Below are 230686 nucleotides of genomic sequence, written 5' to 3'. Positions count from 1 at the left end.
CGTACGATACAAGAAGCTTACAATAAAGAGCATGGTATTACACCGAAAACGATTCAAAAAGGTGTGCGTGATGTTATCCGTGCAACGACAGCTGCTGAAGAGACGGAAACATATGAAGCAGCACCAGCTAAGAAGATGACGAAAAAAGAGCGTGAAAAGACAATTGCGAAGATGGAAGCAGAAATGAAAGAAGCAGCAAAAGCGTTAGATTTCGAGCGTGCAGCTGAATTAAGAGATTTACTATTAGAATTAAAAGCGGAAGGGTGAACAGAGTGAGCATGAGCAAGGATTTTATTGTTGTAAAAGGTGCTAGAGCACATAACTTAAAAAATATTGATGTAACCATTCCGAGAAATCAGCTTGTTGTTGTGACGGGATTGTCTGGTTCAGGGAAATCATCATTAGCGTTTGATACGATTTATGCAGAAGGGCAACGCAGATACGTAGAATCGTTATCTGCGTATGCGCGTCAGTTTTTAGGACAAATGGATAAACCTGACGTGGATACGATTGAAGGCCTATCTCCAGCGATTTCAATCGATCAAAAAACGACGAGTCGTAATCCACGTTCAACTGTCGGAACGGTAACGGAGATTTATGATTATTTACGTTTATTATTTGCACGAATTGGTACGCCGATTTGTCCGAATCATGGCATTGAAATTACATCACAAACAGTAGAGCAGATGGTAGACCGTGTACTTGAATATCCTGAACGTACGAAATTACAAGTGTTAGCTCCTATCGTTTCTGGGCGCAAAGGTGCACATGTGAAAGTGCTTGAAGATATTAAGAAGCAAGGGTATGTTCGTGTACGTGTTGACGGTGAAATGCTTGATGTATCTGAAGATATTGCGTTAGATAAAAATAAGAAGCATTCTATTGAAGTTGTAATTGACCGTATTGTTGTGAAAGAAGGGATCGCAAGCCGTCTTGCGGATTCTCTTGAAAGTGCATTAAAGCTTGGCGGGGGCCGAGTGTTAATTGATGTAATGGGAGAAGAGGAACTTCTATTTAGTGAACATCATGCTTGTCCGCATTGTGGTTTTTCAATCGGAGAATTAGAGCCGCGCATGTTCTCATTCAACAGTCCATTCGGAGCATGTCCTTCTTGTGATGGACTTGGTTCAAAGCTAGAGGTAGATTTAGAACTTGTTATACCGAACTGGGATTTATCGTTAAATGAACATGCGATTGCGCCTTGGGAACCGACAAGCTCACAATATTACCCACAGCTTTTACAATCTGTATGTAATCATTACGGCGTTGATATGGATGTGCCTGTGAAAGATATACCGAAAGATTTATTTGATAAAGTGTTGTACGGAAGCGGAGAAGAGAAAGTTTATTTCCGCTATGTAAATGAATTTGGTCAAGTGAAGGAAAATGAGATTTTATTTGAAGGTGTTATTCCGAATATTGAACGTCGTTATCGTGAGACGAGTTCTGATTATGTTCGTGAGCAAATGGAAAAGTATATGGCAGAACAAGCTTGTCCGAATTGTAAAGGTGGACGCTTAAAGCCTGAGAGTTTAGCTGTTTTCGTCGGTGATAAAACGATTGCTGACGTAACGAAGTATTCTGTTCAAGAAGTACAGGAATTCTTTTCGAATGTAGAGCTAACGGAGAAGCAACAAAAAATTGCTCATTTAATTTTAAGAGAAATCCAAGAGCGCGTTGGATTCTTAGTGAACGTCGGCTTAGATTATTTAACGTTAAGTCGTGCCGCAGGAACTTTATCAGGTGGTGAGGCGCAGCGTATTCGTTTAGCGACGCAAATCGGTTCTCGTCTTACTGGCGTACTTTACATTCTTGATGAGCCTTCTATCGGTTTACATCAGCGTGATAATGATCGTCTTATTCGTACGTTGCAAGAAATGCGCGATTTAGGAAATACGTTAATTGTTGTTGAGCATGATGAAGACACGATGATGGCTGCTGATTATTTACTTGATATCGGACCTGGTGCAGGTATTCACGGTGGTCAAGTTGTATCAGCGGGTACGCCAGCTGAAGTGATGCAAGATGAGAATTCGCTAACAGGGAAGTATTTAAGCGGTAAAGAGTTTATTCCGGTTCCACTTGAAAGACGTAAAGGTGACGGACGTAAGGTGGAAATTGTCGGTGCAAAAGAGAATAACTTAAAGAATGCAAAGATGTCATTCCCACTTGGTACGTTTGTAGCGATAACTGGTGTATCTGGTTCAGGTAAAAGTACGATGATTAATGAAGTACTATACAAATCGTTAGCTCAAAAGCTATATAAAGCGAAAGCGAAGCCAGGTACGCATAAAGAAATTAAAGGTCTTGAGCATTTAGATAAAGTAATCGATATCGATCAATCGCCAATCGGTCGTACACCACGTTCTAATCCAGCGACGTATACAGGTGTATTCGATGATATTCGTGATGTGTTTGCACAAACGAATGAAGCGAAAGTGCGTGGATATCAAAAAGGACGTTTCAGTTTTAATGTAAAAGGTGGACGTTGTGAAGCGTGCCGTGGTGATGGAATTATTAAAATCGAAATGCACTTCTTACCAGACGTATACGTTCCGTGTGAAGTTTGTCATGGTAAACGTTACAACCGCGAAACGTTAGAAGTGAAGTATAAAGATAAGAACATTTCTGAAGTGTTAGGGATGACAATTGAAGACGGGGTAGAGTTCTTCGCTAATATCCCAAAAATTAAGCGTAAACTTCAAACGCTTGTAGACGTTGGACTTGGTTATATGAAATTAGGGCAACCAGCTACGACGTTATCTGGTGGTGAAGCGCAGCGCGTGAAGCTAGCTTCTGAATTACATCGTCGTTCTACAGGGCGTACGTTATACATTTTAGACGAGCCAACGACTGGTTTGCATGCACATGATATCGCGCGTCTTCTAGAAGTGCTGCAACGTCTTGTTGAAAGCGGTGAGACGGTACTTGTAATTGAACATAATTTAGATGTAATTAAAACAGCTGATTATATCGTTGACCTTGGACCAGAGGGCGGAGACAAAGGTGGACAAATCGTCGCTTCTGGAACGCCAGAGCAAGTAGTGAAAGAAGAGCGCTCGTATACAGGTAAGTATTTAAAAGAGATTTTAGTTCGTGATAAAGCGAGAATGAAAGAGAAAATAAAAGAAGTAGAATTATCTCAATAAGTGTATTACTAAAAGCCGAGTGGGAATGACACTCGGTTTTTATTGCATAGGGGGAGAAGATGGAGTTTTTAGATGTGTTGCGAAAGAAAAATATGAAGGTAAGAGAGTTTCAAAAGTGGGGTGTATATTTTCGGAAACGCTGGGAGGATCATTTTGCAAATCATTTAAGTGATGAGGAAAAAGAAGATATTTTCCTTTATGGAGACAAGTATGGCTGTGGTTACTTGTGGCACATATTTAGTTATGAGAAAAAGAAGTGTTTAGAGGGTGAAGAAGCGGAGAACGCATTTCATAATGAAGTGAAAAAGAATTGTTACATATTCTATCAACATTGTGATGATGTACTGCTAATAAAAGATGCGAGTTTATTACATATGGATGATATAGTGTGTGAGAGAGACGCTATGTATAAAGGAGATATCTATATTGTAGATAAGGAGTTCACTTGGACTTTTGTAAAAACTCATGAACATAGATGGTGTGGCCCTTATTTTGCGAGGAAATGTTAGTAGGTATACAAGCATGCAGAGTTGAATAAGTTGATATAAGTGTTTGTATGATACTTGCGTTTATAATCTATTAGCGTATGATGAAATATATATGTCAAAAGGATGTGTAAGAAAATGAGATGGATTTTATCACTTCTTGTAAATAGCGTTGTGTTAATCGCTGTATCGGGACTTTTAAAAGGGATTGCACCAGACGCGTTTTACGTAGCAAATATACAAACTGCAATTATTGCGAGTATTATTTTGGCTGTTTTAAATGTGTTCGTAAAACCGTTATTAATTTTAATTACGCTACCCATTACTGTTGTAACTTTCGGGTTCTTCTTAATTGTTATTAATGCGATTACGTTAAAAATGGCAGATTCATTATTAGGAGATGCATTTAATATATCAGGATTTGGTGTAGCGATCGTTGCAGCAATTTGTATTTCAATTTTTAATATGATTATTGAAAAGGCAATTGTGGAGCCACTTTATGAAAAAAAGAGAAAATGACAAAAAGAAAAACATTTCATGATCTATATGAAATGTTTTTTTCTATTTATTAGAAACCGTATTTCTTGTTTCCAGAAAAAAATGGTACAATATCCGGTAGAATGGAATTTTACATCAAATGAGACTGAACCCGCAGCGGAGTGGAGGTTTATACATATGCCGAAAGTAAGGACAAAAGATTTAATTGAACAATTTCAATTGGAGTTAATAAGTGGTGAAGAAGGAATTCATCGTCCGATTGATACAAGTGATTTATCACGACCTGGAATTGAAATGGCAGGATTCTTTACATATTATCCAGCTGATCGCGTACAGCTTCTTGGAAAGACGGAGCTTACGTTCTTTGACACGTTAACGTCAGAGCAAAAGCAAGAGAGAATGAAAGCGCTTTGTACTGAGGAGACGCCATGTATTATTGTAACTCGTAATCAAGATGTACCAGATGAGTTACTACAAGCGTCACGTGAATCAGGTATGCCTTTATTACGTTCTTCTCAAACGACAACAAGATTATCAAGTCGTTTAACTAATTATTTAGAGGGTAAGTTAGCACCGACAACAGCTGTACATGGTGTGTTAGTAGATATTTACGGCGTTGGTGTTTTAATTACAGGTCAAAGTGGTGTCGGTAAGAGTGAGACAGCTCTTGAGCTTGTAAAACGTGGTCACCGTCTTGTTGCGGATGATAGTGTAGAAATTCGCCAAGAAGATGAAGACATGTTAGTCGGAAGCTCGCCAGATTTAATTGAACATTTACTAGAAATTCGTGGTCTAGGCATCATTAACGTTATGACGTTATTCGGTGCAGGGGCAGTGCGAAATTATAAGCGTATTACGCTTGTTATTAATCTTGAAATTTGGGATCAAAAGAAAAATTATGATCGCTTAGGTCTTGATGAAGAGAAGATGAAGATTATTGATACAGAACTTACGAAGATTACACTTCCAGTTCGTCCTGGTCGAAACTTGGCTGTTATTATTGAAGTAGCAGCGATGAACTTCCGTTTAAAACGTATGGGAGTCAATGCAGCACAGCAGTTCTCTGAACGATTAATGAGTGCGATTGAGTTAGGAAATCAGGAGTAGGAGTAAACTTTGGAGAGGGAGGTCATACATATGCTGTTAGGTTCTGTACCACAGCTTGACCGCGTAGCGATCCAACTTGGGCCGTTTCCTGTTTATTGGTACGGGATTATTATCGGTACAGGTGTGCTATTAGGTCTTTGGCTAGCAACTCGCGAGGGAGAAAGGCTAGGTATTCCAAAAGATACATTTGTTGACCTTGTATTAATTGCAGTACCGATCGCTATTCTATTTGCGAGAATGTACTACGTTATTTTTGAATGGGAATATTACGCGCAAAACCCGAGTCAAATTATTAATGTTCGTCAAGGTGGCTTGGCGATTCATGGTGGTTTAATTGGGGCTGTTATTACAGGGGTTCTTTTTGCGAAACGCCGCGGGGTTTCATTCTGGAAGTTGGCTGATATTGCTGCGCCAAGTATTTTACTAGGACAAGCAATTGGCCGATGGGGCAACTTTATGAACCAAGAGGCACATGGTGATGAAGTAACGAGACAGTTTTTAGAAGGCCTTCATTTACCGGATTTCATTATTAATCAAATGTATATTGAGGGTGTGTACTATCATCCGACGTTTTTATATGAATCATTATGGAATTTTGCAGGTGTCATTTTATTACTTGCATTACGAAAAGTGAACTTGCGACGCGGGGAGTTATTCTTCACATATATAATTTGGTATTCAGTAGGGCGCTTCTTCGTAGAAGGCTTACGTACAGATAGTTTAATGCTAGGACCACTTCGTATCGCACAAGTAATGTCAATTGGACTTGTTGTTATTTCTATTATTTTCATTATTGTGAGACGAAAAATGGGGCAAGCTGATAAAAGATATTCGGAAAATTAGAGAAAAGTAGCATCTTATTATAAGGTGCTGCTTCTTTCATATTCAGGAAAGAGAAGGGACTAAGGCAATGAGAATAAATACAGTGTTATTTGATTTAGATGGAACTTTAATTAATACAAACGAACTTATTATTTCTTCTTTTTTACATGTGTTACATACATATTATCCAAATCAATATAAGCGTGAAGATGTATTGCCATTTATCGGCCCTTCTTTACATGATACTTTCAGCAAGATTGATGAAAACAAGGTTGAAGAGATGATCACATGTTATCGTCAATTTAACCATGATCATCATGATGAATTAGTAGAAGAATATGAAACTGTATATGAAACAGTTCAAGAGTTAAAGAAGCAAGGCTATAAAGTTGGGATTGTTACAACGAAAGCGAGACAAACAGTTGAGATGGGATTGAAGTTGTCAAAGCTTGATGAATTTTTTGATGTGGTCGTGACAATTGATGATGTAGAGCATGTGAAACCACATCCAGAACCACTTCAAAAAGCGCTTGAGTTATTAGATGCGAAACCGGAAGAAGCATTGATGGTTGGGGATAACCATCATGATATTGTTGGTGGACAAAATGCAGGTACGAAAACAGCTGCTGTCTCATGGACGTTGAAAGATAGAGCGTATTTAGAGGCTTACAAGCCGGACTTTATGCTAGATAAAATGAGTGATTTGCTACCGATTTTGTCTGATATGAACCGTTCATAAAGGTCCAAGTAAGTTAGTAGGGGTGTATTTCCCTACTAACTTACAGTTTCACTTTTTAGTAGAGGAGCGAGTTAAGTGCGACGGACAACGCGCTATCCCGTTTCGGGAGAAAATTCATTATGGAATGTGTATAAAACAGTGTCTTTTTGGAAGGTAATGAAAAACTTTATTATTATCCAAATTGCGCGTTATACACCATTTTTATCCGTCAAGAATTGGTTGTACCGCACATTTTTACGGATGAAAGTCGGAAAGAAAACATCGTTCGCGCTCATGGTAATGCCGGACATTATGTTCCCAGAAAAGATAACTGTGGGAGAGAATTCGATTATCGGCTATAATACAACGCTTTTAGCACATGAATATTTAATTCGCGAATATCGACTTGGAGAGATCGTCATAGGAAATGAAGTGATGATTGGAGCAAATACGACTATATTACCAGGTGTGAAAATTGGGGATTGCGCGATTGTTTCAGCTGGCACACTTGTTCATAGAGATGTCCCAAGTGGTGCGTTCGTGGGTGGAAATCCAATGCGTGTTATTTATACGAAAGAAGGAATGGATGCTAGAGAAGGTTGATGCTAAAAATGTAACATTTCTCTTCTTTTTTAATGAATAAAAAGGAAATAATTGAGTATAATATACTGTTTTGTTTTTTACGGAATCGTTTATACTTATAGATAGAAGAATGTGTGAACGAAGAAAACAAAAAACTGGAGGATATATGGGGAAAAATCAAGGAATATATAAGGAGAACGGACAAGTTATCTCTTTTAATCAATTAGCGGACTTCTTTTATAAAAAAGGGATGAGGGCTTACAAAGGGCAGAAATTACAAGATGCAATTAAATATTTTCGAAGAGCGGCACAAAGTGAGAAGGAGCCGTTTATTTTATGCCAATTAGCAACAGTATTATCTGAGGCTGGTGAATATCAAGAGTCGAATCAAATCTTCTTTAAGCTTGTTAGATCTAATCCAGAACTTGAACAATGCTATTATTTTATTGCAAATAATTATGCATATATGGGGCTATTTCAGCAGGCGAAAAAGTATGCGGATCGCTATTTAGAAGTTGCAGAAGAGAAGGAATTTGTAGAAGATACATTAGAATTACTTGAAATTATGGAAGAAGAAGCGATGGGTGAGGAAGAGATTGAGGATGAAGATGATCTAATTGTTATGCAGGAAGAAGCGAATCGTTATATTCGTAACGGACAATTGGAAGAAGCAATTGCTACATTAGAAATTGTTACAAAAGATTATCCGGAATTTTGGTCGGGTCATAATAATTTAGCCATTGCACATTTTCAATCTGGTAATGTAGATAAAGCTCTGAAGTTAACGGAAATGATTTTAGAGAAAAATCCTGGTAATATACATGCGCTTTGTAATACGCTTATTTTCCTATATTCAATTGGAGAGCATAAACAAGTAGAAGCGTTAGCGGAGCAGTTAGTTTCAGTATATCCGATTTCGTTCGAGCATCGTTTGAAACTTGGAACGACACTTGCAACAATTGGTCATTTTGAGCCTGCATATAAATGGTTCAAAGTATTAAAGCGTCAAGGATACGAAGGAGACGTTAGTTTTTATTATTGGTTTGCATATTCTGCTTATATGGTGAAAGATCAGCAAGTAGCTGAAAAAATGTGGCAGCATGTTGTCGAATTGCACCCTGATAAAAAGGGAAAAGAACCGTGGAATGCGCTGAATTTAGCAGATGAAGGACAAAACGTATTATTTGAAGAATTACGAAAATCATTTCAGCAAAGTACGACGCTAGAGGAACAAATGCTAGCTTTATATTTAATGAATGAATTGTCAACGCCAGAGAAGGTGGGATTCTTCTTTGATGTAACGCAGGCGAAGAACGGTGTTCCAATCGTATCGCAACTTGCAAAGTATTTCTTTTTACTTAATAGCCATAAGAGCATTCCAGCTGATTTACAGCAATTCGAACAGTGCGTGCAAATTGCGGATGCTTTATATAATTATACGAAAAAAGATGATGAATTAATCGAAGAGTGTTTACAATTTTGGTTTTGTACGTTCATACGTTTATATACATCTGGGGCAGTTTTCACAAATGTATACGGCTGGTCAGCTGCGGTTGAATATATCGTACGCAGCGAACAAGGAAATAAGATGACACAGTCGGAGCTTGGAGATGTATATAATGTATCTGTAGCGACTGTTCGAAAGTATGTGCAGGCTGTTAAGCGTACGCACACATAGGCTAAGCAAATCATTGGGAAAAAAATGATGCTAACAGTATAATGAGGGTAACTTAATTGTGTAGGAATGAATAGGAGTGAATGGTGTGTCAGAAGAAAAAATTTATGATGTCATTATTATTGGTGCAGGACCGGCTGGTATGACAGCTGCAGTATATACATCTCGTGCAAATTTAAGCACATTAATGCTTGAGCGCGGTATCCCAGGTGGCCAAATGGCAAACACGGAAGATGTAGAAAACTATCCAGGTTATGAGTCTATTTTAGGACCAGACTTATCAAATAAAATGTTCGAGCATGCGAAGAAATTTGGTGCTGAATATGCATACGGTGATGTGAAAGCAGTCATCGATGGTAAAGAATATAAAACAATCATTGCTGGTAAAAAAGAATATAAAGCACGTGCAATTATCGTTGCAAGCGGTGCAGAATATAAAAAAATTGGTGTGCCAGGCGAAGCAGAACTTGGCGGCCGCGGTGTATCATATTGTGCAGTATGTGATGGGGCATTCTTTAAAGGAAAAGAACTTGTAGTTATTGGTGGCGGAGATTCTGCTGTTGAAGAGGGTGTGTTCTTAACACGCTTCGCATCAAAGGTAACAATCGTTCACCGTCGTGACACGCTTCGCGCACAGAAAATTTTACAAGACCGTGCTTTCCAAAACGAAAAAGTTGATTTCATTTGGAATCATACTATTAAAGAAATTAACGATGCAAATGGTAAAGTGGGAAGCGTAACACTTGTAGACGTAAACAGTGGAGAAGAGAAAGAAGTCAAAACTGATGGCGTGTTCATATACATTGGTATGTTACCACTATCAAAACCATTTGTTGAACTAGGTATTACAAATGAAAATGGTTACCTTGAAACAAATGAGCGTATGGAAACGAAAGTTCCTGGTATTTTCGCAGCTGGAGATGTTCGTGAAAAAATGCTACGTCAAATTGTAACTGCAACAGGTGATGGTAGTATCGCAGCACAAAGTGCACAACATTACGTAGAAGAATTATTAGAAGAACTAAAAACAGTATCAGAAAAATAAGGGATAACATGCCTTTTGAGAAGAAAGCTACCGATAGGAGCTTTCTTCTTTTCTTGTGAAAATGTCAAAGTTTTGTCAAAAAATATTAGGATTATAAGCTTTCTTATTGATATACTGGAATTTACGGAAAAATCACTATAAGAAATGAGGAATTTATTCAGTATGGAATGGCGTAATATATATCGTGGATTTTGTATGGGCGTTAGTGATTTAATTCCTGGTGTGAGCGGCGGTACAATCGCTGTTGTGTTAGGGATTTATGAACAATTGCTTGCGGCAATTAGTGGGTTCTTTAGTCGTGAATGGAAAAAACATTTAGGATTTTTAATTCCACTTGCAGCTGGTGTGGCAGCAGCGTTTTTAACGTTAAGTCACGTTATTAAATATTTACTTGCAAATCATTATGAACCGACTCAATTTTTCTTCCTCGGTTTAATTATTAGCATATTACCGATGTTAATGAGAGAAGCTGATGCAAAGTCTTCGTTTAAAGGTAAGCACATTGTTTTATTAATAGTTGCAGCAATTCTTGTTGCGATTACAGCTTTCTTTAAACCAGATAAAGCAGCAGATCCAATTACGACGTTAACGATTTTAAATGCAATTGGTTTATTTTTCGCAGGATGGATGGCTAGTATGGCTATGTTACTTCCTGGAATTAGCGGATCATTTATTTTATTAATTATTGGTGTGTATCCGACAGCAATTAATGCTTTAACTACACTGAACTTACCTTTAATCGTAGTTATCGGTGCCGGTGTTATGGTAGGGTTTGTTGTAAGTAGTAAAGGAATTAGTTTCTTATTAGATCGTTATAAAAGCATGACATTTGCGGCAATTATTGGACTTGTTATCGGCTCAATTGTAATTGTGTTCCCTGGTATTCCAACTGGAGGATTTTCAATTATAAGTTCAATTATTACCTTTATTTTAGGATTTGCGATTGTTACTTATTTCGGTAAGAAATAAGTACTTTAATCCCCTTGGCGATAAAAATCGTTAAGGGGATTTTTCATGCTATTCATTGAAAGTGTAGGCATTTACATTGCTTGTTATAGAAAGCTTTCTTAAAATTGTTGAGTAGCACGTGCTTAGCGAAAGGGGACTGGCTCCTTCGTTGTAGCAAACTGTTTTTGATAGTATAATGAAATGAGTATGCAGTGAGAAATTTACTGCAAGTAGCTGAGGTGAAGAAACATGCAAAGAGTGACAAACTGTGTGTTAATTAGAGATAATGAAGTACTCTTACTCCAAAAACCTCGCCGAAATTGGTGGGTTGCACCAGGTGGGAAAATGGAGCGTGGTGAGACTGTAAGAGATTCCGTTGTTCGCGAGTATCGTGAAGAAACAGGTATTTATTTAAAGAACCCAGCGTTAAAGGGGGTCTTCACCTTTGTCATCCAAGAAGGTGATAAAGTTGTTTCTGAATGGATGATGTTCTCCTTTTTAGCGACAGATTTTGCAGGAGAAAACAAACTAGAGAGCGAAGAAGGCATCATTGGTTGGCATACATTTGATAAAATTGATGATTTAGCAATGGCGCCAGGAGATTATCACATTATTGATTATTTAATTAAAGGAAATGGCATAATCTACGGTACATTTGTATATACCCCAGATTTTGAGTTGCTTTCATATCGATTAGATCCGAGTTAAACCGTCAAGGAGAGGATACGATGACAGAGAATAATGATATAAAAATGGTAATTATTACAGGAATGTCTGGAGCTGGAAAGACAGTAGCTTTACAAAGTTTTGAAGATTTAGGATATTTCTGTGTTGATAATTTACCACCGATGTTATTGCCAAAGTTTATTGAGCTTATGGCGGATTCAAAAGGGAAAATGAATAAAGTAGCACTTGGTGTTGATTTACGTGGCCGAGAGTTTTTCGAACATTTATGGGGAGCACTTGATGATTTATCAGAACGTACATGGATTATTCCTCATATTTTATTCTTAGATGCGAAAGATAGCACGCTTGTAACTCGTTATAAAGAAACGAGACGTTCGCATCCACTTGCACCAACTGGTTTACCGTTAAAGGGTATCGAGGTGGAGCGTGGCTTATTAACTGATATGAAGGCACGAGCGAATATTGTGCTTGATACATCAGATTTAAAACCGAAAGAATTACGTGAAAAAATTGTTCATCTGTTTTCAACTGAAACTGAGCAAGCATTTCGTGTAAATGTTATGTCATTTGGATTTAAGTACGGTATTCCAATTGATGCAGATTTAGTATTTGATGTTCGTTTTTTACCAAATCCATATTACATTCCACATATGAAGCCATTAACAGGACTAGATGAAGAAGTTTCATCGTATGTGCTGAAATTTAATGAGACGCATAAGTTTTTAGAGAAATTGACGGATCTTATCACATTCATGCTGCCTCATTATAAAAGAGAAGGAAAGAGTCAACTTGTAATTGCAATTGGATGTACAGGTGGACAGCATCGTTCTGTTACGCTTACAGAATACCTTGGGAAACATTTGAAACCAGAGTATAGCGTTCATGTATCTCATCGTGATGTGGAGAAGAGAAAGGGCCATTAAGGGATGAAAAAAGAGAGAAAACCTAAAATTGTTATTATGGGAGGCGGTACGGGACTCTCTGTTTTATTAAGAGGATTAAAACAATATCCGGTTGATATTACAGCAGTTGTTACAATCGCTGATGATGGTGGCAGTTCAGGTAGATTACGTGATGAGCTCGAAATTCCACCCCCAGGTGACATTCGTAACGTACTTGTTGCGTTATCAGATGTAGAGCCGCTGGTGGAAGCTTTATTTCAGCATCGTTTCACAACGGGAGACGGGCTGAAAGGTCATGCGTTAGGAAATTTATTATTGGCGGGTATGACCTCGATTACAGGAGACTTCTTCCATGCAATTACCGAAACGAGTAAAGTGTTAAATGTCAGAGGACGTGTGTTACCGGCAGCGAACCAAAGTGCGGTACTTCATGCGGAACTAGAAGATGGAAAAATTGTAACAGGTGAATCAAAGATTCCTTATTCCGGGAAGAAGATTAACCGCGTCTTTTTAACTCCAGAAGATGTAGAGCCGTTACATGAAACGTTGGCTGAGATTAAACGAGCTGATTTACTTGTTTTTGGTCCAGGAAGTTTGTATACGAGTATATTACCGAATTTAGTTGTTAACAAAATCGGGGAAGCTGTTCTTGCTGCAAAAGCGAAGAAGGTATATGTGTGTAATGTTATGACGCAAGCTGGTGAAACGATGGGATATACTGCGTTTGACCATGTGCAGGCGTTACATGATCATTTAGGTAAACCATTTATTGATACTGCAATTGTAAATAACCGTGATATTCCTTGTGAATTACGTCAGTTATATGAGGAAGAAATGTCGGCACCAGTTGTAGTAGATGAAGAGCGTTTTACAGAGAGTAATATTGATGTCATTCAAGATCAATTAGCGAAGTATGAAGATCGTGTTGTAAGACACGATACATTAAAACTAGCTTCTATTTTATATTCACTGTTGTAGATGTGCGTTGCCTCGTTTGAGGTAACGCTCATCATTTCATATAGGACAAGATTTTTGTTCCAAAGTAATCGTATAAGGAGGTGTTGACTGTGTCATTTGCATCAGAAACAAAGAAAGAGTTGACGAATCTTGAGATGAAGGAATGCTGTGAGAAAGCAGAATTATCAGCGTTACTTCGAATGAACGGATCACTTTCTTTTTCAAATCGTCGTCTATCTATTGATATTCAAACGGAGAATGCGGCAATTGCAAGAAGGATTTATACGCTTTTGAAAAAAGGATATGACGTGACGGTAGAATTACTTGTTCGTAAAAAAATGCGATTGAAGAAAAATAATGTATATATTGTACGGCTTGTTGAGAAGTCTCGCGAAATATTAGCTGATCTTCATATTGTTCGAGACGACTTTTCATTTATTCGAAATATATCACAAGAATTGATTGAGAAGAAATGTTGTAAACGATCGTATTTACGCGGTGCATTTTTAGCAGGTGGTTCAGTAAATAACCCAGAAACATCATCTTATCATTTAGAGGTCTTTTCGTTATATAAGGAACATAATGATGCTATATGTGAACTGATGAACGGATTTGATTTAAATAGTAAGACGTTGGAAAGAAGAAAAGGGTACATTACGTATTTGAAAGAAGCAGAAAAGATTACGGAGTTTTTAAATATTATAGGCGCTCATAATGCACTTTTAAGATTTGAAGACATTCGAATCGTTCGCGATATGCGTAATTCAGTAAATCGTTTAGTGAACTGCGAAACCGCCAATTTAAATAAAACAATTGGTGCAGCGCTAAGGCAGATTGAAAATATCCGTTATATTGATGAGACGGTTGGTCTTGATATATTACCAGATAAACTGCGAGAAATTGCACAATTACGAAGAGATTATCAAGATGTAACATTGAAAGAGTTAGGCGAGATGGTATCCGGGGGCAAAATTAGTAAATCGGGTATTAATCATCGTTTGCGTAAAATCGATGAGATTGCAGAGAAATTACGCGCGGGGGAAACGGTAGCAAAAAAATAAGAGGTTAAAGGGGAAATGGAGCTGTGGTTCAAAAACGAGTTCAGGTTTCATTAAAAAACGGTTTACAAGCACGTCCGGCTGCGTTGTTTGTGCAAGAGGCAAATCGCTTTCATGCGGATATCTTCATCGAGAAAGATGGAAAGACAGTAAATGCAAAGAGCATAATGGGGATTATGAGCTTAGCAATTGGAACTGGTAGCATGATAACAATTACAACAGAAGGTTCAGATGCAGAAGAGGCTTTAGAAGCATTAGCTGCATATGTACAATAAGAAGCTATCGCGCGTGTGCGATAGCTTTTTTGTTTTGTTGTTTGTCGGAGGGAGGTGAGGGTATGTAGGGGGTGCGTGCTTGTCGAGAATTGTTGGTAAGTCGATAAGTTGTGTCGAATCGTCGATATATTGAAATGATCGCCGATATATTTAGGTGGATACTGGGTGGGGTATGCGCGTGCAGAGGTCTAAACATAACAAAAGCGCCCTGTAAGAGGGCGCTTCCGCTTTTAGTTATATCCAACTCTAGCGGCTAGAATAGTCGGTGGCTTCGCTTCTTCCGACGAGGTAAAAAGCACCTCTTTGTCAGAAGCTCCATCCTCCTCCCATTCTGAACGAGCCGCTTCCACTTTTAATTATTAACGATTTGTAAAGATCTTATCGATTAAACCGTATTCTAAAGCTTTTTCAGCTGTCATGAAGTTGTCGCGGTCTGTGTCGCGTTGTAGTACTTCAAGTGGTTGACCTGTGCGGTCAGCAAGAATTTGGTTTAGTTTTTCACGCAAGAATAGGATACGTTTAGCAGCGATTTCGATTTCAGTCGCTTGACCTTGTGCTCCGCCAAGTGGTTGGTGAATCATTACTTCACTGTTTGGAAGTGCATAACGCTTTCCTTTTTCACCTGCTGCAAGTAAGAATGCACCCATAGATGCAGCCATACCGATACAGATTGTTGATACTTGTGGTTTAATAAACTGCATTGTATCGTAAATTGCCATACCTGCTGTGATAGAACCACCAGGGCTATTGATGTAGATGTGAATATCTTTTTCTGGATCTTGAGATTCCAAGAATAAAAGCTGGGAAACAATTGAGTTAGCTACGTTGTCATCAATTGCACTACCAAGCATAATGATGCGGTCTTTTAATAGTCGAGAGTAAATATCGTAAGCGCGTTCTCCACGATTTGTTTGTTCAATTACTGTAGGAATTAAATTCATCTGTTATTTCCTCCTTCTAAAGCTTTCTTAGTCTTATAATACAATTATGGTCAATAAAGGTCAAACGAAACCACTTTAAATCAAAAAAATATGTAGTTGTACCATGAAATATTCGCTATGTTTTTGAAATTCCCTGCTTATGTATCTTCAACATCATAACCGAATTACATAAATTTAAACGTTATAAAAACTGTAGAAAAAAAGAAAAGAACGCCTTTTTCCTGAAGCGTTCTTTCGATATTTATTCTTTTAAAAGATAGGTGACTTTATTTAAAATCTTTTCGATTTGTTTCGCATTTTTACTATACATTTCGCTTGCTGCTTTCGACTTTGTTTCTAGGGAAAATAGTTCAAGGTCAGCATGACATTTTTTTAAAGATGCTAATAATAAAGGCTTATTTTGAGGAGAAGGCATTTGCAGTTTGTCATTATAAATGTCGATAGTAAGTTGTCCGTATGAATCCACTTGACCGAGAAAGACATTTTCGATAACAACACCGAGCTTTTCTAGTTCGGAATGTAACCAAGCGCGGTTATGCCCGCTTGCTGAAAGTGGTCCATCTAGTACATTTCCATCCATAATAACAGTTTGCGGTTCTTTTTCATTTGGTACTTTTAAACCGATGTCTTTTGCTGTAAGTGGCTGAGCATCTTTCTTTAATAATACATTTAATTCACCGCTCGGTTCTAAGACAGCAAATTCGACTTCGGCTATACTGAATGCACCATTTCCTCTAAGAAGTTCAAGTAACTCATCACTTGTATATTTTTCTTTCTTTAAATTATCTTCAAGTACCTTGCCATCCTTTATTACAACTGTAGACTTGCCTTCGAAAAAATCTCGAGCAGTTTTATTTTTTAAGGAAAGAATGCCGACGAAAAAAGGTACCGAAGCGAAAATAAGTATGGCAAAGACACCATGGAAAAACTTTTGATCAAGCCCTGTAGCTATTTGAGCAGCGATATCACCGATTGTCATTCCCGCTATGTATTCAAAAAAGGAAAGTTGGGAGATTTGTCTTTTCCCTAAACACTTTGTAATAGTGAATAAAATAATTAATATGAATACAGAGCGAAAAATGACAAGTGTCCATTCCGGTAGGTGAGACATAGTCGTTTCCTCCAGTCTACTTAAAACCCTTTATATTGAGGTTCTTCACGTTCTAATAATGAAACTCTATCCTGTAAATCAGCGATGACGCTGTCCATTTCTAACATACATTCATGAAATACGCGTTTTGTTTCGTCGTCTGTAGAATTTAGCGAAAGGGAACTTAAGCTTGCTTGAGCTCCCCTTACACTAGCAAGGCAGGTTTTAACGCTAGCGATAACAGTCATACAAACACCTCTTATCCTTTCGGTTTAAATAGCAATGCTCCAATGAAGCCGAAAATAATAGCAGCAGATACACCAGCGCTCGTTACTTTAAACATGCCGGTAATGACGCCAACGATGCCATGCTTTGCAGCTTCTTCCATTGCGCCGTGAACGAGTGCATTACCGAAGCTTGTAATAGGTACAGTTGCCCCGGCTCCAGCGAAATCAATTAATGGTTCATACAAATTGAATCCATCTAATATAGCTCCGGCAACAACGAGTGTTGCCATTGTATGAGCGGGTGTTAGTTTACCGACATCAAACATAAGTTGACCAATTACACATATGAGTCCGCCGATGACGAAAGCCCAGAAAAAGATCATTGCGTTGCACCTCCAAATTCAATCGAAACGGCGTGAGCGATACACGGAATCGTTTCTTCTTGTTGGAATGTAAGTGGAGATAGTAAAGCGCCTGTCGCAACAACAAGTATTTTTTTGAACTCTCCTCTTTTCATTCGGTTTAATAAATGACCGTACACGACTGTTGCGGAACATCCCGGTCCGCTAGCACCAGCTATGACAGGTTGTCCTTCTCTATAAATGAGTATGCCGCAATCTTGAAACTGTTCGCTCGTTACTTTTGTTCCGTGTTTATGTAGTAAGTCATAAGCAATTTCGCGACCGACATGTCCAAGATCACCTGTTACAATTAAGTCGTAATAAGAGGCGTCAATTTGGCGTTCGCGTAAGTGGGCTTCAATTGTATCGACGGCAGCGGGAGCCATTGCGCCTCCCATATTAAACGGATCCGTTAATCCCATATCAACCACTCGTCCGATTGTTGCAGATGTTACTCTGGGGCCATCTCCAGTATCGCTTAAAATAGCCGCGCCTGCCCCGGTTACTGTCCATTGTGCGGTAGGAGGTTTTTGACCGCCGTATTCAGTTGGGTAGCGGAACTGTTTTTCTACCGCAGTGTTATGGCTTGATGCCCCGGTTAATAAATATTTTGCGCCTTTTGCATTTACAATACTTGCCCCAAGTGCTAAACCTTCCATAGAAGTAGAACAAGCTCCAAATAATCCGAGATATGGTGTGCCGAGTGTGCGGCAGGCAAAGCTTGTAGGAGTAATTTGGTTAATTAAATCTCCTGCGAGTACGAATTGAATATCGTCTTTACGAAGTTCTGCTTTTTCAGTGGCGCGGCTACAAGCTTCTTCGAACAAAATTTTATGTGCTTTTTCATAGGAATCTTGGCCGAGCCATAAATCTTCATGAAGGATATCGAAGTCTTCTGGAATGTTTCCTTTTGCTTCAAACGGCCCGCCAACGACTCCTGTCGAAATAATAACGGGTTTATTTTCAAATACCCACGTGCGGTGTCCTTGTAACATTTATAGCCCTCCAAATTGAACGAGAATTGTTTTAATAAGTGCGATGACGAAAGCTGAAAACACACCAAACAAAATAACGGAGCCGGCTAATTTAAACATATTTCCTCCAACGCCGAGTACGAACCCTTCTGTTCGGTGTTCGATACATGCGGCAATAACAGAGTTACCAAATCCAGTGACAGGTACAGCTGTGCCTGCTCCAGCAAACTGCCCAAAGCGGTCATATATACCGAAACCAGTTAGTAACATGGAAATGAAAATGAGCGTTGCGACTGTTGGATTTCCTGCTGAACGCTCAGTGAAATCAAAATATGTGATATAAAACGTAGAAATGAGTTGTCCGATGAAGCAAATAAAACCACCGACGAAAAATGCTTTAATACAATTTTTCAAGACAGGGCGCTTCGGTTCTCGTTCTTGCTCGAATTTTTTATACTCTTGTTGTACAGGGGTTAAGTTTTTATCTTTACTAGACATTGCAATCCTTCCTTTTCTATTAAAAAGCGTTAAGTGTTAGACTCCATTTTTTTCCCAATGAGTTTTAATTGCTCATTAATCTCATCTTTAGATACTTCTTTTTCCTTAATTTTTCTTTCAAGTTTTTCGAGTAACATAAAGATTTTTTTATCTGTACTTACACGAACATCGAAAGTAGGATTCTCGTCACTTAGCTGCTTTTGGAGCTTCTTACGCAGAGGTTTTAATCCAAATCTTTCATGATGATCAGGTGTAACTGCTATGTAGAGATCTAAATTTGAATTCACTGCTGTGCTTTTTGTAATTTCATTCATAGCGAGAGCCCTTTTCTTGGCTCCTTGTGATATAGATTGATTAAAGGATTCCGTACTCATCTTTGTTAACTTAGGACCTTTTTCTTTCTCCGTTCGTTTTGCTTCTTCTTTCACTTTTTTATCTAAAGGACTATTATCACATCCGGTAAAAGAGCTAAATAGAAGGGCAAATAATGCGGTTATGAGGCCGAGTTTTCGCATAATTATCATTCCGTTTCTATTGCAATATGTAATGTGATAGAAAAAGGATGACTGCATATCATCCTTTTTCTATTTCACAGCATGACGAATACGTTATTGCTGTGAGTATTGTGGTTCTTCTTGTTGGACTTCTTCAACGCGTGGGTTTAAAGAATCGATAATTGTTTGTGTTTGCTGCGCAGCTGTTTGGAAAAGTTGCTTTGCTTGTTGGTTATCCGTATCAAGAGCGAATCCCTCTAAGCTAGCTTGTGCACTTTTTAATCCAGAAACAGTTTGCTTTAGTTTTGTAATTACAGTCATTGAATGAAGCCCCCTTTGGAATATCAATTCAAAGATTATAATTTGTGAATTGGGGTGAATTTATGATTGGAAATTTTAGGGGTGTATCATGTTTAAATTACAATTTTGTAATGAATATGTAAGGATAAGCGATAGTGGAAAAAACTATTTCTCCTAGAATAAAGAAGGTAAAACAAGTTAGAAGGATATTTTAAGGAGAGAAAAATGAAAAAATTATTATTAGGTTTAATTGGAATATTTATATTAGTTATTGGTGTGGCAAGTGTTTCTCATAATGAGATAACAGATAGGTATAATCCGCTTGTAAAAGAGGACTTTGTATATGTAAAAGCGAAAGAATCGGGCCGACTATCCAGAGTAGGTAAGGTAGCTGGAGACTATAAACTTACTGGTTATTACGCTTCAGGTGAAGGAAGAGACGTTAAGTTTTATGCACCCCGCGGGCTTAGAGAGGGAGCATATGTAAAGGTTAAAACGAAAGGGGAATATATTGAAACATATCAAGAAGTACAGCCTAATGAAATTCCAAAAGAGATTAAAGAGAAACTAGATAAATAAAATGGATAAGAATTGCCTCCTAAATGTAGAAATTAGGGGGCGTTTTTATGTAGAAAATAGCGTATATATAATGTGCAATCAAAGAGTTTTTATTGATTTAAATGGATTTTATTGCTATTATTATGAAAAGAAAATAGAGTATAATTTATAATCATGCGCCCATAGCTCAGTCGGATAGAGCGGTGGTTTCCGGTACCACGTCTGGTATGACAAAGGAAGCTAAAGGGGTTTTAAGGCGCGATATAAAGCCGTTTGGTAGTGTTTTTAACGCTTAACTTGAGCGAGAACAAACCGCAATTGTCCTGCGAAGGCATTAGCGAGTTAGTGTCGCATAGTTAAGATGTACTACGGACTGTTAAATGAGGATAACGATAATATATTTACGGAGAGCTTCCGTCTGAAAAATTTCAGATAGGGGGCTCTTTTTTATTATGTTAAAAAATAGACGAGTTGTAAAAAGAAGAAGAGAGATAGTCGATTTTATTGATACCACCGAAGAATTGAACACAGAAACGGTGATAAGAATCGTTACGCAGGCATTTCAAGCGGAAGGGTTTAGAAAGCGCACTATCGATGATTACACAAAGCTATTTCGTTATTTTATGCGAGAGTTGAATATCGATAAAGTCGAGATTATTACAGTGAAGCATGTGCAAATGTATATTAATAAATTGATTAGTCGGGATTTAGCGCCTGCTACTATAAATATTCGTATATCGGCATTAAAATCGATTTTTAAACGACTGCATGAACAGGGATATACCAAAAGTAATCCTGCGGTAGACTTCGTGAAATTACGTACTGATGAAGCGCCAATATTTACGTTGAATAATAACCAAATCAAGCGTCTTTTTCGTGTTGTAGATAAGACTACATACGCAGGATATAGAGATTACTGTGCTATGTTGCTTATGTTACACTGCGGGCTACGTGTTAATGAGGTTAATCAATTAGAGGCTAACGATTTAGATTTTGATAATCTTACGATCATGTTGTCAGGGGCTAAAAATAAGAATCGTAAAACTAGAGCCGTTCCTATGACAAAGAAGGTCGCGGAAGAGCTACGGATGCTAATAGATGAAAGTAGAGAGTATTTTCAAGACACTACAAACGTCTTCCTAACACAAGATGGAAATTCGATAGATAATGACTTATTGCGTAAGCGTATGTATCGCTATGGACAGTTAGCGGGACTTTCAAAAGAATGCCGTCCATCACCGCATAGTTTACGTCATACTTTTGCTACAAACTTTTTACGAAATGGTGGAAGTGTTAATGCGTTAATGCGAATTATGGGACACGCGGACATTACGACAACTATGCGATATGTTCGTCTAAATGACGAAGCGGTAAAAGAACAATACGAAAAAGTAGCCGCTAAGAGCGACTACGGGGTTTAAAGCAAATAAAAGAGCCGTACGTTGCAGCGTACGACCCAAAACTATACACATCTAAACTGAATACAGGACAAGCCGTATCAGTCCGACCATCTACTTTGCATTCTATCGAAAAAATTCGAAGATTGCAAGGCGTCTTTAGTAATGTCTTTTTTAGGTACTGATGCGGTAAGTCAAAAAGCGGAAGCCGTACCGCTATAAAAACGTAAAAGGGTAGCTAGACCGCCGCAACCACTAGCGCTATACAATTAACGTAATTCCGTTCCCTTACGTGTATAGGTCTAGTGGGTAGCGCACATAATCGGCTAGGGTGGTGTTTGTTGCGATTACGATCGCAGGAATCAACGAAAGATATCGCATACAGGGGCAAACTTGTATGTAGAAAGTCGTTGAGTACGGAAGTACACGGGCAGGAACGGCAAGTACTAGAAACCTCGTTATGCGTGACATGACGCTAGTTTGATCCGCTTCTCTATTCGCATTTACTGCGAGTAGGGAACGAACTCGCGCCTATTTCCTGTTATCGCTCCATTCTGCTAGTAAGTGCGTCACCGATTGTCAATAGCATAAATTCGGTATTAAACGCCACTAGCGGAAGTTAGTTGGGTATCGGAGGACAACACAGGGCGCTATAAGAGGTGGAAGACTTACGCATCATGAAAAGACGACTAAATATACGACAGTATGCCGATAGAGGCGAAAATATAAATGAAACGCTAAATAGAATAGCGCTATTAGCTAAAAAAGAAGTGGAAGATTATTACATGGGAATATACAATAATAATAAATATAGAACGATGATAAAAGCGCACTACATACCGCTGATCGAACGACTAGCCAATGACAACTGGCATCGTATAAACAATGAAACACATTTTATTGAGGATTGTTATCGTAGGATAAGATATGCGATAAGAACGTTTGATATAGATCGGAGAGATTTCGATAAGAGGGTTAAGTACTTTATTTATAGAGCGTTACGAGATTATTGCGGAAGAAGAGGGGAAAAGCGAGATAGGTTAGCGCTTATAGGCGATACTCAAGTACTTGAAACATTGGGGAATTGCGCTGAGAGTACGGAAAATAAAGCAATCTATAATGTGATGGTGAAAGAAGAGATTTATACAAAGTTATGTGAGAGAGAAACAGATATTGTTGTGCTAGACGCAATGATACACACGGCAGAGCATTACGATAAGGTTACAGAGGCTGAAATTTCTAGAGTATTGTCGAAAAAGACGGGGCGATCATTTGATGTCGCTAGAGGTAAGCTAAGGAGCTTTAAGGTGAGGCTGCGTAAAAGGGACGTTAGAAAGGGGGCAGTACTATGAGAAACAAACGTAAAGAGAGGTATCTAATCATATTCGCATTCGTATTTATGTGCGCAGCGAAGGCGTTTGGTAATTTATACGTAGCAGCTTTTGGTGTTGTATTCGCGTTATCGGTAGGATTAGCGTGTTTAACCGACATCATATCGAGAAGAAGAGGCAAAGATACTCGAGAGTGATCGCGTAGGGGATACATTCATTTATTTTCAAAAAGGGGATGGAGATTGTATGCGCATTAGCACAGAGAGGAAAGCAGAGTTGTTTGAAGGGCTTTTAAATCGTTTACGAAGTGACCAAAATATCATGGTAGGTAGTTCTTCACGATTTAACTTATCTAATGTAAATACGATAAGGAAGCTACATATTATTAGCGATATGGGCACTAAAACAATCTATTGTCGTAAAGAAGAAGTAGCGAAAGAGTATATTCAACCTTTGAATTCAGATAAAATACGCCTGTTTTCAGGTGGAGTTTGTAGATTATGTGTGAAAAAGTGGATTAAAGAGGAGTTTGAGAAGTTATTGCAGGAGGAAAAAGATAGATAGGAGTTGAGTATCTATGGGCGAAGACAAAATAACTCTAACTATGTTAGCGGTACTAACTGTAGCGCTGGTGTTCATCGGCGTATCGTCTAAGTTTGATAGCCTTGCCGTTGATATTATCGCCGTATTATTCCTGTTGATATCTACTGCGATAGGTGCAGCAATTCTAACAGAACGTCGTAGGAAACGCAGAAAGAATACACGATAAGTGAGACAAAGGGATATGTTTACTTTTGAAAGGGAGTACAAATATAAAAACTCGACCACCACTTAAGGCAGTCGAGTTCGTATTCCGATAACTTATAGTTAGCGAAGGCAGTAATATTTCACAAAAAGTTATCTTGTTTATTGCACCTATCTATATTATATGTATCTTTGAGGAAATTAAATGATTTATCCTTTAGATAAAAGCTCAAATGTGGATATTCTAAATTAAATAATAAATAATTAAATAATCCCCAAAATAAACTTTTCACTTTAGTTTCTGAGGTTTCTTTAATCCTCTGGAATATATATTTTTTAACATTTTGTGGGAGTAAGTCAATAATATCCTCTATCACTCCTTCATCTAACTCCATTTTTAGATCATGTGCTAATTTATTTCTTAAGCGGTTTACTTTTGAAATTGCTTGGTACGTTTCTAATTCAATAAAACCAATACTTCTAATTAGTTCAAGTTTTTGAGAAAAATTAAATATATTCATTTTAGGGGTATTTGGAAAAAAATCTACAAGCATCTTGTTCATTATTGATTCTAAATATAAATGACCTTTAATAAAAATATATAACGGTTCCTGATTTTTCATGTCACTAAAAAATTCATGCATAAAATCAAAGTGTTTATCTATTTTCTCTTTCATTTCCAAGTGATGTTCCCCCTTTAGACATAAGTACAATTAATAATATTTAATTCTATCACACGAAAAGTACACAAAAAAGACCGCTTATAGAACGGTCTACGTCTCTAATTACCTATTTTACTATCAATATATTGCAAAAGAACCCTCGATAAATTAATTACTAATTTCGCCTCATTTTCTTCTATTATTTCTGCATTTGGATGTGAGTAACTTAATCTATTACGTACATCATTAATGTTATGTAACGCTTTTCCTATGGCATCTACACACTGGTTAATTGGTTTATAATGCTCTTTCACATTCACACTGAATTTCGGGTGTTCTTGCTTAATCTTACTCCATAAATCTTGTATTTTGGGATCGGCTGTTGTGCAAGTTAGTCCTTCATTCATACAAATATTTTTTAGGTATCCATGTAATGCAGCATGTACTCTATCAATAGCACTACTAAAAGAATGTTGGTTAATTAATGTTTCTGCGTGGTTAAGTACTTCTTTTACATACTCAAAATCATTTACAAGCTTACCTAGCTCAATTAACCCTTTACCTTGTAACTCATTAGTCCATTTAATAATTTTTTCATGTAGTTCTTTCTTTTTTTCAAAATCAAATTTCTTTAAGTAACCATTCTCAAATGAGTCTTCAAAATTACTTAACGGGCATCTTTCTAAAACCCCTTTTAAAATTTTGGCTTGATCCTCAGGAGAACAGTTGCCTAAAATCTGAATAAATCGCTCTCTTGTTGTCCCTGGATAGTCATTCGGATTTATTGCAAGACCGCAATAACGTGGATAAAAATCTGCGTGACTTGCATAAGAAAAATCACCCAAATAACCGTTATTTACCCCAATATAAGAAACTACACTATATACCTCTTTTTCTCCTAATTTATTCATAAAAAAGCCACCTTTGTATATTAGTCAACTAAACCATTATACCTAAAAGTGGAAATCTATTAAATCTATTCTATCTCTTCTTGCAATAATATCACCTACGCACGGAAATCGTGCATCGTAATCACAACGCAACATCTAACAATGGGAAGTATTGATTCTGTTACGTACATATAGGAGGGAATGACTATGATGTTTATATTATAAAAATTGGTTGTCACTTCGGATTTTCTACTGAAAAGATAACTGCGTAACACAAAGAGCCGCTTAATATAGCGGCTTTAATCGTTATATGCTAGATTCAGAAATCACCTTACTGCTACGAATTCATTTACAAGTCTAGCTCTACCTTCTTTTGGATATGCGTGTCTTTCTAGAAATTCTTGATGCCACGTTCTATCCTGGACGCTTAAATCCTCTATTTTATATCCTAAATAAGCGTTCAATTTATCCCGATTCAACTCAATTTCATGAACTAATCCTTTATAAGGAATACTGATTGAAACGTTATCTAAAAACGAAAATTGGCGTAGTAGGCGAGCGCTTTCTTGAGTTAGTATTTTATTAATCTTGTCGCCTGTTCCGAAATACTCTTCGTATGCATTAGCGTCATTACCCGTTTTTTCATTTAGTGCAACATATTCTTCAAAAGAATTAACGTATTGAATGTTGACGTTTTTAGAATCCTCGCTTATATATACTTCCTTTAGAAATGGGCTTCCTTGTATATTCTTTATGTACAAACGTAATGTGGGATGTCCTTGTGTAGCATCGATTACCCATGTTTTCCCTATCTTTTTTGATAATACATCACCTTTTGCGCATATATTTTTTATGTATCCAGGCGACAAGTTCCATAAAACCGCAGCTTCTTCAACTCCAATTACTTTATTTAAAATCATTTGAACCCTCCTGATTAGTGCGATAACGCACGTTTTTATTGTTAATCATATGTTAACATGCGTTATCGCATTTGTAAAGTGATTAATGTATGTACACTATTAATAGTTGAGGGAAGAGTGCGAGCATAATACGAGATATGAAGGAAGAACAAAAGATCAGCGAAAAGTAAAGCCACTGGCTACGATAGTCACTATCGCTAACTTCAATGTAAACTCGGGTAATCCTATCGGTGAAACGGCGAACCCCTTGCGGCTCCAAGGTTTACGATGGTTTACGTGTAACGGAAATAGTTACATTCGTTTACGTATATACGAAACTCATAGGGATCGCTATACTTCGCTACATTTCGGTAGTAACCGCTAGTGATTTCTCATAGATTGCGTGTAGTTGTCGGTGTATATCGATACATATACGTAGTACTTCGTATAGATCGGTAGTTATCGTAATACATCAGCACGCCGCCGTATTGGAAGAGGACTTTGAAACTCAGGGGGTACACTGATCACGCAGCAAAAAAGACACCGATCAAATATCGATGCCCTCGCTTTTTAATTTACGTGCGTGTCGTTGTAATGTGCTCATTGATATATTCGTAACTTCCGACAATTGACGGAAACTATATTTCATTTCCGTTTTCAATCGCATAGCCTCGTCAAGTTTCTTATTAGCGTGTACTTTTGGGCGACCTTCCGTAAAGTTCGGGTTCTGTTTAGCGATTTCCTTACCTTCTTGTGTTCTCTCTACGATAAGGCTGCGCTCCATTTCTGCTACGGCTAACATTGTTTGTATAAAAAATCGTCCCATAGTCGTATTTTCTAATAGACCGACGTTTAAAATGTGAACTTTAACACCTCTATCGAATAGATCTTCGATTATTGCGATGCCTTCCTTAGTATTACGCGCTAAACGATCCAGTTTCGTTACGATAAGCGAATCCCCTTCGCATAGTATACCGAGTACCTTCGTTAATTCGGGTCGATCGGTAGTCGTGCCCGTGAACTTTTCCGAATAAATAACTTCGCAGCCCTCACCGTTTAAAGTTTGTAATTGTGATTCAAAATCTTGATGTTTCATACTCACACGGGCATATCCATATTTCATTATAATTCCCCATTTCTGCGCCGTACCTTTTGACATAAAGATATGACATAATTTGATACCCCCATATTACTGCACTCTAATTATTGTGTCAATACCTAAGAGTTATGACATTATACGCAGAGCGCATTGTATATCGAATAGGGCACACCATATATCGTATTTTCTAGTGACCACACCGAAGTATGTTTATTTCACAACCCCGCTATACTATTTCACAATAGGCGCATAGGGTATCTTAATCCCCCGATATACCTACTGATATATAACAAGCCCGCCATATGATCGCACACATAGTTGATATAGGTCGGCGCTCATTTTTTCTATATAATCGTTGTCACTTCCATTTCTGCGCTCACGACGAGAGCCTACACACCAATAGATCGATATGTCTACAAGAATACACTGTATACCTATACGTTACCATACCATGACATCATGCGGTCATATCGCTTCACGTAACGACTGCTGCTTATTTGTATTCGAATCAATTTGAAAGCTGCGTAAAAGAATTGTGAGAAGAATTATAAAACATTTGTCTTCCGTTTTCTTTGATCGTTGTCTTCGAAGTGATTCGTTTATCTTTCTTCTATATAAAGGAATAAAAGATTTAATTAAACTTCTTTCTTCGTTCTCTCTTCGATTAACAAGCGAATTCACAACGCAGTTAACAAAGCTATTAACAAAGTCTTCTAACAAGCGAGTGAAAGAGTTGAAGTGTTCGCCGTCAACATTCCGCAGCAAGTCGAAGAGAATTGACAAGCGAGCACACCGCGCCGCCGCCCAAAATGAAAAATTTCCGCTGACCTCCAAGCCACCACCGAGACCCCCCGCATCAGACCGTCAAACAGAGCGCGCACCATTTTTGAACCGAGGGGTTTATACGCAGCGACTATCGATTTCACCAACGCCAATCAAAACCCAGCGTTTACACTTCGGAAAAAATCCGCTCACATATTGTGGAACCTCAAGGTGTCGTATTCGTTCTGTATGCGCCGTCTAACGCATTTATATCTACTGTTCGTTAAAACGCCATACAAGCGAATGTCGTGCGTATGATTAACGATTTAGCGCATTAACCTAATTTTAATAGATATCGCCCTTATTCTCGTAAGCTAGCGTTTATATAAGTGTCAGGGAAAACGAGCGATACAGAAAAATAAATTATCGACGTTAACCCAAAACGAGATAGTGCGAGCGTTTATGTACGAGTAAGCATAAAACGCACAACGAGGCAGCGGGGATATATTATATAAATTCTCTTCGCTATTAAATTACTTAATACCATATATGCGTATCTGTAAGAATTCGTTTTTTGAATTCGAAGCAGAAATATATTTTAAAGATCTATTTTAAAGATTTATTTAAATATATATTACGTATTCGGCTCGATACCTAACAGGGATTCGGAAAGATACCTACTAGTATTTAGTTCGATACCTACTAGTATTCGGAAAGATACCACACTACAAAGGAGAGGTTAAAGAATGGTAGACAACAAGAAAAAGAAACTCGAATCAGCATTAGAAATACTAAATAAATTCGCAACGCAGCCGACATTCAATAAAAACAATTTTGACGACGGCGTTCGTTGGACTCGCATTCCTAGCGATCTTCGTTACTATCTATTCTTATCGGACTACGGCGTCAGAGAAGCGACATTAATGCTTTATATGATTTTAGTCGAATATTTCAACGAAGATGACGGCTGCGCCTATCCTACACAGACTCAACTTGCATTACAAATGAATAAGAAGCCCAACGCGATAAAGGGTTACATAAAAATACTGAAAGACGTCGGACTAATTAAGGTCGTATCGCGAGGAAAAGGGTTTTCAAACCGATATCTTCCGTTACAACCGTTAAAGAAAGACGCTCTTCTCTCTCGATTCTCGCTAGCTAAAGAGAGATATACGAAGTTATGCACAGAATTAAGGGATCACGATATACGCGATATGGAGCGAATGCCAGATCATATGAAGGCGAATAGAGAACGAAGAGAAGGCGAAGGGATATCGCTTTAATAGAAACATACGAAGAAAGGGAGATCGACCATCGTTGAATATGCGAATAGTAGACGACTAAAACAAAAATTCGGAGGTAAGAAAATGAGAAATAGAAAACAATGTTCATATTGCAGAAAAGTTAAAAATCTAGAGGGATTTCATAATCACGCGCGGACGTTCGACGGAAAACAAACAAGATGCAAACCATGTAATGTAGCTTCAAAAACAACGAATAAATGGACGCTAATTATTCAGATCGAAGTCAATGGAGAGATTATAAATCACCGAGAATGCAAAGACTGCGGCGATACGCTACCGTTAGGTAGTTTTTACGGAAACGGACGCGGCGGTTTTAGACCACGCTGCAAAATGTGCTATAACGCGAGATTAGAAAGATCAAAGGCTATGCGTCAGGCGTTAACGGCTGAAAAATAAACAATGCAAACCGTACTATAGAGAAAAGCAGCGAAAAGGCTACGCCATTAAAAAGGCACTCAATGGGAAAAGAGATGACGGAAATGTATCGTAGTACGGAAACTGCGTCGTAAATAAAACAAATAACTTATGTGGAGGCAATACAAATGAGAAACAAAAAACATCGAGATTCTGATATAACGGCACTCTTAGCGGAAGCTCGTCAAAAGTATGGCGACGATTTTGTTCTTGTAAATACTGCCAGCGAAGTAAATCCAAATTGGACGATCAAACATCAGCCACCAAAAGGAAACGGTGGTATTCGTTCTATATAGGACTGCGTAGATTAAGCGGGGAAGATGCGGGATCTGTCCGAAATAAAAACAATAAAATAAAAAAATTTCAACACATATACAATAAACGACCGATTAGTTACACATATATTATGAGGAAACAAGACTACTTTTAGTTTTCGGACTTAACATGCAGACTTTCTAGGTTTTATATGTGAGAGACTTACAGTGGATCAGATCCCTTCTGATTCTTCTTATTTGGTTCGCTACCTTGCAAGCGGACAACCTGTCGAATCTGAGCGCTTTTGCAGCCACATTAGCGCTTCTTTTTTTACAATTAAATACCTAATTAAGCATATATGAAACCTAAATAAGAAATTGAAAGGACTGATTTATAAAATGAATGCAGATCAAATCAAGTTAGCTAGAGCAATGGCAGGGGTGTCTCAGACTGAATTTGCGAAGATGCTCGGCGTAGATCAATCGAATCTCAGCAAATGGGAACGGGGCGTTTTGAAGCCTAATAAGAAGAACGTTAATAGAATCGTTAAGCTAGTTGGTGAGGAAAATATTCGTAAGCTAAGCGCGTTGGTGCACTCATTAACTATGACGGAAGTACAAGAAGCTATCAAACAAAAATTCCAAAATAAGAAAGGGGAGTAAAAATATGAGCAACGTAAGTAAGCAAAGAGGTGCTATTCGCCCTCTACTCGTAACGAATTGCCACGAACTATACGGAAAGAAGTTCTTCTTAACAGTCTTATACATCGATGGTCAACGGGTCAATGAATACCTGCAAGCTGAAGAAGATATCACGAATCTTAACGAAAGGTATCGTGAATACATTACAGAAAGCGGCTATAAATGTAACAAAGTTATCGATGTTATGACAACTACGGAATACATATATGTCTCAACATTAGGCGATACAGGTTTGTTAGGTCATATCGTATCTGCCGAAGAAACAAGCGAAACGTACCGCGTGTTTGAAACAGGAATGGTACGCGATACGTTAATCGATTTATATAACTTAGTAGATCCTACGACACTACCAAAAGAGCTGATTAAAGAACCGAACAGACTAGAAAAGATATTAATCGCAGTTCTACGAAAGATTGCGGACGGATTAAATAACTTATCTATGAAATTACAAACGAAAAGGGGTAAATAATGATGGAAAACAGATTCGAACTAAAGTGGGACTTATTAGACGATTTTCATACGCAAGATGAGAAAGCTAACGAAATTAAAGCAAGGTACGCCGAGAAGGTTGAAGATGCTAGGCAAAAGGTAGTAGATGCGCGAACTAAATATGAAGTTACCCTACAACGTGAATTCGCAGGTGAGTCGGTAGCGATAGAAAAGAAAAAGGCGATTGCAGATGTAGAAAGGGCAGAAGCAGCGTTACGATTAGCGGAGGAAGAGCAAACAAAGGCGATCAACTATGCTCGTACATATGCATCGGGAACTATTACATATTCAGACTTATCGCGAGATTTTAACAAGAACCTAAAGGGTGAAATTTTCGACGAATACGCAAAACCGCTAATCGAAAAGGCACGAGAAGCTTTATTCAATTATTACAATGCGCTAGCACAGTACAGTCAGTTACATGAAGACGTCGATCGAGTAACGGATTATTTAAGAGAAATGACGAGAAATAGCAAGGGGGCACACTGTGTAGCCCTGAATCCCGTAGACTTCCGAAAGCTACCGAAACCAACGGATCAGGTGTTAATCGACGTACAACGATTGAAGTGTGTACCTGAGGGGTTTGATGGGACGGAAGAATTTATCTTAGACACACTCGCAAAAATGCATAGCTAAACTACACAATATTGCTACGTTCGGTTTTAAAGGATAGGGGGTGATTGCAAATGACTAACACAAAAGATCCAATCGTAGGAAGAACAGAAGAAGAGATCCGCCGAGATGTCGAAAAGGTGCTTAAGGAAAGTGAAGCCGCTAAACTATTCGGCGAATACCCTAAAAGGGTTATAACTGCGCGGGATATTGTAGGTTAAATTACACGATAAATATACATAGAAAAAACGCCAGAGGCGCTGCTCATTACGAGCGGTGTCTTTTTGTCGTGCATCAAAACGAAGGGAATGATTAAAAATGGCAAACGCGGGCGAAATAAAGGCGAAACTCGTACTAGATAACGCTCAGTTTAGGCAGGGCGTTAGTCAGGCAAGGCAAGATATGCAAGGACTGGGACAAGGGGCGCAAAGCTCGTCGCAAGGTATGTCGATGTTAAACAAAGCGTCGGCAGCGGCGGGCGTCGCCGTAGTAGCTGCGGTAGGTGCTTCCGTTAAAGCTGCGGCAAACTTCGAACAGTCAATGGCGAAGGTAAAGGCGATCTCAGGAGCGACCGATGCGGAATTTAAACAACTAGAATCAACTGCGAAGCATCTAGGATCGACGACGCAGTTCTCAGCATCGCAGGCAGCCGAAGGGCTTTCTTTCCTATCACTCGCAGGATTCAAGGCGCAAGATAGTATCGACGCAATTCCATCCGTTTTAAACCTAGCGGCAGCAGGTGCGATCGATCTAGGATCTGCGGCAGACATCGCATCAAATATTATGACTGGGTTTGGATTATCCGCGCAAGACACGCAACATGCGACGGACGTACTAGCGAAGACGTTTACGACTGCGAATACCGATATGAATCAACTAGGAATGGCTATGAAGTACGTCGCACCAGTAGCGAATGCATTAGGTTGGGATATCGAAGATGCAGCGACGGCAGTAGCGAAAATGTCTGACGCAGGTATTCAAGGATCGCAAGCAGGTACGTCATTACGTGCTGCATTACTATCATTAGCGAATCCAACGGGACAAACGGCAAAAGCATTCGACGCGCTAGGAATAAGCGTAGTAGATACAAATGGACAATTCAAGCCACTTCCCGAATTGATCGGACATATTAGCGGAAAGATGGAAGGTATGACAGATGCACAGAAAACCGTAACGGCTGCGCAATTAGTAGGTACGGAAGCGTCTGCGGGATTCTTAGCATTACTAGCGCAAGGGCAACCCGCATTACAAAATTATAAAACAACGTTAGAAGAATCGGGCGGAACTGCGGAACGTATAGCGAAGATCCAACAAGATACGTTAGTCGGCGCATGGAATCAAGTTAAGTCAGCTTCCGAAGGTTTAGCGATCAATCTAGGGCAAGCGTTAATACCTGCATTTACTGCAACGGCACAAGGGGCAGCGGTATTGATTGGCGGTTTAGCACAATTAGATCCTGCATTCTTAGCGGGTGGACTAGCAGCGGCAGCATTCGCAGCGGGCGCGATGTTAGTAGCGAATAATATTTCGAAGGTCGTAGCCGCGGTTAAGATCTTAGGAACTGCGCTTATAACGAATCCTGCTACGGCATGGATTGCGGGCGTATCGTTAGCGGTCGGCGCATTAACTACGGTTCTTATGAAGGCGTCAGGATCTGCGAGAGAGTACAAAGAAGTATCGTTAGATACGTATAAATCGTTAGGCGAGCAAGCCGACGGAATGTACCAATTAGCGGACAGACACGACGCATTAAAGAAGAAAATCAACCTAACAACGGATGAAATGTTACGCTATCGCGATCTAACTACCGAGATTCACAAGGCGGAAGAGGGCGATTCTAAGCAAAAACTTATCAATGAGTACGAGCAGTTAGGTAAAAAGTCAGGCGCTACAAAAGAGGAATTAAACGAATATCTAGAAGTTAACGCGGAGATCATAGCAAAAGCACCCGCGACAGAACAAGCCTTCGACAAAAAAGGAAATGCGATCGCTAAAACTTCCGACGAAGCTAGGAAACTAGGTGATTCGTATAAGGAAATGCAACGAATCGAATTAGAATTACAACAAACGCAACTTATGATTAATCAGAAAAAAGATCTAGAAGAAATGATAGAATCTGCGAAGAATTATAACGAAGCGTTAGAAGATCGTGCGGACTTAGAAAAGAATCAAGCCGAGGCGCAGCGTCTTTATAATAAGGCTAAAAAGGAATATAACGAAGCCGTAGAACGTGGAGACGAGCGACAAATAGAGAACGCGAGTCAATACCTAGATCGTAAGCGAGAAACGTTAACGGCAGCAAATACGGAATTAGCCGTAAATAAAGCTGCGGGAACAGAGTTAAAAGGTCAATTAAATGCAGCGCAGCAGCGTTTACAAATGAGTGAAAAAACTACGAATCTAATTATCGAAGAACATGCGGCAACTGTAGGGATTACGGGAGCGGTCGGAGAGTTATCGGGGAAAGTAAACGAGAAGTTATCCGCCGAGGAAAAAGTACTCGCTGAATTAGAAAAGCAGAAGATCGCCAACAACGGATTAAACGACGAGCAAAAGCAACAGTACGACGCAGCTTCTAAAAACGTCGAGAAGTTAAAAGAGGCGAAGACGGCGATCGATCAGGCTAAAGAGAATCACGCGTCTTATAAGCAAGGTGTCGAAGAGACTACGGAATCTATCGAATTAATGAACGACGCACTAGAAAAGCCTACCGATAAAAAGGTAACTACGAACATCGATGAAGAGAAGAAGAAAGCCGACGATCTTCAAGAGAAGGCGGAAAAGGACGCAACAAAGAAGACGAAGGGCGATAACTCTCACGTTAATGCGGAGATCGATAAGACCGACAAGAAGGCGCAGAAGGAAAACACGAAGAAAACGCGCGGTGATAATTCGCACGCTAACGCCGAGATCGATAAGACCGATAAAAAGGCGAAACAAGATAATACGAAAAAGACGAAGGGTGACAATACACACGTCAATAACGAAATCGATAAAACCGATGCGAAGGCGAAACAAGATAATACGAAGAAGTTAAAGGGCGATAATTCGGATGCTAATTCGAAGATCGACGACACAGATCGCAAAGGTAAGCAGGAAGTGACGAAGCCTTTAGATATGGACGACAAGCAGGCGAAAGCACGCCTTGACGAAATCAAGCGAGAGGCAACTAAATCCGAAACGAAAAACATCTTCCTTAACATCAAGGAATCTATTACACGTACGGTAAACAGTATCTTCGGAAATGCAGAGAAGCGACATAACGGCGGAACGGTTCATCAAGTAACGAAGCGACCTAAGTTTCACAATGGTGGATCACCGCGAGGACTAGTCGCAAATCGTCCGAAGTTCGACGAGGTAGATGTTCGGCTACTAAAAAACGAGATGGTACTAACGCAGTCTCAGCAGGCGGGATTATTCAACTTTATTCGTACTGCGAATCGTCCGACTACGGCAGCAACTTATGGACAAGGCAAGGGCGAACAAAGCAGCAGCGGCGATCGTCGAGTAACAAATCATTTCCATATCGCAGAGATGAACGTACGCGAAGATCACGATATCGAAAGGATTGCAGCAGAATTAAAACAAATGGAGCGATCAAAAGATCGGGCAAGGGGGCGATAGGTTAGCGGAAATGGGCGGGGAAATCCTCGCCTTTCTTTTATTTTATCGACTATATGCGGAAAGTGAGATGCCGAGATTAAAGAATCTAGGCGATTAGCTTTTCTATCGTGGATAATGATTCGTTTAAATGCGTTCTATTTCTTTTCATGTAGATTAAGAGACGGCGAACGTAGGAGAAATATGTGATAACGCTAGTGTAGAAGGTACTTTTGTACTTGCGTATTCAGCTAATGGCGAGATATAATATTACATATGTAAAGAAGCGAACGTCTACGTGTTGGTGTTCGTATCCTACGTTTAACTTTCGGTAAGAACAAATCGGAAGAAGACGGAGGCAAACCGTTGATATTATCATAATCTCATGCGCCCATAGCTCAGTCGGATAGAGCGGTGGTTTCCGGTACCACGTCTGCCGGGGGTTCGAATCCCTCTGGGCGCGTCAAAAAGTCCTAACTTACGTTTTGTAGGTTAGGACTTTTTTTATTTCCCTCTTGTTATATCTAGTAATAAGATTTACTATTAGTACTTGATAATAATTTTTACAACTTATTATTTTCTTTCAATATTATTCAAATTTCGGTTGTAAGTTGTAAATCTCATTAATACATATAAATTAATAATATTTTGGAATGGGTGTCTGTGATAGCATTCTCCTTTTACCAAACTTATTGTACAATAGAAACAAGGGGGAGATTAGTTTGAAGGCAAGTCTTTTACAAGAACAAAGCTTACGTTTGGCAATGACACAAGAGTTAAGGCAAGCGATTACAATGCTTCAGTATAATGTACAAGAATTATCGGAGTTTTTGTATGAGCAATCGTTAGAGAATCCCCTTATTGAGTTAGGTGGTTTTGAGAGGGAGAAGAAAAAGAGCTCTAACAACAGTAAAAGTACCAGCAAACAAGTCGAGAATCAGATGGAAATCTACAGTGTGGATTCTACAACGATTCAGCAACATTTATTAAATCAAGTACAGTATTATAAAATAGAAGAAGAAGAGCGAAAAGTAGCTTCTTTCATTATTATGAACATGGATGGAAATGGGTATTTACAAGAAACGAACGAAGAGTTAGCGGATCTCCTTTCTGCACCGCTTCATGTAGTCGACCGCTCTGTAGAGCTTGTCCAATCACTCGAGCCAGCAGGGGTAGGAGCACGTAATATTCAGGAATGTCTAACTTTGCAATTGAAGCGCTTACAAAGACGGAATGGGTTAGCAGAAGAGGTTATAGAGGATCACTTCGCTTATTTCGTGAAGAAAGATTGGCGAAAGCTCGTTCAAGTATTGAAGTGTAGTAATGAGGAATTGCAATCGGCGGTGAACTGTATAACGTCATTACAACCAAAACCAGGTCTTGCGTTTTCTTCTGATAAACCACTTTATATTGTGCCTGATATGGCGGTAAAAAAAGATGGTGATCGTCTCGTTTTACAAATGAACGAGAGAAATATGCCGAGAATTGAAATTCATTCTGAGTATAGTGCGCTTCTGAATGATAGTGAAAGTGAAGTAGCATCTTACGTGTCAGAAAAGTATCAGCATGTGCAGTGGATTATGCGCAGTTTAAAACAGAGAAAACAAACGCTTCTGCAAGTAATGACTATTATTATGGAAAAACAACGGGATTTCTTCTGGGAAGGTCCAGAACATTTAAAGCCACTTGCTTTAAAAGAGGTAGCGGAAGAGTTAAGTGTGCATGAATCTACAATTAGTCGTGCGACGCGAAATAAATATGTGCAAACACCACACGGTTTATTTGAGATGAAATCGTTCTTTAGTAATGCTGTTTCGACTACTGAAGATGAAGCAGTTTCTACAAAGCGTGTGAAACGATTTATTCAAACGCTTGTTGAGGCGGAGAATAAGAAAAAGCCACTTTCAGATCAAAAGATTTCAAAATTATTAGAAGAAGAGCATGAAATCGTTATTTCTCGAAGAACAGTGGCGAAGTATAGAGAACAAATGCACATTCCAGCGTCATCATTACGAAAAACGATCGGATAGGTGAAGAATATGAAAGTTGTACTGTATACAAAAGAAGATTGTGGCCTTTGCGTGCAGGCGAAACAAGTTTTACAGGAAGTAAAATGTGAATATTCTTTTCAAATCGAGGAAATAAATATATATGAAGATAATGACCTTTTAGAAAAATATCACTTAATGATTCCGGTTGTAGAAATAGACGGAAAACAAGTAGAATATGGTAACATTCACAAAGGTGTCATAATAAACTATATAAACAATGCAGTTAAGAGTTGAATAAGTTTCTATCTCCTGTTACAATAATACACGTAGCAGGGATTATTTTTTTAACCTATGTGGGACATAAAATGTCACTACGGGACACAAAATGACCATAAAGGAAAAATGAACCAATGTAGTGAGGAGAAAAGATATGCGCTCATGGATTCAGAACACAAAAAAATTATTACCTGATCTGCTACCTGTTATGCAAACGAGAATGCAAATTCTTCAATACATTAGGCTCATGCAGCCGATTGGAAGAAGAAACTTATCAGCAAGTCTCGGTATGACAGAACGAGTATTGCGAAGTGAAGTTCAAGTTTTGAAAGAACAAAACTTAGTTCACGTCGCTTCTTCTGGAATGACTTTGACAGAAGAAGGAACAGCTTTAGTTCTTGCTTTGGAAGACTTTATGAAAGAAATTTCCGGGTTAAAGGTTTTAGAAAAGCAACTTAAGGAAACATTAGACTTGGATGAAGTTTTCGTTGTCCCTGGTGATAGTGATGAATCGCCTTGGGTCAAACTGGAGATGGGCCGTGCTTGTGTGACTTGTATAAAAGACCGTCTGACAGCGAATAATATCGTTGCTGTGGCTGGAGGAACTACGCTAGCTGCTGCTGCGGACATGATGCAGCTTGATTGCAAAGATTTACATATGCTATTTGTCCCAGCACGTGGTGGAATTGGAGAGGGCGTCGAATTAGAAGCCAATACCATTTGTGCCAAGATGGCGCAAAATACGATGAGTAATTATCGTTTATTGTATGTTCCAGACCATGTTAGTAGCGAAGCATATGCGTCTATTGTGACAGAGCCTTCCGTGAAAGAAGTTCTTGAGTTGATTCGATCTTCCAATATCGTCATTCATGGAATAGGTGATGCGTTAACAATGGCACGTCGCAGAAATACTTCAGAAGCAGATTGGTTAAAGATTCAAGCAAGCGAAGCAGTAGGCGAAGCTTTCGGTTACTACTTTAATGAACAAGGAAATGTTGTTCATAAAGTAAGAACAGTTGGTATGCAACTTGAGGATTTACAACATGTATCTCACGTTGTTGCAGTCGCTGGAGGTTCTTCAAAGGCAAAGGCAATACAGGCTGTAATTAAACAAGGGCACACTTCAATTCTAATTACAGATGAAGGTGCAGCAAAACAGTTAACAAAGGGTATTACCCTTTAATATAATCCCCCAAGGAGGAAATTCAAATGACTAAAATTGGTATTAATGGATTTGGACGTATCGGACGTAACGTATTCCGCGCAGCTCTTAACAACTCTGAGGTAGAAGTAGTAGCAATCAACGACTTAACAGATGCTAAAACATTAGCTCACCTTTTAAAATATGACACAGTTCACGGAACTTTAAATGCAGAAGTATCTGCTAACGAAAACAGCATCGTTGTTAACGGTAAAGAAATTAAAGTTATCGCTGAGCGTGACCCAGCTCAATTACCATGGAGCGACTACGGAGTAGAAGTAGTAGTAGAATCTACTGGCCGTTTCACTAAAAAATCAGACGCTGAGAAACACTTAGGTGGATCAGTTAAGAAAGTTATCATCTCAGCTCCAGCTTCTGACGAAGATATCACTGTAGTTATGGGTGTTAACCACGAACAATACGATGCAGCTAACCACAACGTAGTATCTAACGCTTCTTGTACTACAAACTGTCTAGCTCCATTCGCTAAAGTATTAAACGAAAAATTCGGCGTAAAACGCGGAATGATGACAACAATTCACTCTTACACTAACGACCAACAAATCTTAGACTTACCACATAAAGATTTACGTCGTGCTCGTGCAGCAGCTGAAAACATGATTCCAACATCTACTGGTGCAGCTAAAGCTGTAGCATTAGTATTACCAGAACTTAAAGGTAAATTAAACGGTGGCGCTGTACGTGTTCCAACTGCTAACGTTTCTCTTGTTGACTTAGTTGTTGAACTTGACAAAGAAGTAACAGTTGAAGATGTAAACGCAGCATTCAAAGCAGCAGCTGAAGGCGAATTAAAAGGTATCCTTGGATACAGTGAAGAGCCATTAGTATCTATCGACTATAACGGATGTACAGCTTCTTCTACAATCGATGCATTATCTACAATGGTAATGGAAGGTAACATGGTTAAAGTACTTTCTTGGTACGATAACGAAACTGGTTACTCTAACCGCGTAGTAGACCTAGCAGCATACATGACTTCTAAAGGTCTTTAATTCTTAATTATATAAGTAATCAATGACAAAACGAGGGAGAGGGTTTGTTCCCTCTCTCTCTTCTTTCGTTTTAAAAGCAAATGTGTTAAGCTTTTGAGTGGGTTTTGTCAATCCTAACTAGTAGTCGGAGGGAAATCCAATGAACAAAAAATCAATTCGTGACGTAGATTTAAAAGGTAAGCGTGTATTTTGCCGCGTTGATTTCAACGTACCTATGAAAGAAGGCAAAATTACAGATGAAACTCGTATCCGTGCAGCTCTTCCTACAATTCAATATTTAGTAGAGCAAGGTGCGAAAGTTATTTTAGCAAGTCATTTAGGTCGTCCAAAAGGTCAAGCAGTAGAAGAATTACGTCTTACTCCAGTAGCAGCACGTTTAGGCGAGCTTCTTGGTAAAGATGTTAAAAAAGCAGACGAAGCATTCGGACCAGTTGCACAAGAAATGGTTGCAGCAATGAACGAAGGCGACGTATTAGTTCTTGAAAACGTACGTTTCTATGCGGGCGAAGAAAAGAACGATGCAGAACTTGCGAAAGAATTTGCAGCTCTTGCTGATATCTTCGTAAACGATGCATTCGGTGCAGCTCACCGTGCTCACGCTTCTACAGCAGGTATCGCAGACTACCTACCAGCAGTATCTGGCTTATTAATGGAAAAAGAGTTAGATGTACTTGGAAAAGCACTTTCTAACCCAGAACGTCCATTCACAGCTATCATCGGTGGTGCGAAAGTAAAAGATAAAATCGGTGTAATTCGTCATCTATTAGACAAAGTAGATAACTTAATCATCGGTGGCGGACTTGCTTACACATTCGTTAAAGCTTTAGGTCATGAAATTGGTCTATCTCTATGTGAAGACGACAAGATCGAACTAGCTAAAGAATTTATGCAACTTGCAAAAGAAAAAGGCGTAAACTTCTACATGCCAGTTGATGTTGTAATCACAGAGGAATTCTCTGAAACTGCAACAACTCAAATCGTAGGTATTGACTCTATCCCTTCTACTTGGGAAGGCGTGGACATCGGTCCTAAAACACGTGAAATTTATGCAGATGTAATTAAAAATTCTAAGCTTGTTGTATGGAATGGACCAATGGGTGTATTCGAAATGACTCCATTCGCAGAAGGTACAAAAGCAGTAGGACAAGCATTAGCAGATGCAGAAGATACATACTCTGTTATCGGCGGTGGTGACTCTGCAGCAGCTGTTGAAAAATTCGGTATGGCTGATAAAATGAGCCACATTTCTACTGGCGGCGGTGCGTCATTAGAATTCATGGAAGGCAAAGAGCTTCCAGGTGTAGTTTGTCTTAACGACAAATAAGTAGCAGCCAAAGAAAAAGGACGGTGCAAAGCATGCGTAAACCAATTATCGCAGGTAACTGGAAAATGAATAAAACTCTATCTGAAGCAGTTAGCTTCGTAGAGGAAGTTAAAGGTCAAATCCCAGCAGCTTCAGCTGTTGATGCAGTAGTTTGCTCTCCAGCTCTATTTTTAGAGCGCTTAGTAGCGGCAACTGAAGGAACTGACTTACAAGTAGGTGCACAAAACATGCACTTCGAAAAAAATGGTGCATTCACTGGCGAAATTAGCCCAGTAGCACTTAGCGACTTAAAAGTAGGCTATGTAGTACTTGGCCACTCTGAGCGTCGTGAAATGTTTGCTGAAACAGACGAGTCAGTAAACAAAAAGACTCTTGCAGCATTTGAACATGGTTTAACACCAATCGTATGTTGTGGTGAGACTTTAGAAGAGCGCGAAAGCGGAAAAACATTTGATCTAGTAGCAGGTCAAGTGACAAAAGCACTTGCAGGTTTAACAGAAGAGCAAGTTAAAGCAACTGTTATCGCTTATGAGCCAATCTGGGCTATCGGTACAGGTAAATCTTCTTCTTCTGCAGATGCAAACGAAGTATGTGCGCATATCCGTAAAGTTGTTGCAGAAGCTGTTTCTCCAGAAGCTGCAGAAGCTGTTCGTATTCAATACGGCGGTAGCGTAAAACCAGAAAACATTAAAGAGTATATGGCACAATCTGACATCGACGGCGCTTTAGTTGGCGGTGCTAGCTTAGAGCCTGCTTCGTTCTTAGGTCTTCTGGGGGCGGTAAAATGAGAAAGCCAACAGCTTTAATCATTCTTGATGGTTTCGGACTACGTGAAGAAACTCACGGGAATGCTGTAGCACAAGCTAAGAAACCTAATTTTGATGGTTACTGGAACAAATTCCCTCACACAACGCTTACAGCTTGTGGTGAGGAAGTAGGTCTTCCAGAAGGTCAAATGGGTAACTCTGAGGTTGGTCACTTAAATATCGGTGCTGGCCGCATTGTATATCAAAGCTTAACACGCGTAAACGTTGCAATTCGTGAAGGTGAGTTCGATCAGAACGAAACTTTCCAAAATGCAATTAAAAGCGTAAAAGAAAAAGGTACTGCTCTTCATTTATTCGGTTTACTTTCTGATGGTGGTGTGCACAGTCACATGAACCATATGTTTGCTCTTCTTCGCTTAGCAGCAAAAGAAGGCGTGGAGAAAGTTTATATCCATGCATTCTTAGACGGCCGCGATGTTGGACCACAAACGGCAAAAGGTTATATCGATGCAACGAATGAAGTAATTAAAGAAACAGGAGTAGGACAATTCGCGACTATCTCTGGTCGTTATTACTCCATGGACCGTGACAAGCGTTGGGATCGCGTAGAAAAATGTTACAGTGCTATGGTGAATGGTGAAGGCCCTACTTATAAATCAGCAGAAGAGTGTGTAGAAGACTCTTATGCGAACGGTATCTATGATGAATTCGTATTGCCGTCTGTAATTGTTAACGAAGATAACACGCCAGTTGCAACAATCAATGATGATGATGCAGTTATCTTCTATAACTTCCGTCCAGACCGTGCAATTCAAATTGCTCGTGTATTTACAAACGAAGACTTCCGTGAGTTCGATCGTGGTGAAAAAGTACCTCACATTCCTGAATTCGTTTGTATGACACATTTCAGTGAAACTGTAGATGGTTACGTGGCATTCAAGCCAATGAACCTTGATAACACATTAGGTGAAGTTGTTGCGCAAGCGGGATTAAAGCAACTTCGCATCGCGGAAACTGAAAAGTATCCGCACGTTACATTCTTCTTTAGCGGTGGTCGTGAGGCTGAATTCCCAGGAGAAGAGCGTATTTTAATTAACTCACCGAAGGTTGCAACGTATGACTTGAAACCTGAAATGAGCATTTACGAAGTAACGGACGCTTTAGTAAATGAAATCGAAAATGATAAACATGATGTTATCATTCTTAACTTTGCAAACTGTGATATGGTTGGCCATTCTGGGATGATGGAACCAACAATTAAAGCAGTAGAAGCAACTGACGAATGTTTAGGAAAAGTTGTAGAAGCGATTCTTGCAAAAGATGGTGTAGCACTTATTACTGCTGACCATGGTAATGCTGATCAGGAGTTAACTGCTGATGGTGGACCAATGACAGCTCATACAACTAACCCGGTTCCTTTCATCGTTACAAAAAATGATGTAGAGCTTCGTGAAGGTGGTATTTTAGGAGATATCGCTCCAACAATGCTTACGCTTTTAAATGTGGAACAACCGAAAGAAATGACAGGTAAAACAATTATTAAATAATTTGCTTATATAAAAAGGAGAGAATTTATTATGTCAACAATTATTGATGTTTATGCTCGCGAAGTCCTTGACTCTCGTGGTAACCCAACTGTAGAAGTAGAAGTTTACACAGAAAGCGGCGCTTTCGGACGCGCTATCGTACCAAGTGGTGCATCTACTGGTGAGCACGAAGCAGTAGAATTACGTGACGGTGACAAATCTCGTTACCTTGGTAAAGGTGTTCTAAATGCAGTAAACAACGTTAACGAAGCAATCGCTCCAGAAATCGTTGGTTTCGACGTAACTGACCAAGCTGGTATCGACCGTGCTATGATCGAATTAGATGGCACTCCAAACAAAGGTAAACTAGGCGCTAACGCTATCCTTGGTGTATCTATGGCAGTAGCTCACGCAGCAGCTGACTTCGTAGGTCTTCCATTATACCGTTACCTTGGTGGATTCAATGCAAAACAATTACCAACTCCAATGATGAACATCATCAACGGTGGTTCTCACGCTGATAACAACGTAGACTTCCAAGAGTTCATGATCTTACCAGTTGGTGCTCCAACATTCAAAGAATCAATCCGTATGGGTGCTGAAGTATTCCATGCACTTAAAGCTGTATTACATGACAAAGGTCTTAACACTGCAGTAGGTGACGAAGGTGGATTCGCTCCAAACCTTGGTTCTAACCGTGAAGCATTAGAAGTAATTATCGAAGCTATCGAAAAAGCTGGTTACAAAGCTGGCGAGAACGTATTCTTAGGAATGGACGTTGCTTCTTCTGAGTTCTACAACAAAGAAACTGGTAAATATGACCTTGCAGGCGAAGGCCGTACTGGCTTAACTTCTGCAGAAATGGTTGATTTCTACGAAGAGCTTTGCAAAGACTTCCCAATCATCTCTATTGAAGATGGTTTAGACGAAAACGACTGGGATGGTCACAAATTATTAACTGAGCGTATCGGTGATAAAGTACAATTAGTTGGTGACGACTTATTCGTAACTAACACGCAAAAACTTGCTGAAGGTATCGAAAAAGGTATCTCTAATTCAATCTTAATTAAAGTTAACCAAATCGGTACTTTAACTGAGACTTTCGAAGCTATCGAAATGGCTAAACGTGCTGGTTACACAGCAGTTGTATCTCACCGTTCTGGTGAAACTGAAGATGCTACAATTGCTGACATCGCAGTTGCAACTAACGCTGGCCAAATCAAAACTGGTTCTATGAGCCGTACTGACCGTATTGCTAAGTACAACCAATTATTACGCATCGAAGACGAACTAGGCGAAATCGCTGTTTACGATGGTATCAAATCTTTCTACAACATCAAACGATAATTGTAGAAAATAACGACAGACCGTGAGAAATCACGGTCTGTTTTTTTATATTAAAACTCTTCACCCGTCATAAGTGACATGAAATGTTTAAAGAAACGGTTATAATCAAAATCAATTGCGATTTGGTGACTCGGCCAATCAATAAATGGCTTAGATTCTCCTAAAGAGCGAAAGTCCCCTATGCTTGCTCCTTGTGCATAGGATTCCGTCATGACAACGATAGGTGATTTGTGATACGTAAACATAGAGTTATCAAGTAAAGCGAGTATTGGCATCGTGTCATGAAAGGGGCTTCCTTTTAAATTCGGCAGGGCATCTTTATAATATCCGTAGTAATAATGATTGAATAACGGTTTGACGAGTGGGGCTTTTCCTTTCACTTCAATGTATTCAGCCATTTCTGGTGTAATGACAGAATACTGGGTGACGTTTAACGGGTATATATACATGTTAGCTGTGGATTGAAGGACTATATTAGCGGCAGTAGGGTCGCCATAAAAGTTCGCTTCGGAAATAGGAGTCACATTACCAGGATGTAAAAAGGCGCCGCCCATTACGTAGTAAGATTTAATTTGCTTCATTAGCTGTTTGCATACGATGAATAAAATTGCTAGGGAGGTAAGTCTTCCTAAACTGACAATAATTAATTCTTCTTTATATTGTTCAATAAGAGGAATAACTTCAAAGAAATTCTCCATTTCTCCGTTAGTCACATTTCCCTTTGGAATAATGGGACCAAGCCCTTGTTTCCCGTGTACATCTGTAAAAAAAGCGGGAGGAGCACCAGTAAGTGGACGTTCTGATCCGCCAAATATCTTGATATTTCTATCCTTTGCTTCATTCTTAAGAAAATGAGCATTTTGTACGGCCATTTCTTTTGGAACATTGCCGTAATCAGCAACAATGCCGAGGATCTCTATTTCATCGATAAAGAATGCTAAGAGGAGAGCCATCGTATCATCAATACCAGGATCACAAAAAATGAGAACTTTTTTGGGCATATGTTCACCACCTATCTTGTTTATCCCACTTTAATGGGCAGTAAGACCCCCACCTCAAAATTCAGCGAAAGCAAAGAATTTAGGTGGGGGATCAACTGCCCATAAAAGTCCGATTGGTTCAACTAATAATCAGTGGGGGATGAAGAAACCCCCCACTGATTAAAGTTTCACTTTATATATATGTAAGCTTAAGGATAAAAAGATTATTTTCTTAAAATAACAACCTTATAAATTCAGAAAATAAAAACTTCTTATATTAGGTCAAGGTTTTTGACTTAATTTTCTATTAGGAATGCAGTCATATCAAGGTTGTAAGCGTGTAACATAGGCCGTTTTTGCTGTCAAGTTGATAAATTGCAGCTTTTTACAATTTATACTATGATAAAGATATTAACAGAAGATCGTATAAACATGAGGGATGATGAACATGAAATTTACAAAGATTCTTGTCCAAATTGCTGCTCTTTACGTTTTTTATATGGTTGGAACTTGGGTACAAGAAGTGTTAAATATTCCGATTCCAGGAAGTTTGATTGGAATGTTCCTCTTAATTGTTTTACTTAGCCTAAAAGTTCTTCCAGTGAAATGGTTCGATTTAGGAGCAGAAACACTCGTAGCTATTATGCCGTTTTTATTAATTCCGCCAACGCTTGGCCTAATGAATTACGGTGCTTTTTTTATGAGTAAAGGAATTTCTCTTTTCATTACAATTGTAGCGAGTACATTTTTAATTATTATTGTCGCAGGACATACAGGACAATATCTTGCGAATAGAAAGGAAAGAGAGTCGAGATGAGCCAAATATTAATCGGAATCGGTTGGGTTCTTTTTACGGTGCTATTATACCAATTATCTAAAAAAATCTATAAATTATTTCCAACACCATTCACCATTCCAATGCTTGTAGCAACAGGATTAATGGCTTTCTTATTTATCATGCTTGATATACCATATCAACATTATATGGAAAGCGGTGGTGGCTGGATTGCAAAACTGCTGGGACCCGGTGTTGTAGCATTTGCCATTCCTCTTTATAAACAACGTCACGTTCTGCAAAAATATGTTGTACCGATTGCTGGTGGTGTATTAGTAGGGACAACAGTTGCAATAGCGAGTGATTTTGCTATTGCATCACTTATGGGAACGGATAAAAGCTTAATTTTATCTTCTTTACCAAAATCGGTGACAATGCCAGTTGCGATGAGTGTTTCAGAGCAGGTTGGTGGTGTACCGTCATTAACAGCAGCTTTCGTTGTTATCGCAGGTATTACTGGAACGATTACCGGCCCACTTTTATTAAAATGGAGCCGTGTTACAAACTCAGTTGGTAAAGGTATCGGATTTGGATGTGCTTCTCATATTATGGGTGTAATGAGAGCGATGAAAAATAATGAACATGAAGGTGTTATTGGATCGGTAACAATGACATTAACAGCAATTTTGACATGTTTGCTCGGGCCGTTATTTGCAATGATGTTTATGTAATAGAAGAAAAGCGAGAGCGACTCTATAGCTCTCGCTTTTCTATAGAATTTATGCTACAGTTAAAATAACTGAATCTTTGTAGGAGGTACGCCAAGTGCATACGTTATTATCCGTTTTACTTATTATTGTATCGATTTTAATGATTGTTATGGTACTTATGCAGTCTAGTAATAGCTCAGGCCTTTCAGGTGCAATTTCAGGCGGTGCAGAGCAATTATTTGGTAAGCAAAAAGCACGTGGAATTGAAGCAGTATTAAACCGTATTACAATTGTTTTAGCGGTTCTATTCTTCGTATTAACAATTGCTGTTACGTACTTAAATTTATAGAATTGAAAGAAGAAGCGTTAGTAAGTTGTACTAATGGTTCTTCTTTTTTTATTTTGCCATTTGAAAGATGTTTCTAATTAGATTATAGAAATATAAATATGGTACACTAAGATATAGAAAGAATACGACTAGATTACAGAAGAGAAAGAGGAGAAGTACATGATGAAATTAGCATCTCCGAAACCATTTACATTTGAGGGTGGAGACCGCGCTGTTTTATTACTACATGGTTTCACAGGAAACTCAGCTGATGTACGTATGTTAGGGCGTTTCTTAGAAAAGAAAGGCTATACTTGTCATGCGCCAATTTTTAAAGGGCACGGTGTACCACCAGAAGAGCTTGTTCATACAGGTCCTGAAGATTGGTGGCAAGACGTAATGGAGGCATATCAGCTTTTAAAAGATAAAGGCTTTGAGAAAATTGCTGTTGCTGGATTATCACTTGGCGGCGTATTTTCTTTAAAATTAGGTTATACAGTACCGGTTTTAGGTGTAGTACCAATGTGTGCACCAATGTATATTAAGAGTGAAGAAACGATGTACCAAGGTATATTGGCATATGCCCGCGAATATAAAAAACGTGAGCAAAAATCACCAGAGCAAATCGAACAAGAAATGTTGGAATTCCAACAGACACCGATGAATACATTAAAAGCATTACAACAATTAATTGCTGACGTACGTAACAATGTGGATATGATTTATGCACCGACATTTGTTGTACAAGCACGTCATGATGAAATGATTAATACAGATAGTGCTAACATTATTTATAACGGTGTAGAATCTACGTTAAAAGACATTAAATGGTATGAAGACTCTACGCATGTCATTACACTTGATAAGCAACGTGACGAGCTACATGAGGATGTATATAACTTCTTGGAGCAACTAGATTGGTAATATCTAGTTGCCTCTTTTTTTCATAAGGAATTTTTTGTGAAAACTGTAAAAATCATTAGGGGAGTATTAAAGTTTCGCTTTATACATCCCCAGTCTTTCGGATACACTAAATAATATAAGGGTTTAAAGGAGGTATTTCTGCTTGGAAGAAATCATACAAGAACATATTGATAAGTTGTTATTATTTATGAGAGAAGAAGCGTATAAACCGCTAACGATACAAGAGTTAGAAGAGGCATTTGGGATTGAAGGTTCTGAGGGCTTTAAAGATTTTGTAAAGGCACTTGTAACGATGGAAGAGAAGGGACTTGTTATTCGCACACGTAGTAACCGTTACGGTCTTCCTGAAAAGATGAATTTAGTACGTGGTAAGTTAATTGGACATGCACGTGGCTTTGCATTCGTTGTACCAGACGAGAAGAAAACGGGAGACGATGATCTTTTCATCCCGCCTACAGAGTTAAACGGTGCACTTCATGGTGATACAGTATTAGCGCGTGTTAGCGCACAATCAAGTGGATCACGCCAAGAAGGTTCGATTGTACGTATTTTAGAGCGCGGCACGAAAGAACTAGTTGGTACATATACAGAATCGAAAAACTTTGGATTTGTTATACCTGACAATAAGCGCTGGACGAGTGATATCTTTATCTTGAAAAGTGCATCAATGGGTGCTGTAGAAGGCCATAAAGTAGTTGTGAAAATTACGAGTTATCCAGAGAATCGTTTAAGTGCAGAAGGTGAAGTTATTCAAATTCTAGGTCATAAAAATGATCCAGGAGTAGATATTTTATCTGTCATTCATAAACATCATTTACCTTTAGCATTCCCTGAAGAAGTGATGGAGCATGCAAACAGTGTACCAGAAACGATTTCAGAAGAAGATTTAAAAGATCGCCGTGACTTGCGTGACCAAATGATCGTAACGATTGACGGTGCAGACGCGAAAGATTTAGATGATGCTGTTACAGTAACGAAGCTTGAGAACGGTAACTACAAGCTTGGTGTTCATATCGCGGATGTAAGTCATTACGTTCAAGAAGGTTCTCCAATTGATGTAGAAGCAGCGGAGAGAGCGACGAGTGTATATCTTGTAGACCGTGTAATTCCGATGATTCCGCATCGTCTATCTAACGGTATTTGTTCGTTAAACCCGAAAGTAGACCGTCTGACGTTATCTTGTGAAATGGAAATCAACAACCTAGGTGACGTTGTGAAGCACGAGATTTTCCAAAGTGTGATTAAAACGACAGAGCGTATGACGTATGCTGACGTAAGAAGCATTTTAGAAGATGAGGACGAAGAGTTAATCAAACGCTATGAGCCGATCGTACCGATGTTTAAAGAGATGGGGCAATTGGCACAAATTTTACGTGAAAAACGTATGCGCCGCGGTGCAATCGACTTTGACTTTAAAGAAGCGAAAGTATTAGTAGATGAAGAAGGAAAACCGACAGATGTTGTCATGCGTGATCGTTCTGTATCAGAGAAGTTAATTGAAGAATTTATGCTTGTTGCGAACGAAACAGTAGCAGAGCATTTCCACTGGATGAACGTACCATTCATGTACCGTGTCCATGAAGATCCGAAAGAAGATAAGCTGGAACGATTCTTCGAGTTTGTAACGAACTTCGGATATGCAGTAAAAGGACGTGCGAATGAAATACATCCTCGTGCGCTGCAACAAATTCTTGAAATGGTTCAAGGACAGCCGGAAGAAGTAGTTATTTCAACAGTAATGCTTCGTTCAATGAAGCAAGCGCGTTACGATTCGGAAAGCTTAGGACATTTCGGTTTATCAACTGAGTTCTATACACATTTCACATCGCCAATTCGTCGTTACCCAGATACGATCGTTCATAGATTAATTCGTGAATACATCATTAACGGTAAAGTCGACCATGAAACACAAGCAAAATGGCGTGAAAACTTACCTGAGATAGCAGAGCACTCTTCTAATATGGAACGCCGTGCTGTTGAAGCAGAACGTGAAACAGACGAAATGAAAAAAGCAGAGTATATGGTTGATAAGATTGGCGAAGAGTATGACGGTATGATTAGCTCTGTAACAAACTTCGGTTTATTCGTAGAGCTTCCAAATACAATTGAAGGTCTTGTACATGTTAGCTACTTAACGGATGATTACTACCGTTATGACGAGAAACATTTCGCAATGATCGGAGAACGTACAGGTAACGTATTCCGCATCGGAGACGAAATTACAATTCGCGTTATTAACGTAAACAAAGACGAGCGTGCAATCGACTTTGAAATCGTTGGCATGAAAGGTACACCTCGTCGTAAGTTCAAAGATCGCCCAGTCGTTATCGAACAGCCAAGAACAGGCAGAAAGAAACGCGGTGGACGTAGCGAGCGTAGTAATGAACGCGGCGGAGAACGTGGTACAGGTAGAAAATTTGACCGTGGTGGCAAAGGAAAAGGCACAGGAAAAGGAAGAGGATCCGCTTCCGCGTCAGCATCCGCTAGCCAGCCAGGGAAAAAAGATGGTAACGGCAAGAAGAAAAAAGCATTCTTCGAAAACGTACCAGGATTCAAGAAGAAAAAGAAAAAGCGTAAGTAAGAAAAAGAGGGCTTCGCTTGGATGAAAAGCGAGGCTTTTTCTTTTTTTATTGGTGGCTTGAGAGCGAGCCACTTTCGCTTTTGTGAAATCCAGCTACAGTGGCTAGAATGTTTGGCGGCTTCGCTTCTTCCCGAGAGGCAAAGAGCGCCTCAAGGTCAGAAGCTCCATCCACCTCACATTCTGAGCGAGCCACTTTCGCTTTTTATTAACATTTGTTACAATAGTAAAAATAGAGGAGGGACGTTATATGCCAAAGGGTACAGGTAAGGTTATTGCACAAAATAAAAAAGCATTTCATGATTATTTCATTGAAGAAACATACGAGGCAGGGCTTGTCCTTCAAGGAACGGAAATTAAGTCGATTCGCGCTGGACGCGTGAACTTGAAAGATGCGTTTGCACGTGTACATAATGGTGAAGTATGGGTTCATAATATGCATATTAGCACATATGAGCAAGGGAATCGTTTCAACCATGATCCACTTCGCACGAGAAAGTTACTTCTTCATAAAAAAGAAATTGAGAAGTTAACGGGTGCTTCAAAAGAAACAGGCTACGCATTAGTTCCAGTTAGAATTTATTTAAAAAATGGATTCGCGAAAATGGCACTTGGTTTAGCAAAAGGTAAAAAGCAATATGATAAGCGTAACGATTTAAAAGAGAAAGAAGCAAAACGTGAAATTGCACGCGCGTTCCGTGATCGTCAAAAGATGTAATACAGATATTTACATTTGTAAAACGACGCGCGTATGTTATAATAACTTATGTAAGATTGTTGCACATTGAAAAACAGCTCTTAGTAGCTATCACGATATTTTCTTCGTATGCTCCATTTTTATCATGGGGACGTTACGGATTCGACAGGGATAGTTCGAGCTTAGGTTGCGAGTCGAGGGGATCGGCCTCGTTAAAACGTCAAAGCCTATAATTGGCAAACAAAACAATCTTTCTTTAGCTGCTTAATTGCACTAAAGGTTCCTCCCTCCATCGTCCATGTGGTAGGGTAAGGGACTCAAACTAAGTGGACTACGCCGGAGTTCGCCGTCTGAGGGCGAAGGAAGAGAACAATCAGACTAGCAACTTGGAAGCCTGTCGATAGGCCGAAGAGTTCGCGAAATGCTAATATATCGACTACACTCGTAGAAGCTTAAGTGCCGATATTTTTGGACGTGGGTTCGACTCCCACCGTCTCCACCAATACATATTTGGTGGTTTTTTATTTTGTATGATATGAACCATAACTTTGCCATTTTGGCAAGGTTATGGTTCTTTTTGTTTTGTTATTTATAAAATACTCAAGTTGAGGACTGTACCCTTGAAACAGAAAATGAAAACATCGTTATTGATGATAAGCAGGTAGATACTATAGATACCTTTAATGATTACATGGTCTATATTTAAATCTTCATATCTTTTGTGTTTTCACTTGTATCTATTGTAAGATTATATAGAGTTCTCCTAATAAGCTGTTATAATGGTTTTTTTAGGAATTTAATATGTATAAATCTTAAATTATTTTTTTGAGATAATTTTTTATCTAACCAAGTTATATTGAAGTAGAGGTGAACCATCGGTGAGGCAGGTGTTAGTAATTAAGAATGAAAGGTCTTTAGCGAAGAAAATCGTAAGCGGTCTAACGCAAGAAGGCCATTTCATTTTAAAACTTCACAATGAAAACCAAGGTTTAAATATAGTATACGAACAAGATTGGGATATTATCATATTGGACTGGGATTCATTAAGTATGTCCGGACCAGAAATTTGCAGACAAATACGACTTGTTAAAACAACGCCGATCATTATTGTGACCGACAATATTTCTAGCAAGGATTGCATAGCAGGGTTACAAGCAGGGGCAGATGATTATATAAGAAAACCATTTGTGAAAGAAGAATTAGTAGCAAGGGTTCAAGCTATTTTAAGGAGAAGTGACTATATCCAGCAAAATGGGACAAGCTTTTTTCAGTTTAAAGACCTCTTTGTTGATGCATCTAGCAATATTGTGAAAAAAAGTGGCGAAAACCTCGTGCTTACTAAGCGCGAGTACGATTTACTTGTATTTTTAATCAAGAATAAAAATACAATATTGAGCCGTGAAATGCTTTTGAACCAGGTTTGGGGAGATAACGTAGTAGTAAATCCAAATGTAGTAGACTTATATATTGGGTATGTCAGAAAAAAGTTAAAGTGCGAGAAGAAAGATAGATATATTCAAACGATACATGGCAGAGGCTATTCAATGGTTGATTGATAGTAGAAAAAAATGAGTAAAACTATTTGATTATCAGTTTTACTCGTTTTTTTCTATTAAATCTGATAATCAAATAGTGTCTGAGAAATATTAAATGCCCGATTGGTGAGGGCTGATTAAAGTTTCACTTTATAAGAGGTGCGCATCTATTGGTTAGTGCGGAGGGGATGACTCTAGCACGCCTTAGTTGAGGCCCTATCTAATTTATTTTTAATTTAATTAACTCACACCATTCACAAGATTTTCACAGAATTAACGACTATACTTATTTACAGGATGTTCAAATGAAAATGATTATCAATAGCAATTTAGATGTATAAACGTTACTATCTAATTCAATCTATGGACTTTATCATTTTCGAACTAAATTACATAATAAGGAGTATACGTATGAAAAAAACTATGCTTTTAAAATTAGTAAGTATTCTAGCAATCTTCACTTTAATGTTAGTAGCTTGCTCAAATCCAAGTAATGACACGAAAGAGTCGAAGGCTAATAAAGAGAATGGTAGTGATAAGCCAAAAACGGTTGAAATCACTGATGCACATGGAACTGTTAAAGTACCTGTAAATCCAAAGAATGTAGTTGCTTTGGATAATAGAACGTTTGAAACTTTAGCTGACTGGGGAATTAAATTAGCGGCTGCTCCACAGGATATTATGCCTGCAGATTCAGCGTATAAAAATGATAAAACAGTTAAAAATATTGGAAATCACCGCGAACCAAATCTTGAAATTATAGCAGCGGCAAACCCTGAACTTGTAATCGTTGGTCAAAGATTTGCTGGCCATTACGAAGAAATCAAAAAATTAGTGCCAAATGCAGCTGTTATTGATCTTAATGTTGATGTTTCTGAGAAAGCTACTAAGCCTGGCGAAAACTTAGTAAAAGGACTTAAAGATTCTACAATGACTTTAGGGAAAATCTTTGATAAAGATAAAGAAGCTAAACAATTAGTAGCTGATTTCGATAAATCTATTGAAAAAGCAAAATCTGCTTATAACGGAAAAGATAAAGTTATGAGTGTTATCGTTACTGGTGGAAATATTGGTTTTGCTGCGCCACATTCTGGTCGTGTTTGGGGACCGATGTATGAAATTTTCGGTTGGACTCCAGCATTAGAAGTTACTAATTCTACTGCAGGTCATAAAGGTGATGACGTTTCTGTTGAAGCTATCGCACAAACAAATCCTGATTGGCTTTTCGTACTAGATCGTGATGCTGCAACATCGGATGCTGCAACTTCAGCTCCTGCTCAAGATGTTATTTCTAAATCACCAGCTCTTCAAAACACAACTGCTGTTTCTAAAAAACAAGTTGTTTATGCACCAGCAGATACTTACACAAATGAATCAATTCAGACTTATATAGAGTTATTTGGAAACCTTGCAAAAACTTTAGCTAAGTAGTGTAAAGGAGCATGAAACAGTGTCAAAAAATATGATTTCTAGGGTTGAGAATATTTCTCAACCCCAGTTTTATAATCACAATAAAATATGGACAAAACCTTTTATAATAGCGGTTATAGTTGTTATCATTTTAGGGATTATATCACTGTTTACTGGAGTTTATGATATACGTGGACAAGAGGACGGAATGGAGATGTTTTTCATCACTCGTGTTCCGAGAACAGTTGCATTAATGCTTACTGGAGCTGCAATGGCGATGGCAGGGCTCGTAATGCAATTAATTACCCAGAATCGTTTTGTTGAACCTACTACAACGGGGACTATCGAATGGTCAGGCTTAGGCCTGCTTTTTGTGTATTTACTATTTCCTGCACCGACTTTAGTTCAAAGAATGACTGGTGCAATCATTTTTTCTTTTATAGGAACTATGATTTTCTTTCTATTTTTAAGAAGAGTTAAGCTTCGCTCATCTTTAATTGTTCCGATTATTGGATTGATGCTTGGAGCAGTTATTTCTGCAGTGTCTACTTTTTTGGGACTCCTTTTTCAAATGACGCAAAGTATTGAAACTTGGTTTGTAGGTTCATTTGCTAACATTCAGGTAGGAAGATACGAATATTTATGGCTGATTGTTATCGTTACTTTGCTTATTTTTATGTATGCGAATAGATTGACTCTAGCTGGACTAGGAGAAGATGTCGCAACAAGCCTTGGAGTTAATTATAATAGAATTGTTCTTTTTGGGACTGGCCTTATCTCTGTTGCTGTTGGAATTGTTGCAGCTGTTATCGGAAACTTACCTTTCTTAGGTTTAATTGTTCCAAACATTGTTTCCATGTTTAGAGGAGATGATCTTAGGAGTAATTTACCTTGGGTATGTGTGATCGGAATGGGGACAATAACTACCTGTGACATCATTTCTCGAACAATTATAAAGCCTTTTGAACTACCTGTTTCTTTAATACTTGCATCAGTGGGAGCAGTCGTGTTTATTACTATTTTATTGAGAAAAAGAAAACCAAGGAGGCTACGATGATCACATTAGATTATAGAAATAAAGAAAATGTCGAAGTCGATTCTAGCCTTCATAATAAAAGTAGATCAGCTAGTGCTTTTCGTTCTAAGAAGGAAGCAAAACGTTATTGGATTGTACTGACAACATTGATTGCTTTAGGTCTCCTTTCTTCATATGGACTTTTAGTTTATAACAATCCAGTTCCGATAGATTCCCCTTCTTTTATCCCAGTTGTTAAGAGAAGAATAGTAGCTATTGTCGCGATGATTATTGCTGCAGTTTGCCATAGCTTGTCGACAGTTGCTTTCCAATCTATTACGAACAATAAGATTATTACTCCTTCGCTTTTAGGTTTTGAATCACTTTATTCAGCGATACATACGAGTACAATATTCTTCTTTGGTGCTAGTGCATTAATAAACTTTAATGGAATTGGATCATTTTTATTCCAAGTTGTTGTTATGGTCCTTATGAGTTTGATACTTTATGGATGGTTACTTTCCGGTAAATACGGGAATTTACAACTTATGCTTTTAGTTGGAATTATTATTGGTACTGGACTGAATTCTGTATCAACTTTTATGAGAAAGCTACTTGCACCTTCAGAGTTTGATATTTTACAAGCGAAATTATTTGGTTCTGTTAATCATGCAGATCCTGCATATTTTCCTATTGTAATTCCTATGATCATGATTGTAGCAGTATTAATTTTTGCGCATTCTAAGAATTTGAATGTTTTGTCACTAGGAAAGGATGTTGCTACTTCTTTCGGAGTTAAATATCAACCTAGTGTAATTTATACGCTTGTATTAGTTGCTATTTTGATGTCCATCTCAACAGCTCTAATTGGACCACTTACGTTCTACGGCTTTTTAGTGGCAACCTTAAGTTATCAGGCGGCGGCAACTTATGATCACAGATATATTTTCCCAATGGCTTTTGCTATAGGATTTTTGATAATGACGAGTGCATACTTTTTAATGTATCATGTATTCAATGCTCAAGGTGTAGTTTCAGTTATTATTGAATTATTTGGTGGAATCATATTCTTAACTATAGTTTTAAGGAAGAGGGCTTTATGATAAAAATTGATAATGTTAAAAAGTTCTATACTGATAAGGTAAAAATAGGACCTTTGGATATTGAAATACCAAAAGCGGGCTTTACTTCTTTAATTGGACCAAATGGCGCTGGAAAGTCTACGACACTTTTGATGATTGGAAGACTTTTAGATATGGATGAAGGCCAAATTCAAGTAGCGAATATGGATGTTTCTGAATCCAAATCAAAAGACTTAGCAAAAATTTTGACTATATTGCGACAAGAAAATCATTTTGTAACGAGGCTTACTGTTAGACAACTAGTTGGATTTGGGCGCTTTCCTTATTCAAAGGGAAGATTAACTAAAGAAGATGAGGTTATCATTTCTAAATATATCGATTTCTTAGATTTAACTAGTTTAGAGAATAGATATTTAGATGAGCTTTCTGGTGGGCAAAGACAAAGGGCATATGTAGCGATGGTACTGTGCCAAGAGACTGAATATGTGCTGTTGGACGAGCCTTTGAATAACCTTGATGTTGCTCGTTCCGTTCAAATGATGGAGCATTTGAGACGTGCAGCTAATGAATTCGGAAGAACAATTTTGACTGTTATGCATGACATAAATTTTGCAGCTAAATACTCTGATAAAATTTGTGCTATGAAAGATGGGCAAATTGCTGCTTTTGGAACAGTAGAAGAGGTTATGGACCCAACACTTTTAACAGATATTTTTGAAACAAAAATAGAAATTATCAAAGGTCCTTATGGGCCGATCGCTGTTTATTAATGAATAAAATGTTCCATTAACAAATGAAATAAAAGTTTCAATTGGAGGAACAACATTATACCCAACTGCTAGTATTAGTCATTAGGTATAAAAAAGCGCCCTGTAAGCAGGGCGCTTTTTTACTTAATCACAAATTTTACTCTTTCCAAAACTGTTCTAACAAAATAACAATCATAGTACCTACGAGTAATCCGTTACTTAAAACATATTGTAAGGAAGAAGGGGCTCCGCTAAATGCACTTTCTGGAAGAAACATTATACCAAAACTGATTAATAATGAAATTCCTAATATAGTTAATCGACGTTGGTTTAATTCTTCACGTAAAATGGATTGAAATGAAATACCTATTACTTGAACAAATGTTGCTAAAAGTGCAGCATTAGCAATAGGACCTGGTAGCAAGGATATAAAGTTTACAATTGAAGGAATAAAAGAAATTCCTGCTAATATAAGACTTGCTATAAGGAACGACTTCACTTTTCTTTGTCCTGTTAGTTGAATAAATCCTGCTGATGCAGGTAATGGTACAATTCCAATGGTAGAGAACAATGATGAGATAATATGTGATATACCTCCGATCCATACACCACGGTTCAGTGTTTGCTTTTCATTTTCTTTAGATAGGGGAGCCACTTGTTTTACAGCCGAAATAGCAGCAATTGTATTTGCAACTAAAAGAAAGGTAAATAAAGTCGAAGTTAGAATCATTCCAATATCGAATCTAGGTGTGCCCCAAGCAAATATCTCTGGTAACTTAACTAGCGTTGTATGTGAGGGCATATGAGATGATTTTCCTAATACTGCATACAAAAGCCAACCACATGAAATTCCAAGTAACACAGCGTAACTTTTCATCCATCCTTTCCCTTTAATTGATAAGAAAGTAATAAGGGCAAAAACAAATAGCGCAATAGTAGCTGTTGTATAGTGAGGATGAGTTGCAGATCCTTGTAATCCCATCATTCCTTTTAGTAACACACCACTAAGCTGAAGTGATAATATTAAAAGAAAAGTTCCTGTAACTAAAGGGGTAAATAAACGTAAGATTCGATGAACAAGCCCTGTTATACCAAGAATGAAGAGTAATATACCTGCAATAATTAACCCGCCTTCTAAAAGTTGTAATACATCTTTTGCACTTTGTCCCTGATGCATAGCTACTTGTCCCAATATGACAAATATACTTACCCATGAACCAGCTGGCCCATCCGCTATGGGATAGCGATGCCCAAACCACGCTTGTAGAAACGAACTTACTCCCACGACTAAAAAAGTCCGCTGCATTAATGTTGAGATATCTTCTATTGGTAAATGGAATATGCCACCAATAATGATAGGTAATGCAATTGCATTTGCTAATAGAAACACAAACCATTGTAGAGTACTAAAGCCCGTATCGAAGTATTTTTTATTCATATTATTCTCCTTTGCCGAAAAAGAATTTCATAGTTAAAATCCATCCTTTCTACACAGTTAGAAAGGATGGATTTTGTAAATCTATAAAATCACTTTAATTATATAGCTAAATTTTTTGATTATTTACCATGTACGGAATGGTAAGAATTTCCCATTAAGTGTAATCACGATACGAGGATCGCCACCTTTTGGATCTTCTTGTGTATCCACACCTAGGTTGAAGTTAATCGCACTCATTACACCTTCGCCCGCTTTTTCTAAGATTAACTCTCTAATAGTTGGTGCATATTGTAACATCATTTCATATAAACGATATGCAATCGGGTCAGTAGGAGGCATTTCCATTACTTGGCCACGAAGTGGAACTACTGTTAATGCTTGAACTACTTCTTCATCTAATTCTAATAGTTTACCGATTTTTTCTGCTTCTGGACGTGTCATTGTAGCTTGTCCTAATAACGCTGTTACAACCCAAGTCTCAGAGTTTTCACTTACTTTTGCAATTTCTTCCCAAGTTAACCCTTTTTTAATTTTTGCCGCTAGAATTTTTTGCGTAGCTTCTTGTCTATTCATATCTAATACTTGTTTTTTCATATCTCATAACTTCCCTTCATGTACGTAATAATTATTATTTTGCTTCACTATTTAACGCTTTATATCCATCAACCACTACATCTAATTTACCTGTGTGAGGGTCAATAACTAAACCGTGTACAGGAACATCTTTTGGAATAAGTGGGTGATTTCTTACTAAATCAACATTAGCTTGTGTTGAATCGCAAACATCATCGAATCCGAATAACCATTTTTTAAGGTCAACACCAGCATATTCAATCGCTGATAAAATTTCTGGTGAAGCTACTCCACGATCTAATATTTTTTGGAGTGTTCCTTTTGGATTCGTTTGGCTCGCACCACATCTATGGTGTCCAATAAGGAAGATTTCATCTGCATTTAAATCGTATACTGACGCGACAACACTTTGCATAACACTATCGAAAGCAGAAGCAATTTTACCACCTGCATTTCTGATGACTTTTGCATCACCATCGTGTATATCTAAAGCTTTTGGAAGTAGTTCAATTAAACGAGCATCCATGCAAGAAACAACAACCATACGTTTTTTAGGCATTTTTGTCGCTTCACGAGGAGCGTATTCCTTATTTTCTACAAATTGTTCATTGAACGATAGAATTTCTTGTAATAACATAATTTGTAACCTCCTTTAAATCTAGATGTATTTTTTGTTGCGTCCTCTGTGTTATAAGTAAATATAACTGATAAATACTGTGATGTAAGAGGATAAACTAAGTATAGTGAATTGTATCGATAAGCAGAATAAGTTGGCGAAACACTTTCGGGCTTTCTACTTTCACGGTGAAAGGATTGGTTTATATCATTGATCAAACAGATTTTGAGATACTGAAATTATTAGGAGAAAACTCAAGAATACAATGGAAAGAGCTTGGCCAAAAAATACATATGACGGGGCAGGCCGTAGGAAATCGAATTCGAAGATTAGAGGATTTAGGGATTATTGAACAGTATACAATTGCAATAAACCGAATCAAATTAGGACAAGTAGTGACTGCATTTGTTACTTTGTTCGTAACAACAGCTAATCACCAAGAGTTTATGAATTTCTTTCAAGGAGAAGAAGGGATTTCTGAAGTACACCGTATAAGTGGTGAGGGGTGTTATTTATTAAAAACACATTTTGCTTCCAACGAAGACTTAGATAACTTTCTAGGACGACTATTAAAATACGGGAATTATCGTGTTAACTTATCAATAGGAAAGTTGAAATAAGGTTTCTTTTCTTTGGAGGAGATAGTAACATTATTTGCTAAACCTTATTTGTATAGAGATAATAAAGTCTTTTAATTTTTATCTTAAATAGTCAGAGCCTTACTACAATTTATGTGTAGTAAGGCTTTTTTAAAGCTGTTAAAAAATACATTGTAAGGAAGAAGGAAAGCCGTTAACAATAATGTAATTCTTAATAGAGTTAATCAAGTGCATTGTAAAGGTTTTTAAGATGAATTGTAGGGGAAATGAAGATCTTATAGAAGGGGTTCTTATAGGAAGGGGATGTCTATGTTTGATTCAACAGACTTTAAAATTATAAAGTTACTACAAGAAAACGCTAGAATGAATTGGAAGGAAATTGGAGAGAGAGTACATTTGACTGGCCAGGCTGTTGGGAAACGAATTAATAAATTAGAAGAGGCAGGTGTCATTCGAAAATATACGATAGATATCGAAAGGGCTAAGTTAGAAGGGTCTATTATGACGTTTGTTACACTATTTCTGCATGCACCACATTATCATAATCAAATTCAAACCTTTTTTGAAAAAACGGACGTAATTACTGAAATGTATCGTATAAGTGGCGATGGCTGTTATATCATGATTCTTCACACATCTTCACATCAACAATTAGAAGAGACTCTTGCAGATGTTTTACATTATGGTGATTATCGTATAAATACTGTCATTAAGACAATTGAAAAAAAGAAAGAATAAGAGATTTATTCTTTCTTTTTTTTATATGGAACTGTAATTCTTTATTTGCTCTTGTTTATAAAACAGTTTGCTGACATAATTTTTGCATAAATATCACCAAACTCTAACGAACTCATGAACGATTGATGAGCGTGTACTGCGGGGATCAGATTTCCTTGAAATTCTAAATCTTTTGTTGTACAAGCATCTTCAATTACAACACATTGAAATCCTAAATCACTGGCAGCACGTACTGTTGCATCAATACATACGTGAGTCATCATACCGCAAATGACTAGTTGATCTATTTTTTCCTTCTTTAATGTTTCAAATAAATTAGTTCTTAAAAAACTGTTAGGGTGATGTTTTTGTACGACTCTTTCGTTAGCGATTGGCTGTACATCATCATGAATTTGAACACCTACTGTTTCAGGTAAGAAGAAAGTAGCTCCTTCATTGTTCGCAATATGTTGTACGTGAATAACTGTTTTATGTTTTTCACGAAATACTTTCAAGACTTCTTGCGCTTTTTGTGCGGCTTTTCCAGGTTGATGCAATTCCATATTGCCGCCTTTAAAGTAATCATTTTGTATGTCGACTAATAGTAACGCTTCGTTCATAGTTAATCCCCCCACATATATTTGTACAGTACGTTGTTTGTACTGTACCGTTATTATATAAAGTGTAGGTATGTGCAGGTAATAATGTCATGAAACGATTTTAACGTATATAGTTTCATTGTGAAAAAGCTAAAAGATACAAAGTAAAGATTGGGGAAACGGCTATATTAAACGTAAATATCAGGATGGTGAAGTGATAGTGAAAGAGGACGATCATATTTGATTTAACACTTTTGTAAGTATAATTTTGCTATAATAAATACGTACTTACACGAAGGGGAGTTTAAAGATAAAATGAAGTCGTTTAATATCGATCATCTTATAGCTAGTGTGTTGCAATGGATATTAAATATAGCTTTAATTATATTATCCATTGTGTTATCGATTTTCTTAGTGAATGAGACAATTACATTTGTGCAGTATATCTTTTCGGAAAAGGAGTATACATCGTATAAATTGGTTGAAAGTATTATCGTCTACTTCTTATACTTCGAGTTCATCGCATTGATTATTAAGTATTTTAAGTCGAATTATCATTTTCCGTTACGTTATTTTATTTATATCGGAATTACGGCTTTAATTCGATTAATTATTGTATCTCATGAGGAACCGATGGAGACGTTGTTATATGCGGGATCTATTCTCGTTTTAGTCGTTGCGTTATACATATCAAATATGAGAGATTTGAGAAAAGAGTAGCAAAAAACCCCTAAATCTAGGGGTTTTTACTTTATCCCGCTATTTGCCGGGTAGTAAGATCCCCACCTCAAAATTCAGAGGAAGCAAAGAAGTTAGGTGGAGGATCAACTGCCCGTAAAAGCCCGATTGGTGAGGGCTGATAATCAGTGGAGGATGAACAAAACCCCCCACTGATTAAAGTTTCACTTTATATAATATGAAATCCGATTAATAAAATAACGATGAACGTAATAGCAAATATGCCCCACCATAACGTATGAGTTTGTCCTTTTCTTTTTCTGGCTACGAGAATTTCCATCGACATAATAAGGATAAGAGCGAATACAGCTTTTATCATTGAAATGACAGGGAAGTTTTTAATGACGACCATTCCAATTCCTGAACCTAGCATAAGAACATAAAAGGCACGTTGCCCCCACAGTGTAAATTCTTGTTTGTTAAGCATGTAACTCATGATGAATAAGATGATAAGAATTGCCCATGATCCCGCGTGAATTTGATAAAACATATTAAGCATTACAGTTCACTCCCGTATGTATGTTGTTTTTTTGAAAATATGACTACTAATCCGATAGAAAGCATTGTCATCATGCCGCCTATTATGAAAGATACTGCCCCTTGTGATGTAAATATCATTGTGAAAAATATTGGTCCGATAATTCTTCCTAAACTATCAAATGAATAATTTAATCCTGAAATGGTACCGTGATCGCTTTTTACTTGTTTTGTTAAAAAGGATAGAGTACAAGTTCGTACGAGCGCGTTTCCAGCTGTGAAGATGGATAAACAAATGCCGGCCCATAGTAAGTTCGTAATGAAAGGGATTAAAAATAGGCCTGTTGCAGAAATGATTTGTCCGATTATAATGTAGCGTTTTTCATCTCCGTTACGAATGTAGCGTATGAGTCCACCTTGTATAGATGCATCCACTAGACCGCTCGCTAAAAAGATTATGCCGATTTGGAATGGTGTCATGCCAATTGCTTGTTTACCAAATAGCTGATAAGTACCTTCTAATCCGGCTAATGCCATAGAAATTGTGAAAGTAATGAAAAACAAGCCGATTGATGAAGCTGGTAAATGGATAAACTTTTTAAATGGATTTCCCGTATCTTTTTCATCTGCATTGTTTAAACTCTCTTTAAAAGTAAAACATGTATAGAGAAATAAAATGACAAGAAGATTGCTAGCGATTTGGAAGGGAACCGCATTTCCGAAATGGCTTAGCATCCCGCCAATTGCAGGTCCGACAATAAAGCCCATGCCAATGCAAGCACCCATCATTCCTATATAACGATTACGCTCAGTTTCATTTGTCATATCGACAATTGAAGCTGTTGCAGCAGTGTATAATGCACCTGCAAACAATCCATTTAGGCTTCTTGCGATGTATAAGCCAGTTAAATTATCAATCAGTAAACCTGTTAAGAAAAAACTAATGGAATACCCGAGTATACCAATTAGTAGTACAGGACGCCGACCTGCTCGATCAGAAATCTTTCCCCAAAGCGGAGCTGTTAAGAATGAAGCGAGCGAATAAGAAGATAACAGCATCCCTAAATGATGTGACGGCACATGTAAATTTGTAATGATTTCTGGTAGAACAGGGATAATCATACCGAATCCTAAAAAGATGAAAAATTGAACAATCATTAACGAAACTATATTTCTTTTCATCATATCCTCCTTTCCTCTTATTAATAAAATGACATATGACTAAATAGTCATATGGTTATAATAATGGTTTATTAAAAGGAGTACAATCGATATAATAAAATTGAAACAAATTATTCATAATTTAAAAGTCCGGTTAGGAGAATTAAGAATGTCTATTCGTTATGCATTACTTGGACTACTTTCAAAAAAAGAACAAACTGGTTATGACTTGTATCATACTTTTCAAGAACAACTCATTTATTTTTGGAATTCAAGTCATTCACAAGTGTATAAAGAATTATCAAAAATGGAGCAGGATAACCTGGTTACGTTCGAATATATTTATCAAGAAGGAAGTCCAAATAAAAAAATATATTCTTTAACGAAAGAGGGCGAAAAGGCTCTTGTTGAATGGATTATTCATTCGAAAACGAAGCCCCAACGTATAAAGGATGAGTTTTTATTAAAAGCCTCAAGTTTTAATGTTATTTCAGTAAGTGAAGCTATTTCACTATTACAGAAGATAATTGATAGAGAAACGCATGTTATGCGGGAAACTCAAAAATGGAAAGATTATGGTTTCCCGGATCAATCTGCTATTCGCAAACAAGTGATAGGAGAGTATATTACTGTTGAATATGGGATAAGGTATTCAAAAATGTACATCGACTGGTGTGAATGGGCAATTGAAGTGTTAGAAACATTACGAGAAGAAGAGTAAGGGAAAGTAGTGCAGGCATAAGTTTGCACTACTTTTTTATGTCTTGACCTTCAAGTCGCTTGAAAGTTTACAATACAAATAGGGCGTTTGAAATTGAAAAAAATTGAGACATTAAGTGAAGAGGTTTCTTTTACTTGGAGGTTATAGCAATGAGTCAGGAATTGAAGTTACGTCCTTTAGAACGAGAAGATTTAAAATTTGTACATGAACTTAATAATAATGCACATATTATGTCGTATTGGTTTGAAGAGCCGTATGAGGCATTTGTGGAGCTGCAGGATTTATACGATAAACATATACATGATCAAAGTGAACGCCGATTTATCGTTGAGAAAGATAATGAGATGGTTGGATTGGTCGAGTTAGTGGAAATCGATTATATTCACCGTAGAACAGAATTCCAAATTATTATTGATCCAAATTATCAAGGGTACGGTTATGCAGCTGATGCAACGCGTTTAGCGATGGATTACGCTTTTGCTGTATTAAATATGCATAAAATATATTTAGTTGTCGATAAAGAGAATGAAAAAGCTGTACACGTTTATAAAAAGGTTGGATTTATAGTGGAAGGTGAGCTTCTCGACGAGTTTTTCGTTGATGGTAACTATCATAATGCAATCAGAATGTGTATGTTTCAGAAGGAATATTTTAGAACGAAATAATGGATTGAAAAGGCTATAGACAGTGACTGTCTATAGCCTTTTTATTATGTTTCACAGTATGTATTTATTGTTAAACGATAAATAATTGTTGACTTGTAATATTTTGAGGCTTATTATGATGTTAGCAAAAGAGATATAAGTAAATTAATTATGAAATTAAAGGAGAATATATTATGAAAAATAAATTTTTATTAGCTATCGTACTGCTATCGTTAGGAGTTACTTGTTTATTAATACAAGGTGCGACTAGTAAAGTAGCGGATAATGGATTCCTTGAAGAACCTTTCTTTTTCCTAGTACCAATAAGTTATGTATTGTTCTTGAGTGGTATTGGTGTATTACTATTTGGAGTTATTACTTCAAAGTTAAAAAAACAGTAATAGACAAAATAGAACTGTAATCTGCGGGGAGGTCTCATAGGTTATTAGCTTACGACGAATGTAATATAAAAAGAAAGCGACTGATCAGAGTCGCTTTCTTTTTATATTCCACCCAGTTTCATTCCAAGGAATGCAAAGAGGATACCAATTATATAAGTTACGCTTACATATAAAAATAGTACACCGAAGTTTTTACGATTGAAGAGCTGAATAGATTCGAGCTTAAATGTTGAAAATGTAGTGAATGCCCCCATAAATCCAGTCCCTAATAATAATTGCCAACCTGTAGAGACTCCGTTGCCAATTATATATCCGAGTAAAAACGCCCCTGTTATATTAATGAGAAATGTAGCAATTGGAAATGAAGTTTTATTTCGTTTTTTAAACCAATTGCTAATTGCAAATCGTGTAATAGCACCGAAGAAACCTCCAGTTGCTACTAATAAAGCTTCTATCATGAGTAATCACCTTCTGTAAGATGTTTCTTAATTAAGAAATCACCTAGTATATAGCCAAGTCCAGACATAATGAGGCCACCAAGTATGCTGCATGATACATAGAAGAAAGCCATGCCCCATTCAGAATGATGGATTAATTGTACAGTTTCTACACTGAATGTTGAAAACGTCGTAAAGGAACCGATGAATCCAGTACCAATGCCTGTAATAATCTCTGGAGGCAAGATGTTTCGCTGAGTGATATACGTAGTTAGCCACGCTAATAAGAAGCAGCCGATTAAGTTAATGAGTAATGTAGCAAGTGGAAATGAATGATGCCATGAAGTATGAATAGTAAGACCTAAATAATAACGAGAGAGGGCCCCTAATATACCGGCTATGCCAACAATAATATAAATCAATATCTTCACCTCTTTAAAAATAGCTTGCTCAAAAAAATAGACTCCTACCAGTAGTTATACTGGTAGGAGTCATTAGCTAAGCAGCAGTTATGGCGAACTCCATCGCCTATGATTATTACATATAGTGTACTAAAAAATGCATTGAATTTCCAGTGAAGAAGTGGAGTCGTTTTGTATGTGTGATGGTTTAAGATAAAGAATCTGTACCTATAAACTAAATATAGTGATATAAGGTTTTCAATATGATAAAATATTTCTTATGTCTGTCATTCAGTTTTAGTTAACTGAAAATAAAGAAAATTAAGTTGTATGTTTTAGAAAAGGGGCGTTTATTTGAAGAAGTTATTAAAAATAGTACTTATATGTATTTTGATAGGAGCTTGTATTTTAGGTGGTTTTTTAGCGTATATGACACTTACAAGAGAAAAGCCGGCTGATGTTATAAGTTTAAAGGTGGAAAATAATAAGGAGCGCGTATTAGCGCCTGACAATGAGTTTAAAGTTACGACATTTAATATTGGATATGCTGGATTAGATAAGGATCAAGATTTCTTTATGGATGGTGGAAAGGGATCTGGTTCAAGTAGTAAAGAGCAAACGGAAGTTAACCTAAAGAATATGCTTTCGTTTTTACAAAATGAGAATAGTGATTTTGCGTTATTACAAGAAGTTGATATAAAATCATTGCGATCTTTTGATGTAAATGGGCATGAGTTTTTGAAAAAAGGATTACCTGATTATGCTTCGTCATTTGGAAAGAACTATGATACAAAATGGGTCCCTGTCCCAATTACAAGTCCAATGGGATATGCGGAGGCGGGATTAAGTACGTTTTCTAAATATAAAGTTCAAACAGCGGAGAGGTTCCAGCTTCCTGGAATGGAGCCTTGGCCGAAGCGTTTGTTTGATTTAGATCGAGCGATTGTTGAGCATAAAATTCCTGTTAGTAATGGGAAGTTTGTTAGACTCGTAAATTTACATTTGTCTGCGTATGATGAAGGCGGGAAAATTAGAAAACAGCAAGTAGAGTATTTAAGACAATATATGAACAAGTATTATGAAAAAGGTGATTACGTAATAATGGGCGGAGATTGGAATCAGTTACTTTCTGATGTTCAGTTAAGTGATCCGAAGTTTGTGAAAGAGCGTCCGGAGTGGTTAGTAGAGTTACCGAAGGACTTTACTAATGGTGGCTTTAAGTGGGCTGTAGATCCGTCTGTTATGACTGTGAGAGATGATGTAAAGAAATATGTGGAGGGTGAAAACTTCGTCACGATTATTGATGGCTTTATCGTTTCACCGAATGTGGAGATTGTAAATGTGCAAGGGAAAGATTTAAAGTTTGAAAATAGCGATCATAATCCAGTGAGTGCGGTATTTAAGCTGAAGTAATTAAGTGCAGAAGGTGGGACTTTATATATGGAGTGGTTAAAGAAAACTTGTTTTTCTAACCTTGAGAAAGAATCACAGAAAAATCATTTATTGCTGTTTATTACGATTTGTAGTTTCTTTCTTGGAATAATCGCGATTGGGTATTACGGATATATTTTTACAGAGAGAGCGATAGCATTTTGGGTTTGTGGTATTTCAGTTGTTGTATTTGGAACGCTTCTTACTTTTATAGAAGGCATGGAAGCGATGTATAAATATATCATGACATTTATGTTGCTTATTATGTCTTTCATTATGGTACAAGCTTTTAATGAAAGTCCGGCTGTATTTCAAATGGTCTACTTTACGCTAGCAGTTTCACTTATTTATTTAAGTGAACGTCTCGTTATCATTCTCGGCGGAGTGGCGGTTGTTATCACATTTATTCTTTGTAGTTATTGGCCGGAGCAATTTTTTGCTTATACAGCGGCATCTGAAGCTGCAAACTTTGCAAGCTTGTTAGCAATCGTAACGATTGCTATGTGGGGCGTAACGAAGATTGGCTCTAATCTGCTAGCTCGTTTAAGTGATGAGAAGCGAGAGGTGATGAGGAAAGCTCAGGAGCTAGAAGAGACTCAAAGACTTATTGAGGAAACTGTTGTGAAACTAGATAGTAATTTCAATCATTTAAGACAAAATATGAATACATCGATGGAGTCGATGAGTGAAATTAATTTCGCTTTTGAAGAGGTGGCAGTTGGTACTCAATCACAATCAGAGATGATGCATCGTTCAGTAGAAGTATTGAATGATATGGAAGGAAATATTGAACAAATCATTTCTCAAGTAAGAGGTGCATCGATTCGTGTTGATGAAAGTTTAGAGATTTCAAAGGGTAGTGTACATACTTTACGAAATTTTGAAGCGAATATGAGAAGTTTAAATGATGTTGTTTCACAATCAGGAATTATATTTAGAGATTTAATGATGCAGTCGAAGCAAATTAATGAAATTGTAGATGTAATAACGAATATTTCAAGTCAGACGAGTTTGCTAGCTTTAAATGCAAATATTGAAGCAGCAAGAGCAGGCGAGCATGGAAAAGGATTTGCTATTGTAGCGAATGAAGTATTAAAGCTTGCCGAAGAATCGAATCGCTCTGCGGGGAGAATTCAAGGTATTTTGAAGGAGTTTAGTAATCAAGCAAGTAAAGTGGAAGTACAGGTAGAAAAATCAGAAAAAGTACAAGAAGAATGTAATGAAATGCTAGCAAGTGTTTTAACAAATGTAACGGATTTAGGGAAGTTTATTGATGCAATTAATGATGTAATGAGAGAAATTGTTGGTCATCAAGAAAACTTGCAGGTTAAAACGACGAATATCGTAAAGGATGTTACACATGCTTCTAACGTAATTCAGCAAACTTCTGCAGCTACGGAAGAAGTGTTAGCAAGTGTGGAAGAAGAAAAACATCGAAATGATATATCGGTGAAGACGTTACATACTGTTAGCGAGCAAGTGAAGTTACTAGAAGATATTTTAGAAAAGTAATATCTCTTGAAAAGGGCACACCATGTGTGCTCTTTTTCATTTAAATGAATACTTGATAGGAATTTAATTGCTTTTCTGCGCGTTTTCTGCCAAGCTTAAGGAGATAAAGTGAGACTAATACCTACTCATTATTAGTTGAACCTCGCGAATAGCGGGATAAAATACTTCAAAGAAAGAATTATATAGGTGACGCATATGATCGAAGTTAAGACTTCTGAACTTAGTGATGGAGAATTTAATAGAGGTGTATTTGCAACTCGTGATATTAAAAAGGGTGAGTTGATTCACTCAGCACCAGTTATCTCTTATCCGAATGAACAGCATGAACACATTGAGAAAACGTTACTTGCTGACTACGCATTTGAGTATGGGGTAAATCATACGGCATTCCTGTTAGGATACGGCATGTTATTTAATCATGCATATAATCCGAATGCAACGTATGATATTGTCTTCGAGAATCATACGTTTAACTTCTTTGCTTACAAAGATATAAAAGCGGGAGAAGAGATTCTAATCAATTATAATGGTGAAGTTGATGACGATGAGCTATTATGGTTTGATAAGGAAAAAGAAGAGAACGAAAAGTAAATTATAATAAGTAATAAAAAAGATGCTTTTACATAGGTAAAAGCATCTTTTTTATTGATGAAAATAAAGTAAAGATTACAAAAAAATACCACTTTATTTTCGTATGGTATAGTAAGATACTGAAGGATAGTGTTTTGAAAAAGTAATATATTTTACAAATTGTTGTCTTTCTGATGACATGTCAAGTTTAGTAGCCCATTTGGGTTGCTTTATTATGCAATATATATTTTAATATGAGTGGCACCTCTTATAAATTAAGAGGTTTATAGGTGTCTCGAATTGATTTTGGGTACACTGTATCCACCACTTTAGGTTCATTTCATGTACGTGGGGATATTATGGGCCCGTATAACGGGATAAAAAGAATATAGAAATAGAGGAATCGTAAAATGAATATGCAAGAGGTTTATGAATATTTAAGTACGGTATTGCCTGAAGGTCATGTGAAACAAGATGAAATGTTAAAGAATCATACGCATATTAAAGTTGGCGGAAAAGCAGATGTGTTCGTTGCGCCGACAAATTATGATGAAATTCAAGAAGTTATTAAATATGCTAACGAATATAATATTCCAGTTACGTTTTTAGGAAATGGATCAAATGTCATTATTAAAGACGGTGGAATTCGCGGGATTATAGTAAGTTTAATTCATATTACAGGTGTGACTGTAACAGGAACAACGATTGTAGCACAGTGTGGTGCAGCAATTATTGATGTATCACGTATTGCATTAGATCATAATTTAACGGGTCTTGAGTTTGCTTGCGGTATTCCAGGCTCAGTTGGCGGAGCATTATATATGAATGCTGGTGCTTACGGCGGTGAAGTATCATTTGTATTAACAGAAGCTGTTGTGATGACAGGTGATGGAGAGCTACGTACTTTGACGAAAGAAGCATTTGAATTTGGATATCGTAAGAGTGTATTTGCGAATAACCATTACATTATTCTTGAAGCGAGATTTGAACTTGAAGAAGGTGTGCATGAAGAAATTAAAGCAAAAATGGATGATTTAACGTTTAAACGTGAATCAAAACAACCTTTAGAATATCCTTCATGTGGTAGCGTATTTAAGCGCCCACCAAATAATTTTGCTGGTAAATTAATTCAAGAATCAGGGTTACAAGGTAAGCGAATTGGTGGAGTGGAAGTTTCTGTAAAACATGCTGGATTTATGGTGAATGTTGATAACGGAACAGCACAAGATTACATCGATTTAATTCACTTTGTACAAAAGACTGTTGAAGAGAAATTTGGCGTGAAGTTAGAGCGAGAAGTAAGGATTATTGGAGAAGATAAAGAATAAACATGCGTATGAAACTACGAATTATTTTAAAATAACATTTGGGTATTGTTGACAATTTGTTTTCAATTCAATATAATGGCTAATAATTTAACAAATAATATACGTTGAAAGAGCCCAGTAGCAGTTTGTCACTGTTAACGAGAGAGCTAGGGGTTGCTGGAACCTAGCACAAACAAACTTGCGAATTACACTCTGGAGTATCTTAGGTAATGCTAAGCGGATTGGCAATCGATATTATTGCTAAGAGTGGTATGAGTAGCTATGCTATTTATACAAACTGGGTGGTAACACGGTGAATAATCGTCCCTATGTCATAGACATAGGGACTTTTTGTTTTCAAAAAATAGAGGGGATGACAAAAGATGAATATCATTGATGAATTAGAATGGCGCGGTGCTGTGAATCAACAGACGGATGAAGAAGGTTTACGTAAGTTAGTAGAAGAGAAAAAGATTTCACTATACTGCGGAGTTGATCCGACAGGTGATAGTATGCATATTGGACATTTGATTCCGTTTATGATGATGAAGAGATTCCAGTTAGCTGGCCATCATCCAGTTATTTTAATTGGTGGGGCAACAGGAACAATTGGTGATCCGAGTGGACGTCAATCAGAACGTCAACTTCAAACGTTAGAAGTAGTTCAGCATAATGTGGATGCGTTAACAGCGCAAATGAAAAAGCTATTTGATTTTGGCGGAAATAGCGAAGTGAAGATGGTAAATAACTACGACTGGACACATGAAATAAACATTATTGAGTTTTTACGTGATTACGGGAAGAACTTTAGCATTAATAGCATGTTAGCGAAGGATATTGTAGCAAGTCGTTTAGATACAGGAATTTCTTTCACAGAATTTACGTACCAAATTTTGCAAGCGATGGACTTCCATCATTTATACACGAAAGAAGATGTGCAACTGCAAATTGGTGGTAGTGACCAATGGGGGAATATTACGAGTGGTTTAGATTTAATTCGTAAGTTAGAAGGGCACGAAGCGAAAGTGTTCGGACTAACAATTCCGTTATTATTGAAATCAGATGGTACGAAGTTTGGTAAATCTGCAGGTGGTGCGGTTTGGCTTGATCCTGAAAAAACAACACCATTTGAATTTTACCAGTTCTGGGTGAATACAGATGACCGTGATGTCGTTAAATACTTGAAATACTTTACGTTCTTAACGAAAGAGCATATTGATGAATTGGCAGCGAAGGTAGAAACAGAGCCTCATAAACGTGAAGCGCAAAAAGTATTAGCGGAAGAAATGACGAAATTCGTTCATGGAGAAGAGGCACTCCTGCAAGCGGAGAAAATTACAGCAGCGTTATTTAGCGGAGATATTAAATCGTTAACAGCCGATGAAATTGAACAAGGTTTTAAAGAGATGCCAACATTCCAGTCTTCAAAAGAGACGAAAAACATCGTAGAATGGCTAGTTGATTTAGGAATTGAACCATCTAGACGACAAGCACGTGAAGATATTAATAACGGAGCAATTTCTATGAATGGTGAAAAAGTAACAGATGTGGGTACAGATGTTACTGTAGAGAATTCATTTGATGGACGATTTATTATTATTCGTAAAGGGAAGAAGAACTACAGCCTAGTGAAGTTAGGAGAGTAGTTTGTGTGAAAGGGTGGGAGTAGGAAGAATACTTCCATCTTTTCGTATACACAATTTGGACATAAAATTATCAGTAAATTTAGATAATTAAAAGGGTTGTATGATTCTTCTGCCGAATAAATAAGTTAGAGAAAATTACGGATAAAAATAGCCCGAACCATGCAGGGCATGATTCGGGCTTATATTCAGATTAGTAAGCTAAGCTGAATAGACCTTTAATGTGTGATAAGTAACGAACGTTACTTGCTTCTTTCATTAATGATGCTGGTAAGCCTTTAAGTGGAGTGTTGCTTGCTCCAATTGTAGCAACAGCATCTTTACGTCCTAGACTAGCAAGTGTTCCAGAGTTTACAGGTGCGAACTCTTCGAATGCTTTGCCTTCTAGTGCTGCGTATAAGTTGTATCCAATTAACTCACCCATTTGCCAAGCGATTTGTGCAGTTGGTGGGTATGGACGTCCGTCTGGAGCGAAGACAACAGCGCTGTCTCCAGCAACGAATACGTCTTTGTGAGAAGTAGATTGTAGGTATGCATCAACTGTTGCACGACCACGGTTAACTTCAAGACCTGATTCACCGATTAATGGGTTACCTTGTACGCCGCCTGTCCAAACGAATGTGTTAGCAACAAGTTTTTGACCGTCTTTTAAGTCAATTTCATTGCCAGCAACGTTTGTTACAGGAAGACCTGTTAAGAATGTAACACCGCGTGCTTCTAGGCTAGTAGTTGCACGTTCGATTAAGTGGTCTGGTAATACTGGAAGGATTTTTGGACCTGCTTCAACAAGAAGAAGTTTAACTTCTTTTGGATTTACGCCGTGGCTTTTTGCAAGTTTAGGCATAATGTCAGCAAGCTCACCAACTAGCTCAACGCCAGTTAATCCGCCACCACCGATTACGATTGTAGCATCAGCTTCGTTTTTCGTTTTCGCGTATTCACGAATACGGTCTTCAACGTGTTTGTAGATTTTGTTTGCATCAGCAGCAGATTTTAATACCATGCTGTTTTCTTCTAGTCCTGGAATACCGAAGTAAGCAGTTTTACTTCCTAAAGCAACTACAAGTGCATCGTAAGATAAAGTAGTGCCGCCAGCTAGTTTGATTTCTTTGCTATCAACTGAGAATGACTCAACTGTTGCAATTTTAAGATCGATATCTTTACCTTTGAAAAGCTTTGTAAGTGGCATTGCAATTGCTTGCTCAGCAACGTTACCAGCTGCAAGGCGGTGTAGTTCAGTGATGATTTGGTGTGTTGGGTATTGGTTAATCACTGTAACTTGTGCTTCTGATTTGCTGTAATATTTACGTACGTTTAAAGCGGCAAGAAGACCGCCATAACCAGCGCCTAAGATGACAATTTGTTTTGACATAGTATGATATCCCCCGTCTTTACTAATTGTTGTTATAAGTTAAATTATTTATTGTTACGTTCTGCACTAATTTGAAGGTATGCGTTCACAAAGCGGAACATTTTTTGTGCTTGTGGGTCTTTTAGTAATTTTAATAGACCGAACAGGCCGATAACTTCGTTGCTTTCGTCAGCACGATCTTTCGCTTCGATAGCAGTTGCAGCCATGCCTTTTACTGTATCTTTTACAGGTTCTACAAGCTCTGTGATTGCACTAACAGTGTCGCTTTTTAATACTTCATCAGTAGCAACAGTTTGAGCGAAGTCATAAGATTTAGTTAAAATATTAACAAGCTCAGTTAATTTTGGAAGCTGTTCTACTAGTGTAGTTAATGATTCTTGTACCTCAGGTTTTAACAACTGATCAAGTACATCAAGTTGTCCTTGGCTAGCAGAAATTTGTACAGTTTCTTGTTCTGGCTTTGTTTGAGTCATAGTTTCTGGCATCTCCAATTCTCCTTTACGATAGCAATACTCTTATTTTTTATAGGTAAGATAGTAAACGCTTGCGAAACTTTATACAAAGTTTCACAAAGCACAATAAAATGCCTTTAAATTTATGCCAGCAAGTAAGCTGAAATCATAAATCCAAAACCATAAAGTCCTACCTATTATTTATGAACTGTCCGATACATGGCTTGTCCGCATAATGGAAAGTTCCTTTATCGGAAAGTGTATATAATATATATCCTATATTATATACTATATACACCTATGTTAACATAAAAATGATTCCTAATTATTTGATATTGAGCGTATAACGTAGTACTGACAAGGCATGAAAGCGCATAAATTATTTTGATAAGGTAAGAAATGTACGTATATATAAATAAAAAAAGGAAAAAATGGACAAATTTATGTTCATTTTTTCCTTTTTTTATTGTTCACCTTCTGTAATTAGCATCGATGTATTACCCCTTTTTTCAAGATGGCATTCGCCCCAAGTACAAAGAGAATCAAGGATGGATTCTAAAGACCAGCCGTAGTCTGTAAGGGAATATTCTACTTTCGGTGGGACTTGGTTGTATACCTTTCTTTGAATAACTCCATCTTCTTCTAACTCGCGTAATTGCTGTGTTAACATCTTTTGTGTAATACCAGGCATAAGACGTTTTAATTCACTCGTTCTCTTTGTCCCTTTCGTTAAGTGGCAAAGAATAACGACTTTCCATTTTCCGCCGATAACCTCTAAAGTCGCTTCAACGGGAATATTATATTTCTTCATATAAAAATCTCCTTTGATGAATGTAGATTTCAGTTCTCCAACAAAAGAAGCTAAATAATTTAAATGTTACTAAAAAGTACCTATAGCACTTTAAAGTACGTACTTTTTATCATGTTGAATATGTTCCATAATAGCATACGTAAGAGGGAAATGAGTAGTACGGTACTAAAAAGTGCCTATGTTACTTTTTGGTACCTATCGTACTTTAAAGTGCGTTCTTCAAAAAAAGAGTGAAGCCATTCATAATAGCATATATGAGCAGTAAAGTTATGTTTGTAGAAGATAAAAAGGCCTTTTTATCATACTATTATGATTGGATTTCTTGCATTAAGGAGGAGTTCAATTGAATTCATATACAGTACCTTCTTCGGCAGTACAGACGAATCGAAGAAGTATGTTTGCTTTATTAGCACTAGCAATTAGTGCGTTTGGAATTGGTACAACCGAATTTATTAGTGTCGGTTTATTACCATCTATTTCAGAGGATCTACATGTTTCTGTTACAACAGCGGGTTTAACCGTTTCTTTATATGCGTTAGGAGTAGCATTTGGTGCTCCAGTATTAACGTCATTAACAGCTAGTATGTCGCGAAAGACGTTATTAATGTGGATTATGATTATTTTCATTATTGGTAATGGAATTGCGGCAGTGGCAACAAGTTTCACTGTGTTGCTTATCGCAAGGGTTGTATCTGCGTTTGCGCACGGCGTTTTTATGTCGATCGGATCCACAATTGCGGCTGCGCTTGTACCAGAGAATAAACGTGCGAGTGCAATTGCATTTATGTTTACTGGTTTAACCGTTGCGACCATTACAGGTGTACCAATTGGAACGTTTATCGGTCAACAATTTGGCTGGAGAGCTTCGTTTATGGTAATTGTGGCAATTGGGATTGTTGCTTTAATCGCCAACAGTATGCTAATTCCTTCTAACTTAAAAAAAGGTACGTCTGTATCATTTCGCGATCAATATAAGCTGATTACGAATGGAAGACTATTACTTGTATTTATCATTACTGCATTAGGGTACGGGGGGACATTCGTAACATTTACGTATTTATCTCCGTTATTACAAGAAGTAACAGGATTTAAAGCAAGTACCGTCACGATTATTTTGTTAGTGTACGGAATTGCAATTGCGATTGGGAATATGGTCGGCGGAAAATTATCAAATCATAATCCGATTCGAGCATTATTTTACATGTTCTTTATTCAAGCAATTGTATTATTTGTTTTAACATTTACAGCACCGTTTAAAGTTGCTGGACTCATCACAATTATTTTCATGGGACTATTCGCATTTATGAATGTTCCAGGGCTACAAGTGTATGTCGTTATATTGGCTGAACGATTTGTACCTAGCGCTGTTGATGTAGCATCCGCGATTAACATTGCAGCATTTAACGCAGGAATTGCTCTTGGTGCTTATTTGGGCGGTATTGTAACAAACTCGTTAGGATTAATTCATACAGCTTGGGTAGGCGGAATTATGGTAGCAGGGGCTGTTATGTTAACGGCGTGGAGTATGACATTAGAAAAAAGAGATCAAGTGAAATAAGGGAGAGATAATATAATGAAACATTTACAAAGTACAACAACATTGCATAACGGTGTAGAAATGCCTTGGTTCGGTTTAGGTGTATTTAAAGTAGAAGATGGACCGGAACTGGTAGAGGCTGTGAAATCGGCGATTAAAGCAGGATACCGCAGTATCGATACAGCTGCGATTTATGGAAATGAAAAAGCAGTTGGAGAAGGGATTCGGGCTGGTATCGAAGTAGCTGGAATTTCAAGAGAAGATTTATTCATTACTTCAAAAGTGTGGAATGCAGATCAAGGATATGAAACGACACTTGCTGCATATGAAGAAAGCTTAAAAAAATTAGAGCTAGATTATTTAGATTTATATCTTGTTCATTGGCCTGTGGAAGGGAAATACAAAGATACGTGGAGAGCGTTAGAAACACTTTATAAAGAAGAACGCGTACGTGCAATTGGCGTAAGTAACTTCCAAATCCATCACCTAAAAGACGTACTGGCAGGTGCAGAAATGAAGCCGATGATTAACCAAGTGGAATATCACCCTCGTTTAACACAAAAAGAATTACAATCGTTCTGTAAAGAGCAAGGTATTCAAATGGAAGCATGGTCACCACTTATGCAAGGTCAATTGTTAGATAACGAAACATTGCAAGAAATTGCTGATAAGCATGGGAAAACGACAGCTCAAATCATTTTACGTTGGGATCTTCAAAATGAAGTTGTAACAATTCCGAAGTCAACGAAAGAACATCGAATCATTGCAAATGCAGATATATTTAATTTCGAATTAACGAAAGAAGATATGGAGAAAATCGATGCGTTAAATGAAAATCACCGCGTTGGTCCAGACCCTGATAACTTTGATTTCTAAACTTATAGTGGAGAGGAAGAGTGCAAAACAGTTTGCGCTCTTTTTTGTTTTGCTTATGCATAAAAAAAACTTCTAACTAAATAATAAACAGTAGTAAATTTGTTATTTCATAAGGGGTTGTAAACATGAATATAAAACGATCGTTCAAGCTAATAGCTGTTTTTTTAAGTGTTTTATTTGTGTTATTTCCGCTGCAAAAAGCATTCGCGGAAGTTATGGATCATACAAAGTATCAGATGGACTGGAGTTATAGTAAATCAAAGAAGAAACCAATTCGAACAGAGCTTATTAAAACAGCAGATGGTAAAATTGCCTTTTGCTTAAATGTAGATTTGAAATCTCCGAGTGGTCAAGATTTACCCGAAATGGGAAAAGTGGATATTAATGTGTATCGTGTACTATTAAATGGATACCCACAAAAGAGCCCACAAGAATTAGGTGTTTCTGATTGGAGAGATGCACATTATGCAACGCAGCTTGCAGTATGGGATGCGTTAAAGCAAATTGATATTAACGATTTAGAGTTCCGTAATAAAAATGTAGAAAAAGTAACGAAAGACATCGTTGCAAAAGCAAATGCTAGTGAAGAATTACAAGAAATTACGATGAGTGTCGTACCGTCAGAAGAACAACAAGCAGTATTGAAAAATGATTTCTTTGAAACAGGTTTATATACAGTAGAAACAAATGCGAAAAGCGGAACGTATAAAGTGCAAGCAACAGGTGCACCGGCGGGCGTGAAATTCGTAAATGAAAAGGGCGAAGCGAAAACGGAATTTAATGTAGGAGAAAAGTTCCGTATCTTAATTCCGAAACAAACACCAGCTGGTGGATTTAGCTTTAAAGTAATAGGGAAATTAACGAAGCTACAAGGGATTGCACATAAAGGTACACCGACAATTCAAAATGCAGTCGTATTACTTGAGCGAAGTGAAGAAAAAACAAGTCCGGAATTATCGGTAAGTTGGAAAACAACAAATGGTCATGATAATAATAAACCACATACTCCAAATGAACCGCACAAACCGAATCAAAAGAGATAACGAAAAAGCATTGGCGTGTGCCAGTGCTTTTTTATATGAATGGTAAAATTATATTAGAAAAGTTATATGTAGGATAGAAGCACTGTTTATACAGTCGTAGTTTTATTTAGAAATAATATAAGTATATTAAAATTCAAACGTTACAATTAATGGATTGTATTCACGGAATTGTAACATTATTCTAATTGAAAAGGCTATCAAATAAAGTAGAAAGCGTGTAAAATTCATTTGGAAAAACTACCTATAGATGGTCATATATGAAGAAAATGTAAGATTCTATTTGTTATTTACAACTTTAGATGTATAGATGACAATACTGAAATATATCTTTTACTATTCTCTTTTTATGTAGAGAGAACTCATCACAAGTAGAGGGAAGTGAGGAGGATACAGTGCATAAAAATTTTATAATGTAAGAAAGCGAATACATTGAGAGGGATGCGGTAGTAATTGATACAGGTGCGCGAGGTGTTAGTCTATTCATTAAATGTTTTTATGAAAATAATAGGATGTCTTATTAAATGAATATATAGGATAGTTTCTCTAAATAAAGGAATAGGGGACACAGATTATGTCGAAGAAAAAGACGAGTAGGGTATTAGTAGCTGGTGTTTGTTTAGCTACGTTATTAACGCCATATGGATTTGAATTGCCTAAGGTGTATGCAGAGATGACGATTGAAGATAAGGATAAACAGCAAGAAGAGCGAGTGTATCAATTGCTGCCAAAAGGTGATGTAGAAGGGATGCGTGAGTTGCATCAGCGGCGAATGAGTTTTTCTCCTTATGAACCAACGGGCGTTTATGTAAAGCCAGGTGAAGAAGTAGTTATTCAAGTAGAAGGGACTCAACAGATTAAAGCTTATATTGGTACATATTCTTATGAAAAAGAAGAACCTAAACAATTCAATTTAAATCCTGGTGAGAATAAAATTTCTTCTCCAAATGGAGGACTATTATACTTTTATAATTATCACAACACAGGAGAAGTAGTGGCTAAGGTGAAAAAAGGTGGTACACCAAATCCTTTATTTATTTTAGGTAAACATACGACAGAAGATTGGAAACGTATGTTGAAGGAATCACCGAATCCATATGCAATCGAAATGAAAGGAGAAAATAGTTTACTAACTATGCATCCTGAGACTGTAGCGGAGCATTTAAAACAAGAAGATCCAGCTGCGTTATTAAAGAAACATGATGAAATAATTAACATTGAGCATAAAATATCAGGATTATCAAAAGATGGTGTGGGTGTTGCGAATCAAGGTAAACATTCCATTCATTTTGTTGAAGACTGGTATACGGACAATTATATGTATGCGACGTATTATCGAACAGCTTATAGTAAAGGGAATTTAGAGTCAGTACTAAATCTAGAAGAGTTAACTAATGATGGCTGGGGACCTTGGCATGAAGTGGGACATCAACATCAACAGAACACTTGGTTATGGGATGGACTTGGAGAAGTAACAGTTAATATTTATTCTTTGGCAGTTCAAACTACATTCGGGCACAAAACAAGGTTAGAACAAGAGGGACGCTATGAAGCTGCATTTGCTTATTTAGGTAAACCGGATGCACAAGAGAAGATGAATGTATTTGAGAAATTAGTTATGTTTTGGCAGTTACATTTAGCTTATGGGGATCAATTCTATCCGAATTTACATCAAATGTATCGTTTGTTACATGATACAGAACTGCCTAAATCTGATGAAGAGAAAAAGCAGATGTTTATTTATATGACGTCAAAAGTGGCGGGACAAAATTTAATTCCTTTCTTTGATAAATGGGGATTAATTGCAAATGATGCTACGAGAGAAAAGATTGAAAAATTAAATTTACCAAAATTAGAAAAAGAAATTTGGTTATCTACAGATAGCAATCCAATTCGTGAAAAACAAATTGAGTTATATGAAATTCCATATGGCGAGCCAAATAATGAAAAAATACAAAATGTAGTAATCGGTACTACATATGATGAGAAAAAAGCAAAGGAACTTGTACAGAATTTAGGAGAAGGTGTAAAGACAACAGGTGTGATTATGCAAGATAAGCCTGAAGTTGGAGAAAAAACTGTAAAAGTAGAAATTGTAGATGGAAAAGGAAATAAGAATTTCATTCCAGTTGCAGTGAATGTTGGATATGGTGATAGCCTACTTGTATATGGATTGAACTATACCGGTGAGGGAGACTTGAAGTCAACCGTAACCCTACATCATGGTGCGAAAAAATTTAGTGCAACAGATACAAAGAATTTAATTCACGATTACTTTAAAGATGAAAAGTATTTTGAGTTCACACTGTACGATAAAGAAGGAAAAGAGAAGAAAAATGTAGCGGTAAAAGGCTTGGAGAATACGAAAGCTTTTGCTAAGGAAGTAAATGGACTTTCATTTGAGTACGGAGATGTGGTGAAAGTATACCATGCAGAATCTTCTCGCTTACATTGGTACCAAAAAGACGTATATGCGGGAGAAGGGAAAAATAAAGAAATAAAGGAACTATTCTTCAAAATTACTGAGAACGGATTTGAAAGATTAGAGTCCTTGCAAGAAGTAACAGCAAAACCACAACAAGTAGTAGTCGGAACAGAAGTAGAAAAGCTAGAAGCGAAAAACTTTGTTGAAGTAAAAGATGGAGAAGTAATGGGCTTTGTAGAAAAACCAACTACATCAAAAGTCGGAAAGCAAACAGTAAAAATAGAAACGAAAGACCGTTTTGGAAATAAGCAAGTGACAGAAGTACCATTAGAAGTGATTTATGGAGATAGTATCGCATATGTAGGATACAACGATGAAATCGCTTCGGTTGTAACGTTAGAACATGAAAAGAAACAATTACATGCGACTGATATGGATAGACCAATTCATCAGTATTTTAATAAAGAGCGTTACATGGGAATCACGTTATATGGTGGAGAAGGAAAAGAGAAAAAACATGTAACAGCAGAAGGGCAAGAAACTTCAAAGAACTTTGCGGAACAAGTGAATGGTATGCAGTTTGAGTATGGAGATGTAGTGAAAGTATTCCATGCGGAACCAACTCGTTTGAAATGGTATCAAAATAATAACCTTACTGGTCAAGGGGAGGAAGAGGGAGTAAAAGAACTATTCTTCAAAGTGACAGAAAAAGGTTTTGAGAGAATGGATACTTTACAAGAAGTAAAAGCAGTGCCACAAAAAGTAGTAATCGGAACAGATGCTGCAACATTAGATGTAAAAAACTTTGTTGAAGTAAAAGGTGGAGAAGTAATTGGTTTTGTAGAGAAACCAGATACAAAAAAAATCGGTGAGCAAACAGTAAAGGTAGAAACGAAAGATCGTTTTGGAAATAAGAGAGTGACAGAAGTGCCGTTAGAAGTAATTTATGGAGATAGTTTAGTATTTAAAGGACTTAAGCATGGTACGGATATTAAATCGGTTGTAACGATGCAACATGATCAGAAAAAATTTAGTGCGACAGCTGATCCAAATCAAGCGCATTATTATTTTAAAGAAGAGACATATTTTGAATTTACATTATTAGATCAAGAAGGAAATGAGAAAAAGAAAGCAACTGTAAAAGGTGTTGAAAATGCGGAAGAATTCGCAAAATCGATTAATGGGTTAGCGTTCGAGTACGGTGATGTTGTTAAAGTGTATCACGCAGAATCAGATCGCTTTAATTGGTACCAAAACAATAACTTTGTCGGTCAAGGTAAGGAGAAAGTAGAAAAAGAATTACTTTTCAAGGTAACAGAACAGGGATTTGAAAGAATGGAAGCCCTACAAAAAGTAAAAGCAGTACCACAAAAAGTAGTAATCGGAACAGATGCTGCAACATTAGATGTAAAAAACTTTGTTGAAGTGAAAGACGGAGAAATTGTTGGTTTTGTAGAAAAGCCAAATACATCAAAAATCGGCGAACGAACAGTAAAAGTAGAAACGAAAGATCGTTTTGGAAATAAGCAAGTGACAGAAGTACCATTAGAAGTGATTTATGGAGATAGCATTATGTTCTTTGGTACAGGTTATAACGGAAGTAATATCAAATCGGTTGTCACATTAAATCATGAAGAAAAGAAATTAAATACAATAGGTACAGAAGGCCCGACTCATTCTCATTTTATAAATGAGAAGTATATGGGGTTAACTGTATATGACCAAGAAGGTAAAGAAAAGAAGCAAATGATACTAGAGGGAACGGAAAATACAAAAGCATTTGCAGAGCAATTTAATGGAATGTCATATGAATATGGTGACGTAGTAAAAGTATATCAGGCGGAATTCGATCGCTTTAAAGTATATAAAAAGAATGAACTAATAGACACAAAGTACGGTGTGAATGAAGTGTTCTTTAAGATTACAGAGCAAGGTTTTGAGAGAATAGGAGCTTTGCAAGAAGTGAAAGCAAAACCGCAAAAAGTAGTAATCGGAACAAATAGTGAAACATTAGATGCGAAAAACTTTGTTGAAGTAAAAGATGGAGAAGTAATCGGTTTTGTAGAAAAACTAGATACATCAAAAATCGGAAAACAAACAGTAAAAGTAGAAACGAAAGATCGTTTTGGGAATAAGCAAGTGACAGAAGTGCCGGTAGAAGTAACATATGGAGACAGTCTAGTGTATCAGGGGCTAAGTAATAGTGTTCGTTCAATTGTAACGTTTAATCATGAAGAGAAGAAATTACATGTCACACATACGAATGAACAAATTCATAGCTACTTTAAAAATGAGCTATACATGGGAATTACGTTGTATGATGGAGAAAGAAAAGAGAAAAAACATGTGACAGCAGAAGGGCAAGAGACTTCAAAGAATTTTGCTGAGCAAGTAAATGGAACTTCATTCCAATATGGAGATGTAGTGAAAGTGTATCATGCAGAATCAGATCGTTTAAGCTGGTATAAAAAGAGTGAGTTCGTTGGAAAAGGAGATAAGAAAAAGTTTAAAGAAATTTCCTTCAAGATTACTCCAAATGGTTTAGAACAAGTACAATAATAGAAAAAGCTCGTAAAACATAACGTTTTACGAGCTTTTTCTATTATTCAGCTTCAGAAACTACTGTGAAGCGTTCGTTTACGTGTTTTGGATTTTCAACTTCATCAAGTGCTGCGACTGCGAAGTCTTCATAACTTACGTAGCTATCACCTTTTGCGTTCACAAGAAGATTGTCTTTACCAGCTGTATAAGAACCAGTGCGTTTTCCTAATGCGAATAGTGCAGAAGGGCTGATGAATGTCCAAGTGATGTCATTTGTTTGTTGCAAGATTTCTAGGTTTTTACCTTGGTTTTGAGCTGTTGCAAGGTATTCTTTCGGGAAGCCTGGTGTATCAAATACACGTGTTGTTTTCTCTTCGTCTACAAATAAGCTTCCAGCTCCGCCAACTACAAGTAATTTTGTATTTGGTGCACCTTTCATCGCTTCAATTAGTACATTTCCTGCATCTATGTGAAGGTGTTCTTCGCCTGCTGGAGCGCCGAATGCATTTACAACTACGTCAAATGCTTGCAAGTCGTTAGATGTAAGAGTGAATACATCTTTCTCTAAAACTTTTACGTTTTCTTCTGTAATTTTTGCAGCGTTTCTTACGATTGCAGTTACTTCATGTCCGCGATCTAATGCTTCTTTTAAAATACGACTTCCTGCTTTGCCAGTTGCTCCGATGATTCCGATTTTCATAATAAATCCCTCCAAAATGTTTTGTTAAGTGTATATCTGAAATTAAATGAATGTATTGTAATTAGGTTTGTTACAACCTGATGTAATCATTATAGTTACAGGTTATCATTTTTGTCAATGGGGTTGTTTGTAGATTTATTTTTTTGTTTTAGTATGTACAGTTGGAGAGAAGAGAGTCATAAAAATATTGTTGCTTTATAAACCTCTAACATTTGGAAATCGTAAATTGTCGAAAAATGTTGATTTTTGAATATTTTTTAAATATAATTCATTTTATGAATAAAAGGAGGGGTTAATTGTATGAATATGTTAGAGCAATTCGTTTCATCAACGAATACAATTCTTTGGTCATATATTCTTATTGCAATGTTAATTGGTTTAGGTCTTTATTTTTCTATTAAATTGAAATTCGTACAAATTACTCATTTAGGGGAAATGGTTCGATTAATGAGTGATGGATTAACTGGGAAGACGCGTAAAAAAGGTAGTGTATCTTCGTTCCAAGCATTTTGTATGAGTTCAGCGGCTCGTATTGGTATCGGGAACTTAGCTGGCGTAGCGTTAGCTATTTCTATGGGAGGACCTGGAGCGGTATTTTGGATGTGGGTGATTGCGATTATCGGTGCATCTTCAAGCTTCGTAGAAAGTACGCTTGCACAAATTTATAAAGTAAAAGATGGCAGTGGCTTCCGTGGTGGTCCTGCTTATTATATGGAAAAAGGTTTAAATAAACGTTGGATGGGAATTTGGTTCTCTATCCTTATTACAATTAGTTACGGTTTAATTTTTAACTCAGTACAAGCGAATACAGTAACATTAGCGTTTGAAAATGCATTTGGTTTAGAGCGCTATATTGTTGGAATTGCATTAGCTGCATTAGTTGCAGTTATTATTTTCGGTGGTGTGAAAAGCATCGCGCGTATGTCTGAAATGATTGTTCCGCCAATGGCGCTTATTTATATTGCGGTAGCTATTTTCGTTGTTATTAAAAATTATTATTTAATACCGGACGTGTTTACAGAAATCTTTAAAGGGGCATTCGGTTTAGATTCAGCTGTAGGTGGCGGTATCGGTGCTGCAATGAAGTTTGGTATTCAGCGTGGCTTATTTGCGAACGAAGCAGGTATGGGTAGTGCGCCGAACGCTGCAGCAACAGCAGATGTAACGCATCCAGCAAAACAAGGATTTATTCAAACAATTGGAGTATTAGTAGATACATTTTTAGTATGTACATCAACAGCATTTATCGTACTATGTTCTGGTGCATACAAAGCAACAAATTTAGAAGGTATTGAGTTAACGCAAAATGCATTAAGTTCACAAATTGGTCCGTGGGCAAGCAGTTTCTTGGCAGTTATTATTTTCTTATTTGCGTTTAGTTCACTTTTAGGAAACTACTATTATGGTGAAACGAATATTGAATTTATTAAACAAAGTAAAACGTGGTTAACAATTTACCGTATTGCGGTAGTTTCAATGGTGTTATTCGGTTCTGTTGCGACACTTCAAGTTGTATGGAATATGGCAGATTTATTTATGGGTCTTATGGTAATGACAAACTTAATTGCGATTACACTTCTTGGGCGATTCGCATACGCTGCCTTGGCGGACTATGTAAGACAAAAGAAACAAGGAAAAGATCCGGTGTTCAGTGCAGATTCTATTTCAGGTTTAACGAATACAGAGTGTTGGGATAAGCCGGTTGTAACGGATAAAGAAAAAGCAGTATGATGAAAAGATGAGTATCGAGCTGAATTCGATACTCATCTTTTTTGTTGTAATTCGGTTTGTTTTTCGTGCTATTTTCAGTATAGAAATAATCAGTTGAATAGGTGTAGGGATGCTTGTGCTATTTTCCTCGTTTTAGTATAGAAAAAACGAGCATGTTACATATGGTAACAATTACATGTTAGAAAATCTAACATCTTTTTGTCGAAAATTGTTGATTGTTTAAAGTTTTTAGAATATAATCTTCTTATTGTGAAGAAGAGGGGGCAATGCAATTATGGATTTTTTAACTAATGTAATTGGGGATATAAATAATGTCCTTTGGTCATATATCATTATCGCGATGTTAATTGGGTTAGGACTTTACTTTTCATTTCGTGTGAAATTTGTCCAAATTCGTTACTTCGGTGAAATGATTCGATTGCTTGGGGATGGGGCAAGTTCGAAAACGAGGAAAGCACAAAAAGAGAAGAGCGGTGTATCATCGTTCCAAGCTTTTTGTATGAGTACAGCTTCTCGTGTAGGTACTGGTAACTTAGCTGGTGTAGCTATTGCAATTTCAGCAGGTGGACCAGGAGCAGTATTTTGGATGTGGTTAATTGCGGTAATTGGGGGTGCTTCTGCATTTGTAGAGAGCACATTAGCGCAAATTTATAAAGTAAAAGATGGGAATGCATTCCGTGGTGGCCCAGCGTATTATATGGAAAAGGGTTTAAAGAAACGCTGGCTAGGGGTTGTCTTCTCTGTTCTAATAACAGTTAGTTTCGGATTAATTTTCAATGCCGTGCAGTCAAACACAGTAGCGGCAGCTTTTGATGGAGCATTTAACACAGATGGTAAGTTTGTAGGTCTATTTATGGCTGGTTTACTGGCAATTATTATCTTCGGCGGAGTAAAACGTATTGCGCGTGCGGTTGAAATGATTGTTCCAGTAATGGCAATTATATATGTAGCAGTGGCATTATTCGTTGTTGTAACAAACATTACGGCAATTCCGTATGTATTTAAAGAGATTTTCTTACATGCATTTGGAATTAAAGAAGTAGTAGGCGGGGGATTAGGAGCTGCGATTTTACTAGGGGTAAAACGTGGATTATTCTCAAATGAAGCTGGTATGGGTAGTGCGCCGAACGCAGCTGCGACTGCAAACGTAACGCACCCAGTTAAACAAGGTTTCATTCAAACTTTAGGGGTATTTACAGATACATTATTAATTTGTAGTTGTACAGCATTTATTATTTTATTATCAGATGTGCCTGGAGCGGCTGATTTAAACGGAATTCAATTAACGCAACAAGCATTAAGTCAACATATCGGACCGTGGGCTTCTATATTTGTAGCAGTGGCAATCTTCTTGTTTGCATTTAGTTCATTAGTAGGTAACTACTACTATGGTGAAACAAATATTGAATTCTTAAATGGAAGTAAAGTGTTACTAAATGTTTATCGAATTGCGGTACTTGGTATGGTTATGTTAGGATCTGTAGCAACAATTCAAATCGTTTGGGATTTAGCAGATTTATTCATGGGAATTATGGCTGTTATTAACTTAGTGGCGATCGTATTCCTTTCTAAGTATGCTTTCGCGGCATTATCAGATTACGTTAAGCAAAAGAAACAAGGAAAAGATCCAGTGTTCTATGCGGAGTCTATTCCAGGTTTGAACAATACAGAGTGCTGGGACAAGCCAGCAGTAGCTGATAAAGAAAAAGCAGTATAATGAGGTGAGCATCAAGTGAAACTTGATGCTCATTTTTTGTTTTATCCTGCTATTTGTGAGGGCTGATTAAAGTTTACTTTACAAGGTAAAAGACGAACATTCATGTATGGTTTATAATAAAATGTAATTTTTTAAAGAAAAGTGCGGATATGAGTTGCGATTTATGTTAGAATGGAAAATGCCTTTGAAACAAGAGGTTTTATGATCTTTTCTATCCGATTGAAGGTTTTGGAGGAGAAATGGAAAGTTCGGATTATTTCTTATTTTGAATGGTCAGACGTTCAACGTTAATGAAGAGTTAAATGGAGGATTTTATTAATGAAGTTTGTTATGTTTCTTGTAGGATTGCTCGTTGTATTCGTACTCGGTTTTCTTATAAGTGCCGATCGAAAGAAGATTAAGTATAAACCAATCGCAATCATGCTTGTTATTCAGCTAGTGTTAAGTTATTTCTTATTAAATACGCAAGTTGGTTATATTTTAGTAAAAGGAATTTCAGATGGATTTGGCGCGCTTCTTGGATATGCGGAAGCTGGAATCGTTTTCGTATTTGGCGGTCTTGTTAATAAAGGAGAGGTTTCATTCTTCTTAACAGCGTTATTACCAATCGTATTCTTTGCCGTTTTAATCGGAATTCTGCAACACTTTAAAATTTTACCGATATTTATTCGTGCTATTGGTACGTTGTTAAGTAAAGTAAATGGTCTAGGAAAACTAGAATCCTATAACGCAGTAGCAGCTGCCATTGTTGGACAAGCGGAAGTATTTATTACGGTAAAAGATCAATTAAGTAAAATCCCAAAACATCGTTTATATACATTATGTGCATCTTCCATGTCGACAGTATCAATGTCAATCGTTGGTTCTTATATGAAAATGATCGAACCGAAATATGTAGTAACAGCACTTGTATTAAATTTATTTAGTGGTTTCATTATTATTCATATTATTAACCCGTACGATATTACAGAAGAAGAAGATACACTGAAATTAGAAAATAAGAAAAAACAGTCATTCTTTGAAATGCTAAGTGAATATATTATGCTTGGTTTCACAATCGCGATCACAGTAGCGGCAATGTTACTTGGTTTCGTAGCGTTAATTACAGCAATTAATAGCTTGTTTGACTCAATGTTCGGAATTACATTCCAAGCTATTTTAGGATACATTTTCTCACCATTAGCATTCGTAATGGGTATCCCGCAAGCAGAGATGGTAACAGCGGGACAAATTATGGCAACAAAATTAGTATCAAACGAGTTTGTTGCGATGCTTGATCTTGGAAAAGTAGCTGGCGATTTATCAGCTCGTACAGTTGGTATTCTTTCTGTATTCCTTGTATCATTTGCGAACTTCTCATCAATCGGAATTATCGCAGGTGCAACGAAAGGTATCGATGAAAACCAATCAAATGTTGTATCATCATTCGGTCTACGCCTTGTATACGGTGCGACATTAGTAAGTATTCTATCAGCGATTATCGTTGGTGTTATGTTATAAAAAAAGAGGGTCCTAGCTCATAGCTAGGGCTATTTTTTATGGTAAATTTGCATGAAAAAACCAATTATTTAGGAATATATTAACATATAAAAATCTTTTAAAATTTATATTGCATTCTGGTTAGATAACGCTTACAATTTGATTTGTAGGTGGTATCAATTTCAGACTTTCAAGTATGGTAGGAGAGAAGAAGCTACCTTTTATAAATTGCAATTTATGTAAACGCTTACTGATTTTAGATAACAGTTGAATAGTATTTAGGGGTTTTAAATTTTTTTAACATCAATGGTCAGACGTCATTCGTTATACGTTATACGACCGATAACTCGTGGGAGAAGTGGAGGATTCACATATGAAAATCGTAATGTTTCTAGTCGGTTTACTTGTAGTATTTGTACTAGGGTTCCTTATCAGTTCAGATCGTAAGAAAATTAAATATAAACCAATTGCACTTATGCTAGTCATTCAATTGGTACTTGCGTATTTCTTACTAAATACAAAGGTCGGATTTGTATTAGTAAAAGGGATTGCAGATGGGTTTGGCGCTATTTTAAAATTTGCGGAAGCAGGGGTTAATTTCGTATTTGGTGGTCTAGCAAATGATGGACAAGCACCATTCTTCTTAACAGTATTATTACCAATTATTTTCTTAGCAGTACTAATTGGGATTCTGCAACACATTAAAGTATTACCGATTATCATTCGTGCAGTCGGTTTCCTATTAAGCAAAATTAACGGTTTAGGAAAACTAGAATCATATAATGCAGTAGCAGCTGCAATCGTTGGTCAAGGTGAAGTATTTATTACAGTAAAAGATCAACTAAGCAAATTACCGAAAAATCGTTTATACACACTTTGTGCATCTTCCATGTCAACAGTATCGATGTCAATCGTCGGCTCTTATATGAAAATGATTGATCCAAAATATGTAGTAACAGCACTGGTACTAAACTTATTTAGCGGATTCATTATCGTTCATATCATTAATCCATATGAAGTAAAAGAAGAAGATGATATTTTAGAATTACAAGAAGATAAAAAACAAACATTCTTTGAAATGTTAGGCGAATATATTATGCTTGGTTTCTCTATCGCTGTAACAGTAGCGGCGATGTTAATCGGTTTCGTAGCATTAATTACAGCAATTAATGGTGTATTCGATTCGATTTTCGGAATCACATTCCAAAGCATTTTAGGATACGTTTTCTCACCATTGGCATTCGTAATGGGTATTCCAACATCAGAGATGCTACAAGCAGGACAAATTATGGCAACGAAATTAGTAACGAACGAATTCGTTGCAATGCTTGATCTAGGAAAAGTAGCTGGTGATTTATCAACTCGTACAGTAGGTATTTTATCTATCTTCCTTGTATCATTTGCGAACTTCTCATCTATCGGAATTATCGCAGGTGCAACGAAGAGTATCGATGGCAAACAAGCAAACGTTGTATCATCATTCGGATTAAAACTTGTATACGGTGCAACGTTAGTAAGTATATTATCAGCGATTATCGTTGGGGTTATGCTTTAATAAAACAAACGAAGTCGTTTATCTCTCGCCTAGAGGGATGAACGACTTTTTTATTTTGGTATGATAAATAATGCAGAGAGGGGGAATTAGGGTGAAAGAAGCGGATAGTTTAAGGGAGTTTGATGAGATTATAGAGAACATTAATCAATTAACTGGAGAAGATGCTAGAGCGTTTTTGAAATTCATACATGGGTATTTAAGCATAGTAGAAGAAGGGGATGGGACGTTTACTCATAGTGACTTTGTTGAAAAGGTTTCAGGGCTTTATAAGAAGGATTTGGCAAAGTTGATTAAGCTGAGAGAAGAAATAAAAAAATCACCTTAATACATTCATTAAGGTGATTAAAATACTACTCAGCTGGAGGTGTAAACGTACGCTTCTCTAATTCAGCATCTAGCATAAATAATGCGTTTGAATCGCTTGTAATACGTTTTAATTTTTGGATGATGCTATCGAATGAAGCTTCTTCTTCAACTTGCTCATCGACGAACCATTTTAAGAATGTAATTGTTGCGTGTTCACGCTCATCCCAAGCGATATCAGATAAGTTGTAAATGCGTTTCGTTACTTCACGCTCGTGCTCAAGTGCCACTTCAAAAGCGTTCAGTACAGATTCATATTCGTTATTCGGATTATCAAATCCAGTAACAATAGCGCGCTCACCGCGGTCGTTAATGTAGTTGTAAAGCTTCATTGCGTGGAAACGTTCTTCTTCAGCTTGTACAAGGAAAAAGTTAGCGAATCCATCATAGCTCTCAGATGTACAGTAAGCAGCCATCGCCATATAAGCATGGGCAGAGTAAAATTCAAAGTTCATTTGATCGTTTAATGCGTCGTGCAATTTTTTAGATAACATAAAATCCCCCTTAGTATTGTGACAAGAATATTATACCATAATTGATAATATTCTCATTTTGATGTCTCGAACCTTTTCGAAAGCTTTGTGACGTGAGCCTCCATAATGTCTTGTAAATCTAAATCATATTTTTGTGAAAGAATAATAAGGTTGGATAGTACATCACCAAGTTCTTCTTTTAGTTCTTGTTTTAGCTCTTCTTCTGTTTTCACTTTTTCGTCAGGACGATCACGGCCGATTTCGATTGCGCGAACAACGCGTGAAACTTCCCCAACTTCCTCTGTTAAGAAATTTAAGCGAATAAAGGAATTATACTGTGACCAGCTTCGTTTTTCGTAAAATTCCTCCACCCATCTTTGAAATGCGACGATATCCATTTCTTCCTCACCCCTTCAATATGTTGTACAATATTCATTGTATCATAACAATATATAGTTTCGGGGTGTAGGAATGAGAAAGATTTGTGTGTTTGCAGGTTCCAATTTAGGGGAGAGACCAGAATTTAAAGAGCAGGCAATAGCGTTAGGGAAAATGTTTGTTGAAAACGATTATGAGCTTGTATACGGTGGTTCTTGCGTTGGATTAATGGGAGAAGTAGCAAATGAAGTTCTTCGTTTAGGCGGGCGTGTAACAGGTGTTATGCCGCGCGGTTTATTCCGAGGAGAAATTGTACATACAGGGTTAACAGAACTAATTGAAGTAGAAACGATGCACGAACGTAAAGCAAAAATGGCAGAGCTTGCGGATGCTTTTATTGCACTGCCAGGCGGATACGGAACGTTTGAAGAGCTATTTGAAGTAGTATGTTGGTCGCAAATTGGTATACATAATAAGCCGGTTGGTTTATTGAACATAAAAGACTTTTACGGACCAATTTTGCAAATGGTTGAACGTGCAGCAGAAGAAGGGTTTATGAATCCATCGAATAAAGAGTTGATCGTTTCAGCTGAGACGGCAGATAAACTAATTCATGCAATCCAAAATTACGAGCGCCCCGTTTTAGGAACGAAGTGGAAGCAGCTATCATAATACAATTTTATAGATATTATTGGAAACACATGTCATTTTATCCCGCTTTAATGGGCAGTAAGACCCCCACCTCAAAATTCAGCGAAAGCAAAGAAGTTAGGTGGGGGATCAACTGCCCATAAAAGTCCGATTGGTGAGGGCTGATAATCAGTGGGGGATGAAGAAAACCCCCACTGATTAAAGTTTCACTGTATCTTGAAAAGGCATGTGTTTTTAATTTGGTTAAATATGTTAATGTTTAGATATGCTGTTTTGAGAAAAGGAGAAATAGATGGAGGAGTTCGTATTTTTAAGGCCGATTTTTAAAAGTATTTTAGCAGCATCTATACTTGTTATGCTAATTGTTTCAACACAGAAGAAAGAGCTAATTAATGAATTTTCGCTTTGGTTTATTTCGATATTGTGTATAGGTGTTTCAGCGATCACGTTGTTTATGACTGGGTTTATCGTTGATGAGTATGATCTAGCTGGGGATGTACAGAGTTCTAACATGTTTATTGCGATTGGTTGTATTAGCGGTTTGAATTTTATTATTTACTATAGACGGCAATAAAAGAAGGCATTCCGTATTACTTTGGAATGCCTTTATCACTTTGATTACTTTGTTTTTTATACAGGTACCAGCCACCCCAGCCGCCACCAATTGCTACAACAACGAGGAAAGCATAGTCTTTAACCTCGACACGTATATTGAAAATATTAGCTATAAGTAAGAGAATCCCAACTGTTATTAACGCAAAAAATGCTCTAATTAAGTAGTCTTTCAACTGAACCACTCCCGCCATTTAAGTAGTAAATGATGAATATGGAAAAGCTTTTTTGGATCTATTTTATTAAAGGGTGTTTCCTATATTTTAACATAAAAGAGATTGTAATATATTGATAAAAGTAGAGGAGAGGGTTGCTAATATTGTCGTGATTTGTCGGTAAGTCGATATCCTATGTCGAATCGTCGATATAATGAAAAAATCGTTGATATATTGTGAGTTATCGTCGATATATTTGAAAAATCGTTGATATAATTTCATGTACCAACATGTGCGACCGCTCCATAGAAAAAAAGCGACTCTGGACGAGCCGCTTCCGCTTTTAATAATATCCAGCTCCAGCGGCTAGAACAGTCGGTTGTTTCACTCCTTCATTCGAGGCAAAAAGCGCCTCGTAATCAGGAGTTCCAACACCCTTCTGTTCTAAACGAGCCGCTTCCGCTTTTAATCTATCCAGCTCCGGTGACTAGAACAGTCGGTCATTTCGCGCCTTCCTGTGAGGCAAAAAGCGCCTCTTCGTCAGGAGCTCCAATGCCCTCCTGTTCTGAGCAAGTCACCTCCGCTTTTAAATCTATTATTGATTCAAGAAAGCACGTAGCATCCAAGCGTGTTTTTCTAGTTCTGTGTAGATGCCTAGTAGTAGGTCAGATGTCATTTCGTCATCAGAGTTTTGAGCAATTTCCATGCCTTTTTTCAGTTCGACTAGCATCATTTCGTAGTCTTTCATGATTGCTTCAACCATTCCTTCTGCAGTTTCTCCGTATGCTGCTTCTTGAATAGTAGAGATTTCTAGGTATTCTTTCATTGTTGCTACTGGTTTACCACCAATTGCTAAAATACGTTCTGCAATTTCATCGATGTGAGTAGCTGATTCTGTGTATAGTTCTTCGAATTTCTCATGTAATGTGAAGAATTGAGGTCCTTTTACGTACCAATGGAAGTTGTGTAGTTTTGTGAATAAAACGCTCCAGTCTGCTACTTGTTTGTTTAATACTTCGATTACTTGTTTGTTCATTATGATCAATCTCCTTTTGAGTTGTTATGTTATATCAATTACTAATTTATAATTATTATAATCTAGTAATTTGTATAAATCAACCCTTTTGCTGGAATTAATTTGAACAAATTATGAACTGTTGTAAATAAAAATCCCTATTACGGTGAAGTAATAGGGATTTTGTTTTTATATATAGTTTTTGTTCTAAACGAGCCGCATACGCTTTTAATGATATCCAGCTCCAGCGGCTAGAATCTCCGGTCATTTCGCTCTCTCGCTCGAAGCAAAAAGCGCTTCAAGGTCGAGAGCTTAAAGTGTCCTGCGATTCTGGACGAGCCGCTTCCGCTTTTAATTATTACACAGCCTTGTGTTTTTCTTCTACGTTCTGTCCATCCCAGCATTCTGTATTCTGTAAGCCAGGGATAGAGCTTGCAACGAAAACAGGATCTTTTCCTTGTTTCTTTTGCTTCAAATAGTCTACTAATGCTGCATAAGCAAATTTGCTTAGGAATGAGATGGCAATTAAGTTTGTGAATACCATTAGTCCCATGAATAAATCAGCTAAGCTCCAAACTGTTTGAAGGGCAGCGATTGATCCGAAGAACACCATTCCGACAACTGCGATGCGATAGATCATTAACCATGTTTTGCTTTCTTTAATGAATGCGATATTTGTTTCACCATAATAGTAGTTTCCTAGTAAAGAACTGAAAGCGAATAGGAAAATAATAATCGCTAAGAAAGTGCTTGCCCACGGTCCGATTTGTGAACTTAATGCTTGCTGTGTTAATTCAATACCTTGTAAGTTTGTTCCTTTGTAAAGTCCAGAACATAATACGATAAATGCTGTTGATGTACATACTAAGAATGTGTCTACGAAAACTCCTAATGCTTGAACAAGTCCTTGTTTTACAGGGTGAGATACATCTGATGTTGCTGCTGCGTTAGGAGAGCTACCCATACCTGCTTCTGTTGCGAATAGCCCGCGCTGAATTCCGAACTTGATTGCTGCTCCAATACCACCAGCGATGGCTTGGTCTAAACCGAATGCACCATTAAATATTTCCATAAAAATGCTTGGTAACATAGTGAAGTTGTTAATAACGACAAAAATTGCCACACCAATATAAATAATTGCCATTGGAGGAACAATCATTTCTGTAATACGTGAAATACTTTTTATACCACCAAAAATAATAACTGCAACTAATAAAGCTAATAGAGCTCCTACGATCGTTCGCTCTAATCCGAAAGCATTTTCAAATGCAATTGTTACTGTGTTTGCTTGTACAGAATTGAAAATCAATCCGTACGCAACTGTAATAAGAAGTGAGAACCAAACACCCATCCAGCGTTTGTTTAACCCTTTTTCCATGTAATATGCTGGTCCACCACGGAACCTGCTTCCATCTTTTACTTTATAAATTTGCGCGAGCGTACATTCTACGAAACTAGTAGCTGCTCCAAGAATTGCGATAAACCACATCCAAAATATTGCGCCAGGTCCACCCATGGAAATGGCTAATGCTACACCAGCTAAGTTTCCGATACCGATACGTGCTGCTGCACTTAAGCAAAATGCTTGGAATGGGGAGATGCTATCTTTCTTTTTTTCTTTTCGATTAAATCCTTTACTAATTAAACTGACCATCTCACCGAGATGAGTAATTTGGACAAATTTTAATTTAAAAGAGAAATAAAGACCGAAGCCGATTAGCATTGCAATAAGAATATATGACCATAAAATATTATTCGTTACCTCAAGGAATCTGCTAAAGATATCAACCATATAATACACTTCCTTTTTTCCGTAATAAGAAAATTATATGCAAAAAATATACGAGAATCAATTTTTCTAAAAAATCATGTTACTTAAACGTATTATGTGTTATGATTATGTTACATCGTAATATTTTTAGAATTATTTACATTTAAAAAAACTAAATGTAAAGCGAGAAAGAGGAGATAATTTGAAAGAAGAATCTTTATTGAAAATAAGCCTTCAAAGTTTGCAAATGAGGAGTAATGTATTTTTGTTATTACATTTTTAAGTATCTGTTTAGGAGCCGCTTATTATTACGATAAAAGATTTCCAAATCACAAATATCCTGAATGCATGAAAAAAAGACAGAAAAACAGAAAATTCAAATAAAAAATTATTGAGGAGGAACTAAACATGAATATTAGAGAAAGTGAACTTCCGGGTATTGGTTATAAGTTTCAAGTTGTTACGAAAGGGAACGAAAAAATGGTGATTGTCATTCATGATGATGGACGTAGAGAAATGTACCACTTTGATTCAGACCATGAAGAAAGCATCTCAAGTATTTCATTGCGTGACTCAGAGGCAAGACAAATTGCAGCAATATTAGGTGGAATGGTATATAAGCCTAGAGCATTAGAAAATGTTGAGATGGTCTTTGAAGGTTTAGCGATTGAGTGGTTTAAAGTGGAGAATGCAGCTCCAGCAATCGGAAAAACAATCGGTGATCTTGAGATAAGAAAAACATATAGCGTAACGATCATTGCAGTTATGAAAAAGAATATGAAAAAGCTATTTAATCCAGGTCCAGAAACGGTAATTGAAGAAGGCGATATGCTTGTAGTTTCTGGTGAGAGAGAAGAAATTAAAAAAATTATTAATGAGTTACTTTCGAATAGGGGGACTGACTAGATGGATACTTTAATTTTTGAAGTTGGTACAGCGTTAGTATTAGTTGCAATTGCGGCAGTCATTGCTGGAAAGTTTAAATTCTCAGTAATTCCTTTTCTAATCGTTCTTGGGATGTTAGTAGGGCCGCACGCGCCGACAATAGGTGTTATCGATCTCAAGTTTATTGAAAGTGCAAGTGTCATTTCCTTCCTTGGACGGATTGGCGTTCTGTTCCTTCTGTTCTATCTAGGACTAGAGTTTTCGATGAAAAAACTAATTAAATCTGGACGTTCTATTGCGATTGGCGGAACGATCTATATTTTAATTAACTTTTCACTTGGATTATTATACGGGTTTATAATGGGGTTTCCTTTACTAGAAATCTTAATTATTGCGGGGATTATTACGATTTCTTCTAGTGCTATCGTTGCAAAAGTGTTAGTGGATTTAAGAAGAACTGGTAATAATGAGACCGAATTAATTTTAGGAATCATTATGTTTGAAGATATATTCCTTGCTGTGTATTTATCAGTTGTTTCTGGCTTAGTTCTAGGTGATCACGCTTCCTTCTTAGGTGCCCTTACTTCAATTGGAATTGCTTTAGGTTATATGCTTCTATTCTTTATCGTGGCTAGGAAGGCGACACCGTTATTAAATAGATTGCTCAATATTAGTTCAGATGAAATTTTTATTATTGTAGTATTTGCTTCGTTATTCTTTATTGCAGGTTTCTCGGAAACAATTCACGTTGCCGAAGCAATCGGAGCACTTCTTTTAGGATTGGTTTTCTCTGAGACAGAGCATAGTGACAGAATTGAACATCTTGTTGTTCCATTTAGAGATTTCTTCGGAGCTATTTTCTTCTTTAGTTTCGGATTAAGTATTGATCCGTTTTCATTAGGCGGAGCGATATGGTTAACGTTAGGTGCCGTCCTTATTACAATCATCGGAAACTTTGTAGCAGGGATGATTGCAGGACGACAAGCTGGATTATCTCATAAAGCGTCAACAAATATTGGATTAACAATCGTTTCAAGAGGAGAGTTCTCCATCATTATGGCCAATATCGGCATCGCCGGTGGTTTAATGTCAGTATTGAAACCATTCTCAGCACTATACGTGCTTATACTATCCATCTTAGGTCCACTTTTGACGAAAGAGTCAAAGAGTGTATATAAATTTTTAAATAAAATCTTTAAGTGGGATACGAAGACTAAATAAGTTTTTAACAATTGATGTGTAAAATCGCATTTTATATAGCATGATCGTAAAGGAATCTATAGTTAAATAGATTCCTTTTTTTGCGAGGAATTAATAACGGCTTGTTATTTGTTAGGGAAGGATATGTTTAATATTTTACATATTGTGGCATACATATAGGAAAAGGGAGTTTGGAAAGGGGATTATAGAAAAATGGAACTCCAGTTTCAAAATGTATATCAACAGGTGGAGAATTGGTATGTGTTGGATTCGGAGCTTCCTTGGGATGTCAAAAGACTTAGAGATGATTTGTTTTCACTGATTGAAGTATGTAAAACGCCAGTTATTTTTTGTGATACGTGTGATGCGAATTATGTGCTTCTATCACTAGGAGAAGAAGAAGAGGAATTTTTATTCCCAGTAGGTGGTTTTTATCATAAAGAAAAACAATTAATTTTTGTTTGCATATGGGAAGAGTATGAGCAAGTGCTCAAAACACTACTACATGAATTTCGCCATGCGATGCAACATAAGGACGGTGTTTTATATGTTGAAAATGAACGATATGAAGAGAGATGGATTGAGAAAGATGCGTGGAATTTCGCGGAGAGGAAGTTAGATGAATATAAAAATAGAAAGTTAATGTAAAGCATAGTGGAGAAATGGCGCTGTGCTTTCTTTGTTACTTACCAAAAATAAGCGATTGACTTTTATAAAGTTTAGTTCTAAACTAATGATATGAAATGTGCGAGGTGATAGAGTGAAAACAGAAGATAGACTCGGATTACTATTATGGTTTCGGTTATCACGTTTTTATAACAAAAGTATTCGTGAGACGAATCAGCATTTGAAAGAATGGAGTGTATCCGCCGCTCAGTTTGATGTACTAGCTCAAGTTGGAGGACACAACCGTTTAACACAGCAAGAGCTTGGAAATAAGCTATTTGTTACGAAGGGAAATATCACGCAGCTTTTAAATAAAATGGAGCAGCTTGAGTGGATTCGTCGTGAACAAGAAGGTACTACAAAATATATTTCGTTAACAGAAAAGGGAAAAGCTTTATATGAAGAAATCGTCCCGCCTCAAGAAACATTCCAAGCGAAGCAGTTTCAAAATTTAAATGTGGAAGAACAACATCAATTATTACAATTACTAAAAAAGCTACAGTGAGAAAAAATTTTAAAATAAATCTTGAATTCGAGATAATATGAGGTGAAGGATATGTTTAGAAAAGTTGATCATAAAAATATGGGAAGAGCAAATCACGGTTGGCTAAATACACATTTTCATTTTTCATTTGCGAATTATTATAATCCTAATAACATGAACTTCGGTGCATTACGTGTAATTAACGATGATCTAGTAGCAGCACAAACTGGGTTTGATATGCATCCGCACCGCGATATGGAAATCATTTCGTACGTTGTAGATGGTGCTTTAACACATGAGGATAGCATGGGGAACTGCGGAACAATTGAGCGAGGGCATGTTCAATATATGAGTGCTGGCACAGGTGTATTTCATAGTGAGCATAATTTAGGAAATGAAACACTACGCTTACTACAAATTTGGATTTTACCAGACCGTGCGGACCATAAACCAAACTATGGTGAGTTTAAATTTGATTGGAGCAAACGTGAAAACGAATGGTTTCATATGGTATCTCCATTAGAAGGCGGGGCGCCAATTCAAATTCACCAAGATGCGAATTTATATTCTTTATCGTTAGATGCAGGAAAAGAAATTCATTTTCCTGTGAAAGAAGGCCGTCAATTGTATCTTGTTCAAATTGAAGGAAGTAGTGTAATCAATGGTGAAAATCTTGTTATGCGTGATGCAGCAGAAGCGGTGGAAGAAGATATTCATATTGAAGCGAAAGAGCAATCTCATTATTTAGCAATCGAATTGAAAAGACAATAAAAGATTAAAAGAAAAAGAGGACATCTGATAGATGTCCTCTTTTTTTTGAGCGGAATTGTCAGAAAAAACTTTCTCAAATTTTAGAGGGAGGTATCGGCTGAAGAAATAAGAATTGTATAAAAGTGTCAAAAATCTTTATGGGAATGGGGAATGTTATAGTGAAAAAGCAAGTCATTTCATCAGCATTAGCGTTAACTGTTATAGCCGGGGGATTTGGAACATTTGGAGCAACGACAACGAAAGCAGAAGAACAAAAAATTCAATATCATCAAGAGTTTAAAACACCTGCATACATAGGTGAAGAATGGAAAGCACCAGAAGGACTAGATAAAAAAGAAACGGTCTTTCAATATTTAGAGAGTAAGAAAGATATGTTCAAATTAGCAGGAAATATTGATAAACACTTCAATGTCGTTGGGGAGGAAAAAGATGCTGAATCCGGCACAACACACGTGAAGCTAGTTGAAAAACATAATAACATTCCTGTGTACGGTTCAGATCAAACTGTTACACTAGATAAAGAAAATAATGTAAAAGCATTCTTCGGACAAGTTATTCCGAATTTAGAGGATAAAAATATTCCTACGTTTGCAAAAATTAGCGCAGAGCAAGCAGAAACAATTGCAAAGGCAGATATTGAGAAAGAAATTGGTGCAGTAAAGAATTATGACGGTGTGAAAAAAGATTTATATGTGTATGAAAAAGATGGGAATTACTATCTTGCATACTTAGTGAAAGCATCAATTTCAAAGCCAGCTCCAGGATATTGGCATTATTTTGTTGATGCGACAAATGGAAATGTGATTGAGAAATATAATGCTGTAGATCACATTACAGGATTTGGTTACGGAGTATTAGGCGCTAAACAATCATTTGAAATTGCGCAAGATGAGAAAACAGGAGCATTCCATTTATTTGATGGTAAACGTGGACAAGGTGTTCATACATTTGATGCAGAGAATATGGATGAAAACTTGTTTAATATATTCTCACAATGGTTCGGACATACAGGTATTGAGGTAGAAAGTAAAAATAAATTCTTTGATGACAAAGCAGCGGTTGATGCGCATGTAAATGCAGGGAAAGTATATGATTACTACAAAAAGACATTTAATCGTAACTCTTTCGATGATAAAGGTGCGAAGCTAATTTCCTCTGTTCACGTAGGTGAAAGCTGGAATAACGCAGCTTGGAATGGTATTCAGATGATGTATGGCGATGGTGATGGTACAACATTTGTGCCGTTATCTGCTGGGCTAGATGTTATCGGTCACGAATTAACGCATGCTGTAACTGAACATACAGCAAACCTTGTTTATAAAAATGAGTCAGGTGCGTTAAATGAATCGTTATCTGATATTATGGGTGTCATGGTTGAGAAGAAGAGCTGGGATTTAGGTGCTGACATTTATACACCTGGAAAACCTGGTGATGCACTTCGTTCTCTGAAAGATCCAGCATCTATTCCAAATCCATTAAAACCAGGTGAAGGTTACCCAGATCATTACAATAAACGCTACACTGGAACAGCTGATAATGGCGGCGTTCATATTAACAGTAGTATTAACAATAAAGCTGCATATTTAGTGTCTGATGGGGGAGAGCATTACGGTGTGAAAGTAACTGGAGTAGGCCGTGAAGCGACAGAAAAAATTTACTACCGTGCTCTTACGAAATATTTAACTGCAAACTCTGACTTTAAGATGATGCGTCAAGCTGCTCTTCAGTCAGCAGAAGATTTATATGGTAAAAACTCTAAAGCTGTACAAGCTGTAACGAAAGCTTATGATGCAGTAGGTGTAAAATAATAAGAGAAAAAGACCTGACTAGGATGTCAGGTCTTTCTTTATCCCGCTTTAATGGGCAGTAAGACCCCCACCCACTGATTAAAGTTTCACTTTATTTAGTCGCGAACACCTAATGCGATTTTCGCCATACGTGACATACGCTCTTTAGACCAAGGCGGATTCCAAACGACATTTACTTCTATTTCATTGACTTCCGGTACGTTCGTTGATAATACTTTTTTAACGTCTGATACAATTTGCCCAGCCATTGGACAACCGATAGAAGTCATTGTCATTGTAATGACAGCATTATTATTTTCATCTGCTGTAACGTCATAAACTAATCCAAGATTGATAATATCAACACCCAGTTCAGGGTCAATAACAGCTTCTAAATTGGCATATAACTTTTCTTCAAATGCTTGTTGTGACATGTGTAGCACCCCCTGCATAATTAATGATATCGATTCTCATTATAACGGATATATATATAATATGCAGGGAATGAGCTCAAAAAAATATTCCTCTTGGAAGAGGAATATTTTTTGAAAGCTATTCAGTTTTGAAATGAGATACGAGTTGATCTAATTCTTCAACTGTTTGTTTCATTTGTCTAGCAGTTTGTGTCATCTCATTCATTGTAATGACTTTTTTCTCAGCAGATTGTGCTGTTGCCGCTGTTTCACTAGACACGTCAGTTGAAATAGAAGCGATGTTATTCAGTGAAGCGTTCATTTCTTCAGCACTTGCAGCCATTTCCTCAGCAGTTGCTGAGATGTCTTGCATTTGAGTAGATACTTTATTTACTTGTTCCACAATCGTTGTGAAAGAATTGCCAGCTTCACGAATGACATGAATGCCCTCAAATGCCTCAGAACGGCCTTGTGACATCATAGAGCTTGCAGTTTCAGTGTCTTGTTGAATTTGATGTAGTAATTGGTTAATATCAGTTGCCGCTGTTTTAGATTGTTCAGCAAGTTTTCGAACTTCGTCAGCTACGACAGCGAAACCTTTTCCTTGTTCGCCAGCACGAGCTGCTTCGATAGATGCATTTAAAGCAAGTAAGTTTGTTTGTTCTGCGATATTAGAAATAGATTGTACAGCTGTATCAATATATTTCGTGTGTGTGATTAGACGTTCGATCACTTCTGACGTAGCATGTACCGCGTCGTGTATCGTTGTCATTTGTGAAACGGATTTTTGAATAACAGTACTTCCATCATTAGCTTGTTCCGATGTAGTTACAGCAAGTTCAGTTACAGATGAAGCTGATTCAGCAATACGCTGAACGCTTACTGCCATATCGTCCATTGCAGTTGAGCTTTCTTCCATGCTAGCAGTTTGCGATTGAATACTTGCATTTAAGCTAGACATCGAGCTTTGAACTTTTATCGTTGCCTCACGTGATATATTCGTCTTTTCTAGCATATTTTCAGAAGCATTTTGTACTTCCACGGATGTTTTTTGAACACGATTGATGATATGTTGTAGGTTTTCTAACATTTTATTAAACGATGTTGCAATCGTACCAATTTCATCATTACTATTTACTTGTAGGCGGGCTGTTAAGTCACCTTCTTGAGATGATAATTCTTTTAGTTTACTATCAATTTGTTGAATTGGTTTTACAAGTTTACCAGAGAACCACCATGCAAGAGTGAGCGCTACGATAATACAAATAACAAGTGATAAGAAGACCACATATTCAATTTGTAGTGAAGATTGATCAATTTTTTCGATAGATTGCTCACGTAACTTAGCTTGTTCATTACTATAATTTGTGAAGTCACCAATTACTTTATAAACAGTACCATTTTCTGCATAAGCTACTTGTAAAGCCTCTTCCCACTTTTGTTCTTTTGCAAGAGTGAAAACTTTTTCTTCAATAAATTTTCTCCAAGCCGATCCTGATTCCATTGTGTTTTTCACAGATTGAGAAAGATTAGGATTTGAAAGAAGCTCATCCTTCTTATCTTCAAGAAGTTTACTCATCTCATTAAACTTGTCTAATTCGACTTGATCACGTTGTAATAAATAACCTCTTAAAGCAGAGAGCTGTACTTGATAAGCGTCTCCGCGCTCTTTTAATTGTGTTGCCAGGGGAGAAATTTCCTTTTGTAATGCTTCAGTTTGACGAGATTGACCGATGGTAAAAAATAAAATAAAAGCTAAGGCGATGGCAAATAAAGCACAAATCGTTCCCATCATGAACATTAGTTTTTTTCGAATGCTAATAAAATTCATATGATAAAAATCCTCCTTTTGAAATCATAGTATTAGAATTAATAAATGTAAAAAATTGAAAGAAAGCTTTACTCCATCTGGAATAAAGCTTTCTTCTTTCCTTTAGGAATTATAGCAGACGGAATGAGAGATAGAAAGAGATACTTTAAGGTAAAAAAAGAGAATTTGTAAATCTCTCTTTTTTCACTTTAAGCATGTGTTTTGAAATGAGAAACGAGAACCTCAAGTTCTTGCACAGTCGTTTTCATTTCAGACGCTTTTTTAGCGACGACACTCATTTTGTTTACTTGATCACCAGCTGAATTTGCTGTTTGTGATGTTTCGGCGGCAACTTCATTTGAAATAGAAGCGATGTTATTTAAAGACGCATTCATTTCTTCAGAACTTGCGGCCATTTCTTCAGCAGTTGCAGACATTTCTTGTATTTGTGTAGAGACTTTATTAATGTGGTTAACAATTTCTGAGAATGAAGATCCAGCGGTACGAATGACTGTAATTCCTTCAGAAGCCTCTGACTGACCTTGCGCCATCATTTCATTTGCTATTTTTGTATCGGCTTGAATGTGATGAAGTAAATGGTTAATGTCAGTTGCTGCTATTTTAGATTGTTCAGCAAGTTTTCGTACTTCATCGGCAACAACAGCGAATCCTTTTCCATGTTCGCCGGCACGGGCCGCTTCAATAGAAGCATTTAAAGCGAGTAAATTCGTTTGTTCCGCAATATTAGAAATAGATTGAAGTGCAGTATCAATATGATTTGTATGTGTAATGAGTCTCTCTACTACTTGTGATGTAGCATTAACAGCTTCGTTAATGGTATGCATTTGTGTAATAGATTTCTCAATGACTTTATTCCCACTATCTGCTTTTTCTGAAGTTGTCACAGCTAGGCTAGCAACAGAAGAGGCGGATTCTGCAATACGCTGAACACTCGTTGCCATATCATCCATCGCAGTTGAACTTTCTTCGATGCTGGAAACTTGTGAACGAATATTATGCTCAAGAGCATTCATAGTTTCCTCGGTTTTTGCTGTGTTTTCCATAGAAGCAGTTGTTTCCATAAACACATTTTCAGACGCTTCTTTTACACTTGTTGATGTTTGTTGTACTTGTTGTATGATACGTTGTAAGTTAGTGAGCATTTGATTAAAGGAATGGGCGATATCCCCAATTTCATCTTTACTCGTTACGTGCAATCTAGCGGTTAAATCGCCATCTTGAGAAGCTAATTCTTTTAATTTCTCATCAATTTGTCGTATCGGTTTAACGAGTTTGCCAGAGAACCACCATGCTAATAAAATGGATGTTACTGTACATGTAATGAGGGAGAAGAAAATAATATATTGAATAAGAGATGAAGAAGACTCGACTTCAGCAATTAATGCGTCACGTTTATCATTTTCTTCATTTGCATATTTAGTAAAGCGACTTAAAAGGTCGTTTACATAATCAGTTTGAGCTAAAGCGATTTTGGATGCTTCGTCCCATTTTCCTTCACGAGCGAGAGGGAGTACTTCATTATCTATGACGCTCCGCCACTTTGCCCCCATTAAAATTGCTTCTTTCATTCCTTCTGGGAGTTTTTTATCATTTGTTACTTTTTCTCTAGTATCAGCTAGTTTTTTTCCTTCTCGGTTGAATTTATCCAATCCTTTTTGATCATGTGATAGTAAGTATTCTTGTAAACCAGCAACTTGTGCTTGGAACCAATCACCACGTTCTTTTAAAATGGTTGCTCGTTTTGATACATCATTTTTTAATGTTTCAATTTCGCTTGCTTGGCTCATAGTGAATGAAAGAATAACAATAAGAGCGATGCTAAATAAAGAAGAAATGCTTAAGAGTGTGAACAGTAGTTTTTTTCGAATACCAACATATTTCATCGTTACCCCTACCTTTAAAAACTATTTATTATAATTTATAAATATTAAGAGCAGAATTAATAAAAACATCATTATGAAGTTATTAATCTGTTCAATGAAAATTATAGAAGATAATGGAAGATGGCAGATTGATATGAGTAAATGTTCTTAAAATGTATACATTTATATATCAAAAAATTCATAAATAAAAATGAGAAATACTATTGTAATTTGAAATTACATCATGTATACTTCTAATTAGTTGATAACGATTATCAGTATCAACTGTAACATTACTCTTCGTTATGTTGGTCATACCCCTTTTTGACGACGTAAGTCAGAGACGAAATGTTGAAATATCTTGTGTCCTATTCTACAGAATTATGGTAATCTCCAACCTCAACTTATATGCGTAAGCATGCAAAAAGGATCCTATCCGTGAAGGGATCCTTTTTTGCATGCTGTCGCAATTAATGTATATAAACCAGGCACACGTTCTTCCATTCCTTCTGGTGCAGTAGGAGGGAAGACCCACCTTTGATGAGACCCGTGTTCTTCAACTAGTTTTTCAATTTTAAAATGTTCTTCCGCAAGTGTTGTAATGATTTCTCCTAGTGTCCAGCGACGGATGGTTGTTTTCGGTAACGCTTCTTTCTGCGCTTCTGTAAGAAGGATGCTATAAGCAACATCATCTTCAATTAATTCTTCATCGAAATAATTTCCATTGGCCCGAAATGATGGGTGGTCTACTCCTAATAATTTCGTGTAAACAGGATGATAGTCACGAAGGATAAGCGTTCCATTTTGCTTAAGTAAGGTAGCAATTTTTTGAAAGAGTGGTTTTAAATCTAAAAAGTAATGGAGTACACCAAGTTCCAGCAGTACGATATCAAATGATTCGGAGAGCTTTACATCTAATACATCAGAAATAACATACTGGATAGAGACACCTGCTGCTTCCGCAAGTTCATTTGCATATTTTGCATTACTTGCTGAAATATCAACAACTGTTACGTCAGCTCCTAAAAGAGCGAGAGCGACGGCTTTATTGCCTTTTGAACCAAGTAAATTAATAATACGTTTTCCTTTTGGAAATTGTATGTAAGGTAAATAGTGATCTACCTCGCGCACGGGGTCTTCCATGAGCTTTTTCGCATAATCGGCTGGAGCTCCGTGGCGATTTGTCCAAGCTTCATAAGCAGCTGCATTCCAGCTTTTTTCATTACGTTTACTTAGTTGTTTTTGATTCAATCGAATCACTCCTTTTGTGAACGTATAGTTATTCTGTGTGAGAAGGGGATTTCCTTTTTTTTGAATTTAAGTTTGATTTTTCTGCGATTAAGTCGTAAAATACGTGTTATATATAAAAGCGTTGAAAAGGAAAAGTAGAATGAAGTCATTCTGTCCAGAGAGCTTCGGTAGCTGAGAAGAAGCAAGAATATTCATTTGAACAATGGCCTTTGAGCTTCGTCCTGAACTTATCACATGATAATAGTAGGCGGCGACGAGAGTTGGTACTCGTTATCAAAACCACAGTATAAGAGCATATAGCTCCGTACTTGTTAAGGCTAATTATGTGAGTAATTGGCGAAATAAGGTGGTACCGCGACTGTTTATACAGCCCCGCCCTTATCTTTTTTAAGATAAGGGCGGGGCTTTTTTATATTTAAAAGGAGGAATGTAAGATGAGTATTTTTATTGGAGGCGCTTGGCCGTATGCAAATGGTTCGTTACATCTTGGACATATTGCGAGTTTATTACCTGGAGATATTTTAGCACGTTATTACCGGGCAAAAGGGGAGAATGTGTTGTATGTTTCGGGAAGTGATTGTAATGGAACACCGATTGCAATTAGGGCAAAACAAGAGGGTGTGACGGCGAAGGAAATTGCTGATAAGTATCATGAAGAGTTCCAGCGATGTTTTCGTAGCCTTGGTTTTACTTATGATTGCTATACACGTACAGATAGTGAGCACCATCATGAAACTGTTCAAAATGTCTTTTTACGTTTATTAGAAGAAGGCTATATTTATAAAAAAACAGTGGAACAAGCGTATTGTGAAACGTGTACGCAGTTTTTACCTGATCGTTATGTAGAAGGCATTTGTCCACATTGCCATGAAGCAGCAAGAGGAGATCAATGCGATGCATGTTCAGCTATTTTAGATCCACTCGATTTGTTAGAAAAGAAATGTAAGTTATGTGGTAGTACACCGTCTGTGCAGGAAACGGAGCATTTCTATTTCGCATTGCATACATTTCAGGAGCAAATCAAAACGGCTGTAGAAATCGCAAAACAAACAGGAACATGGCGCGACAATGCGATTCAACTAACAGAGAGATATGTAAAGGAAGGATTACAAGATAGGGCCGTATCACGTGATTTACCAATTGGGGTACCAATTCCAGTAGAAGGGTATGAAGATAAGAAAATTTACGTATGGATTGAAGCAGTGACAGGATATTATTCGGCGAGTAAACATTGGGCTGAAGAAACAGGGAAAGATGATCAAGAGTTTTGGGATAAAGAAGCGAAAACATATTATGTACACGGAAAGGATAATATTCCGTTTCATTCCATCATTTGGCCAGCGGTATTGCTTGGAATAGGAGAAGGAGCAATTCCTCGTCATATCGTTTCAAATGAATATTTAACAGTTGAAAAAAGAAAATTATCTACAAGTAAAAACTGGGCAGTATGGGTGCCTGACATATTAGAACGCTACAATCCAGATTCTATTCGTTACTTTTTAACAGTAAACGCACCAGAAAATCGTGATACTGATTTTTCATGGCGGGAATTCATTTACAGTCATAATAGTGAATTGTTAGGTGCATACGGGAACTTTGTGAACCGGACATTAAAGTTTATTGAAAAATATTATGGTGGTATTGTACCGAAGGGAAGTATTGATGTAGAGCTGAAAGATAAAGTAGAAGGATTATATAAAAATGTAGGAGAATCAATTGAGCAAACTAAATTTAAAGTGGCTCTAGAAACAATATTTGATGCAGTACGTTTTGCAAATAAATACTTTGATGAGAGGCAGCCTTGGAAACAACGAGAAGATGATCCAGTTTCATGCGAAGAAACGATTTATAACTGTGTGTATCTTATCGCCAATTTTGCAAATCTCCTTGAACCATTTTTACCATTTTCAAGTGAAAGAGTTAGAAACACATTATCGATTGTGAAACGAAATTGGGAACCTCAAAACGCGTTGCCGAATAGAATTGATGGTGTGCAGCCACTATTTGAACGAATCGATGTAAAACAAATTGAGCATGAGATAGAAAAGCTATATGGAGCGGTAAAGTGAGAGAGAGAAAAAGACCTTTCAAATACATGAAAGGTCTTTTGTTATGCACTATGCACGCTTCTATGTTTCTTTGCTTTCCTAGCCGTAAGCAGCTGAGGAGTAAAAATTCCAAGTAGTATAAAGAGTATCCCAATCCACTGCATGAATGTTACGACTTCATGTACAAGTGTAATAGAAGCGATAATGGCCGTTGGTAATTCAGCTGCTCCTAGTATTGTACTAAGTCCTGTTCCTACTTTCGGTACGCCAATTGAAAAACAAATGACAGGTACGACAACACCGAACAATCCGAGGAAGAAAGCGTATTTCCAAAGACCGGCTTGCAGGGCACCATCCGTTAAAAAGGTTGGCGGGAAGAATAGGCATACGATAAGGGTAGCACTTGTTGTCATAAGAAAGCTTTTCGTATAAGGTGGAACTTCTGTAGCAACACGCCCACTTGCAAACACATAGAATGAAAAAGAGACAGCGGCTAATAAACCAAAGATAATACCTTTCGTGGAAAAGCTTTGTCCGAGACCTTCAAAGACACCGCCTGCAAACAATGTACCAGTAAATAAAATAATGATAGATATAATTTTCTCACGGCTTGGTAATGTTCGATTTGCAATTGCTTCAATGACTACACCAATCCATGTGAACTGAAAGAGTAGGACGACAGCGATAGATGCTGGTAGTTCTTCTACAGAAATAGCGTAGAATATACCAGTCATACTCATTGTTGTGCCAACTGTTAGTAAGGAAAAGAATTGCTTTTTTGTTACTTTATGACGTGAAACGAAAAGAACGAGCAGAAGAAGCCCAATCCATCCGAAGACATATTGTCCTCCTAATAGTTGATGTGCTGAAAATCCATTAATGAATCCGAGTTTAAAAATAGTTGAAAGTACGCCGTAGCTACAAGCTCCGAATAAAACGAGTAATGAATATTTAAATTTCTCCATGAAAATCCTCCTTTTACATAATAAAAAACGCCCGCTATCCAAATAAGGATAACGGGCGAACGAAACAGAGTAATATACTCTACAAAATTCCGCCATTCATACGAAGTATAAATTTGGGGTATGAAATTGTAGTATGTTTTTACATTGCTTTTGGGAATACAATAGAACATTTTACACCTTGAGGTGTGTTTTGTATACCATAAGGAAATTGATGCTTATCTAGTATTTGTTTTACAATGTATAACCCAAGACCACTACCTTGTACTAAGCCATGTTTGTCAGGGTTTGCGCGATAGAATGGTTCAAATAAATGGGCAAGTTTATCTTCATCTATTTGGGAACCTGTATTTAATACTTCTAATGCGTAACCGTTTGGCTTTTCGTAAAGCTTTATATATACATGTTGATGGTCAATTGTATAGTGAATTGCATTTGAAATAATGTTAAAAATGGCAGTTTGAATAAATTTAGGATCAGCTAAAACCTGTACATCTTGTTTAATGTTAGATTGAACATTTAATTGTTTTACAGATACAAAGTAATCTACTTTTTTCATAACATCCTCAATAATATTAGTTAATGAGATAACTTTTAAATCAGGTTTAAATTGAGGGTTTTGTATTTTGGATAATTCTGACATCTTTTCCGTTAATATGTTAATATCTTGCATCATCTCATAGGAGCGTTTTAAATATTTATCTTTATCTTTATAAGCACCAATTCCGTGAATCATGCCATCGAGTTGCCCCATAACTGCCGCGATTGGTGTTTTTAATTCATGGGATACCATAGACATAAATTCTTTACGAGATTGTTCTAACTGTTGTTCCTTTTTGAGCTCATTTCTTAAATCTTGATTGCTGGCATGTAAATTCTTCACAATATTTGGGACCTGTGAAGCAGCTACTTCTAAATTAAAATCAGTTTGGTCTGTATTTGTGTTAAGTGCTTTTTTATCTGAGAAATCAAGATGCATAATATCTTTTAAAGCATCGCTCATATATTGAAAAGGTTTGGCAATTAGTTTTGTATAAATTAAAGATCCGAGTAGAGATAATGCAAGCATTGTCACGCCAATATGTGGAGCTAATTGCTGCAGTGCATCTGCTAATTTTGGATGATCTTGTGTATCATTTGTGTTCTTTGCTGCATTTTGTTTATGTAAGGCATCATTAGTAGCGACTTGCTTTTCCGTTTCTGTAGGTGGAGCAGAAGTGCTATTGTTCTCCGCAATATTTTGGGTATGTTCTTTTGCTTTTGCAGTTTGGCTAGGATGCAAAAGGTGATTGATAGCTGTAGAGAGTGATTTATAATCTATAACCGAAGATTGGAAATTAAAAATATCTCCCTGTGATACAGCTTTATTTTGATTCGTTTTACTTTGGTCGTTTTGTTTGTCTGAATCCGCTTGTTCTGTAGACAGTGCTCCATTTTCTTTCGCAAAACGTTCTCTATCGTAGTTTGAAGCTAGAAAATAAATAATTTGATAAAGACAAAGTGATAAAAGAATACAAAATAATAAGGTTTTGATGAAAATATTTTTGGTGATGTTGTCTGTGCTACGATTCGATTTTGTAGCCAATGCCTTTCACCGTTTTAATATAAGGAATTCCTAATTTTTTTCTTAGATTTTTAATATGTGTATCTATAACTCTTACATCACCATAATGTTCATAGCCCCATACCTTATTCAGCAAATCACTTCTTGATAATACTTTCCCCCGATTTTGCAGTAAAGTATAAATAATTTCAAATTCCTTTGTTGTTAATTCAATTTGATTACCATGAACATAAGCGGCATATGCTGTAGAATTTAACATCAATTCATGGAATTGTAGTATAGTTGCAGTTTCTGCTTCCTTCGTTGCTGCCCTTCTTAATACAGCTTCTACACGTTTAATAAATACGGTGTAATGGAACGGTTTCGTAATATAGTCATCAATACCTAATTCAAATCCTTTAATTTCACTTTCTTCATTATGTAAGCCTGTTAACATAATGATTGGTACATCAGATTGTCCTCGCATAATTTTACAAATACTATAGCCATCTATATCTGGTAACATCACATCAAGGAGGACAAGATCGTATGAATTTTTTTGGAAAAGAAGTATACCTTCTGTTCCAGCGCCAACGACATCAACGGTAAAGTTTTGTGCCATTAGAAATTCACGAATTAGCTCTTGTATATCTGGGTTGTCTTCAATCACCAGTATATGCGTCATAGTAACACCTCCTAAATAACGCTTTTTACTGCAATATTCGAATTCATCATTTTTGAACGGCTCAGATTGTTTATACATATAATAAGCCCCCGCTATAAAATAATCATAAAAGTAGCAAGGGGAGTTGTTTAGCGAAACTGAATATTTCAGAATTACAGTAGTTCTATTATAGTATGTATTGTAAAATTTATAAAATATTATAACTGTATAATTTTAATATCCATGTTTATCAATGTTTTAATGTCATTTGACACAATCTATTCCCATTATATATGTAAATACAGTTGTTTTGCTACTGTAAATGAAGAAATAAAATAAGCCAAGACATAAAATTCTTGGCTACACGTAAATCGTGTTGTTAGGTTATTTTACAGTGACAGTAGCCTGCTGAGGAATACGCTCAAATAACCAATGTATATCATTGTTATACATACGAATACAACCTAGTGTTGTCCATTTGCCGATTGCCTGATTATTGTTTGTGCCATGAATTGCATAAGTTGTTCCGTAAGTTCCAGCCATATTTAATCCTAGCCAACGGTCACCAAGTGGATTACGTGGGTCGCCGCCTTTAATTTTTCCTGTGTAGTAAGGACGGTTTTTAATTTTATTAACAATTTGAAAAGTACCTTTAGGTGTAGGTGTGCTAGCTTTTCCAGTAGCGACAGTAAAACTTTTTATGAATTTTCCATTTTGAAAATAATCCATTTTATTTAACTGCGTGTGTATCACCAGTTGATCTTTCGTTGTAGCTGCCTCCGCAGCAGTGAACGGGATGCTTAAAAATCCTAATGATAATAGGGCGCTTAATAATAGTTTTTTCATTATATTCTCCTTTTTACTATTGTAATAGTCTTACATACAATGAATTTGCAATCCTCGTAATACTTTATTTACATTTTCATCTAATGTTTCAAAGAAGGTAGTAATCTTTGGATTTTGTTTGTTGTTTTTATCAATAAGTAATCTTTCGTTTAGTAAAAGTTCACCATGTAGTCCAAAACTTTGAACTTGAATATTTAGCTCATCTTCAGTTTCAGAAATAATTGGTAAGAAGTAGTGGAAAGCTTTCGTTGGAATGATGTAACTTTTACCAATCATGCTTTCTTGATTTGAATTAATCCATTTTTTCGTAACAATCTTAATGTTCTTTTTTGAAACGATAAAAGATAGTGTTGTAGATTTTGTTAAACTTACGTCAAATTCACTTGTTTCACATATGTGTAAATTAAAAACGGTTTCATTTTGGTGAGATTCAACATTTGTATTAATAAAATCGTGCATTTTATAAGCTTCCATTTCTTATTCACCCTTTTTTTAATTTCGAAAAGCGACTTATATTTATTCAATTTAATGATTAGTAATATATTAGTTAAATTTTTCAACAAATTCCGATATAATCTTACAATACGTATATGAAGCTAATGTGAAGTTAGTATGAGTTTGTGGTGGTTTTTTATTGAGAACAAAATAAGATGACTTTAAGTGTTAAAAACTGGATAAAAATGCATATTAATGCCCTTGTTTCGTCCGATATATAGTTGTTAGCTTATTTTAAAACGATAATGGATAGCAGCAAATAATGAACAGAAAACTTTAGTGTGAGCCTTACAAAAATGTAATAAAAATGTAAGCTATTGTGATAGTTATTTCGACAATTTTTTTATACAATACTAGTAAGAAGTTGTACGTGATTGAAAGGAGAGATGACATGGAATGGGTTCATGAATTATTTCAGCAGTACGGGTACTATGTTGTACTTGTTGGTTTGCTGTTAGAATATATTGCACTTCCGTTTCCGGGAGAGCCAACGTTAGCATATGCGGGATTTTTAGCACAGAAGGGTGATTTAAGTTTACCGATTTTAATTATCCTATCCTTTATTGGGACAAGCGTAGGAATGACAATTCAATACTTTTTAGGAAATAAATTAGGTATGCCCTTTATTCAAAAGTATGGGAAATACGTATTTTTAACACAAAGAAAAATCGACTTAACAAGAATGTGGTTTGATAAGTATGGATACTTCCTGATTTTTATCGGTTTCTTTATTCCTGGTGTACGCCATTTTACAGGATACTTTGCAGGAATTATTAACTTACCATTCCGTCGTTTTGCAATTACAATTTACTCAGGTGCTCTATTTTGGGTATCATTCTTCTTAATCGGTGGTTACTGGTTAGGTGGCAACTTACATGATATTTTTGGAGTGCTAGAAGGTCACATCGGTAAAATCATTTTTGGAGTAATTGTGATTGTAGCAATTACGTTAGGAGTTCGTTTCCGCAAACAGTTAAAACGAGTATTCTTACAAAACGCAAGTTAATATGAAATCCATTCTATGTCAAAATTTAGGAGGGCAGTGCAGACGCACTGCCTTTTTTATTTTATGTTCCAATCTATTTTCAACTTTCCTTTTAACTTATTTCCATTAACTATAATGTAATACGTTCCCGTCTTAACTGCTGCGAATTGGTATGTATTAGGGCCGCTTGAAGCTAAATAATTTTCTTCTTCTTGAAACTCACTAGCCATTTTTACGGCTCCCATGTATCCATCCGGATTTTCAGCTCGTGATTCAATGGTGAATTCTAATATGTCACCTCGTTTTAGTTCAATTGGGACTTTATGTTCACCACTAAAATGTTGAAAAGATGCTTCGAAAGAGTTTTCTGTTTTTGTTTCGATCCATTGTTCTTTTGATGTTCCAATCTTTCCTAGATCGATTAAGTTGATTGTGATAAATATAATAAGCATAATACCTGGAACGACATATTGTATCCACTTAAATTTTGTTGCTATAACTGTACATAAATAGAAAAAAAGAGAACATATTGCTCCAATTGATCCAAGGAACAAGAACTGTCTTAGATCCGCTTCTTTAAATATTAGGAAGGGAAGAAAAAATAAATATCCGCAAAAAATATAAAGGAATAATGTCTTCAGTCTTGTATGTGTTTTTAATTTCAATTTATCGATGTAAATAGAACAAAAAATTGCATATGCAGCAAGAATAGGAACGAAGGGAACATATAGTAGTTCTCGTAATCCGGTTAAGAAACTATATAGTGTTGGTTGACTAGTTGTTAAGAGAAGCGTGCTAATAAGTAATAATAACAAGAAAGCTGCTGTAAGCTTAGTAAGAATGTAAGAAAAGGTAGATGTTTTCTTCATATGGAACCTCCTTTGTTTAATATTTCACATTCATTATATAAGTTATTTTCATCATAATACATCTTTATTTTTGTCAATTATTATAGTCGTAATGACAATTATAATTGACAAAAATAAGGATATTATTTACAATTTTAATTAAATAAACGAAAAAGAGGGAAGACATGAAGCTTCAAAATCGAGTGAGGGAATTGCGGGCAAAGCATCGTTTATCACAAGGGGATTTAGGGAAAGCAATTGGATCATCGCGGCAAACGATTAGTTTAATTGAGCGCGGGGATTATGCACCATCTATTGTATTGTCGTTAAAAATCGCACACATTTTCAATGTACCAGTGGAGGAAATATTTACGTTAGTGGAGGGGGAAGAGGATGATGAAGAGTAGAGTAAATGGGAAAATGTCGGCTATACTGAAGCTGTTAGTAGGAGCGGTATGCGGCGGGTTTATAGGGTATGTAGTAGGAGATATTGCAACAGAGGGGACTAGTAAAATATCTCCTGTTATTAGCATTGGCATGATGAGTTTATTTGGCGTAATAGCTATATATTATATTTGGAAGCGTACAAGAGCGCTCGCACAAACGAAAGATGAAGAAGAAAATGTTAAGGGACGAAGATTAGGGATAGCGCTTATTTATTTTCGAGTAATGGAAATTGTTATTCCATCATGGTTTGTTTGCTCAGTTATCGCTTTTTATAGAATGTATACAAGTGAGGGTAACTTGTTCTTTGTTAGTGTAAGTATTGTGGTATCTACAGTGTGCTTTATTGCTATAACTTGGTTAGGATCTGTAATGAGGAAAAGGTATAACGCTCTATATCCAGAACAGAGTGTTACGTATTCTCAGTCAATGGAAATGTGGGCAAAGAATGCAGATGAAGGGCAAAAACAAATTGTTCATGAAGCGGGATATAAGGCATACCAATACACAAATATGACACTTGCCTGTGCGTGGTTAGTGGCGATTGTGTATGCATTTTTAGATGGGAAAGGTTATTTTATGGTCATTATGATTTCGTTCGTTTGGGTTTTACATGTTGGAACATATATGTACGAAATGCACAGAAAAATGATTTATTAAGGGGAGAAAAAGGTGGATATTTTAAGAAGGCCAGCTGGTTCTATGACGGTGGCGTTAGTTTTGTCCATTTTATACGGAGTAATTCGAACTGAGAAATTAGAAGTAATGTTGGATATATGGGCATTATTTGGAATCTTTTTATTAGTGCTAGCTATTCATGAGCTAGGACATGTAGTATTTGGTTTAATAGGTGGTTTGAATTTTAAATTCATGACAGTAGGGCCGATTACTTTTCAAAAAGAGAAGGGGAAAGTACGCATTCGAGAAAATAAATTGTGGATGTACTTTGGAGGCGTGGCGATGTTAGTGCCTCCTTCTATAGAGACACCGAACCTTTCAAAAAAATGGGCGTGGATGACTTTAGGTGGACCGATTACAAGTTTACTATTTTGTATTACTTTCGGTTACATATACATGGTGAGTTATTATCAATATCTTTTATATTTTTCTGTTTTTCATTTTATCATTTTTGTGCTTACAATTGTGCCGATAAAAGGAACGTTTTTGAGTGATGGTATGCAATTTCTTATTTTAATTAAAGATGATGAAAAGGCGAAGCAGCATTTATATAATATTCAAGTATCAAGTGAGTTATTTAGTTATAAAAGGCCGAAAGATTGGGATAAGAGATTAATAGAACTTAGTGAGGAAAAATTAAAAGAAGATAAAAGTATAAGAGATATAATGAGCGGACTTATGCTCGTTTTTTATGCCAGAGCCGATCAAGAAGGAATGGAAAGAGCGATACCATATATAGAACCAATTGTTCAACTACCTGTAACAAAAGAAAATAAATATTTCGTTAGTAGTTTTCATAGTTGGCATCTTTTATATAAAGCTCTTTATCAAATGGATAGTTTTTCTCTGCAAGAAGCGAAGAAACATGGGAAGGCTATTACAAAAATAGACTTACATGGGTATTATCGTACACAAGGAATTGTGAAATATGTAGAGGGCGATATGGAAGCTTCCAACGTTTATATGAGGAAAGCGGATAAAGAATTGAAGAGCGCTGAGAATAGTGAAATGGGATATTTACAATTAGAGAGAGAATGGTTTGAGCAGCTGAAAGAGAGGGTATCTTACGATGGGTGAGGTATCCTCTTTTTTCTATGTCGTTTTATGCCGTTCCATAAAAAGTCTGGGGCGAGTAAAATAAGATATGAAGAGCAAAGCTTGGAGGAATTCTAGATGGAAATTTTAACGATTATTTTAATCGTCTTGCTCATTTATGTTGTTTTTAAAGTGGCATATGTAGCATTAAAAATACTCGCGATCTTATTAATTATCTTTTTAATCGTAGAGTTCGGCAGTAAATTGCTTGGGGGATAGGGTATGTTGAGCGCTTTGGGTGTCGAAGCGTTAATATAATGAAAAAAATCGTTGATATATTTCGAGGAATATCAATTGGGGTATGTGGAAAAGAAGTTGCCGTGGAGGTAGCTTCTTTTTATTTGTTTATAAATTGTTTATTTTTACCTTTTATTCTTGTAGTAAGGAGGCGGTAAGGATGAAAAAAGCGGTTTTAGAAGTAAGAGATGTGACGAAAAGGGTGAAGGGAAGAACGTTGTTAAGTCACATGTCTTTTTCTGTTTATAAAAATGAAATTTGTGGTTTTGTTGGGCCAAATGGTTCAGGGAAGACGACTCTTATTCGAACGATTATGGGATTAATTCGACCAAATGAAGGTGAAATCTTAATTAATGGCAGTAGCGTACAAAAAAATCGGAAAGAAGCTCTTCAGCATGTGGGTGCAATTGTAGAAGCGCCAATTTTCTTCCCTTATATGTCAGGGCGAAAAAATTTACGGAATTTAGGTAGGATTACGCTACGTAATGGTGGAGAAGTTCTTGAAAAAAAGGTGCAGCAAGTATTAGAAGTCGTCGGTTTAGAAAATCGTGCTGACGATAAAGTTGGTACGTATTCGTTAGGGATGAAGCAGCGTTTAGGGATTGCGCAGGCGCTTCTTGGGGATCCAGATTTTATCATTTTGGATGAACCGTCTAATGGATTAGATCCAGTTGGAATTAAGCAACTTCGTAAAATTGTACTCGATTTACAGCGTGAGAAGGGAATAACTTTTTTCATTTCTAGTCATTTAATTCGTGAATTGGAACTTATGTGTGATTCATGGGTCATGATTCGTGAAGGATCACTAATATGGCGGGGGACGACGGAAGAGTTACAAGGAAGAAATAAAGAATTAGAAGATATTTTCGTGGAGATGATGAGCTCATGATGATGTTAGTACGCTCGGAATGGGAGCGGATTTGGGCTAAGAAAGTAACATGGCTTTGTTTTTTGATGATACCTGTGATGTTACTTGGGGCTGCGAAGTACTATTTGAAACATAATCAAGAAGTAGAAAGGATAGCAGTTGATTATACATATGCAAATTCATTCCCAGTGCTTGCATTATCAGAAATGCTTATGAGTATATGTAATCTTGTTTTACTCGTTTTGATTGTCCTTGTGTTTGCTCAAGAGTATCACAGTGGTCAAATTCGGATGGTAATCCAAAGGTCATACATGTATTCCGAAATTCTTATTGCGAAAATAATTACGATATTAGCAGTAAGTTTGCTATTTATAGGTGCCTATTTTATTTGTAGTTATTGTATTGGTTATATTTTCTTTGAGCATGAACCGAATATTCTTTTGTTTTATCATACGGAAAAAACGAATGCACTTGGCGTTTTCTTATACTGTATTTCTTATTATGGGATTGCTTATCTTACTTTAATAGCGATGGCTAGCATATTAATTATGCTTTCGGTTATAAGTAAATCGATAACAAGTGCAACACTTCTTGGTATGGGATTTATTATATTTTCTTTTGGATATCCAGCGATGGCGTTAGTGATAGGGAAATCACCGACTTTTCTTTATATTAATTATTCGTCTTTAATTAAATTGCAACATGAGGGAATTGCTATAGCTTTATCTGGTAGTTCACGGCTGATTCTTTTTGGATCTGTAATTTTAATTGTATACATTGCTGTTTGTAATGTTGTAACAGTTTATTGGATAGGAAAAAAAGATAATTTTGTGTGAGGTGTGAAGAATGAGACAAATACTTATAAGCGAATTTGAACGGATGTTTGATAGAAAGAAGACGAAAGTATTAATTGTTATTTTTGGACTGTTACTTATTTTGCACAGTGTATGGGTTCATACTTTTGGAGTTGCTATTTACGATACAAAAGGGACAGAAGCAATCTTAAGTAATTTGAACTTTCCTGTTGCAGTTACAAGAGAATGGTATTTTACGCTATTCTTATTAATTTTTCCAATCTTATTTATTGATAGTTTTAATAGCGAAATTTCATCTGGCGCATATCGTCTTGTCATGATCCGTCCGGTAGGTAGGTGGGAATTATTATTGGGAAAATGGATTACTCAAATGAGTATTGTCAGTTTATTTTTGTTAATAGCATGTATAGAGGGTTATATATATGGAACATTTTTTATAAGGCACGCAGAGGAGACATTCTTTTTGGATAAACAAGTCATTTATGGAACGGGTGCCTCTATTTTATACACTGTAAAATATTATTTAATATTATGGTTTATCGCAAGTGCTTTAATCATGTTGAGTAGCTTTGTAAGTCTTTGGTTTCAAAACTCTATTATTACATATTTTGTGATAGTAGGTTTACTAGTAGCTTGTTTGTATGTGAGTGAAGAAATAAGTTATTTTGTAATTGGAAGTGAATCGATTTTAAGAATATTAAGTGAGGGGAAAGTAACATTTTACCTAATAAATGGTACAATTTTAGGAGGATGTGCAATAGCGGCTATGTTTAGTTGGTGTAAAAAAGATGTATTTAATTAGGAGGGACTTACCGTGACGGACAAAATACTACTTGTAGACGATGAACCGGATATTCTTACATTTATTGAAGATAGTCTTGTCATGGAGGGGTATGAAGTAAGAAGTGCACTAAATGGTGAAGAGGCTTTGAAAAAATTAGATAGTAGCGTGGACCTTATTATTTTAGATGTTATGTTGCCAGATATGAATGGATTTAAAGTGTGCGAGAAGATGAGAGAGTCTTATGCATGTCCCATCTTATTTTTAAGTGCCGATAGTAGTGAACGCTCTCGTATAGAAGGTTTATTGATTGGTGGAGACGATTATATTAGTAAGCCGTTTAGTTTAAAAGAGTTGAAAGCGAGAATTATTGCTAATTTGCGTCGTACGACAAATTTAAGCATGATGGATCAAAAGGAATTTCTACGCTATGGAAGTATATTAATAGACTTACAAAACTATGAAATAATGGCTGGAAAAGAAAAAATTCACTTTACAAAAAAGGAGTATGAAGTAGTGAAAATGTTAGCACTCCATGCCGGCCAAGTTTTGACGAAAGAGCAGCTGTTTGAAAAGATTTGGGGATATGATAGTGAAAGTGATGTCTCTACTATAGTTGAGCATATAAAGAAAATTAGAACAAAGCTTAGTGTATATGATAGAGAATATACATATATTCAAACGGTGTGGGGAATTGGGTATAAGTGGAGTGTACAAAATTGATGCAAAGGTTACGGATTAAACAACAGCTAGTAATTGGCTTCTTAATAGTTTTAATTGGTAGTTTAATACTGACGGTTTTAACGGCGGCTAGTGGTTGGTATTGGCTAACGAAGAATGGGAAAGTATTTCCTGCAAATTATTATGAACAGAAAATTCCTATGATAAAAGAATACGTAAAAGATAAAGGCGCATTATTGTTAGATGAGAAAGAGCGAAATGAACTAGAGAAAATTGTCCCTAAAGAGGGAATTAACTATCAAATTGTTAATAGGCAAGGAGATATTTCTTATGGTACATATAACAAGAAATTAATAACAAATGAGAGACCAATTTGGAGTGTTATTAATACGAATATTTATGAGGAAGATGATGATACTGAAGTTACGACATATTTGCCTTTAGTAGATAGGAATGGAGATTTACAAGGAGCGATAGGGTTTAATTATCATTTGACAATATCTACTGCTTCGGCAGTCGATTCCTTTTTTGTAATCTTATTTTTAGCTTCACCCTTTATATACATTACCATTTTATCCTATATCGTTTCAAACCGAATGGGAAAAAGAATAAAGAAGCCTCTTGCTGAGCTATCAGAGGCTTCAAAACGAATCCAAGAGCAGGATCTAAACTTTCATTTAGAATACAACGCGCAAAATGAGATTGGTGAATTAGTCGGTTCGTTTGAAAATATGCGCGCAGCATTAGCTACCAGTTTGTCACGACAATGGGAGTTAGAAGAAGAAAGAAGAGAATATATTAGAGCTATTTCTCATGATTTGAAAACGCCGCTAACGATTGTGCAAGGTCATACAGAAGGATTGCAAAGTGGCTTATGGAAAAATGAAGATTTGTTACATCGTTATTTACAAACGATTGAACGAAACACAAACAGAATGACAAAACTTCTTGAGGAGTTCCAAACAGTAAATGAGTTAGAAAGCTTTGCATTTCAATTACGTTTAAATAAAGTGCATATAAACCTATTTTTTCTAAAAAAACTAGAGGAATATGAATGCATAGCCAGGAAAAAAGAAATTGAGTGGGACGTCACCTTTGAAAATAATAAGGATGTACAAAGCTTAATATTTGACCAAGAGCGGATCAGTCAAGTAATGGATAATATCGTAATGAATGCAGTTCGGTTTACCCCCGTGTCAGGGAAGGTGCTCGTTAAAGTGTGTACTTGGCATGACACAATAGAGTTTCATGTATATGATTCAGGGCCTGGTTTCCAAGAAGGAGATTTAAAAAAAGTATTACAACGTTTTTATCAAGGAGATCAGTCACGCTCAGGAAGCAAGGAGCACTTTGGACTCGGTTTATATATTGCTAAGACAATTGTTGAGAAGCACGGCGGTAAAATACAGATAGAAAATAGCGAGGTGCGAGGTGGGGCACATGTTTCGTTTCGGATTCCGAGCGGAGGTATGTAGGAAAGAAGTTGCCGTGAGGGTAGCTTCTTTTTATTGTGGTGACGGAGTATGAAAAACAACATAAAAAAGCTGGAAGAACATCTTCCAGCTTACGAGTTACTTTCAATTTGGCGACCGTTTTCTTCTTCGTTGTCTTGTAATAGGTTGAATACATCTGCTAGGCAGAATGCAATGAACCAAGTCCATAGACCGTGGAAGAAAGCTGAGCTTAATTGAAGTGGTAATGTATAGTTAGTCATTGAGTAGGAAATACATCCGCCAACGATTCCGATCATTGTTAATAACATTGTTTTTTGTGCATTTTCTTCTGGATTGAAGAGGAAGAAAATGTATCCGCCTAAAATTGAAGCGCTTACAAGTGTTTCGATTCCATTAAAAATGATATTCTCTCCAAGCTGAGTGTTTGTCCAGAAGCAGATTGTTCCGCCGATAATAGCAAACAGGACAGCTATTGTATATCGTATATATTGATTCATATGTTCATCTCCCTATGTAATAAGATGATTTGGAAGTCAAAAAGGTAGGTATAGTATATTGAAGTGAATTTTAGTTGTACGTATCTTTTTTTATAAAAAGATCAGTGAAGAATAACTAAGATGATCGGCTTTTTGAAAACCGTTACGTGTATGGTGTCTGAAATATACCCGACTGCTCGTTTCTTTTTGCTTATTAAAATAAGAGAAACTTCCAAGTCTATATACTCTTTTTTTGTGAGTCTGCTTTCATTATAACACATTTAGGGTCACAATAATAGAATTATCTGATTTTGTAATAAGTGTAAAAAATAAAAAGCGCAAGGAATTCCCATTAACGGTGCAGTTTAGCGGAAGAAGGATTTTAATTTATTATGATGAAATAGAAGAAGGGGACTTAATACTATAAAAATGTTTTGTAACATGAATGTAAGGGGGGGAGAGTTAACTTGGAGATCACAACAGAAAGATTAATAATTAGACCTTTTAAGAGTACTGATTTACAGGATGTATTTGCTATTTATAATAATGATGATACCTGTAAGTTCCTATTACATAATAAGTGGACTCATGAAGACATGCAGGAAAGGTTTAATAAGAAGCTAGCAAACAATGTACTTACTAAAGAATCGATATTAAGTTTGGCAGTTATATACAAGACTAAAGTAGTTGGTGATTTATCCGTATGGTACACAAATATGAAAGATACTGTTGAGGTTGGTTATAGTTTTTTAAATGAAGTAGCTGGCAGAGGTTTGGCAACAGAAGCGGTAAGTAGTTTGGTATTTAAATTATTTAATGAATGTAATGTACATCGTATACAAGCTAATCTTGATGCACGTAATACAGCTTCAAAAAAATTGTGTGAGCGAATAGGCATGAGAAAGGAAGCCCATTTCATACAAGATTTTTGGAATAAAAATGAATGGACAGATAGTTTTGTATATGGAATGCTATCCTCCGATTTGTAGTAATAAACTTCGTGATTTTATTATCCCGCTTTAATGGGCAGTAAGACCCCCACCTCAAAATTCAGCGGAAGCAAAGAAGTTAGGTGGGGGTCGGGCTGCCCATTAAAGTCCGATTGGTGAGGGCTGATAATCAGTGGGGGATGAAGAAAACCCCCACTGATTAAAGTTTCACTTTATGCTAAAGGGTGCGTTAGTTGAATAACAAAAGGCATAACATATAATATGTTATGCCTTTAATGTATTAACTTTTTTATATGCGTTTGAAACGGCCGACAATTTCAACTGTTTCAGTAATGTTCATGAATGCTTTGTTATCCACTTGACGGATAATACGTTTCATTTCGCCTAACTCATAGCGAGTCACGACAGTGTAAATCATTTTTTTCTTATGGTTTGTATAGCCGCCGACAGCATCTACCATTGTCACCCCGCGTATGCCGTGATGTAATAGTGCGCTTTTTATTTCCTCGCCTTTTTCTGTAACGGTCATTATCGTTAATTTAATATGTTTCGTATGCACAGCATCGATAACTTTGCTGACTACAAACCGGCTAATTAACGTATAAAGCGTAATATCCCATCCGAAAATAAATCCTGCTGCAACAAGTAAGATCAAGTTGAATCCAAAGATGATTGCTCCAATCGAAATATCTCGATGTTTTGCTACAATCAATCCAACAACATCAAAGCCACCTGTTGAAGAAGCAAATCGGAATATGATTCCGGAAGCTGCTCCGCAGATTACACCACCAAATACAGAAGAAAGTAAAATATCATCTGAAACTTGGTGTACCGGGATAATGTTCATCGCTAACGATGATACAGCTACAAAGTACGCTGTTAAAAAGGTTGTCTTCTTGCCTAAGTAAAAGTGACTTAAAATAAGAAGAGGAATGTTTAGTAAAAAGATAAGTGCACCGATATTGTAGTGCATTAAATAACCGATAATCATCCCTACACCAGCAAAACCACCGCTAATCATGTTATGCGGGATAAAGAACATATTCATAGAAATTGCATACAAAATAGAAGCTATAAAAATAACAACCAACTGTATGATGAATTCTAAGTGAAATGTTTTAGCTGCTGGGAAGGATAAAAAGGCGGTGTCGGGAACGTAATCGGCGTCTCCTAGTTGACCCATAGTATGTTTCATCTCCATATTCATTTTTGATTACAAGAAGAGAATAAAGGTTTTTTCAAAAACTGGCAATAGTTTTATTATAATGCGAAAATTTTATAAATTTCTAACAAATTAAACCTATACAAGGATACGTGTGAATATACTAAAGAAAGCGAATACATTGGTTTTCTAGCATAGTTTTCTTGAGAAAATATGCAAAATACTTTTTTGACGATAAAAGGAAATAGAGAATGTCTGCCTAATGTGCTAAAATGACCTTATTAAGGATGTGAAGCGATGGAATTTTTATTGCAGGATGCAATTCTATATATATCGTTTGTAACGACAGCGCTTTGTTTATTAGAAGTTTTCTTCCTTGCTAATGTTTCCCGCTTTGTGCGTCAGCAAGCATCAAGTGGTAGACAAAGAGCTTTTAAACTAGTTAATACATGCGAAGATAGTGCGGGGAATGTATCGCTATTTTCAATTTTTTATAAATATGGAATGATTCGCTCTGTACGCAGACAAGAATCAAGTGAAGAGAATGACGAGGTCGGTCCGTATACACCAATGTTTCGCTAAATAATTACGAAACATTGGAGGAATGAACATGTTAAAATCATACCGAGCTGTGCTCGTTAGTTTATCATTATTACTTGTTTTTGTTTTATCTGGTTGCAGTAATGCAGCCCCAATTGATGCACATAGTACGGGAATTTGGGATCATTATTTCGTGTATCCAATCTCGTTTATGATTCAATTTGTTGCTCATCATATACCGGGAGCTAGCTTCGGGATTGCTATCATTATTATGACGCTTGTTATTCGTTCAGCCATGATTCCGTTAGCTGTTTCGCAATATCGTAGCCAAGCAAAAATGAAAAAAATGCAACCTGAACTGCAGAAGCTGAAACAAAAATACGGTGATGTGGGTAAAGATCTTGAAAAACAAAAGCAGTATCAAAAGGAAATGTCAGAACTAATGAAATCAGGCGGTTGGAATCCACTTGCTGGTTGCTGGCCACTATTAATACAAATGCCGATTTTCTCTGCTTTGTATTATGCGATTAGCCGAACAGAAGAGATTCGCACATCTTCATTTTTATGGGTGAACTTAGGACATGCAGATCCTTATCATATATTACCGATTATCGCAGCGTTAACGACATTTATTCAGATGAAAGTTTTCCAATCTAATATTACACCTGGAGAACAAGTACAGATGCTGAAAATGCAGCAAATTATGATGCCGGCAATGATTCTATTTATGGGATTTGCAGCGCCATCAGGACTTGTGTTGTACTGGATAACGGGTAATTTATTTACAATGACACAAACAATTGTATTAAGAAGAATAATGGAACGTGAAGAATTACAATTACAAAAAGCATAGCGAAACACCGCTCATCATGAGCGGTGTTTTTTATTTGAAGCGTTAAGGAAATTTTAAGAAACCAACATTACTATAGGCATTGTATACGAAAGTGTACATGCTTTAGAACTATGAAGGAGGAAATTTCCTATGAAGAAGAAAACAGTTGGGTATTTAGCGATTGCAGGTGCTTTATCACTCGGAATCATTGGAGGAGTCGGCATTCCGGCATTCGCGGCAACGAATACTCCAGCAGCTGACCAGTCTACAAAAACGGCGAAAAAAGATTTAGATGACGCTACAAAACAAAAAGTAAAAACGATTATGGCCGATACAAAGAAACAGTTAGAGGAACTAGGTGTAAAGCTTCCAGAGAAAGAAAAACGTAAAGATATGTTTGCTAACTTAGACGAAGCAACAAAAGAAAAAGCGAAATCAATTTTAGAGCAAGAGAAATCCGGCAAACTAACACGTGAACAAGCACAAGAAGAATTAACGAAACTAGGCGTGAAGTTCCCGGAAAAGGGTAAACATGGAGATATGTTTGCTAACTTAGACGAAGCAACAAAAGAAAAAGCGAAGTCAATTTTAGAGCAGGAGAAGTCTGGGAAATTAACACGTGAGCAAGCGCAAGAAGAATTAACGAAACTAGGCGTGAAGTTCCCGGAAAAGGGTAAACATGGAGATATGTTTGCTAACTTAGACGAAGCAACAAAAGAAAAAGCGAAATCAATTTTAGAGCAAGAGAAATCCGGCAAACTAACACGTGAACAAGCACAAGAGGAATTAACAAAGTTAGGCGTGAAAATGCCGGAGGGTAAGCGTAAAGATATGCTTGCTGACTTAGATGAAGCAACAAAAGAAAAAGTGAAGTCAATTTTTGAACAAGAAAAGTCTGGGAAATTAACACATGAACAAGCAAAAGAAGAATTAACAAAGCTAGGTGTGAAACTTCCAGAGAAAGAGAAACGTGAAGACATCTTTACGGGATTAGATGAGGCAACAAAAATAAAGGCAAAAGCGATTTTAGAAAATGAAAAGAAACAATTAGAGGAATTGAATGTGGATCTTCCGCATCATAAAGTGAAACTTTAATCAGTGGTGCATTTCCACTGATTATTAGCCCTCACCAATCGGGCTTTTACGGACAGTTAATCTTCCAACTTCATCCCTGTATTCGCTGGAGTTTAAGGTGGAAGTTTTACTGCCCGTTAATGCGGGGCAAGTTTTTTATGAAAAAAGATGAGAAATAATTGAGTGAACTCGTATCTTTCGTGTGGGCAACCGAAAGGTATGTATGTGAGGAGACTTTCTTTTAGAAAGTCTCCTCTTACTTATTGTCGTTTTTGGTTGGTAAATCGATATATTTCGAAAATCGCTGATATAGTTTGAATTACGGTCGATATATTTGAAAAATCGCTGATATAATTTTTTACCGCTACACTGTTCCAAAGATACTAGGGAATTAGAGAAGTGTCGTAACTTCTGTTATAATATAAGAAGAGCAATATTTCTTATGTTATATAAAAAATATATTGATTTTTTCTAACAATTCAATATAATGAACAATAACTACAAAATTCGACATCAAGAAGTGATGATGAGGACATGATCAATTTTTTACGATTCTCAGAGAGGGAGGCCTTTGGCTGTGAGCTTCCTAATACGGAAAAATGGATTACCACCTCTGAACTGCAGCAGTGAACGGATACTTAGTAATTGCTTGCCGGCAAAAACCGTTATTTAGACTTGAGAAATTGGTGAAGTGTGTCACTTTGCGAATTGAAACAAGGGTGGAACCACGAATACAACACTCGTCCCTTTTTTAGGGAGGAGTGTTTTTTTATTTCATTTTTGCATCACACTAGAATTGGAAGGAGGATACTCAGCATGCATCATGATGAGAAGAACAAAATTGGTTTAACGGTAGCACTTTCTATCGTAGTAGGAACGATTATTGGATCTGGTGTGTTTATGAAACCAGGGAGCGTATTAGATTACTCGGGAAGTTCTAATATGGCGATTCTTGCTTGGGTAATTGGTGGTCTGTTGACGCTAGCAAGTGGTTTAACAGTAGCTGAAATTGGAGCGCAAATCCCGAAAAATGGTGGGTTGTATACGTATTTAGAGGAGATTTACGGAAGTTTTTGGGGATATTTATCAGGCTGGATGCAAACGATTGTTTATGGACCAGCTATTATTGGAACATTAGGGTTGTACTTTAGTTCTTTAATGATTAATTTTTTCTATTTAGATAAAGTATGGAATTTACCAATCGCAATTGGAACAGTGGTGTTCCTTGGCGTTGTAAATAGTATGGGAACAAAATATGGAGGTATCGTCCAAACGGTTACGACAATTGGGAAGATGATTCCGATCGTTTTAATTGTTGTGTTAGGTTTTTGGAAAGGAAATAGCGATATCTTTAACGTAGTTGTGCCGATATCGGAAAATCAAAGTATCGGGATGGCAATTTTAGCAACGTTATTTGCGTATGATGGCTGGATTCTACTTGCTTCGATTGGTGGAGAAATGAAGAATCCAACAAAGTTATTACCGAAAGCCATGACAGTTGGGATTTTAATTGTAACAGCTGCTTACGTACTAATTAACTTAGCGTTATTAAATGTATTACCAGCAACGCAAATTGTAGAACTTGGAGAAAATGCAACAGCAACAGCTGCGGGCATGTTACTTGGAGAATATGGCGGGAAAATTATTAGTATCGGTATTATCGTTTCTATTTTTGGTTGTTTAAATGGAAAGATTTTAACGTTCCCACGTATCCCGATGTCGATGGCAGAACGTGGACAACTTCCATTTGCTAAGTTTATTGCAAAGGAAAGCCCAAGATTTAAAACGCCAGCAAATGCGATTACTGTTGAAATCATTTTAGGAATTATTTTAATGATTATTAGTGATCCGAATAAGCTATCTGAGATTTCCGTATTCATTATTTATATTTTCTATGTAATGACGTTTATTGGTGTCTTCATTTTAAGAAAACGTAATAAGAATAAAGAGCGTGCATACAGTGTACCGTTATTCCCGATTGTACCAATCGTTGCAATTTTAGGATCATTGTTTGTACTTGGAAGTGCGATTATTAATGATCCGGTAAGTTGTTTCTTATCAATTGGAATGGTCTTTACTGGACTTCCGGTGTATTGGTATTTAAATAAGAAGAATAAAACTCGTGTTTAATAATTAGAAAACAGGCGTATCATACGCCTGTTTTTTTATTGTAAAAAAATTGTACTTGTTTTCAATTTCTTTTTTGGTTACTATAATCGTAGTAACCAAAAAAGAAAGCGTGGGGAAAGACTTGAATTTTCGTGTGTATATTTTAGCTATTGCGGCTTTCGTAGTCGGAACGGTTGAGCTAATTATAGGAGGAACGCTCGATTTAGTTGCCAATGATTTAGGCGTATCTATTAGTGCAGCTGGTCAGCTTATAACAATATTTTCAGTAGTATTTGCTTTATCAGGTCCGGTTTTATTAGCGTTAACAGGGAAGTTTGAAAGAAAAAGCTTATACATTGGGGCATTATCAATTTTCTTAATCGGAAATATTATTTCAGCATTTAGTGTGAATTACGAGATGTTAATGTTCTCAAGGGTTGTTTGTGCAGCGAGTGGTTCGCTTATTATTGCACTGTCAGTAACACTTGCTTCTAGTGTTGTAGAACCGCATTTTCGCGCGCGTGCAATTGGAATCATTTTTATGGGGATTAGTGGATCACTCGTACTTGGAGTACCACTTGGCCTTGTACTCGGAAATGCATACGGATGGCGTGCACCATTTGTCTTAATTTCGGTATTAACAGTTATAGCAATCGCTTGTATTTCATTATTCTTAACGAAAGTACCACCGACATCGGTATTATCAATAAGAGAACAAATTGCTACGTTAAAAGATAAGAAAATCGTAAGTGCACAGTTAACATCATTTTTATTTTTAACGGGTCATTTAACACTATATGCTTATTTAACACCATTTTTAAAAGATGTGATGCATGTGGAAGCGAATTGGATTAGTGTATTTTACTTCATTTTTGGAATCGCAGCGGTACTTGGGGGTGGCCTTGGGGGCTTGCTTGCTGATAAATGGGGATCGAAGAAAAGTATTATCTCCATTATTATCGTATTTGCGTGTGCAATCTTCATATTGCCGATGATGACATTCTCATTCCCGCTGTTCATTATTATGATGGGACTTTGGAGTATGCTGAGCTGGGCTATTTCACCAGCACAACAAAACTATTTAATTGAAATTGCACCAGAGTCAGCTGGTATTCAGCAAAGTTTAAATAATTCTGCCCTTCACTTAGGGATCGCGCTCGGTTCAACAGTAGGCGGAGTGGTTATTGAAAAATCATCTGTTATATATAACGCTTGGGTAGGCGGTGGCTTTATTATATTAGCGCTGCTTTGTGCGATTTTCTCTATTACGAGAGGACGTTCTACTCAGTTTGCAAAAGAAGAATCTATCGTTTGATAGGTTCTTTTTTTGTTTGTAAAATTTTGCAGGTTTTAGTAGAAAGGTGGAGAATTTGTATGTAGCGAGGTGAGGGGAAAATGATGTTCAATTTCTCGATATTCGGTATAATACTTGCACTATTGCCGATAGTTGTAGTTGTTTTTGTATTAGGGTGGATTCGTGTCATCTATCAAAATTCAGAGAAACAAGTGGAGCAAAATGAGAAAATTATTGAGTTGTTGATGGAGATAAAAGAGGAAAATAAAAAGGAGTCTAGGTGAAAAACTAGACTCCTTTTTTATCATTTAATTAATACCTCAATTTCCTCAACAAACTCTTAATTTCCTCATCTTGCATGAAGAGATCCAGATGCTTCTCTGTAATTTTTGCAAGTGCAACGTCGTGATAGAAAAATTCTGTAAAGAACTTTACAAAAGGTTGTGACATTGTTTTCATTGCTTGCCATGACTCTTGCTCTACACCAGCAAATAAAATTTCACGATCGTCAACGATGAGCAACAAGTAGCGTTCTAATGCGTTAGGTTCTTCTGTTGGGATTAGAAAATGCATGTTGTCTAACTCTGTTTCTACTTTTCCAACTATAAGCGATTCGAGTTTGACGCCTTGTTTCGCCTTTTCTTCTAATGAAGGCAGATATTCTAAAAGAGTATCATTCCAAGCTGAAATGCGAATCGATTCTTTTGCACTTTCGATGAGTTCTTTACTTTGAACTCGAATAGAAGATTGCATTTTTAAGCTCCACACACGGTCATCTGTAAATGATTTTTTTGATATATTCGTTTCCAAGTCTTTAATATTTGATTGAAATTCTGTCGTTAATTTTTCAATTGCTAGCTTGAGTGGTAATGCTGTATACAGCTTTTTCTTCTCTGAAACAGAATCCATTACCATTCCCTTATCGATCAGGCGTGCTAGCACTTCATATATTTTTGCTTTTGGAACACCAGAATGCTTCACAATCGTTGTAGCATCTAGTGGTTCGTTGCTTGATACGACAACTTCATAAGCTTGGCTTTCATATTGTGAGAAACCGAATTTTTGTAACATAGTTCCCTCCGAACGAATGAGATGATATAGCTTAAGGATAATGAACTATTTGTTTTTGCACAAGTGGTAGTAGGTTTTCTACTCAAATTGAGATGAGAATTAATTTCAATTTTTTAATTTTATCTATTATACTTAATATAGTGATTAATGTAATTACAATACAACGAGAAGGGGTTGCTAGGGGGAAGATGTTGAGAAGTTTACGTTTAAAAATTGCGGTAGTATTTTCGGTACTTATTTCAATGATGTTCGTAATATTAGGTACAGCTATGTATCAATTACAGAAAGAAAAGGAAGTGCGCTCCTTAGACCAGTATTCTGAAAATACGATGGATCTTGTGACAGAGCAACTTACGACATTTGTTCAAAGAACGGATGAAGATATGGGGTATTATGCGAACAGTGAGATGATTCGTAATATGCTTCAAGACGGAGTTACTCCAGAAGAAGAAGCATTTTTGACGAAAGAGTTTTCAGAGTACAAAAAGAATCATCCTGGTATTTTAGACTTATATATCGGTACGAAAGATAAAAAAACATTAAGTGCCAATCTTGCTGAAGGTGGACAAGTGCCAGAAGGTTATGATCCAACGACAAGACCATGGTATAAAGATTCAGAAGCTGATGTGAAAAAGGTTCACTGGGGACAACCTATGTATGAAATTGCAACAGGTAAGTTAAGCGTGGGAGTTTCTAAAGCAATTACAGCTCAAGATGGATCTGTATTAGGTGTTGTTGCGATGGATGTATCACTTGGAACAATTCAGAAGTTACTTCATAATATTCAATACAATAATGGCGGAGAAATGTTTATTATAAATGATAAAAGTATGGCTCTTGTTTACCCAGAGAAAATCGGGAAAGATGTTTCGAAAGAGCCACTTGTGAAGAGTTTAAATAAAGAGGTAACAAAATATGCTGTCACTACATTAAAAGGTGAAGATGTAGTTGTTTATAGCCAGTCATTTGATTTGATGAAATGGAAAATAGGGATTTTTTATCCGAAAGAAACGATTGATGGGCTATTAAATAGTACGAGAAATACAGTCCTTATAATGGCATGTATTAGCTTATTAGTTGGAATCGCAGCTTCATACTTGTTCTCAAGAAGGTTAGCAAGACCGCTGCAACTATTAACGAATCACGTTCAAAAAGTAGCAGAAGGTGATTTAACGTTGCAAATGAAAGTGACAAGTAAGGATGAAGTTGGAGAGCTGACGAATCACTTTAATCATATGGTTGAGCAAATGAATGAAATGGTAAGCAAAATTAAAAATAGTGTATCAACAGTGCAGCAATCAACGAATAATCTACATTATTTAACGAATGAAACTGTAGCTGCTAGTAGAGAAGTATCAGGTGCAATGGATGATGTGAGCGGAGGAGCGTCTACTCTTGCTAATAGTGTAGATGAAGTTTCAGAGCAACTCGAGAATATGGCGCAGTCAGTGGAACAAATGAATCAATCCGTTGGTGAAATAAAAGGAGTGGCTGGCAAAGCTGAAGAGGCATCTAAGCAAGGATTACATACGATGCGTAATTTAGTTCGTACAAGGGGCCAATCATCTTCGATTGTTGTTCATACAGAGGAAGCCTCCGGAAAGTTAGAGCAAAGAGTTGGATCGATTCAAAATGTGGTAGAGCTTATAAAAGGTATTTCGGATCAAACGAATTTACTTGCTTTAAATGCTTCGATTGAGGCGGCGCGTGCAGGTGAACAAGGTAAAGGTTTTGCTGTTGTTGCTGAAGAAGTTCGAAAATTAGCGGAGCAATCAAAAGCAGCAACAGTAGAAATTGCGAAGATGATTGGTGATGTACAAGTAGAGGTAAGGCGAGTTGTAGAAGTTGTAAGTAAATTGAAAGATATTGCGGATATACAAAATAAAGTTACGACCGAGGCAGAAACGGAATTCCGTACCATTATGTCAGTTGTAAATACGATTAGTACGTCAGTGGAACAAATTGTAGCAGAGGTACATAACATCGGTCACGAGCAAGGAGAAATTACAGCGGTAATGCATACAATTGCCGGTACGAGTCAAGAAAGCGCAGCTGTTTCTGAAGAAGTAAATGCTGCAACTGAATCACAAGTGAATCATCTAGAAAAGGTAGCTCATACGATGGAAAGTTTGACGGAGCATATGAGAGACTTAGAAAGATTAGTTGAGCAGTTTAAAATAGAGGAATAACAAATTAGTAAAATGATGAGTATTTCGGTAAAATAGACAATGGATATATAAGAAGCGATTATAGGAGGAAGACTACTATGGCAATTGTTGACGTATCGATTATTCCAGTAGGAACTGGTAATCCAAGTGTTAGTGAATATGTAGCAGAAGTACAAAAGGTGTTAGAGAAAAATGCAAATCGCGTGAAATATCAATTAACACCGATGAATACAATTATTGAAGGAGATCTTCCTGTCATTCTAGAAGTCATTCAACAAATGCATGAAGTTCCATATACGAAAGGTGCGCAGCGCGTTGCGACAACAATTCGTATCGATGATCGTCGTGATAAAGTAAGCACAATGGAGAAGAAATTAAACTCTGTTCGATCAAAATTATAAAGAAAAGCAGCGATTTTCGCTGCTTTTTTCATATAGGAGGTAGATAAGATGAGTGAAAAGTTTAACGAACAATTTGACGGGTTGTTAGAGAAATACACGGAACTATTACTTGGAGAAAGCAATGAAGAGAGAAAAGAACAGGTGCAGAAGTGGGCACTGTATTCTTACATAGCAAAGACGATGCCGGCTTTAGTGAAGCATTGGAACGAGACGTATCCTGATGCGAAAGAAGAGATGGTACAGTTAATTACAGATATTAAAAAGCTGAATGAAGAAAAGAGAAATGAGCAATAAAAAAACTTGAGGTAAATATAATCTTAAGTTTTTTGTATTAATATCCTCATATAATTTACATGGAATATAAAGGGTTTTATAAGCATGTCGAATATTTTCGACATGCTTATTTTGTGCCTAGTAAATTCGTTTTTTCTAAATGTCGAAAAATATTTCCTACATATTTATAAGCGAAAATATAGGGTTTTAAATGTTTTTATAGTATTTTATAAATTATCTAAATAATTATTTGTATCCAATAATTTTAAACAGTGATATAATTTCGAAGAGGGGTAAAAAACAGATAAATCACAGTCATAGGGGTGAATTAGATGGAACAATTAATGCGAAATTCGTTTCTTTTCTTGTCAAAAAATAAAGCGCTAACAAAACTGGCTAAAAAGTATGGTTTGCGCTTTGGTGCAGGTCGCTTTGTCGCAGGGGAGACAATTGAATTAGCGACAGCAGCTATTCAGGCATTGAACAAGCAAGGACTTTGTGTAACGATCGATTATTTAGGGGAATTCGTTGATAATGAAGCGGAAGCAAATGAAATGGCTAACCAATCGATTGAAGCGATCCGTGCAATCGGAAGAGAAGGTCTTGATTCGCAGCTTTCTTTAAAAATGACTTCTATGGGATTAGATATCTCTGATGAAATCGTAATGAACAATATGCGCCGTATTTTAGAAGCTGCAAAAGAAAATGGTGTGTTTGTTACTATTGATATGGAAGACTATACACGCTGCGGAAAGACAATTGATATCTTTAAACAGTTAAAATCTGAGTATGATAATATTGGTACAGTTATTCAAGCTTACCTATATCGTACAGAAAAAGATATGGAAGAATTAAATGCTTATAGCCCTAATTTACGTCTTGTAAAAGGAGCTTATAAAGAACCTGAAGAGGTAGCGTTCCCTGATAAAAAAGATGTAGATGATAACTATAAAAAAATTATTAAAATGCACTTATTAAATGGAAATTATACTGCAATTGCTTCACATGACGAAGCGATTATTGAATATACGAAAAAACTTGCCGAAGAACACAACATCCCAAGAGACCAATTTGAATTCCAGATGTTATATGGTATTCGTAATGAGCGTCAACTTGAGCTAGTAAAAGAAGGTTACAAAATGCGTGTTTATGTGCCTTATGGAAACGACTGGTATGGCTACTTCATGCGTCGTCTAGCAGAGCGTCCAGCAAACGTGGCGTTCGTATTAAAAGGTATGGTTAAAAAATAACCAAGGAGAAAATACTCCTTGGTTATTTTAATTGCTGAAATGCGTAATGTGCCATTTTCTTCGTATCAGGATATAGTTGCGTGCGAGTAGAAGATAATACAACATTAATGACGCGTTTACCGTCTTTTTCATCCACTGTTACGACCGTATATTTTCCGAGTGCTGATAGACCGCTTTTACTTCCAATTGCATATGGATCGTCATATAGTTCTTCTCGTCCATAGTTTGCGATGTTTGGAGAGCGTTCTGAAGTATGTAGAGTTGTACGCGTTGAATTCATATATTCTAAAACAACTGGGTACTTTAATGCTTCTTTCGTAATCATAGCAATGTCATATGGTGATACTTTGTTTCCGAGTGCATCAGCACCACTTGCGTTTTTAAAAGTCGCATGCTTTGTACCAAGTTCCTTCGCTCTAGCATTCATCATTTTTACAAATTCATTTTTTGACCCTGCAATATGTTCTGCGATGGATTCAGCTATTGGGTCTGCGCTAATGATAAGCATCAGTTTTAATGCCTCATCACGCTTTAACTTTTCCCCAGCACGTAGTTTAATCTTCTTACTTTGACTTTCCGTTTTAATTGCGTTCTCTGTAATCGTAATTTCTTCATCTTCTTTTACATTCTCTAGTAAAAGAAGGGTGGTCATCATTTTGGCTATACTAGCCGGATAAGAGCGTTCGTCTTCTCGTTTTCCATACAAGACTTCACCTGTGTCTGCATCAATTGTAATGGCGTATTGCCCAGTAATGCTAGGTTGATCGGCTCTTACAGCTTGTTGTCTTTGTGCGTAAGAGAAGAAAATCATCCCTGTAAATAGTGTAGCAATCATTACAATCATAACTATTGTTCGTTTCATCATCGTTCCCTCTTTTGTTTTCCATATGTACAAATAAATTGGGCAGAAAAAGCAGCCATTACCCATTATGCCACGTTTTCTGCCCAAAAATATACCGTTATTTTTCGCCCATATTATGCTTCTTATATTGTTGGTTATTACCTTGACGGCCCTTTTCTACACCGTGATTATGCGGACCTGCATTTCCAGTTACACTTGCGGCGCTAATTCCAGCTTTTGAAGGGTTCTTCTTAAGTTTTGCCATATATATTCCTCCAGTTTCGTCAGATTATAAAAAGGAAAAGTGTATTTGAGTGAAGAAAATACATACATATAGCATGGGCAAATAAAAGAAAAATATTTATTTCAGAAAATTTTATCAATAAATATATTGCGAAAATTCAAACTGTATCATATATTTATTAGTAGAGGCTCACTCATTGATTGCGACTTATGTCGAAAAATTGAATGAGCATTCATTCAAGAATAGGGGGAGAATTGGATGTTCCAAATTAAAAAGGCTGCTGTTCTAGGTTCAGGCGTAATGGGTTCAGGGATTGCGGCACACTTAGCTAATATTGGTATTCCGACATTATTGCTTGATATTGTACCACCTGCGCTAACAAAAGAAGAGGAAGCGAAGGGACTTACATTAGAACATAAAAGTGTGAGAAATCGTTTTAGTAATACGGCACTGCAAAAACTATTAAAGCAAAAACCAGCTCCTCTGACAGTGAAAGGAAATCTAGCACTGATTGAAGCAGGTAACTTAGAAGATGATCTTGAGCGTCTAGCTGATGTAGATTGGATTATTGAAGTAGTTGTTGAAAACTTAGATATTAAAAAGAAACTATTTGAAAAAGTAGATGCTGTTCGTAAACCGGGTTCTATCATAAGCTCGAATACGTCAGGCATTTCAGTAGAAAAAATGGCAGAAGGTCGTTCAGACGACTTCCAGAAACACTTCTTAGGCACACACTTTTTTAACCCACCACGATATTTAAAACTTCTAGAGGTAATACCGACGAAAGAAACAGATCCACAAGTATTAAGCTTCATGAAACTATTTGGCGAAGACGTTCTTGGAAAAGGCGTTGTTATCGCAAAAGACACACCAAACTTTATTGGAAACCGCATCGGTACGTACGGTTTATTAGTAACTCTTCAAGAGATGATGAAACGCGGCTATAGCATTGGGGAAGTTGATTCTGTAACAGGCCCACTTATTGGCCGCCCGAAGAGCGCAACATTCCGTACATTAGATGTTGTCGGTTTAGATACATTTGTACACGTTGCAAATAACGTATATGAAAACGTACAAGAAGAAGAACGTGATGTATTTAAAGTACCAGCTTTCATGCATGACATGCTTGATAAAAAATGGCTTGGAAGTAAAACAGGTCAAGGCTTCTTCTTAAAACAAGGAAAAGAAATTTTAGAACTAAATCCTGAAACGATGGAGTACGAAGCTCGCAAAAAATTAAAAGCTGCATCTATCGAGTTAAGTAAACAAGAAAAAGGTTTATCGAATAAATTGAAAGCGCTTGTATACGCGAAAGACCGTGCAGGAGAGTTGTTATGGAACATCATCACACCAACTCTTTTATACTCTGCAAAACTTCATAAAGAAATTGCTGACAATATCGTTGCAATTGACCAAGCGATGAAGTGGGGCTTCGGCTGGGAGCAAGGACCATTTGAAGTTTGGGATGCAATTGGCGTTGAAAAGTCCGTTCAAAAGATGGAAGAAAACGGCGCAGTTGTTCCGACTTGGGTGAAAGAAATGGTAGAGAAAGGTTTCACTACTTTCTATAAACATGATAACGGAGATAGCTACTATTACGATAATGGCGAATATAAGTTAATCGAACGTAATAAAAAGGCAATTTCTCTTAAGCAATTAAAAGCGAAAAATGGCGTATTAAAGAAAAATAGCGGAGCGAGCTTAGTTGATTTAGGTGATGGCATCCTTTGCTTAGAATTCCATTCGAAGAGCAATGCAATCGGTATGGATATTACGCAAATGATTAACTACGCTGTTGATGAAGTAGAGAAGAATTATAAAGGTCTTGTTATCGGTAACCAATCGAAGAACTTCTGCGTTGGTGCAAACTTAGCAATGATCTTAATGGAAGCACAAGATGACAACTACTTTGAAATTGAGTTGGTTGTGAAAAACTTCCAAGATGCAATGACGAAAATTAAATACTCTTCTAAGCCAGTTGTAGCAGCACCATATGGTATGACGCTCGGCGGAGGTACAGAAGTTTGCTTACCAGCAGCTAGCATTCAAGCTTCTAGCGAAACGTATATGGGCTTAGTAGAAGTTGGTGTTGGCTTAATCCCTGGCGGAGGCGGTAATAAAGAGCTATACATTAAACACTTAAATAAAATGCCAAACGGTGTAGAGTTTGATCTGCAAAAAGTTGCGAATAAAGTATTCGAATCTGTAGCGATGGCGAAAGTTTCTACATCAGCACAAGAAGCTGTATCGAACAACTTCTTAGGCGATAAAGACGGTATTAGTGTGAATGGTGATCACTTACTATATGATGCGAAACAAAAAGCACTTGCTTTATATGAAGCTGGCTATAAAGCACCAATCCGTAAAAAGATACCAGTTGTTGGTGAAACAGGATATGCAACTCTTGTACTTGGTGCAGAAGCAATGCATTTATCAGGTTACATTTCTGAACATGATCTTCACATTGCGAAGAAACTTGCATATGTCATCGCAGGCGGAAAAGTGCCGTACGGAACAGAAGTTGATGAGCAGTATTTATTAGATGTAGAACGTGAAGCATTTATTAGCTTAGTAAGTGAGATGAAATCACAAGCAAGAATGCAGCACATGCTTGTAAAAGGAAAGCCATTACGTAACTAATAACGAGGGGAGATATCGTTCATGAGAGAAGCTGTCATTGTTGCGGGAGCAAGAACACCAATTGGAAAAGCAAAGAGGGGTTCATTAAAAACAGTTCGTCCTGACGATCTAGGGGCGTTAGTAGTAAAGGAAACGTTAAAGCGTGCGAATTATGAAGGACCAATTGATGATTTAATTTTCGGTTGTGCGATGCCAGAAGCAGAGCAAGGTTTAAATATGGCTCGTAATATCGGCGGATTAGCAGGACTTTCTTACGATGTTCCAGCTATTACGATTAACCGTTACTGTTCTTCAGGGTTACAAAGTATCGCTTACGGAGCAGAGCGTATTATGCTTGGTCATTCGGAAGCTGTATTATCAGGCGGAGCAGAATCAATGAGTTTAGTTCCGATGATGGGACACGTTGTTCGTCCGAATAGTCGCCTTGTAGAAGCGGCTCCAGAATATTATATGGGTATGGGACATACAGCAGAGCAAGTTGCTGTGAAATATGGAATTTCTCGTGAAGAGCAAGATGCATTTGCAGTAAGAAGTCATCAACGTGCTGCGAAAGCATTAGCTGCAGGGAATTTTGCTGATGAAACAGTATCTGTAGATGTAACGTTACGTACTGTTGGATCAAACAATAAACTGCAAGAAGAAACAATCATTTTCGCACAAGACGAAGGTGTAAGAGCAGAAACGTCGCTAGACATTTTAGGTAAATTACGTCCAGCATTTAACGTTCGCGGTTCTGTAACAGCTGGTAACTCTTCACAAATGAGTGACGGTGCAGCATCTGTACTATTAATGGATCGTGAAAAAGCAGTGAGCGATGGCATGAAACCACTTGCGAAATTCCGTTCATTTGCAGTAGCAGGCGTACCACCAGAAGTAATGGGAATCGGCCCAATTGCAGCAATTCCGAAAGCGTTAAAATTAGCTGGCTTAGAGCTATCTGATATCGGCCTATTCGAACTAAATGAAGCGTTCGCTTCTCAATCGATCCAAGTTATTCGTGAGCTTGGTTTAGATGAAGAAAAAGTAAACGTAAACGGCGGTGCAATCGCACTTGGACATCCACTTGGCTGTACAGGAGCAAAACTAACACTATCTCTTATTCACGAAATGAAACGCCGCAACGAACAATTCGGTATCGTAACAATGTGTATCGGCGGCGGAATGGGAGCAGCAGGAGTGTTTGAATTACTATAAAAAAAGTGGAAGCGGCTCGCTCAGAATGTGAGGGGGATGGAGCTTCAGACATAGAGGCGCTCTTTGCCTCGTAGGAAGAAGCGAAGCCACCGAGCATTCTAGCCGCTGGAACCGGATTATAAAAAAAGTGGAAGTGGCTTGCTCAGAACAGGAGGGCGTTGGAAGCCCTGACGAAGAGGCACTAAAGCAAAGAATGGAAGCAACAAAGGTTTATAAAAAATAAAATTGCGAGCCAGCTTCTTTTAAAAAGGAGAGAAGCGGCTTATGAAAATATGAAGGAGGAAATTTTCATGGAAAAAACAGTAGGAAATGCGGTTAAAGGCGGTAGCTTTTTAGTTGATGAGATTACGATTGATCAAGTGTTTACGCCAGAGGATTTTTCATCTGAGCATAAAATGATTGCGAAAACGACAGAGGACTTTATCGTAAATGAAGTTCTTCCAGAGCTTGAATATTTAGAGCAACACGAGTTTGATCGTTCTGTTCGTCTTTTAAAAGAAGCTGGGGAGCTTGGTTTATTAGGCGCTGACGTACCAGAAGAGTACGGCGGAATTGGTCTTGATAAAGTAAGCTCAGCGTTAATCGCAGAGAAATTCTCGCGCGCTGGTGGTTTTGCAATTACTCACGGTGCTCACGTAGGTATTGGATCGTTACCAATCGTATTATTCGGTAACGAAGAGCAAAAGAAAAAGTATTTACCATTACTTGCAACTGGTGAAAAATTAGCTGCGTACGCATTAACTGAGCCAGGTTCAGGATCTGATGCATTAGGTGCAAAAACAACTGCACGTTTAAATGCAGAAGGTACACATTATGTATTAAATGGTGAAAAACAATGGATTACAAACTCTGCATTTGCTGACGTGTTTATCGTGTACGCAAAAATTGATGGCGAGCACTTCTCAGCATTTATTGTAGAGAAAGAATATGCTGGCGTATCTACAAGCCCAGAAGAAAAGAAAATGGGTATTAAATGTTCTTCAACTCGTACGTTAATTTTAGAAGATGCATTAGTACCGAAAGAAAACTTACTTGGTGAAATCGGTAAAGGTCATATTATCGCGTTCAACATTTTAAATATCGGCCGTTATAAATTAGGTGTTGGTACAGTTGGATCTGCGAAACGTGCAGTAGAAATTTCAGCACAATATGCAAACCAACGTCAACAGTTCAAACAACCAATCGCTCGTTTCCCATTAATTCAAGAGAAACTTGCGAATATGGCAGCAAAAACATATGCAGCTGAAAGCTCTGTATACCGTACAGTAGGCTTATTCGAAAGCCGCATGAGCACATTATCTGAAGAAGAAGTAAAGGATGGTAAAGCAGTAGCAGCTTCTATCGCTGAATATGCAATCGAGTGCTCTTTAAATAAAGTATTCGGTTCTGAAGTACTAGATTATACAGTAGATGAAGGTGTTCAAATTCACGGTGGTTACGGATTTATGGCAGAGTACGAGATTGAAAGAATGTACCGCGATTCTCGTATTAACCGTATTTTCGAAGGAACGAACGAAATTAACCGCCTAATCGTACCAGGTACGTTCTTACGTAAAGCGATGAAAGGTGAATTACCACTTCTTCAAAAAGCACAAAAATTACAAGAAGAGTTAATGATGATGATGCCAGAAGAAGTAGGCGATGAGCCATTAGCACTTCAAAAATATTTAGTAACTAACGCGAAGAAAATCGGCTTAATGGTAGCTGGATTAGCTGCTCAAAAATACGGTAAAGCATTAGATAAAGAGCAAGAAATTCTTGTGAATATCGCTGACATCGTAAGCAACCTATACGCAATGGAGTCAGCTGTTCTTCGTACAGAAAAAGCGATTAAAACAACTGGTCTTGAAAAGAATAAACAAAAAGTGTTATACACTGAAGTATTCTGCCAAGAAGCATTCAACGAAATCGAAGCAGATGCGAAAGAAACACTTATCGCAGTTGAAAACGGCGACATGCTGCGCATGATGTTATCATCATTACGTAAATTAACTCGCCACACACCACTTAACGTAATTCCGAAGAAACGTGAAATTGCTGCGAAAATTTTAGAAGATGAGCGTTACACAGTTTAATAGCTGTAAAGAAAAGTAGTCGTATGAACGGCTACTTTTCTTTTTTTTTTGCAAAAATGAAATTTTTAGTGACACAAAACTAACACCATTAGTATAATAAAACTAATAGTGTTAGTTTTCGTGAAAAGGGAGATGGGAATATGAGAGTGATACATGAAAAAACGGTATATCAATTGTCATTTTTGCCAAGAGTGTTTCCTGTGAATTGTTACTTTGTAGAGGAAGAAGATGGTTTAACTTTAATTGATGCGGCTTTGCCATATAGCGCAAAAGGTATTTTACAGGCAGCTGAGAAAATAGGAAAACCCATTACTAACATTGTATTAACACATGCGCATGATGATCACATCGGTGCATTAGACGCATTAAAGGAATTGCTTCCTAATGTTCCAGTCTATATTTCTAAGCGGGACGCAAAGCTGTTAGAAGGAGATACGACGTTACAAAAGGATGAACCGAATATACCGATAAAAGGCGGTGTACCTAAAAAAGTAAAAACGGTACCTGATGTGTTATTGGAAGATGGCGACCGAGTTGGATCGCTTCTTGCGATTATGACACCGGGACATACGCCAGGATCTATGTCGTTTCTTGATGTACGGAATAAAGCTCTTATTGTCGGGGATGCATTCCAAACAAGAGGAGGTATGGCTGTTTCGGGACAAATGAAATTTTGGTTTCCGTTTCCTGCGATGGCAACGTGGAGCAATGAAATATCATTACAAAGTGCAGAGAAGTTAAGCGAATATGGGCCTTCCTTGCTCGCGGCAGGACATGGGAAAATGATAAAAAATCCAGACACTGTCATACAACTTGCTATTAAGGAAGCTAAGCGGAATATAGAAAGTAGGAAAGAGGGTTAATTTATGTCACCGAGAATCGGACTTACATTACAGAAAATTGTAGAAACAGCAGCAGAAATTGCAGATGCAAATGGAATACAAGAAGTAACGTTAGCTTCATTAGCACAAACATTAGGGATACGTTCACCCTCGCTATACAATCATGTGAAAGGCTTACAAGATGTACGGAAAAATCTTGGCATTTACGGAATCAAACAGCTGCATAACAGACTGGAAGAAGCTGCTGAGGGTAAACGGATGGATGAAGCAGTCCATGCTTTAGGAGAAGCGTATGTAGCATTCGTACGTAAACATCCTGGACTGTATGAAGCAACTTTTTTACGAGATGAAGAAGTGAGAAAAGCAGGTGACGGGATTGTAAAGCTTTGTCTTCAGGTTTTACAACAGTACGGATTAGAAGGAGAGAATGGACTTCATGCGACACGTGGATTCAGAAGTATTTGTCACGGATTTGCGTCGATTGAGCAGCAAGGTGGATTTGGTCTGCCATTAGATTTAGATACAAGTTTACATGTATTATTGGAAACTTTTATTAAAGGATTATATGTAATGCGAGATTGAATAGGAAGCGAGACTACCGGAAACCTTAGAAGCAATTCTAAGGTTTTTTTAGTGCATATGATTTCAAAAGATCGGTAGGCTTTTTCTCGTTAAATGATATTATTTAGCTGGCTTGAAAAATGTATATATCGCTAAGAAAAAGCAAACGAAACTGAATACGATAGGATCTTGATAGGGACTAGGTTCAGAGCCTTTTTGGATTTCTGTAAGGAAGTCGTGGGTTTTCATGTTCATTGCTCCTTCGTTATGTATAGTTTATAAAAAGGTGTTTTTCATTAAACTAACGCTTACTAATAGAGTTGCACTAATAAATATTAAGAAAAATGTAGTATTGCGGTTTTTATAGTTGCTAAGCGCAATGACCAAAAAACAAATGAGAAATAACATATGTAAAGGGATAGAAGTGAATAGTGGTTTTGAAGTTAATATATCAATCAACAATTTTACGTACAGTAACGCATAAACCATTAAGAAGATAACTTTAAAATATTTTGGCATAAGCACACCTACCTACTATGGTTTGTTTGGGGATTATATTGTTGTCATAGGTTACCTATTGAAAAATTGTATTTTTCTGTAATTATAACATTTTATTGGATTTATAAATAGATGTGATTGATTTGAAATGTAAGAAAGCTTTTTCATGAATACGATTTAAAAAGAACAGAATACTAAAGAAGAATGAAAGAAGAAAGGTAGGAGTATTCTATGCAAAACTTAACAGAGCTTGAAGTAGAAAACTTACGTCATTTAATTGGTGGACACGCAACAATTATTAACAAGTTAGACCAGTATGCACAGGCTTGTACAGATCCACAACTGAAACAAATGTTACAAAAGGATGCGCAAGATGCACGAAATACGAAACAGCAATTAATGACTTTCCTAGGATAGGAGGAAACGACAGATGAATGAAAAAGATATGGTAAATGATTATTTAGCAGGGTTAAATGCAAGTTTAACAAGTTATGCAAATTATATTGCTCAGTCTGATAATGAACAGTTACATCAAACGTTAATTCAAATTCGTAATCAAGATGAGATGCGTCAACGTAATATGTATGAGTACGCAAAGCAAAAGAGTTATTACAAACCGGCAGCACCTGCTAACCCAATGATTGTACAGCAATTAAAAGGCCAATTAAGTGCAGAATAATGGGATGAAAAAACGGGCGAATGAAGTCGCTCGTTTTTTTCTTTTGTGTATGTCAATAAATATATAATAAATATTTTTCCAGTTGTAACAAATATGACGAAAATGGAATATAACAATTCACAAAAAGGACAAAAACTTTGTTCAATATTTCACAAAGTATCCATGGTTTCTATCGTGGGAATCTCTATAATTAGGAGTGTAAAGAACAAAAGAAATAGATTATATGATCAATTAGGAGAGATTGCTATGAAAAGAAATACAAGAAAAATTGCAATTATCGGTACTGGATTAGTTGGATCAAGTTGTGCATATTCCATTGTAAATCAAGGCATTTGCGAAGAACTATTATTAATTGATATAAATCATGAACGTGCAGTTGGGGAAGCGATGGATTTATCACATTGCATTAACTTTACAAATACAAGAACAAAAGTATATGCAGGAAGCTATGAAGACTGTAAAGATATGGACATCGTTATTATTACAGCAGGACCAGCACCAAAGCCTGGACAAAGTCGCTTAGATACTTTAGGAGCGAGTGCGAAGATTATGGAAAGTATTGTTGGCGGCGTAATGGAAAGTGGATTTGATGGTATTTTCTTACTTGCATCGAACCCAGTTGATATTATTACATATCAAGTGTGGAAATTATCTGGATTACCTAGAAATCGTGTAATCGGTACTGGTACATCACTAGATTCTTCTCGCTTAAAAACAATTTTATCTGAAATGTTACATGTAGATCCTCGTAGTATCCATGGGTATTCATTAGGAGAACATGGTGATTCTCAAATGGTTGCTTGGTCTCACGTAGCTGTTGGTGGAAAGCCAATTCTACAAATTTTAGAAGAACAAAAAGAACGATTTGGTGAAATAGATTTAGATGAAATTGTTGAGAAGACTGCAAAAGCTGGATGGGAAATTTATAAACGAAAAGGTACTACTTATTACGGAATTGGAAATTCTCTAGCGTATATTGCGAGTTCAATCTTTAACGATGATCACCGTGTAATTGCTGTCTCAGCCATTTTAGATGGGGAGTACGGTGAATATGATATTTGTACAGGAGTGCCAGCTATTATTACTAGAGATGGTATGAAAGAAGTTGTAGAACTAAACTTAACAGAGGATGAAGAATCTCGATTCGCAAAATCAAACGATATTTTACGTGATTATATGAAAACAATTGGTTACTAACTTATAGGAGAAGGTGAAACAAATGAAGGAATATATAATGTCTCGTGTATTTAAAGCGTCAGCTGGAATCGCGCAAGGTATTTTCGTATCCCTTGGAATTGGTTTACTAATCGAAAATATAGGAAGAATTGTTGATATTCCGTTGCTTATTACAATCGGAGTTGTTGCAAAATCACTTATGGCACCAGCCATTGGTGCCGGAATTGCTTTTATGCTCGGTGCAAATGGTCTTGTAATCTTCTCGGCTATGGTAGCTGGAGCGATTGGTGCTGGATCCATTTCAATTACTGAAGCAGGTCTAATTATTAAAACAGGTGAGCCAATCGGTGCATTATTAACAGCAACTTTAGCTGTATATATTGGTAAACGTTTAAGTGGAAAAACTGCATTAGATATGATGCTCGTTCCATTTGCGGCAATATTAGGTTCTGGTTTAGTCGGTATTTGGTTATCTCATAATATTACTCCCGTTTTAAATACAGTTGGAGCATTTATTAAAGATAGTTCAGCTGGTAGCCCGTTTATCGCTTCTATCGTGATTGCAGTAGTTTGGGGACTATTACTTATCTCTCCAGCTTCATCAGCTGCGTTAGCGATCGCACTTAGCTTAGACGGTGTTGCAGGTGGTGCTGCTCTTGCAGGCTGCGTAGCCCAGTTTATCGGATTCTCTGTTATCTCAGCGAAAGAAAACAATTTAGGTGGCATATTAGCGCAAGCACTTTGTACTCCGAAAGTACAATTGCCAAATATAACTAAAAATCCAATGATTCTCGTCCCAACTGTCGTCGCCAGTGCTATAGTTGGTCCTGTATCCGCATTAATTTTCCAACTGGAAGCAGGAAAAGAAATTGCAGGTCTTGGATTAAGTTCTCTTATCGCACCAATTAATTTAATTTCTAGCGAAGGATGGGAAGTTGTCCCAGCGATGGTAATCACTTATATCATCATTCCAGTAGCTGTTTCTTATATACTTTACATTGCTCTTAAAAAAGCAGGTCGTATTCACTCTGGTGATATGACTGTACCGCAATCTTAACTTGAAAATCTCCTTTTATCCCGCATTTAACGGGCAGTAAGACCCCCACCTCAAAATTCAGCGAAAGCAAAGAAGTTAGGTGGGGGTCGGGCTGCCCGTAAAAGCCCGATTGGTGAGGGCTGATTAAAGTTTCACTTTATATAGAGAAAAGCAGACTGGAAGCCACAGTCTGCTTTTTACATTTTATGATTTTGTTTTACTGGAACACGTACTGTTTCTTTTGCTAATAACAGCTGAACGCCGAAATAAAGTATGCTTGCAAGCGTCATTCCAGAAATGGCGTCTACAAATGCATGTTGCTTCGTAAATAGCGTTGATAAAATAATAAGCGTACCGAAGAACGTAAGGATGTAATATTCAAAAGCATGTTGTTCTCTACGTTTAAAGGCAGCTAGCATAATGACAAAGGTAGTAAGAACGTGAATGCTAGGGAAACAGTTTACCGGTTGATCGATACTATAAATATAGCGAACTAGTTCGGAAAATACGTCTGATCCAACGACTGTTGGACGTGGTACAGTTGTCTGCCAAAAATAATAAATAGAAAAACAAGCAAGTTTTCCAAGGATGATACTACTTAAAGTGACATAATATTGTTTTCGATCTGCAAAGCAATAATAAATAAGTGCGCCGTATAAGTAAGGAAACCAAAGTAAATAAGGAATAATAAATGCTTTCACAAATGGAATCCAATCATCTACTACAGTTGTGACATCTACTGCGTGTACAGTAGATTTATTTAATACATCGTAAAGGGGACTTACGAGTACGAGTAGAAGTATATAACTTAACGGAAAAAGAGACGAAAGTTTAAATTTCTTCATGATAATCTCCTATGTTTTAGTAATGTAAATAAATTCAATTGATTATAATATAGAAAATCCAATTGGGCTATCGATTTTACTTACATTTTCTTGAATTCACCTTACATTTTTGTCACTTGACTGAAAAGAGGGGGAGGGTGCTATATGAAGCGTTCACTGTATTTCTTAGTTTTTATATTGTTATGCCTAGTGAGTACTGGGTGTGCAAAGGATAACGAAGGAGAGAATTTAGAATACAACGGGAGAGCACTCGTAATTGGAGTTGTTGGAGAAAAGCCGAAAGATACGTTTAGGAATATAAAGTTTGAGGAAATGAAGTTAGAGGAACTGGAAAAGAAATCTAAGGAAGTAGATGGTTTTCTAATAATGAAAGATCACTTTCAAGAAGCCTCAACAGAGCAGTATAAAGATGTATTTTCATCGCTAAAGAAACCAGTGTTTTTTATCGGTTTGCAAGATAAATCATATTCGATTTTTATTACAAAAGGGATAGAGTATAACAGTGCACGAAAAGATGTAAATGCTATGTATACGCAAGGCTTTGCAAATATCGGAAGTGGTGAAGGGCAACAATGGGCAGTTGGTTTATCGAATGGTGGAAATACTGAAGAAAGTATTCATAATATGTATATCGTAGTATTTCAAACAATTGCCGATTATTTGAATAGATGATGAAGGAGCCTGTAAACAAGGCTTCTCCTTTATTTTGTATGCAGGAATCGGTTATATAATGGTCCGAATGATTCCATTGTTATGAGGTTACTTGTAGAGCTTTTTTATTAACAGTAATTCCTCAATATTCATGAAATATGCAAATGTGCATATTGTATTTATTTGGATATTTTGTATGTTAAAATTAAATATAGGGATTTTTTAATGTAGAGAACTGAACTCAGAAATATTCAATGAATTTTGAGAGGTGTTACATGTTTAAAAACAAGAAATTAATTCGATTTGGTCTAACATTACTTGTATGTTTATTTGTAATTGATTTTACAATCAGTTATTTTCAAGCATATCTTGAATCAGCGGCAGGTATTAAATGGGTAATATCAGAAACTTGGAGAACTATTTTTTTAGATGCCCCTGAAAGTATATTGGTTATTTTAGGCGCAATTGCTTTATATGATTTCACAAAAGAAACATCTCCAAAAGACGCATCAATTTAAATGCGTCTTTTTTCTTTGCAGTAATTTCTTCAACATCATGGAATACTCTCACTATTACGGCCAAAATTGTTAGTTCCTTTTATCTGTATGTCTTTGTCATGTAAAGTGTTTCCAGGTTTTGTGACTATAGGCTGAAATGGTTAAATAAACGTTTGTTTAAGATGTATGTTCGGTAGGAAGAAACCGATGCAACTCAAGGGTTAACAAAGAAAAAAGGGGAATTAATCAAACGTTTGTTTAAGATGTATGTTCGGTAGGAAGAAACCGATGCAACTCAAGGGTTAACAAAGAAAAAAGGGGAATTAATCAAACGTTTGTTTAAGATATATGTTCGGCGAGGGAGGAGAGAAGAATCTAAAAAAAATTATATATTTACTTTTTCTTAACAAATGGCGGAAAAATAAGAAAAATTAGCAGGATTATTAATAATAATCACGAAATAAGTAAAAGTTTAGCGAATAATCGTTTGAAATAATAAAACGTTTTCTATATGATAAAGGTAAAGGTTAGTAAAAAAGTAGGTGAATTTATGACAGTAACATTTTATTCATATCCAAAGTGTGGCACATGTCAAAAAGCAAAGAAATGGTTTGAGGCAAACGATGTAGCATATGAGATGATTCATATTGTTGAAAATCCACCATCAAAAGAAGATTTACGTAATTTACATGAAAAAAGTGAATTACCATTGAAAAAATTCTTTAATACAAGTGGAATGCGTTACCGTGAACTTGGTCTGAAAGATAAGTTAAAAGATGCGAGTGAAGACGAAATGTACGAGCTTTTAGCATCTGATGGCATGTTGATTAAACGTCCAATTGTAACAGATGGAACGAATGTAACACTTGGTTTTAACGAAGAGCAGTTTGAAAGTGTGTGGAAAAAGTACCAATAAGGTATTTTTACATAATTAATACATTCACTGGAGGTACAGTCATGAGCATTCCAAATAATTTACGTTACTCTGAAGAACACGAATGGGTAAAAACTGAAGGTAATGCGGTTGTTATCGGTATTACTCATTTTGCACAAGGTGAGTTAGGCGATATCGTATTCGTTGAACTTCCTGAAGTAGGTGCAACAATCCAAGCTGACGAGCCATTCGGAAGCGTAGAATCTGTTAAAACAGTTTCTGAGTTATATGCACCTGTAAGTGGTAAAGTTGTAGCAGTAAACGAAGAATTAAGTGACCAACCAGAACTTGTTAACGAATCTCCATACGAGGGTGCATGGATGGTTAAAGTTGAACTTTCTGATGCAAGCCAAGTTGAGAAGTTATTAACTGCTGAAAAATATGCAGAAATGACAAACCAAGACTAATTATAGTCGATTAAAGGACAGCCTTTGTGCTGTCCTTTTTTATTTTGTGAAAAATAATGAACGTAGAATCATATACTAATTATCGTGTAGGAGAACGTTTTTTGAAAAAACTTTTTCGTCTAAGTTTTTATTGTCCATCTCCAGCAGCTAGGACAGTCGGTCATTTCACTCTTTCACTTGAGGCAAAAAGCGCCTCTAGTTCACGAGTTCGGGTGCCCTCTTGTTCTGAACGAGCTGCTTGCGCTTTTCTTTTGCAAAAATAAACAGGAAACAACATGAAAATAACGAATATACTATATACTAAGTTAAAGGTTGTATAGTATATGGTGATCGGGTGATGACATATGATTTATGTAGAAAAAGTCATTATTGTAGAAGGTAAATCAGACAGAAAAAAGATTGAATCTATTATTCGGGAACCAGTGGAAATTGTTTGTACAAATGGTACAATTGGTTTGTCGAAAATGGATGAGCTCATTGATCAGTTTTTTGATAAGGAAGTGTATGTACTAGTGGATGCTGATGATGCTGGAGAAAAGTTAAGGAAACAATTTCGAAAAGAATTTCCGCAAGCAGAGCATATTTACATTGATCGCTCGTACCGGGAAGTGGCAACTGCGCCATCTTCACACTTAGCAAATGTATTATGGGGAGCTGACATTGACGTTTATACAGAATATTTACGGTAAGGAATGATAGAAGTGATTGACTGGACAGGAGCCGAAGCAACAGCCCTAATAGAGAACGAAGAAAAAACAGTGTTATATGTATATACTCCAATGTGTGGAACATGCCAATTAGCAAAAAAGATGTTAACAGTCGTTGAGATGACAATTGAAGACTTGAAAATTGGAATGTTAGATTTAAATTATGCTCCGCATTTAGCGAAAGAGTATGGTATTGAAAGTGTACCTTGTTTACTTGTTTTTGAAAATGGGACACTCATGAAGAAGATATACGCATTTCATTCGGTTGAATATTTATATACGGAATTAAAGTAGGCGGCAAAGTTTTTGCCGCCTCGACATATTTCTCGGGAAATATGTCGAGATGCAGGGTGGTTACAGTATTTGTCGAGCGAAAGTAACAGGATTGCTCTTTAGTGAGAGGGAATGGTATGAGTAATAGAAAGTGATATGAAGGATGTGATTTAGGGTGAAATTATATTCTTTGCTGCAATCATTTGTAAATTACGCTAATGGTCAATATCATTTAGAACCGCTTTTAAGACAAGGAGAAAAAACTGTTAATTTCCGCTTTGGAGATGAAAGCTGTTCGTTACAAATTTCAAGAGATTATATAGAGCTGCTACATGAGGAACGAGGAACAGAGCAAATCGTTTGTGTAGATGAGGAAGATGTAAAACAATTGGTGAACGGAAATGTACGATTGCAAATGTTAATGAACGATGGACGTGTACAGTATTCGGGAACGTATCGAACGATGCTATTAGTTGAATCGATGTTTCATATATGTAAACCGATGTCAGTAGGTGCTTAAAATTCTGAAGTTTCATTTTTTACGAAAATTTCTGTTGACATGGTGTGTGGATGTTGATACAATTCAATTCATAAAATATAGACAATTTCATAAATTACAAATCAGACGAAAATGTAATCTGATTTCTCTTATCAAGAGAGGTGGAGGGACTGTGCCCTGTGAAGCCCGGCAACCGTCAACTTATGTTGAAATGGTGCCAATTCCTGCAAAGCAAATGCTTTGAGAGATGAGAGAGAGGGATAATGTTGTTATATACGCATATAAACCTTTCTGCTTCTCTAAAGCGGAAAGGTTTTTTTATTGTTTGAATGTGGAGGACATTCAAATAATAAAAGTAGTGATAACGGTGGACTACACGCATTAAACATAAAAAATTGCGGAGTCGATCCAAACAAAAAAGGGGTGATACACCATGATTCTATTAGAGAATGTAAAGAAAATATATAAAGCAAAAAGCGGTGATGTCACTGCTGTAGATAATGCCAATTTAAAAATAGACAAAGGCGAAATATTTGGTGTTATCGGATATAGTGGTGCTGGGAAAAGTTCTTTAATCAGATTATTCAATCAGTTAGAGAAACCAACTTCTGGCCAAATTACAATTGCAAATCGCGTGATTTCAGCAATTACAGGAAGTGAACTTCGTAAGGCAAGGCAAGAAATTGGAATGATTTTTCAGCACTTCAATTTACTTTGGTCACGAACTGTACGTGAAAATATCGAGTTCCCACTTGAAATTGCAGGTGTTGATAAAGCGAAGAGAAGAAAACGTGTGGATGAGTTAATTCATCTTGTTGGATTAGAAGGAAGAGGAGACGCGTATCCATCCCAGCTAAGCGGAGGACAAAAGCAACGTGTTGGGATTGCAAGAGCATTAGCTAACAACCCACAAGTGCTTTTATGTGATGAAGCAACATCAGCGCTTGATCCAGAAACGACAGATCAAATTTTAGATTTATTATTAGATATTAATAAGCGTCTCGGTTTAACAATTGTACTTATTACACATGAGATGCACGTGATTCGAAAGATTTGTAATCGAGTGGCGGTAATGGAGAAAGGAAAAATTGTAGAAACGGGTCCAGTACTTGATGTATTCCGCAATCCGCAGAAAGACATTACAAAGCGATTTGTACAGCAGTTAACGGATTCTGAAGATACAAATGAAACGATTGAAAGTTTAATTGAAAAGTATCCAGATGGTAAAGTCGTTCGTTTGCAGTTTATCGGTGAGGCTGTAGAAAGACCAGTGCTTCAAAGATTAATGCAACGCAGTGATATAGAAGTTAGTATTTTGCAAGGAAATATCGCACAAACGAATAACGGCTCTTACGGTAGTTTAGTCGTTCATTTAAATGGTGAGGAAACAGCGATTCAGCAAGCGATAGAGGGGATACATCAAGATCAAGTAGAGCTGGAGGTGATTGCACATGGATAAGTTACTCACAAATGTTGATTGGAATCAAATGTTAGAAGCAACTGGTGAAACGTTATATATGACGGCAATCGCAGCTCTTGCCACATTTGTTTTAGGACTAATTTTAGGATTGTTACTTTTCATGACGGCGAAAGATAATTTATGGGAAAACAAAACGGTTAACACAGCAATTGGAGCGTTCGTAAACATTTTCCGTTCGATACCGTTCATCATTTTAATTATTTTATTAATCCCATTCACAAAGATCTTGCTTGGAACAATTCTTGGAGCAAGTGCAGCACTTCCGGCTTTAATTATTGGAGCGGCACCATTTTACGCGAGAATGGTTGAAATTGCACTTCGTGAAATTGATAAAGGTGTAATTGAAGCTTCAAAAGCAATGGGAGCAAAAACAAGCACAATTATTTTGAAAGTGTTAATTCCAGAAGCGTTACCAGCATTAGTATCTGGTATTACGGTTACGACAATTGCTTTAGTAGGCTATACGGCAATGGCGGGAGTTGTTGGTGCTGGTGGTCTTGGAACACTTGCTTATTTAGAAGGATTCCAACGAGGAAATAACGATGTAACAATCGTTGCGACAATTTGTGTATTACTAGTTGTATTTTTCATTCAGTGGATTGGTGATAGTTTAACGACTCGAATAGATAAACGATAATAAAAAAACAGGAGGATGTTTCAAATGAAAAAATTATTACTTACAGCACTTATTTCAACTTCAATTTTTGGGTTAGCTGCTTGTGGCGGGAAAGATAAAGATGAAAAGAAACTTGTTGTCGGTGCTTCTAACGTACCGCACGCTGAAATTTTAGAAAAGGCAAAACCGTTACTTGAGAAAAAAGGAATTGAATTAGAAGTGAAAAAATTCCAAGATTACGTGTTGCCGAATAAATCGTTAGCGGATAAGGATTTAGATGCAAACTACTTCCAGCACATTCCATATTTAGAAAAAGAAATAAAAGATAAAAAATATGATTTTGAAGTAGCAGGAAAAATTCATTTAGAGCCAATCGGTGTATATTCTCAAAAATATAAAAGCTTAAAAGAACTTCCAGACGGGGCGACAATTATTATGAGTAATTCTGTTGCTGACCATGGACGTGGTTTAGCAATTTTACAAAAAGAAGGTATTTTAAAAATTAAGGATGGGGTAGATCCAGTTAAAGCAACTCCAAAAGATATTGCGGATAATCCAAAAAATTTAAGATTCAAAACGGATATTGATCCTGGTTTATTACCACAAGTGTATAACAATAAAGAGGGCGACGCTGTTTTAATTAATTCGAACTATGCAATTGATGCGAAGTTAAATCCAGAAAAAGATGCAATTGCAATTGAAGGTGACGATTCTCCATACGCAAACGTAGTAGCTGTTCGTAAAGGCGATAAAGATAAGAAAGAGATTAAAGCTCTTGTAGAAGTACTACATTCTAAAGAAATTGAAGACTTCATTAATAAAGAATATAAAGGGGCAGTTGTTCCTGTAAAAGAATAATTACTGAAAAAGGGCTGGTGTATGCCGGTCCTTTTTTCTAACTACATAACTATAAGGGAGAAGGGGACATCATATGAAAAAGATTCTACTGTCAGTTGTTACAGCGCTGTCTGTGTTTACATTAGCTGCTTGCGGGGGGAAAGATGAGAATAAGCTTGTTGTGGGAGCTTCTAACGTGCCGCACGCTGTTATTTTAGAAAAGGCACAGCCGATATTAGAGAAAAAGGGTATTAAATTAGAAATTAAAAAATTCCAAGATTATGTGCTGCCGAATAAAGCGTTAGCGGATAAGGAAATTGATGCAAACTACTTCCAGCACATTCCTTATTTAGATAAAGAAATTCAAGAAAAGGGATATAAAATTGTAAACGCAGGAAAAATACATTTAGAGCCAATGGGCATTTATTCTAAGAAATATAAAAGTTTAAAAGAACTTCCAGATGGTGGGACAGTTATTATGAGTAATAACGTAGCGGAGCGTGGCCGTATGTTAGCGTTATTACAAAAAGGCGGCGTGATTAAATTAAAAGATGGTGTAGATGTTGTGAAAGCAACAGTAAAAGATGTTGTAGAAAATCCGAAAAACTTAAAGTTTAAAACAGATGTAGAGCCTGGATTGTCACCGAAGTTATATGAAAATAATGAAGGGGATGCTTTATTTATTAATTCAAACTACGCAATTGATGCGAAATTAAATCCAACAAAGGATGCAATTGCGATTGAAGGATCAGACTCTCCGTACGCAAATATTATTGCAGTTCGTAAAGGTGACGAGAAGAAAAAAGAAATTAAAGAATTAGTAGAAGTGCTGCATTCAAAAGAAATTCAAGATTTTATTAATAAGGAATATAAAGGTGCCGTGCTACCGGTAAGTGAATAAATATAAGGAAAGGACTGGTAATTACCCAGTCCTTTTTTCTTTATATAAATAAGAAGAAAGGTGTATCATAGAAAGGTGAAAAGGAAATACTTATATACATTTGTGAAAAAACTGTTACTTTTTTTCGTCGTTTGCGATATCATTTTATTTGATATAAGATTAGAATGAGAATAAAATGAGAATATGAACGTTTTAGTAATTTTTAAAATGTATATATAGGATTAATGGAGGTATTGAGATGGCTGGTTCTACATTAACGGTTAAAGACTTACACGTATCAATTGACGGCAAAGAAATTTTAAAAGGTGTAAACCTTGAAGTAAAAGGTGGAGAAATCCACGCAATTATGGGACCTAACGGAACAGGTAAATCAACTTTATCTTCTGCGATTATGGGTCACCCAAAGTATGAAGTAACAGAAGGTAGCATCATCATCGACGGTGAAGATGTATTAGAAATGGAAGTAGACGAGCGCGCACAAGCAGGTCTATTCCTAGCAATGCAATATCCAAGTGAAATTAGCGGAGTAACAAACGCTGACTTCTTACGTTCTGCAATTAACGCACGTCGTGAAGAGGGCGATGAAATTTCTCTTATGAAATTTATCCGTACTTTAGATAAAAACATGGAATTCCTAGAAATGGATCCAGAAATGGCACAACGTTACTTAAACGAAGGTTTCTCTGGTGGAGAGAAAAAACGTAACGAAATTCTTCAATTAATGATGATTGAGCCAAAAATCGCAATCTTAGACGAAATCGACTCAGGTCTTGATATCGATGCATTAAAAGTTGTATCTAAAGGTATTAACCAAATGCGCGGCGAAGAGTTCGGTTGCCTAATGATTACGCATTACCAACGTTTATTAAACTACATCACTCCAGACTTCGTTCACGTTATGATGAACGGTCGTATCGTTAAATCTGGTGGTCCTGAGCTTGCACAACGTCTAGAAGCTGAAGGTTATGACTGGATTAAAAAAGAATTAGGTATTGAAGACGAAACAGCAGAGCAAGAAGCGTAAGAGAGGAGCATAAACATGACAATCGGTACATTACCTTTCGATCAAGAAACAATCCGTCAGCGCGCAAGCGAAGTAAACGAAGCTGCTTGGTTGACTGAGTTCCGCTTACAAGCTCTTGCACAAGCAACTGAACTTCCAATGCCAACGCCTGATAAAACGAAAATTGAAAAATGGGACTTTATCGGAAAAGGCGACGCTGCTAAGCAAGAGCCTGTAAGTTCTTTAACAGAGCTTCCAGAAGCAGTGAAAAACTTAATCGATGAAAATAACAGCGTATTAGTACAACGTACTGGTACAACTGCGTTCGTTTCTTTAGCGGACGAAGCAAAAGAAAAAGGTGTTATTTTTACAGACATCGTAACAGCTGCAACAGAGCATGCTGAACTATTACAAAAGTATTTAATGAAAGACGGCGTGAAGGTAGACGAGCATCGTTTAACTGCACTTCATGCTGCATTAATCAACGGCGGTGCATTTGTATATGTTCCGAAAAACGTTGTTCTTGAAACTCCACTTCAAGCTGTATTCTTAGTAGACGGCGAAGAAGCTAACGTATATAACCACGTATTATTCGTAGCTGATGCGAACAGTACTGCAACTTATGTAGAAAACTATGTTGCAAATGAAAATGCTAAAGGTATTGCAAATATCGTAGCAGAAGTAATCGTGGAACAAGGCGCACAAGTGAAGTTCGGTGCGGTTGATCTATTAGCAAAAGACGTAACAACTTACGTTAACCGCCGCGGCATTGTTGGACGCGACGGCCGCATTGATTGGGCTCTAGGCCTTATGAATGACGGAAACACTATTTCAGAGAACGTTACGAATTTAATGGGCGACGGATCATATGCTGATACAAAAACAGTAACAATTGGCCGTGGTAACCAAACACAAAACTTTACAACTAAAGTTGTTCACTTCGGTAAACACTCTGAAGGTTGGATTTTAAAACACGGTGTACAAAAAGATAGTGCAACATCTATCTTTAACGGAATTGGTAAGATTGAACACGGTGCATCTAAATCAAATGCACAACAATCTTCTCGCGTTCTTATGTTAGATGAAAAAGCTCGCGGTGATGCAAACCCAATTCTTTTAATCGACGAAGATGATGTAATGGCAGGTCACGCAGCTTCAGTAGGCCGCGTAGATCCGTACCAATTATACTACTTGATGAGCCGTGGTATTCCAAAACGCGAAGCAGAACGTTTAGTCATCCATGGATTCTTAGCACCTGTAGTAAATGAGCTTCCAATTGAAGGAGTAAAGGCACAGCTTGTTGAGGTAATTGAAAGGAAAGTTCGCTAATGAATATTCATGAAATACGCAAACAGTTTCCAATTCTTGATCAAAAAGTGAACGGCAAACAACTTGTTTATTTCGATAGTGCAGCAACTTCTCAAAAACCAATTCAAGTCATTGAAACGTTAGAACGTTACTATAAAGAATATAATTCTAACGTGCATCGCGGTGTTCATACGCTCGGTACGAAAGCTACCGACGCGTATGAAGGTGCACGCGAGAAAGTTCGCAAGTTTATTAACGCGAAGTCAATGGAAGAGATTATTTTCACGCGCGGAACGACAACTGCATTAAATACAGTAGCGGCTAGCTATGGTCTTGAAAATGTAAAAGAAGGCGATGAAATCGTTATTTCTTACATGGAGCATCATAGTAACATCATTCCGTGGCAACAAGTTGCCAAGAAAACTGGTGCAACTTTAAAATACCTTCCGCTTCAACCAGACGGTACAATTTCTTTAGAAGATGTTCGTCAAACAGTTACACCGAATACAAAAATCGTTTCTATTATGCAAGTTTCAAACGTGCTTGGAACGATTAACCCTGTAAAAGAAATCGGAGCAATCGCACACGAAAATGGCGCAATTATGGTCGTTGACGGTGCACAAAGTACACCTCACATGAAAGTAGATGTACAAGATTTAAACTGTGATTTCTACGCATTATCTGCTCATAAGATGTGCGGACCTACAGGTATCGGCGTATTATATGGTAAAAAAGAATTGCTAAACAATATGGAGCCAATTGAGTTTGGCGGTGAAATGATTGATTTCGTAGATTTACAAGAATCTACTTGGAAAGAGCTTCCGTGGAAGTTTGAAGCAGGTACACCGATTATCGGTAATGCAATCGGACTTGGAGCGGCAATTGATTTCCTAGAAGAAATCGGTCTTGATAATATTGAAAAGCATGAACATGAATTAGCGCAATATGCTTTAGAAAGACTATCTGAAGTAGATGGCGTTACAATTTATGGTCCAAAGCATCGTGCTGGTCTTGTTACATTTAATATTGAAGACGTACATCCTCACGATGTAGCAACTGTATTAGATGTAGAAGGCATTGCGGTTCGCGCAGGACACCACTGTGCACAACCACTTATGAAGTGGCTGAAGGCTTCTTCTACAGCACGTGCGAGCTTCTATTTATATAATACAAAAGAAGAAATTGATACATTTGTTGAATCGCTAATCAAGACAAAGGAGTATTTCACAAATGTCATTTAATAATTTAGATACGTTATATCGTCAAGTTATTATGGATCATTATAAGAATCCTCGTAACAATGGCGTGTTAGAAGATAGTGTTACTGTTAACTTGAACAATCCAACTTGCGGCGATCGTATTCAACTTACGATGAAAGTAGAAGAAGGTATTGTGCAAGAAGCGAAGTTTGAAGGAGAAGGATGTTCTATCTCAATGTCTTCAGCTTCAATGATGACACAAGCAGTAAAAGGTAAGAAAATTGAAGAGGCACTTCAGCTTTCTAAAATTTTCTCTGACATGATGCTAGGAAAAGAGTACGATGACAGCATTGATTTAGGAGATATTGAAGCATTACAAGGCGTATGCAAGTTCCCGGCACGTATTAAATGTGCAACATTAGCGTGGAAAGCGTTAGAAAAGGGCTTAAACGAAGATAAGTAATGTTAAAGGTTCCTAAAAACGAGGTTATCTAAGGAGGGACACACCAACATGGCGAAGCAACTGCCAGATATCGGCGATTATAAATATGGTTTCAAAGACAAAGACGTTTCGATTTTCCGTGCTGGACGCGGTTTAACAAAAGAGATCGTTGAAGAGATTTCACGTATGAAAGAAGAACCACAGTGGATGTTAGACTTCCGTTTAAAATCACTGGATAAGTTCTATGAAATGCCAATGCCACAATGGGGCGGCGATTTAAACGACTTAGATTTCGATGAAATTACGTACTACGTAAAACCATCTGAGAAATCTGAGAAGTCTTGGGATGAAGTACCTGATGAAATTAAAGCAACATTTGATAAATTAGGTATTCCAGAAGCTGAGCAAAAATATTTAGCTGGTGTATCTGCACAGTACGAATCTGAAGTTGTATACCACAACATGAAAGAAGACCTAGAAGCTCTAGGAATCGTCTTCAAAGATACAGATAGCGCATTAAAAGAGAACGAAGATATTTTCCGTGAGCATTTCGGAAAAGTAATCCCACCAACAGATAACAAATTCTCTGCATTAAACTCTGCAGTTTGGTCTGGTGGATCATTCATCTACGTTCCAAAAGGTATTAAAGTGGATACACCACTTCAAGCGTATTTCCGTATTAACTCTGAAAATATGGGACAATTCGAGCGTACGCTTATCATCGTAGACGAAGGCGCACACGTACACTACGTAGAAGGTTGTACAGCACCTGTTTACACGACTAACTCACTTCACAGTGCGGTAGTAGAAATCATCATTAAAAAAGATGCATATTGCCGTTATACAACAATCCAAAACTGGGCGAACAATGTATACAACCTAGTTACAAAACGTGCGGTTTGTGAAGAAAACGCAACGATGGAATGGATTGACGGTAACATCGGATCTAAATTAACGATGAAATACCCAGCAGTTATCTTAAAAGGCGAAGGCGCTCGTGGTTTAACATTATCTATCGCGATTGCTGGTAAAGGCCAACACCAAGATGCTGGTGCGAAAATGATTCACTTAGCACCAAACACGTCTTCAACAATCGTTTCTAAATCGATTGCGAAGCATGGTGGTAAAGTAACTTACCGTGGTATCGTACACTTCGGACCAAAAGCGAAAAACTCTCGCTCTAACATCGAGTGTGACACGTTAATCATGGATAACCAATCTACATCTGATACGATTCCTTACAACGAAATCAAAAACGATTACGTTTCACTTGAGCACGAAGCGAAAGTATCGAAAGTATCAGAAGAACAATTATTCTACCTAATGAGCCGCGGTATTTCTGAGCAAGAAGCTACAGAAATGATCGTAATGGGCTTCATCGAGCCATTCACTCGCGAACTTCCAATGGAATACGCAGTTGAAATGAACCGCCTAATCAAGTTTGAGATGGAAGGTTCTATTGGTTAATATTTAAAGTGGAAGCGGCTCGTTCAGAATGTGAGGGGGATGGAGCTTCTGACGTAGAGGCGCTTTTTGCCTCATAGGAAGAAGTGAAGCCACCGAACATTCTAGCCGCTGGAACTGGATAATATATAAAGTGGAAGCGCCCTGCTGTGCAGGGCGCTTTTTTATGTTGTGTTGTGTTGGGGGCAGGCTAGGATGGATGGGATACCCTGGTGGGTGTTCAACTAAATATATCAGCTATTATTTCAATATATCGACGATTCGACAAGGGATATCGACTTATCGACAAAGTAAGACAAAAGAAATGCTTCATATACCCCCTCAACATAAAGTGAAACTTTAATCAGTGGGGGGGTGTTCATCCCCCACTGATTATTAGTTGAACCAATCGGGCTTTTACGAGCAGTTGATCCCGCACCTCACGTCTTTGCTTTCGCTGAATTTTGAGGTGGGGGTCTTACTACCCGTTAAATGCGGGATAAAAATAGAGCTAGCAATAACTAGCTCTAAAATCCGAATCCAACAAATATAAAAGGAATACCTATTAATACAAAGAGAATTAATAGAAGTAAGATAAAGATACCGGCAAATCTCAATTTGCTAGCTTCGTTTTTAGATATTGCAATCATGCTAAACATGAAGCCGAGAATAACGAGAGGGAAGCTAATAAATAGATATAGATTAGGTAAGTAAAGTACGGAAGCGATAAATAAGATGCTTCCTGCTAGTGCAAATAAGAGTGAGAGTAAGCTATAAAGTTTAATAAGAACACCTCCTATATAGATGATAATGCAGAAAAATTTATATGGAAAGGACAATCTTTGGCTTTTTCTCACAATGCGAGTACAATGTAAAATAGCAAGAAAAGACGAAAAGTATTTACAGGATTATTGCGTACGTGTAGCGTAAATGGCAGTAAGGAACTGAGAGGAGGTTTTTTCTCTGAATATAAATAAAGAAACAATCATCCACCTTTATCATACAAACGATATACATAGTCATTTTGAAAATTGGCCGCAAATTTCTCGGTTTGTACAAGGGGAGAAAAAGCGAAGACAGGAAGCGGGAGAGACCGTTTTGACGGTTGATATCGGCGATCATGTGGATCGTTTTCATAGTATTTCGGAAGCGACGAATGGACTTGGCAATACGAAGCTTTTGAATGAGGCGTTATATGATTATGTAACGATCGGAAATAATGAAGGAATTACGTTAGCGAAGGAGCATTTGAATCGTTTATATGATGATGCTGGATTTGAGGTGCTCGTCGCGAATTTATTTGAAAAAGAAGGTGTACGTCCGGAGTGGGCAAAGCCTTATAAATTACATACAACGACAGATGGGATTACGATTGCTTTTATCGGGTTAACGGTTGCTTATCCAGAGTTTTATCATATGCTCGATTGGCATATTGAAGATCCGCTTATCCATTTAGAGTCTATTTTAGAAGAAGTGCGAGATGAGGCTCATATTACCGTTGTCCTTTCTCATCTTGGAAAAAGCATGGATGAGTATATGGCAGAGCATTATGATATAGATGTTATTTTAGGTGCACATACGCATCATTTATTTGAGCGTGGCGTTCTTATGAATAATACTTTACTTTGTTGTTGTGAAAAGTGGGGACGTTACGTTGGGCACGTTCAGCTTACTGTGGATAAAGAGACGAAGAAGTTATTGAAAAAGGACGGTAGGGCGATTAAGACAGAACGTTTAGGTGCTTATAGCAAACCGTTATCCACAATTGAAATGCTGCAGGAAGAAAGTAAACAGATTATGGCAGAGCCTGTCGTTCATTTAAAGGACTCATTACCCGTCGATTGGTTTCATGAGACACCATTTTCGGACATGTTAGCAAATGCGCTGAAAACGTGGTGCGGTGCAGAGATTGGAATGGTGAATGCGGGTGTACTTCTTGAAGGGTTAGAGGAAGGTGTTGTGACGCGCGGAGATATTCACAGAATTTGTCCACATCCAATCAATCCATGTTTATTAAAAGTACCAGGAAAAACGTTACGAGAAGTTATTTTGAAAGCGCGTCGCCCGAATATGGAGAATCTTGAGGTAAAAGGATTCGGATTTCGCGGGAAAGTGATGGGGAAAATGATTTACGCTGGTGTCGAAGTCATTCCAGATACAATTCCTGGGAATAAAATTTTACTGGAAGATGTACTAATTAACGGGGAATCGCTGGAATTAGATCGTATATATACGGTAGGAACGATTGATATGTTTACATTCGGATACTTATACCCAGAACTATCCACACTTTCTGACAAACAATATTATATGCCAGAGTTACTCAGAGATGTGTTAACAGACGTGTTGATAACTCATACATCTTCCGTCAAACTATAGGCTAGTTAACTTGTAACACTCATTTTTCTCTTGTCATACAGATAAGAAAGAGAGGAGTGTGAACTATGGTTAATGTGGAGCCAATTATAATCGATAATTATACGTTTATTGCGGTTAGCGTCAAACTTCCAAAGACAAATTTGCTAGCTGTAATGAGCGATAAAGGATATATTATGTGCGGTGCATTAGATGTAGGTCTTTTAAATGAGAAGTTAGGTGATCGAGGAATTATTGCTGGCCGTGCGGTTGGTGTAAGAACGATTGAACAACTTCTTGAAGCACCGTTAGAATCAGTGACGATTGAAGCCGAGGCATTAGGTATTACGGCCGGTACAATCGGAAAAGAAGCGTTATTAAAAATGAGATAAGCATATATCGTCCCTCCTTCTTGCATAGAAATGATATAAGAAGGAGGTTTTTTTATGAGTATATTTCGTTCGAAAAATTCGCGGTTTCGAAGGGGGCCTATTTCCTTTCGGCACATACTGCTTATGTCGTTTATTCTTTTTGTCATATTACTCGTGCAAGGGTTATGGATTGTGAATAGCAGCATTCAGCCGACATTAATAAAATATGGAGAAGTAGAGACGCATAAAATGGCGACAGCGGTTATGACGAAGGCGGTAAAAGATAGAATTAATGAAGGGTTCGATGTCGATTCATTAATGAAAGTACAAAATGATAAAAACGGGAAAGTATCCACAATTAATTTAAATACGAAGCAAGTAAATGAAATCGTAACGTCAACGACTATGTACATAGAAAAATATTTACAGCAAGTAGAACAAGGTAATTTGAAGGGGCTAGGTATTTCTGAAAAAAATGGGGCAACGATGGCAGTTCCTTTTGGTCGAGTAACGGATAATGCGCTTCTTGGAAATATAGGGCCCGATATTCCGATTGATTTCACGACGATTGGTCATGTGAATACCGATATTAAACAAAAAATTGAACCGCACGGAATCAATACGACAGCGATTCAAATTATTATGGAGATGGAAGTCACGTTGCAAGTGATTATTCCATTTCATACGAAAGAAATAAAAGTAAAACAAGATGTTCCGATTGCAACGCGCATTGTTCAAGGGGAAGTGCCTACGTATTATGGAAGCGGGAGTGTTGTTGTACCTGATAAAAAGAAAACGGATAGTTAGTCGAATATAAAAAATAACCGTAGCAATATGCTACGGTTATCGTTTTGTGTTCGCGCGCTCTTTCCGCTCCCAAAGACTTAAATGCATGTATGGATCGAAAGCCCATTCTGTATAACCATTGTCTTTATACATGCCGAAATGTAGGTGGGGTGGGAATTTTCCAGCTGTGCCGGGAGGGCCGTAACCGGTGCTACCAACAAATCCGATTACTTTTCCGGGCTCGACAATTTGTCCAAGCTGTATTTCTTTTGAGAATCCGCCTAAATGAGCGTAATAATGGTAGTTATTATGAAGGTCACGAATGCCGATGCGCCATCCGCCAAGACGGTTCCAGCCTTTTGTTTCAATAATGCCATAGCAAGTGGACCTTACTGGTACGCCATAGCCTGCAAAAATATCGGTTCCTTCATGAATTCTTCTTCCCCCAAAACTTCTTCCAGCACCGAAAGTACTACGATAGCTATGATCACTGCGAATAGGGAGTGGAAAAGCATTTCCTTCTAAATTAATACGTCCATAATGTTTATAAATTCGGGCGTATTCGGTAATTAAATCAACCGTTTTGGCACGTCTATAATATTCCCAAAGCATAATGTGAATACGGTCTTCTGACTTTCCTTGTTTCTTTAAAATCGTTGCTGCTGTATGCAAAAGATCACGGTCGTTATTTGCATTTGCAAATCCATCTTTGTCACCATCTAAACCCATTCCGCCAAACAGAGAAATTGTATGGGGAAGGGTATCATTACCATTAACAGGTCCAGCCCATATTTCTGGTTTGAAATAAAGGGAAATGATGGCATCTGGTTTTTTCGGAATATCTTTTCTTACGCTCCGTATATTTCTTTCATATTGATCCATTGCAGCTAAGTAATACCACGGAATGCCGGAAGACTGCTCGGTTTCTTTATATAGTACCATGCGCTTTTCGTATATGCTTTGCTGATTATCTTCACCGTAAGCGATGTTTTGGTGGAGAAGAAAGCAAATCGAAAGCAAAAGAGAAATTTTTCGAAGCATGAAATAGACTCCTTTCACAACATCACTCTTTTTAGTGTGGGATATACGGAGTATTTCATTATAGGGAACGATTGGAAAAAATCTTAGAATCTTCATTTGAGCAAATCGCTTTCATACGTTAGAATAGATATGTTACATTGAAAGAAGCGAACACGGTAAACTATTTCATATTGTGCGGAGTTGATAACCATGACAAAACAAACAGAATATAAGCGCAAGCCCGAATGGTTGAAAATTAAGTTAAACACGAATGAAAACTATACAGGCTTAAAGAAAATGATGCGTTCTAAGAATCTTCATACAGTTTGTGAAGAAGCGAAATGTCCGAATATTCATGAATGCTGGGCTGTAAGGAAAACAGCAACATTTATGATCTTAGGTGCGGTTTGTACACGTGCTTGTCGTTTCTGTGCGGTTAAAACAGGCTTACCAACTGAGCTTGATTTACAAGAGCCAGAACGCGTAGCAGATTCTGTAGTACAAATGGGCTTAAAGCACGTTGTTATAACAGCGGTTGCACGTGATGATTTAAAGGATGGGGGAGCAGCTGTTTTTGCTGAAACAGTACGCGCTGTACGTCGTAAAAATCCATTTACGTCAATCGAAGTATTACCATCTGATATGGGTGGAGTAGAAGAAAACTTAAAAATGTTAATGGATGCAAAGCCAGATATTTTAAACCATAACATTGAAACAGTACGTCGATTATCTAACCGAGTTCGCGCTAGAGCAAAATATGACCGTTCATTAGAGTTTTTACGTCGAGCGAAAGAAATGCAGCCTGATATTCCAACTAAATCGAGCATTATGGTGGGCTTAGGTGAAACGAGAGAAGATTTAATTGAAGCAATGGATGACTTACGTGCAAACAATGTGGATATTTTAACTCTTGGACAATACCTACAACCATCTAAGAAGCATTTACCAGTTCTTAAATATTACCCACCAGCAGAATTTGCAGAGCTTAAAGAAATTGCGCTTAGCAAAGGTTTTAGCCACTGTGAAGCTGGCCCACTTGTGCGTTCTTCTTACCATGCGGACGAGCAAGTTCGTTCTGCAAAAGAAAAAGTAGCAGAAGCAAAATAATGAAAAAAAGAGAGCCGATCATTGGCTCTCTTTTTGTTTATATTCTAAAACAGTATTTGGGCATGTTAATAAGATTTTCTTTAATTCCTCTGTGGATAATTCAATTGTAAATTCAGGTACACCAGGTGTAATTAAAATTTTGTCGTAAGTATAAATCGCACAATCCACAATAATTGTTACATGTTGTGAATAACCGAAAGGAGCGACACATCCTGGCGTACAACCAGTTTTGTCTCGCATTTCATCAGGAGAACAGAGAGATAAGCGTTCTCCAGTTATTTCTTTCATTTCTCCCTGGTTGAGTCTTGTGCCTTCTAATGTGAAAAATACGTAATAATCTCCAGAATTTGATTTTAAAAATAAGCTTTTACTTGGAGTGCCGTGTAAGCCAAGCCTTTCACGTACGATACGATCTGTTTCATAATCGAGTACTGGTTCGTGTTCAAATTTTTCGTAAGAAGCATTTGTTTTATGTAGTAAAGCAAGTACATCTTCGTACATATGGAGTGATACCCCTTTCTATTGTTAGTACAGTTTCTTCTCGTGGCGTCAACTGAATGTGTTGGAAAGAGATATTACTTGGATGGTGCTTCCCATAATCGTTTTATAGTACATTGTTCATCGATTATAATTTCATAAACATCAGGATTCGTTAAAGCTCTCCATTCATTAAAGCCGATCGTATGATCAAAGTGCTTTAAAATGAGCGTAAGTAAGTTGCCATGTGTAACGAGTAGTGTTGTAGTATGGTTTAATTTTAAAACGTCTTGGATAAGCGATATAGCACGGCCTGTTGCTTGTTTTGTCGACTCTCCGCCTGAAAAGGCAATATCTATATTTGTAAAAGTAGATTCTAGTTTTTGCAACCAATCGTCCATTGGAACGTCGCTTAATATGCGTTCAGCTAATCGTTCATCTTCTTGGATAGACAAATTAGCTTGGAGCGCATAGGGCCGAATAGAATTGATAGCTCGCACAAATGGGCTTGAGATAATATGATCGATTTGTGGTTGGTTTTCTAAGAGGAATGTAGCAAGAGTGTTTGCTTGATTTTTTCCTGCAATCGTTAATTCAGCATCACGTTCTTGGCCAGTTGCTGAACAATGTCGTATTACAATCAATTTCTTCATAATTCATCCCCATCTTTCAAGTTGACGCTATATACTTCGACAAATGTGGAAAAAATTCCTTTTTATTGGAAACGGCATAATGATTTAATTATGTGGAAAAGTAATGTGGATAATGAATATTTGAGGTGCACTTATGAAAAAAATGATATGTATTATATTCAGTCTTTGTTTCTTTCTGCACTTGTCCACAACATATGCAGAATCCAATACAAAATTAAATTATCCAAGCAACCGAAATAAATCGTTTGTGAGTGAAGATGTATTTTATGAACAGTTAGATGAAAAGGTGTATAAAGAATATAAAAATGCAGCATATAGCGTTCGTAAAAAAGTTTCATTTAAAGAAGTGGCTGATGAGGAATTTTCTTTCCTACAAAAAACAGCCGCGGGTTGTCACGGTAGAGTGGTGCTGCAAGATTCGTTTATTCACCCTGATCGCCAAGTGTACTTTTTTGCTTCTTTCACTCAAGATGAAGTAGAAGAGTTTCATAAGTACATCGTCATAGATGCAGAAACAAAGAGGGAACTGCAAGGGGGAAAAAGCTATCGTCATTATGATAATCCATATAAAAAATAACCCACCAACTGGTGGGTTATTTTTACGCCGGCACACTCATTAATTTTTCTTTCATTTTACGAATAAGAATGACAGCACCAATTGTGAAGAGAAGGGTGATTCCTTCTGCAACGAAGATGTTGATTGTTTGTGTTTGGTAAAGCGCCGCGAAAAAGTCTACAAATGCGTGGAATAATATAGCGTAAACAAGGAAGATATATTTCTTCTGTTTTACTGCGTATAAGACAAGCATCGTAAAGGCGATTTGCAGTACAAGAGCCATAATTCTTTCCAAGCTGCCAAGGAAGTATAAATAAGCAGGTTGTTCTATTAACATATCCTTTACAACATTTAATTGTGGTAGTTTTTCTGCCATTTGAGCGAAGCTACCGTTGTTAATAGCATTTGCGAATATAAGTGTCTGCAATGCAGAGAATCCACCAACTAAAATGGATTCAATCCCGCCGTGACCTATTCCGTAAGCAAAACCATCTTTATATTCTTGATATTTTTTTAGTAGGAAGAAGAAGGCAACGAAACGTCCTAATTCTTCAAAAATACCAGCGGTTAGTCCGCCATAAAGTGCAAAGACAAATGGATTTTCTAAAATTGGAGCGATTGCCGGATTCCCGCGCATAAATAGGTGGAACGGTGTCTCGAGAATTTGGGTAAATCCAATAAAAATAAGAGCACCAACGCCGACTACTTTCCAATTAATATGATATTTTTTACGAAAATAAACAAACGCAATAATAGGTACCAGAATTGAAAGCACAAGTTGAATTGTGATACTGGCAATTACCGTACTTGAAACCATACTTTCACCGCTTTCTAATATATGTACATATCTATTATGCATGAAATATAGTGGAGATGAAACTTTTAACAAAAAATGAATGTACTTATTGACTCTAACGTTGCGTCATACTTTATCGTATGTATTAAGGGGGAGATACACATGACAATGAAGGTAAAAGAAGTAGCTAATTTAGTTGGAATTAGTGTGCGCACACTGCATCATTACGATGAAATTGGGTTGTTAACCCCAGACGAGACGACAGAGTCTGGATATCGTCTGTATTCCAATGAAAATTTAGAAACATTGCAGCAAATTTTATTTTTTAAAGAGCTAGGCTTCCCTTTGAAGAAAATTAAAGAAATTATCATGAGTCCATCATTTGACCGAGAAGAAGCACTGCAGCTTCATAAGAAAATGCTTCTTGAAAAGCGTGCGAGGTTAGATAAAGTGATTGCGACGATTGATAAAACAATTCAACATACAAAAGGAGAGATTGAAATGACGAACAAAGAGAAATTTGAAGGCTTCGATTTCAGCCATAATCCGTACGAAGAAGAAGCGCGTGAAAGATGGGGAGACGCAGCTGTAGATAAAGCGAATGAATATGCGAAAGGTATGTCAAAAGATAATCAAGAAGAGTTCAATACGATTTACAGAAATTTAGCGGCGCTTAGACACGGCGCACCAGATTCTAAAGAGGCACAAGAAGCAATCGGTGTATGGTACGATTACTTGCAAAACTTCGGTGAATATTCATTAGATGCTTTTAAAGGGCTCGGTCAAATGTACGTCGCTGATGAGCGCTTCACGAAAAATATAGATAAGTTTGGCGAAGGGTTAGCGCAGTTTATGTGTGATGCGATGGCGGTTTATGCGGATCGTAAGAAATAGTAAAAAAGTAAAACAGGTGGAGGTTTTCTCCACCTGTTTTACTTTTTAATCATATCATTCAAAGTCTGATTCTCTGTATTGTTCAAATGAGGATTTTTACTCATTTCACGTTTTAACATATCAAGGCTTTGCGTATATTCTGTATCATTTAAAGCACCAGATTGTAGTCCTTGAATTTGAGAAATCAACTTTTGGTCTGTTGATACATATGCTTTATAATAGCGAGGGACGATGGACAAAGCAGCTCTATATACTTGATCCGCTACGAGTTTCTGATCCGTTGTGTTCGCACGGTATACAACAAATACTTCATCATCGGTAACGAGCGTAGCAGCGTTTGTAACGTCAGGAAGTTTGACTGCCATGCTTGTAATCATTTCAGCGACTTTCTCACGGTTAATAGCTCCTACTTGTTTGTTAGACACTTCATGCTTTTGTTTAGATGAATAACCGACTCTCGTTAATCGTGTATTTGTATTTTCCGTATGATACATGTCGTTTTTATTGGAAACAAGAACACGACTTCCTTCTTCACGTTCCATTTCGGCTTTATTATTTGTTTGACAGCCTGCAAATAAGGAAAGAGTGAGGAGAGAGAGTATAATTTGTTTTTTCACGATGTATCACCTCCTTCTCTATAGCATGCACTAATTTTCAATTTTTTGTATTTGAAATTGTTGGTTGGTATGCTTTGTGATACGATAAAAAGAAGAATGCTTAGAGAGGAAGTTAATGATGGAGCAAAAGCAAGAGCAAGAGATGCATGCTACGGTGAGCATTAATAATGTGCAGTACGAAGTAATTAAAAACTTTCGTGAAGGTTTTAGTGAAGAAGCATTTAAAGAGCGTTATGCAGAAATTTTAAATAAATATGATTATATCGTTGGGGACTGGGGTTATGAGCAACTTAGATTGCGCGGTTTCTTTGATGATAGTAATCAACGTTCGACATATGATACGAAAATTAGTACGTTAACGGAGTATTTATACGAGTACTGTAACTTCGGCTGTGCACACTTCGTATTACGAAAAGTGAAGAAATAAAAAAATCCTCTTACGATTGTAAGAGGATTTTTTTACTCGCTCACAAACAAATCGAAATATGATCGCCTTCAGAAAGTATTGCGTTCGGTTTCATTTGTTGTCCGTTCAATTGAATATCCCCATTTTTAATTTTATCCACAATGCGTGTACGGCTCCAGTCGGAAATATATGTGGATAAAGCTTTATCCATTCGGTGAGAACCGAAAACGATATCTAATACGATCGTGATTTCGGCTATACCGTTTTCTTTATGTTGTGTAATGGAAATGGTAGTAGTTGTTTCTGTTTGATCTTGCTGCGTCATATCGACTGTTTCAACGTGATCAGTAAATGCTTTATAAATACGAAGTTTTTGATTCCACGTATGATCTTTCGGACATTTATAAATGGCAAAGCGGTATATATTTTTTCCATTGGCGTTATGCCTACGAATATTCGTGTCAGTAAATAGGGTAGTGCGTCTGCAATTTTTACAATACTTTTCGATTGTGTTTTGCTCATTTTCATATAAACTCCAAGAAAGTTGTACTTTCTGCATTTTCCTTCACCTCTTATAGTAGTGGTAAAGGAACGTAATACAGCTATTTGGATGTCTTGTAGTATGAAGACATGAGAAATAGACAAAAATAAAAGGAGATTCCCTTAGGAACCTCCGTAAACATCATACTACAGATGCGTTACGTTCCTTGTAATGGGAATGGGCAGACTACTCCCTTGAAAAAGCACGGTGCTTTTTTGAGAGTAATGCTATCCAATTGCTGGTCCATTACAAAGTAAATGTTGGCATACGTAGATAACGTCCTTTCTATCCAAATAGATTTATTCTTAATTATAACACAAAGGTTTGAAGATTCAAAATACTTATAGTGAAAAAACACCAGCTAAAACAGCTGGTGTCTACGATAAATTATATAAGTTCAAATAAAAATGAGCGTAGTTCTTCTGCAATTTCTTCAGTCATAGAAAATGCATGCTCTAAGTAGCCTGGTTCGTTTAAATCGTCAGGACCGATGATTGCAAATTTATTGCGCTGCATATCGAGGACAATTGTTTTACCGTAATGACGATCGGAGTATAAAAGCGCTAAATCATGACGCTCATTTTCTCCCATAAAGCTAACGAAACGAGTTCTTGTAGCGACTGTATCGTCGTACAGAAAGAAACGTTCTTCCATACACATGGCTCCTTTATTAAATATCTAAGTTTAAGTGTGGTTTATGATCTAAATGGTGATGCGTTTTAATGAATCGTACCGTTCTTGTTTTGTAACGCATAACGATAGAATATGTTTCAGCTAAATCTCCGCCAAGGAATTTCACGCCGTCTAATAACTCACCAGCAGATACACCAGTTGCTGAGAAGATTGCATCATCCCCAGATACTAAGTCATCTAACATAAGAAGTTGACGAGGATCTTCTAATCCCATTTCACGACAACGAGCTTCTTCTTCTTCGTTCATTGGAACTAAGCGAGCTTGCATTTCACCTTCAAGGCATTTTAATGCTGCTGCAGAAATAACACCTTCTGGAGCTCCGCCAGTACCTACGAATAAGTCGATGCCTGTTCCAGGTAGTGCTGTTGCGATTGACGCACCAACATCACCATCACCAAATAATTTTACGCGTGCACCTTTTGCACGAACACGGTCAATAATATCTTGATGACGTTCACGTTCTTGAACGATAACTGTTAGATCGCGAATCTTTTTATTGTTAGCTTCTGCTACAATTTCGATTGTTTTTTCAATTGGATCATCTAAGCTAATTTTACCAGCTGCTTTTGGACCAACCGCGATTTTTTCCATGTACATATCAGGAGCATGAAGAAGGTTTCCTTTATCTGCGATTGCGATAACTGCCATTGCATTTGCAAGACCTTTTGCAACGATGTTTGTACCTTCTAATGGATCAACGGCGATGTCTACTTCTGGACCGTTACCTGTTCCTAGTTCTTCACCAATATATAACATCGGTGCTTCATCAAGTTCTCCTTCACCAATTACAACTGTACCTGCCATGTTTACTGAATCAAACATATCACGCATTGCTGTAGTTGCTGCATCATCTGCTTCGTTTTTCTTTCCGCGGCCCATCCACTGTGCGGATGCTAATGCTGCTGCTTCTGTTACACGGACAATTTCTAGTGCGAGTTCACGTTCCAAGATTCCATTCCTCCAATTTCAAAAATCATACAAATATAACTATAACAAATAACGGAGAAAAGGTGAATTCGAAAAATTGTCGATTTTTTCAGAAGAAAGCGTTACAATTAAAATGTAAATGCTTTAATTTCCAGGTAGGTGACATTCATGTATTTTGTAGACAGAAAGAAAATAGAACAAATGCTAGTATGTTTAGAACGAGCAACAAGTACATTTCAAGAGAAAAAGATATATGAAACCGAGTTTGAATTTTACGCATTAGAACGCATAGCTCATCTAATGATTGATACTGTATTAGATGTAGGGAATGCGATGATTGATGGATTTATTATGCGCGATCCAGGAAGTTATGAAGATATTATCGATATTTTGATGGACGAGCGAGTGATAAGTGCAGAAGAAGGACAAGGAATGAAGGAAGTGATTCTTCTTCGAAAAATGCTTACGCAAGATTATATTCAAATGAATCATGATGAATTATATAAGACGATTCAAAAACATATTGCAGTGGTAGAGAAATACCCAGAAAATATCCGCAGTTATTTAGAGAAGGAATTAGGACCTGTATCTGCATTTGTACCAGAATAATTATGCTTATAAGATCCCCAAGGTGCCTTTTTGGGGATCTTATATTGTATGTGAGAAAGTAAGGGAAAAGGGAGAAGGGTTAAGCATGGGGGAAGCACGTACGACGAAAGATGAAATTGTCCAATTGTTGAAAGTAAAGGGAGAGCACACAGTAGCAGAACTAGCTGACGTTTTAGAGATTACCGAAATGGCGATCCGAAGACATTTAAGTAATCTTGAGAAAGATGGTTTCATTTATTCTAAGATGGTAAGACAACATGTCGGAAGACCAACTTATTTGTATGGATTAAGCGAAAAGGGAGAAGATACATTCCCGAAGGAGTATAAGCAATTTGCTATTGATATGCTAGAGGATTTAGCTCGAATGGGTGATGAAAAAATACTTCGTTACGTTTTAACAGAGAGAACGAAGCGAATGGAAGATCAGTTGCAAAAGCGAGTGAGTAATCAAAAGAATTTAGCATATAAAGTGCAAGAGATAGCAGCTATGCAAGAGAAAAATGGTTATATGGTTCAAATAAAGAGGGATGGAGAAAACTCTTTCGTAATTGAAAAACAAAACTGTCCGTTAAAGGAAATTGCAGAGAGATTCCCACAAGTATGCGCAGATGAAAAAGAGATGTATAATCGTTTATTTGCAGGAGCAGATGTAAAGACGTTAGCAAACATGTGTGAGGGCGATTGTAGTTGTTCTTACCAAGTAAAAGAGAAAAAATGAACGTTATGGGGCGCTTTAAGGTAAAGCGTTTTTTTCTTTGGAAAAAGCGGGTAATATAAGAGTGGTATGATAGGTGAGAACGTTAGCATAGAAGGAGAGACATAATCGATGTATAAAGGTTACTTAATTGACTTAGATGGTACGATGTATCGCGGAGAAGAACAAATTGAAGAAGCGAGCGACTTCGTAAAAGCATTAGGAGAGCGCGGCATTCCTTATTTATTCGTTACGAATAACTCAACGCGTAAACCAGAACAGGTGGCAGAAAAACTTGTTCGTTTCGATATTCCAGCGAAAGCAGAGCAAGTATTCACAACGAGTATGGCGACAGCAAACTTTATTTATGAACGTAAACAAGACGCAACTGTATATATGATTGGTGAAGAAGGCTTACATGATGCGCTTGTGGAAAAAGGATTTGAACTTGTGGATGAAAATCCTGATTTCGTTGTTGTTGGTTTAGATCGTGACATCACATATGAAAAATTAGCAAAAGCTTGTCTTGCTGTACGTAACGGCGCAACGTTTATTTCTACAAATGGAGATATTGCTATTCCGACTGAGCGCGGATTATTACCAGGTAACGGTTCATTAACATCAGTTGTAACAGTATCAACAGGCGTGGATCCAATCTTCATCGGAAAACCAGAATCAATCATTATGGAACAAGCTTTAAAAGTACTGGGTATAGAAAAAAATGAAGCATTAATGGTTGGGGATAACTACGATACAGACATTTTGGCGGGAGTAAATGCTGGTATGCATACGCTTCTTGTCCACACTGGAGTCACAACTGTGGAGAAGTTAACAGAATATGAAGTACAACCAACGCAAGTTGTGCATAACTTGACGGAGTGGATTGAGAAGATGTAATGAAATGCAGGTAACCGAAAGAGGTTACCTGTTTTTTTATGCATAATTGCATATGTGCTATTGTTATATAAAATGTAAAATTTATATGTAATGATATTGGAGGGAGGGAATCAGAGTGTACTGGATGTCATGTATTATGTTTGTTTTTACATTATGTGTTTTGTTTTTTGTTCTATGGAAGATATATAAAATAAATGAAATGAAAAAAAGTGCAGGAAAACTCATTGCAACATATCCACGAGTGAAGAGACGTTGGATTGCATTACTTGGACCAGCATATTTCATTGGACAATGTATGTATATATATGCTCAGTACGTAAGTGGAGATATTGATACAGTTGAACAGTTTCTTGTTCAGTCGGGTAGTTATGTTGTAGCAAGTTGTTTTATGACTTTAATAGCTATCCATCTTATTAAAAGTGTACAAATACATGAAAAAGGTGTAGTAGACGGATTAAACTTTTATTCATACGAAGAATTAAAAGGCTATAAAACGTCGACATGGGAAAATCCAAAAGAAAATATATTTTTATATCGCGGGCGAGAAAAAATGAATGACAATGTGAATTTACTTATTAGACAGGAAGATATGAATGAATTAGAAAGCATTCTTCAAAGATATATTCCGAAATTAATGATGAAATAAAAAACTCCGGTTTTAACAACCGGAGTTTTTTATTAGAATGCACGATTCACTACTTCTTTCACTTCTTCAAGATATTGTTTACGCACATTATCATCCACGGAAGGAACACTCGTATAGAATGTATGCTCAATTGTTTCGATGCCTGTAAATTCAAAAATACCAACATCTGCTGTTTTCTTCATTGCTTCAAACATACCGCCTGCTGTGTACGCCTCTTTCGTATTTCCCATTGTAGATAGTAATAAGCCTTTTTTACCGCTTAATAACTTCTCGATACCATTTTCACCGTAAGCATAAGCGAAGCCGTGGCTAAATACACGGTCAACGTATCCTTTTAAAATAGCAGGAAGTCCCGCCCACCAAACTGGGTAAATGAATGTAATGCTATCAGCCCAAAAGATATGCTCTTGCTCTTCTTTAATATCTTCTGGTGTGTTTCCTTGAGAAAATGAGATGAAATCGGAAGCGCCTAATACTGGATTGAAGTTTAATTCGTATAGATCGCGAACACGTACTTCATGACCTTTTTCTTCTAATTCACTTTTTACTGTTTCTAAAATTGCATGGTTGAAGCTTTCTGTATTTGGGTGTGCATAAACGATTACATGTTTCATTGTTCATCCTCCTATTTGTGGATATGTGAATAGTTTTTTTATTATGTAACTATTATGGTTACTTCTATTGTAAGAGTCAACTTTTTTGACGTGAGAAATAAAGCAGAAATGTAATTAGCTAATATGGAATACATGTTAGTATGTGACAAAAAAATACAAAAAAGTAGGGATTTTGCATTCTGGATAGAATATATAGAATTGGTAAATAGAGAGAGAAGGGGATATGGGGATGAATATTATTGAAATTGAAAGGTTAGAAAAATCGTTTGATATTGGGGATAGTAAAGTAAAAATATTAAAAGGCATTAATCTTCAAATTCAAAAAGGAGACTTTGTCTGTATTATGGGGGCAAGTGGTTCAGGGAAAACGACGTTATTGCAGCTATTAGGTGGATTAGATATTCCATCGGTAGGTAGTATTCGCGTTGATGGTACAGAGATTTCAACATTAAAAGAAAAAGAGCTCGCTTTATTTAGAAGGCATAAAATCGGTTTTATTTTTCAGCAGTTTAATTTGATTCCAGTGTTTAGTGCGGAGGAAAATGTAGGATTGCCGTTACTGTTAGATAATATCTCGCAAAAGAAGGCAACGGCGACAGCGAATCGTTTATTAAATCTCGTCGGGCTAAAGGGAAAAGAAAAACATTTACCAGCGCAGTTATCAGGCGGGCAACAGCAAAGGGTTGCGATCGCAAGAGCTTTTGCAAATGAGCCGGCTATTATATTAGCTGATGAACCAACAGGGGCATTAGATTCAGAAAATAGCAAAAATATAATCGCGGCACTTCGCAATGCGTGTGATGAGTTAGGACAAACAGCTGTCATTGTAACGCACGACCCGTTCGTAGCGGCCCATGCGGATAAAGTTGTTTTTTTATTAGATGGTGAAGTGATTCATGAACATGCTGAAAGTAAAGGATGGAAATTTCGAAATATCCCGCAACAAGTTACCCACATTCAAGAGATTATGAATCGCCACTTTAAAGTAGGAGGTAAAGGTGATGCGATGGGTAATTAAGTATGCGATAAAATCGATGAAACAAAATTGGTTGCGAAATATGTTGATCGCTCTCGGTGCAGCTTTAGGTGTTATGTTAGCGACGATGTTATTGCTAGGTAATCAATCAGTAGAGCAAAGTGTGAAGGAACAAGTCGTAAGTCGGTATGGAGATTATAATTTGCAATTTGGTTATATAAAAAATGATATGTATTTAAATAATGAAAGTTTAAAAGGAATAGATGGCTTAGAAAATGCTGAAAAAATATCAAAAGTACTTATACCATATCCTTTTCCAAATTATAAAGAGTTATCGGGAAAACCGTCCTATTGGGCTGTTGAGCAAGATTCTCCAGAAATGCATTCTTATAAAATATTAGAAGGTCGATATCCGAAAGAAGGTGCTGAAGTAGCGCTGACAAAAGGATATACAGACCGTGAAAATATACGGGTAGGAGATACGATTAAGTTGCCATTCCCGCAGCATGGAGAAAAGAATGTGAAAGTCGTCGGCATTTTAAATCCGCCGTTAATGGCAGCAATGGGGCATAGTGCTTACTTTCCAATCCATTGGCTTCAAAAAGAATTAAATTTACCAAATCAATTCAATCTCGTTCAAGTGAAAACAGCCGATGTAAATGTGAAAAGAGCAATTGCTCTTGATGTAAATAAGAAGATAGAAAATATAAAGATGGATCAACGTACTTATGTTGATAAGGCGTTTGAACGACTAAATGTAATGAAGCCGTTAATTTTTAGTTTAGGTGGTATTGCTTTATTTGTTGTAGCTCTTTTAATAATGGGAAGTTTCTTCTTATCTGTTAGAAGTCGATTTAAGCAGTGGGCATTATTACGTGCACTCGGTAGCAACCCAAATCAAATTATCTTAGTCGTTTTATTAGAGGCTTTATGCATCGGAGCAATCGGATCGCTAGCGGGGGTTATTCTTGGAGCAGGTACGCAAACAATCGCGGCATCATTCATTAACAAATGGGTGAATATTGAGGGGGCAGGGAAAGCATCATTCTCGATATCAGGTGAGGTTCTACTCATTACTTTTTTATTAGGGATTGTTATGTCTATCATAGGGGCCATTATACCAGCTTTCATGGTTAGAAAGATTCCACCAGTTCAAGCGCTTCGCCCAGGTCTTCCTAGTAATGAGAAAAAAGAAAAAAGATGGAGTGCTTTTAGCCTTAGCATTTTAATCATTGGTACCGTTATTGGACTCACGGGAAGCATATTAGAGCAGTATATCGGTTTTAATCCAAGTGCGATAGGAGCGCTGTTATTTGCAGTTGGTTTGTTATTGGCAATTCCGTTATTTATTCGCGTGATAGCACCGGTGATTGCAAAACCGTTTCAAATGATATTACGAATTGAAACGACGATTAGTAGCCGGAATGTAATTCGTTATCGGAATAAGGCAGCTGTGTCAGTTGCTATATTAGCATTTGGCTTTATGTTAGCGCTTGTTGGAACGATGTATGTAAATTCTATGTATGAAGGTATGAAAAAAGGGTTACAAAAACATTTACCAGCGGACTTAGTAATAAGAATTCCAGTAGAGTCGCAAGGAATAGAAACATTACCGTTTAGTTGGATGGAGAAGGTTAGAAAAATTGATGGTGTAGAGGCGAGTGTTGGGAATGCTACTGACGTTACAGCAAGGCTTGTGAATTATGACTTTAAAAAAGCGAATCAAGAATGGTATGAATTTGCGAAAAAAAATAATTTGAACTACGATTCAATGGAAGTTGTCGGTAACGATATTGTAGCGTACCAGAAAGTAACAAAAGCGAAAGTGATTGCAGGGCAAACTTTAAGTAAGCCATTACAAGATGGTGAAGGAGTCATTACGAAGGAAGTGGCTAAAAATTTAGGACTTCAGTTGCATGATACGATTGAAGTACAAGGAAAAGGGAAAGAAAAACAAACGATTAAAGTCGTTTCGATTATTGAGCAAGGATTAAGGTTAAGAGGGTTAGATATTTTTGTAAATGAACAATGGGCTCGCGATAAGTTTCACGTACAAGGATATGAAGCGCTTCAAATTATGACAAATTCTAATCAATCATTTGAAGCGATTAAGAAGCAAGTGAAAGAAATTACAAATAATAAAGAGAATGTAGAAGTTATAAACAGTTATGATTTATTGAAAGAACAAGAGCAGTTATTATCGCAAATGATGATGTTAATTCGCTTGTTAGTTGTAATTGTTTTCATTATTTCTGGTATAGGATTAATGAATGCGATTGTTGCCAGCTTACATGAAAGACGTGCTGAAATTAGTATGATTCGTGCGGTAGGAGCTATTCCGAAGCAAATGAGACGGATCGTTTTATTAGAGGGAACTTTACTTGGAGCGATAGCTGGTTGCATAGGGATTTTTGGCGGGATTTTGTTTAGTTATATTGTGTTATCAAGTCTAGAACTAACAGTTATTATCATTCCGTATAATCAAGTTTTCATATTAGCTCTAGCTAGTGTGATACTTGGAGCAGGGGCAGCGTTGATTGCTTCCTTACAATTAAGAAAGTTTAAATTAAGTGATACTTTAAAGGAATTGTCAGCATAAAAGATTGCTATACCCCGCTCATACAAAGAACAAAGAAAACAAATAAAATGATAACAATACCAATGCCGAAGTTAAATACGAGAGTACTATCCATATATGTAACCTCCTTATTTGAAAGTAAAAAGCACTCTAGCCAAGAGTGCTTTTTTATTTTGAGTCTACTTCACAACTTTGAGAAAAGGATTCATGGGTGTAAAGAGTTACATTATGTTATGTGTTTATATGTTGAAAGGAGTAAGTCCTTGTGAGATATAGAAAAAAGACACTCTTTTGAGTGTCTTTAACGATGACAAAATGTGCCAATTGCTTGAGTTTGATAAGGCGCTAATATCCGTTTTAACGCCTTTTCTTTGATCAAGAAGTGTAGCAACAGCGATTCAAATAAATTGTACCATTTGTTTCATAGGCGTGTGCATGCAATTATGCATATTCCAATTGAAGGGAAATGAGGCGCGAAAAGTGAATGAGTATATACAGAATATTTGATTAGGGGAGAGAAGGATGGATATACATAAGTTAACGGTAGCAGAAGCAAATGAGATAAATAAGTGGACGTACGAAGAACCTTATAATTTGTATAGTTTTTCAGGAGAGGAAGAAGCAATAGAAGAATTATTAGATGGGACTTATTATGGTTGTTGTGACGATAAGGGAGAGTTTATCGGCTATTTTTGTTTTGGGGGAAATGCACAAGTGCCAGGGGGAAGAGATGCTCATTTATATGGTGGAGAAGGTGTAATTGACCTCGGACTTAGCATGAAACCAGCGTTAACAGGGAAAGGGCTGGGGAAAATGTTTTTTCAAGCTGGGATAGCCTTTGCAGCGAAAGAATATAAGCCGAAGATGTTTCGACTGAGTGTAGCGACGTTTAATACAAGAGCGATTACGCTATATAAAAACATAGGTTTTCAGCAGGGCCCTATTTTTGTGAGCCGCGGAAGAGAATTTATGCTTATGGAATATGAAAGACCGTCAGTATGGAACTGACGGTCTTTCATATTTTATTCCGAATGCTCAGCCCTGTGCGCTAAACGGCTTGAAGCAGCGGCAGCAATTCCGCCAACGATATCATCAAGGAATGTATGCACCTTTCCAGATGATTTATCATTTAAGTATTCTAAAATACCAGGTTTTAATTTATCGATATATCCAAAGTTCGTGAAACCGATAGAGCCGTACACGTTAACGATAGAAAGTGCGATAACTTCATCAATTCCGTATAAGCCTTCATCACGTTTTACGATATCTTGTAACGGTTGACTTAACATTCCTTTTTCGGCAAGGACATCAAGCTCAATGCCTGTAATAAGTGCGTTTTGTACTTCACGTTTTGATAGTACACGCTCAACGTTATAGCGGCATTCTGACATTTCTAAATTTGTATGATATTTTTTTTGAAGAAAATGAACAAGCTCAGCAATATCGTCAATTGTTACACCGCGCTCTTGTAATAGTTGTAATGCTCTTTCTTGTAGTTGATTTGATTCTTTCATGTTTATCACCTTTTTTTCTTTTTAGTATTTGTATACGTTTCGTTGCTTTATCATGTGCATAGGAATGAAAGGCGAGCACAAGCTCATATATATAAAGAAAAACCATAGGTGGCGACTGCGATGATTCATCATATTTATGAGCATTATCACATGCATGTTAAAGAATTAATCCCCCTTGGCCCCTATAAAAGCTTTTGGATTCGCAACAAAATTTATGTACTTGTTCCAATTGGAGAAATGGAGGAAGAAGTACTTGTAGAGATGAAAAAGCTCAGTGACTATATGAACCAGCAAGGGGATATAACTGTAGCGACTTTCGTTCCGACTATACACGGCTACTATGTATGTGAGATAGAAGAACAAAATTACTGCTTATTAAAAGGTATGCGTGCATTAGAACGACATGCTACATCATTAGGAAGTGAGCTTTCTATATTCCATAAACGAGGTGCATTCTTTCCAGAAGAAATCGAGCAATTAAGCCGCATTGGTGAATGGAAAGCGTTATGGGAAAAACGGCTCGATCAATTAGAAAAGTTTTGGCAATCACAAGTGATGAACCACCCTACAGACGTATTCGATCAATTGTTTATTGAATCCTTCCCGTATTACTTAGGAGTCGCAGAAAATGCAATTCAGTATGTTGTTGATACAGAGATGGATGATACGCCGCAAATGACTGATGCAGCAACAATTTGCCAAGAACGATTCACACCTTTATTATGGCATCAAACGAAGCGTCTCAAACTTCCTTTTGATTGGGTGTATGATCACCCCACTCGAGATATAGCAGAATTAATCCGCTATATGATGATAGAAAAAAAGAAAGACTGGGAGCAAACAATCGTTCAATTTGTTACAGATTACGAACGAAATTATTCACTATCTTCATTTGGTTGGCGCTTATTATTTGCAAGGCTCCTGTTCCCACTTCACTACTTTGAAACAGTCGAACGATATTACCAAACGGGAAACGAAGAACAAAAAAGCATATATAGAGACCGCTTAGAAGCCATTTTACATGATGTGAACCGTTCAGAGCAATTTATGAAGCACTTTTATGGATCACTTCGTTTACCAGTTGATAAGTTAGGCATTAGGAAATTAGATTGGCTGTCCTAAAATGAAGAAAGAGACCGATTGAGGTCTCTTTTTTCATACTACAATTGTATGTAATACATTATGCCCCTACCTGTTGATCTGCACATATATTTAAAATGAATTGATGTCTTTCGATTTTTTCATTTACTTTGCTCAATAATTCTTGCTGGATTTCTTTAAATAAAAACTGATAGCTCGCATTCCACGTTGGTATAACGGATGAAAGATCTAATAAATACTCTTTTTTCTTTTCTAGTTCTTGAATTGTTAAAAAAGTGTTTCCCATTCTTGGCATGTGTCGTCCCCCTATGTTTTTTTCTGTATATGTGTGAACGATTCTATATTATTAATTATCTCATTTTTTGAGAAGGATTTCCAATTTTGTTTTATGATGTTAAAGGGGAAGTGTTGTTTGAATAAAAAAAGAGACCCATTTGGGTCTCTTTCTAGGAAGCAATGCCGCTTCCGCTTTTAGATTAAAATACTTGTTCTACTTCAATAACGCCTGGTACTTCTTCTAGTAATGCGCGTTCGATACCAGCTTTTAGTGTGATTGTAGAACTTGGGCAGCTTCCGCATGCACCCATAAGGCGTAATTTTACGATACCTTCTTCAATGTCTACTAGCTCAACGTCTCCGCCATCGCGAAGTAAGAATGGACGTAATTTATCTAATACTTCTAATACTTGTTCTTGCATATGTGGGTTTTCCATTTTTATCGACTCCTTTCATCAGTTTTATTATAATCAAGATAGAGGGGAAAATCTATTTTTTCTCTTCTTATTTTATTGTTGAAATATTGTATCGTGTTTTTTCAGTATAGGGGTAGGGAATAAGTTTGTAAAATGATGTGCTTATGCAATAAGACATCTGAATATACTGTTGAAACAAGAAGTGGGGGAGAAGAAATGGTTACTGTTCAAGTGTATGGGACGAAAGTAATTTGTGCGAGCTGCGTTGGAATGCCATCTTCAACAGAAACGTTTGAGTGGTTACAAGCGGCGATTGGTCGTAAATATGAAGGACAAGAAAATAAATTTAATTTCGAGTATATTGATTTTCAAGAAGAACAAGAAGATGAAGATAAAAAAGCATTCGCAGAGCGCGTAGTGGAGGAAGATCTATTTTATCCAGTCGTTCTTGTAAATGGAGAAGTTGTTGGAGAAGGAAATCCTCGTTTGAAGGATGTTTACGAAGAAATCGAGAAATATTTATAAAGCAGGAAGCCTTTGCGAATTCGCAAAGGCTCTTTTTAATTGGAGGGATAGATGTGGAGAATGTAGTAAAGAATGCGTTACCAACGGAAGTACAACAGTTAATGGAGCGGTACACAGTAGAATTAAAAGAAATTTTTTTAGATGAAAAAATAATCGGGATATATATTTACGGCTCCATCGCACTCGGTGCATTTCATGCAGAAACGAGCGATGTTGATTTTGTTACGGTAGTAAGTGATTCCGTGAATGAAGCTGAAAAACAGCAACTTGTAGAACTTCATAAGAAACTTAAGAGTAGTACGTTAGGTAAAAGAATGGATGGTATGTATATTCCGCTTGCTGATTTAGGAAAATACAATGATGAAATGAATGAGTACGTGTATTGTGCAGATGGTAAAGCAAATATAGGTCATTGGGATATTAATGCGGTCACATGGTGGACACTGAAAAATCAAGGTATTACAGTTACCGGGAAAGAAGCGGAAGATCTTCCGTTTCAAATAAGGTGGGACGATGTAGTAAATACGATGAAATACAACGTAGAACAGTACTGGAGTGAAAAAGCGAAGCAACCATATTTATTTTTCGTAGAAGAGTGGGTAGAATCAGCTGTCGTTACGATGGGCCGTATTTTATATACACTAGATCATAAAACAATCGTTTCAAAAGATAGTGGATTGCAATACTTGTTAGAACGTTCAGGGGAAGAATGGGAGCTTTTATTAAAAGAAGTAGCGAGAATACGACAGAATCCAAAAGAAAAGCGAATGCTCTCAAGGTGGAGAAGAGCAGATATGACGGGAAAGTACTTACTGCATTTAATTGAAACATGTAAAGAGAAATGGTAGGGAAAAAAGAGACGATACAGTAGATTGTATCGTCTCTTTTTATGTTGCAATTGGTATATAATGGTTAAAAAGGTTTAATTATACTGGAGGGATATGATGGACACGGAATTAGTTACATATAAAGAAAAGAATGTACAAATGAGTATGCTCGAAGTAATCAGTATAATAGTAATTATTTTTGGGGTCATGTATGGAATTGATTTTTTGAACTTTTTATATGACGCCTCATTATATCCATGGTATGTAGACCACCTTATTCCGCCTTTAACATTTCTTACTATCATCTTAATATATTCACCAGCAAGAAATTACTGTGTGCATTTATTAAAATCAATACAGTTCAATAATTTTAAGCATTATGTAACGATAGTAATGACGATGATCGTACTGCTTATATATCTTGCGGTATTAAATTTAGTTTTACCACATGGGCTTGGTGTGGATGAATCTAATCTAGTAATAGAGCCTACTAAAAGTGAAATCATTGTATATGTAGTTGTACTCACAATTTTCGCACCGATTTGGGAAGAGCTTGTATTCCGAGGTATGTTTTTTATGAAATTATCTCAGCGCTTCTCTACACTTAGTAGTGCCGTTATAAGTGCTTCTATATTTACTTTAGGTCATCCCCTTACAGTAGGGAGTGTTTTATATATTTTTGGTGGCGGTATATGTTTAGCTTATACGTATAAGAAAACAAATAACTTACTCGTCCCATGGGGAATTCATTTATTAAATAATGCATTTTTTATATTAATAAATTTTCAACTATAAAAAGACGCCTTTTTGAATAGGGCGTCTTTCTTATTTTGTAAGGGAAGATAATACGAAATATAGATAGTTTCATGTGAAACATTTTTAGTATTAAATATATATAAAGTTTAACTTAGTGTATTAAACGTATCATTCATAAGTATTCTAATATATTTAAAAGTAAAATGGAATAATAAAAGGAGAATTGTCGGAATATATTCGATTTCCGTTCATTTTTATGAAATATATGCACTTTTTGTTAGATTCCTTCTTTTTATTTCTATAAAATACATGTATGTAGAAATAAGAAAAGGATGATGTACGTGAAGGACACTGTTTTACAAGAAACAATTTCTCCTCAACAGTTACATACAGTCGTTCAAAAGAATACGGCGTATTATGAATTTAAGTGGGGCAAAGTAGAAAATCCAGCGCAAGGGAATACGTGGAATTGGGTAGCCTTTTTCTTCCCGACTTTTTGGTTAGCTTATCGTAAAATGTATAAGTTATTTATTATACTTACGTTATTATCAGTGCCTAGTATACTTATACCCCCTTTTATAGACATTTCAGATGGGATTTTTTTATCAATTAGTTTAGTTTTTCAATTAGGAATGATGATATTTACTGGATGGCAAGGAAATCGTTTATATTATAAGCACGCTGTTCGTGTTTTACATAAGGGAGAAAATATGCCTGATCATGAGAAGGCGTATTACTTACAATCAAAGGGTGGTGCTAGCTTTGCTGGCATGATTGGTTTACAAGTTATAGTGACGATAGTATTTGGTGGCGCTATGTTTGGACTTTCTCTTTTACCAACTGAGCCGAATATTAAAAATGTTGTTCGTTCAAGTGATGAAGGATTTACTTTAGAGGTTATGACAGATAATCCAACGTGGAAGTTTGTGAAGAAAGAACAAGATTATGACGTAGTAGAATTTACTGGTTATGATTATACAGAGAAGAAAAACGTGAAAATTAAATTTGCTGTTTATTTCGATGAAGATTATTTCGAGTGGCAAGAGGTATATGAAAATAATAAGAAGTTAAGTGAAGTGAAGAAGAGTTAGAAGAGTATCAATTTTATATTGAAGAAAATAGTTGGAGTTTCTAGTGAGAGCTCGTTTATTTTGAAAAGAAGAATCTTGTGAAGGTTCTTCTTTTTTCATTGGAAACGGCATACGAATTGAAATTTTGTAAAATAAAATAAAAAATGAGAATTCCAGGTAGGCTTGTCAATAACGTGAGACTATGGCAGTATAAAGAAATGCTGTACAAATTTTATTTATCGAGATGTAAACATCAATTTTGATTTTTACGTATAAATAATGAACGGAGGAAATGAATTTATGGCTACTTTACCAAATTGTCCAAAATGTAATTCAGAATATACGTATGAGGATGGCGTTCTTTTCGTATGTCCAGAATGTGCTCATGAGTGGGGCCAAGAAGCAGAAGCAGAAAATAATGATGGTGCAAAAGTTGTAAAAGATGCGAACGGAAACGTTCTTCAAGACGGCGATGCTGTTACTGTCATTAAAGATTTAAAAGTAAAAGGAACTTCTTCAGTTGTGAAGATCGGTACGAAAGTAAAGAGTATCCGTCTAGTTGATGGCGATCACGATATTGATTGCAAAATCGACGGTTTCGGAGCTATGAAGTTAAAATCACAATTCGTTAAGAAGGCGTAAGGAAAAAGAGGAGGCGGGTAGCCTCCTCTTTTTTATTGTCATTTTTTGTCGGTAAGTCGATATCCCTTGTCGAATCGTCGATATATTTCAAAAATCGTTGATATATTTTGAGTTACGATAGATATATTCGAAAAATCGTCGATATCATTTCATTTACCATGAACAGTGCCTCATTTACCGCGTACCATAGTCAACCTCTTTCAACTGACACCGCTTATTAAAGAATGTTTTATATCCAAGCTGTAAGAAGATAATGACAGCAAAGGCGGTACTTCCGGAAATACCGAGTATAATGGCGATTTGATATTGAATGGCTGTAAATGGTGATACACCAGATAAGATTTGTCCTGTCATCATGCCCGGTAGGCTTATAATCCCCATTCCGACCATAGAGTTGATCGTTGGTAAAATAGCAGAGTCAAAAGCGTCGCGTATGAGCGGAGCAGCGGCTTCTTTCGGTGTTGCGCCGAGCATAAGTGCTCCTTCAATTTGGCCTCTTTGCGATTTCATATTGTTTAAGAACGTATTTGCCCCGAGAGAAACACCTGTCATCGCATTCCCAACTAACATTCCCGTAATAGGAACGATATATTGCGGCGCATACCAAGGGTCGTGCCCGATAATAACAAAGATAAATAGTAGAAGTGGCCCAATTGATCCGGCAACCATGGAAAGAGCGGCTACTCGTTTTAAGTCTTTTGACATCGGGATATTGACTCGTTTATAAATATTAAAAATTGCAAAGGTAGTAATAGAAGTAATAAGAGCAATTGTATAAAATGGATTACTATTTTCAAATACGTATGTAAGGACATATGCAACAAGTACGAGCTGAATCGTCATACGGAATGTTGCGAGTGCAATTTGTTTTTCACGCGGTATTCCTTTTAATTTTACAAGTCCAATTAATATAAGAATAAAAATGTATGCAGCGGCAAGTTGCCAAATTTGGAGTTCAATAACGCCCTTCAACTGAGAGCACTTCCTTTCTAGTTGCACCGTTTGTTTTACTAATTTCAATAATATCGTCTGCAATTTCTTCTGGAAGTTGTTGTGAGTGCGTGATGAAGATAACTGTTTTTTTCTTTTCTCTTGCTAGCATAGTAAACTGTTTCATAACGCGGCGTTCTGTATCGCTATCTAGCGCCGAGGTTGGTTCATCTAATAAATAAACAGGTGGATCCATAAGTACGATACGTGCAAAAGCAAGTCGTTGTTTTTCCCCACCTGATAATGAATCGGCGTTGTCTTCTAAATTTTTTTCTAAGCTAACAGTCGTTAATGCGCTTCGCAGGGCATCATCATTTGGAAATGGTTTTTCAGAAAGACGAAGTCCCATTAATAGATTGTCTTTAATCGTTCCATCAAAAATAGGTGGCGTTTGCCCAAGCATGACTACGTCACGCCGTAATTGAATAGGGGGATAGTCAGAAATTAGTTTTCCGTTATATTCAATTGTACCGGATGTTGGAGATTGCAAATCATTTAGCATGCGGAGCAATGTACTTTTTCCACTCCCACTTTCACCGATAATACAAGTGATTTTTTCTTTTTGAACCTGTAAATAAGGAATGTGTAGTATATCTTTATATGTAACGTCTTTTAATATAAACATAAATGGCTCCTTTCTGACTCTAGTTCTATCGTATCAAAAAAGAGAAGATAACAGTTATAAAGAGCAACGTTTTTTCTTCGTCTTGAGTGCTATTAATAAGTTAAGTAAATGATCTAATTCTTGGCTGAAAGAAATTACTTTATCATGAGTGAATCCGTATTGTTCAACGAGATAGATCAATTCTTGCTTCTTCGCTTCTATTCGATCGTTTAGATTCGTTACGTTCATAAATGAAATGGAATGCCTCCTGTAAAAGTATTTACAACATAAAAAATAAGACCGAATGACTTCGGTCTTAAAGGAAATAATAAAACAACTTATAAATAGCATACACTGTTTATCAATAGTTTTTAATATAAAAATGAAAAATACATCATCATCCATATTGAGAAAGATGTGTCAGATAATTATATTTTAACTCATAAAAGAGGCTGCCTACTTAGTAGACAGCTTGTAAAGTATTAACCTTTATGATATTTGTACATCCAAAGAAGACCGGATTTTAATAATCTTGGTACACGCCCCATTAATGGTTGATTTGCTAGTAAACCAAATCCATGCTTTTTGCCAAGAGAGCCAAGAACACCTTTTAATTTAATTACAGGTAGTTCATCAGGTAGTGGTTCATTATTCCAACGTTTTAATAATATTTGGACAATTTGTTCTCCTTGACCTTCAGCGAGTTGTGCAGATGGTGCGTGTGGAAGTGCTGCGCAATCTCCTACAACATAAACGTTCTCGTTATTTGGAATATTGTGATATTTTGTTAAAACAACCCGTCCGCTACCATCTTGTTCAACTGGAAGGTTTCGAACAACTTCATTTGCTTGAATACCAGCTGTCCAGACGATTGCATCACATTCAAGTGGTTCATCGTGGTTGTACACAATATTTGGTTCTACTTTTGTAATGTTAGCGTTTCGTATAATAGTAACTTTATGTTTTACGAACCATTCTTCTACATATCTACTTAATTTCTCTGGATATGGGAATAGAATTCTATCTTTTCGATCAAATAAGTAAATTTTTAAATCAGAACGGCTTTCGCGAAGTTCACTTGCAACTTCAACGCCACTTAATCCAGCACCAACGACAGCTACTGTTGCGTTTGGTTCTAGGCTATTTAATTGTTCATATGTCTTACGTGTTTGTTCAATCGATTGTAGGCTATGTGTATATTCCTTCGCTCCAGGAACGTTATGGTATTTATCTTCACAGCCAAGACCGATAATTAAATCATCATATTGGATTGCTTCGCCGCCATCGAGATGAACAGCTTTTTCTTCGAGATCAATATTTGTTATTGTGCCGTATTGAATATTGAGGCGTGGGTGCTCGGGAAACGGTATACGAATATGCGTTTCTGAAATAGTACCCGCAACTAATGCATAATATTCAGTTTTGAAGCAATGATATGGTACTTTGTCGATTAATGTCACTTGTACATCATCTGGAAGTTGGTTGCTTGGAAGTAGCCGCTGCAGAATTCTCATTCCACCGTAGCCGCCACCTAGTATTACGAGGTGTTTCATGATGGATTACCCCTTTTCTGTTGAAATATCCCCTAATCACACAATTTTATATTAATAAAATATTTCGACTTTACTCAATCAAATTATATCGAATTTGTGAACAAATAACAATGCATGAATGAATACTCTGTTGTACAATAAGAAGAAAAGTAAAGTAAACTGTTTTTTCTTTTTAGTTACTATTTCATTGCGAGTAGCATGTTATATAAAATAAAACCATCTACTTTGAAGTGAAATAGTGAAGTAACTAAATAGTTTAGAATGTATAACGAAAACAACAAGAAACAGCTTAGTTTTCTTCTTATAGATAAAGTGAAACTTTAATCAGTAGAGGTTTTGTCCATATCCACTGATTATCAGTCCGCATCAATCGGGATAAAGTCAGAAGGTAATTTGTTTTGTAGTACAGGGGGGAGAATTTTGATTAAACCATTAATTGAATTTTGTGTAGGTAACCTTGCGAGTGGCTCACAAGCAGCTTTAGAGAAATTAGAAAAAGATCCAAATTTAGATGTAATGGAGTATGGTTGTTTAGGATATTGTGGCATTTGTTTTGAAGGACCGTTTGCACTTGTAAATGGTGAAGTAGTACAAGGTGCTACAGTAGAAGAACTTGTTAATAATGTATATGATTATTTGGATGAAAATCCAATGTTTTAAGGTGTTGCAATCAGCAACTCCTTTTTCTTTTTCTATTAGATAAAATCTTCTTTCGCGGGGGAGGATAATATTGTATATAAATAAAAAAAGGCCCTTGTAGAAGGGCTTTTTTCTTACACAATTTGTGCAAGAATGGCTCATCGCCAAATGTTGTCAAATATGAGAAACGGGGGACATTCATATTGTGTTCTAAAAGCGTGCATTTTATACTTAAAATAACAAACTATTTTTGGAGTGAATACAAATGAGCCAATTTTCTTTTACAAAAATGCATGGTCTTGGCAATAGTTATATATATGTAAATATGTTTGAAGAACAAATTCCTGAAGAAGATTTAGTCCTTGTGGCGGAAAAGGTTTCAAATATTAATACGGGTATTGGAGCAGATGGAATGATTTTAATTTGTCCATCTGACGTAGCTCCGGTGAAAATGCGCATGTTTAATAATGATGGTTCAGAAGGAAAGAGCTGCGGTAACGGTTTACGCTGCGTAGCGAAATATGCGTATGAGCATAAACTAGTAGAAGGAACAGTTTTCACAATTGAAACGTTAGCTGGCATTGTGACGGCGGAAGTAACGGTAGAAGAAGGGAAAGTTACGTTAGCGAAAATCGATATGGGAGCACCGCGTTTAACACGTGCAGAAATACCGATGCTTGGTGAAGGTGAAACACCATTTATTCGTGAAAACTTCTTATACAATAATCATCGTTATGCATTTACAGCTGTTTCAATGGGGAATCCGCATGCGGTTATTTTTGTGGATGATGTAGAACAAGCGCCTCTTACAACACTTGGTCCAGTCCTTGAGACACATGAAATGTTCCCAGAGCGAGTAAATGTTGAATTTATCGAGATTTTGAATGAGGAAGAGATGAACTTCCGCGTTTGGGAACGTGGATCTGGTGTAACACAAGCTTGCGGAACAGGGGCGTGTGCTGCAGTTGTAGCCTCTATTTTAAATGGAAAAATGGAACGTGGTAAGGAAATTATAGTTCATTTAGCTGGCGGCGATTTAATGATTGCATGGACAGAAGAAGGCAATGTGTTAATGAAAGGACCGGCGGAAGTAATTTGCCGCGGAGTGTATGAGTACAAGATAGAAGCGTAAAGATGTATAATAGAATGAGAACAGAAAGGATGGTGTATTTCATGATTGAAGTAACAGAACAAGCAGCTTTTCAAATTAAAGATATGTTAAAAGATGCTGAAGATGGAGAGAAGTACGTGCGCCTTGCTGTACATGGCGGCGGATGTACTGGCCTTTCTTACGGCTTAGGATTTGAAGTAGAACCAAAAGAAGACGACACAGTTCTTGAATTTTTCGGTGTTGAATTTGTTATCGATACAGAAAGTGCTCCAATTGTTAAAGGAGTAAAGATTGATTATAAACAATCTATGCTTGGCGGCGGATTCACAATTGACAATCCAAACGCAATCGCATCATGCGGATGTGGATCATCTTTCCGTACAGCGACGAATGCTGGTAAGCCAGAAGAGTGCTAAGTTTTTAGCGGAAATAGAGAAAGACCTTTTTAGCGATGAAATAAAATCGTTAAGGAGGTCTTTTTTTGCTGTAAAAAAGAAAAAGCGTATTACAAGCCCTCAATGTCTGCCTTCCAAATTTAGAACCAGACCTAAGATATGTTGCACAATGAATTTTAAAAACTAATTTATCTTTGCATAGATGCAAGTATCAGCTAGTTGTTTGCCGTCAGCTGAAAGATCTTCATTACGTAATATCCCTTCAAGCTCAAAACCTAGTTTTTCAGGGATTGCACGACTTTTCGTGTTATTACGTTCACATCGTACTTCAATCCTTCGAAATTTGAATAACTGAAATCCAAGGTTTATTAACGCATTTACTACTTCTGTCATATATCCATTTCCACTAAATTGGGTGTTAATCCAATATCCAATTTCACATTTAGAAACCTTCCAATCAATTCCGTGAAGGCTAGCCGTTCCAATAAAATCATTCGTCTCCTTATGGTAGATAAGATAGCGAAAGCTTTCTCTTTTCAAAAAATCTATATGCGCATTTCTCAGGAGAATTTCCGTTTCTTCAACAGTAGGAATGGACTGGAATAGAGACAACCATTGCTTTAATTCATGAATTGAATCTTTAATAGCTTCATGTACTACATTCCCCTCAGCAGCTTGAAGTGGTGCTCGAAGAATGAGTCTGTCTGTTTCTATTTGTAACGGAACATCTAATAAAATAGGGTTCATATTATTTCTCCTCTCAAAAGCTAGAAAACGATAAATATATATTCCATTCATCATTTAGAAATCCCTTTTCATCTATTGACTTCTAATTTCTTTATCATTTATCCCGCTTTAATGGGCAGTAAGACCCCCACCTCAAAATTCAGCGAAAGCAAAGAATTTAGGTGGGGGATCAACTGCCCATAAAAGTCCGATTGGTGAGGGCTAATAATCAGTGGGGGATGGAGAAAACCCCCACTGATTAAAGTTTCACTTTATTTGAGCTTCAAGCTCTCTGTTTTCCAGTTATAATTGAAGGGTAGAAAGAGGGGATATATGCTGGAAGATATTTTTGAATTTATATTGAAGTACGTTATAGGTTCTATTTTTAGATTTATAAGATACCTTGTGATAGATATTATAATAGAATGCATAATAGAAGGTGTAATAAACGGTATAAGGAAATTACGTGATAAAATCTGTGATAAGTGGCGAAACTGGCGTGAAAGACGTTATTGGCGGTAATAGGTACATAAAAAAATTGGCAGTAAAGAGATAGAGGATAAAAAGTCTTAAGGGAGATGATTAATTCATTTCCCTTAAGGCTTTTTATAACGAAGTAGTAGCAACTCATCCAAGTTTAGAATCCGTACTCATTCCAATTGGTGACGGAATGACGGTTTCTAAAGTGAAGAAATAATTATTATCTTACAAAAGTGTAATGTTCATGTCATGTTTTTGAATTTCTTCTTTAAAGCTCAGGCTTTAAGATAAGAATATAAGAAAAAACATATGAGGTGAAGGAAATGAAAAGATATATTGCACTTTTTAGCATTTTAGTTGTATTTGCAAGCCTATTAGTTGGCTGTGATTTAAATCGTATGGGTAAAGACGAGTATTACGTTCAAATTACAACTGATGGAATTGAGAAGAATGAAAAAGCTGATAACGGTGAGCCGCATAAATCATTCGAGTATAAGTTACCTGCATTTGATAAAGAAGGTAAAGAAAAAGAATTAGAATTTACAGCTGTGAAAAACCTTCGTAAAGAAGCATTCTTACGTGTATATCACTCAGATAAAAAAGGTGTAACAGCTTGGGAAGAAGTGAAGAAAGACGAGCTTCCAGCGAAAGTGAAAGAAAAATTAGGTGCTAAATAAGAAAGAAAAAGGAATTGACGAACAGGGTCAATTCCTTTTTTTATTTTCAAAATCTTCTTCTGAAATGACTGTAAAGCCATGTCTTTTAAATAAAGCAGTTGTTACCCCGTAACCAGTTTGTTTATTTCCGTTAAATTCTCCAGTGTAAATTGTAGCACTACCACAAGATGGACTACGTTCTTTCAAAATAATATATTCCGGATGTAAATTTTTAATTTGTTCTAGAGCTTTATAAGCACCACGCACGAAAGCTTCTGTGACATCTTCACCGTCTTTTGTCATCACTTTTGCTTTTCCATCCAAAACGTCATCGCCATTCCCACCAATAATTTCAGCTGAGGGACGAGGCGTTGGCAATCCTCCTAATACTTCAGGACAAATGAGGACTGTATCTTCTTGTTGCAATAGCTCCTCTATTTTTGAAACGAGATTGTCATTTCCATCATACCGACAAGCGATACCACCTAAACAAGCGCTAATTACAATCATATTTTCATCTCCACTAAAAAAATATTAAATATCCCGCCAATTTCTCTTCCCGCTTCTTACCTATAAATGAGGTGATAAAAATGGGAAGCTTATATAACTTAATGAAACCATACAGTGAATTTCGAAGTAAAGAAGAGTTTAATACATATCAAAAACAAGTTTTGAAGTGCTATCGATTTGAATTAAATAAAACGGATGCTACCATTATTCATTTTTTAGGAAAGTATGCAGTGAATGAGAAACAGAAAACAGTGGGAGTTGCTTGTCCGTTAATGGAGACGATTGCGAGGAATGTTGGAAAAAGTATTCGTACAGTACGCCGCTCAATTGCGAAGTTAGAGGAACTAGGCATTATAAAGCGTGTTGCGACAAAAGAAAGACATAGGCGCGGTGGATATAGTGCGAACTTATATGTATTTCTTACATCTGCAATTGACCGCATGGATGACCGTATGAAAATGTCCGCATGTGAAAGTGAGGATGATGCAGCTGGCTGTAGTAAAAATGAACAAAAAAGTGAGGGGGAAACAATTTTTTCTAAAAACATTCCACAAATAAAAGAGAATAGAAAAGAAACGTACGAGCTTGATGAGACTTATTGCCGTCACGATATACCGAAGCCTTTTATATACGCACTTGTGCCGATGACACGTAATCCGAAGAAGATCAATACATTTTGGAGTAAGGTAGAACTTGCATATAAAAAGAGCGGGTTACTAGAGCAAGGTGTGTTACTGGAGCAAATATTAGCTGATGAAGAAGTGTATGGAAATTTCATTTGGCGGGTGAAGAGTGTTGTGAGAGCGTATAAGTACGGGGAGATCCGTAAAAATGTTAGGGCTCTTTTATATAGTACAGTGCGTGATCTATTTTTAGAGGTTGGATTAGAATGGGGAGCAGCTGTGAGAAGAAGTAAGGGGATACCGTTATTTGATCCGTTTAAAAAGGAGCCATGCGTATAACACATGACTCCGAGTGGTTAATCAAACTTTCTTACAACTGGAACACGAATCGCTACAAATAGTACGAAGACGATAACGGCGATTGCACCACTTTTCATAACGGTTACGATTGGAATTCCTATTGCAAGTGCGATTGATGTGAATGCATAAGAAAGCGGGATAAAGCCCATGGATGATAGCATAAGTAAACTCATTACGCGTCCCATCATTTCTTCTTTTACTGTCGATTGAATCATCGCCATAAGCGGAACGATAGCCATTGCGATTGTAATACCGTAAAACATGCCAGCTAATAATGCTTGCCAAAGAACCGTGCTAAAGTTGATGGATAAGAAGAATACACCAGACAGTAGCATCATGATAATACAAAATAGACCGCGTCTACGATTAATATTTTTTAAACCGACAATGACAGCGCCTATTGCCATTCCGCCACCTACAGATGCTTCTAAGTAACTAAACTGAAGCGAGTCACCGTGCAGAACATTTTTAACGAAAAGCGGGAAGCCGACTTGCATCGGACCGATTAAAAATAAGTTTAGAAAGGCGCTACAAAGAAGGAAAGTTGAAAGAAATGGTGATTCCTTTACGTATAAAATTCCTTCTTTAATAGAAGTGAACATGCCTTTGTCTGTATTTTGCTGCTCTGGCATCGTAAATTTTATTTTTTGAACGAGTATGGCTGCGACGATCAGTAATAAAATTGTGATCGAAAAGATCGTTTCATAGTTCGTAAATTTGATAAGAATGCCGCCAAGTACAGGGCCTAAGATAACCGATGCTTGGTTTGACATTTGTGTAAGTGAGTTTGCTTGTGTTAAACGGCTTTTTTCTACAAGTTCAGGCAAGATAGATCCATCTGCTGACCAGAAAAAAGCATCAGCAAGCCCAAAGAATAAAGCGAATAAAGCAAATGTATATAGTGTTACATCACCTACGATGAACCATGTGAGGATGGTTGCGACAAGAATGGCACGAATAATATTAGAGTAAAACATAATGTTTTTTTTCGGGAATTTATCAGCTACAGCGCCGCCGATAATCATAAAAATAAGTCTTGGAACACTAAGAGCTACGAAAACAACACCGAGTGAAGCTTCAAGGTTTAATGTTTTTGCTATGTACCACGTTTGTGAAAAAGTAAAAAAGGCTAAAGCAAAACTTGAAAAAAGAGTAGCTGCCCAAAGAAAAAGGAAATTCGTATTTTTTAATAACGGTTTTCCGCTTCCCTCTAAAGCAGATTTATTTTGTTGTAGTTCCTCCATATTGCTTCCTTTCTATGTGACAAATTTAAACTGAAAAACCTGTTAACAATCACTTTATACAGTTTCTAATATTTCTATACTGCACTTTCTCATTGTAGACAATAATAATGAATTTGCACAGTGGCTATTTAACGACAAAAAAGAAGATACCAAATGGTATCTTCTTTTTTGTCGTTTAGGCTAATGCAATATAAATATCTAATTGTACGTTGGTTGGATCTGTTGCTTTTTCATCATAAAGCTCAAAGTCTGTTGTAAAAGCACGCTTGTTTTCTTTTGACCATTTCCAAATATATTCCCAAGCTTCGCAAATGACTTCAGCAACTGGTCCCTTTCTCGTTGTAAATACCGCATACGTAGCAGCAGGTATTGTTACAGTTGTCATATTTTCAGGAACGTCTTCTAATGAGGAAACGGGCATGCCGATTGTAAATTGATATGTACCAGTTTCATCTGATTCGTAATTTGAGTAAAAAGCGAATGTTTCTTTCGTTTGTTGATTTGGGATGTGATGCATGATTTGTTCTTGAAAGTATCGGTCCCAAAGCTCGGGGATCTTTCCTTTAGTAGATGCCTCTATTTCATTTGTCGTCGTAATTGAAACGCCGATTGCTTGGAAAGCTTCTTTTTTTACGATAATCGGTTCTTTCATTTAAAAATCTCCCCCTTATTTTATAGAACGTACGTTCTTGTTTATTGTAACATATTTTGGAAGGGGAATGTATCATAATAACAAAAGAACTCCTTTTGCGTAAAAGGAGTTCTTATCGTTTCTATATTAAAACATACTAGAGCTATGCATCGGTTGAAGTTTTGCACTTGGATCGAAGTAAGCTTTTGCATTGTTTACTGCTGTTGGTGCTTCACCGAAGCCGCAAGCAATGAGTTTTACTTTTCCTTCATATGTACAAATGTCACCAGCAGCGTAAATGCCAGGAATATTTGTTTCCATTTTCGAGTTTACGAGAATGCTGTTTTTTTGTATATCTAAGCCCCAGTTTTTAATTGGACCAAGAGAGGAAACGAATCCGTAGTTTACAATTACGTCATCGACATCGATGATAATTTTTTCTTCCGTTTTTACGTGCTGAAGAACGACTTGTTCAATGTTGTCATCGCCAATGAGTTCTACTGGAACGTACGGTGTGCTTACTTCTGCACGAGAATTCATTAAGCTTTCTACGCTATGTTCATGCGCACGGAATTTATCACGGCGATGAACGATTGTAACTTTGTCAGCAATTGGCTCTAACATCATTGTCCAATCAACAGCTGAGTCGCCGCCGCCAAATACTACGACGCGCTTACCAGCAAATTTATTCATATCATCAACGAAATAATGTAAGTTTTTCTTTTCGTACTTTGTTGTACCTTCTAATTCTAAGCGGCGTGGTTGGAAAGCACCATTGCCAGCAGTAATAATAACTGATTTAGAATAGTGAGTTTGCTTATTCGTAACAAGTTTAAATATACCGTCAGCTTGTTTCTCAAGCGTATCAACAGCTTCTTCTAAACAAACGGTTGGGTCAAATTTCTTCATTTGCTCTTTTAAGTTATCAACTAATTCTTGTGCACGCACTTTCGGGAATCCAGCTACATCATAAATGTATTTTTCAGGGTAGAGTGCGGATAATTGTCCTCCAAGTTGAGGTAAGCTTTCAATGATTTTTACACTTGCTTGTCTCATGCCGCCATAAAATGCTGTGAACAGTCCTGTTGGACCACCACCAATAATTGTTATGTCGTAAACTTTTTGATTTTCTGCCACTTTCATGCCCCCTATAGATGGAATTTTGATATTGATTTCATATATTGTTCATATGTACACGAAAATCCTGCAAATGATGACACTTTCAAATAAATGATAGCATATTTGCGTTCATAATACTTCTGGAAACGACTGAATTGTGTGTAAGTTTTCGCATAGGTGCTTTTTTAAGTGTATAAAATATGGTGAAAGGAAAATACATGAAAAAAAGGCTGAAAAACCCTTGAAAACGCTATGTTATTTTAAAATATTGATAATTCTCCAGACGCTTGAATTCTGGAATAAAACCGACTAATATAGGGAAGTATTATGTTAAATTTCTATGACAAAATTCGTACGATTTTTTGACTGCGTTTTGTTATGATATAGAATGTGAGAAATTCCACATTCTTGACAAATAGATTTGTTAGTACTTGGTATTATTTTTCATTACTATTATATAAAGAAAAGGGTTGTGATTTGGTGAAGACTCCAAAAATCGTAGTTTTAGGTGCAGGTTATGGCGGGATGATTACGACTGTTCGTCTGCAAAAAGCATTATCTGTAAATGAAGCTGAAATTACGTTAGTAAACAACAACAGCTATCACTACCAAGCGACTTGGTTACACGAGAGCGCAGCTGGTACATTACAAGATGAAAAAATCTGTCTAGATATTCAAGACGTTATTGATACAAATAAAGTAAACTTTGTACAAGATACAGTAGTAGAAATTAAAGCTGCTGAAAAACGTATTATCTTAAAAGACGGCGAGTTAGAGTATGACTACTTAGTAATCGGTCTTGGTTTCGAATCAGAAACATTCGGAATTACAGGATTAAAAGAACATGCATTCTCAATCGCTAACATTAATGCAACTCGTAAAATTCGTGAGCATATGGAAGCTAGTTTCGCTAAATATGCAACTGAACAACGTGATGAGTTAGTAACAATCGTTGTTGGTGGTGCTGGATTTACTGGTATCGAGTACGTAGGTGAGCTTGCAAACCGTGTTCCTGAACTTTGCAAAGAGTACAATGTACCACGTGAAAAAGCACGTATCATCTGTGTAGAAGCTGCTCCAACAGCACTTCCAGGTTTCGATCCAGCATTAGTAGAATACGCTGTAAAACAACTTGAGAAAAAAGGCGTAGAATTCCGCATCGGTACAGCAATTAAAGAAGCAACTGAAGAAGGTATTATCGTTGCAAACGGTGATGATACTGAGTTACTGAAGTCTGAAACAGTAGTTTGGGCTGCGGGTGTTCGTGGTAACGGTATTGTAGAAGAGTCTGGCTTTGAAGCAATGCGCGGACGTGTAAAAGTTGATGAGTACATGCATGCTCCAGGATACGAAGAAGTATTCATGGTTGGTGACGCAGCGTTAATCATTAACGAAGAAATTAACCGTCCATACCCACCAACAGCACAAATCGCAATTCAACAAGGTTACAACATTGCACACAACTTAACTGTGTTAGTTCGTGGCAAGGGCGAAATGAAGAAATTCGCATTCGATAATAAAGGATCTGTATGTTCTTTAGGTCATGACGATGCAATGGGCGTTGTTATGGGCAAAAAGTTAACAGGTTGGAAAGCTTCCTTCATGAAGAAAGTTATCGATAACCGTTACCTATTCTTATTAGGTGGACCTTTATTAGTTCTTAAAAAAGGTAAATTAAAGTTCTTTTAATATATAGTAGAAAAAGCAGAAACGGCTAAGAGCTGTTTCTGCTTTTTTCATTTAAAAAATATAGTATAATATATATAAGAGAAAGAATATTCTGTCTGTTCTAGTGGAGGGGGGTATTACATCATGGAGAAACGAGGAAAAGTATGGCTAGCTGTTAGTGGTTTAGTTGCTACAAAAGATGGCAGGTGGCTATTCGTTAAGAAGAAATACAGTGGATTAAAGGGGAAATGGTCTTTACCGGCTGGTTTTGTAAATGAAGGTGAGACGGTTGATGAAGCTGTGAAACGTGAAGTATTAGAAGAGACAGGCATTGTCGCTCATGTGAAGGGAATCATTGGTGTTCGATCGGGCGTGATTCGCAATGAGATTAGTGATAATATGATTATTTTCCTTTTGGAGCCTGAAGGAGAAAGCATTATTGTACAGGAGAAGGAATTGTCTGAAGTAGCATTTTTACATCCAGATACGATTGCAGACGATCCAAATACGTCTTTACTTATCAAATATTTGTTTGAAGGAAGGTCAGAACTACATCTTGAGATGAACAAAACATTAGATCCAGGAGAGCAATTTGGTTATACAGCCTATCATGTATTTACGGCGCATGCGAAGGAGAGGGAGAAAGAGTGAGTATACCGGTACTACTTATTTCAATGATGTTATTTTTTATTTTGTTTTTTGGAATTGGATTTTTACTCAACATGATATTGCGAGCTACGTGGGTAATGGTTATTGTGTATCCAATTGTTTGTATACTTATTATTAATAAGGCGAGTGTGTGGGATTATTTTTCAAAGCCGAAAGAAACATTCTCTTCATTTGGGACAAGTGTATCGCATTTAGGACAAGCAGATGTGTTTATTCTATCTACTGGATTAGTAGGTGCTGCCTTAGCTGGAATTGTAATTAAGAAACTTCGGAAAAGCGGATATCAAATGTTTTAATCTCCAATTCATTTGGAGATTATTTTTTTGCATATTCCTTCATTGTATAGGGAATGATTAACGATGAAGGAGTGTGGAATATAAAAATGTTAAAACGATATTGTATTCGCATTATGATGACTTGTTTACTTGTATCCGCATTATGCGTAACATGGAATGCTTTCACAGGAGTTTCTTTATTAGAGATTGTAAAGAAATATGAGGGAACGAGTGCAAAAGAAGTACATGCAGCAGAAGTTAAGAGAAATGTTGCTCCGAGTAAAGAAGTGATAAATGCTTTAGAGCAGGCAAACGACTGGTCTAAATATCGTTCAATTGAAATGACTGCAACAGGTTATACGTCGGGAATTGAGTCAACTGGCAAGAGGCCGGGACATCCGGAGTATGGTATTACATATTCAGGTGTTAAGGCGAAAAGGGATTTATATTCCACAATCGCTGCGGATTTACGCGTATTCCCGATTGGAACGATTCTCTTCGTTCCAGATTATGGGTATGGTGTAGTAGCTGATAAGGGCGGTGCTATAAAAGGAAACCGTCTTGATTTATATTATGATACGGTGAAAGATGTTTATAGCCAATGGGGTAAGAAAAAAGTAAATGTATACGTAGTGAAAATAGGAAATGGTAAGTTTACAGAAGAAGAGTTAACGATGTTAAATGAAGACGAAACGATGCAAGTGTTCCGTGGTCAATATTTAAAACAAAGATAGTCTAGTGGTAATTACGCTAGACTCTTTTTGTTTCATAATGGAGTTAATAGCAGAAGTTAGAATTGTCGCATTTTATCGAAAATAAAGTTATAATAAAGGCAGAGTAGAGAAATTTAGGGGGTCTGAACATGTTTCAAGTACAAAAAGAATTAGCAAGCCGTGAAGCAGTAATTGTTGCCTTATTTGAAGAAGAGAAAACGAGTAGTTTTGTACAAGAACTGGACAAAGCGTTTGAAGGACAACTACAAGTTTTATTAGAAGAGAAAGAACTTTCTACTAAGAAGAAAGCTATTTCAAAAGTACATAGTTTAGGAAAAACAAATGTGAAACGTTATTATTTCGTTGGTTTAGGTAAGAAAGAGTCTTACACGACAGAAACATTGCGTGCTGCTCTTGGTAAGGCGTTTAAAACGTTACAGGCAGCAAAAGTACAAGATGCAGCAATCTTACTTGATTCTTTCGTAACAGAGAAATTAGACGCGATTGATGTAGCTCACATTGCAGCAGAAGTACAAGGTCTTGGTACATATGAATTAGAAACGTATAAATCAGATAAAAAGGATCGTGTGGAATTAGAGAAGTTCACGGCTATTACGGCGGAAGATGCACAAGAAATTGAAGCTGCATTAACAGTTGGCTACGTACATGGACGTGCAACAAATTCAGCTCGTACACTTGTAAATATGCCGCCAAACGTATTAACAGCGACAAAGCTTGCTGAGTATGCTGTTGAGTTAGCGGAAAAGTATGATATGGATTATAAAGTTCTTGAGAAAGAAGAGATGGAAGAGCTTGGTATGGGGGCGTTACTTGCAGTAAACCAAGGTAGTACAGAGCCACCAAAAATGATCGCTCTTATTTATAAAGGAAAAGAAGAGTGGACAGATGTCATTGGATTCGTTGGAAAAGGGATTACATACGATACAGGTGGTTATTCTTTAAAACCGCGTGAAGGCATGGTTGGTATGAAAGGTGATATGGGCGGTGCTGCTGCTGTATTAGGTGCGATGGAAATTATCGGAGAACTTCGCCCAGAGCAAAATGTGATCGCTGTTATTCCATCAACTGATAACGTTGTAAGTGGTACAGCATTTAAGCCAGATGACGTAATCACATCTATGAGCGGAAAAACAATTGAAGTATTAAATACAGATGCAGAAGGTCGCCTAGCGTTAGCTGATGGTATTACGTATGCGAAAAAATTAGGTGCAAACTACCTTATTGATGTTGCGACATTAACAGGTGGTGTAATTGTTGCACTTGGAAATCATACGACAGGCGCAATGACAAATAATGAAGAATTGTTTGAGCAAGTGCTAGAGGCATCTATGGAAACAGATGAATCAATTTGGCAATTACCGATTTTTGATCGTGATAAAGAACGCGTGAGAAACAGTAAGTTTGCTGATTTAAATAACTCGCCAGGCCGCGAAGGACATGCGGTTATGGCAGGTACATTCCTAGGTGAATTCGCTGAAGGTACACCTTGGGTACACCTAGACATCGCTGGAACATCTGAAACATCAGGAGCGCATGATTTAGGACCAGCTGGAGCAACAGGTGCAATGGTACGTACACTTGCAACACTTGTTGAACGTTTCGGAGAAGAATAAGATCATAAGAGAAGGCTGTTCCAACATTTTGGAACAGCCTTTTTTTATTGGTATGACTAGGGGCGTCTTTTCGCACAGTAACTCGTTTTATTTTACAAGGAAATCGTATATAACGTTCCGTTTAAAGCGAATGAAGTGCGACCAGTTTCTTCAGAGACGACTAAAATAAGGGCATCGCTTTTTTCTGATAAGCCAATGGCAGCTCTGTGACGTGTTCCTAGCTCAGGATCGACTTCTGTGCTTTTCGTCAGTGGAAGAATATTGGCAGCTGAAACAATATGATTATTTTTAACGAGAACGGCTCCGTCATGAAGGGGGTTACCTGGATAGAAAATGGATTCAAGTAACGGTGAGGTTAAATGAGCATGTAATGTTGTTCCGGTTTGAATGAGAGAGTCAAGCGGCTCGTTTCTTTCCACAACAATAAGAGCCCCGTGTTTTCGGGCGCTTAAATGTTGGACAGTTGCTGTAATAGAATGTGAGCTTTCCGTATAAGGTGATAAATAGGCTTGAATATAGTATGTAGCTGCCAATGTTTGTACGTTTGCTAACATATGATGAATATCTTCCATTTTGCACAAAATACATTCATCTTCTTTATCAATTGCTTGCCTCATAATTGATAATTCTTTCTCAGCGATTTCAATCATTTGCTTTGTTTGTATTTTGAGCTCTTCTGACAAGCCCCATTCTTGCATAATCCTCATTCCCTTTAGTGGAGTATTTAACCATAGTGTATACAAATATTACTAGTAAAATCCTGTTAGATTGTAAAAAATATTGAGATACAGGTTGTTTTTTTCATATAATAAAGGTAAGACAAGCGAGAGGAGATAGAAACATGAACTGGAAACAAGAATTTAGTCGCTGGCTTTCCTATGCAGAATTAGATGCAGAATTAAAAGAACAGCTAGAAAACATGAAGCAAGATGAGAAGAAAATCGAGGACAGCTTTTATAAAAATCTAGAATTCGGCACAGGTGGTATGCGTGGTGAACTTGGTGCTGGTACGAACCGTTTAAACGTATATACAGTTCGTAAAGCAACGCAAGGATTAGCGAAATTTATTGAAAAATTAGGTGAAGAAGCGAAAAAACGAGGTGTTGTTGTTGCGTACGATTCTCGTCATAAATCACCTGAATTTGCAATGGAAGTAGCTGCTACACTTGGTGCGCACGGTATTACAACATATGTGTTTGAAAGCTTACGTCCAACGCCAGTGCTTTCTTTCGCAGTTCGTTATTTACATACAGTAAGTGGAATCGTTCTTACGGCAAGCCATAATCCGCCGGAATATAACGGTTATAAAGTATACGGTGAAGATGGTGGGCAGTTGCCTCCAAAAGAAGCTGATGAGTTAATTAGCTACGTAAATGCAGTAGAAGATGAGTTAACAGTTGAGGTTGCCGATGTGGAGCAATTAAAAGCTGACGGTTTATTACATATCATTGGACAAGAAGTAGATGATGCATATGCAGCAGAATTGAACAATGTCATTATTAATAAAGAAATGGTACAAAATGTTGGGAAAGACTTAAAAATCGTCTTTACACCACTACACGGAACATCAAATATTTCTGTACGCCGTGGTTTAGAAGAAGTTGGATTTACAGATGTAACAGTTGTAAAAGAGCAAGAGTTACCAGATCCGAACTTCTCTACAGTAAAATCACCGAACCCAGAAGAGCATGCAGCGTTTGAGTATGCAATTCGTGACGGTGAGAAGGTAGGCGCAGATGTATTAATCGCAACGGATCCTGACGCAGACCGCCTAGGCGTTGCAGTTCGTAATCACGATGGTGAGTTCCAAGTATTAACTGGTAACCAAACAGGTGCATTAATGCTTGATTACTTATTATCTCAAAAGAAAGAAAACGGAACGCTTCCGGAGAACGGTGTTGTATTAAAAACAATCGTAACGTCTGAAATTGGCCGTACAATCGCGAAAGCATACGGTTTAGATACAGTTGATACGTTAACTGGATTTAAATTTATCGGTGAGAAAATTAGACAGTATGAAGAAAGCGGACAATACGAATTCCAATTCGGTTATGAGGAAAGCTATGGTTATTTAATCCGTCCATTCTGCCGTGATAAAGATGCAGTACAATCTGTTCTATTTGCATGTGAAGTAGCTGCATACTACAAATCACAAGGTAAAACGTTATACGATGGTCTATTAGAAGTATTTGCGAAGTACGGTTTCTTCCGTGAAGATCTTGTATCGTTAACGCTAAAAGGAAAAGATGGAGCGGAACAAATCCAAGAGATGATGGCAACATTCCGTGAAAATCCTCCGAAAGAAGTAGCGGGCTTAACAGTTGTAGCAGTTGAAGACTATAAAGCGAGCATCGTTACAACTTTACAAGATGGACATAAAGAAGAGATTCACTTACCGAAATCAAATGTGTTAAAATATCAATTAGAAGATGGTTCTTGGTTCTGCTTACGTCCATCTGGAACTGAACCGAAGATCAAGTTCTACTTTGGTGTACAAGATAGTTCTTTACAAAATAGTGAACAAAAGTTACTTACTATTAAAGAAGATATTATGAATCGTTTATAATATAAAGTAATTTTAAGTAGTAGAGAACAAAAGGGAGTGAAACCTCCCTTTTGTTCTATGTAAGGAAATAATCGTTATTGATTCTGACAGAAGAGAGGGTATTTTGTGATGAAAAGAGTAAGAAAAGCGATAATCCCAGCAGCTGGATTAGGAACACGTTTTTTACCAGCTACAAAAGCAATGCCAAAAGAAATGTTACCGATAGTAGATAAACCAACTATCCAATACATTGTAGAAGAAGCAATAAAATCAGGAATCGAAGATATTATTATCGTTACTGGTAAAACGAAACGCTCTATTGAAGATCATTTTGATAATGCATTTGAGTTAGAGCAAAACTTATTAGAAAAGAAAAAGTATGAGTTACTTGAAAAAGTACAGGCTTCTTCAAAAATGGTAGATATTCACTATATCCGTCAAAAAGAACCAAAAGGATTAGGTCATGCAGTTTGGTGTGCACGTAAATTCATCGGTGACGAGCCATTCGCTGTTTTATTAGGTGATGATATCGTTCAAGCTGAAAAACCATGTTTACGTCAATTAATTGAAGAATATGATAAAACGCTTTCTTCTGTTATTGGTGTACAAACGGTTCCAGAAGATGAAACACACCGCTACGGAATTATTGACCCATTAGAGCAAGAAGGACGCCGTTACCAAGTTCGTAATTTCGTTGAGAAACCAGCAGCAGGTACAGCACCTTCAAACTTAGCAATTATGGGACGTTACGTTTTAACACCTGAAATCTTCATGTTCTTAGAACAGCAACATGTTGGTGCTGGTGGGGAAATTCAGTTAACAGATGCAATCCAAAACTTAAATGAAATTCAACGTGTATTCGCTTACGATTTCGAAGGAAAGCGCTACGACGTAGGTGAAAAGTTAGGATTCGTTCAAACGACAATCGAAATGGCCCTGCAGCACCCAGAATTACGTGATGACATGGTTACAATGATGCAGAAAATTTTAGAAGAACATACGAATCAAGATTCTTAATATAAAAAAGGAGTTATTTCAGTGCGCTGAAATAACTCCTTTTTTTATTATGAAATCGTCGAGTGAGAATGCTGATAAGCGGAACGACGTACAGCATAGTATATGCGAGGTGCGATAATAGCACCGATAATTGTAAACACAATATCTTTTACTGCGAACCACATCATAATCATCCAAGCTGTTTTATAACTCATATTACCACCCATGAAAATATTGACTGCTCCGTACATATAAGTAGTACCGATAATATACGTTAAAATGATTCCTGTGAAAGAGGCAAGTGCAAATGTACGAAATGTTGGTTTTTCATTTTGTTCTACTAGTTTTCCGGATACGTAAGCAACAATAATAAATGCGATAATAAAACCACCAGTAGGGTCTAAAAGTGCCCCCAATCCAGCTTTGAAGTTAGCGAAGATTGGCGCACCTGCTACTCCGACAAGCATGTAAACTGTCATTGATAATGCGCCAAGTCTACTTCCAAGAAGAAGCCCTGCTAAAATTGCGAAAAATGGTTGCATAGATAATGGGACTCCCGCTACCTGCAGGAATGGTGCCCAAGATACAATATTTGCACCAATGGCCATAAGAGCAACGAACATGGCAGCTAATGCTAAATCTAAAACATGAAATCTCCTCATAATGTTAACCTCCTGTTGTTTTTAGGTTAACATTATCGTAGCGAAAATATTTACTTGTTGTCAATTAAAATATTTTGATAAGAAGGCTTCAAATAATCTCTTAGCAATGTATACGGAATACGAAATTGAGGAATTCCACTTGAATAAGGAGCAATCTCATATAAAGGGAAATAAATGACGAGATTATCTGGTTCTAAAAAGAAGTGGAACTTTTTCGTACTCATGACCTTTTCAGTTGCATCGGGAAAATAAATGCTTTCATTTCGTTTAATTTGTCTTACAATCTCAGCACGGATTACTTCTTTATATGTATCTTCTTGTTGAAATAAATCGTCTAAGTGTAGTAACTTTTTTTCTTTTAAATCAAATGTGTTTGCCTTCCACGTATAAAGACCGTGTGCTCCGCCTGTATATTGATAGTAATTCACATATAGGCTGAGAAACGGTAATTTATTTAAGGAGACTTTATAATCAACATTCGCCACGTACGGATGAAATGGTGTACTAGATCCTTCTGTTTCTTTATAATATTTTTTTGCGTCTTTTTCTAATTTCGTTTTAAATTTGTCAGTAGACTTTTTGTAATAGAAATTGAGCTTATTTTGAAATTTAGAATCGGAAAAATTGTGAAACGAAGGTCTGTTAATTTGATATTCTATATAAGGTTTCTTACCTTTTTGCGTTACAGTCTGAACATCGATTGTCAGGTTGGATGCTTTGGCTGCTAGTGCACAATTTGGTACAATAGTCAGCAAGGAGAACATAAGTAATAGTATACAAAATTTCTGTTTCATTTAGGTGAAACCTCCTTATATAAGTGTTATACGTAGTTTGAAAATAAACAGGTAAAATTATACATTTAATTACAGTGAGAGAAGGGGGAAGCGATATGGCAAAAACTTTAATGGATTCACTTGGAATTGAGTTATTAGAGATGACAGAAGATAAGGTGGTTGCTACGATGCCTGTTGATGAGCGTACGCATCAGCCGTTTGGTTTTTTACACGGTGGTGCATCTCTTGCATTAGCAGAAACAGTAGCAAGCGTTGGCTCATACAATTTAATTGATCAAGAGAAATGCATCTGTTTTGGTCTAGAAATTAATGCAAATCACATTCGCTCAAAGAAAGATGGAATTGTAACAGCGATCGGGACACCGATACATAGAGGAAATTCAACGATGGTTTGGGATGTGCGTATCATTGATGAAAATGACGATTTATTATGTATTTCAAGATGTACAGTAGCAATTAAAGAAAAACGTGAAAAGTAAAAAGAGGCGGCTCAATAGAGCGCCTCTTTTTCTTATAATTAGAACTGGATTTTCTTCTCTAAGAAACCTTTTAGTTCGCTAATTGGCATACGAACTTGTTCCATTGTGTCACGGTCACGTACTGTAACAGCTTTGTCTTCAACTGAGTCGAAGTCGTAAGTGATACAGAATGGTGTACCAATTTCGTCTTGACGACGGTAACGTTTACCGATAGAACCAGTTTCGTCAAAGTCTACCATGAAGTCTTTAGCTAATTCTGCGAATACTTCAGTAGCACCTTCAGATAGCTTTTTAGATAATGGTAAGATAGCTGCTTTGTATGGTGCTAAAGCAGGGTGGAAACGAAGAACTGTACGAGAATCGTTTTCTAATTGCTCTTCTTCGTATGCATCACATAAGAATGCTAATGTTACGCGGTCAGCACCTAAAGATGGCTCGATGCAGTACGGTACGTAACGCTCATTCGTTTGTGGATCAATATAGTTAAAGTCTTCGTTAGAGTGTTCCATGTGACGTTTTAAATCGAAGTCTGTACGAGATGCAACGCCCCATAGTTCGCCCCAACCGAATGGGAATTTGAATTCAATATCAGTTGTTGCGTTACTGTAGTGAGATAATTCCTCTTCACCGTGGTCACGAAGACGCATGCTTTCTTCAGTCATACCAAGTGAAAGTAACCAGTTCTTACAAGTTTCACGCCAGAATGCAAACCACTCTAAATCTTCACCAGGCTTACAGAAGAATTCAAGTTCCATTTGTTCGAATTCACGTGTACGGAATGTGAAGTTACCAGGCGTGATTTCGTTACGGAAGCTCTTACCGATTTGGCCAATACCAAATGGAAGCTTTTTACGCATAGAGCGTTGTACGTTTTTGAAGTTTACGAAAATACCTTGTGCTGTTTCAGGACGAAGGAAGATTTCGTTTGTGCTAGACTCTGTAACACCTTGGAATGTTTTGAACATTAAGTTGAACTGACGAATTTCAGTGAACTCTTGGCTACCGCAATCAGGACATTTTACTTCGTGTTCTTTCATTAAGTCAGCCATTTGGTCGAAAGTAAGACCGTCAACAACCATTTCGATGCCTTTTGCATCTAATGCATCTTCAATTAATTTGTCGGCACGGTGACGCGCTTTACATTTTTTACAATCGATCATTGGATCGTTGAAGTTACCAACGTGACCAGAAGCGATCCAAGTTTTTGGGTTCATTAAAATAGCTGCGTCTAAACCAACGTTGTATGGAGATTCTTGAATGAATTTTTTCCACCAAGCTTTTTTAACGTTATTTTTTAATTCGATTCCAAGTGGACCGTAATCCCAAGTGTTTGCAAGACCACCGTAAATTTCAGAACCAGGGAAAACAAAACCGCGATGTTTCGCTAAGTTTACAACTTGTTCCATTGAATACATAAGAAAATCCTCCTTTTGAAAGTTAACGTATTGGCGATGACGTGCTCAGGTAACTTATGAAACGAGCAGAATATGCTTTAGAAAACATAAAAAAACGCTCATCCCAAGGCTTAATTGCCTAGGGACGAGCGTTTGCCCGCGGTTCCACCCTAGTTGATACACAATAGGTGCATCCACTTTATCACGTATTGCTCGGGACTGCCGTTTCCTTGCGGCTTCAGGCTTTCACTATCCCTGAATCGCTTTTTGTGCAAGTACTTATAAGTCCGTCATCGCTACTTATATTAATAATAATGAACATATTCTAACACGTTCTTTTTTAAATCTCAATAGAGGAACGCGTCTATCTATGATAGAGTCTCGCCTATTTTTTCGTTATTTATTCCGTAATTTTGTTTAATGTGCTTAATTGCTTCGCGCTTACTAAGCGAGGCAAGCTCGTTATTTTGCACGTATTCCCAAACGACATCGGGCTTTGTTTTTGCATATTCGCGAAGGACCCAGCCAATCGCTTTTTGAATGAAAAATTCTTTTGAAGAATGTAGTTGTCCAATAATCCAGAAAAGAAGTTCTTCATCCATCTTTTGTTTATATTTTAGCTGGAACAAAATAGCGGCGCGTTGTAACCATATGTTATCTGATGCAATCCATTTTGGAATATAGGCAGAGATTAATTCCGGATGTTTTAAAAAGATATTCCCTAAAAATGTAGGGACGATGCTATCAACAGAATCCCACCAAGATTTTGTGACAATAAGTTCTTCTAAGAAGGGGATATGTGTTTCGTTTACATGCTTTTTATATTTTTGCATAATATCAAGTGCAGCCGCTTGAAATTCACGTTCTGGTAAATCCCAAAGCTCACGTACGATAACTTGGAAATCTTTTTGATCTGGGAGAGTATGTATTTGGATGACGTCTTTCAATAGTTGTCTTCTTTCAGGTGTTTGAATACCGAGAAATGGGAAGTGATTTTTCATATAACGTGCCATCGGTTCCGCTTTTTCAAGGTTTTTATGAGCTATGAAATGCTCTTGCAATGTTTGTACAAATGGATGCATAATTGCGTTCTCCTCTCTTATTATCTTGCTCCTATTATTATACAGAGAGTTTGGTTGAATTTTAAAACATAACTTGCCATGTAATGAAATATGTTGAGAGTAGAGAGGAGAGGATAAGATGGAAGATCAAGGCGTACTAGCAGGTTTCTTTGCTCTTAGTTTTGCGTTTATTCTTGTTATATTGATTTGGGCAATTATTTCGTATTTGTTAACGGCTTTTGCACTGTATACGATGGCGAAAAATGATGGTGCAACGGATGGTGCTCTTGCGTTTATTCCTTTTATAAATAGTAAGACGTGGGGGGATTTAGCAAAAGACAAATTACCAGATTTCTTAAAAGAAGAAGCAGGATGGAAAGTATTTGGCATATATGTCGCATGCTTCATCTTTAACTTCGTACCAATTCTATATTTATTAGCAACAGCTGTATCGATTGTGCTGTCTATTTATCTTATCTACGCAATTTTAGATAGATACGGAACGAATTCTATATTGTTTACGATTATTCATACAATCACATTTTCGGTTTTCTTGCCGATTCATTTGTTTATTATTCGGAATGAGCCGGTGAGGTATAACGAGTAGATATATGCGTGGAGCTGTTTCAAAGATATTTTGGAACAGCTCTTTTTCGGTAAATTGATATTTTGTTGGTCAATAAAAAACGTGGTTAAGTTGCTCGACTTGAATCAGGAATTATCCCCACCGAATCGCCAATTCTTCCGTTCAAATTATTGTTCTTTTTATATAAATCAATACTATGTGGGGGGAACGGATCCACACGACGAGCTAGTATTAAGAACCAAAAATAAGGGTTTTTATTAAAAATGTAAAAATAAGAAAAATTAACATTTCAATCTTTATTTTACCAAATTAATTATGTTTGAATGTGATTATAGGTATATTTAAAACATTAGAGTTAAGGTTTTCTGACAAATGTTTTTTATCTATAATTTTCTCAAAATGATATGAGGGCATAGCGAAAGAGGAATAATGAGCTAGGAGTGATAAAAATGGTGTATGGACAAGTTAATCATACAGTCATTAATCCTATATGGGTTGTTGGTTCTATAGTTCTGGTTATAGCGTTATTTTTTGCTATTAGAAGTTTGATACGATTTTTAAAGAAATAAAGAACTGTTCTGAGCTTTAAAAGAGTCCAATTGAAGGACTCTTTTTTATTTTACAGTTTGTCAGTGCGACAGTTCCTCCTAAAATGCTTCGTGGGCAGTTTTCTAAACTACACATTTCTTGGTCTTTGATTAATAAGGAGTAGTGCTTGATTCAATTGTTGGTGTGAAACAAGGTTCAAATTTGTTTTTTCGGATAAAACCCATGTAATAGAGCATTGGCATTTTCGTTACTTCCACGTTGCTAGGCAGAATAGGAATCGGCAAAGAAAACTGCTATTTTTAGATTGTTTTCTACTCGTTGATAGCACGAAAATGCTTTTCCTCTACCAACAGTAGTTATTTTGAACAGACGATTTGCGCATGTGATATGGATAAGTACAAACCACGTTCATTAAAAAAAGGGCTGCCACATAGGACAGCCCTTTTTCTACTACATAAGGTAGCGTAAATAAATATAAATATGAGAAATGATTAATGAAACGATCATAATTGGGAAGCCGACTTTAAGGAATTCCATGTAGCTAAATTTATGGCCCTCACGACTTGCGATACCTGCAACAATTACGTTAGCAGAAGCTCCGATTAATGTTCCGTTTCCACCTAGACAAGCACCTAATGCTAATGCCCACCATAATACGTCGATTTGTGCGTCAGAAGGTGATAAACCTAGTCCAACTGCCATATCGTTAATAAGTGGGATCATTGTTGCAACGAATGGGATGTTATCAATTGTTGCAGAAGCGATACCAGATACCCATAGAATAAGGATAGATGCTTGAGAAATATCTCCGCCCGTTATTCCAATTACTTTTTGAGCTAACGTTTTGATAAGCCCGATATCGATCAGTCCTCCAACGAGTACGAATAGTCCTGCGAAGAAGAAGATTGTTACCCACTCTACACTTGCGAATACTTCTTCAATTTCGTGTTCTTTCACACCAATTAGCATAAGTACAGTAGCACCAGTTAAAGCGATGATAGCTGCATCAACATGGAAGATCGAATGAGTCATGAAACCTACGATTGTAAGACCAAGTACTGTTAAAGATTTTTTCATTAATACTGGATCTTTAATGTATTGCTTTTCATCTAAACTCATTAATTTTTTAATTTGTACAGGATCAGCAATTAATTGTTTACGATACATGAAGTAAAGTATTGTCGCTGTCACTGCAATAATAATAATTACGATTGGAGCTAGATTGATTAGAAACGCATTGAAATCTAAATGCTTATTTGCAGAACCAATCATAATGTTAGGTGGATCACCAATTAATGTTGCTGTTCCTCCAATGTTTGAAAAAATAATTTCAGAAAGTAAATAAGGAACAGGATTTACTTGCAGTATGCGCGTAATAGATAAAGTAACTGGAACAACAAGAAGTACAGTTGTAACGTTATCTAAAAATGCGGAACCAAGCGCAGTAAGTAAGGAAAGGGAAATTAAAATTTTAATTGGATTTCCTTGTGCTCCTTTTGCTGCTTTAATGGCAACGTATTGGAAGACGCCCGATTTACTCGTAATGTTTACCAGAATCATCATACCGATGAGTAGTGTAATCGTCCCCCATTCAATATGTTTCGTAAAGGCGTTGTGTAAATCAACGACCCCCATAATTACCATGAGTGCTGCACCAAGAAGTGCGATGACAGCGCGATTAATTTTTTCAGAAATAATAATGGCATATGTAACTAAAAAGACTGCGATAGCAAAATAATACTGCCAGTTTGCGAGCTCTTGCGTTGTTTCGTGCAAAACTCTCATCTCCTTTCATCCACTTTTCTTAGTGTGTCAAAAAATTAACTAGATGAAACACACATAACGTCATTATAAAGTAGAAAAATGTCGGATGTAAATGAAAGGGCTTATTTTGTTATATTTTCTGCAAAGGTCATTTTTTCGTATTTTTAAAAATATTTGTGGGCATTTGACATATATATAAGATACATCCAATCTGAATATTTAAAATGGAATTAGCATTCGAGCTTGTTCGTGTAAGAGTGTCAAATAGAAAGGAATGACAAAGATGATAAGGAAGGGATCGTATGGATGAACAACGATTTTTATTTTTGGATTTTGAGTTTACGATGCCCCAGCACAGAAAAAAACCAAAAGGATTTTTCCCAGAAATCATTGAGGTAGGACTCGTTTCGGTTGTTGGCTGTAAGGTAGAAGACACATATTCAGCTTATGTTAGGCCGAAAACTTTTCCTTCTTTAACAGATCGATGTAAGAAATTTTTAGGAATTAAACAAGAAGTCGTAGATAAAGGTATTTCGTTTCCAGAACTCGTTGAAAAACTTGCAGAATATGAAAGGAGATGTAAACCAACCATTGTTACGTGGGGAAATATGGATATGAAAGTGTTGAAGCATAATTGTGAAATGGCGAGAGTAGACTTTCCGTTCTTAGGACAGTGTCGTGATTTATCACTTGAGTATAAGAAGTTTTTTGGGGAGAGAAATCAAACAGGATTGTGGAAAGCAATTGAGGCGTATGGAAAAGCAGGGACGGGTAAGCATCATTGTGCGCTAGATGATGCGATGACGACGTATAATATTTTTAAATTAGTAGAAAAAGATAAAGAGTATTTAGTGAAACCAGCACCTCCAACATTAGGAGAACTCGTTGATTTTTCAAAAGTGTTAAAGAAAGTGAGTACACAGTAACGACCAAATTGCACAGTATGTAATTTGGTCGTTTTGTTTTTTAAAGTTTGTAGTCTTTTTTTAACTGCTCTAATGTTTCTAGACTACGAACCGCAAAAGGTGAATCATCTTCAGAAAATGAATTCATTTGAGTTTCTAATGCCAATTTGAGTGACTCTGTATACTCTGGAATTTCTCCTTCATATTTTTTCACCATTTGCTCTGGAATGTTCGTCTGTTCACGGAAAGCTAGAGCACGTCTTTCATGGAAAAATGGTACGTCAGCTTGTTTTACGTTATGCAAGTCACCTTGCACCGGATGTTTTAAAACAGCTAATACTTTTACGACGTAACTGCCAGGGCGGCTATTTGTAACTTCGCCGATGTATTTTCCAGTTTTATAAATACCAGTAACGATTTCGCCAATTTCAAATGTTTCTCTCATATTTTTCACCTCAAGTTTATAGTAAGGAAAGTAGGAGGAGGAGTCAAAGAAATCATTCGCTTTCGGAACGACCCCTTGAGAATATGAATCGGTTCAACTATAATTTAAAATAATATAACAGAAAATTCTGATGGTTTTCAAATCCTATAGTAAGGAGTGTTCCGTATGATGCCTTTATATTTTCCGGAAGATAAAACAGAATATATTATTCCAGGGATTGTTTGCGTTCTATTTATCATTGGTGCCGTTGCTACGTGGCGTATGTTCATTCGTGTATCAAAACGAGAAGCGGAGCGATTACAGAAAGTTGAAGAGAAACTTTTAGCGGAAAAGAAACAGTAACTCATTTTTGTATGTTTCCCTCTATGCTCGGACAATCTAAGGGCAGAATATATTTTGGAGGGAATAGAATGAGAAAACGGCTTTTTTTTAGTTGTTGTTTATTATTTCTGATGGCAGGTTGTGACCAAGGAAAGCCGAAAGAAATTGACGTGAAATTACATAATGCTTCAGGCGATGAAGTGGGGACTGCGAAAGTAGAGCAACAAACAAGCGGAGTGAAAATTACGATTAAAGGGGAAGGTTTTGCACCAGGCCCGCACGGCATACATGTACACGAAATTGGTGAGTGTAAAGCACCACGTTTTGAATCATCTGGGAATCATTTTAATCCTGATAATAAAAAACATGGACTTCTTAATCCGGAGGGTGCAGAAAACGGTGATTTACCGAACGTAATTGCAGACGGTTCTGGAAAGATCAAGGCAGAAATCGATGCGCCGCACATAACGCTTGAAGAAGGAAAAACAACGATTCATAGAAAAGATGGAGCGTCTATTATTATTACAGAAAACGCTGATGATGGTATGACACAACCGGCAGGTAAATCAGGTGATCGAATTGCTTGTGGTGTGATTGTAAAAAAAGCATCGGATATGAAGAAAAAGTAAAAGCTACCGTGCATGGTAGCTTTTTTTGTGGAACGTAGATTGAAATATATCAGCGATTATTGAAATATATCGACTGCAACTCAAATTATATCGGCGATTATTGAAATATATCGACCATAACTCAAAATATATCGATTTACCGACAAAAGCTGACAAAGGAGGCTGTCCCAAAACGGCCTCCTCTCTTATTATGAAAACGTATGGCGCAGTCTCTTTAAGATTTCTTCTAAAACAGATCTTGGACAGCCAATGTTAATTCGAATATGTTCTTCTCCGCCTAATCCGTACTTCTCACCAGGTTCAACGATGATTTTCCCTTTTCCCTCAAGCAATGTGGTGCGTTCGTTTTGAGAAAGCTGTAGGCGAGAGCAATCAATCCATAATAAAAAGCTACCTTCTGGTTTCGTTACAGAAAGAGCGGGTATGTGGTCTTTAATATATTCACAAGCGAACCCAGCGTTATCTTCTATATATAATCGAATTTCATTTAGCCAATCGTTACATTCTGTATAGGCACTTTGCATCGCTGTATAGGCAAATGTATTTAATCCGTGGAAACCTTGTCTATATTGGATAGATGTAAAAGTTTGACGGAGTTTTTCGTTTGGAATGATAATAATCGATGCTTGTAATCCAGCGATATTAAATGTTTTACTCGGAGCCATACAAGTAATTGTGCGCGCTGCTAAATCTTCAGATAAAGAAGCAAATGGTGTATGAGTACGATCTCCGTAAATAATATCGGCATGAATTTCATCTGCGACAACGATTACATTATATTTTGTACATAACGTGCCAAGTTGTATGAGTTCCTCTTTTGACCAAACACGCCCGATTGGATTATGAGGACTACAAAGAAGCATGAGTTTGACGCCTTGTTGAAATTGCTTTTCTAAATGCTCGAAGTCTATCACATATGTATCATTTTGTTTCTGTAATGGACTGACGCATAATTGTCTGTTGTTTGTTGTGACCATTTCGAAAAATGGGGGATAAATAGGTGGTTGTACGAGAACAGATTCGTTTTCCTTTGTGAAGGCCTGTATGCTCGTACTAAGAGCTGGAACGATCCCAGCGCTAAAGACAATCCATTCTTTTTGAATATCCCAGTTGTACTGTTTTTTTGTCCAGTTACAAATAATATCTCCAATATTTTCGGGAGGAAGTGTATAACCGAAAATAGGATGCGCGATACGTTTCTTTAAAGCGGCTTGAATTGGTTGTGGTACTTCAAAATCCATATCAGCAATCCAAGCGTGGAGAAGTTCTTCGTTTTTATACGTATCCCATTTTGTACTATGAGTTCCACGTCGATTGACTGTTTTATGAAATAGTTGCATAAGTTTGCCCCCTTCTTCTGTAAAACCGATAAGTTATGAAAGTTCTCTCTCTTCTTATAGAATAGCTGATGTGATAGGATAAAGAAAAGTATTAAAAAGTGAAAAGGCGGGAAGCGAATGGGTACATATGAAAAGATGATAGAGGTTGTGAAGAATTGGGATCCGTTTCAAATGGGACCGGAGTTTTATGAAACAGAAGCGAGCGATGTTGTGAACGTCGTAAGTGTGTTTGATGATTCGAAATACATCGCAAAGAAGATTCAACATATATACTTTATGTCTTTTGAGGAAGTACCTGCGCTTGAAAAGTGTGAGAAGTTAGCTGTGGAATTACTTGTAATAAAAGAAGGCGGAAGTTGTTCATTATAGGCTGTCGGATATTCCGACAGCCTTTTGCCCCGCATTAACGGGCAGTAAAACTCCCACCTCAAAATTCGGGTAGAGCAAAGAAGTTAGGGGGAGATTCACTGCCCGTAAATGCCCGATTGGTTCAACTAATAATCAGTGGAGGATGAAGCCCCCACTAATTAAAGTTTCACTTTATATTATTGCGCAGAAAAAGCGATAATTTCTTCATAAACATGTTCAGGTTTTTCTTCAGGTAGTAAATGCCCTGTATTTTCGTAAGAAATAAATTTCGAATTTGGTAAATCTTTGTGTAGCCGATGACCTACATGTACAGGGACGACGCGATCTTTTTCGCCCCAAATGAGTAGCGTAGGTGTTTCGATTTTTTGTAATTCAGTTGAAGATAAATCACCTTCACGGTCTCGTATCATACGAGTTAAAGCAGGGAATATACGGTTGTCATAAAAAGGAGCGGAGTAACCTTCCTTCATTTCGTCGTCAATTAATGAGTGATCATGAACGACATTCATTAAGTTATGAACAATCCCGCGCCGTATAATCCAGTTCTTTACGTATAAATGAAAGAACGGTAAATAAGAAGAGTACAGTAAAGGTAAGGTTGCGCGTGCTAAATAGCTAGAGCTACATAGTAAAATCGTCTTTGAGATTAATTCAGGGCGTATACGGTTTACATAGAGAGAAATTTGTCCACCCATAGAATGCCCAACTAACACAATATTTGAGAGAGATAAATGTTCAATTAAATCAATAATAACCGTTGCTAAATTATGATAAGAATACTTAAAGAGATGAGACTTATCACTTTTTCCGAACGGTGGCAAATCAAGAGCTAGTACTGTTCCTGCTTTCGATAATAAAGGAATGAGGCGGCGGTAACTGAATGAGGAAGATAAAAAGCCGTGAACGAGTACGAAGGTAGGACGTTCCGTTTTGTTGTCATGTTCATACAATTCGTAATGAATAGTAGTGCCGCGAGTGGAAAAAGTGAAATAAGGACAAGTATATTCGTGATTCATTTTTTGTCACTCCATTGATTTTTGTTCATATCATCTCCAAGGTAGAAAAAAATATGTTAACAAAAAAAGGCAAGATGACGATGTCATCTTGCTTTTCGCTTATTCAGTATTACCCACGAACAATATGAGGCGGTGTTTTTCCTTGTAACCCTGCAACTAAATTTTCAGCGGCTGTCATAGCCATTTGCTGTCTAGTCTTTAATGTTGCAGATCCGATGTGCGGTAAAGTCACAACATTTTGTAAGGATAAGAGCGGATTATCTTTTTGAATTGGCTCTTGTGTAAACGTATCAATGCCTGCTGCAAAGATTTTCTTTTCTGTTAAGGCATGGATTAACGCTTCTTCATCTACTGTTTTCCCGCGAGAAGCATTAATGAAGATCGCTGTCTCTTTCATTAATGAAAATTCCTTTTCTCCGATAAGGTGATACGTTTCATCTGTTAATGGAGTAAGAAGAACAATAAAGTCAGATTGCTTTATTAGCGCCTGTAAATCACAATATGTAGCACCAAATTTTTGCTCTGCTTCTTCTTTACGGCGACGGTTATAATAAAGAACATTCATATCAAATCCGAATTTTGCCCGTTTTGCAACGGCTTCTCCAATTCGGCCCATTCCGATAATACCGATTGTACTATGGTGTACATCCAGTCCGAAGTGCTCTTTTCTAATTTCGTCGTTCCATTCACCATTTTTCACGTAGCAGTCGAGTTCGCAGACGCGGCGACCAGCAGATAACATAAGAGCGAAAACAAGGTCAGCTACTGTATCATCTAGTACGTATGGTGTGTTCGTTCCAATTACATTTCGCTTTTTCATCGCTTGTAAATCAAAATTATCGTAACCGACAGAAATGTTGCTCACTACTTTTAAGTTAGGAGCTACATCCAATAATTCTTCATTAATAGTAGATCCAAAATTTAATAAACCATCTTTATCTTGTATTTTCTCCAATAGGACATCGCGAGGTACCTTCTCATTTTGCTCCCATTTTTCATAATCACAGTGTTCTAATAAATAGTTTTCTACAAATGTTGGAACTGGTTCAGCAATATAAACTTTTGGTTTCACGGTTCCATCCCCTTTCGCTTTATCACGCATTTTTCCGCGGATTAAAGTTTCACTCTATTTTTACATAATTCACTAAAAAAATCTTCTTTTCAAACTGGAAAGGGTATTTGTATAATTTAGAAACAAACGAAAAGGAAGGATGATTTATATGGTGACAGAAAAAGAATTAGAATTATTAGCTTGTCTTGAGAAAAGTAGTCGATTATCTGTAGATACATTAGCGAAGCTGTTAAATATAGAAGTAGAAGAAGTAAAGAAAATGGTTGAAAAATTAGAAGCGGAAAAGATTATTGTGGATTATGTAACACATATCGATTGGACGAAGGTGAAAGAACATACAGGTTTAACGGCGATGATCGATGTGAAAGTTACGCCAAAGCGCGGCGTTGGGTTCGATGCGGTTGCTGAACAAATTTATCGTTATTCAGAAGTGAAATCTGTGTATTTAATGTCAGGGACATACGATCTTTCTATTACATTAGAAGGAAAGACAATGGGAGAAGTAGCGATGTTTGTTTCTGAGAAATTAGCAACAATTGAATCTGTCGTTTCTACAACAACGCATTTCATTTTGAAGAAGTATAAACATGAGGGAATTATCTACGAAAAAAACGATGATGATAAGCGCATTGTGGTGACACCATGAAGCAATTTGAACTATCTAGAACGGCAGAATCTTTACAACCATCTGGTATTCGAAAGTTTTTCGATTTAGCAGCAAATATGAAGGGGGTTATTTCTCTTGGAGTAGGAGAGCCTGACTTTGTTACACCTTGGAATATAAGGCAAGCGTGTATCCGTTCGTTAGAACAAGGATATACGTCATATACAGCAAATGCAGGATTATTGGAGCTCCGTCAAGAAATAGCAAAGTATCTAAAAAAACAATTTGCAGTATCTTATGATCCAAACGATGAAATCATTGTTACAGTTGGAGCGAGTCAGGCGCTAGATGTAGCGATGCGTGCCATTATAAATCCTGATGATGAAGTACTCATTATTGAGCCGAGTTTCGTTTCTTATGCACCGCTTGTAACATTAGCTGGAGGAGTTCCGGTTCCGGTCGCGACTACTTTAGAAAATGAGTTTAAAGTACAACCAAAGCAAATTGAAGCAGCTATTACAGCGAAAACAAAGGCGATTTTACTTTGTTCACCAAATAACCCAACAGGTGCAATGTTAAATAAATCTGAGCTTGAAGAAATAGCAGTGATTGTTGAGAAGTACAATTTAATCGTATTATCTGATGAAATTTATGCAGAACTTGTATACGACGAAATGTATACAAGTTTCGTGAGTATTAAAAATATGCGCGAGCATACGATTTTAATTTCAGGATTTTCAAAAGGATTTGCGATGACAGGATGGCGCCTCGGTATGATTGCAGCTCCTGTTCATTTCTCAGAATTAATGCTCAAAATTCACCAATATTCCATGATGTGTGCACCGACAATGTCTCAGTTCGCAGCTCTTGAAGCGTTACGCGCGGGGAATGATGAAGTAATTCGGATGAGAGATAGTTATAAGAAACGCCGTAATTTTATGACGACATCTTTCAATGAAATGGGATTAACATGTCATGTGCCGGGCGGAGCATTTTATGTCTTTCCTTCTATTTCTTCAACTGGACTATCTTCGGCAGAATTCGCAGAACAGTTATTATTAGAAGAAAAGGTGGCTGTTGTACCTGGAAGTGTATTTGGCGAAAGTGGTGAAGGATTTATTCGTTGCTCGTATGCAACATCGCTTGAACAGCTTATGGAAGCGATGAAGAGAATGGAACGGTTTATAGAAAATAAAAAAAGGACAAAACACAATACGTTTTGTCCATAAAAGGGGGGGAATACTAGAAAGCCATGTGTTAGTATTCTATCCTAATATTGGAGAATTATACTTACTTAAGGAAATTTTTTCATGAATTTTGAATGAGTTCTGTCATAGTGGTATAATTTACTAATATAAGGTATGCGTATCTTGAGTCGCTTTACTTAGGGTACGTACTAACTAATCGGATATTTAACAATAAATCATCTGCTTTGCTATCTACAATTGTAGAGAAAATGGTAAACGTATGGGAGTGTTTCATATGTCAGAACAATATACAACAGGAGTAGTTGTAACAGGGAAAGTGACTGGGATTCAAGATTACGGTGCATTTGTAGCGTTAGATGCGGAAACACAAGGGCTTGTGCATATATCTGAAATTACAAATGGATATGTAAAGGATATTCATGACTTTTTAAAAGTCGGCGATACAGTAGAAGTAAAAGTACTTTCAATTGATGAAGAACACAGAAAAATGAGTTTATCGTTAAAAGCGGCGAAAAGAAAACAAGGACGGATTCTTATACCGAATCCATCTGAGAACGGATTCAATACGCTGCGAGAAAAGCTAACAGAATGGATTGAAGAGTCCGAGTTAACAAAGTAAAAGAGGAACGCATATGAGCGTTCCTCTTTTACTTTGTCTTATGATATATATTTGCAAATATGATTGCATGCAATCATATTCGTATGTCGGAGGTGAAATACAGACATACTGACTAGTGGATTTCGTTCGTTTCTGGGTGAGTGCCAAGATTTTCTGATGGTTTAAAGAGTAAACCAAGATTGATAAGCCCAGAAATACCAACGATGCCGTAAATAATACGTGCCAGAGCTGAGTTTTGTCCACCGAAAATGGCTGCCACTAAGTCAAACTGGAAGAACCCGATTAGCCCCCAGTTCACAGCACCAATTACGGTAAAGACTAATGCGATACGTTGCAGAGTACTCATGAAAAAGCCCCCCTTAATTGTGAAGCATGAGCAAGCGATGAGTTAATTAACTCTTTTATAGAATGGTGTAGTTATGTCGTTTTTATACATAAAAAATATAAGAAAAAGGATGTATATACATCTATACCGAAAAATGCGAATTTTTATGCAAAAAATGAACTTTTTCTAAAAAATATATTTTGGTTACGTTTACAATTGTTGAATCGCTTGATTTACAACTTCAGTTTCGCTAAAGTGAATACAGAAATACATATACATTATTGGAGGGAAAAAGATGAGTACACATGTAACGTTCGACTATTCTAAAGCGTTATCCTTCATCGGTGAACATGAAATCACTTATTTACGTGATGCAGTGAAAGTAACACATCATGCAATCCACGAAAAAACTGGAGCTGGGAACGATTTCCTTGGGTGGGTAGACCTTCCGCTTCAATATGACAAAGAAGAATTTGCTCGCATTCAAAAATGCGCAGAAAAAATTAAAAATGACTCTGACATTTTACTTGTTGTAGGTATCGGTGGTTCTTACTTAGGAGCACGTGCAGCAATCGAAATGTTAAACCATTCTTTCTACAACACACTTTCTAAAGAACAACGTAAAACTCCACAAGTGCTATTTGTTGGACAAAACATTAGCTCCACTTACATGAAAGATTTAATGGACGTATTAGAAGGTAAAGACTTCTCTATTAACGTTATTTCAAAATCAGGTACAACAACAGAGCCTGCACTAGCATTCCGTATTTTCCGTAAGCTATTAGAAGAGAAATATGGAAAAGAAGAAGCTCGCAAACGTATTTATGCAACGACAGATAAAGCACGTGGTGCATTAAAAACATTAGCAGATAACGAAGGTTACGAAACATTCGTTATTCCAGATGATGTTGGAGGCCGTTTCTCTGTATTAACGCCAGTTGGTTTATTACCAATCGCAGTTAGTGGCTTAAATATTGAAGAGATGATGCAAGGTGCAGCTGCTGGTCATGGTGACTTCGGTACATCAGAACTAGAAGAAAACCCAGCTTACCAATATGCAGTAGTTCGTAATGCTTTATACAATAAAGGAAAAACAATTGAAATGCTTGTTAACTATGAGCCAGCGCTTCAATACTTCTCTGAATGGTGGAAACAGTTATTTGGTGAAAGTGAAGGAAAAGATCAAAAAGGTATTTTCCCATCTTCAGCAAACTTCTCAACTGACCTACACTCATTAGGTCAATACGTTCAAGAAGGTCGTCGTGACTTATTTGAAACAGTTCTGAAAGTAGGTAAATCTACACATGAACTAACAATCGAATCAGAAGAAAATGATTTAGATGGATTAAACTACCTTGCTGGTGAAACTGTAGACTTCGTAAACACAAAAGCATACGAAGGTACATTACTTGCACATAGCGATGGTGGAGTACCAAACTTAATCGTAAATATCCCTGAATTAAATGAGTACACATTCGGTTACCTTGTATACTTCTTCGAAAAAGCATGTGCGATGAGCGGCTACTTACTAGGCGTAAATCCATTTGACCAACCAGGAGTAGAAGCATACAAGAAAAACATGTTTGCTTTACTTGGTAAACCAGGATTTGAAGAGTTAAAAGCAGAATTAGAAGAGCGTTTAAAATAATAAAAAGCGACCGATTCCGGTCGCTTTTTATTATTTCATGGAAAAGTCCATCAGTATATTCAAACTAGAGTGGGTATGCTAAAGAAAAAGTCTAGGAGGGATGGACTTGATTCCAATTCAATCCAATTTAGAAGGACGTACATATGCGTTATATAAGTTAGAAGAAATAATGAAGCCACTCGGATATAGCATTGGTGGCAATTGGGATTATGATAAAGGATGTTTTGATTACAAAATCGATGAAGAAGATGGCTATCAATTTCTGCGAGTACCATTTACAGCGGTGAATGGTGAACTAGATGTGCCGGGCGTAATCGTTCGTCTTGAAACGCCGTATATTCTTTCGCACGTATATCAAGACGAACTAGATGATCATGTAAATACTTTAACAGCCGGAACAAGTGGAATGGATCAATTTGCTGAGCCGAAAGATCCAGATGGAGATGTGAAAAGAAAATATATCAATATTGGGAAAGTGCTCATGCAGGAACTAGAAAAACATTTTCTTAATGGTGAATAACGATGAGTATGTCGCTTTCAATGAGAATAAAGGAATGGACTGGATTAATCATATATTGTTCGTCACGCTTTATACCTAGTAAGAGAATGTTTTGTTTTAAAAGAGTATAGCTACAATTTGCAAAAGTTTGTCCAGTGCAGGCCGGAGAAAGCTCCATCAGCTGTAATTTATTATCAGAGATTTCATTGTAAAGTGAGAATAGTACGCCTGAAATGGAAGGGAATAAGAGAGAAGCGGTAAAGACATAGCTCGTTAATTTATTTCCTTCTATAATTTCTGATGCGCCAGCTCTCGTTGCATTCTGTATTTGTTCAGAAGTAAGAAGTTCAGCGATGCAGTGAATGTTTGGATTGAGCCCTTTTGCAGTTAAAATGTTTAAAATGGACTGTGTATCTGCTAAGCTTTCATTTTTTTCTTTGTCAGCTGTTATTAATATAGTATGGGCTGTTGTAATATTAGCTTTTAATAAAATTTGATCGTGATGGGGGCATCCCTTTATAAATTCTAAATGATGAAATGGTTTCGGAAGTAAAGAAAGTGTTTCATCAATTAAAACGATATCAAGGTTCGGTTGTAAGATATGCATTTGTTTTACAACGCGCTTTGCCCGTTCGTTCCAGCCGACGATAATCATATGACTGTTAGAAGTTGCAGCTTCTTCTCCTTTAATTTTCATATATTGTTTATTAATCATATCAGTGGCGAATAAAACCATATAATAAGAACAAAAACCGGTTCCAAATAAAATAATACCCATACCGATAAGTTTTCCTATTGTTGTATGAGGGGAAAAGTCACCATAGCCAACAGTGAAAATGGTAACGATTGACCACCAAATTCCATCAAACCATGTAGTGAAGTGTGATGGCTCTAGTCTATGTATAAGAAAGCCGGAGAAAGCAGTAAGTACAATGATAAAACAGATTAAACGAAAAATAATGGAATCACGAAATGTTTCTACTAAATTTGGACGGGATTTCAAACTCTTATTCCTCCTTATTTTGCAGGACTACATTCATTGTTACCATTATAGAAAAAAGAAAAACTCTCTAATTTAAAAGAGAGTTTGTTTTGCGTTACATACTTTCCACTTCAGTTTGTTGAACACTTTCCAGATGCTGGAGAGCGTAGTAAACATCAGCAGTATGTTGTTTTTGATCGATACATAATTTCAAATGCAAATAGTGCGAGCCATTCTCCAATGTTTTGAGCTTCATATTCTTAACCTTTATATCCATTTCTTTTATTTCTTCAATTACAATTGGGATATTGTCCATATTTCGTACAACAAGTTTCACAGCGATATCACGTTGGCGAAATGACCTAGGGCCTATATATTTCATTGTTAATGGTATAAGTTCTACACTAATCATAAGGAAAAACATCCCGAAAATTGCTTCGATATAAAATCCGGCTCCAACGGCAATACCAATACCAGAAGCACCCCAAATCATAGCTGCGGTAGTTAATCCCGCAATACTATCATTTCCTCTACGTAAAATAACACCAGCACCTAAAAAACCAATGCCAGAAACAATTTGAGCAGCAAGGCGAAGCGGATCCATATTTATATGATCGGTATGTGGTAAGGTGTAAGCTGCTTTAATAGAAACGATTGTTAGGAGGCAACTAATGATAGAAATAACTAAACAAGTTTTTAAACCAAGAGGTTTCCGTTTTAATTCGCGCTCTAAACCGATAGCGAACCCTAAAATAGCCGAGAGACCTAGTTTGATTAATAAATCGGTATAGTCCATATGTATTCCTCCTTGTATGATATGGTATATGAATAAAACATTTATTATAGAAAGAAATGTTTTTGGGTAGGGTGACTTTATATAGAATATATGTAGAAATTATTTATACATGAAAGAGATAATTCGTTTAAGTATATGATATTAAAAAAGAGATGTGGGTGATTTTAAAAAAAGTTTATAAAAGGTGTTGCATTTCATTTTTCACCATGATATATTAATAACCGTCGCTGATGCAGAAACGCAGAAAACGACAAAAAAGAAATTGAAAAACTTAGTTGACATCGAAAAACGAAGATGTTAACATAAGGAAGTCGCAAATGAGCGACCAAGTAGTTCTTTGAAAACTGAACGAAACAAACAACGTGAAACGTCAATTTTTATTTTTAGATGCTAGACAAACTAACTTTATTGGAGAGTTTGATCCTGGCTCAGGATGAACGCTGGCGGCGTGCCTAATACATGCAAGTCGAGCGAATGGATTAAGAGCTTGCTCTTATGAAGTTAGCGGCGGACGGGTGAGTAACACGTGGGTAACCTGCCCATAAGACTGGGATAACTCCGGGAAACCGGGGCTAATACCGGATAATATTTTGAACTGCATGGTTCGAAATTGAAAGGCGGCTTCGGCTGTCACTTATGGATGGACCCGCGTCGCATTAGCTAGTTGGTGAGGTAACGGCTCACCAAGGCAACGATGC

The 230686-nt window shown here is 36.9% G+C and carries 249 protein-coding genes, 1 tRNA gene, 1 rRNA gene, 1 other RNA gene, 2 pseudogenes, 2 riboswitches and 3 other annotated features (1 of these 259 cut by a window edge); of the genes and pseudogenes, 172 read left to right on the top strand and 82 right to left on the bottom strand.

Going from position 1 to position 230686, the window contains the following annotated elements:
* The 16 genes from uvrB to ACTFOB_RS13085 all read left to right on the top strand — a co-directional run.
* Window positions 1-267 carry the final stretch of an excinuclease ABC subunit B gene (gene uvrB / locus ACTFOB_RS13160; RefSeq protein WP_440026342.1) on the top strand. Its footprint begins 1710 nt before the window's first position, so 267 of the gene's 1977 nt are visible here — the last part of the coding sequence; the start codon falls outside the window, past its left edge; the stop codon is at window positions 265-267.
* Window positions 268-278: 11 nt separating this feature from the next.
* Window positions 279-3149, top strand: a complete 2871-nt coding sequence (gene uvrA, locus ACTFOB_RS13155; RefSeq protein ID WP_440026404.1) for an excinuclease ABC subunit UvrA — start codon at window positions 279-281, stop codon at window positions 3147-3149.
* A gap of 59 nt (window positions 3150-3208) precedes the next feature.
* Window positions 3209-3658 (top strand): DUF4275 family protein, encoded by a 450-nt coding sequence (locus tag ACTFOB_RS13150; protein ID WP_440026340.1) that lies wholly within the window; start codon window positions 3209-3211, stop codon window positions 3656-3658.
* Between the two features lie 114 nt (window positions 3659-3772).
* Complete coding sequence (locus ACTFOB_RS13145; RefSeq protein WP_440026338.1) at window positions 3773-4153, top strand: phage holin family protein; 381 nt, start codon at window positions 3773-3775, stop codon at window positions 4151-4153.
* Window positions 4154-4309: 156 nt separating this feature from the next.
* On the top strand, window positions 4310-5239 hold the full coding sequence (gene hprK, locus ACTFOB_RS13140; protein WP_001127250.1) for an HPr(Ser) kinase/phosphatase: 930 nt from the start codon (window positions 4310-4312) through the stop codon (window positions 5237-5239).
* A 30-nt stretch (window positions 5240-5269) separates the two neighbouring features.
* The gene (gene lgt, locus ACTFOB_RS13135; RefSeq protein ID WP_440026337.1) at window positions 5270-6082 is read left to right on the top strand and encodes a prolipoprotein diacylglyceryl transferase; all 813 of its coding nucleotides are present in this window, start codon (window positions 5270-5272) and stop codon (window positions 6080-6082) included.
* Window positions 6083-6149: 67 nt separating this feature from the next.
* Window positions 6150-6800 carry a pyrophosphatase PpaX gene (gene ppaX / locus ACTFOB_RS13130; RefSeq protein ID WP_440026335.1) on the top strand — a complete coding sequence of 217 codons (651 nt, stop codon included), beginning with the start codon at window positions 6150-6152 and terminating at the stop codon, window positions 6798-6800.
* 75 nt (window positions 6801-6875) lie between these two features.
* Window positions 6876-7382 carry an acyltransferase gene (locus ACTFOB_RS13125; protein ID WP_440026334.1) on the top strand — a complete coding sequence of 169 codons (507 nt, stop codon included), beginning with the start codon at window positions 6876-6878 and terminating at the stop codon, window positions 7380-7382.
* Window positions 7383-7527: 145 nt separating this feature from the next.
* Window positions 7528-9039 carry a tetratricopeptide repeat protein gene (locus ACTFOB_RS13120; RefSeq protein WP_440026332.1) on the top strand — a complete coding sequence of 504 codons (1512 nt, stop codon included), beginning with the start codon at window positions 7528-7530 and terminating at the stop codon, window positions 9037-9039.
* 85 nt (window positions 9040-9124) lie between these two features.
* Window positions 9125-10081 (top strand): thioredoxin-disulfide reductase, encoded by a 957-nt coding sequence (trxB, locus tag ACTFOB_RS13115; RefSeq protein ID WP_001288064.1) that lies wholly within the window; start codon window positions 9125-9127, stop codon window positions 10079-10081.
* 162 nt (window positions 10082-10243) lie between these two features.
* On the top strand, window positions 10244-11050 hold the full coding sequence (locus ACTFOB_RS13110; protein WP_000455196.1) for a DUF368 domain-containing protein: 807 nt from the start codon (window positions 10244-10246) through the stop codon (window positions 11048-11050).
* A gap of 228 nt (window positions 11051-11278) precedes the next feature.
* On the top strand, window positions 11279-11737 hold the full coding sequence (locus ACTFOB_RS13105; protein WP_001190080.1) for an NUDIX hydrolase: 459 nt from the start codon (window positions 11279-11281) through the stop codon (window positions 11735-11737).
* 20 nt (window positions 11738-11757) lie between these two features.
* Window positions 11758-12639: an RNase adapter RapZ gene (rapZ, locus tag ACTFOB_RS13100; protein ID WP_151632156.1), complete on the top strand. Its 882-nt coding sequence runs from the start codon at window positions 11758-11760 to the stop codon at window positions 12637-12639.
* 3 nt (window positions 12640-12642) lie between these two features.
* Window positions 12643-13596, top strand: coding sequence for a gluconeogenesis factor YvcK family protein (locus ACTFOB_RS13095; protein ID WP_440026329.1), 954 nt, complete (start codon window positions 12643-12645; stop codon window positions 13594-13596).
* An 89-nt stretch (window positions 13597-13685) separates the two neighbouring features.
* Complete coding sequence (whiA, locus tag ACTFOB_RS13090) at window positions 13686-14636, top strand: DNA-binding protein WhiA (RefSeq protein ID WP_000006564.1); 951 nt, start codon at window positions 13686-13688, stop codon at window positions 14634-14636.
* Window positions 14637-14659: 23 nt separating this feature from the next.
* Entirely contained in the window at window positions 14660-14908 is a 249-nt protein-coding gene (locus ACTFOB_RS13085; protein ID WP_000250307.1) for an HPr family phosphocarrier protein, read from the top strand.
* 359 nt (window positions 14909-15267) lie between these two features.
* Here ACTFOB_RS13085 and clpP read toward each other — a convergent pair whose 3' ends face one another.
* From clpP to ACTFOB_RS13045, 8 genes are all read right to left on the bottom strand, one after another.
* Entirely contained in the window at window positions 15268-15849 is a 582-nt protein-coding gene (gene clpP / locus ACTFOB_RS13080) for an ATP-dependent Clp endopeptidase proteolytic subunit ClpP (protein ID WP_001049162.1), read from the bottom strand.
* 241 nt (window positions 15850-16090) lie between these two features.
* The gene (locus tag ACTFOB_RS13075; RefSeq protein WP_440026327.1) at window positions 16091-16960 is read right to left on the bottom strand and encodes a DUF421 domain-containing protein; all 870 of its coding nucleotides are present in this window, start codon (window positions 16958-16960) and stop codon (window positions 16091-16093) included.
* A gap of 20 nt (window positions 16961-16980) precedes the next feature.
* Complete coding sequence (locus ACTFOB_RS13070) at window positions 16981-17187, bottom strand: DUF1657 domain-containing protein (RefSeq protein ID WP_440026325.1); 207 nt, start codon at window positions 17185-17187, stop codon at window positions 16981-16983.
* An 11-nt stretch (window positions 17188-17198) separates the two neighbouring features.
* Window positions 17199-17549, bottom strand: a complete 351-nt coding sequence (gene spoVAE, locus ACTFOB_RS13065) for a stage V sporulation protein AE (protein WP_000575919.1) — start codon at window positions 17547-17549, stop codon at window positions 17199-17201.
* Window positions 17546-18562 carry a stage V sporulation protein AD gene (gene spoVAD / locus ACTFOB_RS13060; RefSeq protein ID WP_440026322.1) on the bottom strand — a complete coding sequence of 339 codons (1017 nt, stop codon included), beginning with the start codon at window positions 18560-18562 and terminating at the stop codon, window positions 17546-17548. The genes spoVAE and spoVAD overlap by 4 nt, the downstream gene beginning before the upstream one ends.
* On the bottom strand, window positions 18563-19039 hold the full coding sequence (spoVAC, locus tag ACTFOB_RS13055; RefSeq protein ID WP_151632164.1) for a stage V sporulation protein AC: 477 nt from the start codon (window positions 19037-19039) through the stop codon (window positions 18563-18565). It lies immediately after the preceding gene.
* A 29-nt stretch (window positions 19040-19068) separates the two neighbouring features.
* On the bottom strand, window positions 19069-19554 hold the full coding sequence (locus ACTFOB_RS13050; protein WP_440026320.1) for a YhcN/YlaJ family sporulation lipoprotein: 486 nt from the start codon (window positions 19552-19554) through the stop codon (window positions 19069-19071).
* A 93-nt stretch (window positions 19555-19647) separates the two neighbouring features.
* On the bottom strand, window positions 19648-19854 hold the full coding sequence (locus tag ACTFOB_RS13045) for a DUF1657 domain-containing protein (protein ID WP_000216166.1): 207 nt from the start codon (window positions 19852-19854) through the stop codon (window positions 19648-19650).
* 204 nt (window positions 19855-20058) lie between these two features.
* Here ACTFOB_RS13045 and ACTFOB_RS13040 point away from each other — a divergent pair, with 204 nt between their 5' ends.
* The 6 genes from ACTFOB_RS13040 (at window position 20059) to ACTFOB_RS13015 (ending at window position 23888) form a co-directional block, all read left to right on the top strand.
* Window positions 20059-20412, top strand: a complete 354-nt coding sequence (locus ACTFOB_RS13040; protein ID WP_120341987.1) for a YxeA family protein — start codon at window positions 20059-20061, stop codon at window positions 20410-20412.
* A 431-nt stretch (window positions 20413-20843) separates the two neighbouring features.
* The gene (locus tag ACTFOB_RS13035; protein ID WP_440026319.1) at window positions 20844-21812 is read left to right on the top strand and encodes a tyrosine-type recombinase/integrase; all 969 of its coding nucleotides are present in this window, start codon (window positions 20844-20846) and stop codon (window positions 21810-21812) included.
* A gap of 653 nt (window positions 21813-22465) precedes the next feature.
* Entirely contained in the window at window positions 22466-23140 is a 675-nt protein-coding gene (locus ACTFOB_RS13030) for a hypothetical protein (RefSeq protein ID WP_440026317.1), read from the top strand.
* Entirely contained in the window at window positions 23137-23316 is a 180-nt protein-coding gene (locus ACTFOB_RS13025; protein WP_440026316.1) for a hypothetical protein, read from the top strand. Before ACTFOB_RS13030 ends, ACTFOB_RS13025 begins: the two co-directional genes overlap by 4 nt.
* Before the next feature lie 49 nt (window positions 23317-23365).
* Window positions 23366-23683, top strand: coding sequence for a hypothetical protein (locus ACTFOB_RS13020; protein WP_440026315.1), 318 nt, complete (start codon window positions 23366-23368; stop codon window positions 23681-23683).
* A gap of 13 nt (window positions 23684-23696) precedes the next feature.
* On the top strand, window positions 23697-23888 hold the full coding sequence (locus ACTFOB_RS13015; RefSeq protein WP_440026313.1) for a hypothetical protein: 192 nt from the start codon (window positions 23697-23699) through the stop codon (window positions 23886-23888).
* Window positions 23889-24006: 118 nt separating this feature from the next.
* Here the strand turns inward: ACTFOB_RS13015 and ACTFOB_RS13010 are convergent, their stop codons facing one another.
* The 4 genes from ACTFOB_RS13010 to ACTFOB_RS12995 all read right to left on the bottom strand — a co-directional run bounded on the left by ACTFOB_RS13010 (window position 24007) and on the right by ACTFOB_RS12995 (window position 27437).
* On the bottom strand, window positions 24007-24546 hold the full coding sequence (locus tag ACTFOB_RS13010; RefSeq protein WP_270729480.1) for a hypothetical protein: 540 nt from the start codon (window positions 24544-24546) through the stop codon (window positions 24007-24009).
* Window positions 24547-24644: 98 nt separating this feature from the next.
* A complete protein-coding gene (locus ACTFOB_RS13005) occupies window positions 24645-25436 on the bottom strand; it encodes an abortive infection family protein (protein WP_098770542.1) in 792 nt (263 codons plus the stop codon).
* A gap of 305 nt (window positions 25437-25741) precedes the next feature.
* Window positions 25742-26335: a hypothetical protein gene (locus tag ACTFOB_RS13000; RefSeq protein WP_440026311.1), complete on the bottom strand. Its 594-nt coding sequence runs from the start codon at window positions 26333-26335 to the stop codon at window positions 25742-25744.
* A 526-nt stretch (window positions 26336-26861) separates the two neighbouring features.
* On the bottom strand, window positions 26862-27437 hold the full coding sequence (locus tag ACTFOB_RS12995; RefSeq protein ID WP_440026402.1) for a recombinase family protein: 576 nt from the start codon (window positions 27435-27437) through the stop codon (window positions 26862-26864).
* A 1484-nt stretch (window positions 27438-28921) separates the two neighbouring features.
* Here ACTFOB_RS12995 and ACTFOB_RS12990 point away from each other — a divergent pair.
* From ACTFOB_RS12990 to eno, 16 genes are all read left to right on the top strand, one after another.
* Window positions 28922-29458: a helix-turn-helix domain-containing protein gene (locus tag ACTFOB_RS12990; RefSeq protein ID WP_440026309.1), complete on the top strand. Its 537-nt coding sequence runs from the start codon at window positions 28922-28924 to the stop codon at window positions 29456-29458.
* A gap of 563 nt (window positions 29459-30021) precedes the next feature.
* On the top strand, window positions 30022-30189 hold the full coding sequence (locus ACTFOB_RS12985) for a DUF4148 domain-containing protein (protein WP_440026308.1): 168 nt from the start codon (window positions 30022-30024) through the stop codon (window positions 30187-30189).
* A 357-nt stretch (window positions 30190-30546) separates the two neighbouring features.
* Window positions 30547-30810: a helix-turn-helix domain-containing protein gene (locus tag ACTFOB_RS12980; protein WP_440026306.1), complete on the top strand. Its 264-nt coding sequence runs from the start codon at window positions 30547-30549 to the stop codon at window positions 30808-30810.
* Between the two features lie 4 nt (window positions 30811-30814).
* Window positions 30815-31318, top strand: a complete 504-nt coding sequence (locus tag ACTFOB_RS12975; protein WP_440026305.1) for a hypothetical protein — start codon at window positions 30815-30817, stop codon at window positions 31316-31318.
* Between the two features lie 2 nt (window positions 31319-31320).
* Window positions 31321-31974 carry a hypothetical protein gene (locus tag ACTFOB_RS12970; RefSeq protein WP_440026303.1) on the top strand — a complete coding sequence of 218 codons (654 nt, stop codon included), beginning with the start codon at window positions 31321-31323 and terminating at the stop codon, window positions 31972-31974.
* A gap of 50 nt (window positions 31975-32024) precedes the next feature.
* Complete coding sequence (locus ACTFOB_RS12965; RefSeq protein WP_440026301.1) at window positions 32025-32171, top strand: hypothetical protein; 147 nt, start codon at window positions 32025-32027, stop codon at window positions 32169-32171.
* Between the two features lie 97 nt (window positions 32172-32268).
* The gene (locus ACTFOB_RS12960) at window positions 32269-35574 is read left to right on the top strand and encodes a phage tail tape measure protein (RefSeq protein ID WP_440026300.1); all 3306 of its coding nucleotides are present in this window, start codon (window positions 32269-32271) and stop codon (window positions 35572-35574) included.
* Between the two features lie 363 nt (window positions 35575-35937).
* Window positions 35938-36013 (top strand) — tRNA-Arg (locus ACTFOB_RS12955).
* Window positions 36014-36272: 259 nt separating this feature from the next.
* Window positions 36273-37580 (top strand): RNA polymerase factor sigma-54, encoded by a 1308-nt coding sequence (gene rpoN / locus ACTFOB_RS12950; RefSeq protein ID WP_440026298.1) that lies wholly within the window; start codon window positions 36273-36275, stop codon window positions 37578-37580.
* A 9-nt stretch (window positions 37581-37589) separates the two neighbouring features.
* The gene (locus ACTFOB_RS12945; RefSeq protein ID WP_440026297.1) at window positions 37590-37835 is read left to right on the top strand and encodes a glutaredoxin family protein; all 246 of its coding nucleotides are present in this window, start codon (window positions 37590-37592) and stop codon (window positions 37833-37835) included.
* 136 nt (window positions 37836-37971) lie between these two features.
* Complete coding sequence (gene cggR, locus ACTFOB_RS12940) at window positions 37972-39000, top strand: gapA transcriptional regulator CggR (protein WP_001258183.1); 1029 nt, start codon at window positions 37972-37974, stop codon at window positions 38998-39000.
* A 26-nt stretch (window positions 39001-39026) separates the two neighbouring features.
* Window positions 39027-40031: a type I glyceraldehyde-3-phosphate dehydrogenase gene (gene gap, locus ACTFOB_RS12935; protein ID WP_000161234.1), complete on the top strand. Its 1005-nt coding sequence runs from the start codon at window positions 39027-39029 to the stop codon at window positions 40029-40031.
* Between the two features lie 139 nt (window positions 40032-40170).
* Window positions 40171-41355, top strand: coding sequence for a phosphoglycerate kinase (locus ACTFOB_RS12930; protein ID WP_001036333.1), 1185 nt, complete (start codon window positions 40171-40173; stop codon window positions 41353-41355).
* Between the two features lie 32 nt (window positions 41356-41387).
* A complete protein-coding gene (gene tpiA / locus ACTFOB_RS12925; RefSeq protein WP_001231042.1) occupies window positions 41388-42143 on the top strand; it encodes a triose-phosphate isomerase in 756 nt (251 codons plus the stop codon).
* On the top strand, window positions 42140-43669 hold the full coding sequence (gene gpmI / locus ACTFOB_RS12920) for a 2,3-bisphosphoglycerate-independent phosphoglycerate mutase (RefSeq protein ID WP_001231145.1): 1530 nt from the start codon (window positions 42140-42142) through the stop codon (window positions 43667-43669). Before tpiA ends, gpmI begins: the two co-directional genes overlap by 4 nt.
* Before the next feature lie 30 nt (window positions 43670-43699).
* Window positions 43700-44995: a phosphopyruvate hydratase gene (gene eno / locus ACTFOB_RS12915; protein ID WP_000103948.1), complete on the top strand. Its 1296-nt coding sequence runs from the start codon at window positions 43700-43702 to the stop codon at window positions 44993-44995.
* A 50-nt stretch (window positions 44996-45045) separates the two neighbouring features.
* Here eno and ACTFOB_RS12910 read toward each other — a convergent pair whose 3' ends face one another.
* The gene (locus ACTFOB_RS12910) at window positions 45046-45996 is read right to left on the bottom strand and encodes a nucleoside hydrolase (protein ID WP_440026293.1); all 951 of its coding nucleotides are present in this window, start codon (window positions 45994-45996) and stop codon (window positions 45046-45048) included.
* Between the two features lie 427 nt (window positions 45997-46423).
* On the opposite strand from ACTFOB_RS12910, the gene ACTFOB_RS12905 reads away from it, so the two are divergent.
* The 12 genes from ACTFOB_RS12905 (at window position 46424) to ACTFOB_RS12850 (ending at window position 57799) form a co-directional block, all read left to right on the top strand.
* Entirely contained in the window at window positions 46424-46792 is a 369-nt protein-coding gene (locus tag ACTFOB_RS12905; protein WP_151632181.1) for a CidA/LrgA family holin-like protein, read from the top strand.
* Complete coding sequence (locus ACTFOB_RS12900; RefSeq protein ID WP_000078299.1) at window positions 46789-47481, top strand: LrgB family protein; 693 nt, start codon at window positions 46789-46791, stop codon at window positions 47479-47481. Before ACTFOB_RS12905 ends, ACTFOB_RS12900 begins: the two co-directional genes overlap by 4 nt.
* 94 nt (window positions 47482-47575) lie before the next feature.
* Complete coding sequence (gene secG / locus ACTFOB_RS12895; protein ID WP_000557263.1) at window positions 47576-47809, top strand: preprotein translocase subunit SecG; 234 nt, start codon at window positions 47576-47578, stop codon at window positions 47807-47809.
* A 162-nt stretch (window positions 47810-47971) separates the two neighbouring features.
* The gene (estA, locus tag ACTFOB_RS12890; RefSeq protein ID WP_161940854.1) at window positions 47972-48712 is read left to right on the top strand and encodes a carboxylesterase; all 741 of its coding nucleotides are present in this window, start codon (window positions 47972-47974) and stop codon (window positions 48710-48712) included.
* A 142-nt stretch (window positions 48713-48854) separates the two neighbouring features.
* Window positions 48855-51293, top strand: a complete 2439-nt coding sequence (gene rnr / locus ACTFOB_RS12885) for a ribonuclease R (RefSeq protein ID WP_440026289.1) — start codon at window positions 48855-48857, stop codon at window positions 51291-51293.
* Between the two features lie 247 nt (window positions 51294-51540).
* Window positions 51541-52008, top strand: a complete 468-nt coding sequence (gene smpB / locus ACTFOB_RS12880; RefSeq protein ID WP_001123922.1) for an SsrA-binding protein — start codon at window positions 51541-51543, stop codon at window positions 52006-52008.
* Window positions 52009-52134: 126 nt separating this feature from the next.
* Window positions 52135-52489, top strand: a transfer-messenger RNA (tmRNA) gene (gene ssrA / locus ACTFOB_RS12875).
* A 376-nt stretch (window positions 52490-52865) separates the two neighbouring features.
* Complete coding sequence (locus tag ACTFOB_RS12870) at window positions 52866-53543, top strand: response regulator transcription factor (protein WP_151632188.1); 678 nt, start codon at window positions 52866-52868, stop codon at window positions 53541-53543.
* A 390-nt stretch (window positions 53544-53933) separates the two neighbouring features.
* Window positions 53934-54953: a siderophore ABC transporter substrate-binding protein gene (locus ACTFOB_RS12865; RefSeq protein ID WP_440026286.1), complete on the top strand. Its 1020-nt coding sequence runs from the start codon at window positions 53934-53936 to the stop codon at window positions 54951-54953.
* 19 nt (window positions 54954-54972) lie between these two features.
* Window positions 54973-55989 carry an ABC transporter permease gene (locus ACTFOB_RS12860; RefSeq protein WP_000042067.1) on the top strand — a complete coding sequence of 339 codons (1017 nt, stop codon included), beginning with the start codon at window positions 54973-54975 and terminating at the stop codon, window positions 55987-55989.
* Window positions 55986-57050 (top strand): iron chelate uptake ABC transporter family permease subunit, encoded by a 1065-nt coding sequence (locus ACTFOB_RS12855; RefSeq protein ID WP_440026284.1) that lies wholly within the window; start codon window positions 55986-55988, stop codon window positions 57048-57050. Before ACTFOB_RS12860 ends, ACTFOB_RS12855 begins: the two co-directional genes overlap by 4 nt.
* On the top strand, window positions 57047-57799 hold the full coding sequence (locus ACTFOB_RS12850; RefSeq protein WP_046955601.1) for an iron ABC transporter ATP-binding protein: 753 nt from the start codon (window positions 57047-57049) through the stop codon (window positions 57797-57799). The genes ACTFOB_RS12855 and ACTFOB_RS12850 overlap by 4 nt, the downstream gene beginning before the upstream one ends.
* 136 nt (window positions 57800-57935) lie before the next feature.
* Here the strand turns inward: ACTFOB_RS12850 and ACTFOB_RS12845 are convergent, their stop codons facing one another.
* The 3 genes from ACTFOB_RS12845 to ACTFOB_RS12835 all read right to left on the bottom strand — a co-directional run bounded on the left by ACTFOB_RS12845 (window position 57936) and on the right by ACTFOB_RS12835 (window position 60426).
* Complete coding sequence (locus ACTFOB_RS12845; protein ID WP_440026282.1) at window positions 57936-59216, bottom strand: purine/pyrimidine permease; 1281 nt, start codon at window positions 59214-59216, stop codon at window positions 57936-57938.
* A gap of 123 nt (window positions 59217-59339) precedes the next feature.
* Window positions 59340-59789, bottom strand: coding sequence for a cyanase (cynS, locus tag ACTFOB_RS12840; protein ID WP_029443571.1), 450 nt, complete (start codon window positions 59787-59789; stop codon window positions 59340-59342).
* Between the two features lie 55 nt (window positions 59790-59844).
* Complete coding sequence (locus tag ACTFOB_RS12835) at window positions 59845-60426, bottom strand: beta-class carbonic anhydrase (RefSeq protein WP_076541667.1); 582 nt, start codon at window positions 60424-60426, stop codon at window positions 59845-59847.
* A gap of 167 nt (window positions 60427-60593) precedes the next feature.
* Between ACTFOB_RS12835 and ACTFOB_RS12830 the strand changes: the two genes are divergently transcribed.
* On the top strand, window positions 60594-61025 hold the full coding sequence (locus ACTFOB_RS12830; protein WP_002008929.1) for an Lrp/AsnC family transcriptional regulator: 432 nt from the start codon (window positions 60594-60596) through the stop codon (window positions 61023-61025).
* 288 nt (window positions 61026-61313) lie between these two features.
* Window positions 61314-61742, top strand: a complete 429-nt coding sequence (locus ACTFOB_RS12825) for an Lrp/AsnC family transcriptional regulator (RefSeq protein ID WP_440026279.1) — start codon at window positions 61314-61316, stop codon at window positions 61740-61742.
* Window positions 61743-61783: 41 nt separating this feature from the next.
* Here ACTFOB_RS12825 and ACTFOB_RS12820 read toward each other — a convergent pair whose 3' ends face one another.
* A complete protein-coding gene (locus ACTFOB_RS12820; protein WP_440026277.1) occupies window positions 61784-62341 on the bottom strand; it encodes a cysteine hydrolase family protein in 558 nt (185 codons plus the stop codon).
* 294 nt (window positions 62342-62635) lie between these two features.
* Between ACTFOB_RS12820 and psiE the strand changes: the two genes are divergently transcribed.
* The gene (psiE, locus tag ACTFOB_RS12815) at window positions 62636-63040 is read left to right on the top strand and encodes a phosphate-starvation-inducible protein PsiE (RefSeq protein ID WP_151632202.1); all 405 of its coding nucleotides are present in this window, start codon (window positions 62636-62638) and stop codon (window positions 63038-63040) included.
* A 187-nt stretch (window positions 63041-63227) separates the two neighbouring features.
* Here psiE and ACTFOB_RS12810 read toward each other — a convergent pair whose 3' ends face one another.
* Together ACTFOB_RS12810 and ACTFOB_RS12805 are read right to left on the bottom strand one after the other, a co-directional pair.
* Entirely contained in the window at window positions 63228-63557 is a 330-nt protein-coding gene (locus tag ACTFOB_RS12810) for a DUF1516 family protein (RefSeq protein WP_440026275.1), read from the bottom strand.
* Window positions 63557-64717, bottom strand: coding sequence for an MFS transporter (locus ACTFOB_RS12805; RefSeq protein WP_440026274.1), 1161 nt, complete (start codon window positions 64715-64717; stop codon window positions 63557-63559). Before ACTFOB_RS12805 ends, ACTFOB_RS12810 begins: the two co-directional genes overlap by 1 nt.
* Before the next feature lie 148 nt (window positions 64718-64865).
* Between ACTFOB_RS12805 and ACTFOB_RS12800 the strand changes: the two genes are divergently transcribed.
* From ACTFOB_RS12800 to ACTFOB_RS12790, 3 genes are all read left to right on the top strand, one after another.
* Window positions 64866-65417, top strand: coding sequence for a PadR family transcriptional regulator (locus tag ACTFOB_RS12800; protein WP_061679276.1), 552 nt, complete (start codon window positions 64866-64868; stop codon window positions 65415-65417).
* Window positions 65418-65566: 149 nt separating this feature from the next.
* Window positions 65567-66082 carry a spermidine N1-acetyltransferase gene (gene speG, locus ACTFOB_RS12795; protein WP_440026271.1) on the top strand — a complete coding sequence of 172 codons (516 nt, stop codon included), beginning with the start codon at window positions 65567-65569 and terminating at the stop codon, window positions 66080-66082.
* 173 nt (window positions 66083-66255) lie between these two features.
* Complete coding sequence (locus tag ACTFOB_RS12790; RefSeq protein WP_440026270.1) at window positions 66256-66462, top strand: DUF3955 domain-containing protein; 207 nt, start codon at window positions 66256-66258, stop codon at window positions 66460-66462.
* Window positions 66463-66563: 101 nt separating this feature from the next.
* Here ACTFOB_RS12790 and crcB (ACTFOB_RS12785) read toward each other — a convergent pair whose 3' ends face one another.
* Together crcB (ACTFOB_RS12785) and crcB (ACTFOB_RS12780) are read right to left on the bottom strand one after the other, a co-directional pair.
* Window positions 66564-66920, bottom strand: coding sequence for a fluoride efflux transporter CrcB (gene crcB, locus ACTFOB_RS12785; RefSeq protein ID WP_440026269.1), 357 nt, complete (start codon window positions 66918-66920; stop codon window positions 66564-66566).
* On the bottom strand, window positions 66917-67321 hold the full coding sequence (gene crcB / locus ACTFOB_RS12780) for a fluoride efflux transporter CrcB (RefSeq protein WP_440026267.1): 405 nt from the start codon (window positions 67319-67321) through the stop codon (window positions 66917-66919). Before crcB (ACTFOB_RS12780) ends, crcB (ACTFOB_RS12785) begins: the two co-directional genes overlap by 4 nt.
* Before the next feature lie 56 nt (window positions 67322-67377).
* Window positions 67378-67437, bottom strand: a riboswitch (Fluoride riboswitch).
* 217 nt (window positions 67438-67654) lie between these two features.
* On the opposite strand from crcB (ACTFOB_RS12780), the gene ACTFOB_RS12775 reads away from it, so the two are divergent.
* The 5 genes from ACTFOB_RS12775 (at window position 67655) to tyrS (ending at window position 73766) form a co-directional block, all read left to right on the top strand.
* Entirely contained in the window at window positions 67655-68713 is a 1059-nt protein-coding gene (locus ACTFOB_RS12775) for an endonuclease/exonuclease/phosphatase family protein (protein ID WP_440026265.1), read from the top strand.
* 27 nt (window positions 68714-68740) lie between these two features.
* Window positions 68741-70243, top strand: a complete 1503-nt coding sequence (locus tag ACTFOB_RS12770) for a DUF4077 domain-containing protein (protein WP_440026263.1) — start codon at window positions 68741-68743, stop codon at window positions 70241-70243.
* 195 nt (window positions 70244-70438) lie between these two features.
* Window positions 70439-70834, top strand: a complete 396-nt coding sequence (locus tag ACTFOB_RS12765; RefSeq protein WP_000573650.1) for an SET domain-containing protein — start codon at window positions 70439-70441, stop codon at window positions 70832-70834.
* Window positions 70835-71223: 389 nt separating this feature from the next.
* Complete coding sequence (murB, locus tag ACTFOB_RS12760) at window positions 71224-72141, top strand: UDP-N-acetylmuramate dehydrogenase (RefSeq protein WP_440026260.1); 918 nt, start codon at window positions 71224-71226, stop codon at window positions 72139-72141.
* Window positions 72142-72236: 95 nt separating this feature from the next.
* Window positions 72237-72452 (top strand) — a binding site (T-box leader).
* A 51-nt stretch (window positions 72453-72503) separates the two neighbouring features.
* Window positions 72504-73766, top strand: a complete 1263-nt coding sequence (gene tyrS, locus ACTFOB_RS12755) for a tyrosine--tRNA ligase (RefSeq protein WP_440026259.1) — start codon at window positions 72504-72506, stop codon at window positions 73764-73766.
* A 190-nt stretch (window positions 73767-73956) separates the two neighbouring features.
* On the opposite strand, the gene ACTFOB_RS12750 is transcribed toward tyrS, so the two are convergent.
* From ACTFOB_RS12750 to ACTFOB_RS12740, 3 genes are all read right to left on the bottom strand, one after another.
* Window positions 73957-75135, bottom strand: coding sequence for an NAD(P)/FAD-dependent oxidoreductase (locus ACTFOB_RS12750; protein ID WP_000043194.1), 1179 nt, complete (start codon window positions 75133-75135; stop codon window positions 73957-73959).
* 44 nt (window positions 75136-75179) lie between these two features.
* Window positions 75180-75620 carry a DUF1641 domain-containing protein gene (locus ACTFOB_RS12745; RefSeq protein WP_001115312.1) on the bottom strand — a complete coding sequence of 147 codons (441 nt, stop codon included), beginning with the start codon at window positions 75618-75620 and terminating at the stop codon, window positions 75180-75182.
* A gap of 430 nt (window positions 75621-76050) precedes the next feature.
* Window positions 76051-76398: a winged helix-turn-helix transcriptional regulator gene (locus tag ACTFOB_RS12740; protein ID WP_440026256.1), complete on the bottom strand. Its 348-nt coding sequence runs from the start codon at window positions 76396-76398 to the stop codon at window positions 76051-76053.
* Window positions 76399-76792: 394 nt separating this feature from the next.
* Between ACTFOB_RS12740 and ACTFOB_RS12735 the strand changes: the two genes are divergently transcribed.
* The 4 genes from ACTFOB_RS12735 (at window position 76793) to ACTFOB_RS12720 (ending at window position 84835) form a co-directional block, all read left to right on the top strand.
* Window positions 76793-77956, top strand: a complete 1164-nt coding sequence (locus ACTFOB_RS12735; RefSeq protein WP_440026400.1) for an MFS transporter — start codon at window positions 76793-76795, stop codon at window positions 77954-77956.
* Window positions 77957-77968: 12 nt separating this feature from the next.
* Entirely contained in the window at window positions 77969-78811 is an 843-nt protein-coding gene (locus ACTFOB_RS12730; protein WP_440026398.1) for an aldo/keto reductase, read from the top strand.
* Window positions 78812-78936: 125 nt separating this feature from the next.
* Window positions 78937-79854, top strand: a complete 918-nt coding sequence (locus tag ACTFOB_RS12725; RefSeq protein ID WP_440026254.1) for a thioester domain-containing protein — start codon at window positions 78937-78939, stop codon at window positions 79852-79854.
* A 571-nt stretch (window positions 79855-80425) separates the two neighbouring features.
* Window positions 80426-84835 (top strand): putative mucin/carbohydrate-binding domain-containing protein, encoded by a 4410-nt coding sequence (locus ACTFOB_RS12720; RefSeq protein ID WP_440026252.1) that lies wholly within the window; start codon window positions 80426-80428, stop codon window positions 84833-84835.
* A gap of 43 nt (window positions 84836-84878) precedes the next feature.
* On the opposite strand, the gene ACTFOB_RS12715 is transcribed toward ACTFOB_RS12720, so the two are convergent.
* Window positions 84879-85517 carry an NAD(P)-dependent oxidoreductase gene (locus ACTFOB_RS12715; protein ID WP_440026250.1) on the bottom strand — a complete coding sequence of 213 codons (639 nt, stop codon included), beginning with the start codon at window positions 85515-85517 and terminating at the stop codon, window positions 84879-84881.
* 300 nt (window positions 85518-85817) lie between these two features.
* On the opposite strand from ACTFOB_RS12715, the gene ACTFOB_RS12710 reads away from it, so the two are divergent.
* The 5 genes from ACTFOB_RS12710 (at window position 85818) to ACTFOB_RS12690 (ending at window position 92324) form a co-directional block, all read left to right on the top strand.
* Window positions 85818-87248, top strand: coding sequence for an alanine/glycine:cation symporter family protein (locus ACTFOB_RS12710; protein ID WP_440026248.1), 1431 nt, complete (start codon window positions 85818-85820; stop codon window positions 87246-87248).
* A 274-nt stretch (window positions 87249-87522) separates the two neighbouring features.
* A complete protein-coding gene (locus ACTFOB_RS12705) occupies window positions 87523-88965 on the top strand; it encodes an alanine/glycine:cation symporter family protein (protein WP_440026246.1) in 1443 nt (480 codons plus the stop codon).
* A gap of 318 nt (window positions 88966-89283) precedes the next feature.
* A complete protein-coding gene (locus tag ACTFOB_RS12700; protein ID WP_016085638.1) occupies window positions 89284-90465 on the top strand; it encodes a NupC/NupG family nucleoside CNT transporter in 1182 nt (393 codons plus the stop codon).
* Between the two features lie 352 nt (window positions 90466-90817).
* Window positions 90818-91999: a NupC/NupG family nucleoside CNT transporter gene (locus ACTFOB_RS12695; RefSeq protein ID WP_061678975.1), complete on the top strand. Its 1182-nt coding sequence runs from the start codon at window positions 90818-90820 to the stop codon at window positions 91997-91999.
* 91 nt (window positions 92000-92090) lie between these two features.
* Complete coding sequence (locus tag ACTFOB_RS12690) at window positions 92091-92324, top strand: hypothetical protein (protein ID WP_440026243.1); 234 nt, start codon at window positions 92091-92093, stop codon at window positions 92322-92324.
* A 25-nt stretch (window positions 92325-92349) separates the two neighbouring features.
* Here ACTFOB_RS12690 and ACTFOB_RS12685 read toward each other — a convergent pair whose 3' ends face one another.
* Both ACTFOB_RS12685 and ACTFOB_RS12680 read right to left on the bottom strand, forming a co-directional pair.
* Window positions 92350-92856 carry a ferritin gene (locus ACTFOB_RS12685; protein WP_061678977.1) on the bottom strand — a complete coding sequence of 169 codons (507 nt, stop codon included), beginning with the start codon at window positions 92854-92856 and terminating at the stop codon, window positions 92350-92352.
* A gap of 53 nt (window positions 92857-92909) precedes the next feature.
* On the bottom strand, window positions 92910-93233 hold the full coding sequence (locus ACTFOB_RS12680; RefSeq protein WP_048528217.1) for a MazG nucleotide pyrophosphohydrolase domain-containing protein: 324 nt from the start codon (window positions 93231-93233) through the stop codon (window positions 92910-92912).
* Between the two features lie 88 nt (window positions 93234-93321).
* On the opposite strand from ACTFOB_RS12680, the gene ACTFOB_RS12675 reads away from it, so the two are divergent.
* Window positions 93322-93885 carry a TIGR00730 family Rossman fold protein gene (locus tag ACTFOB_RS12675; protein WP_175879143.1) on the top strand — a complete coding sequence of 188 codons (564 nt, stop codon included), beginning with the start codon at window positions 93322-93324 and terminating at the stop codon, window positions 93883-93885.
* Between the two features lie 271 nt (window positions 93886-94156).
* Window positions 94157-94438: a hypothetical protein gene (locus tag ACTFOB_RS12670; RefSeq protein ID WP_440026241.1), complete on the top strand. Its 282-nt coding sequence runs from the start codon at window positions 94157-94159 to the stop codon at window positions 94436-94438.
* A gap of 16 nt (window positions 94439-94454) precedes the next feature.
* Here ACTFOB_RS12670 and ACTFOB_RS12665 read toward each other — a convergent pair whose 3' ends face one another.
* From ACTFOB_RS12665 to ACTFOB_RS12655, 3 genes are all read right to left on the bottom strand, one after another.
* Window positions 94455-94652: a hypothetical protein gene (locus tag ACTFOB_RS12665; protein WP_000656314.1), complete on the bottom strand. Its 198-nt coding sequence runs from the start codon at window positions 94650-94652 to the stop codon at window positions 94455-94457.
* A 574-nt stretch (window positions 94653-95226) separates the two neighbouring features.
* A complete protein-coding gene (locus tag ACTFOB_RS12660; RefSeq protein WP_001041892.1) occupies window positions 95227-95667 on the bottom strand; it encodes a Dps family protein in 441 nt (146 codons plus the stop codon).
* Window positions 95668-96004: 337 nt separating this feature from the next.
* Entirely contained in the window at window positions 96005-97438 is a 1434-nt protein-coding gene (locus tag ACTFOB_RS12655; RefSeq protein ID WP_440026239.1) for an alanine/glycine:cation symporter family protein, read from the bottom strand.
* 181 nt (window positions 97439-97619) lie between these two features.
* Here ACTFOB_RS12655 and ACTFOB_RS12650 point away from each other — a divergent pair.
* The 7 genes and pseudogenes from ACTFOB_RS12650 to nprB all read left to right on the top strand — a co-directional run bounded on the left by ACTFOB_RS12650 (window position 97620) and on the right by nprB (window position 103231).
* A pseudogene (locus ACTFOB_RS12650) lies at window positions 97620-97801 on the top strand (hypothetical protein).
* A gap of 24 nt (window positions 97802-97825) precedes the next feature.
* Complete coding sequence (locus ACTFOB_RS12645) at window positions 97826-98323, top strand: cation:proton antiporter regulatory subunit (RefSeq protein ID WP_440026238.1); 498 nt, start codon at window positions 97826-97828, stop codon at window positions 98321-98323.
* A complete protein-coding gene (locus ACTFOB_RS12640; RefSeq protein WP_440026236.1) occupies window positions 98324-99523 on the top strand; it encodes a cation:proton antiporter in 1200 nt (399 codons plus the stop codon).
* 192 nt (window positions 99524-99715) lie between these two features.
* On the top strand, window positions 99716-100150 hold the full coding sequence (locus ACTFOB_RS12635; RefSeq protein WP_440026234.1) for a DUF3920 family protein: 435 nt from the start codon (window positions 99716-99718) through the stop codon (window positions 100148-100150).
* A 112-nt stretch (window positions 100151-100262) separates the two neighbouring features.
* A complete protein-coding gene (locus ACTFOB_RS12630) occupies window positions 100263-100673 on the top strand; it encodes a MarR family winged helix-turn-helix transcriptional regulator (RefSeq protein ID WP_440026233.1) in 411 nt (136 codons plus the stop codon).
* A 51-nt stretch (window positions 100674-100724) separates the two neighbouring features.
* Window positions 100725-101423: a pirin family protein gene (locus tag ACTFOB_RS12625; RefSeq protein ID WP_440026230.1), complete on the top strand. Its 699-nt coding sequence runs from the start codon at window positions 100725-100727 to the stop codon at window positions 101421-101423.
* A gap of 158 nt (window positions 101424-101581) precedes the next feature.
* On the top strand, window positions 101582-103231 hold the full coding sequence (nprB, locus tag ACTFOB_RS12620) for a neutral protease NprB (protein WP_440026396.1): 1650 nt from the start codon (window positions 101582-101584) through the stop codon (window positions 103229-103231).
* Window positions 103232-103326: 95 nt separating this feature from the next.
* Here the strand turns inward: nprB and ACTFOB_RS12615 are convergent, their stop codons facing one another.
* The 4 genes from ACTFOB_RS12615 to ACTFOB_RS12600 all read right to left on the bottom strand — a co-directional run bounded on the left by ACTFOB_RS12615 (window position 103327) and on the right by ACTFOB_RS12600 (window position 108567).
* The gene (locus ACTFOB_RS12615; protein ID WP_440026229.1) at window positions 103327-103644 is read right to left on the bottom strand and encodes a metal-sulfur cluster assembly factor; all 318 of its coding nucleotides are present in this window, start codon (window positions 103642-103644) and stop codon (window positions 103327-103329) included.
* Window positions 103645-103762: 118 nt separating this feature from the next.
* Entirely contained in the window at window positions 103763-105454 is a 1692-nt protein-coding gene (locus tag ACTFOB_RS12610) for a methyl-accepting chemotaxis protein (protein ID WP_440026227.1), read from the bottom strand.
* Window positions 105455-105642: 188 nt separating this feature from the next.
* Window positions 105643-107337 carry a methyl-accepting chemotaxis protein gene (locus ACTFOB_RS12605; RefSeq protein WP_440026225.1) on the bottom strand — a complete coding sequence of 565 codons (1695 nt, stop codon included), beginning with the start codon at window positions 107335-107337 and terminating at the stop codon, window positions 105643-105645.
* A gap of 411 nt (window positions 107338-107748) precedes the next feature.
* The gene (locus ACTFOB_RS12600) at window positions 107749-108567 is read right to left on the bottom strand and encodes a class I SAM-dependent methyltransferase (protein WP_440026223.1); all 819 of its coding nucleotides are present in this window, start codon (window positions 108565-108567) and stop codon (window positions 107749-107751) included.
* Between the two features lie 112 nt (window positions 108568-108679).
* Window positions 108680-108950: a binding site (T-box leader), on the top strand.
* A 51-nt stretch (window positions 108951-109001) separates the two neighbouring features.
* On the opposite strand from ACTFOB_RS12600, the gene metG reads away from it, so the two are divergent.
* A complete protein-coding gene (gene metG, locus ACTFOB_RS12595; RefSeq protein WP_440026222.1) occupies window positions 109002-110636 on the top strand; it encodes a methionine--tRNA ligase in 1635 nt (544 codons plus the stop codon).
* 41 nt (window positions 110637-110677) lie between these two features.
* On the opposite strand, the gene ACTFOB_RS12590 is transcribed toward metG, so the two are convergent.
* The 5 genes from ACTFOB_RS12590 to ACTFOB_RS12570 all read right to left on the bottom strand — a co-directional run bounded on the left by ACTFOB_RS12590 (window position 110678) and on the right by ACTFOB_RS12570 (window position 115104).
* Window positions 110678-111580: an EamA family transporter gene (locus ACTFOB_RS12590; RefSeq protein WP_440026220.1), complete on the bottom strand. Its 903-nt coding sequence runs from the start codon at window positions 111578-111580 to the stop codon at window positions 110678-110680.
* Window positions 111581-111719: 139 nt separating this feature from the next.
* Complete coding sequence (locus tag ACTFOB_RS12585; protein ID WP_440026218.1) at window positions 111720-113162, bottom strand: sensor histidine kinase; 1443 nt, start codon at window positions 113160-113162, stop codon at window positions 111720-111722.
* Window positions 113140-113805, bottom strand: a complete 666-nt coding sequence (locus tag ACTFOB_RS12580; RefSeq protein ID WP_002145008.1) for a response regulator transcription factor — start codon at window positions 113803-113805, stop codon at window positions 113140-113142. The genes ACTFOB_RS12585 and ACTFOB_RS12580 overlap by 23 nt, the downstream gene beginning before the upstream one ends.
* A gap of 363 nt (window positions 113806-114168) precedes the next feature.
* Window positions 114169-114630, bottom strand: a complete 462-nt coding sequence (locus ACTFOB_RS12575) for a L,D-transpeptidase (RefSeq protein WP_440026216.1) — start codon at window positions 114628-114630, stop codon at window positions 114169-114171.
* A gap of 30 nt (window positions 114631-114660) precedes the next feature.
* A complete protein-coding gene (locus tag ACTFOB_RS12570) occupies window positions 114661-115104 on the bottom strand; it encodes a DUF3978 family protein (RefSeq protein ID WP_000388758.1) in 444 nt (147 codons plus the stop codon).
* Window positions 115105-115516: 412 nt separating this feature from the next.
* Between ACTFOB_RS12570 and ACTFOB_RS12565 the strand changes: the two genes are divergently transcribed.
* Window positions 115517-116131 carry a DedA family protein gene (locus ACTFOB_RS12565; protein ID WP_440026214.1) on the top strand — a complete coding sequence of 205 codons (615 nt, stop codon included), beginning with the start codon at window positions 115517-115519 and terminating at the stop codon, window positions 116129-116131.
* Window positions 116132-116187: 56 nt separating this feature from the next.
* Here the strand turns inward: ACTFOB_RS12565 and ACTFOB_RS12560 are convergent, their stop codons facing one another.
* The gene (locus tag ACTFOB_RS12560; protein ID WP_440026212.1) at window positions 116188-116979 is read right to left on the bottom strand and encodes a hypothetical protein; all 792 of its coding nucleotides are present in this window, start codon (window positions 116977-116979) and stop codon (window positions 116188-116190) included.
* 164 nt (window positions 116980-117143) lie between these two features.
* Between ACTFOB_RS12560 and ACTFOB_RS12555 the strand changes: the two genes are divergently transcribed.
* From ACTFOB_RS12555 to ACTFOB_RS12515, 9 genes are all read left to right on the top strand, one after another.
* The gene (locus ACTFOB_RS12555; protein WP_000776157.1) at window positions 117144-117365 is read left to right on the top strand and encodes a helix-turn-helix transcriptional regulator; all 222 of its coding nucleotides are present in this window, start codon (window positions 117144-117146) and stop codon (window positions 117363-117365) included.
* A gap of 13 nt (window positions 117366-117378) precedes the next feature.
* Window positions 117379-118062, top strand: a complete 684-nt coding sequence (locus tag ACTFOB_RS12550; protein WP_440026393.1) for a DUF3169 family protein — start codon at window positions 117379-117381, stop codon at window positions 118060-118062.
* A gap of 42 nt (window positions 118063-118104) precedes the next feature.
* A complete protein-coding gene (locus ACTFOB_RS12545) occupies window positions 118105-119157 on the top strand; it encodes a M50 family metallopeptidase (protein ID WP_440026392.1) in 1053 nt (350 codons plus the stop codon).
* A gap of 96 nt (window positions 119158-119253) precedes the next feature.
* The gene (locus tag ACTFOB_RS12540) at window positions 119254-119394 is read left to right on the top strand and encodes a DUF3985 family protein (RefSeq protein WP_000404784.1); all 141 of its coding nucleotides are present in this window, start codon (window positions 119254-119256) and stop codon (window positions 119392-119394) included.
* Between the two features lie 178 nt (window positions 119395-119572).
* A complete protein-coding gene (locus ACTFOB_RS12535; protein ID WP_440026210.1) occupies window positions 119573-120301 on the top strand; it encodes an ABC transporter ATP-binding protein in 729 nt (242 codons plus the stop codon).
* On the top strand, window positions 120298-121116 hold the full coding sequence (locus ACTFOB_RS12530; protein WP_440026208.1) for an ABC transporter permease subunit: 819 nt from the start codon (window positions 120298-120300) through the stop codon (window positions 121114-121116). The genes ACTFOB_RS12535 and ACTFOB_RS12530 overlap by 4 nt, the downstream gene beginning before the upstream one ends.
* Before the next feature lie 10 nt (window positions 121117-121126).
* On the top strand, window positions 121127-121897 hold the full coding sequence (locus ACTFOB_RS12525; protein ID WP_440026205.1) for an ABC transporter permease: 771 nt from the start codon (window positions 121127-121129) through the stop codon (window positions 121895-121897).
* A 12-nt stretch (window positions 121898-121909) separates the two neighbouring features.
* Window positions 121910-122599 carry a response regulator transcription factor gene (locus tag ACTFOB_RS12520; RefSeq protein ID WP_078418221.1) on the top strand — a complete coding sequence of 230 codons (690 nt, stop codon included), beginning with the start codon at window positions 121910-121912 and terminating at the stop codon, window positions 122597-122599.
* Window positions 122599-124032: a sensor histidine kinase gene (locus ACTFOB_RS12515; RefSeq protein ID WP_440026391.1), complete on the top strand. Its 1434-nt coding sequence runs from the start codon at window positions 122599-122601 to the stop codon at window positions 124030-124032. Before ACTFOB_RS12520 ends, ACTFOB_RS12515 begins: the two co-directional genes overlap by 1 nt.
* 89 nt (window positions 124033-124121) lie before the next feature.
* Here the strand turns inward: ACTFOB_RS12515 and ACTFOB_RS12510 are convergent, their stop codons facing one another.
* Window positions 124122-124508, bottom strand: a complete 387-nt coding sequence (locus tag ACTFOB_RS12510) for a DUF3938 domain-containing protein (RefSeq protein ID WP_001077770.1) — start codon at window positions 124506-124508, stop codon at window positions 124122-124124.
* A gap of 446 nt (window positions 124509-124954) precedes the next feature.
* Here ACTFOB_RS12510 and ACTFOB_RS12505 point away from each other — a divergent pair, with 446 nt between their 5' ends.
* Window positions 124955-125476, top strand: a complete 522-nt coding sequence (locus ACTFOB_RS12505; protein WP_440026203.1) for a GNAT family N-acetyltransferase — start codon at window positions 124955-124957, stop codon at window positions 125474-125476.
* A 250-nt stretch (window positions 125477-125726) separates the two neighbouring features.
* Here the strand turns inward: ACTFOB_RS12505 and ACTFOB_RS12500 are convergent, their stop codons facing one another.
* Complete coding sequence (locus ACTFOB_RS12500; RefSeq protein ID WP_151632290.1) at window positions 125727-126620, bottom strand: YitT family protein; 894 nt, start codon at window positions 126618-126620, stop codon at window positions 125727-125729.
* Window positions 126621-126896: 276 nt separating this feature from the next.
* Between ACTFOB_RS12500 and ACTFOB_RS12495 the strand changes: the two genes are divergently transcribed.
* The 6 genes from ACTFOB_RS12495 (at window position 126897) to ACTFOB_RS12470 (ending at window position 132732) form a co-directional block, all read left to right on the top strand.
* Complete coding sequence (locus tag ACTFOB_RS12495) at window positions 126897-127181, top strand: hypothetical protein (protein WP_151632292.1); 285 nt, start codon at window positions 126897-126899, stop codon at window positions 127179-127181.
* A 28-nt stretch (window positions 127182-127209) separates the two neighbouring features.
* Window positions 127210-127992, top strand: a complete 783-nt coding sequence (gene yidC, locus ACTFOB_RS12490; protein WP_426831378.1) for a membrane protein insertase YidC — start codon at window positions 127210-127212, stop codon at window positions 127990-127992.
* A 129-nt stretch (window positions 127993-128121) separates the two neighbouring features.
* A complete protein-coding gene (locus ACTFOB_RS12485; RefSeq protein WP_440026200.1) occupies window positions 128122-129066 on the top strand; it encodes a hypothetical protein in 945 nt (314 codons plus the stop codon).
* Between the two features lie 493 nt (window positions 129067-129559).
* Window positions 129560-129796: a binding site (T-box leader), on the top strand.
* A gap of 65 nt (window positions 129797-129861) precedes the next feature.
* Window positions 129862-131175 carry an APC family permease gene (locus ACTFOB_RS12480; protein WP_440026197.1) on the top strand — a complete coding sequence of 438 codons (1314 nt, stop codon included), beginning with the start codon at window positions 129862-129864 and terminating at the stop codon, window positions 131173-131175.
* Between the two features lie 109 nt (window positions 131176-131284).
* Entirely contained in the window at window positions 131285-132469 is a 1185-nt protein-coding gene (locus ACTFOB_RS12475) for an MFS transporter (protein ID WP_440026196.1), read from the top strand.
* An 80-nt stretch (window positions 132470-132549) separates the two neighbouring features.
* Window positions 132550-132732 (top strand): hypothetical protein, encoded by a 183-nt coding sequence (locus ACTFOB_RS12470; protein WP_440026195.1) that lies wholly within the window; start codon window positions 132550-132552, stop codon window positions 132730-132732.
* A 28-nt stretch (window positions 132733-132760) separates the two neighbouring features.
* Here the strand turns inward: ACTFOB_RS12470 and ACTFOB_RS12465 are convergent, their stop codons facing one another.
* A complete protein-coding gene (locus tag ACTFOB_RS12465) occupies window positions 132761-133519 on the bottom strand; it encodes a TrmB family transcriptional regulator (RefSeq protein WP_440026193.1) in 759 nt (252 codons plus the stop codon).
* 188 nt (window positions 133520-133707) lie between these two features.
* Between ACTFOB_RS12465 and ACTFOB_RS12460 the strand changes: the two genes are divergently transcribed.
* The 4 genes from ACTFOB_RS12460 (at window position 133708) to ACTFOB_RS12445 (ending at window position 137611) form a co-directional block, all read left to right on the top strand.
* Window positions 133708-135708 carry a methyl-accepting chemotaxis protein gene (locus tag ACTFOB_RS12460; RefSeq protein WP_440026191.1) on the top strand — a complete coding sequence of 667 codons (2001 nt, stop codon included), beginning with the start codon at window positions 133708-133710 and terminating at the stop codon, window positions 135706-135708.
* 77 nt (window positions 135709-135785) lie between these two features.
* Window positions 135786-136088, top strand: a complete 303-nt coding sequence (locus tag ACTFOB_RS12455; RefSeq protein WP_023523354.1) for an MTH1187 family thiamine-binding protein — start codon at window positions 135786-135788, stop codon at window positions 136086-136088.
* A gap of 48 nt (window positions 136089-136136) precedes the next feature.
* On the top strand, window positions 136137-136382 hold the full coding sequence (locus ACTFOB_RS12450; RefSeq protein ID WP_001290592.1) for a YusU family protein: 246 nt from the start codon (window positions 136137-136139) through the stop codon (window positions 136380-136382).
* A gap of 311 nt (window positions 136383-136693) precedes the next feature.
* Window positions 136694-137611 carry a proline dehydrogenase family protein gene (locus tag ACTFOB_RS12445; protein ID WP_000436782.1) on the top strand — a complete coding sequence of 306 codons (918 nt, stop codon included), beginning with the start codon at window positions 136694-136696 and terminating at the stop codon, window positions 137609-137611.
* A 22-nt stretch (window positions 137612-137633) separates the two neighbouring features.
* Here ACTFOB_RS12445 and ACTFOB_RS12440 read toward each other — a convergent pair whose 3' ends face one another.
* Complete coding sequence (locus ACTFOB_RS12440) at window positions 137634-138473, bottom strand: D-alanyl-D-alanine carboxypeptidase family protein (protein WP_132133571.1); 840 nt, start codon at window positions 138471-138473, stop codon at window positions 137634-137636.
* 97 nt (window positions 138474-138570) lie between these two features.
* The gene (locus ACTFOB_RS12435; protein ID WP_001096344.1) at window positions 138571-138717 is read right to left on the bottom strand and encodes a YuzL family protein; all 147 of its coding nucleotides are present in this window, start codon (window positions 138715-138717) and stop codon (window positions 138571-138573) included.
* Between the two features lie 237 nt (window positions 138718-138954).
* Here ACTFOB_RS12435 and ACTFOB_RS12430 point away from each other — a divergent pair, with 237 nt between their 5' ends.
* The 5 genes from ACTFOB_RS12430 (at window position 138955) to ACTFOB_RS12410 (ending at window position 146029) form a co-directional block, all read left to right on the top strand.
* Window positions 138955-141336 carry a 3-hydroxyacyl-CoA dehydrogenase NAD-binding domain-containing protein gene (locus tag ACTFOB_RS12430; protein WP_440026188.1) on the top strand — a complete coding sequence of 794 codons (2382 nt, stop codon included), beginning with the start codon at window positions 138955-138957 and terminating at the stop codon, window positions 141334-141336.
* 21 nt (window positions 141337-141357) lie between these two features.
* Window positions 141358-142530, top strand: coding sequence for an acetyl-CoA C-acetyltransferase (locus tag ACTFOB_RS12425; protein WP_001206339.1), 1173 nt, complete (start codon window positions 141358-141360; stop codon window positions 142528-142530).
* Between the two features lie 290 nt (window positions 142531-142820).
* Entirely contained in the window at window positions 142821-144605 is a 1785-nt protein-coding gene (locus ACTFOB_RS12420) for an acyl-CoA dehydrogenase family protein (RefSeq protein WP_000416287.1), read from the top strand.
* Window positions 144606-144745: 140 nt separating this feature from the next.
* Entirely contained in the window at window positions 144746-145468 is a 723-nt protein-coding gene (locus ACTFOB_RS12415; protein WP_440026186.1) for an MBL fold metallo-hydrolase, read from the top strand.
* 3 nt (window positions 145469-145471) lie between these two features.
* Window positions 145472-146029: a TetR/AcrR family transcriptional regulator gene (locus ACTFOB_RS12410; protein WP_440026184.1), complete on the top strand. Its 558-nt coding sequence runs from the start codon at window positions 145472-145474 to the stop codon at window positions 146027-146029.
* Window positions 146030-146284: 255 nt separating this feature from the next.
* Here ACTFOB_RS12410 and ACTFOB_RS12405 read toward each other — a convergent pair whose 3' ends face one another.
* Window positions 146285-146527: a hypothetical protein gene (locus tag ACTFOB_RS12405; RefSeq protein ID WP_440026182.1), complete on the bottom strand. Its 243-nt coding sequence runs from the start codon at window positions 146525-146527 to the stop codon at window positions 146285-146287.
* 210 nt (window positions 146528-146737) lie between these two features.
* Between ACTFOB_RS12405 and ACTFOB_RS12400 the strand changes: the two genes are divergently transcribed.
* The 4 genes from ACTFOB_RS12400 to ACTFOB_RS12385 all read left to right on the top strand — a co-directional run bounded on the left by ACTFOB_RS12400 (window position 146738) and on the right by ACTFOB_RS12385 (window position 149418).
* The gene (locus tag ACTFOB_RS12400; protein ID WP_001180550.1) at window positions 146738-146923 is read left to right on the top strand and encodes a hypothetical protein; all 186 of its coding nucleotides are present in this window, start codon (window positions 146738-146740) and stop codon (window positions 146921-146923) included.
* A 13-nt stretch (window positions 146924-146936) separates the two neighbouring features.
* The gene (locus ACTFOB_RS12395; protein WP_001002985.1) at window positions 146937-147185 is read left to right on the top strand and encodes a spore coat protein; all 249 of its coding nucleotides are present in this window, start codon (window positions 146937-146939) and stop codon (window positions 147183-147185) included.
* Window positions 147186-147431: 246 nt separating this feature from the next.
* The gene (locus ACTFOB_RS12390) at window positions 147432-148382 is read left to right on the top strand and encodes an L-lactate dehydrogenase (RefSeq protein ID WP_225990191.1); all 951 of its coding nucleotides are present in this window, start codon (window positions 147432-147434) and stop codon (window positions 148380-148382) included.
* 22 nt (window positions 148383-148404) lie between these two features.
* Window positions 148405-149418: a PTS transporter subunit IIC gene (locus ACTFOB_RS12385; RefSeq protein WP_000666176.1), complete on the top strand. Its 1014-nt coding sequence runs from the start codon at window positions 148405-148407 to the stop codon at window positions 149416-149418.
* Window positions 149419-149594: 176 nt separating this feature from the next.
* Here the strand turns inward: ACTFOB_RS12385 and ACTFOB_RS12380 are convergent, their stop codons facing one another.
* The gene (locus tag ACTFOB_RS12380) at window positions 149595-150242 is read right to left on the bottom strand and encodes a phosphatase PAP2 family protein (RefSeq protein WP_151632314.1); all 648 of its coding nucleotides are present in this window, start codon (window positions 150240-150242) and stop codon (window positions 149595-149597) included.
* A gap of 144 nt (window positions 150243-150386) precedes the next feature.
* Between ACTFOB_RS12380 and ACTFOB_RS12375 the strand changes: the two genes are divergently transcribed.
* The 16 genes from ACTFOB_RS12375 (at window position 150387) to sufB (ending at window position 163463) form a co-directional block, all read left to right on the top strand.
* Entirely contained in the window at window positions 150387-150914 is a 528-nt protein-coding gene (locus ACTFOB_RS12375; protein WP_440026178.1) for a hypothetical protein, read from the top strand.
* A 254-nt stretch (window positions 150915-151168) separates the two neighbouring features.
* A complete protein-coding gene (locus ACTFOB_RS12370) occupies window positions 151169-151411 on the top strand; it encodes a DUF3937 family protein (protein ID WP_440026177.1) in 243 nt (80 codons plus the stop codon).
* A gap of 529 nt (window positions 151412-151940) precedes the next feature.
* The gene (locus tag ACTFOB_RS12365; RefSeq protein WP_000218968.1) at window positions 151941-152306 is read left to right on the top strand and encodes an arsenate reductase family protein; all 366 of its coding nucleotides are present in this window, start codon (window positions 151941-151943) and stop codon (window positions 152304-152306) included.
* Window positions 152307-152347: 41 nt separating this feature from the next.
* A complete protein-coding gene (gcvH, locus tag ACTFOB_RS12360) occupies window positions 152348-152731 on the top strand; it encodes a glycine cleavage system protein GcvH (RefSeq protein ID WP_000026895.1) in 384 nt (127 codons plus the stop codon).
* Window positions 152732-153075: 344 nt separating this feature from the next.
* Window positions 153076-153420, top strand: a complete 345-nt coding sequence (locus ACTFOB_RS12355) for a toprim domain-containing protein (RefSeq protein WP_440026175.1) — start codon at window positions 153076-153078, stop codon at window positions 153418-153420.
* A gap of 3 nt (window positions 153421-153423) precedes the next feature.
* Complete coding sequence (locus tag ACTFOB_RS12350) at window positions 153424-153732, top strand: thioredoxin family protein (RefSeq protein WP_002008881.1); 309 nt, start codon at window positions 153424-153426, stop codon at window positions 153730-153732.
* A gap of 154 nt (window positions 153733-153886) precedes the next feature.
* Window positions 153887-154231: a hypothetical protein gene (locus ACTFOB_RS12345; RefSeq protein ID WP_000781217.1), complete on the top strand. Its 345-nt coding sequence runs from the start codon at window positions 153887-153889 to the stop codon at window positions 154229-154231.
* Window positions 154232-154356: 125 nt separating this feature from the next.
* A riboswitch (SAM riboswitch) is annotated at window positions 154357-154464 on the top strand.
* Between the two features lie 179 nt (window positions 154465-154643).
* On the top strand, window positions 154644-155669 hold the full coding sequence (locus ACTFOB_RS12340; protein WP_000601756.1) for a methionine ABC transporter ATP-binding protein: 1026 nt from the start codon (window positions 154644-154646) through the stop codon (window positions 155667-155669).
* Window positions 155662-156327, top strand: a complete 666-nt coding sequence (locus tag ACTFOB_RS12335) for a methionine ABC transporter permease (RefSeq protein ID WP_440026171.1) — start codon at window positions 155662-155664, stop codon at window positions 156325-156327. Before ACTFOB_RS12340 ends, ACTFOB_RS12335 begins: the two co-directional genes overlap by 8 nt.
* Before the next feature lie 24 nt (window positions 156328-156351).
* Window positions 156352-157164: a methionine ABC transporter substrate-binding lipoprotein MetQ gene (gene metQ / locus ACTFOB_RS12330; RefSeq protein WP_440026169.1), complete on the top strand. Its 813-nt coding sequence runs from the start codon at window positions 156352-156354 to the stop codon at window positions 157162-157164.
* 73 nt (window positions 157165-157237) lie between these two features.
* On the top strand, window positions 157238-158044 hold the full coding sequence (metQ, locus tag ACTFOB_RS12325) for a methionine ABC transporter substrate-binding lipoprotein MetQ (RefSeq protein WP_087986017.1): 807 nt from the start codon (window positions 157238-157240) through the stop codon (window positions 158042-158044).
* Between the two features lie 238 nt (window positions 158045-158282).
* Complete coding sequence (sufC, locus tag ACTFOB_RS12320; RefSeq protein ID WP_000929162.1) at window positions 158283-159068, top strand: Fe-S cluster assembly ATPase SufC; 786 nt, start codon at window positions 158283-158285, stop codon at window positions 159066-159068.
* A 15-nt stretch (window positions 159069-159083) separates the two neighbouring features.
* Window positions 159084-160376 (top strand): Fe-S cluster assembly protein SufD, encoded by a 1293-nt coding sequence (sufD, locus tag ACTFOB_RS12315; RefSeq protein WP_000152176.1) that lies wholly within the window; start codon window positions 159084-159086, stop codon window positions 160374-160376.
* Complete coding sequence (gene sufS / locus ACTFOB_RS12310) at window positions 160376-161596, top strand: cysteine desulfurase SufS (protein WP_001020767.1); 1221 nt, start codon at window positions 160376-160378, stop codon at window positions 161594-161596. The genes sufD and sufS overlap by 1 nt, the downstream gene beginning before the upstream one ends.
* Window positions 161586-162017: a Fe-S cluster assembly sulfur transfer protein SufU gene (gene sufU, locus ACTFOB_RS12305; protein WP_000009525.1), complete on the top strand. Its 432-nt coding sequence runs from the start codon at window positions 161586-161588 to the stop codon at window positions 162015-162017. Before sufS ends, sufU begins: the two co-directional genes overlap by 11 nt.
* 48 nt (window positions 162018-162065) lie before the next feature.
* Entirely contained in the window at window positions 162066-163463 is a 1398-nt protein-coding gene (gene sufB / locus ACTFOB_RS12300; RefSeq protein WP_001118824.1) for a Fe-S cluster assembly protein SufB, read from the top strand.
* Between the two features lie 503 nt (window positions 163464-163966).
* Here the strand turns inward: sufB and ACTFOB_RS12295 are convergent.
* Window positions 163967-164224, bottom strand: a complete 258-nt coding sequence (locus ACTFOB_RS12295) for a hypothetical protein (protein WP_440026390.1) — start codon at window positions 164222-164224, stop codon at window positions 163967-163969.
* A gap of 178 nt (window positions 164225-164402) precedes the next feature.
* On the opposite strand from ACTFOB_RS12295, the gene ACTFOB_RS12290 reads away from it, so the two are divergent.
* The 3 genes from ACTFOB_RS12290 (at window position 164403) to yunB (ending at window position 166972) form a co-directional block, all read left to right on the top strand.
* Window positions 164403-165818, top strand: coding sequence for a bifunctional metallophosphatase/5'-nucleotidase (locus ACTFOB_RS12290; protein ID WP_440026388.1), 1416 nt, complete (start codon window positions 164403-164405; stop codon window positions 165816-165818).
* A 65-nt stretch (window positions 165819-165883) separates the two neighbouring features.
* Complete coding sequence (locus ACTFOB_RS12285; protein WP_000248463.1) at window positions 165884-166186, top strand: YunC family protein; 303 nt, start codon at window positions 165884-165886, stop codon at window positions 166184-166186.
* 54 nt (window positions 166187-166240) lie between these two features.
* Window positions 166241-166972 (top strand): sporulation protein YunB, encoded by a 732-nt coding sequence (gene yunB, locus ACTFOB_RS12280; RefSeq protein ID WP_147808987.1) that lies wholly within the window; start codon window positions 166241-166243, stop codon window positions 166970-166972.
* A 36-nt stretch (window positions 166973-167008) separates the two neighbouring features.
* On the opposite strand, the gene ACTFOB_RS12275 is transcribed toward yunB, so the two are convergent.
* Complete coding sequence (locus ACTFOB_RS12275; RefSeq protein ID WP_151632334.1) at window positions 167009-167992, bottom strand: M23 family metallopeptidase; 984 nt, start codon at window positions 167990-167992, stop codon at window positions 167009-167011.
* Window positions 167993-168181: 189 nt separating this feature from the next.
* Between ACTFOB_RS12275 and lipA the strand changes: the two genes are divergently transcribed.
* Window positions 168182-169078, top strand: a complete 897-nt coding sequence (gene lipA, locus ACTFOB_RS12270) for a lipoyl synthase (protein ID WP_000166376.1) — start codon at window positions 168182-168184, stop codon at window positions 169076-169078.
* Between the two features lie 18 nt (window positions 169079-169096).
* On the opposite strand, the gene ACTFOB_RS12265 is transcribed toward lipA, so the two are convergent.
* The gene (locus ACTFOB_RS12265; protein ID WP_440026163.1) at window positions 169097-169579 is read right to left on the bottom strand and encodes a YbaK/EbsC family protein; all 483 of its coding nucleotides are present in this window, start codon (window positions 169577-169579) and stop codon (window positions 169097-169099) included.
* 74 nt (window positions 169580-169653) lie between these two features.
* Window positions 169654-170208, bottom strand: a complete 555-nt coding sequence (locus ACTFOB_RS12260; RefSeq protein ID WP_440026161.1) for a histidine phosphatase family protein — start codon at window positions 170206-170208, stop codon at window positions 169654-169656.
* Between the two features lie 133 nt (window positions 170209-170341).
* Here ACTFOB_RS12260 and ACTFOB_RS12255 point away from each other — a divergent pair, with 133 nt between their 5' ends.
* Window positions 170342-170785: a hypothetical protein gene (locus tag ACTFOB_RS12255; RefSeq protein WP_440026160.1), complete on the top strand. Its 444-nt coding sequence runs from the start codon at window positions 170342-170344 to the stop codon at window positions 170783-170785.
* A gap of 22 nt (window positions 170786-170807) precedes the next feature.
* Here the strand turns inward: ACTFOB_RS12255 and ACTFOB_RS12250 are convergent, their stop codons facing one another.
* A complete protein-coding gene (locus ACTFOB_RS12250; protein ID WP_440026158.1) occupies window positions 170808-171623 on the bottom strand; it encodes a YhfC family intramembrane metalloprotease in 816 nt (271 codons plus the stop codon).
* 99 nt (window positions 171624-171722) lie between these two features.
* Here ACTFOB_RS12250 and ACTFOB_RS12245 point away from each other — a divergent pair, with 99 nt between their 5' ends.
* Complete coding sequence (locus ACTFOB_RS12245) at window positions 171723-172454, top strand: MerR family transcriptional regulator (RefSeq protein WP_098078301.1); 732 nt, start codon at window positions 171723-171725, stop codon at window positions 172452-172454.
* Window positions 172455-172492: 38 nt separating this feature from the next.
* On the opposite strand, the gene ACTFOB_RS12240 is transcribed toward ACTFOB_RS12245, so the two are convergent.
* Window positions 172493-173071 carry a YhcN/YlaJ family sporulation lipoprotein gene (locus ACTFOB_RS12240; RefSeq protein ID WP_440026156.1) on the bottom strand — a complete coding sequence of 193 codons (579 nt, stop codon included), beginning with the start codon at window positions 173069-173071 and terminating at the stop codon, window positions 172493-172495.
* A gap of 115 nt (window positions 173072-173186) precedes the next feature.
* Here ACTFOB_RS12240 and ACTFOB_RS12235 point away from each other — a divergent pair, with 115 nt between their 5' ends.
* Window positions 173187-173498, top strand: coding sequence for a YutD family protein (locus ACTFOB_RS12235; protein WP_098273314.1), 312 nt, complete (start codon window positions 173187-173189; stop codon window positions 173496-173498).
* A gap of 40 nt (window positions 173499-173538) precedes the next feature.
* Here the strand turns inward: ACTFOB_RS12235 and ACTFOB_RS12230 are convergent, their stop codons facing one another.
* The 3 genes from ACTFOB_RS12230 to glpX all read right to left on the bottom strand — a co-directional run bounded on the left by ACTFOB_RS12230 (window position 173539) and on the right by glpX (window position 175660).
* Window positions 173539-174036 carry a cytoplasmic protein gene (locus tag ACTFOB_RS12230; RefSeq protein ID WP_440026154.1) on the bottom strand — a complete coding sequence of 166 codons (498 nt, stop codon included), beginning with the start codon at window positions 174034-174036 and terminating at the stop codon, window positions 173539-173541.
* Between the two features lie 369 nt (window positions 174037-174405).
* On the bottom strand, window positions 174406-174672 hold the full coding sequence (locus tag ACTFOB_RS12225) for a DUF3055 domain-containing protein (protein ID WP_000392615.1): 267 nt from the start codon (window positions 174670-174672) through the stop codon (window positions 174406-174408).
* Window positions 174673-174688: 16 nt separating this feature from the next.
* A complete protein-coding gene (glpX, locus tag ACTFOB_RS12220) occupies window positions 174689-175660 on the bottom strand; it encodes a class II fructose-bisphosphatase (RefSeq protein ID WP_000439095.1) in 972 nt (323 codons plus the stop codon).
* A gap of 147 nt (window positions 175661-175807) precedes the next feature.
* Here glpX and ACTFOB_RS12215 point away from each other — a divergent pair, with 147 nt between their 5' ends.
* From ACTFOB_RS12215 to ACTFOB_RS12200, 4 genes are all read left to right on the top strand, one after another.
* Window positions 175808-176248 carry a DUF86 domain-containing protein gene (locus ACTFOB_RS12215; protein WP_440026152.1) on the top strand — a complete coding sequence of 147 codons (441 nt, stop codon included), beginning with the start codon at window positions 175808-175810 and terminating at the stop codon, window positions 176246-176248.
* 85 nt (window positions 176249-176333) lie between these two features.
* Entirely contained in the window at window positions 176334-176966 is a 633-nt protein-coding gene (locus ACTFOB_RS12210; RefSeq protein WP_440026150.1) for a helix-turn-helix transcriptional regulator, read from the top strand.
* A 108-nt stretch (window positions 176967-177074) separates the two neighbouring features.
* Entirely contained in the window at window positions 177075-177839 is a 765-nt protein-coding gene (locus ACTFOB_RS12205; protein ID WP_098608994.1) for a TIGR01457 family HAD-type hydrolase, read from the top strand.
* A 115-nt stretch (window positions 177840-177954) separates the two neighbouring features.
* On the top strand, window positions 177955-178485 hold the full coding sequence (locus ACTFOB_RS12200) for an iron ABC transporter substrate-binding protein (RefSeq protein ID WP_440026149.1): 531 nt from the start codon (window positions 177955-177957) through the stop codon (window positions 178483-178485).
* A 32-nt stretch (window positions 178486-178517) separates the two neighbouring features.
* On the opposite strand, the gene ACTFOB_RS12195 is transcribed toward ACTFOB_RS12200, so the two are convergent.
* Window positions 178518-179099, bottom strand: coding sequence for an NAD(P)H-dependent oxidoreductase (locus tag ACTFOB_RS12195; protein ID WP_440026147.1), 582 nt, complete (start codon window positions 179097-179099; stop codon window positions 178518-178520).
* A 229-nt stretch (window positions 179100-179328) separates the two neighbouring features.
* On the opposite strand from ACTFOB_RS12195, the gene ACTFOB_RS12190 reads away from it, so the two are divergent.
* The 3 genes from ACTFOB_RS12190 to ACTFOB_RS12180 all read left to right on the top strand — a co-directional run bounded on the left by ACTFOB_RS12190 (window position 179329) and on the right by ACTFOB_RS12180 (window position 183661).
* Window positions 179329-180117 (top strand): ABC transporter ATP-binding protein, encoded by a 789-nt coding sequence (locus ACTFOB_RS12190; RefSeq protein WP_440026145.1) that lies wholly within the window; start codon window positions 179329-179331, stop codon window positions 180115-180117.
* Entirely contained in the window at window positions 180101-182674 is a 2574-nt protein-coding gene (locus ACTFOB_RS12185) for an FtsX-like permease family protein (RefSeq protein WP_440026142.1), read from the top strand. Before ACTFOB_RS12190 ends, ACTFOB_RS12185 begins: the two co-directional genes overlap by 17 nt.
* A gap of 501 nt (window positions 182675-183175) precedes the next feature.
* Window positions 183176-183661: an N-acetyltransferase family protein gene (locus tag ACTFOB_RS12180; protein ID WP_440026141.1), complete on the top strand. Its 486-nt coding sequence runs from the start codon at window positions 183176-183178 to the stop codon at window positions 183659-183661.
* 14 nt (window positions 183662-183675) lie between these two features.
* Here the strand turns inward: ACTFOB_RS12180 and ACTFOB_RS12175 are convergent, their stop codons facing one another.
* The gene (locus ACTFOB_RS12175) at window positions 183676-184167 is read right to left on the bottom strand and encodes a phosphatidylglycerophosphatase A family protein (protein ID WP_000665105.1); all 492 of its coding nucleotides are present in this window, start codon (window positions 184165-184167) and stop codon (window positions 183676-183678) included.
* A gap of 120 nt (window positions 184168-184287) precedes the next feature.
* Between ACTFOB_RS12175 and yutH the strand changes: the two genes are divergently transcribed.
* The gene (gene yutH / locus ACTFOB_RS12170; protein WP_440026140.1) at window positions 184288-185289 is read left to right on the top strand and encodes a spore coat putative kinase YutH; all 1002 of its coding nucleotides are present in this window, start codon (window positions 184288-184290) and stop codon (window positions 185287-185289) included.
* A gap of 58 nt (window positions 185290-185347) precedes the next feature.
* Here the strand turns inward: yutH and ACTFOB_RS12165 are convergent, their stop codons facing one another.
* Both ACTFOB_RS12165 and ACTFOB_RS12160 read right to left on the bottom strand, forming a co-directional pair.
* A complete protein-coding gene (locus tag ACTFOB_RS12165) occupies window positions 185348-185563 on the bottom strand; it encodes a hypothetical protein (RefSeq protein ID WP_001137788.1) in 216 nt (71 codons plus the stop codon).
* A gap of 181 nt (window positions 185564-185744) precedes the next feature.
* On the bottom strand, window positions 185745-185981 hold the full coding sequence (locus ACTFOB_RS12160; RefSeq protein WP_000431159.1) for a NifU family protein: 237 nt from the start codon (window positions 185979-185981) through the stop codon (window positions 185745-185747).
* A gap of 195 nt (window positions 185982-186176) precedes the next feature.
* Here ACTFOB_RS12160 and ACTFOB_RS12155 point away from each other — a divergent pair, with 195 nt between their 5' ends.
* The 5 genes and pseudogenes from ACTFOB_RS12155 (at window position 186177) to phnA (ending at window position 189780) form a co-directional block, all read left to right on the top strand.
* Window positions 186177-186485 (top strand): YuzD family protein, encoded by a 309-nt coding sequence (locus ACTFOB_RS12155; protein WP_440026138.1) that lies wholly within the window; start codon window positions 186177-186179, stop codon window positions 186483-186485.
* 53 nt (window positions 186486-186538) lie between these two features.
* The gene (locus ACTFOB_RS12150; protein ID WP_440026137.1) at window positions 186539-187333 is read left to right on the top strand and encodes a nucleotidyltransferase domain-containing protein; all 795 of its coding nucleotides are present in this window, start codon (window positions 186539-186541) and stop codon (window positions 187331-187333) included.
* Window positions 187334-187429: 96 nt separating this feature from the next.
* Window positions 187430-188107, top strand: coding sequence for a lysostaphin resistance A-like protein (locus ACTFOB_RS12145; RefSeq protein WP_440026136.1), 678 nt, complete (start codon window positions 187430-187432; stop codon window positions 188105-188107).
* A gap of 296 nt (window positions 188108-188403) precedes the next feature.
* Window positions 188404-189203 (top strand): annotated as a pseudogene (locus ACTFOB_RS12140) (DUF2628 domain-containing protein).
* A 235-nt stretch (window positions 189204-189438) separates the two neighbouring features.
* Window positions 189439-189780 (top strand): alkylphosphonate utilization operon protein PhnA, encoded by a 342-nt coding sequence (gene phnA, locus ACTFOB_RS12135; RefSeq protein ID WP_000212737.1) that lies wholly within the window; start codon window positions 189439-189441, stop codon window positions 189778-189780.
* A 174-nt stretch (window positions 189781-189954) separates the two neighbouring features.
* On the opposite strand, the gene ACTFOB_RS12130 is transcribed toward phnA, so the two are convergent.
* From ACTFOB_RS12130 to ACTFOB_RS12115, 4 genes are all read right to left on the bottom strand, one after another.
* The gene (locus ACTFOB_RS12130; protein ID WP_440026135.1) at window positions 189955-190752 is read right to left on the bottom strand and encodes an ABC transporter permease; all 798 of its coding nucleotides are present in this window, start codon (window positions 190750-190752) and stop codon (window positions 189955-189957) included.
* A complete protein-coding gene (locus ACTFOB_RS12125) occupies window positions 190736-191395 on the bottom strand; it encodes an ABC transporter ATP-binding protein (protein ID WP_440026133.1) in 660 nt (219 codons plus the stop codon). Before ACTFOB_RS12125 ends, ACTFOB_RS12130 begins: the two co-directional genes overlap by 17 nt.
* Window positions 191396-191449: 54 nt before the next feature.
* Window positions 191450-191623, bottom strand: coding sequence for a Spo0E family sporulation regulatory protein-aspartic acid phosphatase (locus ACTFOB_RS12120; RefSeq protein ID WP_440026131.1), 174 nt, complete (start codon window positions 191621-191623; stop codon window positions 191450-191452).
* Window positions 191624-191856: 233 nt separating this feature from the next.
* The gene (locus ACTFOB_RS12115; protein ID WP_151632376.1) at window positions 191857-192927 is read right to left on the bottom strand and encodes an NAD(P)/FAD-dependent oxidoreductase; all 1071 of its coding nucleotides are present in this window, start codon (window positions 192925-192927) and stop codon (window positions 191857-191859) included.
* Between the two features lie 420 nt (window positions 192928-193347).
* Between ACTFOB_RS12115 and ACTFOB_RS12110 the strand changes: the two genes are divergently transcribed.
* From ACTFOB_RS12110 to ACTFOB_RS12100, 3 genes are all read left to right on the top strand, one after another.
* Window positions 193348-193587 carry a YuzB family protein gene (locus ACTFOB_RS12110; protein WP_000595025.1) on the top strand — a complete coding sequence of 80 codons (240 nt, stop codon included), beginning with the start codon at window positions 193348-193350 and terminating at the stop codon, window positions 193585-193587.
* 244 nt (window positions 193588-193831) lie between these two features.
* Entirely contained in the window at window positions 193832-194698 is an 867-nt protein-coding gene (dapF, locus tag ACTFOB_RS12105; protein WP_440026128.1) for a diaminopimelate epimerase, read from the top strand.
* A gap of 41 nt (window positions 194699-194739) precedes the next feature.
* Window positions 194740-195093 carry a HesB/IscA family protein gene (locus ACTFOB_RS12100; protein ID WP_000573830.1) on the top strand — a complete coding sequence of 118 codons (354 nt, stop codon included), beginning with the start codon at window positions 194740-194742 and terminating at the stop codon, window positions 195091-195093.
* A gap of 162 nt (window positions 195094-195255) precedes the next feature.
* Here the strand turns inward: ACTFOB_RS12100 and ACTFOB_RS12095 are convergent, their stop codons facing one another.
* Entirely contained in the window at window positions 195256-195819 is a 564-nt protein-coding gene (locus ACTFOB_RS12095) for a GNAT family N-acetyltransferase (protein WP_440026125.1), read from the bottom strand.
* Between the two features lie 312 nt (window positions 195820-196131).
* Between ACTFOB_RS12095 and ACTFOB_RS12090 the strand changes: the two genes are divergently transcribed.
* The 3 genes from ACTFOB_RS12090 (at window position 196132) to ACTFOB_RS12080 (ending at window position 196955) form a co-directional block, all read left to right on the top strand.
* Window positions 196132-196320 carry a hypothetical protein gene (locus tag ACTFOB_RS12090; protein WP_440026123.1) on the top strand — a complete coding sequence of 63 codons (189 nt, stop codon included), beginning with the start codon at window positions 196132-196134 and terminating at the stop codon, window positions 196318-196320.
* A gap of 67 nt (window positions 196321-196387) precedes the next feature.
* On the top strand, window positions 196388-196495 hold the full coding sequence (locus ACTFOB_RS12085; RefSeq protein WP_080467545.1) for a methyltransferase: 108 nt from the start codon (window positions 196388-196390) through the stop codon (window positions 196493-196495).
* Between the two features lie 106 nt (window positions 196496-196601).
* Window positions 196602-196955, top strand: coding sequence for a YxeA family protein (locus ACTFOB_RS12080; RefSeq protein ID WP_440026122.1), 354 nt, complete (start codon window positions 196602-196604; stop codon window positions 196953-196955).
* A gap of 27 nt (window positions 196956-196982) precedes the next feature.
* Here ACTFOB_RS12080 and ACTFOB_RS12075 read toward each other — a convergent pair whose 3' ends face one another.
* Window positions 196983-197444: a DUF523 domain-containing protein gene (locus ACTFOB_RS12075; RefSeq protein ID WP_440026120.1), complete on the bottom strand. Its 462-nt coding sequence runs from the start codon at window positions 197442-197444 to the stop codon at window positions 196983-196985.
* 80 nt (window positions 197445-197524) lie between these two features.
* On the opposite strand from ACTFOB_RS12075, the gene ACTFOB_RS12070 reads away from it, so the two are divergent.
* Window positions 197525-198406: a helix-turn-helix domain-containing protein gene (locus ACTFOB_RS12070; protein WP_440026118.1), complete on the top strand. Its 882-nt coding sequence runs from the start codon at window positions 197525-197527 to the stop codon at window positions 198404-198406.
* Between the two features lie 17 nt (window positions 198407-198423).
* Here the strand turns inward: ACTFOB_RS12070 and ACTFOB_RS12065 are convergent, their stop codons facing one another.
* The 3 genes from ACTFOB_RS12065 to ACTFOB_RS12055 form a co-directional block, all read right to left on the bottom strand.
* Window positions 198424-199671, bottom strand: coding sequence for an MFS transporter (locus ACTFOB_RS12065; RefSeq protein ID WP_440026116.1), 1248 nt, complete (start codon window positions 199669-199671; stop codon window positions 198424-198426).
* A gap of 175 nt (window positions 199672-199846) precedes the next feature.
* A complete protein-coding gene (locus ACTFOB_RS12060; RefSeq protein WP_440026114.1) occupies window positions 199847-200323 on the bottom strand; it encodes a GyrI-like domain-containing protein in 477 nt (158 codons plus the stop codon).
* 126 nt (window positions 200324-200449) lie between these two features.
* Window positions 200450-201439 carry an NAD(P)/FAD-dependent oxidoreductase gene (locus tag ACTFOB_RS12055; RefSeq protein ID WP_440026112.1) on the bottom strand — a complete coding sequence of 330 codons (990 nt, stop codon included), beginning with the start codon at window positions 201437-201439 and terminating at the stop codon, window positions 200450-200452.
* Between the two features lie 462 nt (window positions 201440-201901).
* Between ACTFOB_RS12055 and ACTFOB_RS12050 the strand changes: the two genes are divergently transcribed.
* The 5 genes from ACTFOB_RS12050 to pepA all read left to right on the top strand — a co-directional run bounded on the left by ACTFOB_RS12050 (window position 201902) and on the right by pepA (window position 206380).
* The gene (locus ACTFOB_RS12050; protein WP_440026110.1) at window positions 201902-203110 is read left to right on the top strand and encodes an NAD(P)/FAD-dependent oxidoreductase; all 1209 of its coding nucleotides are present in this window, start codon (window positions 201902-201904) and stop codon (window positions 203108-203110) included.
* 123 nt (window positions 203111-203233) lie between these two features.
* Window positions 203234-203740, top strand: coding sequence for an NUDIX hydrolase (locus tag ACTFOB_RS12045; RefSeq protein ID WP_440026108.1), 507 nt, complete (start codon window positions 203234-203236; stop codon window positions 203738-203740).
* The gene (locus ACTFOB_RS12040; protein WP_000027007.1) at window positions 203737-204054 is read left to right on the top strand and encodes a YuiB family protein; all 318 of its coding nucleotides are present in this window, start codon (window positions 203737-203739) and stop codon (window positions 204052-204054) included. Before ACTFOB_RS12045 ends, ACTFOB_RS12040 begins: the two co-directional genes overlap by 4 nt.
* 86 nt (window positions 204055-204140) lie before the next feature.
* Window positions 204141-204767 carry a 3D domain-containing protein gene (locus tag ACTFOB_RS12035; protein ID WP_140386927.1) on the top strand — a complete coding sequence of 209 codons (627 nt, stop codon included), beginning with the start codon at window positions 204141-204143 and terminating at the stop codon, window positions 204765-204767.
* A gap of 128 nt (window positions 204768-204895) precedes the next feature.
* Window positions 204896-206380, top strand: a complete 1485-nt coding sequence (gene pepA, locus ACTFOB_RS12030) for a cytosol aminopeptidase (protein ID WP_440026106.1) — start codon at window positions 204896-204898, stop codon at window positions 206378-206380.
* Window positions 206381-206472: 92 nt separating this feature from the next.
* On the opposite strand, the gene cdaS is transcribed toward pepA, so the two are convergent.
* Window positions 206473-207078: a sporulation-specific diadenylate cyclase CdaS gene (gene cdaS, locus ACTFOB_RS12025; protein ID WP_001158734.1), complete on the bottom strand. Its 606-nt coding sequence runs from the start codon at window positions 207076-207078 to the stop codon at window positions 206473-206475.
* Between the two features lie 143 nt (window positions 207079-207221).
* On the opposite strand from cdaS, the gene ACTFOB_RS12020 reads away from it, so the two are divergent.
* A complete protein-coding gene (locus tag ACTFOB_RS12020; protein WP_440026104.1) occupies window positions 207222-208946 on the top strand; it encodes a phospho-sugar mutase in 1725 nt (574 codons plus the stop codon).
* A gap of 108 nt (window positions 208947-209054) precedes the next feature.
* Window positions 209055-209942 carry a UTP--glucose-1-phosphate uridylyltransferase GalU gene (gene galU / locus ACTFOB_RS12015; protein WP_440026102.1) on the top strand — a complete coding sequence of 296 codons (888 nt, stop codon included), beginning with the start codon at window positions 209055-209057 and terminating at the stop codon, window positions 209940-209942.
* Between the two features lie 47 nt (window positions 209943-209989).
* Here the strand turns inward: galU and ACTFOB_RS12010 are convergent, their stop codons facing one another.
* Window positions 209990-210583, bottom strand: coding sequence for a biotin transporter BioY (locus ACTFOB_RS12010; RefSeq protein ID WP_440026100.1), 594 nt, complete (start codon window positions 210581-210583; stop codon window positions 209990-209992).
* 50 nt (window positions 210584-210633) lie between these two features.
* Window positions 210634-211377 carry a DUF3298 and DUF4163 domain-containing protein gene (locus ACTFOB_RS12005; RefSeq protein ID WP_440026099.1) on the bottom strand — a complete coding sequence of 248 codons (744 nt, stop codon included), beginning with the start codon at window positions 211375-211377 and terminating at the stop codon, window positions 210634-210636.
* A 95-nt stretch (window positions 211378-211472) separates the two neighbouring features.
* Here ACTFOB_RS12005 and ACTFOB_RS12000 point away from each other — a divergent pair, with 95 nt between their 5' ends.
* A complete protein-coding gene (locus tag ACTFOB_RS12000; RefSeq protein WP_001140608.1) occupies window positions 211473-211856 on the top strand; it encodes a hotdog fold thioesterase in 384 nt (127 codons plus the stop codon).
* Window positions 211857-211894: 38 nt separating this feature from the next.
* On the opposite strand, the gene ACTFOB_RS11995 is transcribed toward ACTFOB_RS12000, so the two are convergent.
* Both ACTFOB_RS11995 and ACTFOB_RS11990 read right to left on the bottom strand, forming a co-directional pair.
* Window positions 211895-213271: a glycine--tRNA ligase gene (locus ACTFOB_RS11995; protein ID WP_353822480.1), complete on the bottom strand. Its 1377-nt coding sequence runs from the start codon at window positions 213269-213271 to the stop codon at window positions 211895-211897.
* Between the two features lie 347 nt (window positions 213272-213618).
* Window positions 213619-214332 carry a DNA alkylation repair protein gene (locus ACTFOB_RS11990; protein WP_440026097.1) on the bottom strand — a complete coding sequence of 238 codons (714 nt, stop codon included), beginning with the start codon at window positions 214330-214332 and terminating at the stop codon, window positions 213619-213621.
* 118 nt (window positions 214333-214450) lie between these two features.
* On the opposite strand from ACTFOB_RS11990, the gene ACTFOB_RS11985 reads away from it, so the two are divergent.
* Window positions 214451-214918 (top strand): hypothetical protein, encoded by a 468-nt coding sequence (locus ACTFOB_RS11985; protein WP_151632410.1) that lies wholly within the window; start codon window positions 214451-214453, stop codon window positions 214916-214918.
* A 978-nt stretch (window positions 214919-215896) separates the two neighbouring features.
* Here the strand turns inward: ACTFOB_RS11985 and ACTFOB_RS11980 are convergent.
* Window positions 215897-217222 carry an ArsB/NhaD family transporter gene (locus ACTFOB_RS11980; protein ID WP_440026095.1) on the bottom strand — a complete coding sequence of 442 codons (1326 nt, stop codon included), beginning with the start codon at window positions 217220-217222 and terminating at the stop codon, window positions 215897-215899.
* A 290-nt stretch (window positions 217223-217512) separates the two neighbouring features.
* Here ACTFOB_RS11980 and kapD point away from each other — a divergent pair, with 290 nt between their 5' ends.
* Entirely contained in the window at window positions 217513-218136 is a 624-nt protein-coding gene (gene kapD, locus ACTFOB_RS11975) for a 3'-5' exonuclease KapD (protein ID WP_151632414.1), read from the top strand.
* 40 nt (window positions 218137-218176) lie between these two features.
* Here kapD and ACTFOB_RS11970 read toward each other — a convergent pair whose 3' ends face one another.
* Window positions 218177-218560: a kinase-associated lipoprotein B gene (locus ACTFOB_RS11970; RefSeq protein WP_001209345.1), complete on the bottom strand. Its 384-nt coding sequence runs from the start codon at window positions 218558-218560 to the stop codon at window positions 218177-218179.
* A gap of 165 nt (window positions 218561-218725) precedes the next feature.
* Between ACTFOB_RS11970 and ACTFOB_RS11965 the strand changes: the two genes are divergently transcribed.
* Together ACTFOB_RS11965 and sodC are read left to right on the top strand one after the other, a co-directional pair.
* Window positions 218726-218902, top strand: coding sequence for a hypothetical protein (locus tag ACTFOB_RS11965; RefSeq protein ID WP_000982763.1), 177 nt, complete (start codon window positions 218726-218728; stop codon window positions 218900-218902).
* A 68-nt stretch (window positions 218903-218970) separates the two neighbouring features.
* Window positions 218971-219510: a superoxide dismutase [Cu-Zn] gene (gene sodC, locus ACTFOB_RS11960; RefSeq protein ID WP_440026092.1), complete on the top strand. Its 540-nt coding sequence runs from the start codon at window positions 218971-218973 to the stop codon at window positions 219508-219510.
* Window positions 219511-219698: 188 nt separating this feature from the next.
* Here the strand turns inward: sodC and ACTFOB_RS11955 are convergent, their stop codons facing one another.
* Window positions 219699-220850, bottom strand: a complete 1152-nt coding sequence (locus tag ACTFOB_RS11955) for a MalY/PatB family protein (protein WP_440026091.1) — start codon at window positions 220848-220850, stop codon at window positions 219699-219701.
* A 117-nt stretch (window positions 220851-220967) separates the two neighbouring features.
* Here ACTFOB_RS11955 and ACTFOB_RS11950 point away from each other — a divergent pair, with 117 nt between their 5' ends.
* Window positions 220968-221219: a YugE family protein gene (locus tag ACTFOB_RS11950; protein WP_000537644.1), complete on the top strand. Its 252-nt coding sequence runs from the start codon at window positions 220968-220970 to the stop codon at window positions 221217-221219.
* Window positions 221220-221395: 176 nt separating this feature from the next.
* Here ACTFOB_RS11950 and ACTFOB_RS11945 read toward each other — a convergent pair whose 3' ends face one another.
* Together ACTFOB_RS11945 and ACTFOB_RS11940 are read right to left on the bottom strand one after the other, a co-directional pair.
* A complete protein-coding gene (locus tag ACTFOB_RS11945; RefSeq protein WP_001015206.1) occupies window positions 221396-222235 on the bottom strand; it encodes an alpha/beta fold hydrolase in 840 nt (279 codons plus the stop codon).
* A gap of 109 nt (window positions 222236-222344) precedes the next feature.
* Window positions 222345-223337: a 2-hydroxyacid dehydrogenase gene (locus ACTFOB_RS11940; RefSeq protein ID WP_440026089.1), complete on the bottom strand. Its 993-nt coding sequence runs from the start codon at window positions 223335-223337 to the stop codon at window positions 222345-222347.
* 118 nt (window positions 223338-223455) lie between these two features.
* On the opposite strand from ACTFOB_RS11940, the gene ACTFOB_RS11935 reads away from it, so the two are divergent.
* The 3 genes from ACTFOB_RS11935 to yugI all read left to right on the top strand — a co-directional run bounded on the left by ACTFOB_RS11935 (window position 223456) and on the right by yugI (window position 225738).
* The gene (locus ACTFOB_RS11935; RefSeq protein ID WP_000255701.1) at window positions 223456-223953 is read left to right on the top strand and encodes an Lrp/AsnC family transcriptional regulator; all 498 of its coding nucleotides are present in this window, start codon (window positions 223456-223458) and stop codon (window positions 223951-223953) included.
* Window positions 223950-225140: an aminotransferase gene (locus ACTFOB_RS11930; protein ID WP_440026086.1), complete on the top strand. Its 1191-nt coding sequence runs from the start codon at window positions 223950-223952 to the stop codon at window positions 225138-225140. The genes ACTFOB_RS11935 and ACTFOB_RS11930 overlap by 4 nt, the downstream gene beginning before the upstream one ends.
* Window positions 225141-225393: 253 nt before the next feature.
* A complete protein-coding gene (yugI, locus tag ACTFOB_RS11925; RefSeq protein ID WP_000003765.1) occupies window positions 225394-225738 on the top strand; it encodes a S1 domain-containing post-transcriptional regulator GSP13 in 345 nt (114 codons plus the stop codon).
* Between the two features lie 112 nt (window positions 225739-225850).
* Here yugI and ACTFOB_RS11920 read toward each other — a convergent pair whose 3' ends face one another.
* A complete protein-coding gene (locus ACTFOB_RS11920; RefSeq protein WP_000105787.1) occupies window positions 225851-226084 on the bottom strand; it encodes a DUF378 domain-containing protein in 234 nt (77 codons plus the stop codon).
* A 274-nt stretch (window positions 226085-226358) separates the two neighbouring features.
* Between ACTFOB_RS11920 and ACTFOB_RS11915 the strand changes: the two genes are divergently transcribed.
* Together ACTFOB_RS11915 and ACTFOB_RS11910 are read left to right on the top strand one after the other, a co-directional pair.
* Window positions 226359-227711, top strand: a complete 1353-nt coding sequence (locus tag ACTFOB_RS11915) for a glucose-6-phosphate isomerase (protein ID WP_440026084.1) — start codon at window positions 226359-226361, stop codon at window positions 227709-227711.
* A gap of 106 nt (window positions 227712-227817) precedes the next feature.
* Window positions 227818-228231, top strand: a complete 414-nt coding sequence (locus ACTFOB_RS11910; protein WP_140392583.1) for a YugN-like family protein — start codon at window positions 227818-227820, stop codon at window positions 228229-228231.
* Here the strand turns inward: ACTFOB_RS11910 and ACTFOB_RS11905 are convergent.
* Both ACTFOB_RS11905 and ACTFOB_RS11900 read right to left on the bottom strand, forming a co-directional pair.
* Window positions 228218-229213, bottom strand: a complete 996-nt coding sequence (locus ACTFOB_RS11905; RefSeq protein WP_151632428.1) for a potassium channel family protein — start codon at window positions 229211-229213, stop codon at window positions 228218-228220. The two genes, ACTFOB_RS11910 and ACTFOB_RS11905, sit on opposite strands and share 14 nt — an antisense overlap.
* 94 nt (window positions 229214-229307) lie before the next feature.
* Window positions 229308-229988: an MgtC/SapB family protein gene (locus ACTFOB_RS11900; protein ID WP_151632430.1), complete on the bottom strand. Its 681-nt coding sequence runs from the start codon at window positions 229986-229988 to the stop codon at window positions 229308-229310.
* Window positions 229989-230393: 405 nt separating this feature from the next.
* Between ACTFOB_RS11900 and ACTFOB_RS11895 the strand changes: the two genes are divergently transcribed.
* Window positions 230394-230686 (top strand): 16S ribosomal RNA (locus ACTFOB_RS11895); the annotation flags it as partial.

The organism is Bacillus cereus group sp. MYBK79-1 (assembly GCF_051915365.1).
GTDB lineage: Bacteria > Bacillota > Bacilli > Bacillales > Bacillaceae_G > Bacillus_A.
Note: the sequence above shows the minus strand (reverse complement) of the source record. Positions and strands in the feature narration are given on the sequence as shown.

Bases quoted from the DNA above. Each gene is read 5' to 3' on its own strand.
- ACTFOB_RS12265 (WP_440026163.1), bottom strand. From the start codon at position 169,579: ATGTACGAAGATGTACTTGCTTTACTACATAAAACAAATGCTTCTTAC.
- ACTFOB_RS12560 (WP_440026212.1), bottom strand. From the start codon at position 116,979: ATGAAGAAAACATCTACCTTTTCTTACATTCTTACTAAGCTTACAGCA.
- ACTFOB_RS12145 (WP_440026136.1), top strand. From the start codon at position 187,430: ATGGACACGGAATTAGTTACATATAAAGAAAAGAATGTACAAATGAGT.
- clpP (WP_001049162.1), bottom strand. From the start codon at position 15,849: ATGAATTTAATTCCTACAGTAATTGAACAAACAAATCGTGGAGAACGC.
- ACTFOB_RS12470 (WP_440026195.1), top strand. From the start codon at position 132,550: ATGATGTTCAATTTCTCGATATTCGGTATAATACTTGCACTATTGCCG.
- ACTFOB_RS12725 (WP_440026254.1), top strand. From the start codon at position 78,937: ATGAATATAAAACGATCGTTCAAGCTAATAGCTGTTTTTTTAAGTGTT.
- ACTFOB_RS12020 (WP_440026104.1), top strand. From the start codon at position 207,222: ATGAACTGGAAACAAGAATTTAGTCGCTGGCTTTCCTATGCAGAATTA.
- ACTFOB_RS12570 (WP_000388758.1), bottom strand. From the start codon at position 115,104: ATGGAAGCTTATAAAATGCACGATTTTATTAATACAAATGTTGAATCT.
- ACTFOB_RS11920 (WP_000105787.1), bottom strand. From the start codon at position 226,084: ATGAGTACTCTGCAACGTATCGCATTAGTCTTTACCGTAATTGGTGCT.
- cynS (WP_029443571.1), bottom strand. From the start codon at position 59,789: ATGAATAGACAAGAAGCTACGCAAAAAATTCTAGCGGCAAAAATTAAA.
- ACTFOB_RS12415 (WP_440026186.1), top strand. From the start codon at position 144,746: ATGAGAGTGATACATGAAAAAACGGTATATCAATTGTCATTTTTGCCA.
- ACTFOB_RS12960 (WP_440026300.1), top strand. From the start codon at position 32,269: ATGGCAAACGCGGGCGAAATAAAGGCGAAACTCGTACTAGATAACGCT.
- ACTFOB_RS12245 (WP_098078301.1), top strand. From the start codon at position 171,723: ATGACAATGAAGGTAAAAGAAGTAGCTAATTTAGTTGGAATTAGTGTG.
- ACTFOB_RS12990 (WP_440026309.1), top strand. From the start codon at position 28,922: ATGGTAGACAACAAGAAAAAGAAACTCGAATCAGCATTAGAAATACTA.
- ACTFOB_RS12065 (WP_440026116.1), bottom strand. From the start codon at position 199,671: ATGGAGGAACTACAACAAAATAAATCTGCTTTAGAGGGAAGCGGAAAA.
- speG (WP_440026271.1), top strand. From the start codon at position 65,567: ATGAGTCAGGAATTGAAGTTACGTCCTTTAGAACGAGAAGATTTAAAA.
- ACTFOB_RS12155 (WP_440026138.1), top strand. From the start codon at position 186,177: ATGGTTACTGTTCAAGTGTATGGGACGAAAGTAATTTGTGCGAGCTGC.
- lgt (WP_440026337.1), top strand. From the start codon at position 5,270: ATGCTGTTAGGTTCTGTACCACAGCTTGACCGCGTAGCGATCCAACTT.
- ACTFOB_RS12970 (WP_440026303.1), top strand. From the start codon at position 31,321: ATGGAAAACAGATTCGAACTAAAGTGGGACTTATTAGACGATTTTCAT.
- ACTFOB_RS13150 (WP_440026340.1), top strand. From the start codon at position 3,209: ATGGAGTTTTTAGATGTGTTGCGAAAGAAAAATATGAAGGTAAGAGAG.
- ACTFOB_RS13030 (WP_440026317.1), top strand. From the start codon at position 22,466: ATGAAAAGACGACTAAATATACGACAGTATGCCGATAGAGGCGAAAAT.
- ACTFOB_RS12900 (WP_000078299.1), top strand. From the start codon at position 46,789: ATGAGCCAAATATTAATCGGAATCGGTTGGGTTCTTTTTACGGTGCTA.
- gap (WP_000161234.1), top strand. From the start codon at position 39,027: ATGACTAAAATTGGTATTAATGGATTTGGACGTATCGGACGTAACGTA.
- ACTFOB_RS12230 (WP_440026154.1), bottom strand. From the start codon at position 174,036: ATGCAGAAAGTACAACTTTCTTGGAGTTTATATGAAAATGAGCAAAAC.
- cggR (WP_001258183.1), top strand. From the start codon at position 37,972: ATGCGCTCATGGATTCAGAACACAAAAAAATTATTACCTGATCTGCTA.
- ACTFOB_RS12225 (WP_000392615.1), bottom strand. From the start codon at position 174,672: ATGGAAGAACGTTTCTTTCTGTACGACGATACAGTCGCTACAAGAACT.
- ACTFOB_RS12430 (WP_440026188.1), top strand. From the start codon at position 138,955: ATGTTCCAAATTAAAAAGGCTGCTGTTCTAGGTTCAGGCGTAATGGGT.
- ACTFOB_RS12445 (WP_000436782.1), top strand. From the start codon at position 136,694: ATGGAACAATTAATGCGAAATTCGTTTCTTTTCTTGTCAAAAAATAAA.
- kapD (WP_151632414.1), top strand. From the start codon at position 217,513: ATGGATGAACAACGATTTTTATTTTTGGATTTTGAGTTTACGATGCCC.
- dapF (WP_440026128.1), top strand. From the start codon at position 193,832: ATGAGCCAATTTTCTTTTACAAAAATGCATGGTCTTGGCAATAGTTAT.
- ACTFOB_RS13040 (WP_120341987.1), top strand. From the start codon at position 20,059: ATGAAAAAATTATTATTAGGTTTAATTGGAATATTTATATTAGTTATT.
- metQ (WP_087986017.1), top strand. From the start codon at position 157,238: ATGAAAAAGATTCTACTGTCAGTTGTTACAGCGCTGTCTGTGTTTACA.
- ACTFOB_RS12190 (WP_440026145.1), top strand. From the start codon at position 179,329: ATGAATATTATTGAAATTGAAAGGTTAGAAAAATCGTTTGATATTGGG.
- ACTFOB_RS12375 (WP_440026178.1), top strand. From the start codon at position 150,387: ATGAAGCGTTCACTGTATTTCTTAGTTTTTATATTGTTATGCCTAGTG.
- ACTFOB_RS12985 (WP_440026308.1), top strand. From the start codon at position 30,022: ATGAGAAACAAAAAACATCGAGATTCTGATATAACGGCACTCTTAGCG.
- ACTFOB_RS13105 (WP_001190080.1), top strand. From the start codon at position 11,279: ATGCAAAGAGTGACAAACTGTGTGTTAATTAGAGATAATGAAGTACTC.
- ACTFOB_RS12420 (WP_000416287.1), top strand. From the start codon at position 142,821: ATGGAAAAAACAGTAGGAAATGCGGTTAAAGGCGGTAGCTTTTTAGTT.
- sufC (WP_000929162.1), top strand. From the start codon at position 158,283: ATGGCTGGTTCTACATTAACGGTTAAAGACTTACACGTATCAATTGAC.
- ACTFOB_RS12460 (WP_440026191.1), top strand. From the start codon at position 133,708: ATGTTGAGAAGTTTACGTTTAAAAATTGCGGTAGTATTTTCGGTACTT.
- ACTFOB_RS12365 (WP_000218968.1), top strand. From the start codon at position 151,941: ATGACAGTAACATTTTATTCATATCCAAAGTGTGGCACATGTCAAAAA.
- tyrS (WP_440026259.1), top strand. From the start codon at position 72,504: ATGAATATCATTGATGAATTAGAATGGCGCGGTGCTGTGAATCAACAG.
- ACTFOB_RS12565 (WP_440026214.1), top strand. From the start codon at position 115,517: ATGGAATGGGTTCATGAATTATTTCAGCAGTACGGGTACTATGTTGTA.
- ACTFOB_RS12255 (WP_440026160.1), top strand. From the start codon at position 170,342: ATGAAAAAAATGATATGTATTATATTCAGTCTTTGTTTCTTTCTGCAC.
- ACTFOB_RS12865 (WP_440026286.1), top strand. From the start codon at position 53,934: ATGAAAAAAACTATGCTTTTAAAATTAGTAAGTATTCTAGCAATCTTC.
- ACTFOB_RS12450 (WP_001290592.1), top strand. From the start codon at position 136,137: ATGAGTGAAAAGTTTAACGAACAATTTGACGGGTTGTTAGAGAAATAC.
- ACTFOB_RS12720 (WP_440026252.1), top strand. From the start codon at position 80,426: ATGTCGAAGAAAAAGACGAGTAGGGTATTAGTAGCTGGTGTTTGTTTA.
- metG (WP_440026222.1), top strand. From the start codon at position 109,002: ATGAGTATTTTTATTGGAGGCGCTTGGCCGTATGCAAATGGTTCGTTA.
- yutH (WP_440026140.1), top strand. From the start codon at position 184,288: ATGATTCATCATATTTATGAGCATTATCACATGCATGTTAAAGAATTA.
- rapZ (WP_151632156.1), top strand. From the start codon at position 11,758: ATGACAGAGAATAATGATATAAAAATGGTAATTATTACAGGAATGTCT.
- ACTFOB_RS12035 (WP_140386927.1), top strand. From the start codon at position 204,141: ATGTTAAAACGATATTGTATTCGCATTATGATGACTTGTTTACTTGTA.
- ACTFOB_RS12800 (WP_061679276.1), top strand. From the start codon at position 64,866: ATGTCTATTCGTTATGCATTACTTGGACTACTTTCAAAAAAAGAACAA.
- ACTFOB_RS12215 (WP_440026152.1), top strand. From the start codon at position 175,808: ATGTATTTTGTAGACAGAAAGAAAATAGAACAAATGCTAGTATGTTTA.
- crcB (WP_440026269.1), bottom strand. From the start codon at position 66,920: ATGATAGAAGCTTTATTAGTAGCAACTGGAGGTTTCTTCGGTGCTATT.
- ACTFOB_RS12580 (WP_002145008.1), bottom strand. From the start codon at position 113,805: ATGACGCATATACTGGTGATTGAAGACAACCCAGATATACAAGAGCTA.
- ACTFOB_RS12275 (WP_151632334.1), bottom strand. From the start codon at position 167,992: ATGCTTCGAAAAATTTCTCTTTTGCTTTCGATTTGCTTTCTTCTCCAC.
- ACTFOB_RS12765 (WP_000573650.1), top strand. From the start codon at position 70,439: ATGATCGAAGTTAAGACTTCTGAACTTAGTGATGGAGAATTTAATAGA.
- ACTFOB_RS12120 (WP_440026131.1), bottom strand. From the start codon at position 191,623: ATGAACGTAACGAATCTAAACGATCGAATAGAAGCGAAGAAGCAAGAA.
- uvrA (WP_440026404.1), top strand. From the start codon at position 279: ATGAGCAAGGATTTTATTGTTGTAAAAGGTGCTAGAGCACATAACTTA.
- ACTFOB_RS13145 (WP_440026338.1), top strand. From the start codon at position 3,773: ATGAGATGGATTTTATCACTTCTTGTAAATAGCGTTGTGTTAATCGCT.
- ACTFOB_RS12625 (WP_440026230.1), top strand. From the start codon at position 100,725: ATGTTTAGAAAAGTTGATCATAAAAATATGGGAAGAGCAAATCACGGT.
- ACTFOB_RS12670 (WP_440026241.1), top strand. From the start codon at position 94,157: ATGGAGGAGTTCGTATTTTTAAGGCCGATTTTTAAAAGTATTTTAGCA.
- ACTFOB_RS12850 (WP_046955601.1), top strand. From the start codon at position 57,047: ATGATAAAAATTGATAATGTTAAAAAGTTCTATACTGATAAGGTAAAA.
- ACTFOB_RS12735 (WP_440026400.1), top strand. From the start codon at position 76,793: ATGTTTGCTTTATTAGCACTAGCAATTAGTGCGTTTGGAATTGGTACA.
- ACTFOB_RS13120 (WP_440026332.1), top strand. From the start codon at position 7,528: ATGGGGAAAAATCAAGGAATATATAAGGAGAACGGACAAGTTATCTCT.
- ACTFOB_RS12700 (WP_016085638.1), top strand. From the start codon at position 89,284: ATGAAGTTTGTTATGTTTCTTGTAGGATTGCTCGTTGTATTCGTACTC.
- ACTFOB_RS12825 (WP_440026279.1), top strand. From the start codon at position 61,314: ATGTTTGATTCAACAGACTTTAAAATTATAAAGTTACTACAAGAAAAC.
- galU (WP_440026102.1), top strand. From the start codon at position 209,055: ATGAAAAGAGTAAGAAAAGCGATAATCCCAGCAGCTGGATTAGGAACA.
- ACTFOB_RS12820 (WP_440026277.1), bottom strand. From the start codon at position 62,341: ATGAACGAAGCGTTACTATTAGTCGACATACAAAATGATTACTTTAAA.
- ACTFOB_RS12615 (WP_440026229.1), bottom strand. From the start codon at position 103,644: ATGTCACAACAAGCATTTGAAGAAAAGTTATATGCCAATTTAGAAGCT.
- ACTFOB_RS13095 (WP_440026329.1), top strand. From the start codon at position 12,643: ATGAAAAAAGAGAGAAAACCTAAAATTGTTATTATGGGAGGCGGTACG.
- spoVAD (WP_440026322.1), bottom strand. From the start codon at position 18,562: ATGTTACAAGGACACCGCACGTGGGTATTTGAAAATAAACCCGTTATT.
- ACTFOB_RS11995 (WP_353822480.1), bottom strand. From the start codon at position 213,271: ATGTATTCAATGGAACAAGTTGTAAACTTAGCGAAACATCGCGGTTTT.
- ACTFOB_RS12750 (WP_000043194.1), bottom strand. From the start codon at position 75,135: ATGTCAAAACAAATTGTCATCTTAGGCGCTGGTTATGGCGGTCTTCTT.
- gcvH (WP_000026895.1), top strand. From the start codon at position 152,348: ATGAGCATTCCAAATAATTTACGTTACTCTGAAGAACACGAATGGGTA.
- ACTFOB_RS11935 (WP_000255701.1), top strand. From the start codon at position 223,456: ATGGTGACAGAAAAAGAATTAGAATTATTAGCTTGTCTTGAGAAAAGT.
- ACTFOB_RS12340 (WP_000601756.1), top strand. From the start codon at position 154,644: ATGATTCTATTAGAGAATGTAAAGAAAATATATAAAGCAAAAAGCGGT.
- ACTFOB_RS12640 (WP_440026236.1), top strand. From the start codon at position 98,324: ATGGATACTTTAATTTTTGAAGTTGGTACAGCGTTAGTATTAGTTGCA.
- eno (WP_000103948.1), top strand. From the start codon at position 43,700: ATGTCAACAATTATTGATGTTTATGCTCGCGAAGTCCTTGACTCTCGT.
- ACTFOB_RS12355 (WP_440026175.1), top strand. From the start codon at position 153,076: ATGATTTATGTAGAAAAAGTCATTATTGTAGAAGGTAAATCAGACAGA.
- ACTFOB_RS12180 (WP_440026141.1), top strand. From the start codon at position 183,176: ATGGATATACATAAGTTAACGGTAGCAGAAGCAAATGAGATAAATAAG.
- sodC (WP_440026092.1), top strand. From the start codon at position 218,971: ATGAGAAAACGGCTTTTTTTTAGTTGTTGTTTATTATTTCTGATGGCA.
- ACTFOB_RS12395 (WP_001002985.1), top strand. From the start codon at position 146,937: ATGAATGAAAAAGATATGGTAAATGATTATTTAGCAGGGTTAAATGCA.
- ACTFOB_RS13025 (WP_440026316.1), top strand. From the start codon at position 23,137: ATGAGAAACAAACGTAAAGAGAGGTATCTAATCATATTCGCATTCGTA.
- ACTFOB_RS12435 (WP_001096344.1), bottom strand. From the start codon at position 138,717: ATGGCAAAACTTAAGAAGAACCCTTCAAAAGCTGGAATTAGCGCCGCA.
- ACTFOB_RS12260 (WP_440026161.1), bottom strand. From the start codon at position 170,208: ATGAAGAAATTGATTGTAATACGACATTGTTCAGCAACTGGCCAAGAA.
- ACTFOB_RS12910 (WP_440026293.1), bottom strand. From the start codon at position 45,996: ATGCCCAAAAAAGTTCTCATTTTTTGTGATCCTGGTATTGATGATACG.
- tpiA (WP_001231042.1), top strand. From the start codon at position 41,388: ATGCGTAAACCAATTATCGCAGGTAACTGGAAAATGAATAAAACTCTA.
- phnA (WP_000212737.1), top strand. From the start codon at position 189,439: ATGGCTACTTTACCAAATTGTCCAAAATGTAATTCAGAATATACGTAT.
- ACTFOB_RS13070 (WP_440026325.1), bottom strand. From the start codon at position 17,187: ATGACTGTTATCGCTAGCGTTAAAACCTGCCTTGCTAGTGTAAGGGGA.
- ACTFOB_RS12335 (WP_440026171.1), top strand. From the start codon at position 155,662: ATGGATAAGTTACTCACAAATGTTGATTGGAATCAAATGTTAGAAGCA.
- ACTFOB_RS12000 (WP_001140608.1), top strand. From the start codon at position 211,473: ATGGCAAAAACTTTAATGGATTCACTTGGAATTGAGTTATTAGAGATG.
- ACTFOB_RS13075 (WP_440026327.1), bottom strand. From the start codon at position 16,960: ATGTCTCACCTACCGGAATGGACACTTGTCATTTTTCGCTCTGTATTC.
- ACTFOB_RS12385 (WP_000666176.1), top strand. From the start codon at position 148,405: ATGAAGGAATATATAATGTCTCGTGTATTTAAAGCGTCAGCTGGAATC.
- ACTFOB_RS12480 (WP_440026197.1), top strand. From the start codon at position 129,862: ATGCATCATGATGAGAAGAACAAAATTGGTTTAACGGTAGCACTTTCT.
- ACTFOB_RS12770 (WP_440026263.1), top strand. From the start codon at position 68,741: ATGGAGTGGTTAAAGAAAACTTGTTTTTCTAACCTTGAGAAAGAATCA.
- ACTFOB_RS12660 (WP_001041892.1), bottom strand. From the start codon at position 95,667: ATGAACAAACAAGTAATCGAAGTATTAAACAAACAAGTAGCAGACTGG.
- ACTFOB_RS12235 (WP_098273314.1), top strand. From the start codon at position 173,187: ATGATGGAGCAAAAGCAAGAGCAAGAGATGCATGCTACGGTGAGCATT.
- ACTFOB_RS12610 (WP_440026227.1), bottom strand. From the start codon at position 105,454: ATGAATTTTATTAGCATTCGAAAAAAACTAATGTTCATGATGGGAACG.
- ACTFOB_RS12210 (WP_440026150.1), top strand. From the start codon at position 176,334: ATGGGGGAAGCACGTACGACGAAAGATGAAATTGTCCAATTGTTGAAA.
- hprK (WP_001127250.1), top strand. From the start codon at position 4,310: ATGCCGAAAGTAAGGACAAAAGATTTAATTGAACAATTTCAATTGGAG.
- ACTFOB_RS12605 (WP_440026225.1), bottom strand. From the start codon at position 107,337: ATGAAATATGTTGGTATTCGAAAAAAACTACTGTTCACACTCTTAAGC.
- ACTFOB_RS12075 (WP_440026120.1), bottom strand. From the start codon at position 197,444: ATGATTGTAATTAGCGCTTGTTTAGGTGGTATCGCTTGTCGGTATGAT.
- ACTFOB_RS12175 (WP_000665105.1), bottom strand. From the start codon at position 184,167: ATGAAAGAATCAAATCAACTACAAGAAAGAGCATTACAACTATTACAA.
- sufB (WP_001118824.1), top strand. From the start codon at position 162,066: ATGGCGAAGCAACTGCCAGATATCGGCGATTATAAATATGGTTTCAAA.
- ACTFOB_RS12185 (WP_440026142.1), top strand. From the start codon at position 180,101: ATGCGATGGGTAATTAAGTATGCGATAAAATCGATGAAACAAAATTGG.
- ACTFOB_RS12975 (WP_440026305.1), top strand. From the start codon at position 30,815: ATGAGCAACGTAAGTAAGCAAAGAGGTGCTATTCGCCCTCTACTCGTA.
- ACTFOB_RS12405 (WP_440026182.1), bottom strand. From the start codon at position 146,527: ATGCCAAAATATTTTAAAGTTATCTTCTTAATGGTTTATGCGTTACTG.
- ACTFOB_RS12740 (WP_440026256.1), bottom strand. From the start codon at position 76,398: ATGAAGAAATATAATATTCCCGTTGAAGCGACTTTAGAGGTTATCGGC.
- ACTFOB_RS12125 (WP_440026133.1), bottom strand. From the start codon at position 191,395: ATGTTTATATTAAAAGACGTTACATATAAAGATATACTACACATTCCT.
- ACTFOB_RS12500 (WP_151632290.1), bottom strand. From the start codon at position 126,620: ATGGGTCAACTAGGAGACGCCGATTACGTTCCCGACACCGCCTTTTTA.
- ACTFOB_RS11985 (WP_151632410.1), top strand. From the start codon at position 214,451: ATGGAAGATCAAGGCGTACTAGCAGGTTTCTTTGCTCTTAGTTTTGCG.
- ACTFOB_RS12540 (WP_000404784.1), top strand. From the start codon at position 119,254: ATGGAAATTTTAACGATTATTTTAATCGTCTTGCTCATTTATGTTGTT.
- ACTFOB_RS13050 (WP_440026320.1), bottom strand. From the start codon at position 19,554: ATGCGAAAACTCGGCCTCATAACCGCATTATTTGCCCTTCTATTTAGC.
- ACTFOB_RS12440 (WP_132133571.1), bottom strand. From the start codon at position 138,473: ATGAAACGAACAATAGTTATGATTGTAATGATTGCTACACTATTTACA.
- ACTFOB_RS12060 (WP_440026114.1), bottom strand. From the start codon at position 200,323: ATGAAAGAACCGATTATCGTAAAAAAAGAAGCTTTCCAAGCAATCGGC.
- ACTFOB_RS12165 (WP_001137788.1), bottom strand. From the start codon at position 185,563: ATGCCAAGAATGGGAAACACTTTTTTAACAATTCAAGAACTAGAAAAG.
- ACTFOB_RS12095 (WP_440026125.1), bottom strand. From the start codon at position 195,819: ATGAACCCTATTTTATTAGATGTTCCGTTACAAATAGAAACAGACAGA.
- ACTFOB_RS11900 (WP_151632430.1), bottom strand. From the start codon at position 229,988: ATGGACTATACCGATTTATTAATCAAACTAGGTCTCTCGGCTATTTTA.
- ACTFOB_RS12525 (WP_440026205.1), top strand. From the start codon at position 121,127: ATGAGACAAATACTTATAAGCGAATTTGAACGGATGTTTGATAGAAAG.
- ACTFOB_RS12070 (WP_440026118.1), top strand. From the start codon at position 197,525: ATGGGAAGCTTATATAACTTAATGAAACCATACAGTGAATTTCGAAGT.
- ACTFOB_RS11940 (WP_440026089.1), bottom strand. From the start codon at position 223,337: ATGCGTGATAAAGCGAAAGGGGATGGAACCGTGAAACCAAAAGTTTAT.
- ACTFOB_RS11970 (WP_001209345.1), bottom strand. From the start codon at position 218,560: ATGAGAGAAACATTTGAAATTGGCGAAATCGTTACTGGTATTTATAAA.
- ACTFOB_RS12285 (WP_000248463.1), top strand. From the start codon at position 165,884: ATGGTTAATGTGGAGCCAATTATAATCGATAATTATACGTTTATTGCG.
- ACTFOB_RS12995 (WP_440026402.1), bottom strand. From the start codon at position 27,437: ATGAAATATGGATATGCCCGTGTGAGTATGAAACATCAAGATTTTGAA.
- ppaX (WP_440026335.1), top strand. From the start codon at position 6,150: ATGAGAATAAATACAGTGTTATTTGATTTAGATGGAACTTTAATTAAT.
- yugI (WP_000003765.1), top strand. From the start codon at position 225,394: ATGTCAGAACAATATACAACAGGAGTAGTTGTAACAGGGAAAGTGACT.
- ACTFOB_RS11950 (WP_000537644.1), top strand. From the start codon at position 220,968: ATGGGTACATATGAAAAGATGATAGAGGTTGTGAAGAATTGGGATCCG.
- ACTFOB_RS12980 (WP_440026306.1), top strand. From the start codon at position 30,547: ATGAATGCAGATCAAATCAAGTTAGCTAGAGCAATGGCAGGGGTGTCT.
- cdaS (WP_001158734.1), bottom strand. From the start codon at position 207,078: ATGCAAGAATGGGGCTTGTCAGAAGAGCTCAAAATACAAACAAAGCAA.
- ACTFOB_RS12810 (WP_440026275.1), bottom strand. From the start codon at position 63,557: ATGCTTAATATGTTTTATCAAATTCACGCGGGATCATGGGCAATTCTT.
- smpB (WP_001123922.1), top strand. From the start codon at position 51,541: ATGCCAAAGGGTACAGGTAAGGTTATTGCACAAAATAAAAAAGCATTT.
- metQ (WP_440026169.1), top strand. From the start codon at position 156,352: ATGAAAAAATTATTACTTACAGCACTTATTTCAACTTCAATTTTTGGG.
- ACTFOB_RS12835 (WP_076541667.1), bottom strand. From the start codon at position 60,426: ATGTTATTACAAGAAATTCTATCGTTCAATGAACAATTTGTAGAAAAT.
- ACTFOB_RS12425 (WP_001206339.1), top strand. From the start codon at position 141,358: ATGAGAGAAGCTGTCATTGTTGCGGGAGCAAGAACACCAATTGGAAAA.
- ACTFOB_RS12945 (WP_440026297.1), top strand. From the start codon at position 37,590: ATGAAAGTTGTACTGTATACAAAAGAAGATTGTGGCCTTTGCGTGCAG.
- ACTFOB_RS12745 (WP_001115312.1), bottom strand. From the start codon at position 75,620: ATGCCAGAAACTATGACTCAAACAAAGCCAGAACAAGAAACTGTACAA.
- ACTFOB_RS12655 (WP_440026239.1), bottom strand. From the start codon at position 97,438: ATGGTTGATATCTTTAGCAGATTCCTTGAGGTAACGAATAATATTTTA.
- ACTFOB_RS11965 (WP_000982763.1), top strand. From the start codon at position 218,726: ATGATGCCTTTATATTTTCCGGAAGATAAAACAGAATATATTATTCCA.
- ACTFOB_RS12635 (WP_440026234.1), top strand. From the start codon at position 99,716: ATGGAACTCCAGTTTCAAAATGTATATCAACAGGTGGAGAATTGGTAT.
- ACTFOB_RS11990 (WP_440026097.1), bottom strand. From the start codon at position 214,332: ATGCATCCATTTGTACAAACATTGCAAGAGCATTTCATAGCTCATAAA.
- ACTFOB_RS12930 (WP_001036333.1), top strand. From the start codon at position 40,171: ATGAACAAAAAATCAATTCGTGACGTAGATTTAAAAGGTAAGCGTGTA.
- ACTFOB_RS12705 (WP_440026246.1), top strand. From the start codon at position 87,523: ATGGATTTTTTAACTAATGTAATTGGGGATATAAATAATGTCCTTTGG.
- ACTFOB_RS12390 (WP_225990191.1), top strand. From the start codon at position 147,432: ATGAAAAGAAATACAAGAAAAATTGCAATTATCGGTACTGGATTAGTT.
- ACTFOB_RS12695 (WP_061678975.1), top strand. From the start codon at position 90,818: ATGAAAATCGTAATGTTTCTAGTCGGTTTACTTGTAGTATTTGTACTA.
- yunB (WP_147808987.1), top strand. From the start codon at position 166,241: ATGAGTATATTTCGTTCGAAAAATTCGCGGTTTCGAAGGGGGCCTATT.
- ACTFOB_RS13045 (WP_000216166.1), bottom strand. From the start codon at position 19,854: ATGACTGTAATTACAAAACTAAAGCAAACTGTTTCTGGATTAAAAAGT.
- ACTFOB_RS12680 (WP_048528217.1), bottom strand. From the start codon at position 93,233: ATGGATATCGTCGCATTTCAAAGATGGGTGGAGGAATTTTACGAAAAA.
- spoVAE (WP_000575919.1), bottom strand. From the start codon at position 17,549: ATGATCTTTTTCTGGGCTTTCGTCATCGGCGGACTCATATGTGTAATT.
- sufD (WP_000152176.1), top strand. From the start codon at position 159,084: ATGACAATCGGTACATTACCTTTCGATCAAGAAACAATCCGTCAGCGC.
- ACTFOB_RS13020 (WP_440026315.1), top strand. From the start codon at position 23,366: ATGCGCATTAGCACAGAGAGGAAAGCAGAGTTGTTTGAAGGGCTTTTA.
- ACTFOB_RS12855 (WP_440026284.1), top strand. From the start codon at position 55,986: ATGATCACATTAGATTATAGAAATAAAGAAAATGTCGAAGTCGATTCT.
- ACTFOB_RS12010 (WP_440026100.1), bottom strand. From the start codon at position 210,583: ATGAGGAGATTTCATGTTTTAGATTTAGCATTAGCTGCCATGTTCGTT.
- ACTFOB_RS12090 (WP_440026123.1), top strand. From the start codon at position 196,132: ATGCTGGAAGATATTTTTGAATTTATATTGAAGTACGTTATAGGTTCT.
- ACTFOB_RS12380 (WP_151632314.1), bottom strand. From the start codon at position 150,242: ATGAAGAAATTTAAACTTTCGTCTCTTTTTCCGTTAAGTTATATACTT.
- ACTFOB_RS11945 (WP_001015206.1), bottom strand. From the start codon at position 222,235: ATGAATCACGAATATACTTGTCCTTATTTCACTTTTTCCACTCGCGGC.
- ACTFOB_RS12410 (WP_440026184.1), top strand. From the start codon at position 145,472: ATGTCACCGAGAATCGGACTTACATTACAGAAAATTGTAGAAACAGCA.
- ACTFOB_RS12715 (WP_440026250.1), bottom strand. From the start codon at position 85,517: ATGAAAATCGGAATCATCGGAGCAACTGGCAAAGCAGGAAGTCGTATT.
- ACTFOB_RS12645 (WP_440026238.1), top strand. From the start codon at position 97,826: ATGAATATTAGAGAAAGTGAACTTCCGGGTATTGGTTATAAGTTTCAA.
- ACTFOB_RS12545 (WP_440026392.1), top strand. From the start codon at position 118,105: ATGACGGTGGCGTTAGTTTTGTCCATTTTATACGGAGTAATTCGAACT.
- ACTFOB_RS12250 (WP_440026158.1), bottom strand. From the start codon at position 171,623: ATGCATAATAGATATGTACATATATTAGAAAGCGGTGAAAGTATGGTT.
- ACTFOB_RS12005 (WP_440026099.1), bottom strand. From the start codon at position 211,377: ATGAAACAGAAATTTTGTATACTATTACTTATGTTCTCCTTGCTGACT.
- ACTFOB_RS12590 (WP_440026220.1), bottom strand. From the start codon at position 111,580: ATGGAGAAATTTAAATATTCATTACTCGTTTTATTCGGAGCTTGTAGC.
- ACTFOB_RS11930 (WP_440026086.1), top strand. From the start codon at position 223,950: ATGAAGCAATTTGAACTATCTAGAACGGCAGAATCTTTACAACCATCT.
- ACTFOB_RS12160 (WP_000431159.1), bottom strand. From the start codon at position 185,981: ATGGAAAACCCACATATGCAAGAACAAGTATTAGAAGTATTAGATAAA.
- ACTFOB_RS12080 (WP_440026122.1), top strand. From the start codon at position 196,602: ATGAAAAGATATATTGCACTTTTTAGCATTTTAGTTGTATTTGCAAGC.
- ACTFOB_RS12905 (WP_151632181.1), top strand. From the start codon at position 46,424: ATGAAATTTACAAAGATTCTTGTCCAAATTGCTGCTCTTTACGTTTTT.
- ACTFOB_RS12535 (WP_440026210.1), top strand. From the start codon at position 119,573: ATGAAAAAAGCGGTTTTAGAAGTAAGAGATGTGACGAAAAGGGTGAAG.
- ACTFOB_RS12685 (WP_061678977.1), bottom strand. From the start codon at position 92,856: ATGTTATCTAAAAAATTGCACGACGCATTAAACGATCAAATGAACTTT.
- ACTFOB_RS12550 (WP_440026393.1), top strand. From the start codon at position 117,379: ATGTCGGCTATACTGAAGCTGTTAGTAGGAGCGGTATGCGGCGGGTTT.
- pepA (WP_440026106.1), top strand. From the start codon at position 204,896: ATGTTTCAAGTACAAAAAGAATTAGCAAGCCGTGAAGCAGTAATTGTT.
- ACTFOB_RS12710 (WP_440026248.1), top strand. From the start codon at position 85,818: ATGAATATGTTAGAGCAATTCGTTTCATCAACGAATACAATTCTTTGG.
- estA (WP_161940854.1), top strand. From the start codon at position 47,972: ATGAAATTAGCATCTCCGAAACCATTTACATTTGAGGGTGGAGACCGC.
- ACTFOB_RS12195 (WP_440026147.1), bottom strand. From the start codon at position 179,099: ATGAAACATGTAATCGTTTATGCACACCCAAATACAGAAAGCTTCAAC.
- psiE (WP_151632202.1), top strand. From the start codon at position 62,636: ATGAAGTCGTTTAATATCGATCATCTTATAGCTAGTGTGTTGCAATGG.
- ACTFOB_RS12965 (WP_440026301.1), top strand. From the start codon at position 32,025: ATGACTAACACAAAAGATCCAATCGTAGGAAGAACAGAAGAAGAGATC.
- ACTFOB_RS12045 (WP_440026108.1), top strand. From the start codon at position 203,234: ATGGAGAAACGAGGAAAAGTATGGCTAGCTGTTAGTGGTTTAGTTGCT.
- ACTFOB_RS12790 (WP_440026270.1), top strand. From the start codon at position 66,256: ATGAAAAATAAATTTTTATTAGCTATCGTACTGCTATCGTTAGGAGTT.
- ACTFOB_RS12485 (WP_440026200.1), top strand. From the start codon at position 128,122: ATGAAGAAGAAAACAGTTGGGTATTTAGCGATTGCAGGTGCTTTATCA.
- ACTFOB_RS12370 (WP_440026177.1), top strand. From the start codon at position 151,169: ATGTTTAAAAACAAGAAATTAATTCGATTTGGTCTAACATTACTTGTA.
- murB (WP_440026260.1), top strand. From the start codon at position 71,224: ATGAATATGCAAGAGGTTTATGAATATTTAAGTACGGTATTGCCTGAA.
- ACTFOB_RS12555 (WP_000776157.1), top strand. From the start codon at position 117,144: ATGAAGCTTCAAAATCGAGTGAGGGAATTGCGGGCAAAGCATCGTTTA.
- ACTFOB_RS12805 (WP_440026274.1), bottom strand. From the start codon at position 64,717: ATGAAAAGAAATATAGTTTCGTTAATGATTGTTCAATTTTTCATCTTT.
- ACTFOB_RS12465 (WP_440026193.1), bottom strand. From the start codon at position 133,519: ATGTTACAAAAATTCGGTTTCTCACAATATGAAAGCCAAGCTTATGAA.
- gpmI (WP_001231145.1), top strand. From the start codon at position 42,140: ATGAGAAAGCCAACAGCTTTAATCATTCTTGATGGTTTCGGACTACGT.
- ACTFOB_RS13035 (WP_440026319.1), top strand. From the start codon at position 20,844: ATGTTAAAAAATAGACGAGTTGTAAAAAGAAGAAGAGAGATAGTCGAT.
- ACTFOB_RS13015 (WP_440026313.1), top strand. From the start codon at position 23,697: ATGGGCGAAGACAAAATAACTCTAACTATGTTAGCGGTACTAACTGTA.
- ACTFOB_RS12845 (WP_440026282.1), bottom strand. From the start codon at position 59,216: ATGAATAAAAAATACTTCGATACGGGCTTTAGTACTCTACAATGGTTT.
- ACTFOB_RS13005 (WP_098770542.1), bottom strand. From the start codon at position 25,436: ATGAATAAATTAGGAGAAAAAGAGGTATATAGTGTAGTTTCTTATATT.
- lipA (WP_000166376.1), top strand. From the start codon at position 168,182: ATGACAAAACAAACAGAATATAAGCGCAAGCCCGAATGGTTGAAAATT.
- ACTFOB_RS12515 (WP_440026391.1), top strand. From the start codon at position 122,599: ATGCAAAGGTTACGGATTAAACAACAGCTAGTAATTGGCTTCTTAATA.
- ACTFOB_RS12455 (WP_023523354.1), top strand. From the start codon at position 135,786: ATGGCAATTGTTGACGTATCGATTATTCCAGTAGGAACTGGTAATCCA.
- spoVAC (WP_151632164.1), bottom strand. From the start codon at position 19,039: ATGTCTAGTAAAGATAAAAACTTAACCCCTGTACAACAAGAGTATAAA.
- ACTFOB_RS12100 (WP_000573830.1), top strand. From the start codon at position 194,740: ATGATTGAAGTAACAGAACAAGCAGCTTTTCAAATTAAAGATATGTTA.
- ACTFOB_RS12495 (WP_151632292.1), top strand. From the start codon at position 126,897: ATGGAATTTTTATTGCAGGATGCAATTCTATATATATCGTTTGTAACG.
- ACTFOB_RS12510 (WP_001077770.1), bottom strand. From the start codon at position 124,508: ATGAATCAATATATACGATATACAATAGCTGTCCTGTTTGCTATTATC.
- ACTFOB_RS11955 (WP_440026091.1), bottom strand. From the start codon at position 220,850: ATGCAACTATTTCATAAAACAGTCAATCGACGTGGAACTCATAGTACA.
- ACTFOB_RS12350 (WP_002008881.1), top strand. From the start codon at position 153,424: ATGATAGAAGTGATTGACTGGACAGGAGCCGAAGCAACAGCCCTAATA.
- yidC (WP_426831378.1), top strand. From the start codon at position 127,210: ATGTTAAAATCATACCGAGCTGTGCTCGTTAGTTTATCATTATTACTT.
- ACTFOB_RS12205 (WP_098608994.1), top strand. From the start codon at position 177,075: ATGTATAAAGGTTACTTAATTGACTTAGATGGTACGATGTATCGCGGA.
- ACTFOB_RS12400 (WP_001180550.1), top strand. From the start codon at position 146,738: ATGCAAAACTTAACAGAGCTTGAAGTAGAAAACTTACGTCATTTAATT.
- ACTFOB_RS12575 (WP_440026216.1), bottom strand. From the start codon at position 114,630: ATGAAAAAACTATTATTAAGCGCCCTATTATCATTAGGATTTTTAAGC.
- ACTFOB_RS12115 (WP_151632376.1), bottom strand. From the start codon at position 192,927: ATGAAACACCTCGTAATACTAGGTGGCGGCTACGGTGGAATGAGAATT.
- sufS (WP_001020767.1), top strand. From the start codon at position 160,376: ATGAATATTCATGAAATACGCAAACAGTTTCCAATTCTTGATCAAAAA.
- sufU (WP_000009525.1), top strand. From the start codon at position 161,586: ATGTCATTTAATAATTTAGATACGTTATATCGTCAAGTTATTATGGAT.
- ACTFOB_RS12530 (WP_440026208.1), top strand. From the start codon at position 120,298: ATGATGATGTTAGTACGCTCGGAATGGGAGCGGATTTGGGCTAAGAAA.
- ACTFOB_RS13110 (WP_000455196.1), top strand. From the start codon at position 10,244: ATGGAATGGCGTAATATATATCGTGGATTTTGTATGGGCGTTAGTGAT.
- ACTFOB_RS13000 (WP_440026311.1), bottom strand. From the start codon at position 26,335: ATGATTTTAAATAAAGTAATTGGAGTTGAAGAAGCTGCGGTTTTATGG.
- ACTFOB_RS11915 (WP_440026084.1), top strand. From the start codon at position 226,359: ATGAGTACACATGTAACGTTCGACTATTCTAAAGCGTTATCCTTCATC.